The 215160-nt window shown below is 60.9% G+C and carries 199 protein-coding genes, 2 tRNA genes, 2 rRNA genes, 1 other RNA gene and 3 pseudogenes (2 of these 207 cut by a window edge); 97 read left to right on the forward strand and 110 right to left on the reverse strand.

Going from position 1 to position 215160, the window contains the following annotated elements; translation table 11 throughout:
* Positions 1–1074, reverse strand: partial view of an efflux transporter outer membrane subunit gene (locus tag LOY50_RS23155; protein ID WP_258689291.1) — the 5' portion only. 522 nt of this gene lie to the left of the window's left edge; 1074 of the gene's 1596 nt are visible here — the first part of the coding sequence; it begins with the start codon at positions 1072–1074; the stop codon falls past the left edge of the window.
* A 288-nt stretch (positions 1075–1362) separates the two neighbouring features.
* Here LOY50_RS23155 and LOY50_RS23160 point away from each other — a divergent pair, with 288 nt between their 5' ends.
* Positions 1363–2331, forward strand: a complete 969-nt coding sequence (locus tag LOY50_RS23160; RefSeq protein ID WP_003205334.1) for a LysR family transcriptional regulator — start codon at positions 1363–1365, stop codon at positions 2329–2331.
* 27 nt (positions 2332–2358) lie between these two features.
* On the opposite strand, the gene LOY50_RS23165 is transcribed toward LOY50_RS23160, so the two are convergent.
* The gene (locus LOY50_RS23165; protein ID WP_018606117.1) at positions 2359–2616 is read right to left on the reverse strand and encodes a hypothetical protein; all 258 of its coding nucleotides are present in this window, start codon (positions 2614–2616) and stop codon (positions 2359–2361) included.
* 236 nt (positions 2617–2852) lie between these two features.
* Here LOY50_RS23165 and LOY50_RS23170 point away from each other — a divergent pair, with 236 nt between their 5' ends.
* From LOY50_RS23170 to LOY50_RS23195, 6 genes are all read left to right on the forward strand, one after another.
* On the forward strand, positions 2853–4010 hold the full coding sequence (locus tag LOY50_RS23170) for an efflux RND transporter periplasmic adaptor subunit (RefSeq protein ID WP_253477881.1): 1158 nt from the start codon (positions 2853–2855) through the stop codon (positions 4008–4010).
* Positions 4007–7123 (forward strand): multidrug efflux RND transporter permease subunit, encoded by a 3117-nt coding sequence (locus LOY50_RS23175; protein ID WP_258689292.1) that lies wholly within the window; start codon positions 4007–4009, stop codon positions 7121–7123. The genes LOY50_RS23170 and LOY50_RS23175 overlap by 4 nt, the downstream gene beginning before the upstream one ends.
* Positions 7124–7132: 9 nt before the next feature.
* Positions 7133–7816, forward strand: a complete 684-nt coding sequence (locus LOY50_RS23180; protein WP_258689293.1) for a heavy metal response regulator transcription factor — start codon at positions 7133–7135, stop codon at positions 7814–7816.
* Positions 7803–9170 carry a heavy metal sensor histidine kinase gene (locus LOY50_RS23185; RefSeq protein WP_253477889.1) on the forward strand — a complete coding sequence of 456 codons (1368 nt, stop codon included), beginning with the start codon at positions 7803–7805 and terminating at the stop codon, positions 9168–9170. Before LOY50_RS23180 ends, LOY50_RS23185 begins: the two co-directional genes overlap by 14 nt.
* A 231-nt stretch (positions 9171–9401) precedes the next feature.
* Positions 9402–10898 carry a sensor domain-containing diguanylate cyclase gene (locus LOY50_RS23190; protein ID WP_258689294.1) on the forward strand — a complete coding sequence of 499 codons (1497 nt, stop codon included), beginning with the start codon at positions 9402–9404 and terminating at the stop codon, positions 10896–10898.
* Between the two features lie 509 nt (positions 10899–11407).
* Positions 11408–12555, forward strand: a protein-coding gene (locus LOY50_RS23195) for an IS3 family transposase (protein WP_258689295.1) whose coding sequence is annotated in 2 segments (ribosomal slippage) — positions 11408–11663 and positions 11663–12555 — 1149 coding nt in all. Because the reading frame shifts where the segments join, the coding sequence is not laid out codon by codon here.
* 739 nt (positions 12556–13294) lie between these two features.
* Here the strand turns inward: LOY50_RS23195 and lpxC are convergent.
* The 18 genes from lpxC to rsmI all read right to left on the reverse strand — a co-directional run bounded on the left by lpxC (position 13295) and on the right by rsmI (position 32773).
* Positions 13295–14206: a UDP-3-O-acyl-N-acetylglucosamine deacetylase gene (lpxC, locus tag LOY50_RS23200; protein ID WP_003178240.1), complete on the reverse strand. Its 912-nt coding sequence runs from the start codon at positions 14204–14206 to the stop codon at positions 13295–13297.
* 112 nt (positions 14207–14318) lie between these two features.
* On the reverse strand, positions 14319–15512 hold the full coding sequence (gene ftsZ, locus LOY50_RS23205) for a cell division protein FtsZ (RefSeq protein ID WP_003205341.1): 1194 nt from the start codon (positions 15510–15512) through the stop codon (positions 14319–14321).
* 98 nt (positions 15513–15610) lie between these two features.
* The gene (gene ftsA / locus LOY50_RS23210; protein ID WP_253477895.1) at positions 15611–16870 is read right to left on the reverse strand and encodes a cell division protein FtsA; all 1260 of its coding nucleotides are present in this window, start codon (positions 16868–16870) and stop codon (positions 15611–15613) included.
* Positions 16871–16885: 15 nt separating this feature from the next.
* Positions 16886–17752, reverse strand: a complete 867-nt coding sequence (locus LOY50_RS23215) for a cell division protein FtsQ/DivIB (protein WP_025215394.1) — start codon at positions 17750–17752, stop codon at positions 16886–16888.
* A 3-nt stretch (positions 17753–17755) separates the two neighbouring features.
* Complete coding sequence (locus tag LOY50_RS23220; protein ID WP_258689298.1) at positions 17756–18721, reverse strand: D-alanine--D-alanine ligase; 966 nt, start codon at positions 18719–18721, stop codon at positions 17756–17758.
* Positions 18718–20178 carry a UDP-N-acetylmuramate--L-alanine ligase gene (murC, locus tag LOY50_RS23225; RefSeq protein WP_003205345.1) on the reverse strand — a complete coding sequence of 487 codons (1461 nt, stop codon included), beginning with the start codon at positions 20176–20178 and terminating at the stop codon, positions 18718–18720. The genes LOY50_RS23220 and murC overlap by 4 nt, the downstream gene beginning before the upstream one ends.
* On the reverse strand, positions 20171–21241 hold the full coding sequence (murG, locus tag LOY50_RS23230) for an undecaprenyldiphospho-muramoylpentapeptide beta-N-acetylglucosaminyltransferase (protein WP_214512361.1): 1071 nt from the start codon (positions 21239–21241) through the stop codon (positions 20171–20173). Before murG ends, murC begins: the two co-directional genes overlap by 8 nt.
* Complete coding sequence (ftsW, locus tag LOY50_RS23235; RefSeq protein ID WP_408980820.1) at positions 21231–22448, reverse strand: putative lipid II flippase FtsW; 1218 nt, start codon at positions 22446–22448, stop codon at positions 21231–21233. The genes murG and ftsW overlap by 11 nt, the downstream gene beginning before the upstream one ends.
* Positions 22445–23791 (reverse strand): UDP-N-acetylmuramoyl-L-alanine--D-glutamate ligase, encoded by a 1347-nt coding sequence (gene murD / locus LOY50_RS23240; protein WP_258689299.1) that lies wholly within the window; start codon positions 23789–23791, stop codon positions 22445–22447. The genes ftsW and murD overlap by 4 nt, the downstream gene beginning before the upstream one ends.
* Before the next feature lie 5 nt (positions 23792–23796).
* Positions 23797–24879 (reverse strand): phospho-N-acetylmuramoyl-pentapeptide-transferase, encoded by a 1083-nt coding sequence (gene mraY, locus LOY50_RS23245; RefSeq protein ID WP_253477901.1) that lies wholly within the window; start codon positions 24877–24879, stop codon positions 23797–23799.
* Entirely contained in the window at positions 24879–26246 is a 1368-nt protein-coding gene (gene murF / locus LOY50_RS23250; RefSeq protein WP_258689300.1) for a UDP-N-acetylmuramoyl-tripeptide--D-alanyl-D-alanine ligase, read from the reverse strand. The genes mraY and murF overlap by 1 nt, the downstream gene beginning before the upstream one ends.
* Positions 26239–27702, reverse strand: a complete 1464-nt coding sequence (locus tag LOY50_RS23255) for a UDP-N-acetylmuramoyl-L-alanyl-D-glutamate--2,6-diaminopimelate ligase (protein WP_253477907.1) — start codon at positions 27700–27702, stop codon at positions 26239–26241. Before LOY50_RS23255 ends, murF begins: the two co-directional genes overlap by 8 nt.
* Positions 27702–29441 carry a penicillin-binding protein 2 gene (locus LOY50_RS23260; RefSeq protein ID WP_258691268.1) on the reverse strand — a complete coding sequence of 580 codons (1740 nt, stop codon included), beginning with the start codon at positions 29439–29441 and terminating at the stop codon, positions 27702–27704. Before LOY50_RS23260 ends, LOY50_RS23255 begins: the two co-directional genes overlap by 1 nt.
* Positions 29441–29734: a cell division protein FtsL gene (gene ftsL, locus LOY50_RS23265; protein WP_072348519.1), complete on the reverse strand. Its 294-nt coding sequence runs from the start codon at positions 29732–29734 to the stop codon at positions 29441–29443. The genes LOY50_RS23260 and ftsL overlap by 1 nt, the downstream gene beginning before the upstream one ends.
* Positions 29731–30678, reverse strand: a complete 948-nt coding sequence (gene rsmH / locus LOY50_RS23270; protein WP_003205354.1) for a 16S rRNA (cytosine(1402)-N(4))-methyltransferase RsmH — start codon at positions 30676–30678, stop codon at positions 29731–29733. Before rsmH ends, ftsL begins: the two co-directional genes overlap by 4 nt.
* Positions 30675–31130: a division/cell wall cluster transcriptional repressor MraZ gene (gene mraZ / locus LOY50_RS23275; RefSeq protein ID WP_003205355.1), complete on the reverse strand. Its 456-nt coding sequence runs from the start codon at positions 31128–31130 to the stop codon at positions 30675–30677. The genes rsmH and mraZ overlap by 4 nt, the downstream gene beginning before the upstream one ends.
* Positions 31131–31439: 309 nt before the next feature.
* Positions 31440–31793, reverse strand: an RNA gene (gene rnpB / locus LOY50_RS23280) — RNase P RNA component class A.
* Positions 31794–31867: 74 nt separating this feature from the next.
* Entirely contained in the window at positions 31868–32773 is a 906-nt protein-coding gene (gene rsmI, locus LOY50_RS23285; RefSeq protein ID WP_253477910.1) for a 16S rRNA (cytidine(1402)-2'-O)-methyltransferase, read from the reverse strand.
* Between the two features lie 255 nt (positions 32774–33028).
* On the opposite strand from rsmI, the gene LOY50_RS23290 reads away from it, so the two are divergent.
* From LOY50_RS23290 to LOY50_RS23310, 5 genes are all read left to right on the forward strand, one after another.
* Positions 33029–34840 carry a penicillin-binding protein activator gene (locus LOY50_RS23290; RefSeq protein WP_214512355.1) on the forward strand — a complete coding sequence of 604 codons (1812 nt, stop codon included), beginning with the start codon at positions 33029–33031 and terminating at the stop codon, positions 34838–34840.
* A complete protein-coding gene (locus tag LOY50_RS23295; RefSeq protein ID WP_058545587.1) occupies positions 34840–35202 on the forward strand; it encodes a YraN family protein in 363 nt (120 codons plus the stop codon). Before LOY50_RS23290 ends, LOY50_RS23295 begins: the two co-directional genes overlap by 1 nt.
* A gap of 102 nt (positions 35203–35304) precedes the next feature.
* Positions 35305–35898, forward strand: coding sequence for a phosphoheptose isomerase (locus tag LOY50_RS23300; RefSeq protein WP_007904374.1), 594 nt, complete (start codon positions 35305–35307; stop codon positions 35896–35898).
* Entirely contained in the window at positions 35895–36473 is a 579-nt protein-coding gene (locus tag LOY50_RS23305) for a BON domain-containing protein (RefSeq protein ID WP_003178201.1), read from the forward strand. The genes LOY50_RS23300 and LOY50_RS23305 overlap by 4 nt, the downstream gene beginning before the upstream one ends.
* 201 nt (positions 36474–36674) lie before the next feature.
* A complete protein-coding gene (locus LOY50_RS23310) occupies positions 36675–36842 on the forward strand; it encodes a nucleoid-structuring protein H-NS (protein WP_258691287.1) in 168 nt (55 codons plus the stop codon).
* A gap of 688 nt (positions 36843–37530) precedes the next feature.
* Here LOY50_RS23310 and LOY50_RS23315 read toward each other — a convergent pair.
* From LOY50_RS23315 to rplM, 7 genes are all read right to left on the reverse strand, one after another.
* Positions 37531–37944: a ClpXP protease specificity-enhancing factor gene (locus LOY50_RS23315; protein WP_018604290.1), complete on the reverse strand. Its 414-nt coding sequence runs from the start codon at positions 37942–37944 to the stop codon at positions 37531–37533.
* Positions 37945–37960: 16 nt separating this feature from the next.
* Positions 37961–38578 carry a glutathione S-transferase N-terminal domain-containing protein gene (locus tag LOY50_RS23320; protein ID WP_003178195.1) on the reverse strand — a complete coding sequence of 206 codons (618 nt, stop codon included), beginning with the start codon at positions 38576–38578 and terminating at the stop codon, positions 37961–37963.
* Between the two features lie 148 nt (positions 38579–38726).
* On the reverse strand, positions 38727–39509 hold the full coding sequence (locus LOY50_RS23325; protein ID WP_253477913.1) for a cytochrome c1: 783 nt from the start codon (positions 39507–39509) through the stop codon (positions 38727–38729).
* Positions 39509–40720 carry a cytochrome bc complex cytochrome b subunit gene (locus LOY50_RS23330; RefSeq protein ID WP_003205362.1) on the reverse strand — a complete coding sequence of 404 codons (1212 nt, stop codon included), beginning with the start codon at positions 40718–40720 and terminating at the stop codon, positions 39509–39511. Before LOY50_RS23330 ends, LOY50_RS23325 begins: the two co-directional genes overlap by 1 nt.
* Positions 40720–41313 (reverse strand): ubiquinol-cytochrome c reductase iron-sulfur subunit, encoded by a 594-nt coding sequence (gene petA / locus LOY50_RS23335; RefSeq protein WP_003205363.1) that lies wholly within the window; start codon positions 41311–41313, stop codon positions 40720–40722. The genes LOY50_RS23330 and petA overlap by 1 nt, the downstream gene beginning before the upstream one ends.
* A gap of 256 nt (positions 41314–41569) precedes the next feature.
* Entirely contained in the window at positions 41570–41962 is a 393-nt protein-coding gene (gene rpsI, locus LOY50_RS23340) for a 30S ribosomal protein S9 (RefSeq protein ID WP_003205364.1), read from the reverse strand.
* Positions 41963–41976: 14 nt separating this feature from the next.
* A complete protein-coding gene (rplM, locus tag LOY50_RS23345) occupies positions 41977–42405 on the reverse strand; it encodes a 50S ribosomal protein L13 (RefSeq protein ID WP_003178186.1) in 429 nt (142 codons plus the stop codon).
* 245 nt (positions 42406–42650) lie between these two features.
* On the opposite strand from rplM, the gene LOY50_RS23350 reads away from it, so the two are divergent.
* Positions 42651–43691, forward strand: a complete 1041-nt coding sequence (locus tag LOY50_RS23350) for an NADP(H)-dependent aldo-keto reductase (RefSeq protein WP_253477916.1) — start codon at positions 42651–42653, stop codon at positions 43689–43691.
* A 132-nt stretch (positions 43692–43823) separates the two neighbouring features.
* Here LOY50_RS23350 and LOY50_RS23355 read toward each other — a convergent pair whose 3' ends face one another.
* Positions 43824–44960 carry an acyl-CoA dehydrogenase family protein gene (locus LOY50_RS23355; protein WP_003205367.1) on the reverse strand — a complete coding sequence of 379 codons (1137 nt, stop codon included), beginning with the start codon at positions 44958–44960 and terminating at the stop codon, positions 43824–43826.
* Positions 44961–45204: 244 nt separating this feature from the next.
* Between LOY50_RS23355 and LOY50_RS23360 the strand changes: the two genes are divergently transcribed.
* Complete coding sequence (locus tag LOY50_RS23360; protein WP_253478666.1) at positions 45205–46101, forward strand: GlxA family transcriptional regulator; 897 nt, start codon at positions 45205–45207, stop codon at positions 46099–46101.
* A 184-nt stretch (positions 46102–46285) separates the two neighbouring features.
* Here LOY50_RS23360 and zapE read toward each other — a convergent pair whose 3' ends face one another.
* The 3 genes from zapE to LOY50_RS23375 form a co-directional block, all read right to left on the reverse strand.
* Positions 46286–47380 (reverse strand): cell division protein ZapE, encoded by a 1095-nt coding sequence (gene zapE / locus LOY50_RS23365; protein WP_041476132.1) that lies wholly within the window; start codon positions 47378–47380, stop codon positions 46286–46288.
* 102 nt (positions 47381–47482) lie between these two features.
* Entirely contained in the window at positions 47483–48838 is a 1356-nt protein-coding gene (locus LOY50_RS23370; protein ID WP_258689303.1) for a tryptophan--tRNA ligase, read from the reverse strand.
* A 24-nt stretch (positions 48839–48862) separates the two neighbouring features.
* Positions 48863–49492, reverse strand: coding sequence for an alpha/beta hydrolase (locus tag LOY50_RS23375; protein ID WP_258691269.1), 630 nt, complete (start codon positions 49490–49492; stop codon positions 48863–48865).
* A gap of 147 nt (positions 49493–49639) precedes the next feature.
* Here LOY50_RS23375 and LOY50_RS23380 point away from each other — a divergent pair, with 147 nt between their 5' ends.
* Entirely contained in the window at positions 49640–50074 is a 435-nt protein-coding gene (locus tag LOY50_RS23380; protein WP_014340085.1) for a YhcB family protein, read from the forward strand.
* A 258-nt stretch (positions 50075–50332) separates the two neighbouring features.
* Here LOY50_RS23380 and LOY50_RS23385 read toward each other — a convergent pair whose 3' ends face one another.
* From LOY50_RS23385 to LOY50_RS23420, 8 genes are all read right to left on the reverse strand, one after another.
* Positions 50333–51718, reverse strand: coding sequence for an aspartate aminotransferase family protein (locus LOY50_RS23385; RefSeq protein ID WP_258689304.1), 1386 nt, complete (start codon positions 51716–51718; stop codon positions 50333–50335).
* Complete coding sequence (locus LOY50_RS23390; RefSeq protein ID WP_253477927.1) at positions 51715–53202, reverse strand: NAD-dependent succinate-semialdehyde dehydrogenase; 1488 nt, start codon at positions 53200–53202, stop codon at positions 51715–51717. Before LOY50_RS23390 ends, LOY50_RS23385 begins: the two co-directional genes overlap by 4 nt.
* A 130-nt stretch (positions 53203–53332) precedes the next feature.
* The gene (locus LOY50_RS23395; protein WP_258689305.1) at positions 53333–53812 is read right to left on the reverse strand and encodes an Lrp/AsnC family transcriptional regulator; all 480 of its coding nucleotides are present in this window, start codon (positions 53810–53812) and stop codon (positions 53333–53335) included.
* A gap of 237 nt (positions 53813–54049) precedes the next feature.
* Positions 54050–55051, reverse strand: coding sequence for a N(2)-acetyl-L-2,4-diaminobutanoate deacetylase DoeB (gene doeB, locus LOY50_RS23400; RefSeq protein WP_258689306.1), 1002 nt, complete (start codon positions 55049–55051; stop codon positions 54050–54052).
* Between the two features lie 3 nt (positions 55052–55054).
* Positions 55055–56245, reverse strand: a complete 1191-nt coding sequence (doeA, locus tag LOY50_RS23405; RefSeq protein WP_253477933.1) for an ectoine hydrolase DoeA — start codon at positions 56243–56245, stop codon at positions 55055–55057.
* 39 nt (positions 56246–56284) lie between these two features.
* Positions 56285–57277 (reverse strand): cyclodeaminase, encoded by a 993-nt coding sequence (locus LOY50_RS23410; protein WP_258689308.1) that lies wholly within the window; start codon positions 57275–57277, stop codon positions 56285–56287.
* Positions 57278–57297: 20 nt separating this feature from the next.
* Complete coding sequence (gene eutB, locus LOY50_RS23415) at positions 57298–58269, reverse strand: hydroxyectoine utilization dehydratase EutB (RefSeq protein WP_258689310.1); 972 nt, start codon at positions 58267–58269, stop codon at positions 57298–57300.
* Between the two features lie 216 nt (positions 58270–58485).
* Complete coding sequence (locus LOY50_RS23420) at positions 58486–59880, reverse strand: PLP-dependent aminotransferase family protein (RefSeq protein ID WP_258689312.1); 1395 nt, start codon at positions 59878–59880, stop codon at positions 58486–58488.
* Between the two features lie 290 nt (positions 59881–60170).
* On the opposite strand from LOY50_RS23420, the gene ehuB reads away from it, so the two are divergent.
* From ehuB to ehuA, 4 genes are all read left to right on the forward strand, one after another.
* On the forward strand, positions 60171–61025 hold the full coding sequence (ehuB, locus tag LOY50_RS23425) for an ectoine/hydroxyectoine ABC transporter substrate-binding protein EhuB (protein WP_253477946.1): 855 nt from the start codon (positions 60171–60173) through the stop codon (positions 61023–61025).
* An 83-nt stretch (positions 61026–61108) separates the two neighbouring features.
* A complete protein-coding gene (ehuC, locus tag LOY50_RS23430; RefSeq protein ID WP_204127525.1) occupies positions 61109–61768 on the forward strand; it encodes an ectoine/hydroxyectoine ABC transporter permease subunit EhuC in 660 nt (219 codons plus the stop codon).
* Positions 61765–62421, forward strand: coding sequence for an ectoine/hydroxyectoine ABC transporter permease subunit EhuD (gene ehuD / locus LOY50_RS23435; RefSeq protein ID WP_253477950.1), 657 nt, complete (start codon positions 61765–61767; stop codon positions 62419–62421). Before ehuC ends, ehuD begins: the two co-directional genes overlap by 4 nt.
* A gap of 74 nt (positions 62422–62495) precedes the next feature.
* On the forward strand, positions 62496–63290 hold the full coding sequence (ehuA, locus tag LOY50_RS23440) for an ectoine/hydroxyectoine ABC transporter ATP-binding protein EhuA (protein WP_024616393.1): 795 nt from the start codon (positions 62496–62498) through the stop codon (positions 63288–63290).
* Positions 63291–63514: 224 nt separating this feature from the next.
* Here ehuA and LOY50_RS23445 read toward each other — a convergent pair whose 3' ends face one another.
* Positions 63515–64249, reverse strand: a complete 735-nt coding sequence (locus LOY50_RS23445; protein ID WP_253477953.1) for an OmpA family protein — start codon at positions 64247–64249, stop codon at positions 63515–63517.
* 152 nt (positions 64250–64401) lie between these two features.
* Entirely contained in the window at positions 64402–65577 is a 1176-nt protein-coding gene (locus LOY50_RS23450; protein WP_258689314.1) for an aspartate aminotransferase family protein, read from the reverse strand.
* A 99-nt stretch (positions 65578–65676) separates the two neighbouring features.
* Between LOY50_RS23450 and LOY50_RS23455 the strand changes: the two genes are divergently transcribed.
* The 3 genes from LOY50_RS23455 to LOY50_RS23465 all read left to right on the forward strand — a co-directional run bounded on the left by LOY50_RS23455 (position 65677) and on the right by LOY50_RS23465 (position 68637).
* Positions 65677–66579 carry a LysR family transcriptional regulator gene (locus LOY50_RS23455; protein WP_258689315.1) on the forward strand — a complete coding sequence of 301 codons (903 nt, stop codon included), beginning with the start codon at positions 65677–65679 and terminating at the stop codon, positions 66577–66579.
* Between the two features lie 235 nt (positions 66580–66814).
* On the forward strand, positions 66815–67828 hold the full coding sequence (locus LOY50_RS23460) for a diguanylate cyclase (protein ID WP_258689317.1): 1014 nt from the start codon (positions 66815–66817) through the stop codon (positions 67826–67828).
* 104 nt (positions 67829–67932) lie between these two features.
* A complete protein-coding gene (locus LOY50_RS23465; protein ID WP_258689318.1) occupies positions 67933–68637 on the forward strand; it encodes a hypothetical protein in 705 nt (234 codons plus the stop codon).
* A gap of 319 nt (positions 68638–68956) precedes the next feature.
* Here the strand turns inward: LOY50_RS23465 and cyoE are convergent, their stop codons facing one another.
* The 6 genes from cyoE to LOY50_RS23495 form a co-directional block, all read right to left on the reverse strand.
* Entirely contained in the window at positions 68957–69844 is an 888-nt protein-coding gene (gene cyoE, locus LOY50_RS23470; RefSeq protein WP_003178131.1) for a heme o synthase, read from the reverse strand.
* Positions 69845–69855: 11 nt separating this feature from the next.
* Positions 69856–70191 (reverse strand): cytochrome o ubiquinol oxidase subunit IV, encoded by a 336-nt coding sequence (gene cyoD / locus LOY50_RS23475; RefSeq protein WP_003205394.1) that lies wholly within the window; start codon positions 70189–70191, stop codon positions 69856–69858.
* The gene (locus LOY50_RS23480) at positions 70192–70818 is read right to left on the reverse strand and encodes a cytochrome o ubiquinol oxidase subunit III (RefSeq protein WP_003205395.1); all 627 of its coding nucleotides are present in this window, start codon (positions 70816–70818) and stop codon (positions 70192–70194) included. It lies immediately after the preceding gene.
* 3 nt (positions 70819–70821) lie between these two features.
* Positions 70822–72852: a cytochrome o ubiquinol oxidase subunit I gene (gene cyoB, locus LOY50_RS23485; RefSeq protein ID WP_003205396.1), complete on the reverse strand. Its 2031-nt coding sequence runs from the start codon at positions 72850–72852 to the stop codon at positions 70822–70824.
* Positions 72853–72855: 3 nt separating this feature from the next.
* Positions 72856–73803, reverse strand: a complete 948-nt coding sequence (gene cyoA, locus LOY50_RS23490) for a ubiquinol oxidase subunit II (protein ID WP_253477985.1) — start codon at positions 73801–73803, stop codon at positions 72856–72858.
* A gap of 775 nt (positions 73804–74578) precedes the next feature.
* Positions 74579–75088 carry a disulfide bond formation protein B gene (locus LOY50_RS23495; RefSeq protein WP_003205398.1) on the reverse strand — a complete coding sequence of 170 codons (510 nt, stop codon included), beginning with the start codon at positions 75086–75088 and terminating at the stop codon, positions 74579–74581.
* A gap of 414 nt (positions 75089–75502) precedes the next feature.
* On the opposite strand from LOY50_RS23495, the gene LOY50_RS23500 reads away from it, so the two are divergent.
* Positions 75503–76450, forward strand: a complete 948-nt coding sequence (locus LOY50_RS23500) for an IS110 family transposase (protein WP_258688304.1) — start codon at positions 75503–75505, stop codon at positions 76448–76450.
* A gap of 267 nt (positions 76451–76717) precedes the next feature.
* Here LOY50_RS23500 and hmpA read toward each other — a convergent pair whose 3' ends face one another.
* Entirely contained in the window at positions 76718–77899 is a 1182-nt protein-coding gene (gene hmpA / locus LOY50_RS23505) for an NO-inducible flavohemoprotein (RefSeq protein ID WP_258689319.1), read from the reverse strand.
* A gap of 152 nt (positions 77900–78051) precedes the next feature.
* Between hmpA and norR the strand changes: the two genes are divergently transcribed.
* The 4 genes from norR to LOY50_RS23525 all read left to right on the forward strand — a co-directional run bounded on the left by norR (position 78052) and on the right by LOY50_RS23525 (position 82904).
* Entirely contained in the window at positions 78052–79608 is a 1557-nt protein-coding gene (gene norR, locus LOY50_RS23510; protein WP_258689320.1) for a nitric oxide reductase transcriptional regulator NorR, read from the forward strand.
* 199 nt (positions 79609–79807) lie between these two features.
* Positions 79808–80710, forward strand: coding sequence for a chemotaxis protein CheV (locus LOY50_RS23515; RefSeq protein WP_014340109.1), 903 nt, complete (start codon positions 79808–79810; stop codon positions 80708–80710).
* 261 nt (positions 80711–80971) lie between these two features.
* Entirely contained in the window at positions 80972–81721 is a 750-nt protein-coding gene (locus LOY50_RS23520; RefSeq protein WP_253477991.1) for a YkgJ family cysteine cluster protein, read from the forward strand.
* A gap of 211 nt (positions 81722–81932) precedes the next feature.
* Positions 81933–82904, forward strand: coding sequence for a D-glycerate dehydrogenase (locus LOY50_RS23525; RefSeq protein ID WP_258689321.1), 972 nt, complete (start codon positions 81933–81935; stop codon positions 82902–82904).
* Between the two features lie 53 nt (positions 82905–82957).
* Here the strand turns inward: LOY50_RS23525 and LOY50_RS23530 are convergent, their stop codons facing one another.
* Entirely contained in the window at positions 82958–83854 is an 897-nt protein-coding gene (locus LOY50_RS23530) for a DMT family transporter (protein WP_258689322.1), read from the reverse strand.
* A gap of 136 nt (positions 83855–83990) precedes the next feature.
* Here LOY50_RS23530 and LOY50_RS23535 point away from each other — a divergent pair, with 136 nt between their 5' ends.
* Positions 83991–84866, forward strand: a complete 876-nt coding sequence (locus LOY50_RS23535; RefSeq protein WP_253478001.1) for a helix-turn-helix domain-containing protein — start codon at positions 83991–83993, stop codon at positions 84864–84866.
* Between the two features lie 274 nt (positions 84867–85140).
* Here the strand turns inward: LOY50_RS23535 and LOY50_RS23540 are convergent, their stop codons facing one another.
* On the reverse strand, positions 85141–85551 hold the full coding sequence (locus LOY50_RS23540) for an HPF/RaiA family ribosome-associated protein (RefSeq protein WP_253478003.1): 411 nt from the start codon (positions 85549–85551) through the stop codon (positions 85141–85143).
* 507 nt (positions 85552–86058) lie between these two features.
* On the opposite strand from LOY50_RS23540, the gene LOY50_RS23545 reads away from it, so the two are divergent.
* Positions 86059–86376, forward strand: a complete 318-nt coding sequence (locus tag LOY50_RS23545; RefSeq protein ID WP_214512505.1) for a DUF3509 domain-containing protein — start codon at positions 86059–86061, stop codon at positions 86374–86376.
* Here the strand turns inward: LOY50_RS23545 and LOY50_RS23550 are convergent.
* Complete coding sequence (locus LOY50_RS23550) at positions 86373–86873, reverse strand: phosphate-starvation-inducible protein PsiE (RefSeq protein WP_047699631.1); 501 nt, start codon at positions 86871–86873, stop codon at positions 86373–86375. The two genes, LOY50_RS23545 and LOY50_RS23550, sit on opposite strands and share 4 nt — an antisense overlap.
* Before the next feature lie 334 nt (positions 86874–87207).
* Between LOY50_RS23550 and LOY50_RS23555 the strand changes: the two genes are divergently transcribed.
* Positions 87208–87468: a YebG family protein gene (locus LOY50_RS23555; protein WP_003205410.1), complete on the forward strand. Its 261-nt coding sequence runs from the start codon at positions 87208–87210 to the stop codon at positions 87466–87468.
* A gap of 67 nt (positions 87469–87535) precedes the next feature.
* On the opposite strand, the gene LOY50_RS23560 is transcribed toward LOY50_RS23555, so the two are convergent.
* Positions 87536–88927 carry a PLP-dependent aminotransferase family protein gene (locus tag LOY50_RS23560; protein WP_058543599.1) on the reverse strand — a complete coding sequence of 464 codons (1392 nt, stop codon included), beginning with the start codon at positions 88925–88927 and terminating at the stop codon, positions 87536–87538.
* A 342-nt stretch (positions 88928–89269) separates the two neighbouring features.
* On the opposite strand from LOY50_RS23560, the gene LOY50_RS23565 reads away from it, so the two are divergent.
* From LOY50_RS23565 to glyA, 5 genes are all read left to right on the forward strand, one after another.
* Positions 89270–90475 carry a benzoate/H(+) symporter BenE family transporter gene (locus LOY50_RS23565; protein ID WP_214512504.1) on the forward strand — a complete coding sequence of 402 codons (1206 nt, stop codon included), beginning with the start codon at positions 89270–89272 and terminating at the stop codon, positions 90473–90475.
* Complete coding sequence (locus LOY50_RS23570; protein WP_214512503.1) at positions 90472–91644, forward strand: FAD-binding oxidoreductase; 1173 nt, start codon at positions 90472–90474, stop codon at positions 91642–91644. The genes LOY50_RS23565 and LOY50_RS23570 overlap by 4 nt, the downstream gene beginning before the upstream one ends.
* Positions 91645–91673: 29 nt before the next feature.
* On the forward strand, positions 91674–92105 hold the full coding sequence (locus LOY50_RS23575; protein ID WP_003205417.1) for a Rid family detoxifying hydrolase: 432 nt from the start codon (positions 91674–91676) through the stop codon (positions 92103–92105).
* 93 nt (positions 92106–92198) lie between these two features.
* Positions 92199–93452 carry a threonine synthase gene (gene thrC, locus LOY50_RS23580; RefSeq protein WP_253478006.1) on the forward strand — a complete coding sequence of 418 codons (1254 nt, stop codon included), beginning with the start codon at positions 92199–92201 and terminating at the stop codon, positions 93450–93452.
* An 11-nt stretch (positions 93453–93463) separates the two neighbouring features.
* A complete protein-coding gene (gene glyA / locus LOY50_RS23585; protein WP_214512501.1) occupies positions 93464–94702 on the forward strand; it encodes a serine hydroxymethyltransferase in 1239 nt (412 codons plus the stop codon).
* 324 nt (positions 94703–95026) lie between these two features.
* Here glyA and LOY50_RS23590 read toward each other — a convergent pair whose 3' ends face one another.
* Positions 95027–96046: a Glu/Leu/Phe/Val dehydrogenase dimerization domain-containing protein gene (locus LOY50_RS23590; protein WP_003205422.1), complete on the reverse strand. Its 1020-nt coding sequence runs from the start codon at positions 96044–96046 to the stop codon at positions 95027–95029.
* 187 nt (positions 96047–96233) lie between these two features.
* Here LOY50_RS23590 and LOY50_RS23595 point away from each other — a divergent pair, with 187 nt between their 5' ends.
* Positions 96234–97037 (forward strand): SirB1 family protein, encoded by an 804-nt coding sequence (locus LOY50_RS23595; protein ID WP_214512500.1) that lies wholly within the window; start codon positions 96234–96236, stop codon positions 97035–97037.
* Positions 97038–97253: 216 nt separating this feature from the next.
* Here LOY50_RS23595 and maiA read toward each other — a convergent pair whose 3' ends face one another.
* From maiA to hmgA, 3 genes are read right to left on the reverse strand one after another with little or no spacing between them, the layout of a single operon-like run.
* Entirely contained in the window at positions 97254–97889 is a 636-nt protein-coding gene (gene maiA, locus LOY50_RS23600) for a maleylacetoacetate isomerase (protein WP_258689324.1), read from the reverse strand.
* A 10-nt stretch (positions 97890–97899) separates the two neighbouring features.
* Complete coding sequence (fahA, locus tag LOY50_RS23605; RefSeq protein WP_253478026.1) at positions 97900–99204, reverse strand: fumarylacetoacetase; 1305 nt, start codon at positions 99202–99204, stop codon at positions 97900–97902.
* A 3-nt stretch (positions 99205–99207) separates the two neighbouring features.
* Complete coding sequence (gene hmgA, locus LOY50_RS23610) at positions 99208–100512, reverse strand: homogentisate 1,2-dioxygenase (RefSeq protein WP_253478029.1); 1305 nt, start codon at positions 100510–100512, stop codon at positions 99208–99210.
* A 151-nt stretch (positions 100513–100663) separates the two neighbouring features.
* Between hmgA and LOY50_RS23615 the strand changes: the two genes are divergently transcribed.
* Positions 100664–101461, forward strand: a complete 798-nt coding sequence (locus LOY50_RS23615) for an IclR family transcriptional regulator (protein ID WP_258689330.1) — start codon at positions 100664–100666, stop codon at positions 101459–101461.
* Positions 101462–101523: 62 nt separating this feature from the next.
* Here the strand turns inward: LOY50_RS23615 and LOY50_RS23620 are convergent, their stop codons facing one another.
* From LOY50_RS23620 to LOY50_RS23630, 3 genes are all read right to left on the reverse strand, one after another.
* Complete coding sequence (locus tag LOY50_RS23620) at positions 101524–104073, reverse strand: LuxR C-terminal-related transcriptional regulator (RefSeq protein WP_258689331.1); 2550 nt, start codon at positions 104071–104073, stop codon at positions 101524–101526.
* A 292-nt stretch (positions 104074–104365) separates the two neighbouring features.
* On the reverse strand, positions 104366–105733 hold the full coding sequence (locus LOY50_RS23625; protein ID WP_258689332.1) for a DUF1329 domain-containing protein: 1368 nt from the start codon (positions 105731–105733) through the stop codon (positions 104366–104368).
* Between the two features lie 22 nt (positions 105734–105755).
* The gene (locus LOY50_RS23630) at positions 105756–107549 is read right to left on the reverse strand and encodes a DUF1302 domain-containing protein (RefSeq protein WP_253478041.1); all 1794 of its coding nucleotides are present in this window, start codon (positions 107547–107549) and stop codon (positions 105756–105758) included.
* Positions 107550–108183: 634 nt separating this feature from the next.
* On the opposite strand from LOY50_RS23630, the gene LOY50_RS23635 reads away from it, so the two are divergent.
* The 3 genes from LOY50_RS23635 to LOY50_RS23645 all read left to right on the forward strand — a co-directional run bounded on the left by LOY50_RS23635 (position 108184) and on the right by LOY50_RS23645 (position 112145).
* Positions 108184–110991, forward strand: coding sequence for an S-type pyocin domain-containing protein (locus LOY50_RS23635; RefSeq protein ID WP_258689334.1), 2808 nt, complete (start codon positions 108184–108186; stop codon positions 110989–110991).
* On the forward strand, positions 110988–111239 hold the full coding sequence (locus tag LOY50_RS23640; protein ID WP_253478047.1) for a bacteriocin immunity protein: 252 nt from the start codon (positions 110988–110990) through the stop codon (positions 111237–111239). The genes LOY50_RS23635 and LOY50_RS23640 overlap by 4 nt, the downstream gene beginning before the upstream one ends.
* 123 nt (positions 111240–111362) lie before the next feature.
* Positions 111363–112145, forward strand: coding sequence for an ATP-grasp domain-containing protein (locus tag LOY50_RS23645; RefSeq protein WP_258689335.1), 783 nt, complete (start codon positions 111363–111365; stop codon positions 112143–112145).
* Positions 112146–112251: 106 nt separating this feature from the next.
* On the opposite strand, the gene LOY50_RS23650 is transcribed toward LOY50_RS23645, so the two are convergent.
* From LOY50_RS23650 to LOY50_RS23665, 4 genes are all read right to left on the reverse strand, one after another.
* Positions 112252–113163: an SDR family oxidoreductase gene (locus tag LOY50_RS23650; RefSeq protein WP_053125096.1), complete on the reverse strand. Its 912-nt coding sequence runs from the start codon at positions 113161–113163 to the stop codon at positions 112252–112254.
* Between the two features lie 250 nt (positions 113164–113413).
* Entirely contained in the window at positions 113414–114316 is a 903-nt protein-coding gene (locus LOY50_RS23655) for an alpha/beta fold hydrolase (RefSeq protein WP_258689338.1), read from the reverse strand.
* Positions 114316–115098, reverse strand: coding sequence for a class II aldolase/adducin family protein (locus LOY50_RS23660; protein ID WP_258689340.1), 783 nt, complete (start codon positions 115096–115098; stop codon positions 114316–114318). Before LOY50_RS23660 ends, LOY50_RS23655 begins: the two co-directional genes overlap by 1 nt.
* Before the next feature lie 136 nt (positions 115099–115234).
* The gene (locus tag LOY50_RS23665; protein ID WP_253478059.1) at positions 115235–115690 is read right to left on the reverse strand and encodes a flavodoxin; all 456 of its coding nucleotides are present in this window, start codon (positions 115688–115690) and stop codon (positions 115235–115237) included.
* Positions 115691–115843: 153 nt separating this feature from the next.
* Here LOY50_RS23665 and LOY50_RS23670 point away from each other — a divergent pair, with 153 nt between their 5' ends.
* Entirely contained in the window at positions 115844–116317 is a 474-nt protein-coding gene (locus tag LOY50_RS23670; protein WP_253478063.1) for a PAS domain-containing protein, read from the forward strand.
* Positions 116318–116371: 54 nt separating this feature from the next.
* Positions 116372–116977 (forward strand): hypothetical protein, encoded by a 606-nt coding sequence (locus tag LOY50_RS23675; protein WP_018604184.1) that lies wholly within the window; start codon positions 116372–116374, stop codon positions 116975–116977.
* Here LOY50_RS23675 and LOY50_RS23680 read toward each other — a convergent pair.
* A complete protein-coding gene (locus LOY50_RS23680) occupies positions 116974–117933 on the reverse strand; it encodes a MerR family transcriptional regulator (RefSeq protein ID WP_258689341.1) in 960 nt (319 codons plus the stop codon). The two genes, LOY50_RS23675 and LOY50_RS23680, sit on opposite strands and share 4 nt — an antisense overlap.
* 220 nt (positions 117934–118153) lie before the next feature.
* Here LOY50_RS23680 and LOY50_RS23685 point away from each other — a divergent pair, with 220 nt between their 5' ends.
* The 7 genes from LOY50_RS23685 (at position 118154) to LOY50_RS23715 (ending at position 122881) form a co-directional block, all read left to right on the forward strand.
* The gene (locus LOY50_RS23685; protein ID WP_258689342.1) at positions 118154–118714 is read left to right on the forward strand and encodes an antibiotic biosynthesis monooxygenase; all 561 of its coding nucleotides are present in this window, start codon (positions 118154–118156) and stop codon (positions 118712–118714) included.
* A 217-nt stretch (positions 118715–118931) separates the two neighbouring features.
* A complete protein-coding gene (gene folM, locus LOY50_RS23690) occupies positions 118932–119642 on the forward strand; it encodes a dihydromonapterin reductase (RefSeq protein ID WP_253478071.1) in 711 nt (236 codons plus the stop codon).
* A 20-nt stretch (positions 119643–119662) separates the two neighbouring features.
* The gene (folE, locus tag LOY50_RS23695) at positions 119663–120223 is read left to right on the forward strand and encodes a GTP cyclohydrolase I FolE (RefSeq protein WP_003205453.1); all 561 of its coding nucleotides are present in this window, start codon (positions 119663–119665) and stop codon (positions 120221–120223) included.
* Positions 120224–120604, forward strand: coding sequence for a dihydroneopterin triphosphate 2'-epimerase (gene folX, locus LOY50_RS23700; protein ID WP_214512482.1), 381 nt, complete (start codon positions 120224–120226; stop codon positions 120602–120604).
* Between the two features lie 97 nt (positions 120605–120701).
* Positions 120702–120998, forward strand: a complete 297-nt coding sequence (locus tag LOY50_RS23705; protein WP_003205454.1) for a DUF1244 domain-containing protein — start codon at positions 120702–120704, stop codon at positions 120996–120998.
* Entirely contained in the window at positions 120991–121329 is a 339-nt protein-coding gene (locus tag LOY50_RS23710) for a HopJ type III effector protein (RefSeq protein ID WP_253478074.1), read from the forward strand. Before LOY50_RS23705 ends, LOY50_RS23710 begins: the two co-directional genes overlap by 8 nt.
* A gap of 301 nt (positions 121330–121630) precedes the next feature.
* A complete protein-coding gene (locus LOY50_RS23715; RefSeq protein WP_253478077.1) occupies positions 121631–122881 on the forward strand; it encodes an aspartate aminotransferase family protein in 1251 nt (416 codons plus the stop codon).
* Positions 122882–123065: 184 nt separating this feature from the next.
* Here LOY50_RS23715 and trxB read toward each other — a convergent pair whose 3' ends face one another.
* On the reverse strand, positions 123066–124028 hold the full coding sequence (gene trxB, locus LOY50_RS23725) for a thioredoxin-disulfide reductase (protein ID WP_003205459.1): 963 nt from the start codon (positions 124026–124028) through the stop codon (positions 123066–123068).
* Between the two features lie 311 nt (positions 124029–124339).
* On the opposite strand from trxB, the gene cysZ reads away from it, so the two are divergent.
* Together cysZ and LOY50_RS23735 are read left to right on the forward strand one after the other, a co-directional pair.
* Positions 124340–125095, forward strand: coding sequence for a sulfate transporter CysZ (gene cysZ, locus LOY50_RS23730; RefSeq protein WP_214512479.1), 756 nt, complete (start codon positions 124340–124342; stop codon positions 125093–125095).
* A gap of 40 nt (positions 125096–125135) precedes the next feature.
* Positions 125136–126335, forward strand: coding sequence for a glycosyltransferase family 1 protein (locus LOY50_RS23735; protein ID WP_253478080.1), 1200 nt, complete (start codon positions 125136–125138; stop codon positions 126333–126335).
* 137 nt (positions 126336–126472) lie between these two features.
* On the opposite strand, the gene LOY50_RS23740 is transcribed toward LOY50_RS23735, so the two are convergent.
* The 3 genes from LOY50_RS23740 to LOY50_RS23750 form a co-directional block, all read right to left on the reverse strand.
* Complete coding sequence (locus tag LOY50_RS23740; protein ID WP_258689344.1) at positions 126473–127576, reverse strand: NADH:flavin oxidoreductase; 1104 nt, start codon at positions 127574–127576, stop codon at positions 126473–126475.
* A gap of 213 nt (positions 127577–127789) precedes the next feature.
* Complete coding sequence (locus LOY50_RS23745; protein WP_018612606.1) at positions 127790–128272, reverse strand: glutathione peroxidase; 483 nt, start codon at positions 128270–128272, stop codon at positions 127790–127792.
* 121 nt (positions 128273–128393) lie between these two features.
* Positions 128394–128879, reverse strand: coding sequence for a peptidylprolyl isomerase (locus LOY50_RS23750; protein WP_018612607.1), 486 nt, complete (start codon positions 128877–128879; stop codon positions 128394–128396).
* On the opposite strand from LOY50_RS23750, the gene LOY50_RS23755 reads away from it, so the two are divergent.
* From LOY50_RS23755 to LOY50_RS23765, 3 genes are read left to right on the forward strand one after another with little or no spacing between them, the layout of a single operon-like run.
* Positions 128848–129186: a DUF3565 domain-containing protein gene (locus LOY50_RS23755; protein WP_018612608.1), complete on the forward strand. Its 339-nt coding sequence runs from the start codon at positions 128848–128850 to the stop codon at positions 129184–129186. The two genes, LOY50_RS23750 and LOY50_RS23755, sit on opposite strands and share 32 nt — an antisense overlap.
* Positions 129187–129246: 60 nt before the next feature.
* Positions 129247–131346: a phosphate acetyltransferase gene (gene pta / locus LOY50_RS23760; protein WP_214512476.1), complete on the forward strand. Its 2100-nt coding sequence runs from the start codon at positions 129247–129249 to the stop codon at positions 131344–131346.
* A complete protein-coding gene (locus tag LOY50_RS23765) occupies positions 131347–132255 on the forward strand; it encodes an acyltransferase (protein ID WP_258689345.1) in 909 nt (302 codons plus the stop codon).
* A 205-nt stretch (positions 132256–132460) separates the two neighbouring features.
* Here the strand turns inward: LOY50_RS23765 and cysN are convergent, their stop codons facing one another.
* The 3 genes from cysN to LOY50_RS23780 all read right to left on the reverse strand — a co-directional run bounded on the left by cysN (position 132461) and on the right by LOY50_RS23780 (position 136315).
* The gene (gene cysN / locus LOY50_RS23770; RefSeq protein WP_258689346.1) at positions 132461–134359 is read right to left on the reverse strand and encodes a sulfate adenylyltransferase subunit CysN; all 1899 of its coding nucleotides are present in this window, start codon (positions 134357–134359) and stop codon (positions 132461–132463) included.
* A gap of 9 nt (positions 134360–134368) precedes the next feature.
* The gene (gene cysD, locus LOY50_RS23775) at positions 134369–135286 is read right to left on the reverse strand and encodes a sulfate adenylyltransferase subunit CysD (protein WP_003178041.1); all 918 of its coding nucleotides are present in this window, start codon (positions 135284–135286) and stop codon (positions 134369–134371) included.
* 270 nt (positions 135287–135556) lie between these two features.
* On the reverse strand, positions 135557–136315 hold the full coding sequence (locus LOY50_RS23780) for a Nif3-like dinuclear metal center hexameric protein (RefSeq protein ID WP_053125142.1): 759 nt from the start codon (positions 136313–136315) through the stop codon (positions 135557–135559).
* A 104-nt stretch (positions 136316–136419) separates the two neighbouring features.
* Between LOY50_RS23780 and algW the strand changes: the two genes are divergently transcribed.
* The 3 genes and pseudogenes from algW to LOY50_RS23795 all read left to right on the forward strand — a co-directional run bounded on the left by algW (position 136420) and on the right by LOY50_RS23795 (position 140558).
* The gene (gene algW / locus LOY50_RS23785; protein ID WP_072344423.1) at positions 136420–137580 is read left to right on the forward strand and encodes a Do family serine endopeptidase AlgW; all 1161 of its coding nucleotides are present in this window, start codon (positions 136420–136422) and stop codon (positions 137578–137580) included.
* 143 nt (positions 137581–137723) lie between these two features.
* A pseudogene (locus LOY50_RS23790) lies at positions 137724–139825 on the forward strand (TonB-dependent siderophore receptor).
* A 13-nt stretch (positions 139826–139838) separates the two neighbouring features.
* On the forward strand, positions 139839–140558 hold the full coding sequence (locus tag LOY50_RS23795) for a DUF4198 domain-containing protein (RefSeq protein ID WP_258689348.1): 720 nt from the start codon (positions 139839–139841) through the stop codon (positions 140556–140558).
* Positions 140559–140754: 196 nt separating this feature from the next.
* Here LOY50_RS23795 and LOY50_RS23800 read toward each other — a convergent pair whose 3' ends face one another.
* The 3 genes from LOY50_RS23800 to LOY50_RS23810 are packed head-to-tail and all read right to left on the reverse strand — an operon-like array spanning position 140755 to position 141872.
* Entirely contained in the window at positions 140755–141378 is a 624-nt protein-coding gene (locus LOY50_RS23800) for an SOS response-associated peptidase (protein WP_214512471.1), read from the reverse strand.
* Positions 141379–141417: 39 nt separating this feature from the next.
* A complete protein-coding gene (locus LOY50_RS23805) occupies positions 141418–141678 on the reverse strand; it encodes a putative signal transducing protein (protein ID WP_253478109.1) in 261 nt (86 codons plus the stop codon).
* A gap of 11 nt (positions 141679–141689) precedes the next feature.
* On the reverse strand, positions 141690–141872 hold the full coding sequence (locus LOY50_RS23810) for a CPXCG motif-containing cysteine-rich protein (protein WP_053181855.1): 183 nt from the start codon (positions 141870–141872) through the stop codon (positions 141690–141692).
* Positions 141873–142011: 139 nt separating this feature from the next.
* Here LOY50_RS23810 and LOY50_RS23815 point away from each other — a divergent pair, with 139 nt between their 5' ends.
* The gene (locus tag LOY50_RS23815; RefSeq protein WP_214512469.1) at positions 142012–143178 is read left to right on the forward strand and encodes a 1-acyl-sn-glycerol-3-phosphate acyltransferase; all 1167 of its coding nucleotides are present in this window, start codon (positions 142012–142014) and stop codon (positions 143176–143178) included.
* 248 nt (positions 143179–143426) lie between these two features.
* On the opposite strand, the gene LOY50_RS23820 is transcribed toward LOY50_RS23815, so the two are convergent.
* Positions 143427–143708: a hypothetical protein gene (locus LOY50_RS23820; protein WP_253478112.1), complete on the reverse strand. Its 282-nt coding sequence runs from the start codon at positions 143706–143708 to the stop codon at positions 143427–143429.
* A 230-nt stretch (positions 143709–143938) separates the two neighbouring features.
* On the opposite strand from LOY50_RS23820, the gene LOY50_RS23825 reads away from it, so the two are divergent.
* Positions 143939–144145, forward strand: coding sequence for a hypothetical protein (locus LOY50_RS23825; protein ID WP_003185312.1), 207 nt, complete (start codon positions 143939–143941; stop codon positions 144143–144145).
* A gap of 116 nt (positions 144146–144261) precedes the next feature.
* Here LOY50_RS23825 and LOY50_RS23830 read toward each other — a convergent pair whose 3' ends face one another.
* On the reverse strand, positions 144262–144846 hold the full coding sequence (locus tag LOY50_RS23830) for a YajG family lipoprotein (protein WP_003185314.1): 585 nt from the start codon (positions 144844–144846) through the stop codon (positions 144262–144264).
* Between the two features lie 205 nt (positions 144847–145051).
* On the opposite strand from LOY50_RS23830, the gene LOY50_RS23835 reads away from it, so the two are divergent.
* Positions 145052–145285: a hypothetical protein gene (locus LOY50_RS23835; RefSeq protein WP_072344449.1), complete on the forward strand. Its 234-nt coding sequence runs from the start codon at positions 145052–145054 to the stop codon at positions 145283–145285.
* 738 nt (positions 145286–146023) lie between these two features.
* Complete coding sequence (mqo, locus tag LOY50_RS23840; RefSeq protein WP_258689349.1) at positions 146024–147532, forward strand: malate dehydrogenase (quinone); 1509 nt, start codon at positions 146024–146026, stop codon at positions 147530–147532.
* A gap of 116 nt (positions 147533–147648) precedes the next feature.
* Here the strand turns inward: mqo and LOY50_RS23845 are convergent, their stop codons facing one another.
* Together LOY50_RS23845 and LOY50_RS23850 are read right to left on the reverse strand one after the other, a co-directional pair.
* On the reverse strand, positions 147649–147936 hold the full coding sequence (locus LOY50_RS23845; protein ID WP_014340173.1) for a PA4642 family protein: 288 nt from the start codon (positions 147934–147936) through the stop codon (positions 147649–147651).
* 61 nt (positions 147937–147997) lie between these two features.
* A complete protein-coding gene (locus LOY50_RS23850; RefSeq protein WP_214512466.1) occupies positions 147998–148483 on the reverse strand; it encodes a hypothetical protein in 486 nt (161 codons plus the stop codon).
* Between the two features lie 331 nt (positions 148484–148814).
* On the opposite strand from LOY50_RS23850, the gene dauA reads away from it, so the two are divergent.
* Positions 148815–150557: a C4-dicarboxylic acid transporter DauA gene (dauA, locus tag LOY50_RS23855; RefSeq protein ID WP_258689350.1), complete on the forward strand. Its 1743-nt coding sequence runs from the start codon at positions 148815–148817 to the stop codon at positions 150555–150557.
* Positions 150558–150701: 144 nt separating this feature from the next.
* Here dauA and LOY50_RS23860 read toward each other — a convergent pair whose 3' ends face one another.
* Both LOY50_RS23860 and LOY50_RS23865 read right to left on the reverse strand, forming a co-directional pair.
* Positions 150702–151175: a WbuC family cupin fold metalloprotein gene (locus LOY50_RS23860; protein WP_253478120.1), complete on the reverse strand. Its 474-nt coding sequence runs from the start codon at positions 151173–151175 to the stop codon at positions 150702–150704.
* A gap of 3 nt (positions 151176–151178) precedes the next feature.
* Positions 151179–151736: a hypoxanthine-guanine phosphoribosyltransferase gene (locus tag LOY50_RS23865; RefSeq protein ID WP_053125250.1), complete on the reverse strand. Its 558-nt coding sequence runs from the start codon at positions 151734–151736 to the stop codon at positions 151179–151181.
* A 176-nt stretch (positions 151737–151912) separates the two neighbouring features.
* Between LOY50_RS23865 and upp the strand changes: the two genes are divergently transcribed.
* Positions 151913–152551: a uracil phosphoribosyltransferase gene (upp, locus tag LOY50_RS23870; RefSeq protein ID WP_018606486.1), complete on the forward strand. Its 639-nt coding sequence runs from the start codon at positions 151913–151915 to the stop codon at positions 152549–152551.
* Between the two features lie 2 nt (positions 152552–152553).
* Positions 152554–153828 carry a uracil-xanthine permease family protein gene (locus LOY50_RS23875; RefSeq protein ID WP_214512462.1) on the forward strand — a complete coding sequence of 425 codons (1275 nt, stop codon included), beginning with the start codon at positions 152554–152556 and terminating at the stop codon, positions 153826–153828.
* A 134-nt stretch (positions 153829–153962) separates the two neighbouring features.
* Here LOY50_RS23875 and hemH read toward each other — a convergent pair whose 3' ends face one another.
* Together hemH and LOY50_RS23885 are read right to left on the reverse strand one after the other, a co-directional pair.
* Positions 153963–154988, reverse strand: coding sequence for a ferrochelatase (hemH, locus tag LOY50_RS23880; protein WP_258689352.1), 1026 nt, complete (start codon positions 154986–154988; stop codon positions 153963–153965).
* A gap of 13 nt (positions 154989–155001) precedes the next feature.
* The gene (locus LOY50_RS23885) at positions 155002–155901 is read right to left on the reverse strand and encodes a TIGR01777 family oxidoreductase (protein ID WP_253478126.1); all 900 of its coding nucleotides are present in this window, start codon (positions 155899–155901) and stop codon (positions 155002–155004) included.
* A 196-nt stretch (positions 155902–156097) separates the two neighbouring features.
* On the opposite strand from LOY50_RS23885, the gene LOY50_RS23890 reads away from it, so the two are divergent.
* The 6 genes from LOY50_RS23890 (at position 156098) to LOY50_RS23915 (ending at position 161861) form a co-directional block, all read left to right on the forward strand.
* Positions 156098–157084 carry an NAD(P)/FAD-dependent oxidoreductase gene (locus LOY50_RS23890; protein WP_063324394.1) on the forward strand — a complete coding sequence of 329 codons (987 nt, stop codon included), beginning with the start codon at positions 156098–156100 and terminating at the stop codon, positions 157082–157084.
* Between the two features lie 173 nt (positions 157085–157257).
* Positions 157258–158220 carry a DUF523 and DUF1722 domain-containing protein gene (locus tag LOY50_RS23895; protein WP_214512459.1) on the forward strand — a complete coding sequence of 321 codons (963 nt, stop codon included), beginning with the start codon at positions 157258–157260 and terminating at the stop codon, positions 158218–158220.
* Positions 158220–159167 carry a MerR family transcriptional regulator gene (locus LOY50_RS23900; protein ID WP_258689353.1) on the forward strand — a complete coding sequence of 316 codons (948 nt, stop codon included), beginning with the start codon at positions 158220–158222 and terminating at the stop codon, positions 159165–159167. Before LOY50_RS23895 ends, LOY50_RS23900 begins: the two co-directional genes overlap by 1 nt.
* 12 nt (positions 159168–159179) lie before the next feature.
* Positions 159180–160631, forward strand: coding sequence for a deoxyribodipyrimidine photo-lyase (phrB, locus tag LOY50_RS23905; RefSeq protein ID WP_258689354.1), 1452 nt, complete (start codon positions 159180–159182; stop codon positions 160629–160631).
* 123 nt (positions 160632–160754) lie between these two features.
* Entirely contained in the window at positions 160755–161528 is a 774-nt protein-coding gene (locus tag LOY50_RS23910; RefSeq protein WP_258689356.1) for an SDR family oxidoreductase, read from the forward strand.
* 27 nt (positions 161529–161555) lie between these two features.
* On the forward strand, positions 161556–161861 hold the full coding sequence (locus tag LOY50_RS23915) for a YkgJ family cysteine cluster protein (RefSeq protein ID WP_258689357.1): 306 nt from the start codon (positions 161556–161558) through the stop codon (positions 161859–161861).
* A 124-nt stretch (positions 161862–161985) separates the two neighbouring features.
* Here the strand turns inward: LOY50_RS23915 and LOY50_RS23920 are convergent, their stop codons facing one another.
* The 6 genes from LOY50_RS23920 to hemA form a co-directional block, all read right to left on the reverse strand.
* A complete protein-coding gene (locus LOY50_RS23920; protein WP_092149578.1) occupies positions 161986–162504 on the reverse strand; it encodes an acyloxyacyl hydrolase in 519 nt (172 codons plus the stop codon).
* A gap of 114 nt (positions 162505–162618) precedes the next feature.
* The gene (murI, locus tag LOY50_RS23925; protein ID WP_258689358.1) at positions 162619–163410 is read right to left on the reverse strand and encodes a glutamate racemase; all 792 of its coding nucleotides are present in this window, start codon (positions 163408–163410) and stop codon (positions 162619–162621) included.
* Positions 163403–164158 carry a molybdopterin-synthase adenylyltransferase MoeB gene (locus LOY50_RS23930; RefSeq protein WP_003205517.1) on the reverse strand — a complete coding sequence of 252 codons (756 nt, stop codon included), beginning with the start codon at positions 164156–164158 and terminating at the stop codon, positions 163403–163405. The genes murI and LOY50_RS23930 overlap by 8 nt, the downstream gene beginning before the upstream one ends.
* Positions 164152–164982, reverse strand: a complete 831-nt coding sequence (gene prmC, locus LOY50_RS23935) for a peptide chain release factor N(5)-glutamine methyltransferase (RefSeq protein WP_258689359.1) — start codon at positions 164980–164982, stop codon at positions 164152–164154. Before prmC ends, LOY50_RS23930 begins: the two co-directional genes overlap by 7 nt.
* Before the next feature lie 14 nt (positions 164983–164996).
* Entirely contained in the window at positions 164997–166079 is a 1083-nt protein-coding gene (gene prfA, locus LOY50_RS23940; RefSeq protein ID WP_018606464.1) for a peptide chain release factor 1, read from the reverse strand.
* Positions 166076–167365 (reverse strand): glutamyl-tRNA reductase, encoded by a 1290-nt coding sequence (hemA, locus tag LOY50_RS23945; protein ID WP_214512453.1) that lies wholly within the window; start codon positions 167363–167365, stop codon positions 166076–166078. Before hemA ends, prfA begins: the two co-directional genes overlap by 4 nt.
* Positions 167366–167537: 172 nt before the next feature.
* On the opposite strand from hemA, the gene LOY50_RS23950 reads away from it, so the two are divergent.
* From LOY50_RS23950 to LOY50_RS29200, 9 genes are all read left to right on the forward strand, one after another.
* Complete coding sequence (locus tag LOY50_RS23950) at positions 167538–169262, forward strand: tetratricopeptide repeat protein (protein ID WP_214512452.1); 1725 nt, start codon at positions 167538–167540, stop codon at positions 169260–169262.
* Positions 169263–169266: 4 nt separating this feature from the next.
* Positions 169267–169884: a lipoprotein insertase outer membrane protein LolB gene (gene lolB, locus LOY50_RS23955; protein WP_003205525.1), complete on the forward strand. Its 618-nt coding sequence runs from the start codon at positions 169267–169269 to the stop codon at positions 169882–169884.
* A gap of 1 nt (position 169885) precedes the next feature.
* Entirely contained in the window at positions 169886–170737 is an 852-nt protein-coding gene (gene ispE, locus LOY50_RS23960) for a 4-(cytidine 5'-diphospho)-2-C-methyl-D-erythritol kinase (RefSeq protein WP_253478150.1), read from the forward strand.
* A 36-nt stretch (positions 170738–170773) separates the two neighbouring features.
* Positions 170774–170848 (forward strand) — tRNA-Gln (locus tag LOY50_RS23965).
* Positions 170849–170895: 47 nt separating this feature from the next.
* Positions 170896–171837 (forward strand): ribose-phosphate pyrophosphokinase, encoded by a 942-nt coding sequence (locus LOY50_RS23970; RefSeq protein WP_003205529.1) that lies wholly within the window; start codon positions 170896–170898, stop codon positions 171835–171837.
* A 143-nt stretch (positions 171838–171980) separates the two neighbouring features.
* Positions 171981–172583: a 50S ribosomal protein L25/general stress protein Ctc gene (locus LOY50_RS23975; protein WP_018606432.1), complete on the forward strand. Its 603-nt coding sequence runs from the start codon at positions 171981–171983 to the stop codon at positions 172581–172583.
* Between the two features lie 166 nt (positions 172584–172749).
* Positions 172750–173334, forward strand: a complete 585-nt coding sequence (gene pth / locus LOY50_RS23980) for an aminoacyl-tRNA hydrolase (RefSeq protein WP_003205533.1) — start codon at positions 172750–172752, stop codon at positions 173332–173334.
* 22 nt (positions 173335–173356) lie between these two features.
* The gene (ychF, locus tag LOY50_RS23985; RefSeq protein WP_060740647.1) at positions 173357–174457 is read left to right on the forward strand and encodes a redox-regulated ATPase YchF; all 1101 of its coding nucleotides are present in this window, start codon (positions 173357–173359) and stop codon (positions 174455–174457) included.
* 185 nt (positions 174458–174642) lie between these two features.
* Positions 174643–174864, forward strand: a complete 222-nt coding sequence (locus LOY50_RS29200; RefSeq protein ID WP_408980821.1) for a GNAT family N-acetyltransferase — start codon at positions 174643–174645, stop codon at positions 174862–174864.
* A 13-nt stretch (positions 174865–174877) separates the two neighbouring features.
* On the opposite strand, the gene LOY50_RS23990 is transcribed toward LOY50_RS29200, so the two are convergent.
* From LOY50_RS23990 to LOY50_RS24005, 4 genes are read right to left on the reverse strand one after another with little or no spacing between them, the layout of a single operon-like run.
* The gene (locus tag LOY50_RS23990; protein WP_258689363.1) at positions 174878–175207 is read right to left on the reverse strand and encodes a hypothetical protein; all 330 of its coding nucleotides are present in this window, start codon (positions 175205–175207) and stop codon (positions 174878–174880) included.
* A gap of 24 nt (positions 175208–175231) precedes the next feature.
* Positions 175232–175696: a MarR family winged helix-turn-helix transcriptional regulator gene (locus LOY50_RS23995; RefSeq protein ID WP_258689365.1), complete on the reverse strand. Its 465-nt coding sequence runs from the start codon at positions 175694–175696 to the stop codon at positions 175232–175234.
* Positions 175693–176130, reverse strand: coding sequence for an EVE domain-containing protein (locus tag LOY50_RS24000; RefSeq protein WP_253478156.1), 438 nt, complete (start codon positions 176128–176130; stop codon positions 175693–175695). Before LOY50_RS24000 ends, LOY50_RS23995 begins: the two co-directional genes overlap by 4 nt.
* Positions 176127–176558, reverse strand: coding sequence for an SRPBCC family protein (locus LOY50_RS24005; protein ID WP_253478159.1), 432 nt, complete (start codon positions 176556–176558; stop codon positions 176127–176129). The genes LOY50_RS24000 and LOY50_RS24005 overlap by 4 nt, the downstream gene beginning before the upstream one ends.
* Before the next feature lie 312 nt (positions 176559–176870).
* On the opposite strand from LOY50_RS24005, the gene LOY50_RS24010 reads away from it, so the two are divergent.
* The 6 genes from LOY50_RS24010 to LOY50_RS29205 all read left to right on the forward strand — a co-directional run bounded on the left by LOY50_RS24010 (position 176871) and on the right by LOY50_RS29205 (position 180590).
* Positions 176871–177587 (forward strand): TetR/AcrR family transcriptional regulator, encoded by a 717-nt coding sequence (locus LOY50_RS24010; protein ID WP_253478161.1) that lies wholly within the window; start codon positions 176871–176873, stop codon positions 177585–177587.
* A 5-nt stretch (positions 177588–177592) separates the two neighbouring features.
* Positions 177593–178039, forward strand: coding sequence for a hypothetical protein (locus LOY50_RS24015; RefSeq protein ID WP_258689366.1), 447 nt, complete (start codon positions 177593–177595; stop codon positions 178037–178039).
* A gap of 45 nt (positions 178040–178084) precedes the next feature.
* Positions 178085–179437, forward strand: a complete 1353-nt coding sequence (locus tag LOY50_RS24020) for an AarF/ABC1/UbiB kinase family protein (protein ID WP_258689367.1) — start codon at positions 178085–178087, stop codon at positions 179435–179437.
* Complete coding sequence (locus tag LOY50_RS24025) at positions 179430–179834, forward strand: DUF6463 family protein (RefSeq protein ID WP_258689368.1); 405 nt, start codon at positions 179430–179432, stop codon at positions 179832–179834. Before LOY50_RS24020 ends, LOY50_RS24025 begins: the two co-directional genes overlap by 8 nt.
* Positions 179835–179888: 54 nt before the next feature.
* On the forward strand, positions 179889–180188 hold the full coding sequence (locus LOY50_RS24030) for an antibiotic biosynthesis monooxygenase (RefSeq protein ID WP_258689369.1): 300 nt from the start codon (positions 179889–179891) through the stop codon (positions 180186–180188).
* Positions 180189–180428: 240 nt separating this feature from the next.
* Complete coding sequence (locus tag LOY50_RS29205) at positions 180429–180590, forward strand: DUF3224 domain-containing protein (RefSeq protein ID WP_408980871.1); 162 nt, start codon at positions 180429–180431, stop codon at positions 180588–180590.
* 425 nt (positions 180591–181015) lie between these two features.
* Here LOY50_RS29205 and LOY50_RS24035 read toward each other — a convergent pair whose 3' ends face one another.
* The 6 genes and pseudogenes from LOY50_RS24035 to LOY50_RS29215 form a co-directional block, all read right to left on the reverse strand.
* A complete protein-coding gene (locus LOY50_RS24035; RefSeq protein WP_258691288.1) occupies positions 181016–181156 on the reverse strand; it encodes a hypothetical protein in 141 nt (46 codons plus the stop codon).
* Between the two features lie 199 nt (positions 181157–181355).
* Positions 181356–181733: a cytochrome c gene (locus tag LOY50_RS24040; protein ID WP_253478176.1), complete on the reverse strand. Its 378-nt coding sequence runs from the start codon at positions 181731–181733 to the stop codon at positions 181356–181358.
* Between the two features lie 106 nt (positions 181734–181839).
* Complete coding sequence (locus LOY50_RS24045; RefSeq protein WP_214512448.1) at positions 181840–182427, reverse strand: hypothetical protein; 588 nt, start codon at positions 182425–182427, stop codon at positions 181840–181842.
* Between the two features lie 4 nt (positions 182428–182431).
* A complete protein-coding gene (locus LOY50_RS24050; RefSeq protein ID WP_214512447.1) occupies positions 182432–182875 on the reverse strand; it encodes a DUF3592 domain-containing protein in 444 nt (147 codons plus the stop codon).
* Between the two features lie 131 nt (positions 182876–183006).
* Positions 183007–183912, reverse strand: coding sequence for a methyl-accepting chemotaxis protein (locus tag LOY50_RS29210; RefSeq protein ID WP_408980872.1), 906 nt, complete (start codon positions 183910–183912; stop codon positions 183007–183009).
* Positions 183907–185169: pseudogene (locus tag LOY50_RS29215) on the reverse strand (HAMP domain-containing protein); the annotation flags it as partial. The pseudogene LOY50_RS29215 and the gene LOY50_RS29210, both read right to left, overlap by 6 nt.
* 920 nt (positions 185170–186089) lie before the next feature.
* On the opposite strand from LOY50_RS29215, the gene LOY50_RS24060 reads away from it, so the two are divergent.
* Complete coding sequence (locus LOY50_RS24060) at positions 186090–188390, forward strand: hypothetical protein (RefSeq protein WP_258689371.1); 2301 nt, start codon at positions 186090–186092, stop codon at positions 188388–188390.
* Between the two features lie 263 nt (positions 188391–188653).
* Here LOY50_RS24060 and LOY50_RS24065 read toward each other — a convergent pair whose 3' ends face one another.
* Positions 188654–189871, reverse strand: coding sequence for an MFS transporter (locus LOY50_RS24065; protein WP_253478185.1), 1218 nt, complete (start codon positions 189869–189871; stop codon positions 188654–188656).
* Positions 189872–190202: 331 nt separating this feature from the next.
* Between LOY50_RS24065 and LOY50_RS24070 the strand changes: the two genes are divergently transcribed.
* The 4 genes from LOY50_RS24070 to ggt all read left to right on the forward strand — a co-directional run bounded on the left by LOY50_RS24070 (position 190203) and on the right by ggt (position 196323).
* Positions 190203–192260: a methyl-accepting chemotaxis protein gene (locus LOY50_RS24070; protein WP_253478187.1), complete on the forward strand. Its 2058-nt coding sequence runs from the start codon at positions 190203–190205 to the stop codon at positions 192258–192260.
* A 103-nt stretch (positions 192261–192363) separates the two neighbouring features.
* A tRNA-Met gene (locus tag LOY50_RS24075) sits at positions 192364–192440 on the forward strand.
* 217 nt (positions 192441–192657) lie between these two features.
* Positions 192658–194274 carry a methyl-accepting chemotaxis protein gene (locus LOY50_RS24080; RefSeq protein WP_253478189.1) on the forward strand — a complete coding sequence of 539 codons (1617 nt, stop codon included), beginning with the start codon at positions 192658–192660 and terminating at the stop codon, positions 194272–194274.
* A 192-nt stretch (positions 194275–194466) separates the two neighbouring features.
* The gene (gene ggt, locus LOY50_RS24085; protein WP_258689372.1) at positions 194467–196323 is read left to right on the forward strand and encodes a gamma-glutamyltransferase; all 1857 of its coding nucleotides are present in this window, start codon (positions 194467–194469) and stop codon (positions 196321–196323) included.
* Between the two features lie 303 nt (positions 196324–196626).
* Here ggt and LOY50_RS29220 read toward each other — a convergent pair whose 3' ends face one another.
* Both LOY50_RS29220 and LOY50_RS29225 read right to left on the reverse strand, forming a co-directional pair.
* A complete protein-coding gene (locus LOY50_RS29220) occupies positions 196627–197082 on the reverse strand; it encodes a methyl-accepting chemotaxis protein (protein ID WP_408980873.1) in 456 nt (151 codons plus the stop codon).
* Positions 197083–197166: 84 nt separating this feature from the next.
* Positions 197167–197988: pseudogene (locus LOY50_RS29225) on the reverse strand (PAS domain-containing protein); the annotation flags it as partial.
* Between the two features lie 172 nt (positions 197989–198160).
* Here LOY50_RS29225 and LOY50_RS24100 point away from each other — a divergent pair.
* The 3 genes from LOY50_RS24100 (at position 198161) to LOY50_RS24110 (ending at position 201559) form a co-directional block, all read left to right on the forward strand.
* Positions 198161–199579 carry a short-chain fatty acid transporter gene (locus tag LOY50_RS24100; protein WP_258691271.1) on the forward strand — a complete coding sequence of 473 codons (1419 nt, stop codon included), beginning with the start codon at positions 198161–198163 and terminating at the stop codon, positions 199577–199579.
* A 112-nt stretch (positions 199580–199691) separates the two neighbouring features.
* Entirely contained in the window at positions 199692–200852 is a 1161-nt protein-coding gene (locus LOY50_RS24105; protein ID WP_258689374.1) for a hypothetical protein, read from the forward strand.
* Positions 200853–201031: 179 nt separating this feature from the next.
* Positions 201032–201559, forward strand: a complete 528-nt coding sequence (locus tag LOY50_RS24110; protein ID WP_253478211.1) for a lysine methyltransferase — start codon at positions 201032–201034, stop codon at positions 201557–201559.
* A gap of 10 nt (positions 201560–201569) precedes the next feature.
* Here the strand turns inward: LOY50_RS24110 and can are convergent, their stop codons facing one another.
* Complete coding sequence (gene can, locus LOY50_RS24115) at positions 201570–202214, reverse strand: carbonate dehydratase (protein WP_058546018.1); 645 nt, start codon at positions 202212–202214, stop codon at positions 201570–201572.
* A 5-nt stretch (positions 202215–202219) separates the two neighbouring features.
* Positions 202220–202348: a hypothetical protein gene (locus tag LOY50_RS24120; protein WP_258689375.1), complete on the reverse strand. Its 129-nt coding sequence runs from the start codon at positions 202346–202348 to the stop codon at positions 202220–202222.
* Here LOY50_RS24120 and LOY50_RS24125 point away from each other — a divergent pair.
* A complete protein-coding gene (locus LOY50_RS24125) occupies positions 202347–202751 on the forward strand; it encodes a hypothetical protein (RefSeq protein WP_058546017.1) in 405 nt (134 codons plus the stop codon). The genes LOY50_RS24120 and LOY50_RS24125 overlap by 2 nt on opposite strands.
* 187 nt (positions 202752–202938) lie before the next feature.
* Here the strand turns inward: LOY50_RS24125 and rimI are convergent, their stop codons facing one another.
* Positions 202939–203391, reverse strand: a complete 453-nt coding sequence (rimI, locus tag LOY50_RS24130; protein WP_214512436.1) for a ribosomal protein S18-alanine N-acetyltransferase — start codon at positions 203389–203391, stop codon at positions 202939–202941.
* Positions 203384–204163, reverse strand: a complete 780-nt coding sequence (locus LOY50_RS24135) for a hypothetical protein (RefSeq protein ID WP_018604593.1) — start codon at positions 204161–204163, stop codon at positions 203384–203386. The genes rimI and LOY50_RS24135 overlap by 8 nt, the downstream gene beginning before the upstream one ends.
* A gap of 181 nt (positions 204164–204344) precedes the next feature.
* Here LOY50_RS24135 and mksB point away from each other — a divergent pair, with 181 nt between their 5' ends.
* The 3 genes from mksB to mksF are packed head-to-tail and all read left to right on the forward strand — an operon-like array spanning position 204345 to position 209153.
* Positions 204345–205625 carry an Mks condensin complex protein MksB gene (gene mksB / locus LOY50_RS24140; protein WP_063325220.1) on the forward strand — a complete coding sequence of 427 codons (1281 nt, stop codon included), beginning with the start codon at positions 204345–204347 and terminating at the stop codon, positions 205623–205625.
* Positions 205615–206316 (forward strand): Mks condensin complex protein MksE, encoded by a 702-nt coding sequence (mksE, locus tag LOY50_RS24145; protein WP_024618905.1) that lies wholly within the window; start codon positions 205615–205617, stop codon positions 206314–206316. Before mksB ends, mksE begins: the two co-directional genes overlap by 11 nt.
* A complete protein-coding gene (gene mksF, locus LOY50_RS24150) occupies positions 206313–209153 on the forward strand; it encodes an Mks condensin complex protein MksF (RefSeq protein WP_258689376.1) in 2841 nt (946 codons plus the stop codon). Before mksE ends, mksF begins: the two co-directional genes overlap by 4 nt.
* Positions 209154–209394: 241 nt before the next feature.
* Here mksF and LOY50_RS24155 read toward each other — a convergent pair whose 3' ends face one another.
* The 5 genes from LOY50_RS24155 to LOY50_RS24175 form a co-directional block, all read right to left on the reverse strand.
* Positions 209395–211698 (reverse strand): PqiB family protein, encoded by a 2304-nt coding sequence (locus tag LOY50_RS24155; protein WP_258689378.1) that lies wholly within the window; start codon positions 211696–211698, stop codon positions 209395–209397.
* Positions 211691–212314, reverse strand: coding sequence for a paraquat-inducible protein A (locus LOY50_RS24160; RefSeq protein WP_253478274.1), 624 nt, complete (start codon positions 212312–212314; stop codon positions 211691–211693). The genes LOY50_RS24155 and LOY50_RS24160 overlap by 8 nt, the downstream gene beginning before the upstream one ends.
* The gene (locus tag LOY50_RS24165; protein WP_253478277.1) at positions 212301–212960 is read right to left on the reverse strand and encodes a paraquat-inducible protein A; all 660 of its coding nucleotides are present in this window, start codon (positions 212958–212960) and stop codon (positions 212301–212303) included. Before LOY50_RS24165 ends, LOY50_RS24160 begins: the two co-directional genes overlap by 14 nt.
* Before the next feature lie 148 nt (positions 212961–213108).
* Positions 213109–213224 (reverse strand): 5S ribosomal RNA (gene rrf, locus LOY50_RS24170).
* A gap of 155 nt (positions 213225–213379) precedes the next feature.
* A 23S ribosomal RNA gene (locus LOY50_RS24175) occupies positions 213380–215160 on the reverse strand; it runs 1111 nt beyond the window's last position.

Raw genomic sequence — 215160 nt, forward strand, 5'->3', positions numbered from 1 at the left:
CGTGATCGCCGGCCCGACGTTGTAGGTGAGCTTCTTGCCCGTCAAGAACTCCAGCGCCCCACCGCCGGTGGCCATGTAACCGAGGCTACCCACCAGGTCGACATTGGGATAAAAGCCGGCCCGGGCCACATCGATACCCCGGGCCTGGGCCGCTACTTGCCAACGCCCGGCCACCACATCCGGACGCTGGCCGAGCAGTTCGGCGGGCAAGGCCGACGGTAGCTTCAAGGGCGCGCCGAGGGCCAGGGTCGGACGTTGCAATTGCGCGCCCTCTCCCGGCCCCTTGCCGGCCAGGGCCGCCAACTGATTACGGCTCAAGGCGATGGCTTCGTCCAGCGCGTCGAGTTGGCGATGGGTCTCGGGCAGTGGTGCCTGGGCCTGGCTGACTTCGAAATGGGTGCCGATGCCGCCGTCCAGGCGCTTCTGCGCAAGGTCGAGAATCTGCTCTTGTTGGTGGAGGGTTGCGGCGACGATATCGCGCTGGGCGTAGTGCAGCGAAAACTGGATGTAGGCACGCACGATGTTGCTTTGCAGTTCCAGTTGCGCCTGGCGCGCCTCAGCGACACTGACATGGGCCAGGTCAACCGCCCGTTCGCTGGCATTGCGCTCGCGGCCCCACAGGTCCAGGGCGTAGCTCAAGCCCAGGGCGGCATTGTTGTCCCAGGTCGTGGTGTCGGCCAGCTCGCCCGGGCCATAGAACTGATCGGTGGGCCAGTCATGGCGCTTGAGGGTCGCCTCGCCATTGATCTGCAGCGACTCGGCGGCCTCGGCAACACCGGCCATGGCCTTGGCCTGGCGCACCCGCGCGGCGGCCATGGCCAGGCTCGGGCTGTCCTGCATGGCCAGGTCGACCCAGCGATCCAGCTGCCGATCGCCATAGGCTTGCCACCACTGGCGGGTGGGCCAGTGGGCGTCGCGAGCCGCCTCGCGGATGGCGGCATCGGTCGCCAGTTGATTGGCCGGCAGTACCTGGCTTTGCGGCCCAATCCCGCCTGTCCCGATGCAACCGCTGATGGTTAATGTCAGAACCCAAACACTGAGAGTCTTCAGCTCTCTGCTGATGCAACGCGGCACTTGCGCAAAATTCCTGAGATCGAGCATGACGACGAGGATGGCTGCCTGTTAACGCAAAACTTGTGGGAGCGAGCCCTTGTGGGAGCCGAGCAAGCTCGGCTCCCACAAGGGCTCGCTCCCACAGGAATCAGTGACCCAGGATTGGTGGCAATTCTAGGCATCGCCCTCCCCGGCGATAAGCCGACCTTTCTGTGAATCTTTGTTACCGTTAACGCGATAATCCATTAGTCGGGTCCCGCTGCTCTGTAACTTCGTGTCACAATTTGCCACCTCCCAAGAGAGCCCTCCATGGACACCTTGCAAAACATGCGCGCGTTCAGTTGTGTTGCCGAAGCTGGCAGTTTCACCGCCGCCGCCGCGCAACTGGACACCACGACGGCCAACATCTCGCGCGCGGTTTCCAACCTGGAAGCCCACCTGCAAACCCGCCTGCTCAACCGTACCACTCGCCGCATTGCCCTGACCGAGGCGGGTAAACGCTACTTGTTGCGTTGCGAGCAGATCCTGGCTTATGTCGAAGAAGCGGAAGCCGAGGCCAGCGACGCCCATGCGCGACCGGCCGGGCAGTTGAAGGTCCACACGATGACCGGCATCGGCCAGCACTTCGTGATCGACGCCATCGCCCGTTATCGCAAGACCCATCCGGATGTGACCTTCGACCTGACCCTGGCCAACCGCGTGCCGGACATCCTCGACGAGGGCTACGACGTCTCCATCGTGCTCGCCAGCGAGCTGCCGGATTCGGGCTTCGTCTCCCAGCGCCTGGGGATCACCTACAGCATCGTCTGCGCATCGCCCGCCTACGTGAAAGCCAGCGGCTGCCCGCAAAAACCCGGCGACCTGCTCAACCACGCCTGCCTGCGCCTGGTCAGCCCGGTCATTCCGCTGGAAAAATGGGTGTTCGACGGCCCGGAAGGCCAGGAGATGGTCACCATCAACAGCTCACCGTTCCTGGTGAACTCCGCCGATGCGATGAAAACCGCGATCACCAGCGGCATGGGCGTGGGGGTATTGCCGGTGTACGCGGCCATCGAAGGCTTGCGCAACGGCACGCTGGTGCGGGTCATGCCCAACTACCGCTCCCAGGAACTGAACCTCTACGCCATCTATCCGTCGCGCCAATACCTGGATGCGAAGATCAAGACCTGGGTCGAGTACCTGCGAGGCTCATTGCCGGAAATCCTCGCGGCGCACCAGTCTGAGCTGGCGGCTTACGAATTGAGTGGAAGCCTGGCAGGCGCACGGGTCGCGAACTGAAGTCGAACCCGTGCGTGAAGGAGGATGTCAGCGCTTGCCCATCGAACGACGCGTGCCGGGAGGCGCGGCGCCCGGGGTCTTGGTATGGCCATTCTTCGCGCCGTTCTTGTACCACGGCTGCTGGCCGGCCCCCTTGGCCGCAGCCAGTTCACCGGGTTTGAACGGGAATTTGAAGGCAGGGATCGCCGCTTTGGCGTCCTCGGCGCTGGAAACATCGCTGTCGGACAAATCGGCCTGTTCGCCGCCGGGGAGTTCATCCGCAGGCGAAGGTGTCGGGGAAGTCATGTAAGGCTCCGGGTCATGCATGCAAGTCGGGCCCGAAGGGCGAGCCGCGAAAGGCGGCAGTATACCTGCCCGATATCACCGCGCGCAGGGCAGTTTCATCTGGCACAACCATTCATCCGACAGCAAGCCAGGACAAAACTGACAAGCCTGTCAGTTAGCCGTCACCTTCCTGACCGGCTCGTAACGCTATATAAGAAAGCTCAGACTCCTGTGTCCCGAACCGGCCTTTCATATCCATGCACACCCAGAAGAAAACCGTCCTGCTCGTCGCGCTGTTGGTCGCCCTGGCGGCCCTCGTCCTCTGGTTTGTGCTCAAGCCCGTGACCGCCAAGCCCAGCGCTCCCGCCGCCGTTCCGGTGCGGGTCGTCAGCGTGGTGCAAAAGGATGTGCCGCGCTTTGCCAGCGGCATCGGTACGGTCCTGTCGCTGCACAGCGTGGTCATCCGGCCGCAGATCGACGGCATCCTCACCCGGCTGCTGGTCAAGGAAGGGCAACTGGTCAAGAAAGGTGACCTGCTGGCGACCATCGACGATCGTTCGATCCGCGCCAGCCTCGACCAGGCCCGGGCCCAGCTCGGCGAGAGCCAGGCGCAACTGGCGGTGGCCCAGGTCAATCTCAAGCGCTACAAATTGCTGAGCGTCGATGACGGCGTCTCGAAGCAGACCTACGACCAGCAACAGGCGCTGGTCAACCAGCTCAAGGCCACCGCCCAGGGTAACCAGGCGGCCATCGACTCGGCGCAGGTGCAACTGTCCTACACCCAGATCCGCTCCCCGGTGAGCGGTCGCGTCGGTATTCGCAATGTGGATGAAGGCAACTTCCTGCGCACCAGCGACACCAATGGCCTGTTCACGGTGACCCAGATCGACCCGATCGCCGTGGAGTTCTCCCTGCCCCAGCAAATGCTGCCCACCTTGCAACGCTTGATCGCGGCGCCCGAGCAAGCCTTGGTCAAGGCCTATATCGGTGCCGATGGCGCTACCGGGGAACTGCTCGGCGAGGGGCGCCTGAGCCTCATCGACAACCAGATCAACGCCAACACCGGGACCCTGCGGGCCAAGGCTGAATTCAACAACGCCGCGCAACGGCTGTGGCCCGGGCAACTGGTGACGCTGAAGATCCAGACCGCCCTCGACAAGGACGCCCTGGTGGTACCTCCCACCGTGGTCCAGCGCGGGCTGGAGCAACACTTCGTGTACCGGATCAAGGGCGACAAGGTCGAGAGCGTGCCGGTGGTCATGGTTTACCAGGACAGCGACATGCACATCATCAAAGGGGTGAACGCTGGCGATCAACTGGTGAGCGACGGTCAGTCGCGGCTCAAGCCAGGCAGCCACATCCAGGTGCTCAGTGATCCGCCCGCCCTGGCCAAGACCTCGGAGCCGCAACCGTGAAGGGCCGCGGCTCGGTTTCAGCGTGGTGCATCGACCACCCCATCGCCACGGTGCTGCTGACGTTTGCCCTGGTACTGCTGGGCGTGATCGCATTTCCTCGGCTGCCCGTCGCGCCGTTGCCGGAGGCCGAATTCCCGACCATCCAGGTTAACGCGCAGTTGCCTGGGGCCAGTCCCGAAACCATGGCCTCGTCAGTGGCGACGCCGCTGGAAGTGCAATTCAGTGCTATTCCCGGCATCACCCAGATGACTTCCAGCAGCGCCCTGGGCTCGACCAACCTGATCCTGCAATTCAGCCTCGATAAAAGCATCGACACCGCCGCCCAGGAAGTGCAGGCGGCGATCAACACCGCCGCCGGCAAACTGCCCAACGACATGCCGAACCTGCCGACCTGGCGCAAGGTCAATCCCGCCGACAGCCCGGTGTTGATCCTCAGCATCAGTTCCTCCCTGATGCCCGGCACCGAGCTGAGCGACTACGTCGAAACCCTGCTCTCGCGCCAGATCAGCCAGATCGACGGCGTAGGACAAATCTATATCTCCGGCCAACAGCGTCCGGCGATCCGGGTCCAGGCCTCGGCTGATCGGCTCGCCGCCATCGGCCTGACCCTGGCAGACATCCGCCTGGCGCTCCAGCAGGCCAGCCTCAACCTGGCCAAGGGCGCCCTGTACGGCGATTCGAGCATTTCCACCCTGTCCACCAACGACCAGTTGTTCCAGCCTGAGGAGTACGGCGAGCTGATCGTGTCCTACAAGGACGGCGCACCGGTTCACCTCAAGGACATCGCCAAGGTCGTCAACGGCTCGGAAAACGCTTACGTCCAGGCCTGGTCCGACAGCGAACCAGGGGTCAACCTGGTGATCTTCCGGCAACCGGGGGCGAACATCGTCGAGACCGTCGACCGCATCCAGGCGGCCCTGCCCACCCTGCAAGCCATGCTGCCCGCCGCCATGCAGGTCAAGGTCCTGATCGACCGCACCCAGACCATCCGCGCCTCGTTGCATGAAGTGGAGATCACCTTGCTGATCGCGGTGCTGCTGGTGGTCGCGGTGATGGCGCTGTTCCTGCGCCAGCTCTCGGCGACCCTGATTGTCTCGGCGGTGCTGGGGGTGTCACTGACCGCCAGTTTCGCCCTGATGTACGTGATGGGCTTCAGCCTGAACAACCTGACCCTGGTGGCGATCGTCATCTCGGTGGGGTTCGTGGTGGACGATGCGATTGTGGTGGTGGAGAACATCCACCGCCACCTGGAGGCCGGCGAAAGCATGCGCGAGGCGGCGATCAAGGGCGCCGGCGAAATCGGCTTCACCGTGGTCTCCATCAGCTTCTCGCTGGTGGCGGCGTTCATTCCGTTGCTGTTCATGGGTGGTGTGGTCGGGCGCCTGTTCAAGGAATTTGCCCTGACCGCCACCTCGACCATCCTGATTTCGGTGGTGGTGTCGCTCACCCTGGCGCCGACCCTGGCCGCGCTGTTCATGCGTGCCCCGGTACATCATGCCCACAGCAAGATGGGATTCGGCGAGCGTCTGCTGGGCTGGTACGAGCACGGCCTGCGTCGGGCCCTGGCCCATCAAAAACTGATGATCGGCGTGTTCGGCCTGACCCTGGCATTGGCGGTGGTGGGCTACGTGTTCATTCCCAAGGGGTTCTTCCCGGTACAGGACACCGGCCTGGTACTGGGCACCAGCGAAGCCGCCGCCGATGTGTCGTTCCCGGACATGGTCGCCAAACACAAGGCCCTGGCCGACATCGTCGCCGCCGACCCGGCGGTGCAGACCTTCTCCCACTCCGTCGGTGTCTCGGGCAACAACCAGACCATCGCCAACGGCCGTTTCTGGATCGCCCTCAAGCCCCGGAACGAGCGTGACGTGTCGGCCAGCGGCTTCATCGACCGGATCCGCCCGCAATTGCTGAAAATCCCCGGCGTGGTGCTGTACCTCAGGGCCGGGCAGGACATCAACCTCAGCTCTGGTCCCAGTCGCGCCCAATATCAATACGTGCTCAAGAGCAACGACGGGCCGAGCCTCAACGCCTGGACGCAAAAGCTCACCGACAAGCTGCGTGGCAACCCGGCGTTCCGTGACATCTCCAACGACCTGCAACTGGGCGGCAGCATCACCCACATCAACATCGATCGCAGCGCGGCGGCGCGCTTCGGCCTCACCGCCACCGATGTCGACCAGGCCCTGTACGACGCCTTCGGCCAACGGCAGATCAATGAGTTCCAGACCGAGACCAACCAGTACAACGTGATCCTGGAGCTCGACACCCAGCAACGCGGCAAGGCCGAAAGCCTGGCGTACTTCTACCTGCGTTCGCCCCTGAGTGGGGAAATGGTGCCGCTCTCGGCCCTGGCCCGCTTCGATGCGCCGAGCAACGGTCCGCTGTCGATTGCCCACGACGGCATGTTCCCGGCCGCCAACCTGTCATTCAACCTGGCGCCCGGCGTGGCCCTGGGAGACGCGGTGCGCCTGCTCGACCAGGCGAAGAACGAAATCGGCATGCCGGCCGCCATCACCGGCAATTTCCAGGGCGCGGCCCAGGCTTTCCAAAGCTCGCTAAAAAGCCAGCCATGGCTGATCCTCGCCGCGCTGGTGGCCGTGTACATCATCCTCGGCGTGCTCTACGAGAGTTTCGTGCACCCGTTGACGATCATCTCGACCCTGCCCTCGGCCGGCCTCGGCGCGCTGATCATGCTCTGGCTGCTGGGCGAGGATTTTTCGATCATGGCCCTGATCGGGCTGGTGCTGCTGATCGGGATCGTCAAGAAGAACGGCATCCTGATGATCGACTTCGCCCTCGACGCCCAGCGCAATAAAGGGCTGGCGCCCCAGGAGGCGATTTTCCAGGCGTGCCTGACACGCTTCCGGCCGATCATGATGACCACTCTGGCGGCCCTGCTCGGTGCCTTGCCGCTGATGCTCGGCTATGGCCCCGGCGCGGAGCTGCGCCAGCCCCTGGGCATCGCGGTGGTGGGCGGCCTGCTGGTGAGCCAGGCGCTGACGCTGTTCACCACACCGGTCATATACTTGTGGCTGGAGCGACTGTTCCATCGGCCCACCCATCAGCCAGGGTCGGCGCCGACGGCGGCGCTGGCGAGCACAGACCACTGAGGCAGGGCCATGCGCGTTCTGATTATCGAAGACGAAGAAAAAACCGCGGACTACCTGCACCGCGGCCTGACCGAACAGGGCTATACCGTGGACGTGGTGCCGGACGGCATCGAGGGGCTGCACCTGGCCCTGGAAACCGACTATGCGGTGATCGTGCTCGACGTGATGCTGCCGGGCCTGGATGGCTTCGGCGTATTGCGGGCCCTGCGCGCCCGCAAGCAGACACCGGTGATCATGCTCACCGCCCGGGAACGGGTCGAGGACCGCATCAAGGGCTTGCGCGACGGCGCCGATGACTACCTGGGCAAGCCTTTCTCCTTCCTCGAACTGGTGGCCCGCCTGCAAGCCCTGACCCGCCGCAGCGGCGGCCATGAGCCGGTGCAGGTGAGCATCGCCGACCTGTGGATCGACCTGATCAGCCGCAAGGCCACACGGGCCGGCCAGCGCCTGGACCTGACGGCCAAGGAGTTCTCCCTGCTCAGCGTCCTGGCCCGCCGCCAGGGTGAAATCCTCTCGAAAACCGCCATTGCCGAAATGGTCTGGGACATCAACTTCGACAGTGACGCCAACGTGGTGGAAGTGGCGATCAAACGCTTGCGAGCCAAGCTCGATGGGCCGTTCGAACAGAAGTTGCTGCACACCATTCGCGGCATGGGCTATGTGCTGGAGAGTCGCGGCGATGAGCGTTCCTGACAGCATCGCCCTGCGCCTGAGCGGCATGTTCACGCTGGTGGCGGCGCTGGTGTTCCTGTTGATCGGTGGCGCTTTATACCAGCAGGTCGCCAAGGGCCTGGGCCTGTTGCCCGAAGCCGAGCTCGATGCCCGCTACAGTGTCCTGGAGTCCACCGTTGGCCGCTACGGCACGCCTGAACACTGGGTGAAGATCAACAACAAGCTGCGACTGCTCGGTGAAGAAGACAAACGCATCCATTTCTGGATCGTCAGCGACGATCCGCGCTTTGAATACGGCGCTCCCGATGCGCAGATCCGTGCCTTTGCCCAGGGCGCCCTGGGTAAGCGCGACCTGACCTTGCCCCGTCGGCACTACCCGATGAAAGTATTGGTGAGCCAATTCCCGGCCAAGGACCAGCGTCCGCCGCTGCGCTTCATGATCGGCATCGACACCCAGACCTTCTACCAGACCCAGCATCGCCTGCTGGTGGCGCTGGTGAGCCTGGCGATTGTCGGTGTGCTTCTGGCTTCATTGCTGGGCTACTGGGTCGCGCGCATCGGCCTCAAGCCGCTGATCAAGCTGTCCGACGAAGCCCGGCGCCTGGCCCCGCCCCGCCTGTCCGGGCGCTTGCAGCTGTCGCCCTTGCCGCCGGAGCTGAGCCAGTTTGTCAGTTCCTTCAACGCCACCCTCGACCGGGTCGAACAGGCTTACTCGCGGCTGGAATCGTTCAACGCCGACGTCGCCCATGAATTGCGCTCGCCCCTGACCAACCTGATCGGCCAGACCCAGGTTGCGCTGACCCGTGGGCGCTCGGCCGAACACTACTTCGAAGTGCTGCAATCGAATCTCGAGGAGTTGGAGCGGCTGCGTTCGATCATCAACGACATGCTGTTCCTGGCCAGCGCCGACCAAGGCAGCAAGGCCACCAAACTGACCAGCACCTCCCTGGCCGGCGAAGTGGCAACCACCCTCGACTACCTGGACTTCATTCTCGAAGACGCCCAGGTCCAGGTCCGGGTCAGCGGCGACGCCCAGGCCAACATCGAGATCGCCCACCTGCGGCGGGCGCTGATCAACCTGCTGAGCAACGCCGTACAGCACACCGCGCCCGGGCAAGTGATCGACGTGCACATCGAAGCCCTTGGCGACCAGATCACCCTCGCGGTCACCAACCCCGGCGAACCGATTGCCGGCGAGCACCTGCCACGCCTGTTCGAACGTTTCTATCGCGTCGATGCCTCGCGTAGCAACAGTGGCGCCAACCATGGGCTGGGGCTGGCCATCGTCAAGGCAATCGCGCTGATGCATGGCGGGGACGTATTCGTGCGCAGTGACCAGGGCACCAACACGTTCGGGATCCGCTTACCAGCCTGAGGCCGCCACAAGGTTCGATCTTTTCCAGCATTGAATGCTGGGCGAAAGCCAACTCGACCAAAATCGACAGATCGCAGCCTTCGGCCGCTCCTACCCGGTTATTGCGCAAACACTGATTGCCCGCCTTCACCGATCCAAGCACAATCAGCAAAAGGCCAGCATCTGGTTCATTGCCGGTTTGCAATCCTTTGGGACGGATCCCAGCCACATCACAATGCAGACATCGGACCCATGAGCGCGCGCAGTGCGACACCCGGCAACACCCCGTCCTCGATACGTTCAGAACGGGTACTCGTACTGGCCAGTTCGCTGGTTGTCATTGCGATCCTGAGCATCGTGACGTCCCTGCTGATTCGCGAACATGCCGCCGCACAACAGGCCGCAACACGTGCGGCGACCAATATCGTGCAACTGATTGACGCCGATGTGCTGCGTAACGCGGAGCTCTACGATCTGTCGCTGCAAGGTTTGGTCGCGGCCGCCAAACGCGAAGACCTGAAAGACGTTTCGCCGACGATCCGCCATCTGGCGCTATTCGACCGCGCCACCGCCGCCCCTTATAAAGGCGACATCCTGCTGCTGGACAAACACGGCAATGTGATCGCTGACTCCGCCTCGATCACGCCGCGTATAGGCAACTATGCCGATCGGGAGTACTTCCAGTCCCATATCCAGGATCCAAACCCGGGCATGATGATCAGCCGCCCGTTCCGCTCCAGAAGTCATGGGCAGGAATGGCGCATCAGTTTCAGCTATCGATTGAGCGATGAACGGGGTGAGTTCATGGGCGTGGCCGAGGCCGCGATGCGCCTGAGCTACTTCAACCAATTGTTCAAGAGCCTGAACATTGGTCATGGCGGCACGGTCAACCTGGTCAGCCGCGACGGGATTGTGTTGGCCCAGGAACCGCCTCTGGCCGACAACATGATTGGCAAGGATTTCAGCAACCGACCGAACTTCGTACGCATCCTGCGCGAAGGTAACGGCAGTTTTACCAGCATTTCCAGTGTCGATCAGACCCAGCGCCTGTACACCTTTTCCCAGGTGGGCAACCTGCCACTGATCGTCGTGGTGGCGCTCTCCTCCCAAGAGGTCTTCGCGTCCTGGCAACGCACGGCCTTGTTGGTCAGTGGCGCCACCGGCGCGCTGTGCATCGGTTTGCTCTGGCTCACCTGGCTGCTGCGCCGCGAATTGCGACGCCGCTACAGAGCTGAACGGGAATTGGCCCAACTGGCATCCGTCGACTCTCTTACAGGACTGGCCAACCGACGAACACTGGACGAGACGTTGCAACAGGAATGGCTGCGCGCCCAACGTTCGGGCCAACCGTTGTCTGTGCTGATGATCGATGCCGATCACTTCAAGGCATTCAATGATCGCCATGGTCATCAACAGGGTGACGAGGCCCTGCGCACCTTGGCGCAATTGATCAGCCAGCATGTGCGACGCCCCGCCGACCTGGCGGCGCGCTACGGTGGTGAAGAGTTCTCGGTGGTGCTGCCGGAAACCACCACCGCCGGTGCGTTCACCATGGCCCAGAACATTCGCGAAGCGGTTGAACAGCTGCTACCTGTGACCGAGGGGGAAGCGCCGATGACGGTCAGTATCGGCATCGCCACTTGGGTAAACGGGCCGTATGGCGAGCTCCAACAACTTTTGTTCGCCGCGGACAAGGCGCTTTACCAGGCCAAGGCCAGTGGGCGTAATCGTGTGGTTTGCGCGATGTGACGCTTCCCTCTGTGGCTGTTCACTTAGTGTGTATATCCGTTGCTGCGGTAACGGCCACTGGCGGTTCCGCTCTTACAGCGGGTCACTTTCGAAAAGCCCGGAAGCCGGCCCAGTCGAAAGTAACCAAAGCGCTTCTGCCCCACCACTCGGTGCCTCGCCTAGGCTCGGCATGCCTGAACGAAGGCATTGCTCCGTGGGCCGCCGCGAGGCGGCCTAACAGCCGACCTGGTTCTCCTGGTCGTACACCTGTCAGATCTGTGGGAGCAAAGCTTGCTCGCGATGAGGCCAGCAAGCCCAACATCCATGTGACTGAACCACCGCCATCGCGAGCAAGCTCGCTCCCACATCCAATCTTCAGCGGACACAAAATTCATATCCAAAACAGACCTCCTGTGGGAGCGAGCTCGCTCGCGATGAGGCCAGCAAGCCCAACATCCATGTGACTGTGAGCTGGTCTAATAGTCCCGGACACCTCAATAGGTGAAACTACACCTATTGAGGAGTATTCCATGACCAAGAAGTACAGAAAATTCGACGCCGCTTTCAAGCTAAGAGTCTGCAAGATGATTGTTGACCAGGGCCTGAGCGTGAACTCCGTTTGTACCGATTTAGACTTGAGTGACACGGCCGTGCGCCGCTGGGTCCAGCAGTACCAAGCCGAGCAGTTAGGTGGTACAGGGATTGGCAAACCGTTAACCAGCGAGCAACAGCGTATTCGTCAGCTTGAGCAGCAGATCCGCGAGCTGAAGACGGACAACGACATATTAAAAAAAGCTACGGCCTTCTTTGCCCGCGAATTGAAGTGATCCACCAATTGGTTCACCAAATGCAATGCAAGGCCTACTCGCTAATACGTATCTGCCGGGTTTTGCGGATCAGCCGTTCGGGGTTCTATGAAGCTCGTCAGCGGTCTTTTAAGCCAAAAGCTGTCTGTCCGATTGCAGCTCGGGTCAAAGCTACGTTCATGACCAATGAGCACTGTTATGGCAGTCGTCGGGTGATGAAAGCGCTGCGTAGCGATGGCGTATCCATTGGGCGGCACAAGGTCCGTCGGCTGATGAAACAACAGGATTTACGCCCGATCTGGAAGCGCAAGTTCGTTCATACCACCGACAGTAATCATAATTTCCCGGTAGCTGAGAACCTGCTCAACCGCCAGTTCAACCCCGAGCAGATCAACCAATCATGGGTTGCTGACATCACTTATATTCGCACCCGAAGCGGCTGGCTGTACTTGGCGGCTGTCATGGATTTGTATTCACGCAAGATCGTGGGCTGGGCCATGGCACCGCATATGCGCGCAGAGTTGGTGTGCGGCGCTATGCAACTGGCCATCACACAGAGACAGCCTGAACCGGGTCTGATCGCGCACTCAGATCGGGGCAGCCAGTATGCAGGCGTTACTTACCAAACCTTGCTGACACGACATGGCTTGCGCTGCAGCATGAGCCGCAAGGGCAACTGCTGGGACAACGCAGTCATGGAGCGTTTCTTCTTGAACCTGAAGATGGAGCGCGTTTGGAGGAAAGACTATGCCAACCATGATGAAGCAATCAAGGACGTCACGGATTACATTGTGCGGTTCTACAATGAACGACGAATGCATTCATCGTTAGACTATTTGCCGCCCAATCAGTACGAGCGGCAAACAGCCTGAAAACACCGATTGAGGTGTCCGGAAAAAGTTGACCACCTCACTGAACCACCGCCATCGCGAGCAAGCTCGCTCCCACATCCAATCTTCAGCGGACACAAAATTCATATCCAAAACAGACCTCCTGTGGGAGCGAGCTCGCTCGCGATGAGGCCAGCAAGCCCAACATCCATGTGACTGAACCACCGCCATCGCGAGCAAGCTCGCTCCCACATCCAATCTTCAGCGGACACAAAATTCATATCCAAAACAGACCTCCTGTGGGAGCGAGCTTGCTCGCGATGAGGCCAGCAAGCCCAACATCCATGTGACTGAACCACCGCCATCGCGAGCAAGCTCGCTCCCACAGGTGGAACGCGGTCCAACCAAGAACCAGGTCGGCTGTTAGGCCGCCTCGCGGTGGACGTTGATCTCGGCGCCCCGTTAACCACGCTGGCCGAACGCAGGCATTGCGCAGTGGGCATCCCGGCATGGATGCCGGGATAGCCGCGCTGGGCCATGGATGGCCCTTCGCGGCGGGCCCACGGAGCAATGCCGGAGTGAGGGCACACCGAGCCTAGGCGAGGTGCCGAGTGGTGGGGCAGAAGCGTTTTGGTTACTTTTGCGCTTCTCAAAAGTGACCCGCCGTAAGGGCGGAACCCTAAGCCGCCGTTACCAAAAAAACGGATATACACACAAAAAAAGCGCCCATAAAAAAAGGCCACCCAAAGGCAGCCTTCAAAAACTAGAGAGGTTTTTTTGCCTACACGGCCGCAACAGGGCGCATGTAGGAGATTGGCGCGGTGCTGGCGTCTTCGAACGTCACGACTTCCCAAGCATCTTTCTGCTCAATCAACTTGCGCAGCAGCTGGTTGTTCAGTGCATGGCCGGACTTGAACCCCTTGAACTCACCAATCAGGCTATTGCCCAGCAGGTAGAGGTCGCCGATTGCATCGAGGATCTTGTGTTTGACGAATTCGTCTTCATAGCGAAGGCCGTCTTCGTTCAATACACCATCGGAATCGACCACGATCGCGTTTTCAACACTGCCGCCGAGTGCGAGGTTGTGCTTGCGCAGGTACTCGATGTCACTCATGAAACCAAAGGTACGGGCGCGGCTGACTTCTTTTACGAACGAAGTGCTGGAAAAATCCACGCTTGCACTCTGGGTGCGGTCACGGAAAACCGGGTGATCGAAATCGATCTCGAAGCTCACCTTGAAACCTTCGAAAGGGACGAAAGTGGCGCGCTTGTCGCCGTCTTCCACTGTCACTTCCCGCAGGATACGGATGAACTTCTTGGCTGCGTCCTGCTCTTCCAGGCCAGCCGATTGAATCAGGAATACAAAGGGTCCGGCACTGCCATCCATGATCGGGACTTCGGACGCGGAGAGCTCGACGTAGGCGTTATCGATGCCCAGGCCAGCCATGGCCGAGAGCAAATGCTCCACCGTATCCACTTTGGTGTCACCGTTGACCAATGTGGTCGACATAGTGGTTTCACCAACGTTTTCCGCGCGAGCAGGAATCTGCACCACAGGGTCGAGGTCGGCACGACAAAACACAATGCCGGTATCGATAGGCGCGGGCTTGAGGGTCAGGTAGACCTTCTCGCCGGAGTGCAAGCCGACACCTGTGGCACGGATAATATTCTTCAGGGTGCGTTGTTTAATCATGGCATGGGCCGCTTCAGCGCAAATTGCGAACTGGTATCAACAAAGGCTGGCGATGATAGCAGACCAGACCTTTGCTGAACACCAATCACCCGTATCCCCCTGATACATTTCATCAATCGGCCTGACGACGCAGGAAAGCCGGGATGTCCAGGTAATCCAGATCGTCTTGCGGATTCATCTTCGCGGCAGTCGCAGTACCGGCCTGGGCCTGGTTGCGCATGACGGTCGGACGGTCCAGGTCACGGTAGTTCACCGCAGGCGCTTCCTGACGCGAAGCCACTTGTTGTTGCGGTTGCGAAGCCATGGAAGTGTGAACGGTGTTGTCGATGACCTTCACAGGCTTCTCGATTTTCGCGCCCAGGCCCGTGGCAACCACGGTAACGTGCAGCTCGTCGCGCATGTCCGGATCGATAACGGTACCGACCTTGACCATCGCGTGCTCGGAAGCGAAGGCTTCGATGATGCTACCCACGTCGGAGTACTCACCCAGGGACAGGTCAGGACCGGCGGTGATGTTCACCAGGATACCGCGTGCACCTTGCAGGTTCACGTCTTCGAGCAACGGGTTGCGGATGGCCGCTTCGGTGGCCTCGCGTGCACGGTTCGGACCGCTGGCGCAGCCAGTGCCCATCATTGCCATGCCCATTTCGCTCATGACAGTCCGTACGTCGGCAAAGTCGACGTTGATCATGCCTGGACGCTTGATGATGTCGGAGATACCGCGAACGGCACCGGCCAGTACGTCGTCAGCCTTGGCGAAAGCCGACAGCAGGCTTGCGTCTTTACCCAGGATGGTCAGCAGCTTCTCGTTGGGAATGGTGATCAACGAGTCGACGCTTTCAGACAGCAGACGGATACCTTCGTCGGCGATCTGCATACGCTTGCGGCCTTCGAAAGGGAACGGACGAGTCACCACCGCAACGGTGAGGATCCCCATTTCCTTGGCCACTTCGGCAATGATCGGCGCCGCACCAGTACCGGTGCCGCCGCCCATGCCCGTGGTGATGAACACCATGTTGGTGCCTTGCAGGACTTCAGCGATGCGCTCACGGTCTTCGAGAGCGGCCTGACGACCGACTTCCGGGTTGGCGCCGGCGCCCAGGCCTTTGGTCACGCCAGTGCCCAATTGCAGGATGGTCCGCGCGCCGATGGATTTCAGCGCCTGGGCATCAGTGTTGGCGCAGATGAATTCAACGCCTTCAATGTTGCTCTTGACCATGTGGTTGACAGCGTTGCCGCCGCCACCGCCGACACCGATTACTTTGATAACCGGGCTAGCGGGGATGTTGTCTACGAGTTCGAACATTTTCCCTCTCCTTTCATTCTCTAGTTTTTTCGCCTACTGCGTTTGCCGCGTCTTCCAGCGCCAAGCCTGAAACTTGCCGCGTGAAGCTTTGAAACTGTTTAAAAGTTGCCTTTGACCCAAGCCTTGAGCTGCTCGAACAGCGGAGCCTTCGGCTCGTCGCTGCTGTAGCTGTCGCGGCTGCCAATCCCTGAAAACGAAATCCCGTCGGACTGTTTCTGCAGGCCGTACATCAACAGGCCCACGCCGGTGGAATAAATCGGGTTGCGGACCACGTCATCCAGGCCCTTGATGCCATGGGGCACGCCCAGGCGCACCGGCATGTGGAAAATCTCTTCGGCCAGCTCGACCGCGCCTTCCATCTTCGACGTACCGCCGGTCAGCACGATGCCGGCCGGGATCAGGTCTTCGTAGCCACTGCGACGCAGTTCGGCCTGGATCAGCGTGAACAGCTCGTCGTAACGCGGCTCGACCACTTCGGCCAGGGCCTGGCGCGACAGTTCGCGCGGTGGACGGTCGCCGACGCTTGGCACCTTGATGGTTTCGCCGGCACCGGCCAGCTTCGCCAGGGCGCAGGCGTAACGGATCTTGATTTCCTCGGCGTACTGGGTCGGGGTGCGCAACGCCATGGCGATGTCGTTGGTCACCTGGTCACCGGCAATCGGGATCACCGCCGTGTGGCGAATGGCGCCTTCGGTGAAGATCGCGATGTCGGTGGTACCGCCGCCGATGTCCACCAGGCACACGCCCAGCTCTTTCTCGTCGTCGGTCAGCACCGAGTAGGCCGAAGCCAGTTGCTCGAGGATGATGTCGTCGATTTCCAGGCCGCAGCGGCGCACGCATTTCTCGATGTTCTGCGCCGCGTTCACCGCACAGGTCACCACGTGGACCTTGGCTTCCAGGCGCACGCCGGACATGCCCAGGGGTTCGCGCACGCCTTCCTGGTTATCGATCACGTAATCCTGCGGCAGGGTGTGCAGCACACGCTGGTCGGCCGGGATCGCCACGGCCTGGGCCGCGTCGAGTACGCGCTCAAGGTCGGCGGAGCTGACTTCGCGATCACGAATCGCCACGATGCCGTGGGAGTTCAGGCTGCGGATGTGATTGCCCGCCACGCCGACGAACGCCGAGTGGATCCGGCAACCGGCCATCAGCTGCGCCTCTTCGATGGCGCGCTGGATCGATTGCACGGTGGACTCGATGTTCACCACCACGCCTTTTTTCAAGCCGCGGGACGGGTGTGTACCGATCCCGACGATGACCAGCGTGCCGTCGTCCGCGACTTCGCCTACCAGCGCCACCACCTTGGAAGTGCCGATATCGAGACCGACGATCATTTTCCCGCTTTGCACGTTTGCCATGGGTCCTGCCTCTTCTTAATTCTTCGCGACGGCGGGTGCGGCCGTCGTGGGCGCTACAGGTTCCCGCCAGCCAACAGCCAGGCCGTTGGCGTAGCGCAGATCGATGCGCGCAATGTTCGTAATCTGTTCTTTAAGCGTCTTGTCATAGATGGCGATGAAGCGGCGCATCTTTTCCACCAGGTTGCCGCGACCGAGCAACAGCTCGATGCCCGGCCCCGAGCTACCCGCGCCAGTGGTCAAAAACCAACTGCCGCGCTCACGCAATTCCAGGCGCGCGATGGAGAAGCCCAATGGCCGCAACATCTGGCTCAACACCTGGTATTGCTGCATCACTTGCTGCTGGGCCCGCTGTGGGCCGAACAGTTGTGGCAAATGTTCATAGTTGGCCAGTTCCCGCGGCGTAAACGCCTGGCCCTGGTTGTTCAACAACGACTCGTCGCCCCAACGGGCCACCGGCAATTGCTCTTCCAGGCGGATCGACACCTGGTCAGGCCACACCCGGCGGACTTCGGCGTGGGCGATCCAAGGCATCTGTTCCAGCTCCGTGCGCATGCCCGCCAGGTCGATGGTGAAGAAACTCGACGCGACGAACGGAGCGATCCGCTGCTGCACGGCCTGCTGACTGATGTAGCTCAGGTCGCCCTGGACGTTGATCCGGGCGATCGGCCGGTCGGCATAAGGCAGCAACCGTTGCGCGCCTTCATACGTACCGAACCCCAACGCCACCAGCAGCACCGGCCAGAACAAGCTCTTGAGAAAACCAAAATTGGCTTTCGGCAAGCGCGCCGACATCGGCTCTTTGGCCACCATTCGGCTGGCACCCCGCGGCACCGGCTTGCGACCGGGAGCGGATGGCTGATGACGAAGCGATGCGCCTTGCATGGCTTAACCTCTTGGCTCTTGATGGCCGACACTGGCGGCCAGGATCGACACCACCAGTTGCTGGAAATCCAGACCGGCGGCGCGAGCCGCCATCGGCACCAGGCTGTGGTCGGTCATACCAGGTGCGGTGTTGACTTCCAGGAACCAGAACTGCCCATCGGCGTCCTGCATCACGTCTGCCCTGCCCCAACCGGCAATACCCAGCGCCTCACAGGCCTTGGCCGTGAGGTCCATCAGTTGTTTTTCCTTGGCGGCGTCCAGCCCGCAGGGAATGCGGTACTGGGTATCGTTGGCGACGTACTTGGCGTCGTAGTCATAGAACGTGTGGGGCGTGCCCAGCGCAATCGGGGGCAACACCTGGTCACGCAGGGTGGCGATGGTGAACTCGGGACCGGAGATCCATTGTTCGACCAACACTTGCGAATCGTAGGAACTGGCGTCTTTCCATGCCGCGGTCAACTCAGGCAGCGAATTCACTTTCGCCATGCCGATACTTGAACCTTCATGGGCCGGTTTGACGATCAAAGGGAAGCCCAGTTCCGTGGCCGCCGAAATACAATCGGCCTCGGACGCCAGCACGGCGTGACGCGGTGTTGGAATGCCAAGGCTGTGCCAGACCTGCTTGGTGCGCAGCTTGTCCATCGCCAGGGCGGAAGCCAGGATGCCGCTGCCGGTGTAAGGAATGCCCAGGCACTCGAGCAGGCCTTGCATGCTGCCATCTTCGCCGCCACGGCCGTGCAGGATGATGAACGCACGGTCGATTTTTTCGCTCAGCAGGCGCTGCAGGAAATCGTCGCCCACGTCGATGCCGAATGCGTCGACGCCGGCGCTTTGCAGGGCGTGCAGCACGGCGTTGCCGGACTTGAGGGACACCTCGCGCTCGGCGCTCTTGCCGCCGAACAGCACGGCAACGCGGCCGAAGGCTTTCGGATCAAGGGTCGAGACCAGGTTGGCGTAGGCAGCAGTCATTTCAATTTCCCCTCGCTGGAAGCCACGATTGCCCCGGCGAATAACGGACTGTTCAACAGTTTCGGGGCCAGGCCCCCAATGTCACCGGCACCCTGGCACAGCAGGATGTCGCCGGCGCGCAGCAGCGGCTTGACCAACGGCGCGAGGTCCACGCCGCGTTCGATGTAGATCGGGTCCAACTGGCCGCGCTGGCGAATGCTGTGGCACAGCTGGCGGCTGTCAGCCCCCGGGATCGGCTCTTCACCGGCCGGGTAGACTTCCATCAGCAGCAGTACGTTGGCGTCGGCCAGCACCTGGACGAAATCGTCGTACAGGTCGCGGGTGCGGCTGTAGCGGTGCGGCTGGTAGACCATCACCAGGCGCCGCTCCGGCCAGCCACCGCGCACGGCCTTGATCACCGCCGCGACTTCGGTCGGGTGGTGGCCGTAGTCGTCCACCAGCATCACGTTGCCGCCGTCCACCGGCAGTTCGCCGTAGACCTGGAAACGTCGGCCCACGCCCTGGAACCCGGACAGGCCCTGGACAATGGCTTCATCGCTGACGCCTTCGTCGGTGGCGATGCAGATGGTGGCCAAGGCATTGAGTACGTTGTGATTGCCGGGCATGTTCACCGACACATCCAACGGCTCGCGATCAGGGCGCAGCACGGTAAAGAACGTCTGCATGCCCTGCTGGCGCACGTTGATGGCGCGCACGTCGGCTTCTTCGCCAAAACCGTAGGTCATGGTCGGACGCTTGATCAGCGGAAGGATTTCACGCACCACCGGGTCGTCCAGGCACACCACCGCCAAACCGTAGAACGGCAGGTTGTGCAGGAACTCGACGAAGGTTTTCTTCAGTTTGTTGAAGTCACCGTCGTAGGTCGCCATGTGGTCGGCGTCGATGTTGGTGACCACGGCCACCAGCGGTTGCAGGTGCAGGAAGCTCGCATCGCTCTCGTCGGCTTCGGCGATCAGGTAGCGGCTGGTGCCCAGCTGGGCATTGGTGCCCGCAGCGTTCAGACGACCACCGATCACGAAAGTCGGGTCCAGGCCACCGGCCGCGAACACCGAGGCGATCAGGCTGGTGGTGGTGGTCTTGCCGTGGGTACCGGCGACGGCGATGCCGTGGCGATAGCGCATCAGCTCGGCCAGCATCTCGGCCCGTGGCACCACGGGGATACGGCGCTCCAGGGCAGTGGCGACTTCCGGGTTGGAGGTGTTCACGGCACTGGAAACCACCAGCACGTCGGCATTGGCGGCGTTCTCGGCACGGTGGCCGATAAAGATCTGCGCACCGAAGGATTCCAGGCGCTCGGTGACCGGGGAGGCCTTCAGGTCGGAACCCGAGACCTGGTAACCCAGGTTCAGCAGCACCTCGGCGATCCCGCACATGCCCACGCCGCCGATACCGACGAAGTGGATGCGGCGGATACGGCGCATTTCCGGTTGCGGCATGGCTTTGCGATTCTCAACCATGGGCCACCTCCAGGCAGGTATCGACCACTTGGGTCGTGGCATCGGGTTTGGCCAGGCGGCGTGCGGCGCGGGCCATGTCTTCAAGTCGTTGCGGCTGCATCAAAACCTCTGTCAGGCGGGCGGCAAGATCCGCGGCACCAGTCGTTCTTTGCGGCATCAGGAAGGCAGCGCCTTCACGGGCCAAATAATCGGCGTTACGGGTCTGGTGATCGTCGATGGCGTGAGGCAAAGGCACCAGCATCGAGGGCAGACCGGCGGCAGCCAGTTCACTGATGGTCAGCGCGCCTGCGCGGCAGACCACCAGGTCGGCCCAGCCATAGGCTTGGGCCATGTCTTTGATGAAAGGCTGCACTTGCGCCTCGACGCCAACGGCGCGGTAGCGCTCGGCGGTCACTTCATCGTGGTTTTTGCCGGCCTGGTGAAACACTTCCGGGCGCAGTTCGGGGGCGACCTGCGACAGGGCTTCGGGCAGCAATTTGTTCAACGGTTCGGCCCCCAGGCTTCCGCCCAGGACCAGCAAACGCGCTTTGCGTCCAGCCAGGGCCGGGCGCGGTGTATCGAAAAACAGCTCGGTACGCACCGGATTACCAGTGGTGCGGCGGCTGCCCGACAGGGTAAAGGTGTCGGGAAAGGCTTCACAGACCCGGGCGGCCAACGGCACCAGTAACCGATTGGCGGTACCGGCCACGGCGTTCTGCTCGTGAACGATCACCGGCACACCGGCCAATTTCGCCGCAACACCGCCAGGACCGGTCACATAACCGCCAAACCCGACCACGCACACCGGGCGCAACCGACGGATGATCGCCCGCGCCTGCCAGACCGACTTGAGCAGCATCAGCGGCGCCTTGAGCAACGACAACTTGCCCTTGCCCCGCAGGCCGCTGGCGTCGATCCGGTGCAGCTCAAGGCCGGCAGCTGGCACCAGTTCGTTCTCGATGCCCCGTGGCGTGCCCAGCCAGTGCACGGTGTAGCCGCGCGCCTGGAACTCCCGGGCACAGGCCAGCGCCGGGAATACGTGCCCGCCGGTACCACCCGCCATGATCAGCACATTAGCGCCCATGAGTCGGCTCCTCGGCGAAGTCGCTCTCTTGAAACTCCATCTCTTCGCTGCCCAGGTGGGTTCGACTCTCCCATTCGATGCGCAACAACAGGCCGAGACAGGCGCAGCAGATCACCAGGGAGCTGCCGCCATAACTGAGGAACGGCAGCGTCAAACCCTTGGTCGGCAGCAGGCCGACGTTCACGCCGATGTTGATCAGGAACTGGCCGATCCACAGGAACGACAAGCCATACGCCACGTAAGCGGCAAAAAACTGCTTGGCCTTCTCGGCCCACAAGCCGATGTACATGCCGCGCACGCAGACGAATACGAACAAGGCAACGGTGCACAAGGAGCCGACCACGCCCAGCTCTTCGGCCAATACCGAGAACACGAAGTCAGTGTGGGCTTCCGGCAGGTAGAACTGCTTCTGCACGCTGTTGCCCAGGCCTACGCCCAGCCATTCGCCGCGACCGAAGGCGATCAGCGCCTGGGTCAATTGATAGCCGGAACCGAACTGGTCGGCCCACGGGTCGGTAAAGGTGATCAAACGCGCCATCCGATAGGGTTGCGCCTGCACCAGCACCGTCACGGCGGCAACCGCCAGCGCCACCATCAGGGTGAACCGGAACAGCCCGACGCCGCCCAGGAACAGCATGGCCGCCGCCGCGCCCATCATCACCACCGTGGCGCCGAAGTCCGGCTCCATCAGCAGCAGGCCCGCCATCGGCAGCAACACGATGAATGGCTTGAAGAACCCCATCCAGCTCTCGCGCACTTCTTTCTGGCGACGCACCAGGTAACCGGCGAGGTAGATCACCACAAAGACCTTGGCGATCTCCGAAGGCTGAACGTTGAAGAAACTGAAGCCGATCCAGCGCATCGAGCCGTTGACCTCGCGGCCGATGCCCGGCAACAGCACCATCACCAACAGGCCGAAGGCACCGAGCAGCATCATCCAGCCCAGGCGCTGCCAGGTGGCGATCGGCACCATCATGGTGACGACGCACGCACCCAAGCCGATCACCAGGTAAACCAAGTGGCGGATCATGTGGTAAAGCGTGTTGCCCGACTGCACGGCGGCCACTTCCGACGACGCGGACGTGATCATCACCAGGCCAAGGCCCAGCAAGGCCAGGCAACCGGCAAGCATCGGGAAATCCAGGTCGATGCCGCGCCCAGTGATCAGCGGCGACGGGTACGGCTTGATGATGTTCATCAGGCTCATGCCAAGTCCTCCGCGGCCCGGGCGAACAGCTGCCCGCGCTCTTCATAGTTCTTGAACATGTCGAAACTGGCGCAGGCCGGCGACAACAGCACCGCATCGCCTGGTTGCGCAAGGGCGCGGCACTGTTGCACCGCCTCGTCCAGCGAACCGACCCGAACCAGCGGCACGGCATCGCCGAGGGCCTGGGCGATCAATTCACGGTCACGGCCCATCAGCACCACGGCACGGCAGTTGGCCGCCACCGGGTCGCGCAGGTCCTTGAAGTCGGCGCCCTTGCCGTCGCCGCCGGCGACCAGCACGAGCTTGCCTTCGATGTCCGCGCCCAGCCCTTCGATGGCCGCCAGTGCGGCACCGACATTGGTGGCCTTGGAGTCGTTGTACCAAGCCACGCCGTCCAGGTCGCGCACCCACTGGCAGCGGTGCTCAAGACCGGCAAAGGTACGCAGGGCCGAGAGCATGGCGTCGAACGGCAGGCCGACCGCATGCCCCAGGGCCAGCGCGGCCAGGGCATTGGCCTGGTTGTGGGCGCCACGAATCTTCAGTTCGCGCACCGGCATCAGGTTCTGGAATTCGAAGGCCAGGTATTTCTCGCCATTCTCTTCGCGCAGCCCGAAGCCTTTGAAGTCCGGCACGCCCAGGCCGAAGGACCAGCACGGCATGCCCTCGCCCAACAACGGACGAGTCAGGGCGTCCTGGCGGTTGAACACCACTTGCCGGGCACCACGGAAGATCCGGTGCTTGGCCAGGTGATAAGCCGGCAGGCCGCTGTAGCGGTCCATGTGGTCTTCGCTGACATTGAGCACGGTCGCCACTTCGGCGCCCAGGTGGTCGGTGGTTTCCAGCTGGAAGCTCGATAGCTCCATCACGTACAGCTCGACGTCGTCACTGAGCAGGTCCAGCGCCGGGGTACCGAGGTTGCCGCCCACGGCGACGCGCTTGCCGGCCGCCGCGGCCATCTCGCCCACCAGGGTCGTGACAGTGCTCTTGGCATTGGAACCGCTGATGGCGACGATCGGCGCCTTGGCGTTACGCGCGAACAGCTCGATGTCGCCGGACAATTTCACGCCACGGGCAGCGGCCGCCTGCAGGGCTGGAGTCGCCAGGGCCAGGCCGGGGCTCACGTAGAGCTCATCGGCGCGGCACAGGAATTCGACGTCCAACTCGCCACAACGCACGTCCACCTGCGGATAGTCACGGCGCAGCGTGGCCAGCTCAGGTGGATTTTCCCGCGTATCGGCGACGGCAAACGACACACCCCGGCTCGCCAGGAAGCGAACCAGGGACATGCCGCTCTTGCCGAGGCCGACAACGATGCGGAAGTGGTCAGAAGCGATCAGGGACACTCGTTCTACCTCAGCTTCAGGGTGGCAAGGCCGATCAGCACCAGAATCACAGTGATGATCCAGAAACGGACGATCACACGCGGCTCGGGCCAGCCCTTGAGTTCAAAGTGGTGGTGGATCGGCGCCATGCGGAATACGCGGCGGCCGGTCAATTTAAAGGAAGCAACCTGAATGACGACTGACAGGGTCTCCATCACGAACACACCGCCCATGATGAACAGGACGATTTCCTGGCGAACGATGACGGCGATGGTACCCAGGGCCGCGCCCAGCGCCAGCGCGCCGACGTCGCCCATGAAGACTTGCGCCGGGTAGGTGTTGAACCACAGGAAGCCCAGGCCGGCACCGATCAGCGCTCCGCAGAACACGATCAGCTCGCCCGCCCCTGGCACATAGGGGATCAACAGGTATTCAGCGAATTTCACGTTACCCGACAGGTAGCAGAAAATCCCCAGGGCGCCGCCGACCATGACCGTGGGCATGATCGCCAGGCCATCGAGGCCGTCGGTAAGGTTGACCGCGTTGCTCGAACCGACGATCACCAGGTAGGTCAGCACGATGAAACCTGCGCCCAGTGGGATGCTGTAGTCCTTGAGCATCGGCAGGATCAGGGTGGTCTCCACCGGCGAAGCGGCGGTCATATAAAGGAAGATCGCCGCGCCGAGGCCGAACACCGACTGCCAGAAATACTTCCAGCGGCTTGGCAGCCCACGGGAGTTCTTCTCGATGACCTTGCGGTAGTCGTCGACCCAGCCGATGGCGCCGAAGAGCAGGGTCACCAGCAGCACGACCCAGACATACCGGTTCGCCAGGTCGGCCCAGAGCAGGGTGCTGATGCCGATGGACGACAGGATCAGCGCGCCGCCCATGGTCGGGGTGCCGGATTTGGACAGGTGCGATTGCGGGCCATCGTTACGAACCGACTGGCCGATTTGCAGGTTCTGCAGGGTGCGGATCATCCACGGGCCCAGGAACAGCGACAACGACAGCGCGGTCAGCACACCCAGGATCCCGCGCAGGGTCAGGTACTGGAAGACCGCGAAGCCTTTGTAGAACTGTTGCAGGTACTCCGCTAGCAGCAGCAGCATTAATGTTTCTCCGTGGAGGCGCCGCACAGTGCCGCGACGATGTTTTCCATCGCTGCGCTGCGTGAGCCCTTGATCAATAAGGTGGTGTTCGGATCCTGCTCGGCGACCAGGGCCTGGATCAGTTCGGCCTGAGTGGTGAAATGCCGTGCGTGTTCGCCAAACGCGGCGACTGCATGGGCCATCATCGGACCGACCGCATACAGCGCGTCGACCTTGCCGCGCGCATAGGCACCGACATCGTGATGCCCCTGTTGCGCCCACTCGCCCAGCTCACCGATATCCCCCAGCACCAATACGGTACGGCCGGAGAAACCGGCGAGGATATCCACAGCCGCGCACATGGACGACGGGTTGGCGTTATAGGTGTCGTCGATCACGCGCATGCCATTGCTGGTCAGTTGCGCAACTGAGCGCCCCTTGACCGGCTGCACGGCGTTCAGCCCGGCGACAATGCCCGGCAGCGACACGCCCAGCGCATGGGCGGCAGCCGCCGCGGCCAGGGCGTTGGCAACGTTATGAGTGCCGAGCAGGTTCAACTGCACCCGCTCGGCGCCATCCGGGCTGTGCAAGTTGAAGGCCGGGCAACCACGAGCGTCGCGGTCCAGGTCGCTGGCGTAGAAATTCGCGGCGAGATTGCTCAGGGCAAAGGTCAGCACCTTGCGCTCGCCCGCCCGGGTCTTCCAGATTTCGAAGGCCTTGTCGTCGAGATTCAGCACGGCGACGCCATCGGCATCCAGCCCCTCGATGATCTCGCCCTTGGCCTCGACGATTTTTTCCGGGCCGCCGAACTCGCCGACGTGGGCAGTCCCGGCGTTGTTGAGCACCGCCACATGAGGCTTGGTCATGCCCACGGTGTAGGCAATCTCGCCGAGCCGCGAAGCGCCCAGCTCGATGACGGCGGCGCTGTGTTCCGGCGCCAGCTCCAGCAGGGTCAGCGGCACACCAAGGTCATTGTTCAGATTGCCGCGAGTCGCCAGTACCGGACCGCGGGTGCGCAGGATGCTGGCCAGCATTTCCTTGACCGTGGTCTTGCCGCTGGAGCCGGTGATGGCCGCGACCGGGTTGCCAAACGCCGCGCGGTTCAGCGCACCGAGCTGGCCCAGGGCCTGGCGGGTGTCGTTGACGAGTAATTGCGGCAGCGTGCTGTTGGTCACTTCGCGCTCGACCAGGGCCGCGACCGCACCTTTGCCCGCGACTTCGTTCAAGTAATCGTGACCATCGAAACGTGGCCCAGCCAGGGCGACGAACAATTGCCCCGGCGCGATCGCCCGGCTGTCGATGCTGACGCCGTTGAAGGTGGCGTCCGCAGCGATGAGGCGCGCATTCAGGGCGTTGGTCAGTTCGCTGAGCTTCAGGGCCTTAAGCATGGGCCACCTCCCATGCGGTCAGGGCATGATCGGCTTCCACCAGGTCGGAGAACGCATGGCGTTCGCCGTTGATTTCCTGATAGTCCTCGTGGCCCTTGCCGGCCAGGACAACGACATCGTCCGCCGAGGCGCTGGCGATCAATTGGGCAATGGCCTGGCCGCGACCAGCCACGAAGGTGACGTTATCCACAGCCGCAAAACCGGCGCGGATGTCGTCGAAAATCCGCTGCGGGTCTTCGCTGCGTGGGTTGTCGTCGGTGACCAGCACGCCGTCTGCCAGCCGCTCCACCACTTCGGCCATCAACGGGCGTTTGCCGCGATCGCGATCGCCACCGCAGCCGAACAGGCACAGCAACTTGCCCTTGGCGTGAGGACGCAGGGCCGTGAGAACTTTTTCCAACGCGTCGGGGGTATGGGCGTAATCGACCACAACCAGTGGTTGAGTCCCACCGCCCAAACGCTGCATGCGACCGGCCGGGCCCTCGAGCTTCGGCAAGACCTTGAGAATTTCGTCCAGCGCGTAGTCCAGGCCGAGCAAGGCGCCGATGGCCGCCAATACGTTGCTCAGGTTGAAGCGGCCGAGCAAAGTGCTGCGCAAATGGTGCTCGCCCTGGGGCGTGACCAAGGTGGCGCGCACGCCTTCGTCATTGAATTGCGCCTGGCGTACATAAAGGTAGGCGCTGGCATCTTCCAGGCTGTAGGTGATCAATCGCGATTCGCGCTTTTCGGCAGCCAGTTGCCGACCGAATTCGTCATCGAGGTTGATGACCCGGCACTTCAGGTCATTCCAGGCAAACAGCTTGGCCTTGGCTTCACCGTAGGCCTGCATGGTGCCGTGGTAATCCAGGTGATCCCGGGACAGGTTGGTCAGCACCGCGACATCGAACGCCAGCGCGGTCACACGGCCCTGGTCCAAACCATGGGAAGAGACTTCCATCGCCACGGCCTTGGCACCAGCCTTTTTCAGGTCAGCCAGGGTCGCTTGCACGGCAATCGGGTTCGGCGTGGTGTGCAGGCCGCTTTCCAGCGCGCCATGGAAGCCGTTGCCCAGGGTCCCGACAATGCCGCAGTGCTGGCCGAGCAGGTCGAGGGCCTGGGCCACCAGTTGGGTCACGCTGGTCTTGCCGTTGGTACCGGTCACGCCCACCAGGTTCAGGTGACGGCTCGGTTCGCCATAGAAACGCCCGGCGATGTCCGACAGCTGCGCTGCCAGGCCCTTGACTGGAATCAGCGGAACATCGGTGATCGGCAGCACAGTCGCGCCTTGCACTTCATAAGCCACGGCAGCCGCGCCACGCTTCAGGGCATCGGCGATGTGGGCACGGCCATCGAAACGGGCACCCGGCACCGCCAGGAACAAATCCCCGGCGCGGACATTGCGGCTGTCCAGGGCCAGCTCACGAATCAGCAGATCGTGACCGGCGTGGGCAAAAATCTTGTTCAGGCTCAGGGACATCAGCCACGCCCTCCATCGGCTTTCAAGGGAACGACCGGCGCGGTATTGGCCTGCTGGGTCGGCGGCAGGTTATCCGGGGTAATGTTCATCAGGCGCAGGGTGCCGGACATCACTTTGCTGAACACCGGCGCCGAGACCAGGCCACCGAAGTAGCCCGCCTTGCTTGGTTCGTCGATGACCACGACGATGGCGTAGCGCGGGTCGCTCATCGGGCCGAAGCCGGCAAACAGCGAACGGTAGGAATTCTCGGCATAGCCTTTGGTGCCCACGGAGGTTTTACGGGCCGTACCCGATTTGCCTGCCACGTGATAGGCCGGCACCTGGGCACGATAGACACCGCGCGGCGCCTCGATCACCTGTTGCAGCATGCCCTGCATGGTCTTGGCGACATTCTCCGGGATCACCTGGGTGGTCTGCGGCGCCTTGTCGGTCTTGATCAGGGTCAGTGGTGCGATACGGCCATTGTTGGCCAGCGCGGAGAACGCGTGGACCAGTTGGATCGCCGTCACGGAAACACCGTAACCGTAGGACAACGTAGCCGTTTCAGCCTTGCGCCAATCCCGGTAGTTCGGCAGGTTGCCGACACGCTCGCCCGGGAAGCCCAGGCCGGTGTCCTGGCCGAGGCCGATTTTCTGGGCCAGGCGATAAATCGTCTCGCCGCCGATATCGAAGGCGATCTTGCTCATGCCCACGTTACTGGAGTTGATCAGGATGCCGGTCAGGTCGAGCACCGGGCCCTCGGTCTTGGACACGTCACGAATGGTGTACTTGCCGATCTGCAGGGTGCCCGGGTACACCTCGACGGTGTCGCTCGGTTTCCAGCGCCCGGTTTCCAGGGCAGCGGCCATGGACACGGCTTTCATAGTCGAACCGGGCTCGAACACGTCGATCATCGCGCGGTTGCGCATCATCGCCGGTTGCAGGTTGCGACGGTTGTTCGGGTTGTAGGTCGGCTGGTTGACCATCGCCAGGATCTCGCCGGTCTTCACGTCCATGATTACCAGGCTGCCGGCCTTGGCACCGTTCTCGACGATGGCATTGCGCAGCTCGCGGTTGGCCAGGTATTGCAGGCGCAGGTCAATGGACAACGCCAAGGGCTTGCCGGCCTTGGCGTTTTTGGTGACTTGGACATCCTTGATCAGCCTGCCGCGCCGGTCCTTGATGACCTGGCGCTTACCGGCGACCCCGGCGAGCCATTCGTCATAGGCCAGTTCGACACCTTCCCGCCCTCGGTCATCAATGTCGGTAAACCCGACCATATGGGCCGTGACTTCACCGGCCGGGTAGAAACGCCGGAACTCTTCGATGCCATAGACACCAGGTACTTTCAGGTCGAGCACGCTCTGGCCCTGTTCGGGCGTCAACCCGCGCACCAGATAGATGAACTCCTTGTTGGCCTGGGCTTCGAGGCGCTCGGCCAGGGCCTTGGGATCCTGCCCGAGGGCAGCGGCCAGTGCTGGCCATTTTTCCTTGGCCAGCTGCATTTCCTTGGCGTTGGCCCACAAGGTGGTCACCGGGGTGCTCACGGCCAGGGGTTCGCCATTGCGGTCGGTGATCAGGCCACGGTGAGCCGGGATCGGAATATGCCGCACACTGCGCGCATCGCCCTGCCCCTTGAGGAAATCACGGTCGACGACTTGCAGGTCGATGATGCGCCACGAAATCGCCGCCACCATGATCCCGAGCAAGCCCAGGACCAGACGAAACCGCCACGGGAACAGCGCCCCTTCGAGTTTCATCATGGCGCCACCATCTGCACTTCGGCAGCGCCGGGAATGCGCATTTTCAGCTGCTCGGTGGCCAACACTTCGATACGACTATGGGCGGTCCAGGTGCTCTGCTCCAGGATCAACCGGCCCCACTCGGCCTGCGCCTTGTCCCGCACGCTCAGCTCGTTGTAAAGGGAATTGAGAAGCTGCCGGTTCCAGTGCGCGCTATAGGACACGGCGATGGCCGACACGAGCACGCCGATAAACAGCAGCAGCATGAAAAAGCTGCCGCCGGGCAGTGGCTTGGCGAAGAGCTTGCTCACCGCAACTTCTCCGCAACACGCATGACGGCGCTACGGGCGCGCGGGTTGGCCTTGAGTTCAGCCTCGGAGGCGAACTGCGCTTTGCCATGGATCTTGATTTTTGGCACGAAGGCTTCGAAACGCACCGGCAGGTTGCGCGGCAGGTTATCGGCTTCGCCTTTGGTGAGTTTGCGCATGAACAGCTTGACGATGCGGTCTTCCAGGGAATGGAAGCTGATCACCACCAGCCGACCGCCGATCTCCAGCGCTTCAAGAGCCGCTTCAAGACCGACTTCCAGATCGCCCAGCTCGTTATTGACGTGGATGCGCAAGCCCTGGAACGCGCGGGTCGCCGGGTTCTTGCCCTTTTCCCAGGCCGGATTGGCAACTTTCAGCACCTCGGCCAGGTCGCCGGTGCGCTCGAACGGCTTGATGTCGCGCCGCTCGACCACGGCACGGGCCATGCGGCCGGAGAAACGCTCTTCACCGTATTCCTTGAAGACACGGGCGATTTCTTCCACCGGGGCGGTATTGACGAATTCGGCGGCACTGATGCCACGGGACGGGTCCATACGCATGTCCAGCGGACCGTCATTGAGGAAGCTGAAGCCGCGCTCCGGGTCGTCCAGTTGTGGCGAAGACACGCCCAGGTCGAGCAGCACACCACTGACCTTGCCGGCCAGGCCACGCTCGGCGACTTCCGAAGCCAGCTCGGCAAAGCTGCGTTGCACAATGACAAAGCGGCCGTCTTCGGCCGCCAGCGCTTGCCCGGTGGCAATCGCTTGAGGATCCTTGTCGAATCCCAGCAACCGGCCACCCGGACCGAGCTTGCTGAGAATCAACCGGCTGTGTCCGCCACGCCCGAATGTGCCGTCCAGATAGCAGCCATCAGGACGTACGGCGAGAGCCTCGACGGCTTCGTCAAGCAGTACGGTGATGTGGTTAAAGCCGCTATCAATAGTCACAGGATCAAATCACGCAGTTCATCAGGCATGGCGCCCGGTTGTTGAATAGCAGCGAGGTCGGCGGCAGAAACCGCATTCCAGGCATCTTCGTCCCACAGTTGGAACTTGTTCAGTTGGCCCACCAGCATCGCGCGCTTGTCCAGCTTGGCGTACTCGCGCAGGCGCGGTGGAACCAGGAAACGACCACTGCCATCGAGTTCGAGGTCGACGGCATTACCGATCAGCAAGCGTTGCAAACGGCGGTTTTCTTCCCGTAGCGAAGGCAGTGCGCGCAGTTTGGTTTCGATGATTTCCCACTCATCAAGAGGGTAAACACACAAACATGGGTCAACGGCGTCGATCGTGACGATTAACTGCCCCGAACTTCGCGAAACGAGCTCGTCACGATACCGGCTCGGCATAGCGAGACGGCCTTTTGCATCGAGACTGATAGCGTTAGCTCCGCGAAACACGTCTGCGTTTCTCCACTTTTTGGCGTTTTACCTTCAAAAAAACCCACTTCATGCCACTTTCCGCCACTTGCGCACACTATAGGAATGCGCCCACCGCACCGTCAAGGCGCGGATTGAAGGAAAAGCCTTATAGATCGGAGATTTAGGAGCGTTTCAGGAGGGGTAACAAGAATCTGACGTAGGAATTTTCGCCTCAACCCGAATGAGCACAGGCGGCTGCGCGCACAAGTTAAAGTGATTTATTAAGAGTAAGATTTTTTTGGTATTAGGAACTGCGTCTGCCAGTGATTCCGGCAGGGAGGGAAAAAGGTGGAGAGTCGATCTGTAAGCCGGGTTCTGTCTTGAACAGTCATTCGTCTACGATGGCCATCACTGGACATCTTTAGCAACCTACCCGGTCCCAGCGCGGGCCACGCCTTGGGACCCTATTTGGTCTTGCTCCAAGTGGGGTTTACCTAGCCACGAACTGTTGCCAGCCGTGCGGTGCGCTCTTACCGCACCTTTTCACCCTTACCGGCGCCGAAGCGCTTAGGCGGTTATTTTCTGTGGCACTTTCCGTAGGCTCACGCCTCCCAGGCATTACCTGGCACTTCGCCCTATGGAGCCCGGACTTTCCTCCCCCCCCTAATTCTCATAGAGGGCAGCGACTGTCCGATCGACTCTCCACCGCGAAGGTTAACGGTAGAGCGCTTGAAGAACAAGCGCTAAAAGCCTTGGGCCAGACCCTCACCTTGGTTTCACTGGCCTTTCTGTTTTTCCAGTGCGACCTGGTACAGCACATTCTTGCGCTCGCCAGTGATTTGCGCCGCAAGGGCCGCGGCACGCTTGAGCGGCATTTCCTCGAGTAGCAGGTCCAGGACGCGCATCGCTTCGCTGCTGACAGCGTCTTCACTTTCCGGGGCTGTCCATCCGGCCACCAGGACGACACACTCGCCGCGCTGCTGGTTGCTGTCGCCTTCGACGAAGGCTCGCAGCTCCGCCAACGGCAACCCCTTGAGGGTTTCGAAGGTCTTGGTCAACTCACGAGCCAGCAGCGCCGGGCGCTCGGCGCCGAACACCAGTTCCATGTCCTGCAGGCATTCCAGAATGCGGTGCGGCGCCTCATAGAAGATCAGCGTGCGCGGTTCTTCCTTTATAGCTTCCAGGCGCGCCCGTCGCCCCACCGCCTTGGCCGGCAGGAAACCTTCGAAGATGAAACGGTCCGACGGCAGGCCCGCCGCCGACAGCGCCGCGATCAATGCACAAGCGCCCGGCACCGGCACCACGCTGATGCCCGCCGCCCGAGCCTGACGCACCAGATGATAGCCAGGATCGGAAATCAGTGGCGTACCGGCATCGGAAATCAGCGCGACGTTATCGCCCGCCAGCAGCCGGGTAATGAAACGACTGCCTTCATCCCGTTCATTGTGTTCGTGACAGGCCGCCAACGGCGTGGAAATGCCAAAATGCTGCAGCAGGCGCTGGGAGTGGCGCGTGTCCTCAGCTGCGATCAGTGCAACTTCCTGCAGGATTTTCAGCGCCCGGGCACTGATATCGTCCAGGTTGCCGATGGGCGTCGCCACCACATAAAGCGAGCCGGCAGCGGAATTCAAAGCACCTGGAGCAGTCAAGACACATACCTCATGATCGGTAAAAACCGCCATTGTAGCGTGTAGCGGCCGTCTCGGCTGTTCGCGGTAACGGGTAACCCGAGGCAATGTCGCTCACTGGAAGGTTACACAAGCCCTTGTGGCGAGGGAGCCTGCTCCCTCGCCACGGAGGTCAATATCCCCGTCTTTTGTGGTGCACCGCACTCTTTGAAATACCTAAATTGATCGATTCACACCACTAACATCGCGCCCCGGCCAGCGCTTGGGTACAATTCGACGCTAATTTGATCTCGTATCAGGAACACTTACATGATCGCTTGCCTGCGGCTGCTCTCCGCCCTCTGCCTCGCTGCCCTCCTGGCGGCCTGCGCCAGCTCGCCCTCGTCCAGCCTTGGCGAACTTCCACGCACCCCGGATGCCAGTATCGAGCAGTTGCTCGAACAGGCCACTCAAAGCAAAAATCCGGAAAAAGCCGCCCTGCTGCGCCTGAGCGCTGCCGACCTGGCCTACCGCCAGGGCAATGCCGGCCAATCCGCACAGATCCTGCAACAAGTGCCGATGGAACAACTCAAGCCCGGCCAGCAGATTTTTGCCAGCACGCTGTCGGCCGAACTGGCGATGACCCGCAACCAGCCCAAGGCGGCACTGACCGCCCTGGGCCACCCAAGCCTGCAACACCTGAGCGAAATGCCGGTGGAACAGCAGGTTCGCACCGGTACCGTCCGCGCCCGCGCCCTGGAGGCCGATGGCCAGACCCTGGCCGCCGCCAAGGAGCGCATTTTCATCGCACCCCTGCTGGAAAACGACGCTGCGGCAAAGAACCACGAAGCCATCTGGTCGTTGATCGCCTCGCTGCCCACCGACCAGTTGCAGCCAAGCTCCAACGACGACCTTGGCGGCTGGCTGAGCCTGGCCCAGGCCGTCAAGACCGCCGGCACCCTGGAACAACAGCAGGCGGCGATCGACCACTGGCGCGAACAGAACCCCAAGCACCCCGCCGCCCTGCAACTGCCGACACCCCTGGTCAAGCTCAAGGAACTGGCGAGCCAGCCGCTGAGCAAGATCGCCCTGCTGCTGCCACAAAATGGCCAGCTGGCTGCGGTTGCCAAGGCCTTGCGTGAGGGCTTCATGGCCGCGCACTACCAGGCCCAGCAGGCCGGTCAGAAGCCGCCAAGCATCCAGTTCTATGACAGCTCCAGCCTGACCTCCATGGACGAGTTCTATCGCAAGGCCCAGGCCGACGGCGTGCAGCTGGTAGTCGGACCGCTGGAAAAACCACTGGTCAAGCAGATCAGCACCCGCCCGCAACTGCCGATCACCACCCTGGCGCTGAACTACAGCGAAGGCGAACAAGGGCCACCGCAACTGTTCCAGTTCGGCCTGGCCCCCGAGGATGAAGCCCGCGAAGTCTCCCGTCGCGCCCGCGCCGACGGCCTGCATCGTGCCGCCGCCATGGTACCGAAGGGTGAATGGGGCGATCGTGTCCTGAAAGCCTTCAGCCAGGACTGGCAGGCCAATGGCGGCACCATCATCGCAATCGAACGGGTCGACCAGCCGGTGCAACTGGCCCAGCAGATCGCCGACATGTTCCAACTGCGCCAGAGCGAAGGTCGCGCCAAGAGCCTGCAAAGCACCGTTGGCACCACGGTCGCAGCCCAGCCGTCCCGTCGCCAGGACATCGAATTCATCTTCCTGGCCTCGACGCCCCAACAGGCCCAACAGATCAAGCCCACCCTGAACTTCCAGTACGCAGGTGATGTGCCGGTCTACGCGACGTCTTCAGTGTTCAGCGCCAGCGGTGACCAGAACCAGTACAACGACATGAGCGGTATCCGCTTCTGCGAGACCCCGTGGCTGCTCGACGCCAATGACCCGCTGCGCAAGCAGGTCACCGCCCAGTGGCCCCAGGCAGGCGGCAGCCTGGGCCGGTTGTACGCGATGGGTGTAGACGCCTATCGCCTGGCACCGCGCCTGGGCCAGCTCAAGACGCTGCCGGACAGCCGCATCGAAGGCCTGTCGGGCAGCCTGGCAGTGTCTCCAACCCAGCGCGTACAGCGTCAACTGCCTTGGGCCGAGTTCGTCAACGGCCAGGTGCAGCGCCTGCCGGATACCCAGCGCTGATGCCCGACCGATCACGCCAGCAAAGCGGACGGGATGCCGAGGGCCAGGCCCTCGCGCATCTCCAGCAACAAGGCCTGCGGCTGGTGGCGCAGAACTGGTTGTGTAAACGCGGCGAGCTTGATCTGGTCATGCTTGACGGCGATACAGTAGTATTCGTCGAAGTCCGCTACAGAAAAAATACTCAATGGGGTGGCGCGCTCGACAGCATTGACGAGCGCAAGCGCCAGAAGCTGGTTTTTGCCGCGCAGTATTTTCTGCAAAGCGAGCCTCGCTGGGCCGATCATCCCTGCCGCTTCGACGTGGTTGCCATCGACAGCAACGCCGCCCAATTGAACTGGCTGCAGAACGCCTTCGACAGTTGAGCGCCCATGCCGAGCCGGACACCTTCACCTAACTTTTTTGCTCTTTGCTTTGCGCGCCGCACATGTTTGTGCCGATAAGCCGCGCTACTTAAGGTCACACAGATGGACATGCAATCGCGAATTCGCCAGCTTTTTCAGGCCAGTATCGACACCAAGCAACAGGCGATGGACGTACTTGCACCGCACATCGAGCAAGCCAGCCAAGTGATGGTCAACGCCCTGCTCAACGAGGGCAAGATGCTTTCGTGCGGCAATGGCGGTTCGGCCGGCGACGCCCAGCACTTCTCCTCGGAGCTGCTCAACCGCTTCGAGCGCGAACGCCCGAGCCTGCCGGCGATCGCCCTGACCACCGACAGCTCGACGATCACCTCGATCGCCAACGACTACAGCTACAACGAAATATTCTCCAAACAGATCCGCGCCCTGGGCCAACCCGGCGATGTACTGCTGGCGATTTCCACCAGCGGCAACTCGGCCAATATTATTCAAGCGATCCAGGCCGCACATGATCGCGAAATGATTGTCGTAGCATTGACGGGTCGTGACGGCGGCGGCATGGCGTCCCTGCTATTGCCAGAAGACGTTGAGATCCGCGTACCGGCCAATGTCACCGCACGTATCCAGGAAGTCCACCTGCTGGCGATCCACTGCCTTTGCGACTTGATCGACAGCCAACTGTTCGGGAGTGAAGAATGACCCCTAATCGCCTAGGCCTTCTGGCCCTGACCCTGTGCCTCGGCATCAGCGGCTGCACATCGGTGGTTAACGCCAGCCGGGAAAAGCCGATTGAAGATGACCGCGGCACCCGCACCTTCGGCAGCAAGATCGACGACTCCCTGATTGAAACCAAGGTAGGCGTGAACATCGCCAAGGCCGACCCGGATCTGGACAACAACTCGCACATCGTCGTCACCAGCTTCAATGGCGTCGTACTGCTGGCCGGCCAGACCCCGCGCGCCGACCTCAAGGCCAAGGCCGAACAGGAAGCCAGCGCTGTGCAACGGGTCAAGACTGTGCATAACGAACTGCAGGTCCTGCAACCCTCCTCGCTGCTGGCGCGCCAGAACGACGCCTGGCTGACCACCAAGATCAAGACCCAGATGCTCACCGACGCCAGCATTCCCGGCTCGCGTATCAAGGTTGTGACTGAGAATGGCATCGTCTATTTGCTGGGGTTGTTGACCAAGAAAGAGGCTGCGCAGGCGACCAACCTGGTGCAGGGTGTGTCTGGGGTGCAGAAAATCGTCAAGTTGTTTGAGTATATTGACTGATACTGAACTTCAGCTGCTCAAGAAAAACGGCGCTTCTTCCGAGATGGAAAGCGCCGTTTTTTTTGGAGGGCTCGGCGTGTATATCCATTGCTGCGGTAACGGCGGCTTAGGGTTCCGCTCTTACAGCGGGTCACTTTCGAAAAGCGCAAAAGTAAGCAAAACGCTCCTGCCCCACCACTCGGTGCCTCGCCTAGGCTCGGCATGCCTGAACGAAGGCATTGCTCCGTGGGCCGCCGCGAAGGGCCATCCATGGCCCAGCGCGGCTATCCCGGCATCCATGCCGGGTTACCCACTCCACAACACCTCCGTTCAGCCAGCGTGGTTAACGGGGCGCCCGAGATCAACGGCCACCGCGAGGCGGCCTGGTAGCCGACCTGGTTCTGGGTGATCGCGTTTCTCCTGTGGGAGCGAGCTTGCTCGCGATGGCGGTGGTTCAGTCACATGGATGCTGGGGCTGCTGGCCCCTTCGCGAGCAAGCTCGCTCCCACAGAGGGGCGGTGCTGGGCATAAGTTTTGTGCCCACTGAAGATCGAAAATGTGGGAGCGAGCCTGCTCGCGATGGCGGTGGTTCAGTCAGTATTAATGCTGCCTGACAGACCGCTATCGCGAGCAAGCTTTGCTCCCACAGATCTAACGGATGTACGACCGGGAGAGTCAGGTCGGCTGTTAGGCCGCCTCGCGGTGGACGTTGATCTCGGCGCCCCGTTAACCACGCTGGCCGAACGCAGGCATTGTGGAGTGGGCATCCCGGCATGGATGCCGAGATAGCCGCGCTGGGCCATGGATGGCCCTTCGCGGCGGGCCCACGGAGCAATGCCGGAGTGAGGGCATGCCGAGCCTAGGCGAGGCACCAAGTGGTGGGGCAAAAGCGCTTTGGTTACTTTCGCGCTTTTCGAAAGTGACCCGCCGTCAGGGCGGAACCCAAAGCGGCCGTTACCGCAGCAACGGATATACACACCAACCATGACACAAAAAAAATGCCCACATCTCACGACACGGGCATTTTCTTAACCAAGTCACCAAGCTTTCAAACAGCCTGTATCTGGCACAGATCTACCTACTTCACCACTTTCAGACTAGGCCGACCGCTAGGACGCGGCGGCTCGTCATCCGGTGGCGGCAAGTCATCATCCGGCTCGAACTCTTCTTCGCCATCAATCGGCGCTTCCAGCTCAAACACCATGCCCTGGCCATTCTCCCGAGCATAAATCCCCAGGATCGCAGCAATAGGCACGTACAAAGTGTGCGGCACGCCACCGAAGCGCCCTTCGAAGCTGACAGCGTCGTTATCCATGTGCAGGTGACGCACTGCGGCTGGCGACACGTTCAAGACAATTTGCCCGTCATTGGCAAAACCCTGCGGCACCTGCACCGACGGAAACTCGGCGTTGACCAGCATGTGCGGGGTGCAATCGTTGTCCACAATCCACTCGTAGAGCGCGCGGACCAGATAAGGTCGACTGGAGTTCATAGCGGCTCCCTAAGCCTTAGCGCATGTCACGTTCGACGCCAGACAGACTCGCCTGGAAAGCCTCACGCGCGAATTGGCGCTCCATATAATCAAGCAGCGGCTTGGCCGGCCGCGGCAGTTCGATACCCAGAATCGGCAAACGCCAGAGTATGGGCAATAGGCAGCAATCCACCAGACTTTGTTCCTCACTGAGGAAAAACGGCTTATCGACGAACAGTGGCGATACGCCTGTCAGGCTTTCACGCAATTCCTTGCGTGCCACGACCCGCGCCGGCTCCTTGGTCCGAGAATCCAGGATCAGATCCACCAACCCGCACCAGTCACGCTGGATGCGATGGATCAGCAAACGGCTGTTGGCACGCGCGACAGGGTACACCGGCAGTAAAGGTGGATGCGGATAACGCTCATCCAGATATTCCATCACCACGGTCGACTCCCACAACGCCAGGTCACGATCGACCAGTGTGGGCAGGCTACCGTAAGGGTTCACCTCGATCAGCTTCGGCGGCTGACGGCCCGCTTCGACGTAAATGATCTCGGCGCTGACACCCTTCTCTGCCAGTACGATGCGTACCCGGTGGGAATAGTGGTCGGCGGGGTCGGAGTAACAGGCCAACCGATTGGTCACGCCCATGGCGATCCTCCTCGCTTGTTGAAATTATCGAAAAACGGAAAAACGAGCGCGCCCAGAGGGCGTCTCCCGTAACACCTGGCTGGCCAGGCTCGTTACATTAGAGACGCCCTTGGGCGCGCACGATTAACAGCAACGGCTTACAGCTTTATCAATGCACGTCTTTCCAGTATTCACGCTTGAGCAGGTAAGCGAATACGAAGAAGAACGCCAGGTACAGCAATACATAGGTACCGATGCGCTGATGCTCCAGCTTCACCGGGTTGGCCGAGTAGGCCAGGAAGGTCACAAGGTTCTTGACCTTCTCGTCGAACTGCTCCGGCGTCAGGCTGCCGGTGTTCGGCAATACAGTCAGCTGGTCGCAGGCTTCATGAGTCAAAGCGGTGCCGGTCAGCGGATCGAATTGCTTTTTGCCGCCCTCAACGATCTGAATCTGTTTGCAGCCTACCACCTGGCGCCCCTGGAGGCCGACCAGTACGTTAGGCATGCCGACGTTCGGGAAGACCTTGTTGTTCACGCCCCATGGACGTGCAGGATCTTCGTAGAACGAACGCAGGTAACCATAAAGCCAGTCAGTCCCACGCACACGAGCAACCAGGGTCAGATCCGGCGGCGCGGCGCCGAACCAGGTCTTGGCATCCGCAGGTTGCATGCCGACGGTCATGTGATCGCCCAGCTTGGCACCGGTGAACACCAGCTTCTCGAGCATCGTTTCATGAGGAATGCCCAGGTCATCGGCAACACGCTCGTAGCGCTGGAACTTGGCACTGTGGCAACCCATGCAGTAGTTCGCAAACGTACGTGCGCCGTCCTGCATGGCAGCTTTGTCGGAAACGTCGATGTCGACTTTTTCCAGCTCCGGACCACCGTGTTCAGCCGCGAAGGACAGTACAGGCATAGCAGCAAGAATCAGTACAGCAAATAGCTTTTTCATCAGCCAGTCACCCTTTCCGGAACCGGTTTGGTCTTCTCGAGCCTGGTGTAGAACGGCATCAGAATGAAGTAGGCAAAGTACAGGAAGGTGCAAACCTGCGACAGCAACGTACGCTCCGGTGTCGGGGCCAGTACGCCCAGCACGCCCAGGATCACGAACGAGATGCAGAACACCACGAGCCAGATCTTGCTCAGCCAGCCTTTGTAGCGCATCGACTTGACGGGGCTGCGGTCCAGCCACGGCAGGACGAACAGCACTGCGATGGCCGCGCCCATGGCGATAACGCCCATCAGCTTGTCCGGGATCGCCCGCAAAATCGCGTAGAACGGTGTGAAGTACCAGACCGGAGCAATGTGCTCAGGGGTCTTGAACGCGTTCGCCTGCTCGAAGTTCGGCTTCTCTAGGAAGTAACCACCCATTTCCGGGAAGAAGAACACGATGGAGCAGAAGATGAACAGGAAGACCACCACGCCGACGATATCTTTCACGGTGTAGTACGGGTGGAAGGCGATGCCATCCAGCGGTACGCCGTTCTCGTCCTTGTGCTTCTTGATGTCCACGCCATCCGGGTTGTTCGAGCCGACTTCGTGCAAGGCCAGGATGTGCAACACCACCAGGCCGAGGATCACGATCGGCAGGGCGACCACGTGCAGGGCGAAGAAGCGGTTCAGGGTAATGCCCGAGATCAGGTAGTCACCACGAATCCACTGGGTCAGGTCGTCACCGATGACCGGGATCGCACCGAACAGCGAGATGATCACCTGGGCACCCCAGTAGGACATCTGGCCCCACGGCAGCAGGTAGCCCATGAAGGCCTCGGCCATCAGCGCCAGGTAGATCAGCATGCCGAAGACCCACACCAGCTCACGAGGCTTCTGGTACGAACCGTAGAGCAGGCCACGGAACATGTGCAGGTAGACCACGATGAAGAACGCCGAAGCGCCGGTGGAGTGCAGCAGACGCAGGATCGAGCCGTACTCGACGTCGCGCATGATGTATTCGACGGAAGCAAACGCTTCTTCCGCCGACGGGGTGTAGCTCATGGTCAGCCAGACGCCGGTAACGATCTGGTTGACCAGAACGAGCAGCGCCAGGGAGCCAAAGAAATAGAAGAAGTTGAAGTTCTTCGGAGCGTAATACTTGCTGAGATGGTCTTCCCACATTTTGGTCGCGGGAAAGCGCGCATCAACCCAATCCATGAATTTGCTCATCACGCTTTCTCCGTATCGACGCCGATGACAATGATGTCGTCGGTCTCATAGGAATGCGGGGGAACTGGCAGGTTCAGAGGTGCAGGCTGCGACTTGTAGACGCGACCAGCCAGGTCGTAGTGGGAGCCGTGGCAAGGGCAGAAATAACCACCGACCCAGTCCTTGCCCAGATCGGCAGGGGCCACTTCAGGACGGAACGTTGGCGAGCAACCCAGGTGCGTACAGATCCCGATCAGCAGCAAAACCTCTGGCTTGATCGAACGCGTTTCAGGATTGACGTATTCCGGTTGGACCGAGTTCTTGGAGGACGGGTCGGACAACTGACCCTCGATCTTTTTCAGATTCCCCAGGATTTCCTCTGTACGGCGGACGATGAACACCGGCTGGCCGCGCCACTCAGCAATCATCTGCTGGCCTGGCTCGATCTTGCTGACATTCACTTTCACCGGTGCACCTGCGGCTTTCGCCTTGGCACTGGGAAACCATGACCCCACGAACGGGACCGCAGCCCCCACCGCTCCTGCAGCACCCACCACGGATGTGGCTGCTACCAGGAAGCGACGCCGGCCTGCATTCACGCCGTCATTGCTCATTCAGTCCTCTCCCATCAGCTTTGTGGCCTGTTAGATCAGGCGTCTACTAAGTAAAAATCTGAACTTATAAAAATTTTGCCGAATGGTAATGAAAAGCCCCAATTCTGACAAGGTAATTACCAAGCGGCCAAACCGCCAAGCCTTGTAGTATAGGGGCTCTACGAATGTGGCAAGTTGTCACAGAGCAATTCTTTTGCCCATAAAAAAACGCCCAGCTCCGTGAGGAACTGGGCGCCTTTTGAAAGCGGAAGCGAAATTAACGCTTCGAGTACTGCGGACGCTTACGCGCTTTACGCAGACCGACTTTCTTACGTTCAACTTCGCGAGCATCGCGAGTTACGAAGCCGGCTTTGCGCAGAGCACCACGCAGAGTCTCGTCGTAATCCATCAGGGCGCGAGTGATACCGTGGCGGATTGCGCCAGCTTGACCACTTACACCACCACCGATAACGGTGACGTAGATGTCGAATTTTTCGACGGTCTCGGTCAGTTCCAGCGGCTGACGAACTACCATGCGGGCAGTTTCGCGGCCGAAGAAGTTATCCAGGGAGCGGTTGTTGATGGAGATGTTACCAGTGCCCGGACGCAGGAAAACGCGTGCGGTTGCAGTCTTGCGACGGCCAGTGCCGTAATTTTGAGTCGCCGACATAATGAACTATTCCGTTAAAACTTCAGTTCTTGGGGCTGCTGAGCAGTATGAGGGTGAGCAGCGCCCGCATAAACCTTCAGCTTACGATACATGTCGCGACCCAGTGGGTTTTTAGGCAGCATGCCTTTAACCGCGGTCTCGAGCACGCGCTCAGGGGCTTTGGCGATCAGCTTTTCGAAGTTGATCGACTTGATGCCGCCAGGAAAACCGGAGTGGGAGTAGTACATTTTGTCAGTGGTTTTAGCGCCAGTAACACGTACTTGCTCAGCGTTGATCACGACGATGTAGTCACCGGTGTCAACGTGAGGGGTGTACTCAGGCTTGTGCTTGCCACGCAGACGGCTCGCGATTTCGGTGGCCAGACGACCCAGGGTCTGACCAGCAGCGTCGACGACAAACCAGTCGCGCTTTACTGTTTCCGGTTTAGCAGTAAAAGTTTTCATTCTTTATAGCCTCAGGGGCCGCCCTGTAAATTAGACGGCGGATCTTACTGAATAGTGCGTACTTTGACAAGTCAAAGGCAGCCGGATACAGACGCTTTCGGGGGCTCGGGTCGGCGCGTCCGTTCAACGGCAAGATTCTTCGGCGGCGGCGCATCACTTCCACTGCAGAAAGAGGTGCGCAATTATGCAGATTGCGAAAAATATTTCAACCTGCTTTTATGATTGTTTTGCCCAAGGAGTACCCGATGGACTATCGCCCGCTAGGCCGTACCGACCTGAACGTGAGTGCCCTGTGCCTCGGAACCATGACCTGGGGTGAGCAGAACAGCGAGGCCGAGGCCTTCGCCCAGATCGAACGCGCCAAGGCTGCCGGCATCAATTTCATCGACACCGCCGAGATGTACCCGGTGCCACCCAAGGCCGAAACCTACGCCACCACCGAGCGTTACATCGGCAATTACTTCAAGAGTCGCGGCGATCGTGCCGACTGGATCCTGGCGAGCAAGATCGCCGGCCCCGGCAACACCATCGACTACATCCGCGACAAGAACCTCAAGCACAACCGCCGCCACATCGTCGAAGCCGTGGACGCCAGCCTCAAGCGCCTGCAGACCGACTGGATCGATCTCTACCAGCTGCATTGGCCCGAGCGCAGCACCAACTTCTTTGGTCAACTGGGCTACCAGCACAAGGCCGACGAAACGTTCACCCCGCTGGAGGAAACCCTCGAAGCCCTGGACGAACAGGTTCGCGCCGGCAAGATCCGCCACATCGGCCTGTCCAACGAAACGCCGTGGGGCACCATGAAGTTCCTTGCCCTGGCCGAGGCCCGTGGCTGGCCGCGGGCGGTGTCGATCCAGAACCCGTACAACCTGCTCAACCGCAGCTTCGAGATCGGCCTGTCGGAAATCGCCATTCGCGAGCAATGCGGCCTGCTGGCTTACTCGCCACTGGCGTTCGGCTTTCTGTCGGGCAAATACGAAAACGGCGCACGCCCAGCCAAGGGCCGCCTGACGCTGTACAGCCGCTTCATGCGTTACTTCAACCCGCAATCGGAAGCGGCGTGCAGCCGTTATGTCGCCCTGGCCCGCGAACATGGCCTGGACCCGGCGCAGATGGCCCTGGCGTTCGTCACCCGGCAGCCGTTCGTGACCAGCAACATCATTGGCGCCACCACGCTGGAGCAACTGGACAGCAACATCGCCAGCCTCGACCTGAAACTGTCGGATGAAGTGCTGGCGGGGATCGAGGCGATTCACAAGGATCAGCCGAACCCGGCGCCTTGATTGATTCATAGCCCCCATCGCGAGCAAGCTCGCTCCCACAGGGGTTCGATGCTGATCACAAAATAGCGATCAAACACGAATCCATGTGGGAGCGAGCTTGCTCGCGATAGCGGACCCAAGCTCACCACTGCATCAAAGCGACCGCGCAATGATCTCCTTCATGATCTCATTGGTCCCGGCATAGATCCGCTGCACCCGCGCATCCGCCCACGCCCGGGCAATCGGGTATTCCCACATGAAGCCGTAGCCGCCATGCAACTGCACGCATTCGTCGAGCACCTTGCATTGCAGGTCGGTGCCCCAGTACTTGGCCATCGCCGCCGTCGGCACGTCCAGCTTCCCTTGCAGGTGCAATTCCAGGCAGCGGTCGACGAAGACCCGGCCGATCTGGATTTCGGTGGCCATTTCCGCGAGCTTGAAACGGGTGTTCTGGAAGTCCGCGATGGATTTGCCGAACGCCTTGCGCTCGCGGGTGTAGTCCAGGGTCCATTGCAGCGCCGCTTCGGCCGACGCCAGGCCGCCTATGGCGACGGTCAGGCGCTCCTGGGGTAGCTCCTGCATCAAGTAGGCGAAGCCCATGCCGGCCTGCCCGAGCAGGTTCTCCTTTGGCACACGGACATCCTGGAAGAACAATTCCGATGTGTCCTGGGCCTTCATGCCGACTTTTTCCAGGCGCTTGCCCTTTTCAAAGCCCGGTGTACCCGCCTCCACCAGGAACAGGCTGGTGCCCTTGGCGCCGGCCTTCGGATCGGTCTTGGCGACCACGATCACCAGGTCTGCCAGGAAGCCGTTGGTGATGAAGGTCTTCGAGCCATTGATGACATATTCATCACCGTCCAGCACCGCCGTGGTCTTCACCCCTTGCAGGTCGGAACCGGCGCCCGGCTCGGTCATGGCGATGGCCGTAACCATTTCGCCAGACACCAGCTTCGGCAGGTACTTGTGTTTCAGCGCTTCGCTGCCGTAATGCAGGATGTACGGTGCGACGATGTCGGAATGCAACGAAAACCCGATCCCCGTCAGCCCCAGGCGGCCGATCTCCTCGATCACCACCGTACTGTAGAGAAAATCTGCGTCCAGCCCCCCATAGGCTTCCGGGAGGTGCGAGCACAACATGCCCGCCTCCCCTGCCTTGTTCCAGAGCTGGCGATCGACATGTCCCTGTTTTTCCCACTGGCTGTGGTACGGCACCGCTTCTTTTTCAAGGAAGGTTCGTACGCTGTCGCGAAACAATTCGTGCTCGGGACTGAACAGTGTTCTTGGGATCATGGCGCACCTTTGGTTATTGTCGGGTGTGGTTATCCGACAGAGCCTAAGCCTGCGGGGTACGACAGGACACTGGACACATCCGACAAAAAATAAGACGATCCAGCCGTCTGATGACCACTTTCCCCTATAAAAATAAAGATGAATTATGTCTATGCACGCCTCCACGCCCTTGCGGCGCGTCAGCATCCTGGCAATCGACCGGGTCTTCGCCTCCACCCTCATGCAAGCCAAGGATTTTTTCCACCTGGCCAGCCTGCGCTATGGCAAGCAACTGGGCCACGGCCTGACGCCGGCCTTTGAAACCCGGCTGGTCAGCCCCGATGGCAAACCGGTGAACAGCTTCAGCGATGTGATCATGCCGGTGGATGGTGGCCTGGAAAACACCGATATCATCATCCTGCCGGCCTTCTGGGATGATTTCGCCACCCTCTGCCAACGTTATCCCCAGGTCCTGCCTTGGCTGCGCGAACAACACGCGCGCGGCGCGGTACTCTGCGGCGAAGCCACCGGGGTGTTCTGGCTGGCTGAGGCCGGGCTGCTCGACGGCAAGGAAGCCACCACCTACTGGCGTTTCTTCAATGCCTTCAAGGAACGTTTCCCCCAGGTATACCTGAACCAGGACAAGCACCTGACCGACGCCGACAACCTGTTCTGCGCCGGCGGCACGACCTCAGCCTGCGACCTCTACATTTACCTCATTGAACGCTTCTGTGGCGCCAACGTCGCCCAGGCCGTGGCGCGGGACATCTTGTATGAGGTGCAACGCAGCTATTCACCAGGGCGGATCGGCTTCGGCGGGCAGAAACTGCACCAGGACGTGATCATCCTGCAGATCCAGCAATGGCTCGAAGAGCACTTCGCCGATAAATTCCGCTTCGAGGACGTTGCCCGGGAACATGGCATGAGCATCCGCAATTTCATGCGCCGCTTCCAGACCGCCACGGGCGACAAACCGCTGCATTACCTGCAACGGCTGCGGATCGAAACCGCCAAGGGCCTGCTCTCCGGCAGCCGCAAGAGCATCAAGACCATCAGCTATGAAGTCGGCTACGACGACGCGAGCTTTTTCGCCCGGCTGTTCCGGCAACATACCGACCTGTCGCCGAACCAGTATCGGCAGCAGTTTCAGCAGGCGGCGTAGCCCTAGGCTGAATACAAATCCAATGTGGGAGCGAGCTTGCTCGCGATGGCGGTGGCTCAGCAGCACTGATGTTGAGTGACACGACGCCATCGCGAGCAAGCTCGCTCCCACAGGGTCGGGTGGGGAATCTGCACATACAAAAAAGGCCCGCAATCGCAGGCCTTTTTTGGTGTTGCGAATATCCCTACGGCTTATGCGCCCGCGCCAGGAATTCGTGGGATTGCATCTCCAGCAAGCGACTCAAGGTCCGCTGGAATTCGAAGGTCAAGCGACCGCCGGTGTAGAGGTCCTTGAGTTCGACTTCGGCCGAAATGATCAGCTTCACGTTACGGTCGTAGAACTCGTCGACCATGTTGATGAAGCGACGGGCGATGTCGTCGGTGGTGACGCTCATCTGCTCGACATTGCTCAGCAGCACGGCGTGGAAGATCTTGCCCAGTTCGATGTAGTCGTTCTGGCTGCGGGGGCCGTCGCACAGTTCGCGGAAGTCGAACCAGGCCACGTCATCGCACGTACGCACGGCGCGGATTTCGCGATTTTCGATGACCAACACATCATTTTCCACGGCCTGGGTGCATTCCGGCGTCAGGGCGCGGAAGCTCTTGCGCAGGCTCTCCTGGGCAGCGGCATCCAACGGAAAATGGAACAGCTCCGCTTGTTCGAGGTGACGCAGGCGGTAGTCGACGCCGCTGTCGACGTTGACGATTTCAGTGTGCTCCTTGATCAGCGCAATGGCTGGCAGGAAACGTGCCCGCTGCAGGCCGTCCTTGTACAGGCCGTCCGGCACGATGTTCGAGGTGGCGACCAGGGTCACGCCGTTCTTGAACAGCTCTTCCATCAAGGTGCCGAGGATCATGGCGTCGGTGATGTCGGAAACGAAGAACTCATCGAAGCAGATCACCCGGGTCTCGTCGGAAAAACGCTTGGCGATGATGGTCAGCGGGTTCTTCTCGCCGCCCAGGGTCTTCATTTCCTCGTGCACGCGCTTCATGAAGCGGTGAAAGTGCGTTCGTGTCTTCTCCTTGAACGGCAACGCTTCGAAGAAGGTGTCCACCAGGTAGGTCTTGCCACGGCCCACGCCACCCCAGAAATACAGGCCCTTGACCGGAGCCTGGTCTTTTTTGCCGAACAGTTTGCCCAACAGGCCGGGCTTGTTGTTCGCTGCCGCGACCAGGTCGTCGTACAGGCGCTGCAAATGCCGCACCGCCGTTTCCTGGGCTGCGTCGTGGAAGAACTCCGGGCGTTTCAGATCAGCTTGATATCGTTCTAGGGGCGTCATATTCGTTAGCAAGGCAACAAAAACGGGCCGTCACTGTAGCGACGGCCCAGAGGAATGGCAATCGGCCCTTATTCGGGCCGATGGTCGGGTGACGTGCCGGGATCAGTCCTGGGCAGGCGTCAAGGCAACGCGCAGCGCATCGACGGCGGCATCCCGCGCGGCGCTGTCAGCAAAGGCCGGGCTATTCGCCACGCACTCGCCGTCGAGCCAGACACTGAAACCCAGGTCGTCGCTGCGTACGTCCAAGGGCTGGCCGGACTGCAATTGCTTTGTCACCTGCCCGGCGGTCTTGCCGTCGGCAAAATTGTTCGACAGCAACAGCTGCTCGCCGTCGGCGGACAGCAGGCGGAAACGGAAACTGCCGTCGTCTTCGCGGAAACTGACGAAGCGTGCTGCCTTGGCGGCTTTCTTCTTGGTGCTGGCGGCCACCTGGACCTGGCTGACAAACGAACGCAAGCCAACGGCCTCGCGCAGTTCGTTGAGGAACGGCGTTGCCACGGCCCGGGCTTTTTTCGCGCCCAGTTGCAGGATGTCTTCAAGGTCCGCCGGACGCTCGATGAACTGGTGATAACGCTCGCGCGTTTCACCCAGCTCGCTGTCGAGCAACTGGAACAGGCGGTTCTTGGCTTCGCCCCAACCCAGCCCGTGCAGCAGTTCGCTGCGGAACTCGGCGGACTGTTCGGCAGTGGCGAAGGCCTGGAACAGGGTGAACAGATGCGAATTGTCCGGATCCTTGGCTTCGCCCGGGGCGCGGGAGTCGGTGACGATCCGCGAGATTGCGTCCTTCATGTCCTTGGCGCTGCTGAACAACGGGATGGTGTTGTCGTAGCTCTTGGACATCTTGCGGCCATCGAGGCCCGGCAGCGTGGCGACGCTTTCCTCGATCAGCGCCTCGGGCATGGTGAAGAACTCCTTGCCCTGGCCGAACAGGTGGTTGAAGCGCTGGCCGATGTCGCGGGCCATCTCCACGTGCTGGATCTGGTCGCGACCGACCGGCACCTTGTGGGCGTTGAACATCAGGATGTCAGCGGCCATCAACACCGGGTAGCTGTACAGCCCCATGGTGATGCCGGCGTCCGGGTCTTCGCCGGCCTCGACGTTCTTGTCCACCGACGCCTTGTAGGCGTGGGCACGGTTGAGCAGGCCCTTGGCGGCGACGCAGGTCAGCAGCCAGGTCAGCTCCGGGATCTCGGGAATATCGGACTGGCGATAGAACGTCACGCGGTCCACATCCAGGCCGCCGGCCAGCCATGTAGCGGCGATTTCCAGGCGCGAACGCTGGATACGCAGCGGGTCATCGCACTTGATCAGGGCGTGGTAGTCGGCCAGGAAGTAGAACGAATCGGCGTTGCTGTCGCGGCTGGCGAGGATCGCCGGACGGATGGCGCCGGCATAGTTGCCCAGGTGCGGAGTGCCGGTGGTGGTGATGCCGGTCAGGATACGGGTACGCGTCGTCATGGGTTATCGCTTGTCAGACTGCTGTCAATTCGAGAGGCGCGGCAGGATCAGATCCTTGAGATCGGTCAGCTTGCCATGAAAAAAGTGTCCGCATTCTGCCACTTTCAGCAGCTCATGGGGACGTTGGAGCGTGTCAGACCATTCGTAAACCAGCTGCGGATCGACGACTTCGTCGGTTTCCGGCTGGATCACGGTCAACTGGCCGCTCATCGGCAAGGGCGACTGCTCGTCCAGGCGCATCACCGCCGGGGCCACCATGAACAAGTGCTTGACCGGCTGACCCTGGGCTTCCAGGCGCCCGCCCAGGCTGGCGGCGACAAAGCCGCCAAAGGAAAAACCGAACAGGGTCAGCGGCAACTGCGGGTATTTTTCCCGCAGCCATTGGGCGACAGCCTGGGCGTCGTCCACTTCGCCGGTGCCCATGTCATGAGTGCCGGCACTGGCACCCACGCCACGATAATTGAAACGCAACGTAACCAGGCCAGCATCGCGGGCAGTGCGTTGCAGGGTCGAGACCACTTTGTTGAGCATGGTCCCGCCCTGCACCGGGTTCGGGTGGCAGATCAGCGCCAGGCCACGGGGAGCCTCGCTGTCCAGGTACAAGGCTTCCAGTTGGCCCACCGGGCCATCGATGACTACAGGGGTTTCGCGCATAAGCAAGGGAAAGAACTCCGTGACCTCGAATTGGGTCGACTCGTCTAGCTAAAGTCTGTGCCTGGCATGATTGCGATGTTCTTCGCGGTATACAGCGCAGGTCCGAGCCGTTAACGTAAAGCAAAGCCGTTTATAGAGGAAGGACTCGTGGAACACTCGCTCTTAGTTTGGTTGTTGCCGACTCTTGCCCTGGTTGCCGGTGTCGCCATTGGATTCCTGCTTGCCCGACTGCTGCCCAACGCGGTGCCCAACAGCACGCAACGTCAGCTGGACGACATCCAGGAACGTTTCGACAGTTATCAGAATGAAGTGGTCACTCACTTCAACAGCACCGCGTCCCTGGTGAAAAAACTCACCCAGAGCTACCAGGAAGTCCAGGATCACTTGTCCGAGGGTGCCAATCGCCTGGCCCTGGACGAGCAGACTCGCCAACGCCTGTTGGCCGCCCTGCAAGCCGATTCGGCACAGACGCCACGGGAACGCCTGACCCCGCCAAAGGATCAGGAACCGCCCCGGGACTACGCCCCCAAGGCCCCGAATTCGCCCGGCATGCTCGATGAGCATTACGGTTTGAAGAAGTAATCTCCAGGCAACACCTAAAAGCCCGCCCGATCACATGATCGGGCGGGCTTTTTTATTGCCTCAAATTCCACTCACTTCAATGTCTGATCCATTGTGGCGAGGGAGCTTGCTCCCGCTGGGCTGCGCAGCAGCCCTTATAGCAGCGAACTCGATTTTCCTGGCACACCGAGTTGCCTGGTTTTGGGGCCGCTTCGCAGCCCAGCGGGAGCAAGCTCCCTCACCACAGGGTATTTTTGTCCTGAAGTATTTTTACTCAGCCTAAGCCAACACTTCACCCGCCACCTGATCGACAGCACCTTTAGTGATGTCGACGATCAGGTCCGCATCCTCGCGGGTCAGGATCAGTGGCGGGGCGAAGCCCAGGATGTCGCCGTGGGGCATGGCGCGGGCGATCATGCCGCGTTCCAGGCAGGCGGCCGAGACCTTCGGGCCGACTTTGAGCGCCGGGTCGAATGCCGTGCGCTGTTCACGGTCGGCCATGAACTCCACCGCTGCCAGCATGCCGTCACCACGCACCTCGCCCACCAACGGATGACCTTCAAGGGTTTCACGCAGGCGACGATTCAGGTAGCCACCCACATCCTCGGCGTTGGCCGTGAGGTTTTCGCGTTCAAGAATGTCGAGGTTCGCCAGTGCCGCCGCCGCGCAAATCGGGTGCCCGGAATAGGTCCAGCCATGGCCCATGGCCCCTTCGGCCTGGGAGGCTTTTTCAATCACGCTCCAGACCTTTTCCCCGATGATCACCGCCGACAAGGGTGCATAGGCACTGGTCAGGCCTTTGGCGGTGGTAATCAGGTCCGGCTTCATGCCGTAGCGCTGGCTGCCCATCTTCGAACCCAGGCGGCCGAACGCGCAGACCACTTCATCGGCAATCAGCAGTACGTCGTATTTTTTCAGCACGGCCTGGATCGCATCCCAATAACCGGCGGGGGGAACGATGATGCCCCCGGTGCCCATCAGCGGTTCACCAATGAACGCCGCCACGGTGTCCGGACCTTCAGCGAGGATCATTTTTTCCAGCTCGTCGGCGCAATACCGCACGAAGGTTGCTTCGTCCATGCCCGTCGGCGCCTTGCGATACCAGTGCGGGCACACGGTGTGCTTGACCCCTTCGACCGGCAGGTCGAAATGCTGGTGGAAGGTCGCCAGCCCCGTCAGGCTGCCGGTCATGATGCCCGAGCCATGATAACCACGGTCCCGTGAAATGATTTTCTTCTTCAGCGGCCGGCCCAGTACGTTGTTGTAGTAGCGCACCAACTTGACCTGGGTTTCGTTGGCATCGGAGCCGGACAAACCGTAATAGACCTTCTTCATCCCTTCCGGCGCCCAGTCCATGATGCGACTGGACAGCTCGATGATCGCCTCGCTCGAATGGCCGACGTAGGTGTGGTAGTAGGCCAGTTCCTTGGCCTGTTTATAGATGGCGTCGGCCACCTCGGTGCGGCCGTAACCGATGTTCACGCAGTAGAGGCCGGCAAAGGCATCGATGAACTCACGGCCTTCATGGTCGCGAATGCGAATGCCTGACGCACTCTTGATGATCCGGCCCTTGAGCGCGCCGCTGGCGTGGTCGTGGGCGTGGGTAGAGGGGTGCATGAAATGCGCACGGTCTTGTTCGAACAGCGTGTTGAGTTCTTGGCTCATGCGGGCTCTCCTGGGAACTGGCCTTGATGGTGCAGGCAAAAATATTTGGTTTCGACAAAGGGCTCGAAGCCCTCGCTGCCCCCCTCGCGACCGAGGCCCGAGGCTTTCATGCCACCGAAGGGGATCGGGTGGCCGGTGAACTTGACGCCGTTGACCGCGACCATGGCGTGGTCGAGACGGCGGATCAGCGGATAAATGAGGTCCAGGCGATTGGAACAAATATAGGCCGCCAGCCCATACTCGGTGTCGTTGGCCATTTCGATGGCTTCGTCCAGGGTGTCGAACGGCATCACCCCGGCAATCGGCGCGAAGTTTTCTTCACGGTAGATGCGCATTGGCGGCGTGACGTCGGCCAGCACCGTGGGCTGATAAAACAACCCGCCCAAGGCATGGGCCTCACCGCCCACCAGGCGTTGAGCGCCAAGGGCCAGCGCATCGGCGACACGGTCAGCGGTCGCATCGAATGCCGCCTGATGCATCAACGGCCCGACGTCCACGTCCTGCTCCTGTTGATCAACCATCGCCGGCCCGACGCGCAAGGCGCGCACCGCGGCGGCGAAACGACTGAGGAACGCCTGGTACACCGGGCGCTGCACCATGATTCGGTTAGCCGCACAGCAGTCCTGGCCCGAGGTCTGGAACTTCGCCTCCACGGCGACTTTCACCGCCAAGGCGAGGTCGGCATCGGCGCAGACAATGAACGGCGCGTTGCCGCCCAATTCCAGCGCGACTTTCTTCACGTCATGGGCCGCCGCTTGCAGCACCAACTTGCCGACCCGGGTCGAGCCGGTGAAGCTCACCGAACGTACGCGACGATCCTTGACCAGGGTTTCCATGGCCATTTGCGGCTCGCCCAATACCACGTTGAACACCCCGGCAGGAAAGCCTGCCTCCTCGGCCAGCTGCGCCAGGGCCAAGGCCGAGTAAGGCGTTTCGTGGGCCGGTTTGATCACCACGGTGCAGCCGGCAGCCAGGGCAGCGGCGGCCTTGCGGGTGATCATCGCCGACGGAAAATTCCACGGTGTGAGTAGCGCGCAGACGCCTACCGGCTCCTTGACCGTCCCCAGATGCGCATTCGGGATATGGCTCGGAATGTTCTGACCGTACAGGCGCCGGGCTTGCTCGGCGAACCACGGAATGAAGCTGGCAGCGTAGGCGATTTCGCCACGGGACTCGGCCAATGGCTTGCCCTGCTCCAGGCTGAGAATGTGCGCGAGGTCTTCGCGGTGTTCGACGATCAGTGCCGCCCAGCGCCGCAGGATCGCGCCGCGAGTCTCCAGGCTCTGCTCGCGCCACGTTGGGAAGGCGCGATGCGCAGCGTCCACCGCCGCGACGATCTGCGGCTGATCGAGCATCGGCACATGGCCAATGACGGTGCGGGTGGCCGGGTTGTGGACAGCCACACTGTGGCCGCTGTCGCTGTGGACCCAATGGCCGTCGATGTAGCAAAGCGCTTTGAACAGCAGCGGATGTTGGTAAGGCATGACGTTCACTCCAGAGCGTGTGCGTGAATCCATGCTAGGGCAGCGGCGCTTGGGGAATTGGAGGTTTACCGTGGGTCAAACCCTGGTTTTTTTCTGAATCGAGGGCGGCAAACCGGGTTTTCTGCGGTGCTCAGGACGGCTCGGCCAACTCCGCCGGCAAGGCACCAGCGGTCTTGATGATCTTGGTGACGATGTAGGTGAAGTAGCGTTCGATGCCGAGGTCTTCGAGCAACAGTTGGTCGACGAAACGCTGGTAGGCATCGACGTCCGGCGCCTGGATCATCGCCAGGTAATCCACACCGCCGCCCGTGGCGTAACAGAACGCCACTTCTGGCGCGGCGATCATGTGTTGCTCGAAACGGCGCATGTCCTGGGCGGTGTGGCGGGCCAGGGTGATTTCCACCAGCACCTGCTGACGCTTGAACACCGCGCCCCAATCGATCTGCGCCCGGTAGCCGATGATCAGGCCCGCCGCTTCGAGCTTGCGCACCCGCTCCCAGGCCGGCGTCACCGACAGGTTGATGGACTCGGCCAGGCTCGACTTGGTAATCCGCCCGTCCTCGGCGAGGATTTGCAGGATCTTGAGGTCGTAGCGATCGAGCTTGTGCATGGGCCGTGGACTCTCCAGACAATTCAGACATCACACCGATTACCGTGGCGAGGGAGCTTGCTCCCGCTGGGCCTGTAGGAGCTGTGTAGGAGCTGTCGAGTGCAACGAGGCTGCGATCTTTCCCCTGACGCTTGAGTCTCAAGCGAAAGATCAAAAGATCGCAGGCTTCGCCAGCTCCTACAGGGCCGAGCGGGAGCAAGCTCCCTCGCCACAGGGTGGTGTGTCAGTTGAGGTGTATCACGCCAACACATCCGCAATCACCGCCAAGGTATCGCCACACTGCACCAACCCGGGAAAGTGCCGGGCCGCCAGCAGGCCGCTGCGGGCGGCGCGGTATTCGACCGGGGCGACGCCGCTGCGGGTGGCGTCGTAGATGCGCGCCACCACCTCGCCCCGTGTCACGTGTTCCCCCAGGTCGCGGCACATTTCCAGCAAGCCGTCGTGTTCGCTGGCGATGAAACAACTGGCGTCCGGCATGTCGAGCACCAGCGAGGGCTGCAACTCGATCGTGCCCCGCAGGATGCCGGCATGGATCAACAGGTTGCGCACCCCACGCTCGGCAATCGCCACGCTACGGGCGGTCGACGAACCGCCGCCGCCCAGCTCGGTGGTGACGAACACCTTGCCTTGGGACTCGGCCGCCGTGTCGTACATCGCCCCGGCGTCCAGCTCCAGCATGCGCATGCAATACGGCGCGTTGAACGCCAGCATCCCGGCCTCGCAGCGCGCTTGCTGCGGTTTGTCCGGCAAGACGTGGCAGGCGGCAAACGGCAGGAAATCCAGGGTCCGCCCGCCGGAATGAATGTCCAGGACAATGTCGGCCAAGGGCAGCAGCGTGCGATTGAAATAGTCGGCGATTTTCTCGGTGACGGTGCCGTCCGGCCTGCCGGGAAAACTGCGGTTCAGGTTGCCCTTGTCGATGGGCGAAGTCCGGCGTCCGGCGTGGAAGGCCGGGGTGTTCATGAACGGCACGATGATCACCCGCCCGCTCACCTCTTCAGCCGTCAGTTGCTGTGCCAGTTTGCTCAGGGCCACCGGGCCTTCGTATTCATCGCCGTGGTTGCCACCGCTGAGCAGTGCCGTCGGACCACTGCCGCGCTGGATCACGGTGATGGGAATCATCACCGCGCCCCAGGCCGAATCGTCCCGCGAATACGGCAGCTTGAGAAAGCCGTGCTGCACACCCTCGCGGGTGAAGTCGACCGTGGCGCTGATGGGATTATTAGGCAGATCGGGCATGGCTCAATCCTTCACGAACAATTGACGAGGCACGTCGCACAGCGTCTCGACGCCGGTCTCGGTGATCAGGATGCTTTCGGTGATTTCCAGGCCCCAATCGTCCATCCACAGCCCCGGCATGAAATGGAAGGTCATGCCCGGCTGCAACACGCTGTTGTCGCCGGGGCGCAGGCTCATGGTGCGCTCGCCCCAATCCGGCGGATAACTGATCCCGATGGGGTAGCCGCAACGGCTGTCCTTGTGAATGCCGAATTTCTCCAGCACCTTGAAAAACGCCACCGCGATATCGCCGGTGGTGTTGCCCGGCTTGGCTGCGTCCAGGCCGGCGGCGATGCCCTCGACCACGGCTTTTTCGCCGTCGAGGAAATGTTGCGGCGGCTTGCCCAGGTAAATGGTGCGCGACAGCGGGCAGTGATAACGCTTGTAGCAACCGGCGATTTCAAAGAAGGTGCCGGCGCCCTTCTTGAAGGGTGAATCGTCCCAGGTCAGGTGCGGCGCACTGGCGTCGGCCCCGGTGGGCAACAGCGGCACGATGGCCGGGTAGTCGCCGCCATGGCCGTCGGCACCGAGGATGCCGCTGCTGTAGATCTCGGCCACCAGTTCGTTCTTGCGCATGCCTGGTTCGATGCGCTCCAGGATCCGGCTGTGCATGTTCTCGACGATGCGCGCGGCGATGCGCATGTAGGCGATTTCCTGGGGCGACTTGACCGCGCGCTGCCAGTTCACCAGGCCCACCGCGTCCACCAGTTTTGCCTGGGGCAAATGCTTTTGCAGCGACAGGTAAGCGGCGGCGCTGAAGTAATAGTTGTCCATCTCCACGCCAATGGTCAGCGCGCCCCAGCCACGGGCGATGATCACCTCGCGGGACAGGTAGTCCATGGGGTGGCGCTCGCGGGACTGCACGTAGATGTCCGGGTAGCCGACGATGTTATCGGCCTGCATGAACACCGTGCGCTTTGCACCGTTGGCATCCTGGCCACGACCGAACCACACGGGTTCGCCCTCCAGCGCCAGCAGCACGCACTGGTGCACATAGAATGACCAACCGTCATAGCCGGTGAGCCAAGCCATGTTCGACGGATCGGTGACCAGCAGCAGCTCCAGGCCCTGGGCCTGCATGGCCGCGCGAACCTTCGCCAGGCGTTGGGTGTATTCCTCCCGCAGGAACGGAAGATTGACGACGATCTCAGACATCCACCTGCCCTCTGTTCAATGACTCATGAGAAAAATGATCTAGCGGCCGAACGCAAACCCCTTGCCCGCCGCCCGTGCCCGCTCGAACGCCAGGTTGGCGATGGCGGTGTCCTGGGCGCCGGTGCCGGTCAGGTCGCAAAGCGTCACTTGTGCGGCATCGGAACGCCCGGGGTGCTGTCCCGCCAGCACCTGTCCCAACTCCATCAACGCCAGGTCATCGCGAACGGCACCGGCCGCCAGGGCGTGGTGCAGTTCCCCGAGCACGCGGGTCTGGCTCAGGCGATCGGCGACATAACAGTCGACGGCCGCCAGGGCTTGCGGGGAAATTTCGTTCTTGTGTTCGGCGTCCGAGCCCATCGCCGTGATGTGCAGGCCGGGATGTAAATGGCGGGCTTGGATCAACGGCTCGCGACTGGGTGTGCAGGTGACGGCGATGTCCACGCCTTCCAGGGCATCGTCAATGGAGGCGCATGGCGTGACGGCAAGTCCAGTGTCACGCGCCAGCTCCTGACTGAACGCCTCGGCCTTTTGCGCATCACGCGCCCAGACCCGCACCTCGTCGATGGGTCGCACCAGGCGCAGTGCCTGAAGTTGCAACGCCGCCTGCTCGCCGGCACCGATCAGCGCGACGCTGCGGCTCTGCTCGCGGGACAGGCAACGCGCCGCCACCGCCCCGGCCGCGGCGGTGCGCACGGCGGTGAGGTAACCGTTGTCCAGCAGCAGGGCTTCCAGCAGGCCGGTGCGTGCCGAGAGCAACATCATCATGCCGTTGAGGCTGGGCAGGCCAAACTTGGGGTTATCGAAAAAACCCGGGCTGACCTTGATGGCGAAGCGCTCCAGGCCCGGCAGGTAAGCGGTCTTCACATCCACTTCACCGTTGTGCTCGGGAATGTCCAACCGCAGGATCGGCGGCATCGCCACGGCGGCGGTGGCCAGGAGCACGAAGGCCTGTTCGATGGCGTCGATGCTGGCCAGGTCCAGGGCCACGCAGCTGCGCAGGTCGGCTTCGCTCAATAGGGTGACTTCACTCATGACTGGCTCCGTTAGGGTTATCAGGCGTTGGCGCCAGCGATCACGCGGGCATGGTGTGCGGTGTCGACGTTGCGCCCGCTGACCACCAGGACAATGGGGCCGCGTGGCTCGACCAGGCCGTCGAGCAGCGCCGCGATGCCCACCACGGCAGCGCCTTCGAGCACCAGGCGTTCGTGGTGATAGGCGTGGCGGATGGCATTGGCGATAGAGGCTTCCGAAAGCAGGTGCACGTCATCGCGCAGTCGGCGGGTCATGGCGAAGGTGTAGCGATTGTCCAGGCCGATGCCGCCGCCGAGGGAGTCGGCCAGCGTCGGCAGTTCTTCGACGTCCACCGGTTGCCCGGCCGCGAGGCTGGCGTGCATCGCGGCACCGCGGGCCATGCTGATGCCGTGGACTTGAATCGCTGGGTTCGCACTTTTGAGGGCCAGGGCAACTCCGGCGAACAGGCCGCCACCGGACAACGGCACCAGGACCTGGGCCACCTCCGGTTGCTGCTCGAGGATCTCCAGGCCGAGGGTGCCCTGCCCGGCGATAATCGCCGGATGATCGAAGGGCGGCAAAAAAGTCGCGCCCTGCTCCCGGGCGATGCGCTCGGCCTCGCGCTGGGCCTCGTCCTGGGACTGGCCGACGATGCACACCTCGGCGCCCAGGTCGCGGATCGCCTGCACTTTGTTGGCCGGCACCAGGTTCGACAGGCAGACAATCGCCCTGACGCCTTGTTGCGAAGCGGCATGGGCCAGTGCCCGACCATGATTGCCGGTCGAAGCCGTGACCACGCCCCGGGCCTTTTGCTCGGCGCTGAGCTGCGCCACTGCATTGCTCGCCCCGCGCAGCTTGAAGCTGCCGGTGATTTGCAGGGCCTCAAGCTTGAGGTACACCGCCACGCCCATCAACCGCGACAAACTCGGGGAATGCTCCATGGGTGTACGCCTGACCTGCGACTCGATGCGCTGGCGAGCACGGTAGATATCCTGAAGCTGCAACCCTGTCATGACTGCGTCCCGAGCGGATGTGTTGGGCGCAGTCTAAGAGGGCTGGATTGTGGTGATGAATGTACTAGGGCAATTTAGTGATGAAGTTCCAAAGTCACCACAAATCCCTTGTGGGAGCGAGCTCGCTCGCGATGGGGCCCTCACATTCAACATCTTTGCTGACTGCCACACCGCTATCGCGAGCAAGCTCGCTCCCACAGGGAAAGGTGTGGTGCATCAGAAATCATGAATCTGCGGGTACTGGTTGAAGATCTGCCGCATGCCGATCAGCGCATGGCGCATTTCTTCGTCACTGCATTCAGCGCCGACGCAGACCCGCACCGCGCGGGGCCTGGGGGTGCCGCGGACGGTGAACGGATCGGGGGATGTCACGGCGATGTGCTTGTGCCGCAGCGCCCGCACCAGGCTGTCCACTTCCCAATGGGACGGGATGCCAACCCACGCATTCAAGGCATGCGGGTGCTGGCCCAGCAGATGTTCGCCCATGTACTCGGTGACCATCGCCTGGCGCCCGGCCAGCAGTTGACGTTGCAATTGCACCAGCGACTCGGCGCGGCCATCGCGAATCCAGCGGGTGGCGATCTCCGAGACCATGGGTGTGGCCATCCAACTGTTGACACGCAGGATGCTCTCGGTGCGCAGGGCCAGGCGCTTGGGCACCACCAGATAACCGGTGCGCAGCCCCGTGAGCACCGACTTGGTCATGCTCGTGCAGTAGAACGACAGCTCCGGCAGGTAGTGGCTGATGGGCGGCGCCCGGCGTTCGTCCAGCAGCGGGCCGTACACATCGTCTTCGATGATGTGCACACCGAAGCGCCGGGCAATCTCGGCGATTTCCCGGCGGCGGGCGTCGGGCATCAGGCTGGTGGTGGGGTTGTTCAGGTTTGGCGTGCACACCAGCGCAGTGATGCGCTCGTTGCTGCACATGTCTTCGAAATGTTCGGGGTCGATGCCATAGCGGTCCATCTCCAGGCCCTTGAGGGTGAAGCCCAGCACCTGGGAGTTGCCGATCACGCCGTGGTCGGTCAAGCCTTCGCAGAGCACCACATCATCGGGGCCCGCCAGCGAAGCGAGAGCCAGGAAAATCCCGTGGGCCGCGCCGTTGGTGATCAGCACATCGTTACGGTCGACTTTCAGCCCTTGCCGACCGATCCACTGCGCCGCCGCTTCGCGATGGGATTCGAAACCGGCGATGGGGCGAAACGCATGAATCCACGGCTGGTCTTCTTCAGTGCTCAGCGCCGCGCAGGTATCACGCCAGGCCTGGTCATGCTCACGGGTGTGCAGGATGCGGGTGATGGAAAAATCCACCAGCGCTCGCTCGGGACTGTCGAGGATGTACGTCGCCACCCGGTCGCTCATGCGCCGCGAGACGAAACTGCCACGCCCAACCTCACAGCGCACCAGTCCCTGGCGCTCCAACTCCTTATAGGCGTTGGTGACGGTCTGCACGCTGATCCCCATGGCGTCGGCCACCTGCCGTTGCGGCGGCAGGCGCTGGTCATTGGCCAGGGTGCCCTGTTCGATATCGTCGGCAATGGCCTGCACCAGAATCTTGTATTTGGATTCACCGCTGCGGGCGAGGTCCAAGGCTGACTTCCACTTATCCATAACAGCTGCAACCGGCGTGTGTAGGGGTGCGCACAGCATTGCGCGGCCATCGCGGCAAAGCAATTGTCCTAGTGCAATACAATCGATGCCGGGGCTTTTGTATGCTCGGTCCAAGGTCGTCACCCAGGCGGGCTCATCGCCCTGACAAAAAGCCGGATCGACCTGTACCGGCGCCGTTCCCGATTCCAGGCCACGCCCGGATCCGCCGCTGTACGCTTTGCTCTTGTAACACTGCCTCCTACCACAGAGCCGTCAAACGACGGATCCACAAGAAACAGGAGATTTTATCGATGAGCAATTTTCTTCCCAGCACCGGTGCGCCCCTACGTCGGCTCTTGCTGACCTGTGCCGTACTGGGCCTGGCCGGCAGCGTTCAAGCGGCCACCCTGGATACGGTCAAAAGCACCAGTAGCATCCGGATCGGCTACGCCAACGAAACGCCGTTTGCCTTCACCGAAACCGACGGCACCGTTACCGGTGAGTCACCGGAAATCGCCAAGATCATCTTCGCCAAAATGGGCATCAAGCAGGTCAATGGCGTGCTCACCGAATGGGGCTCGTTGATCCCAGGCCTGCGCGCAGGTCGTTTCGATGTCATCGCCGCCGGCATGTACATCACCCCGGCGCGCTGCAAGCAAGTGTTGTTCACCGATCCGCAGTACCAGTTGCCCGATGCCTTGCTCGTGGCCAAGGGCAACCCGAAAAAACTCCACAGCTATGAAGACATCGCCAAGCAACCGGATGTGAAACTGGCAATCATGGCCGGCACGGTGAACCTGGCTTATGCCCGCGACTCCGGGGTCAAGGACGACCAGATCCTCCAGGTCCCCGACACCACCGCACAACTGCAAGCCGTACGTGCCGGACGCGCGGACGCTGCCGTCGGCACCCAACTGACCATGAAAGGCCTGGCCAGCAAGGGTGGCGACAAGGTGGAGGCGATGACCGAATTCAAGGACGACCCATCCCACATCGGCTACGGCGCCCTGGCCTTCCGCCCCGAAGACAAAGACTTGCGCGATGCGGTCAATGCCGAGCTGAAAAAGTGGCTGGGCTCCGAAGAGCATCTCAAGACGGTTGCGCCATTCGGGTTCGACAAATCCAACGTGACCAGCAAGACCGCGGCCGAGCTCTGCGCTCAGTAGTCGTCAAGACTGGCGTGCCGAAACGGGCATGACGCGCGGTGCGTGATGCCTGTTCCCTGCTTCACCGGACATTGGGTTGAACCATGGGCGAATTACTTCCGTTATTGATACAGGGGGCCTGGGTCACGCTCCAGGTGACCTTCTTCGGCTCGCTGCTGGCCATCGTCGCGGCGGTGCTGGCAGCTCTCGGGCGACTCTCGCCGTGGCGAGCGTTGCGCTGGTTTTCCATCACCTACATCGAAGTGTTCCGTGGCACCTCGCTGCTGGTGCAATTGTTCTGGCTGTTCTTTGTGCTGCCGCTGCCACCCTTCAACGTTGAGCTGAGCCCTTACGCCGTGGCGATTGTCGGCCTGGGCCTGCACATCGGCGCTTACGGGGCCGAGGTGATGCGCGGCGCCATCAGTTCGGTCGCCAAGGGCCAATACGAAGCCTGCACGGCGCTGAATTTCAGCGGCTTCACGCGCTTCAAGCGGATCATCCTGCCGCAGGCGTTGCTGGCGGCGATCCCACCGGGCACCAACCTGTTGATCGAGCTGCTGAAGAACACCTCGCTGGTGTCGCTGATCACCTTGTCGGACCTAAGTTTCCGCGCGCGGCAGTTGGATCAGGCGACCTTCCAGACCCTGGAGATCTTCAGCCTGGCCCTGGTGATGTATTTCATCCTCGCCCAAGCCATCAACTTCGGCATGCGCCACGTCGAACGACGACTGAGCCGGGGCCGGATGCGTGGAGGTCTGTCATGACGCTGTTCGATTGGTCCTACGCCACACAAATCCTGCCGGACCTGCTGCGCGCCTCCCTCAACACCGTGGGCATTACCCTGATCGGCTTCCTGATCGCGATTGTCCTGGGGCTGTTCCTGGCGATTGGCCGGCGCAGTCGCAAATTCTGGCTGTCGTGGCCGGCCACCGCGGTGATCGAGTTCATCCGCAGCACACCGCTGCTGATCCAGGTGTATTTCCTCTACTACGTACTGCCCAACTATGGCTTGAGCCTGACGGCCATGCAGGTTGGCATCCTCGGCATCGGCCTGCACTACGCCTGCTACATCGCCGAGGTCTATCGCAGTGGTCTCGACGCGGTGCCACGGGCGCAGTGGGAAGCGGTGACGGCGTTGAACATCGCGCCGTACGACGCCTATCGCAACATCATCCTGCCCCAGGCGCTGCGACCGATCGTGCCGCCACTGGGCAACTACCTGGTGGCGATGCTCAAGGACACGCCGGTGCTGTCGGCGATCACCGTGGTGGAAATCATGCAGCAGGCCAAGAACATCGGTTCCGAGAATTTCCGCTACCTGGAACCGATCACCATGGTCGGCCTGTTCTTCCTCGCCCTGAGCCTTGCCCTGGCTTATCTGGTACGGCGCCTTGAAACGCGCATGGAGCTACGCTAATGACTTTACCTCTGTCCACGCCCACCGATTTGTCCCGGCGCAGCACGCTGGCGTCGCAGCAGGAGGCCCCGGCCATGCAAGATCCAACAACGTCCCGGCCGATCGTGAGTTTCCAGGACGTGACCAAAAGCTATGGCAGCTTCACGGTGCTCGATCATCTGAACCTGGATGTCGTTCCCGGTGAAAAGGTCGCGATCATCGGCCCCAGCGGCTCGGGCAAGTCCACGCTGCTGCGGGTGTTGATGACCCTGGAAGGCATCGACCAGGGCCAGATCCGCGTCGAGGATGACTCCCTGACCCACATGCCCAACCGCAACGGCGTGCTGGTGCCGGCCAACGACCGACACATCCGCCGGGTGCGCGGCAAGATCGGCATGGTGTTCCAGAGTTTCAACCTGTTCCCCCACATGACCGCGCTGCAGAACGTGATCGAGGCGCCGGTGCAGGTGCTGGGCATGAACCCGAAAGAAGCCCGGGAGCGCGCCGCCGACCTGTTGGAGCTGGTGGGGCTGGGCAACAAGCTCGACCATTACCCGTCGCAGTTGTCCGGCGGCCAGCAACAACGGGTGGCGATTGCCCGGGCGCTGGCGATGCGACCCAAGGTGATGCTGTTTGACGAAGTGACCTCGGCGCTCGACCCGGAGCTGTGCGGCGAGGTGCTGAATGTGATCCGCAAACTGGGGGCCGAACATAACCTGACGATGCTGATGGTGACCCACCAGATGGGCTTCGCCCGGGAGTTCGCCGACCGGGTGTGTTTCTTCTACAAAGGGCAGATCCACGAACAGGGCACCCCGGCGCAGATCTTCGAAAACCCGCAGCAGGAACGTACGTGTGCGTTCTTGAGTGCGGTAAAAGAGGCGAATTGATCCCCTTGTGAACACCTTTGGGCGAGGAGACTTGTGGGAGCAAGGCTTGCCCGCGATGAAAGCGATGCGGTCTTTCAAAAGATCGAGGCGCCTGTTTCGCGAGCAAGCTTTGCTCCCACAAATCCCCTCGCCACAAGTGGCGGCATCAGGCGGATAGAAACTGACAACCATAAAAAAACGGGGGCCCTGTTGCCAGAGCCCCCGTTTCATTTGCCGCCCAGCCGTTATGGGTACTGCTGGTAAGTCTGGCCCTGCTGCGCCGGTGCCTGGTACTGCTGGCCAGGAATGGCCTTGAGGTTGACCTCGACACGACGGTTTTGCGCACGACCATTGACGTCGCCGTTGCTGGCCACCGGGTTGTCCGGGCCGGCGCCGCGGGCCGACAGGTTGGCACCGCTCACGCCCTGGGACGTCAGGTAAGTCGCCACGCTCTGCGCACGACGCTGGGACAGGTCCATGTTGTGCTGGCGGCTGCCGGTGCTGTCGGTGTAGCCGACGATTTCGATCTGGTTCTGGTTGAACTCCTTGAGGGAGTTGGCCAGGTTGTTCAACGGCTGGTAGAAACTGGAGGCGATGTTCGCCGAGTCGGTGGCGAAGGTGATGTTGCCCGGCATGATCAGCTTGATCTGGTCGCCCTGGCGCTGCACTTCAACGCCGGTATTGGCCATGCTGGCGCGCAGCTTCTTTTCCTGCTGGTCGGCGTAGTAGCCGTAACCGGCCGCGGAAGCCCCCACCACCGCTGCACCAATCAACGCACCCTTGCCGCGGTTATCGTGACCGATGGCCGCACCGGCCAACGCCCCCGCCAGTGCACCGAGGCCACCATACTTGGCGGTTTTGCTCATGCCCGAAGACTCGGTAGAGGCCTGGCCCTGGTTGTCATAGGGGTTAGGCGACGCACAGCCGGACAACAGGGCCACAGCAGTTGCGACAACGATCAAGCGACGCGAGGTGAACATGAAGATGCTCCTGGGTTTTCAGTCTGAATGCCAAAGTGTAGGCAATCGACTCTGGCAGGCGTTGGAACGCGGCAATCGTTAAAAATTCCGTCGCGCTGCGTTGCGCTTCGCCCGGCTGACCGATAAAAAACCGGCCTCCGGGCGAACGCCCCTCACCCCTGCGCCAGACAGCGGCTCACGCCCCGGACAATCATCTCCACTTCCCGCCCATCGATCGTCAACGGCGGCAGCAGGCGGATGGTCTGGCCCCGAGTGATATTGATCAGCAGGCCGTGGTCCCGGGCGGCGCGAAGAGCCAGGTCGCGAACCGGTTGCTTGAGTTCGATGCCGATCATCAACCCCTGGCCGCGAATCGCCAAGACATTCGGGTTGTCCGCCAACTCGGTGCGCAGCCGGCTCAGCAACTGTTCGCCCTGATGCCTGGCGTTGTCCACCAGCGCTTGTTGCTCAATGATCTCCAGCACCGTGCAGCCGACCCGACAGGCCAGTGGATTACCGCCAAAGGTGCTGCCATGGCTGCCAGGGGTAAACAGCTCGGCAGCCTTGCCCCGCGCCAGGCAGGCACCAATGGGTACGCCGTTGCCCAGGCCCTTGGCGAGGGTCATGACGTCCGGCACGATGCCCTCGTGCTGGAAGGCGAACCATTGGCCAGTGCGACCGATGCCGGTCTGGATCTCGTCGAGCATCAACAACCAGGCGCGCCGGCTGCACAGTTCGCGCAGGGCCTTGAGATAGCCCGGCGGTGCGAGTTGCACACCGCTTTCGCCCTGGATCGGTTCCACCAGCACTGCGACGATGCGCTCGGCATGAGCCTGCTGGATCGCTTCCAACGCCGCCAGATCACCGAACGGCACCTTGATGAAATCCCCCGGCAAGCGGTTGTAGCCCAGCCGCACGGACGGGCCGTCACTGGCGGACATCGTGCCCAATGTGCGCCCGTGGAACGCATTGTCCATGACCACCACCAACGGCTGCTCAATGCCCTTGCGCCAACCATAGAGGCGCGCCAGTTTCAGCGCGGTTTCGTTGGCCTCGGCCCCTGAGTTGCTGAAAAACGCCCGCTCCAGCCCCGACAGCTGAGTGAGCTTTTGCGCCAGGCGTTGTTGCCAATCGATGCTGTACAGGTTCGACGTGTGCAACAGCAGGCCGGCCTGCTCGCTGATGGCGGCCACCAGCCGTGGGTGGGAGTGGCCGACATTGGTCACCGCCACGCCCGCCACCGCATCGAGGTATTCGCGACCGTCCTGGTCCCACAGGCGCGTCCCCAAGCCGTGGGTGAAACTCAGCGCCAGGGGTTGGTAAGTGGTCATCAGGCAGGCAGCGGTCATGGCATCAAGCTCCATTGGGTTGGTTTTTTCCAGTATGGTTAGCCACCAAGGCTGGATAAACGCTGCTTTACTTCAATCATTTAAAAGCTGAGCTTGATAATGGACGTGTTCCAGGCGATGACCGTGTACGTGAAGGTGGTAGAAACCGGAAGCCTGACGGCGGCGGCCCAGGCGTGCGAAATGTCCACCACCATGGTGGGCAATCATCTTCGTGCACTGGAGCAACGTCTCGGCGTGCGCCTGATCAACCGTACGACGCGGCGCCAGCGTCTGACCGAGTTCGGCTCGACCTACTACCAACGCTGCCTGGAAGTGCTGGGGCTGGTGGCCGATTCCGAGCGCCTGGCCGAACAGACCCAAGGCGAGCCCAACGGCACCCTGCGCATCACCGCGCCCCTGACCTTCGGCACCGAGCGCCTGGCGCCGGCACTGGCCGAATTCAGCCAGCGCTTCGCCCAGGTCAAGCTCGACGTGGTGCTGACCAACCAGCGGTTGGACCTGCTCGAACATGGATTCGATGTCGCCATCCGCCTCGGCCATCCCGACCCGAAACTGATTGCCCGTCCGTTGATGGACTACACCCTGACCATCTGCGCCTCCCCTGCCTACCTGGCTCGGCGCGGCACACCGGAAAAACCCGCGGACCTGCAGCAGCACGACTGCCTGTCATTCGCCTATTCGGCAGCAGACGAATGGCGCTTCGCCCAGGATCACTGGCCGATCAACGGGCCGGAAGACGAGATCAAGGTCCCGGTAAACGGCCCGATGCTGATCAACAGCTCCTCGGGCCTGCATCGCGCCGCCTTGGCCGGGATGGGCGTGGTCATGCTGCCCGATGCGCTGGTGGCCCAGGACCTGAAGGATGGACACCTGGTGGCGTTGTTGCAGGACTACCAGTTGCCACATCGTCCAATGAGCCTGATGTACGCGCAGGATCGCTACCGTTTGCCGAAACTGCGCAGTTTTGTCGAGTTCGCGTTGGAGAAATGGGGCAAAACCTGAGGATGGGCTCGATGAGCGTTGGATGAAGACAAATCCCGTGGCGAGGGAGCTTGCTCCCGCTGGGGCGCGAAGCGGCCCCGCTTTGGGGCTGCTACGCAGCCAGCGGGAGCAAGCTCCCTCGCCACAGTTCAGGTGTTCACCCGAAGCGCCTCCCCGCTAGTGACCCCGCCCCCCATCAACTACTCTTCCTCCTTGGACGCGCATTTTGATATCAAGGCTGATTGAGGGAACGACGATGGGAGATGCCTCGAACATCGATATGCTGCGGTTCGACCTGTCCGATCTGGACGAAGGCGTACTGCACACAATCCTGGAACTGGTCAGCGATGGCATCTGGGACTGGAATGCCAACACCGGCTTCGTCTACCGCAACCCCGGCTGGTACACGATGCTTGGCTACCTGCCTCATTCTCTGGACAACACCGTGCTGACCTGGGAGAGCGTGATCCACCCGGATGACTATCCACGGGTCATGGCGTTGTTCGACGACTACCTGGAACACCGATCCCACGTCTACCAGGCCGAATACCGCTGCCGCACGCGCGATGGGGCCTACATCTGGATCGAGGATCGCGGCTATGTAATCGCCCGTAACCCGGACGGCACGGTGGCGCGCATGATCGGCGCCCATCGCAGTATCGATGACAAGAAACGCCTGTTCGAACAGCTGGAACGGCGCAACAAATCCCTGGAAGCCGTGATTGAAGAACGCACCCGCGAACTGTCCCGGGTCAACCATCAGTTACAGATCCAGCTCGACGAAAACCGCAAGCTTGCTGAAACCGACGCCCTGACCCGGGTCGCCAACCGTTATCGCCTGGACCAGGCGCTGCCGCTGGCCTGTGAGCGCGCGCAGCGTTTTCGCGAACCGTTGTCGCTGATCGCCATGGACGTGGATGATTTCAAGGACATCAACGATCGCTACGGCCACGCCTTTGGCGACGCAGCGTTGATACAAGTGGTGCAGAGCGTCAAGCGCTGCGAGCGCGGCGGCGACTTGCTGGTTCGCTGGGGCGGTGACGAATTCATCATGATCTTGCCCAACACCAGCCTGGCCGACGCCCGCCTGCTGGCTGAGAGCATTCGCCGGGGCCTGTCCGACCTGCTGCCGGTGGGCGACTTCCAGATCACCATGAGTTTTGGCGTGGTGCAGCGACTCGAGGACGAACAGCACGCGGTGTTGCTGCACCGGGCGGACCAGGCGCTGTATCGCTCCAAGATGTCGGGCAAGAATGTGATTTGTGAATGAGCTCCGACCGTGACAACACCGCCCGCGTCCAATAGATTAGGCGACCGGAAAAAAGCTCAATGCCTTTCTCGCCTCATCCCGCTAACAGAAGTAGTGAAATTTCAATGTCCGATTCCAACACCGCTGAATCCGTAGTCACCCTGTCGTCCAAAGCGGAATACGAAAACTCCATCAATCTTTCACAGCATCTGCCCCAGGCCAAAACCATCAGCGAAATGGTCCTCGATGCGTTCCAGTCGAATCGCGAAAGCGACCAGATCCGCGAACTGCGCAACGCCATCCGTCAGGCTCACGATGCGTTCGACGACGACAAGGCCTACGAACTGATGGGCCAGCTCAAACAACTCAAGGACGCCGAAACCGCCGATTTCGCGGCCCTGGAAGACCTGAGCAGCCGCTTCCCGATCAGCCGCATCCTCTCCAGCTACAAGGACGATCCGTCGTTCCAGGAACTGGTCTACGGCCTGGCCCTGAAAGTACTGAACCAGACCCACCAGGCCATCAGCAACCCGAGCGGCAGCAAGGGCAAGGCCTCGCGGGCCAAGAAGGAAGCCGAAGTGTTTGTCATCAGCAAGGACGGCATCAGCGTTACCCTGCCCCTGCGCACGCCACGCTCCAAGCCGAACGTCGACCGCGAGGCCTTCGAGTTCCTGGGCTTCAATTTCGTAGGCGAAGGCGACGAAGCCGAGCTGGAAAGCGAAACCTTCCTGGACAATGACGGCACCGAACAACAGGCCACCCGCAAAAGCATCGTCACCGCCCTGCAACAGCAAAAGGCATTCGACGGCTACAGCATCGCCCAGCAATAAGCCCAGGTTGAGTTTCCCCTGTGGGAGCGAGCCCGCTCGCGATGACGCCGGCACATTCAGCATCCAGGCAAGCTGACCCACCGCTTTCGCGAGCAGGCTCGCCCCCACAGGAGTTCTGTGCCGAACATAGAATTCAAGCCCTCTGAAGCTCCAGTGTGGGAGCGAGCTTGCTCGCGATAACGCCGGCACATCCAGCATCCAGGCAAGCTGACACACCGCTATCGCGAGCAAGCTCGCTCCCACAGAAATCCGAAGTAACACCCAAGAAAAAGCCCCGCACTTCTCTCGAAGGCGGGGCTTTTCTTGTGGCGTCTGAAGCTTAAGGCGCGTAGGTCAGCAGCAGCTCACTTGGCACCTTGAAGTCCAAGGACATCATGACGCTCAGGGCGGTGATGGTGAAGATCGAGAACACGAACAGCTTGCGTGCCCAGACCGTGTCATCCACCGCCTTGTAGCCGGTCCAGGCCATGTACAGCCAGTACATGCCCATGGCGGCGGCGACGGCGAGGTAGCTCATGCCGGCGTAGCCGCTGAACGTCAGCATCAACGTCGCCACGAGGAAGGCCAGGATGTAGAGCAGGATGTGCTTCTTGGCCACCCGGATACCGCGCTTGACCGGCAACACCGGAATCGAGGCCGCCAGGTAGTCGTTGAAGCGGAAGATCGCGATGGCGTAGGAATGCGGCATCTGCCACAGGCTGAACATCACCAGCAGCGTCAGCGCAGCCATGTCGAAGCTGTTGCTGACCGCCACATAGCCGATCACCGGCGGCATCGCCCCCGACAGGCTACCCACCAGCGTGCCGTGGACCGACTTGCGCTTGAGGTACAGGCTGTAGAGGCCGACGTAGATGACAAAACCGATCACCGCGAACAACGCCGCCAGCGGATTGGCCACCCAGTACAACAGCGCCACGCCGGCCACGCCCAGCACCGTGGCGAACGCCAGGGCCAGTTGCACCGGAATCAGGCCCTGGACCAGCGCCCGATTCTTGGTGCGTTCCATCTTGATATCGATGTCACGGTCGATGCAGTTGTTGAACACACAACCGGACGCCACCACCAGGGAAGTGCCGATCATCGCCGCCAGGAAGATGGCCAGATCGACATGCCCTTTCGAGGCCAGGAAAAACCCGCCTGCCACAGAAAGCACGTTACCGAAAATGATCCCCGGCTTGGTGATTTGGATAAAGTGCTTCAGGGACATCCGGACTTTCCTCAGTGCGCCATCATGTTGGTGTGGATGCTGAACATGATCCACAACGACAGGCCAACCAGCAGGACAATCACGATCGCGGCAAAGACAAACGCGACCACGTTGTTACGTTGGGCGGCGGAGCGGTCCAGGTGCAGGAAGTACACCAGGTGCACCAGTACCTGGACCACGGCGAAGATCAGTACGATCCACAGGGTCAGGCTCTTGGGCAGCGATGGGTACATCACCAGGCCGAACGGAATGACGGTCAGGATCACCGACAGAATGAAACCGATGGCGTAGGACTTGACGCTGCCGTGGCCGGCGTCGTGGCCATCATGGGAATGTGCGTTAGCCATTTACAGGGTCCCCATCAGATAAACAACGGTGAATACGCAGATCCACACCACGTCCAGGAAGTGCCAGAACAGACTCAGGCAGCTCAGGCGCGTCTTGTTGGTGGCGGTCAGGCCGTTTTTCTGGACCTGGTACATCATGATCGCCATCCAGATCAGGCCGCTGGTCACGTGCAGGCCGTGGGTGCCGACCAGGGTGAAGAACCCGGACAGGAAACCGCTGCGGTTAGGGCCGTAGCCCTCGGAGATCAACATGTGGAACTCGTTGATCTCCATGCCGATGAAGCCGGCACCGAACAGGAAGGTCATGGCCAGCCAGCCCAGTACCTGGGTTTTCTTGCCCTTGAACAACGCCAGCATGGCGAAGCCGTAGGTGATCGAGCTGAACAGCAGCAGCGCGGTTTCGCCCAGTACGTACGGCAGTTCGAAGATGTCGTGGCCCGATGGGCCACCGGCGACGTTGTTAACCAGCACCGCGTACGCTGCGAAGATCGACGCAAACAGAATGCAGTCGGTCATCAGGTAGAGCCAGAAACCGAATACGGTCATCTCGCCCGAGTCGTGGTGATGGTCATCGTGCCCATGGTCATGACCATGGGCGTGTCCAACAGTGGTCACTAAGTTCGACATGGTTTAAGCCTGTTCCAACGAGGTTTCAACACGGGTGGCGGTGGCAGGGACTTTCCCGGCCGCTACCAGACGTTTGTGCTGCTCGGCTTCGATGCGCTCGATGACATCCACCGGCACCATGTAGCCCTGATCGTCACGGGCAGCATGGATAGCGAAATACACCACGGTGCCGACCAGGCTGGCGATGGCCAGCCACCAGATGTGCCAGATCATCGCGAAACCGAACACGGTCAGCAGCGCGCCCATGACCACACCGGTAGCAGTGTTGTTGGGCATGTGGATCGGCTCGTACTTGGCCGGGACCGGGTACGCGGTGCCGTTTTCCTTGGCTTCGGTGAACGGGTCGATGACGTCTGCTTTTGGCAGCACGGCGAAGTTGTAGAACGGCGGTGGCGAAGAGGTCGACCACTCCAGGGTATGGGCATTCCACGGGTCACCGTGGTCGCACATGTTCTCTGGCTTGTTGCGATCGCGCACGCTGACATACAACTGGATCAGCTGGCAGGCGATACCAACAGCGATCATCACCGCACCGAACATGGCGACGTACAGGTACGGCACCCACTCAGGGTTGGTGGTGGTGTTCAGGCGACGGGTCATGCCCATGAAGCCCAGTACATAGAGCGGCATGAACGCGACGAAGAAGCCGGTGATCCAGAACCAGAACGCTGCCTTGCCCCAGCCTTCGTGCAGCTTGAAGCCGAACGCTTTCGGGAAGTAGAAGGCGAAACCGGCGATGTAGCCAAACACGGCGCCACCGATGATCACGTTGTGGAAGTGCGCAATCACGAACAGGCTGTTGTGCAGCACGAAGTCAGCACCCGGGATGGCCAGCAATACGCCGGTCATGCCGCCGATGGCGAAGGTCACCATGAAGCCCAGGGTCCACATCACGTGGCTGGTGAAACGCAGACGGCCCTGATAGATGGTGAACAGCCAGTTGAACAGCTTCACCCCCGTCGGGATCGAAATCAGCATCGTCGCCAGGCCGAAGAAGGCGTTGACGCTGGCACCCGAGCCCATGGTGAAGAAGTGGTGCAGCCAGACCATGAAGCCCAGTACCGAGATCGCGCCGCTGGCGTAGATCATCGAGTGGTGGCCGAACAGTTTCTTGCCGGAGAAGGTCGAGATGACTTCGGAGAAAATCCCGAATGCCGGCAGGATCAGGATGTACACCTCAGGGTGACCCCAAGCCCAGAACAGGTTCACGTACATCATCGGATTGCCACCAAGTTCATTGGTGAAAATGTGGAAATCCATGTAGCGGTCAAGCGTCAGCAGGGCCAGGGTAGCGGTCAGGATCGGGAAGGAAGCGACGATCAGGACGTTGGCCCAGGTGCAGGTCCAGGTGAAGATCGGCATGTCCATCAGCTTCATGCCCGGGGTACGCATCTTGACCACGGTGGCCAGGAAGTTGACCCCCGTCAGCGTCGTACCCAACCCGGATAGCTGTAGCGCCCAGATGTAGTAATCCATCCCCACGCCCGGGCTGTATTGCAGGCCCGACAGCGGCGGATAGGCAACCCAACCGGTCTTGGCGAATTCGCCAACGCCCAGGGACAGGTTGATCAACACCACGCCGGATACCAGCAGCCAGAAGCTCAGGGAGTTCAGGAACGGGAAGGCAACGTCACGAGCACCGATCTGCAGTGGTACTGCAAGGTTCATCAGGCCGGTGAAGAATGGCATCGCCATGAAGATGATCATGATCACACCGTGGGCGGTGAAGATCTGGTCATAGTGTTCAGGCGGCAGGTAGCCAGGCGAACCCTCGGTGGCCATGGCCAGCTGGGTACGCATCATGATGGCGTCGGCAAAACCACGCAGCAGCATGACCATGGCGACGACGATGTACATCACGCCGATTTTCTTGTGGTCGACCGACGTCAGCCACTCGGTCCACAGGTAGGTCCACTTCTTGAAGTAAGTGATCCCCGCGAACAGCGCCAGACCGCCGAGTGCGATGATGGCGAGGGTCACCATGACAATCGGCTCGTGGAACGGGATCGCTTCCCAACTTAATTTACCAAACATCGTTTACTCCTCTGCCCCGGCAGCTGAATGCGAACTCATGTCCATCCCTTCCATGTTGTCGGCCACTTCCTTCTCGTTCTTCTCGTGGTGCATCGGCTTGCCCGGATTCATCCCTTCATACTTGTCGATGATGGTCTGGAACAGGTTCGGCGTAACCGACGAGTAGAGTTCGACTGGGTTGTTCTGGCTCGGTTTGGAAAGGGCTTCGTATTCAGCTTTTTCAAGCTGTTTAGGTGCCTTCTTCACATCGTTGACCCAGGCGTCGAAATCTTCCTGGGTCGTGGCGATTGCTTTGAACTTCATGCCGGTAAAACCCGCGCCACTGTAGTTGGCGGAGATACCGTCGAGTTCGGCGTTCTGGTTGGCGATCAGGTGCAGCTTGGTCTGCATGCCCGCCATCGCGTAGATCTGGCCGCCCAGGCCCGGGATGAAGAACGAGTTCATCACGGTGTCGGAAGTGACCTTGAAATTGATCGGCGTGTGGGCCGGGAACACGATCTTGTTGACCGTGGCAATGCCTTGTTCCGGATAGATGAACAGCCACTTCCAGTCCATGGAGACCACTTCAATGGTGATCGGCTTGACGTCGGAATCCAGCGGACGATACGGGTCCAGGGCGTGGGTCGACTTGTAGGTGACGTAACCCAGGGCAATGATGATCAGCACCGGAATGGTCCACACCGCGACTTCGATCTTGGTCGAATGCGACCACTTCGGCGTGTAGGTGGCGTTGGTATTGGTTGCGCGGTACTTCCAGGCGAACAGGAAGGTCATGACGATGACCGGCACAACGACCAGCAACATCAGCAGCGTAGCGGTGATGATCAGGTTTCGTTCATCCAGGCCGACCTGGCCCTTGGGATCGAGCAAGGTCATGTTGCAGCCTCCCAGCAGCAACGTGCCGAGCAGCGGCAACAAGCCTAGTAATCGGGGGTACCTGTTTTTACTCATCTCACGACCTCTAAAGCAGCTTGCGCAATGCAGTTGGGTTTTGATCGCCAACACTTCACCCTGCCAAGGGTTGGCATTTTCTTGGATTGAATAAGGGCTGCCCGTCGAACGTCAGCGGCTGTTCGACACATCCTGGGCCAGCAGTGAGTTCTTATTCGTTGGTCAAAGGCCTAGTTCAAGCCCAATTCCATTTGGTGCGGGTAGTTGGAGGCACCGACACCTGGGGTCGCATGGGGCGCTGGCGCCCTTCGACCACTCTCGTGCTCAAGCTTGAGCCGGGTCGGAAAATCGGTGCGGGCGATTGTAGTGAGCTGAGGCGCTGTAGACCATGTCTCATCTCGAAATAATTTTTATCCGATCCGGCAACAATCTTTCGCAGATATTGCAACAAGCCAGCATGTTATCGAAATTAATTCTCAACAAGAACCCCAAAAAACGTAGGGCTACTATGCCCGATTTAGACAGTTCGGGAGGATCGCGAGGAGGTTATTTACCCGGCAAGCGCCCAGTTTTCGGGGGCTCTGGCACCTGACGCTTCGCTGTTAGAAATGCCTGCTGCAGGTAATAGACAGGTTGCGAAGCCAGACGGTTTTTTATTACAGGAAGGAGCGTCTAATCGCCCCTGAAAAGGCTGAGCGCCTCAAGATATGTGACAACATGTCGCACATTGTCGCAGGCTATTCTTGCCTCGGATCAAGGACGGTCCGGCTCAAGAGTGAAACGCAAAACGCCCCGGTTCTCCAGGAGAGAAACCGGGGCGTTTCATCAAGGCGCTTCAGCGAATCTGTTTGCGGTTACGTGACACCAGCAACGGCACCAGCACCACCGTCAACACGAAGGCCACCAGTGCCCACTGCGCCAGGGACAGCCCCAGGATCGGTGGGTAGGGGGTGGAGCAAAAACCATCGACCTGGAACCCCAGCGGAAAGATCTTCGCCAGCGGCAGGTCATCGACAATCGGTTGCAACACGTCGATGCCACAACTGACCGCCGGGAAGAACTGGGTGTACACGTGATGCCCTGCCACACCGGCACCGGCCAGGGCGCTGAGCACCACCAGGCCTTCGAAGATCGTCAGGCTGCGGCGGGTGCGCATGGCGGCACCGATGAAGGCGAAGATCGCGATCAGCAACAGCGCATAGCGTTGCAAGATACACAGCGGGCACGGCGCCTCACCGAGGGCCACCTGCATATACAGCGCGCCGCCGATCAGCGCCAGGCAGATCAGCCCCAGCAGCACCAGATAGCGCCGCTCACGGCCTAAGCGCATCATTTCCTCACTCATTGCGTTTCCCTTTGTCTGCATGGATCGACGCGCGGCACGGCAACACTCGGGCGCGCGGTCGGATGCCCGAAGTCTACACGCAGACCATGACAGTGAACGAGCAGCGGGCGTCGACATTGAAGGGGAATAGACCGCAAGAAGGTTAAGTGCGGATTAATTCTGGCAGTTGGACAAGGATGGACTTGCCGCCGCCATCGCGAGCAAGCTCGCTTGTATGGTAGGACTTGAAGGGAGGAAGAGGGACAAAGCTCGATTCTGACTGTTCGCGCAGTACAGACCGTGGGAGATTTCACCCCTCCTCCTTTCACCCAAGCGCCGATAAAGAATGCATCTGGCCTAGACCGACGATAGGAACAAGCCTGCGCCTCTGGGTGAACCCTTCAAGTGTTCAAACCTTAGCCCGGAGGATTTTCAATGGCAATGCCGGTTTCTGTCGCAAAGCCGATCGTGGGTGTTGATGTCGCCAAAGATGAGTTGGTGATTTATCACGCAGAAACAGATCGACTGGAAGCGATCCCCAACACCAAAGCTGCGATCAAGAAGTGGCTCAAGGAGCTGCCCGCGCCAGTGGATGTCGCCATCGAAGCCACCAATATCTATCACCAGGAATTCGCCGACCTGGCTTATGCGCAAGGTTGTGTGATCTACATGATTGGCGGCTACGAGCTCAGCCATTACCGCAAAGGTGTGAAAGTTCGCGCTAAAACCGATGCGCTGGATGCTCGGTTGTTGGCTCGCTACTTGAACAACGAAGGCCACCAGTTGCACCCGTGGACCCCGCCATCGCCCCTGTATTGCCGGCTTATAAGCCTTTTCCGGCGCCGGGCAGCCTTGGTTCAGGCGCGTGTCAGCCTCAAGCAAAGCTGGTCAAACGAACCGTTGCTCAAAAGTGCCTTTGAGAACCAGATAAAGGCCATGCAACGACTGGAGGTCTTGCTTGAAAAAACAATCCAGACGCAGTTGGAAGCAGCGGGCTTGGGTGCTCAACTCAAGCGTTGCATGAAAGTCGAAGGCATTGGCCTGTTGAACGGTGCTCGTTTGCTCACGTCGTTTCAGCGTGGGGATTTCAGAAACGCCGATGCCTTCATCGCTTTTCTGGGCCTAGACCTGCGTATATCGGATTCAGGGAAAAAGAAGGGCCGCCGCTGCCTGTCTAAGCGAGGTGACCCAGAGGCACGTCGACTGATGCACAACGCCGCAATGTCGGCGAGGCGCACAGCGGCATGGAAGGGTTTTTATGAGGCACTGAGGGCCCGGGGACTCAGCACAACCGAAGCATTAGTGGCACTGGCCCGCAAGCTTGCTCGAGTGGTATTCGCCCTGCTGAAGAACCAGAGCGAATACTTACCGAAAGGCATTTAAGGGGTAGCCCCGCACCATAGAATCTCCCACAGTTTTTTTGTGGTGTTCATAAGAATCGTATCCACCGCAGATCCCTTGTGGGAGCGAGCTTGCTCGCGATAGCGGTGGGTCAGCTTGCATTGATGTTGAATGTACTGACGCCATCGCGAGCAAGCTCGCTCCCACAGCTCTTTTGCGGTGTTCACGAGAATCGTGTCCACCACAGATCCCTTGTGGGAGCGAGCCTGCTCGCGATGAAGGCAACCCGGTCTCTCGGTTAGCGCGACCTTATTCCAGCGCCGCCGCCGGGCCGAAGAATTCGTAACGGCTCTGCTGGTCCGGCACGCCCAAGGCCTTGAGGTGGCGTTTGACGGCACCCATGAAGCCCTTCGGCCCGAGGAAATAGGCATCCAGGTCACGCTGTTGCGGCAGCCATTGCGCCAGTTGCTCCTGGCTCAACAACCCCACCTTGTCGGCGGCCGGGCTCAAGCCGTCGTCTTCGTCGTAGCAGTAGAAGCGCTTGAGCTGCGGATGCCGCTTGGCCAGGTCGTCGATCCAGTCGCGGAAGGCATGGGCACGGCCGTTGCGCGCGCAATGAATGAAATGCACCGGCCGCTCGGTTTGCAGCGCCGCCTGCAACATGGCCAGGGTCGGGGTGATGCCAACGCCGCCACTGATCAGCACCAGCGGTTTATCGCTGGCAGTCAGGTAGAAGTCCCCGGACGGCGGGAACAACTGGATGCGGCTGCCGACGTCGAAATGATGATGCAGATGGTTGGACACCCGTCCGCCCGGCTCGCGCTTGACGCTGATACGGTATTGACCATTGTCCGCCAGGGCTGACAGTGAATAGTTGCGGCGCACTTCCTCGCCATCAAGCATGAGCTTCATGCCGATGTACTGGCCCGGCTCGGCCAACAGGATCGGGCCCTTGTCCGTCGGTTCAAAGTAAAACGAAGTGATCTCCGAGCTTTCCTGCACCTTGGCCGTCAGGATGAATTCGCGCTCGCCACGCCAGCCGCCCGGCGCCTCGGCCTTCTTGTCGTACATGCCAGCTTCGGCGCCGATCAAGATATCGGCCAACTGGTTGTAGGCTGCGCCCCACGCTGCAATCACTTCGGGTGTGGCGATCTCCGCGCCCAGCACTTCGGCGATTGCTCGCAGCAGGCACGAACCGACAATCGGGTAATGTTCCGGCAGGATCTGCAGGGCAACGTGCTTGTTGACGATCTTCGCCACCAGGTCGCCCAATTCATCGAGTTGGTCAATGTGCCGCGCATACATCAACACACCGTTGGCCAGGGCCCGCGGTTGATCGCCACTGGCCTGGTGAGCCTGGTTGAACAACGGGCGCACCTGCGGGTATTCGGACAGCATCATGCGATAGAAGTGAGTGATCAGCGCCTCACCACCACTTTCAAGCAACGGAACGGTGGAGCGAATGATGGCGCGTTCTTCTCGACTGAGCATAAGGTGACTCCTGGCGTATGACCGATAACAGTTAGGTACGCCTTATCAGTTTTCATGCCATAAATTTTTTCATTTAAAATCAGCACGTTAAAAACAATGTAGTCATATCGACACGGCCAGTCTTATAGTCGTTACGACTACATGGAGTCATTATGACCGCAACCGCCCTGCTGACCTCCCTGCTGCCACTGGTGGCCGATCTGTCCCGCGAACTGCCTGAAGGCGAACGTTATCGGCGCCTGCTCGGCACCTTGCGAACCCTGCTGCCTTGCGATGCGGCGGCGTTGTTGCGCCTGGACGGCGACTGCCTGGTGCCGCTCGCCGTGGATGGCCTGAGCACCGATACACTGGGCCGGCGATTCCGGGTCAGCGAACACCCGCGCTTCGAAGCGCTGCTGGCCAACCCGCAGCCCACCCGCTTCGCCGCCGACAGCGGCCTGCCCGATCCGTACGACGGACTGGTCGAGGGACTCGCCGAGCATCTGGAAGTTCATGACTGCATGGGTTGCCCGCTGTTCGTCGACGAGCGGCCCTGGGGCCTGCTGACCCTGGATTCGCTGGATCCGGAGCGCTTCGAGCCCATCGACCTGAGTGCCCTGCAAGCCTTCGCCAGTCTCGCCGCCGCCACGGTCAGCGCCGCCGAGCGCATCGAGCGCCTGGCCCTGAAGGCCGAGGACGAGCACCGTCGCGCCGAGGTCTATCGCCAGGCCAGCGGCCAACAACCTCGCGACATGGTCGGCCAGAGCAAGGCCCACAAACGTCTGGTGGAAGAGATCGCGCTGGTGGGCAGCAGCGACCTGACGGTATTGATCACCGGCGAAACCGGCGTGGGCAAGGAACTGGTCGCCCAGGCCATCCATGCCGCGTCGAAACGTGCCGAGCAGCCACTCATCAGCCTCAATTGCGCGGCCCTGCCCGATACCCTGGTGGAAAGTGAACTCTTCGGCCATGTACGAGGTGCCTTCACCGGGGCCACGAACGACCGGCGCGGCAAGTTCGAACTGGCCGACGGCGGCACCTTGTTCCTCGACGAAGTGGGCGAGTTGTCCCTGACCGTCCAGGCCAAGTTGTTGCGGGTACTGCAAAGCGGCCAACTGCAACGCCTGGGCTCGGACAAGGAACACCGGGTCGATGTGCGCCTGATCGCGGCCACCAATCGCGACCTGGCCGAAGAAGTGCGCAACGGTCGTTATCGGGCCGACTTCTACCATCGCTTGAGTGTGTATCCGCTGCAGGTGCCGGCGCTGCGCGATCGCGGACGGGACGTGCTGCTGCTCAGCGGTTTTTTCCTGGAACACAATCGCTCGCGCATGGGCCTGGGCAGCCTGCGCCTGACCAGCGACGCCCAGGCCGCACTGCTGGCGTACGACTGGCCGGGCAATGTGCGCGAACTGGAACACCTGATTGGCCGCAGCGCCTTGAAGGCCTTGGGCCGGTGCGCGACGCGCCCGAAAATCCTCAGCCTCAGCGCCCAGGACCTGGATTTGCCCCAGGCACCTGTGGACAACCCCACACCTTCGTCCATCCTCCCGGTGCCGACCGCGCAGGGTGTAACGGGGGACTTGCGCGAAGCGGTGGACGCGTTCCAGCGCACGCTGATCGCTGCCTGCCTGGAGCGTCACCAACACAACTGGGCCAGCGCCGCCCGGGAGCTGGGGCTGGACCGGGCGAACCTGGGACGGATGGCAAAACGGCTTGGCCTGAAATAGTGGCTGGGGGTGCTTTTGTGGCGAGAGAGCAAGCTCCCTCGCCACAAAAAGCTATCCCGCACAAGGATCTTGTTACAACGATCCATGCTATTGACAAGCTTTCGTCCTAAAGCCTGTCCCCGACAAGTCGATAACCCAATATCACAAGCTGTTCTGGCGATCGCTATGCTCGCCCCACCTTTTTCCACAGAAGGTTTTTATGTCTTCCAACAAAGCCCGCGCAGATTCACTTTCGCTTCTGCTGTTTACTTTGCGCAGCGGCAAGCTGATGGCAATCAACCTGCTCAAGGTCAGCGAAATCATTCCCTGCCCACCCTTGACCAAGCTGCCGGAGTCGCATCCGCACGTCAAAGGCATCGCCACCCTGCGCGGGACATCGTTGTCGGTGATCGACCTGAGCCGCGCCATTGGCGAGCGACCGCTGGAAGACCCGGATGGCGGCTGCCTGATCGTCACTGACGTCAGCCGCTCCAAACAGGGCCTGCATGTGCAAGCGGTGAGCAAGATCGTGCATTGCCTGACCACCGACATCAAACCGCCGCCCTACGGCTCCGGCGGTGTGCGCTCGTACATCACCGGCGTGACCTCGGTGGACGGCACGCTGGTGCAGGTGCTGGACATCGAAAAGGTCATCCACGGCATCGCACCGGCACAGATCGAAACCGCGCCGACCGAACTGAGCATGGAAGACGCCGAGGTGCTGGGCAACGCACGGATCCTGGTGGTCGATGACAGCCAGGTCGCGCTGCAGCAATCGGTGCACACCCTGCGCAACCTGGGCCTGCAATGCCACACCGCCCGCAGCGCCAAGGAAGCCATCGAATGCCTGTTGGACCTGCAAGGCACGGCCGAACAGATCAACCTGATCGTCTCGGACATCGAGATGTCGGAGATGGACGGCTACGCCCTCACCCGGACCCTGCGCGAAACACCGGACTTCGCCCACCTCTACGTGTTGCTGCACACCTCGCTGGACAGTGCCATGAACAGTGAAAAAGCCCGGCTGGCCGGCGCCAACGGCGTGCTCACCAAGTTTTCCTCACCGGAACTGACCAAGTGCCTGATCACGGCGGCCAAGGCCGTTGCCGAGCAAGGTCACTGAGTCATATCGGTTGCTCGCTTCTGCGTTCCAGCGCGGGAGCGATCAGCGTCCGACAACCTCGGGCATACTCTTGTCCTGGCTTCCCGGAACAAGGCACCGAGTTGTGCCTCTACCGCAAAAAAACCAAAACCGCCTACGTGACCGAGTGGGACTCGATCGGCCCTGCCGCTACCAACCGGTGAGTGGCGCATAACTTGCTTCGCACGGTCCATCACGGCGTTTTTCTGTCGCCGTCCCCAGCCTTCTGCGACCGGGCGCTCAATGAACACAACGTTTTCCTGTGTAGGGTGCGGCAAATGCTGCACCGATCACCACGTCCCCCTGACCCTCGACGAGGCCCGGATGTGGGCGGACGACGGCGGCCAGGTGATTGTCCTGGTAGAAGCCTTCCTGCCCAACGGCCTCGGCCTGCCGGCAGGGCAACGCGAGCATGCCGAGCGCCGCTCGGCGGTGGTCCGCAGCGGCAGCACCGAGGCCCTTGTGGCGATCACCTTTGCCGCCTACAACGTCGGCCGTTGTCGGAATCTTGACGAAGAAAACCTGTGCCGCATCTATGAGCGTCGCCCCTTGGTGTGCCGCATCTATCCGATGGAAATCAACCCGCACATCCCCCTCAATATCGCCGTCAAGGAATGCCCTCCAGAGTCATGGGAAACCGGGCCACAGCTGATACTCGGCGGTGAACTGGTCGATCAGGAACTGGTCCGGTTGATCGAGCGTTCACGCCAGGCCGACCGTGAAGAGATCGCCATCAAGGACCGCATCTGCGCCGCCCTGGGCATCCGCACCACCGCGCTCAAGGGCGACGGCTTCACCGCGTATCTGCCGCAGATGAACGCATTCGTGGCCGCCCTCGATCAGGCACGCCTGCAACCTGCACAACAGCACGCCAGTGAATGGCAGTTCCACCTGTCTGGCGATGACGTGGCCCGCCAGGTATTGGCCAGCGGCGCGCGGGTGGTCACTGAGGCACCGGTCAATTACGCCTTTATTTCGCTGCGGGCGGCGTAGATATCCAAAGGATGAAGTAGAGCCCCTGTGGGAGCGAGCTTGCTCGCGATGGCGGACTGGCAGCCGACATCCATGTTGAATGGTCTACAGCGATCGCGAGCAAGCTCGCTCCCACAGGGGTTGGCTACATTCCCAATCAAACTCCCCCTCGCCTAACCCTCGCCAGGAATGTTAGCGTGCTTGGTATCTTCTCCCCGATGAGCCTTGCACGATGAAAAAAACCGTACTTGCCTTCAGCCGTATCACGCCCCAGGTGGTCGAGCGCCTGCAACAGGACTTCGACGTGATCGTGCCAACCCCGTCCAAGGGCGATATCAACGCACAGTTCAACGAAGCCCTGCCCCACGCCCACGGACTGATCGGGGTCGGTCGCAAGCTCGGGCGCGAGCAACTGCAAGGCGCCGCGAACCTGCAAGTGGTATCCAGCATATCGGTGGGCTACGACAACTATGACCTGGCCTACTTCAATGAGCGCGGGATCCTGCTCACCAACACGCCCGACGTACTCACCGAAAGTACCGCCGACCTGGCCTTCGCCCTGCTGATGAGCAGCGCCCGGCGCGTGGCCGAACTGGACGCCTGGACCAAGGCTGGCCAATGGCAGGCGACAGTCGGCCCGCAACTGTTCGGCAGCGATGTACATGGCAAGACCCTGGGTATCGTCGGCATGGGCAACATCGGCGCGGCCATTGCCCGGCGTGGCCGGCTGGGGTTCAACATGCCGATCCTCTACAGCGGCAACAGCCGCAAGACCGAACTGGAAAACCAATTGGGCGCACAATTTCGCGAACTGGACCAGTTGCTGGCCGAAGCGGACTTCGTCTGCCTCGTCGTGCCATTGAGCGAGAAGACCCGCCATCTGATCGGCCAGCGCGAATTGGGCCTGATGAAACCGAGCGCCATCCTGGTCAACATTTCCCGGGGCCCGGTGGTGGATGAACCGGCGCTGATCGAAGCCCTGCAGAACAATCGCATCTGCGGCGCCGGGCTGGATGTCTACGAGAAAGAACCGCTGGCCGAATCGCCGCTGTTCCAGTTGAAAAACGCCGTCACCCTGCCCCACATCGGCTCAGCCACCCACGAAACCCGCGCCGCCATGGCCGATCTGGCTGTGGATAACCTGCGCAGTGCATTGCTGGGCGAGCGACCGAAGAACCTGGTCAACCCGCAAGTCTGGAAATAGAACACACTGTGGCGAGGGAGCTTGCTCCCTCGCCACGGGATTATCGCTAGACGTTATGTCAGCGCGACTTTCGCGGCCACTGGCCGCGGCTTGCGAAACACCAGCACGTTACCCAGCATCACCAACACCAGCCCCACCAATGCCGGCGCCGTCCACTGGTAGCCCTCGACAAACGCCGAGACGTTCAACGCCACCACCGGGAACAACACGGTGCAATACGCCGCCCGTTCCGGCCCCATGCGTCCCACCAACGTCAGATAGGCCGTAAAGCCGATCACCGAACCCGGGATCACCAGGTACAACAGCGAGCCGATGTAGCGCGTGTTCCATTCCATGTCGAACGGGATGCCTTTGAACGCACACCACACCGCCAGCATCGCCGCGCCATAAGCCATGCCCCAGGCATTGGTGGTCAACGGCTTGAGACCGGCCTTCTGTTGCAGGCTCGACAGCATGTTGCCTGCCGAGAAACACAAGGTGCCCAGCAGCGCCAGCGCCAAGCCAAGCAAGGTTTGCGGGCTTGCGCTATGGCCGGCCAGTTCCGGCCAGAACAGCAGCGCCAGCCCCGAAAGCCCCAGGGCGCCACCCAACAGCACGTTACGGGCAATCCGCTGACCGAAGAACACGCGGGCATTGAGGGCGTTCCAGAGCGTGGCGGTGGAAAACACCACAGCGACCAACCCACTGGGAATCCACTGGCTGGCGGTCAGGAAGCACATGAAGTTGATGCAGAACAGGCACAGGCCCTGGGCAACGCAAATCAAATGGCCGCGCCGGTTCATCACCTGCAAGCGCCGGCTGAGCAAGAGCATCGCAAACAGGATCAGGGCCGCAAGGCCGAAGCGATAGACAATCGACACGGGAATGGCGACGACGCCCAACTGCAATTTCAGGGCAATCCAGGTGGTGCCCCAGATGAGCACCGTAAGCAGATACAACGAGAGGTTCATGGGGACGGCTCCTGACAATGACGTTCAGTGTCCCGCTGTCATTGACCCGGCGCTTGCATAAACTTGCGGTTTTTTCCGCAGGCTGGCTGGCGTGGATCGGCCGACGGAGTAGGATGCAAGCGTTGGAGAACCGATCATGTCCACACTGCAAACCCTGCAAGTCTTTCAAGCCCTCAACAGCTCGCCCAATGCTCGCCTGGAGCACAGCGCCGAGCTCGGGGACGGCTTGGCGGCCGCTTTGTGGAGCAATCACCACGACGCCCAGGACTACGAGGCGCCGACTCACCATACGCTGTCATGCTACATCGCTGGCGGCACCGGTACGTTTCGCCGCGAGCGGCCCGACACCACGGGCGCGCCGGGCAAACTCTGCGTACTGCCCGCCGGACATCAATCGGCCTGGGTCATCAACGGCGACATTCGCCTTGCCCACCTGTATTTCAGCGCTGAACAATTCGCCCTGGGGTGCGTCACGCTGCTGGACCGCGAACCGCGGCAGGTGCAACTGCACGAGGAGACCTTCCTCGACGACCCGCGACAGGCACAGCGTTTTCGCCAGTTGATCGCGCTGAACTGGGACGAGCCCGGTGAACGCCTGCTGACCACTAGCCTGGCCCATGACTTGCTCAATCATCTGCTGCTCAGCCAGGTCGGCCAACGCCAGGGGCTTCGCCTCAAGGGCGGCCTGGCGGCTCACCTACGGCGGTTGCTGGTGGATTACGTCGACAGCCACTTGGCCGATGCCATCAGCCTCGGCCAATTGGCGGCGCTGTGCGCGTTGTCCGAATACCACTTCGCGCGGATGTTCCGCGAAAGCTTCGGGCTGCCTCCTCATCAATATGTGCTGGCCAGACGCTTGACCTGCGCGCGGCATTTGCTGCGCACCACTTCACAACCGTTGGGCGAGGTGGCATTGGCCTGCGGATTTGCCAGCGCCAGCCACTTCACCAATCGATTCCGTCAGGCCCTGGGCGCAACGCCTGGGGAGTATCGGCAGGCGTTCTTGCGCTAGCGCCGGCTATTGCCATCGCGAGCAAGCTCGCTCCCACACTTGATCCATGGCGTTCACAAAATCCCCACTCAACACAATCCCTTTGTGGGAGCGAGCTTGCTCGCGAAGGCGTCAGGACATTCAACAACCCTGCAAACTGACCCACCGCTTTCGCGGGCAAGCTCGCTCCCACAGGAGAATGTGATCAATGCAGAAGCGGAAACCAAACCAATAAAACAAAACGGGCCTGCGATTGCAGGCCCGTTTTTCAGTCGCAAGTGAAATGAACGAGGTTTCAGCCGTGAAGCGCGGCCCGTTCGTTCTCCAGGAATTCTTCTTCCAGCAGCGCATCGGCCAGGGCTATGGACTCAGTCGGCGTCGAATCGACGGCGCGCTTGCCGCGCAGTTTGCCGAACAAATGCTCCAGGGCATTTTCAAGTTTGGTGGCCGCGCCTTCGATCGCCAGTTCCAGCGATTCGGCCTTGTGCGTGACGGAAATCGGCTGATGGCCCTTCGGCCGAGCTTCAAGCTGGCAACGCAGGTCATGGGGACCTGGCTTGTCGCCGTTCTCGTCCCGCAAATGAACCTCGACCCGTGTCAGGTCCTCTTCATAACGTTCGAGCGTGCTTTCGATGGTAGTACGTACCCACTCCTCCAGTCGGATGCTGCTTTGAATATGGTTGTCGCTGTTGACTTGGATTTGCATAGTTCATCCCTTATTTCAGCTAGCTCGCCGGGGGCCGTCGACGTTGATGCAACGGCCCCTTGAATACAGAGTCGGGCTGGCGGAAGAACAATTCAACCCCTAAAAAAAGATAAATATTCATACGCAAATAAAGCCAGACAACAGGCAAAAGCGCTGTTAATGTTGGGAGTTACCCCTTCCCTGCCTACCCACCGTAAATCGCCTCCCCTCCTGCACCGTCAGCGAACATCCGCGCTTTATTGCCCCGAAACGGGCAGCGACCACAGCCGCATTCCAGAGCGTTTGGCGCCCAGGCTCCGTGATCATTGTCCGACAGTTTTTCCGGCATGCCACTTGCTAACTCCCTGCAGGAGCTGCCGCAGGCTGCGATCTTTTGATCTTGGGCCTGCCTGGCCCCTGGAATCTTGAGCTGAACACGATCATGGAATGGCCGGTGGTCCGGTGTTGCGAACTAATCCCGATCATGGCCGGTCAACAACTGCACGTTCAATCAGGCGGTGACGCATCATGGACAACCCTTTTCAGATCATTACCGACGCCTTTGCGCCGCATTATCAAATCAACCTGAGCATTCAGGGCCTGGACGGCAGCATCATGCTGACCCTGTCCAAGAGCGGGCGCATCGTCGCCAAACGCATGATCAGCGCCTTGCAGCGCAACGACCCGGAGCGCCTCAAGCGCCTGGTGCAAAGTATCCAGTTCGGCATCGCCATCGAGCAGGGCCACAGCGCCGTGGCCATCCTCGAAGCCATGACCGGCGGTGACAGCATCAAGCTGCCACCACCGCACGCGCAGGGGCCGGCGTCCTCTGCCGCCGGGATCTAGATTTCTCCTTTCTCCACCTCGGCATGTTCGCTGGAACCCGCGCCGACCTTACGGTGCGGGTGCTCGATCTTCACCGAGGGGAACTGCGACGAAGCGTAGCGCACCACCAGGATCGAAAACGCCAGCAGCAGGATGCCACCGCACAAGTAGATGATCCCCAGGTCTGGCGGGCTGTGATGGGAAACGTTGGAAATCAGCAGCCGCGTCAGCGCCGTGATCGCCACGTAGATCAGAAACCGCACCGGCATGTGGTTGGTCTTGAAGTAGATCCCGACCATCGCCCCCAATTCCAGGTAGATGAACAGCAGCAGGATGTCATCGATCTTGATGTGTCCTGCTTCGATCATCTGCAAGAATTCCATCACCGCCGCCCACGCGGTCACCGCACCGATGGCGAACAGCGCCAGGTAGTGGAAGGTCTCGACGAACAGGTTTCCCAGGGATTCGGCCAGTTGATGGACGTTCTGGCGCAGGTTCTCGGCCCAGTTGATTTTCACGATGTAGTTTCCTTAGGTCGGCTCGACCGGATGATGCGGGTTGGACGTGACGGTTGTTCTGCATGCAGAAAAAAGGCCAGCGACTGGGGTGAGATGGCGATAGGCTGGTATTCGGCACTTTGGGGAGCTTCATGCGCCTGATCGCGAGCAAGCTTTGCTCCCACACAAGCTTTACTCCCGCAAGCCTTGCACCCACAAGCTTTGCTCTCACATGCCGAAACCGGTCTACATTAAAAAGCCACTATCCAAAGCAAGAGGATTCGCTTATCCTTTTGCCTGTATATAAATACAGTAGTCACAAAGACAACCAATGTGAAGGCATGTGAGGTGGTGAATGGCCGTCGAAGTGGTATACCGCAGCAGCCGAGATCTGGAGCGCTTGTTCATGGATAAAGCCGAAGCTGACCGTCATGACAAAATGCTGGAACTCGCCGAATTGCTGGCAGAGGTGTTGCAAAAAGCCGTTCCATCGCTGAGCGAGCAACAGGTCGAGGAAGCCGGGATCTATATGGCGAAGAATCGTGATGTGTTCGCCAAGGCATTCAAGAGCCAGCCGGACGCCTTGTCCGAACTGCTCAATCCGTCGGACGAATAACTAAAAAAGATCGCAGCCTTCGGCAGCGCCTACACCGCGTAGGAGCTGCCGAAGACTGCGATCTTTTTCAGTAATAACGACGTGGGTCTGAATCGATCAGGCTCGCCAGTTTGGTCAGGGCGAAACGCAGTTCGTCCTGGCTGGTGGGGGACATCAACACCAGCCGTACACAGCGGGTGGTCCCTGAGCGCTCAGCCTGGAACTGGGTGCCGCTGAGCACCAATACGCCGTTGGCCCGGGCGAGCATGGTGAACTCGTCGCTGGTCCATGGCTCCGGCAGCGTCAACCAGACGTGATAGGAATATGGCTGGGTCTTGAGCTCGAAATTGGCAAAGATTTCCCGGGCGATCGCTTGTCGCCCCGCCGCCTCGTTGCGCTGGATGCGAATCAGTTTCTTGTCCAGGCCTTCGGTAATCACATTGCTGGCCAACTGCGCGGTCAATGGCGACGGCATCCAGACGCTGCTGCGCACCATCGAGGTCAGGCGCGACAGCAGTTTCGGCGGGCTGTAGATATAACCGACGCGAAGCGCCGGCATGACCGATTTCGACAGGCTGGTCAGGTACACCGAACGGTCCGGCGCAAAGGCCGACAGTGGCTTGATCGACGGATCGGTGGCCAGGAAGCCATAGATATCATCGTCCAGGATGATGAAGTCGAATTCCTCGGCAAGCGCGGCGATCTGGGCCCGACGCTTCTGCGACATGATCGCCGCCGTCGGGTTCTGGCAGGTCGCCACGCAGACCAGCATCGCCGGCTTCTCGCGCAGGCACAGTTCGCGCAACGCTTCGGGAATGATGCCTTCGTCATCCATTGGCACGCCACGCAGGCGACGCTCAAGACCGTGGGCCAGGGAAATGATGCCCGGGTAGCAAAGCGCTTCGCAGAGCACCAGGTCGCCGGCGTTGGTCAGGGCGCTCATCGCCACCATCAAGCCATGCTGTGCCCCTGCGGTAATCACCACTTGCTGCCATTGTGCGTCGGGCAATGAATGACGCAACCATTGCGCCCCCGCCTCGCGATGCGCCGGGTGACCGCCATCCGGCGCGTAATCCAGTGCGCGAGCGAAATCGGTGCTCTTGGCCATGCCCACCAGGGCGCCACGCAACCAGTACTCCAGGGTTTCGCTGTAGGGCTTGATGATCGAAAGATCGAGCAGTTCGGATTGCCCCAGGTTCAGTGGCGCGGCAGCACTGTTGCTGGCCGGCAGCTCCAGCTGCTTCTGATTGAGCACGTAGGTGCCACGCCCCACTTCCCCCTGCACCAACCGACGCCGATGAGCCTCGCTATAGGCCCGGCTGATGGTGCCCGGCGTGACATTCAAGGTAGTGGCCAGCTCCCGCAAGGTCGGCAGGCGATCGCCCTCGTTCAGCACGCCGTTGTTGATATCGCGCGCCAACGCATCGGCAATCGACAAATACATCGGTTGGCTGAACTCGCTTAGCTGGGGAACCCACATGAATGATCACTGCCCATCGTAGAAATGATGAATATCCGAGCATATCACATGGAGGTTAGGCAACTAATAATTCGACACAATCGACACATTGAATCGATTGATACGATTATTGAATCGTTTCTCAATGCGACATTGAGAATTTTTTACAATAAAAAATATCAATTAAAATCAAATAGTTAACTCATGAAAAGCGCGAAAACAGCCCGTCATAGCAGAAAAATATCTCGTAACAATCCCGCCCCCTATTGAATCAACTCAATTCATTCAAATACACTGATCTCGAATCGAAGCAATCGACTCAATCATTCACTGCGCGCTCCTGTCGCGCCAAGTCGAGACATCATGGACACATTCAGAAAGGATCTATCCCTGTCGGCGATCATCGCGGGCTTCATCGCCGTGATCATTTCCTACGCTGGCCCGCTCATCATCGTGTTCCAGGCAGCCAAGGAAGCGCACCTGCCCAACGACGTGGTGTCTTCATGGATCTGGGCCATTTCCATTGGCAGCGGGATTACCGGCCTGTTCCTGAGCTGGCGCCTGCGTGTTCCGGTCATCACCGCGTGGTCGACACCGGGTGCAGCGTTACTGGTGTCGATGCTGCCCACCGTGACCCTGCCCCAGGCTATCGGTGCCTATGTGGTGGCGTCGGTGATCATCGCGCTGGTCGGCCTGTCCGGTGCGTTCGACAAATTGATGAGCCGCCTGCCCAAGGCCATTGCCGCCGCCATGCTCGCCGGGATCCTGTTCCGCTTCGGCGCCGAGCTGTTCACCTCGATCAAACTGCAGCCGGCGCTGGTGTTGGCGATGATCGCGGCGTACCTGATCTTCAAGCGCTTTTCGCCACGCTACGCGATCCTGTCGGTGCTGATCGTCGGTTGCGCGGTGGCCGCCTCGTTCGGTGAACTCAACAGCACCTCGATCACCATCGCCGTGGCCCAGCCGGTCTTCATCGCCCCTGAATGGAACTGGCACGCAATCATCAACATCGGCCTGCCACTGGCGCTGGTGACCTTGACCGGCCAATACGTGCCAGGCATGGCGGTGTTGCGCACCTCGGGCTACAACACGCCAGCACGCTCGATCATTTCGGTCACGGCGATTGGCTCGATCCTGATGGCCCCGTTCGGTTCCCACGGTTTGAACCTGGCAGCCATTACCGCAGCGATCTGCACCGGCCGCGAAGCCCACGAAGACCGCGACAAACGCTACATGGCCGGGATCGCCTGCGGGGTGTTCTACATCCTGATGGGCACCTTTGGCGCCACCCTGGCCTCGGTGTTCTCGGCACTGCCGAAAGAATTGATCGCCTCCCTCGCCGGTCTCGCCTTGTTTGGCGCGATCAGTGCCGGACTGACCGGCGCCATGGCTGACGAGAAACAACGCGAAGCGGCACTGATCACCTTCCTGGTGACGGCTTCGGGCATGAGCTTCCTCGGCCTGGCCGCCGCATTCTGGGGCTTGATCTTCGGCCTCGTGGCGCACTTCGTGCTGAGCTACACCCGCGAACGCAAAGCCGCCGTTATCGCCGAGGGCAGCCGACCATGACCGCTCGTTACGACTTCATTGTAGTGGGTGGCGGCATCGCCGGCGTGTCTGCCGCTTATGAATTGGCAGCCCATGGCAGCGTCTGCCTGCTCGAACAGGAACAGCAACTGGCCTATCACACCACGGGGCGTTCAGCCGCGATCTCGATGGAAAGCTACGGCAACCAACAGATCCGCTCACTGACTTGTGCGTCCCGGCGCTTCTTCGAAAACCCACCCGAGGGCCTGGCCGAGCATCCGCTATGGTCGCCCCGGGGCGCGCTGATCGTGGCCCAGGCGGCACGGGTGGACAAACTCAAAGCGCGTTTCAGCGCCGTCCTGGGGCAAGTGCCCACGGCCGAGCTGCTCGACGACAAGCAAGTGCAGGAGCTGGTCCCCTACCTCGCCGAAGGCGCCTGGAGCGCCGGGATCTACGAGCCCAGCGCCTTCGATCTGGATGTGCATGGCATCCACGGCGCCTACCTCGGTGGGCTGCGGGCCCGCGGTGGTGTGATCAAGCGCGAGACCGAAGTGCTGCGTGGCGAATATCGCGACGGGCACTGGCGCTTGCACACCCAGGACGGCCAGCAATTGCAAGCAGCCATCGTGGTCAACGCCGCCGGTGCCTGGGCCGATGAATTCGCCGAGCGCTGCGGCGTGCCCAAGGTCGGTGTCCGACCATTGCGGCGCACCGTGCTGGCGGTCGATCCACAATGCGACGTGCACCACACGCCTTACCTGGGCACGGTCGACGAGGACATTTTCATCAAGCCTGAAGCCGGGCGGCTGATCGTCTCCCCCTGCGATGAAAGCCCTTCATTGCCCTGCGACGCACTGCCGGAAGAACTTGACCTGGCCATCACCATGGATCGCCTGCAAAACACCACGCGCCTGCGCCCGCGCTCGATCATCAACAAATGGGCGGGCCTGCGAACCTTCGTCGCCGACCGCTCGCCGGTACTCGGCCAGGACCCACAGCAAGAGAGTTTTATCTGGCTCGCCGCCCTCGGTGGCTACGGCATCCAGGCCGCGCCCGCCATTGCACGCCTGTGCAGCCATGCGGCGCTGGGCATCGCCATGCCGGACGACCTGGCGGCGCTGCAACTCAACTACCAGCATTTTTCCCCGGCCCGTTGCCGCGACGAGGAATTTTCCAGCCTGGCCGTCAAGCAGGTTGCCGATTTGCACTAACCCCCATCCACTTAACAAGGAACGTCACTATGCAAACCACCGCTCAAATCCAGCCCGCCGCCAAACCTTTCCTGGGCGAAGAGAACGTCATTTTCACCGACAAGGCACCATTGCCGCTGGGTACCTATTCCCAGGGCATCAAGGTCAGCCACGGGCAGACCATCTACCTGTCGGCACAGACCCCGGTCTCGGCGCTGAACAACGAAGTGCTGGCCAAGGATTTCGAAGGCCAACTGCGCCAGACCCTCGACAACCTGGTGCAAATGGCCGAAGCGGCAGGTGGCACCCTGGCGAACGTGGTCAAGGTCACGGCGTTCATCACTGACTTGAGTGAGTTCCCGACCCTCAACCGCGTCATGGAAGAGTACTTCACCAAGCCCTACCCGGCCCGCACCACCGCCGGCGCCAGTGCACTGGCACGCAACACCCTGGTTGCCATCGACGCCATCATGGTGATCTGAAACACCTTCTGTCAGCGGAGTGCCCGTCGGTCTGGTGAGCTGGACCGACGTTGGCAAGGAAAGCACCAGCACAGCGTACTTTCAGAGGGTGACATGAAAAATTCGTACAGAGAGTATGTATTGCAATGCCTGGTTTGCGATCGAAGCTACCAGCCCCATGAGGTCAGCTATTACTGCCCTCATTGCAAAGTCGATGGTGCCCTGGACGCGCTTTACGATTACCCGGCACTCAAGCGCGAATGGTCCCGGGACAGCCTGGCCCATGACCACGCCCGTGGCATGTGGCGCTATGACCGCTTGATGCCGTTGAGCTCGACGCAGTTCATTCCACCGTTACTGGTGGGCAACACGCCGCTGTACTCGCGCCCGGAATTGCTCGGCAAGGGCGCCCGGATCAAAGTCTTCGTAAAAGACGAATCGCGACAACCGACCGGGTCGTTGAAGGATCGCGCCAGCGCCCTGGCGGTGGCCCACGCCATGCAATCGGGTGCACGCACCGTGGCAGTGGCCAGCACCGGCAATGCCGCTTCGGCATTGGCCGGGATGAGCGCCAGCCTGGGCTTGCACAACGTCATTTACCTGCCCAAGAGCGCGCCCCGGGAAAAGCTCGCGCAGATGCAGGGCTACGGCGCCGAGATCGTGCTGGTCGACGGGCAATATGACGAAGCCTTCGAACAATGTCTCAACGCCTGCGAAGAGCACGGCTGGTACAACCGCACCACCGGGATCAACTCGTACATGAGCGAAGGCAAGAAAACCGTCGCCTTCGAGATGTGCGAACAGCTCAACTGGCAAGTGCCGGACCTGGTGTTCGTGCCCGTCGGCAACGGCTGCATCCTGGGCTCGGTCTACAAAGGCTTTTTCGACTTGCTGCAATTGGGCTGGATCGAACGCATCCCACGCCTGATCGGCGTGCAGGCCGAGCACAGCAACTTCATGTACCGCGCCTGGCGCAACGACCGCTCGATGCAAAAAACCGAACGCCGCCCCCCCACCAGCCTGGCCAGCAGCATCAATGTGGCGCTGCCGCGTGATCGCCTCAAGGCCATGCGTGCGGTCACCGCCAGTGCCGGCGAGTTCATTTGTGTCAGCGACCCGAGCATTGTCGCCGCCGCCTCGAGATTGGCCGCCAGCACCGGGGTGTTCCCAGAAGCCGGCGCAGCCAGTGCCTTCGCCGGCCTGCTCAAGTACGCCGAAACACACCCCGACACACCGCAAACCGCCGTGATCCTGATCACCGGCAGCGGTTTGAAAGACACCTCCATTTTTCTATCCGACTCGACCAAAAGCCAGCCACGGGTGTTGCCGCATCACGTGACTGCGCCGCTGGCCGAGGCGCTTATCTAGGGAATCACACCATGAGCCTGCAAAATTTCGACCCCACCATTGCCCGCCTGATCGACCGCGAGCGCAACCGCCAGGAAACCCACCTGGAGCTGATCGCTTCGGAAAACTATGTCAGCGAGGAAGTGCTCCAGGCCCAGGGTTCCGTGCTCACCAACAAATACGCCGAAGGCTATCCGGGCAAGCGTTATTACGGCGGCTGCAAGGTCGTCGATGAAATCGAGAACCTGGCCATCGAACGCGCTCGCAAGTTGTTCAACTGCGAATACGTCAACGTGCAGCCGCACTCCGGCTCCCAGGCCAACCAGGCGGTTTTCCTGGCGGTACTTGAACCCGGCGATACCATCCTGGGCATGTCCCTGGCCCATGGCGGCCACCTGACCCACGGCGCCTCGGTGAATTTTTCCGGCAAGATCTACCGGGCATTTTCCTATGGCCTGGACACGGAAACCGAAACCCTCGACTACGAAGAAATGGAAGCCCTGGCCAGGGAACACCGGCCGAAGATGATCATCGCCGGGGCCTCGGCCTATTCGCGGACCATCGACTTCCAACGCTTTCGCAAAATCTGCGATGAAATCGGTGCCTACCTGATGGTGGACATGGCGCACTACGCCGGGTTGATCGCTGCGGGCGTATATCCGTCGCCGGTTGGCATCGCCGACTTCATCACCTCCACCACCCACAAGACCTTGCGCGGCCCGCGCGGCGGTCTGATCCTGGCCAAGGCACAATATGGCGCCCTGCTCGACAAGACGATTTTCCCGGTGTACCAGGGCGGCCCACTGATGCACGTCATCGCCGCCAAGGCCGTGGCGTTCAACGAAGCCTTGGGCGATGGGTTCAAGCATTACCAGCAGCGGGTGATCGACAACGCCCGCGTCATGGCCGACGTCCTGACCCGACGCGGCTTGCGGGTGGTGTCCGGCGGTACCGATTGCCACATGTTCCTGCTCGATCTGCGCTCGATGAACATCACCGGCAAAGACGCCGAAGCGTTGCTGGAAAGCGCCCATATCACCTTGAACAAAAACGCGATCCCCAACGATCCGCAGAAACCGGCCATCACCAGCGGCATTCGCATCGGCACGCCGGCACTGACCACCCGTGGCTTTGGCGAAGCGGAATGTGCCGAAGTGGCGAACTTGATCGCCGACCTGCTGGAACAGCCGGACAACGCGGCGCGTCTGGAAAACACCCGACGCCGAGTGATGCATTTGTGCGAGTGCTTTCCGGTGTATCTGCTGAGGTAATGGCTGGATAAGGACAGCACGAAGCGCATATAGCGGCGAGCACAAACGGTGGCGAGGGAACTTGCTCCCGCTGGGCTGCGAAGCGGCCCCATTGGATCGCTGCGATCATTCAGGCAGACCGCATCAGCCGGTTTACGACGGCTGCGCCGCCGAGCGGGAGCAAGCTCCCTCGCCACAGGGTGAGTGTTTGCCTGAAATGATCAGTCTGTGAGCACCAGAAAAACCTGTGGGAGCGAGCTTGCTCGCGATAGCGGTGTGACAGTCGATGAAGACATTGAATGTACGGCCGCTATCGCGAGCAAGCTCGCTCCCACAATTGGATTTTCAGCGGTACAACAAACGCTCCGCCAGCTCATCGGCCACCCGGGCCGGTGAGCGCTTCTCCGCCTGAGCGTGAGCGAATACTTCCGTGAGCCGGGCACCGATCTTCGACAGGTGCGCGGTGATCGTCGACAGTTCTTCGCCGCGATGCTTCAGGGCGACGTAGATCAGCCCGCCAGAGTTGATCACATAATCCGGCGCATAGAGAATTCCCCGTCTTTCCAACTGGTCGGCCACTTGCAGGTTGCTCAACTGATTATGGGCTGAGCCGGCAACGGCCGAGCAGCGCAGTTGTGCCACGCTTTGGCTGTTGAGCACCCCACCCAGCCCGCAAGGAGCAAGGATGTCGCAGGGCGTGCTGAGCAACGCGTCGTTGGCGATCGGATGGGCGCCCAGTTGCTCCATCGCCAATTGCACCTTGCCAGGGTCGATGTCGCTGACCAGCAACTCGGCACCGGCCGCATGCAGTTGTTCGGCCAGGGCATAACCGACATTGCCCAGGCCCTGGATGGCCACCCGCAGGCTTTCGAGGTTATCGCTGCCCAGGCGGGCCATGGCGGTGGCACGGATGCCGGCAAAAACCCCCATTGCCGCGTGCGGTGCGGGGTCTCCCGAGGCGGTGGTGCTGGTGACATGACGAGTCTGCTGGGCGATGCAATCCATGTCGGCCACCGACGTGCCGCTGTCGATGGCCGTGATATAGCGACCGTCCAACTGCTCGATACAGCGACCAAAGGCTTCGAACAACGCGGCCCGACTCTCGACATGGGCCGGGCGCATGATCACCGCCACCCCGCCGCCCACGGGCAAGCCAGCCAGCGCCGCCTTGTAGCTCATGCCTTGGGCCAGGCGTACGGCATCGGCCACGGCACTTTCGTCGTCGGGGTAGGCAAGATAACGACAGCCCCCCAGGGCGGGCCCCGGACGACTGCAATGAATGGCAATCACCGCCTTCAACCCGGTTGCCGGGTCTACGCTTAGGTGCAGCGATTCAAGGCGGGAGCTTTGCATGAGAGCAAACATCGAAAGGCTCCCGAATCACTTTGGTTTGTTTCGCCAGTATAGGCGTGCAGTCGAAATTTGCTGGAGCACGCCGGAATAAGTCGCCGGGGTGGTCAGTCTTTTTCGGCATAACCTGTTAACGCCTCTGTCCGAGACTGGACGAAAATCCACGGCAGAGCTAAAACGGGAGCATAGCCCGGAGAGTTTGATGAAACCGCGCCAAGCCTTTTTTGATTGTCTGCACCGCTCGCCACCGGCGCTGTTCGAAGCGGCGCTGTGGATCGCTGCCGAACATGATCGCGAGGTCGACGTACCGGCCTTGCTGAAAGATTTCAAGGAGCTGCAACAGCGGGTCAGCCATGGCCTGCCGATGCTGCCTGTCAGCGAACTGGGCCAGCCCTTGCTGCGACGGCTCAATGACTTGGGCTTCGCCCAGGACGACTTCACGCCTCTGCGACCACGAGCAGCGTTGCTGGACAAGGTCCTGGCACGCAAACGCGGGCAGCCCCTGGCCCTCGGCCTGATTGCCCTGGAACTGGCCCGAGGCCTGGAAATTCCGATGGTCGGTGTCAATTTCCCCGGGCATTTCCTGTTGAAGGTGCCCGGCGCCGATCACCTGCTCGATCCGTGCGGCGGCCGCCGGTTGTACCCCAATGACTGCCGGGAACTGCTACAGCGCCAATACGGCGCGAACATGCCGCTCAAGGCTGAACACCTGGTCAATGCCGAGCCGATGCAGATGCTGCAGCGCCTGTCGCGCAACCTGCGTCAACTGCATCTGGCGAACGACGATTACATCTCGGCCTTGATCGACGCCGAACGGGTACTGGAACTGGGCAACGCCAGCGCCGCCGACTACCTGGCTCGCGCCAGCCTGTATCAGCGACTCGATTGCCCCAACGCCGAACGCTTCGACCTGGAGCATGCCCTGATGCTCAGCGACGATCCGATCCAGCGGATCCGGCTGACGGAGCGGCTGGGGCATTTGCCGCCAAATTCGATTGTGCATTGAGCTGTCGTAGGGCTGCACATCGTTGTCGACGGTGAATCGCCTTCGCGAGCAAGCTCGCTCCCACATTGGATCTGCGCTGAACATCAAAAGTGAATTCAATGCGATCAACTGTGGGAGCGAGCTTGCTCGCGATGGCGCTTGTTCAGTCAGCACCTTCATGGCTGACACACCGCTATCGCGAGCAAGCTCGCTCCCACAGGGACAAGTGACGAGCCCTTATGGAGTATCCGGCTGCTTCGCCGGGTGCGCCTGTTGGAACGCCGCATGCCCGGCCGCCAACGCCGCAACGCGACGGATCCGCGGATACGCCAGCAACGAAACATTAAATCGCTCGGCCGCGTACAACTGCGGGATCAGGTACACATCCGCCAGCCCCGGCGCTGCACCGAAGCAATAGCCGTCGTCGCCAATCAACTGCTCCACCGCCGCCAATCCCTGGCTGATCCAGTGCCCGATCCACTCCGCCACCTGCGTTTCATCGTGGCCCCACTGCCGCAATTTGTTGAGCACGCTGACGTTATGCAGGGGATGAATATCACAACCGATCAGCGCGGCGACGCCACGCTCATGGGCGCGTACCGCCAGGTCGGCGCTGAGCAGCCGCACCTGTGGATAACGTTCTTCCAGGTATTCGATGATGGCGGGCGATTGCACCAGCAGCGCGCCCTCATCGGTACGCAACGTCGGTACCCGACCCTGGGGGTTGATCGCCAGGTAGGCCGGCTGGCGATGCTCGCCCCCGGGCGCAGCGATCAGGTTGACGGGCAAGGCCTGGTAATCCAGCCCCTTGAGCGCCAACGCAATGCGCACCCGATAGGACGAGGTGGAGCGGTAATAGGTATAAAGTTCCATGCCCTGCCCCTCAACGCGCCGGCAGGATCTTGCCCCGGCACTCGCCGAAGCCGATGGACGCGAAACCTTCGCGGCGGCAACGGGCCCGCAAGATGATTTCGTCACCGTCCTCGAGGAATCGGCGCACTTCGCCAGACGCCAGTTCGATCGGTTTTTTACCGCCTTCGGTGATTTCCAGCAGACTGCCGAATTGATGGCTTTCAGGGCCCGACAGAGTGCCCGAGCCAAACAGGTCGCCGGCCTGCAACTGGCAACCGTTGACGCTGTGGTGCGCAACCATTTGCGCCACGGTCCAGTACATGTACTGGGTGTTGCTCAGGGTCAGGCGCTGGGCCGGCAGGTTTTGCTCGCCCATGGCCTCGGTCAGCAACAGGACTTCCAGTTCGATGTCGAACGCACCGCCGGCCTGGTCACGCTTGTCCAGCAGATACGGCAGCGGTTGCGGATCGCCTTGCGGACGTGCCGGTTGCGGGCGACGGAACGGTTCCAGGGCTTCGGCCGTCACCACCCACGGCGAAATACTGGTCAGGAAACTCTTCGACAGAAATGGTCCCAAGGGCTGGTATTCCCACGCCTGGATATCCCGGGCCGACCAGTCGTTAAGCAGGCAGAACCCGCCAATGTGCTCGGCGGCATCGCCGATGGGGATCGGGTCGCCCAGAGCATTGCCCTTGCCGATCCAGATGCCCAGCTCCAGCTCATAGTCCAGCCGCGCACACGGGCCGAAGGTCGGCTCGGTCTGGCCGGCCGGCAGGGTCTGGCCCTTGGGGCGGCGCACGTCGGTGCCGGACGGGCGAATGGTCGAGGCGCGACCGTGGTAACCGATGGGGACGTATTTGTAGTTGGGCAGCAACGGATTGTCGGGGCGGAACAGCTTGCCCACATTCTGCGCATGCTCGATACCGACGTAGAAGTCGGTGTAGTCGTTGATCCTGGCCGGCAGGTGCATCTGGCAGTCGGCAGCGAGGATCAACAGCTTCGCGCCCTGGGCTTCGACCTTGCCCCGCAGGGGGCTGTCCTCGCGCAGCAGTTCCAGCAGTCGTTCACGCAGGGCAACCCGGGCGTCTCGGCCCAGGTCGAAAAATGCATTCAACTGGCCGTCGGCCATGGCTTCGACAGCCTGGCGTGCCGCGCCGTCAAACAAGCCCGCGTGCAGCGCCGCCTGCAGATCGAAAATCCGCTCGCCAATCGCCACGCCACTGCGCAGGGCACCGCCATCGACACTGAAGATACCCAAAGGCAGGTTCTGCAACGGGAAGTCCGTATGGCCGTTGGCGCAGGCGACCCAGCTACGGGCAGGGGAAAGTTGAGTCATGGGTTATCTCCGGGTCGGGTCGAACGTGACAGGCAGCGAGGCCCAACATGCATCGTAGTCGGTTTGCAGTTGCGGGCAGTCCAGGGCGAAACGGCTTGGACGCAGCACCTGGCTGGTCTCGAACATGAACGCCATGGTGTTGTCGATTTTCGCCGGCTGCAGTTCAGCGTTGATCGCCTTGGTACAAGTCTCGCCGTCCGGGCCATGGGCACTCATGCAGCTGTGCAAGGACGCGCCGCCCGGCAGGAAACCTTCGGCCTTGGCATCGTAGGCACCCTGGATCAGGCCCATGAATTCGTTCATCAGGTTGCGGTGGAACCACGGTGGACGGAAGGTGTTCTCTGCCACCATCCAGCGTGGCGGGAAAATCACGAAATCGAGGTTGGCCAGGCCGTGGACGCTGGTGGGCGAGGTCAACACGGTGAAAATCGACGGGTCCGGGTGATCGAAGCTGACCGTGCCAATGGTGTTGAAGCGGCGCAGATCATATTTATACGGCACGTTGTTGCCGTGCCAGGCCACCACATCGAGGGGCGAATGATCCAGCTCGCAACCCCACAACTCGCCGAGAAATTTCTGCACCAGCGGGGTCGGTTGCGCGAGGTTCTCGTAATGGGCGACCGGCGTCAGGAAGTCGCGCGGGTTCGCCAGGCCATTGCTGCCGATGGGCCCGAGATCCGGCAGGCGCAGCGGCGCGCCATGGTTTTCGGCGAGGTAACCACGGGCCTGCGGGTCGAGCAGTTCAATGCGAAATTTCAGGCCCCGGGGCAGCACGACGATTTCCAGCGGTGCCAGTTCCAGCACGCCCAACTCCGTGATGATCCGCAGCCGTCCCAGTTGCGGCACGATCAGCCATTCACCGTCGGCATTGAAAAACACCCGCTCCATGGAGCGGTTGGTCCGATACTGATAAAGGCTGATGCCGGCCGGTTTGTCCGCACCGGCATTGGCCGCCATGCACACCAGCCCGTCGATGAAATCGGTGGGCTCGGCGGGGATCTCCAGCGGGTTCCAACGCAGGCGATTGGGCGTGACGTCGCCCAATGGGCCCCCCGCCAGTTGCCGTTCGAGCTTGGTGAAGGCCGGGTGATTGGCCGACGGCCGGATGCGATACATCCAGGTGCGCCGCGCTTCGCTGCGGGCCATGGTGAACGCCGTGCCGGAGAACAACTCGGCATAGAGACCGTACGGGGCTTTCTGCGGCGAGTTCTGGCCGACGGGCAGTGCGCCGGGTAAGGCTTCGCTGGCAAATTCGTTGCCCAAGCCTGATTGGTAAGCCAGGTCCGACGCTGGGGAATCGAGGTTCATGGAGCCTCCAGGAATGCGGCCCGTCACTCAACGGAGTGGTTGAGGCGCACCGGGTTATTTTTATCGTAATTCGATTACGCATAACGTAATTTGCTCGACAGCGACCGTCAAGCTATAAAGACGCCCATTCGCCTCTGGACCCAGCGCCTCCATGGAAACCCCGCTCAGCAACGGTAAACAGAAAGTCCGCTCGGCCGAAGTTGGCACCGACATACTCAAGGCCCTGGCCGAACTGTCGCCCTCCACGTCGCTGTCGCGGCTGGCCGAACACGTGCAAATGCCGGCGAGCAAGGTTCATCGGTATCTGCAGGCCTTGATCGCCAGCGGGTTTGCCGAGCAGAACGCCGCCACCAACCACTACGGCCTGGGCCGCGAGGCCCTGCGCGTAGGCCTGGCAGCGCTCAACGGCATGGACGTGCTGCAAGTGGCCGCCCTGCCCCTGGCCGAATTGCGCGACGACTTGAACGAAACCTGCTTCCTGGCGGTGTGGGGCAACCATGGCGCGACCGTGGTGCGCATCGAACCCGCCGTGCGGCCCGTGACCGTGGTGACGCAACTGGGCTCGGTATTGCCACTGCTCAGTTCGTCCACGGGGCTGGTATTCAGCGCTTATCTGCCGGAGCGCGAGACCATCGGCTTGCGCGAGCAGGAAGTACAAGGCACCGAGCACCACGCCCTCGCCGATGACCGCGCTTATGCCGTGTTGTGCGAGCAGATTCGCAGTCGCGGCCTGCACCATGTACATGGTTTGCTGATGCCGGGCGTGGATGCCTTGTCCGCTCCGGTATTCAATGCCGTCGGTGAGGTGAAAGCGGTGATGACCATCGTTGGTCCGACCTCGCTGTTCCACGCCGACGAAAACGGCCCGGCGGCGCAACGCCTGTTGACGGCGACCCGGGCCGTGAGTTGGCGGATGGGGTATGAAGCGGGTCCGGGATCAGCCCAGTAAATCCGGGACAATCCTGATCACTAAATCATTGAGATGAGGGTGATCAGTTGCCGATGGGGACATTAGCCCATCACCCCCATGACCTTGGCTTTTGCCACCGCCTGCGTACGCCGCTGCACCCCCAACTTGCTGTGGATTCGCCGCGCATGGGTTTTCACCGTGTGCAACGAAATGAACAGTCGTTCGGCAATCTGTTGGTTTGAATGACCTTGCGCAATCAGCTCCAGGACCTCCAGTTCGCGATGACTGAGCAAGGTGTCCTCGGCGCAGGCAGGCGGCTCGACCTGCTCTGCCGATTGCGCCCAACGCACCAACTCGGGCTGGCGCAAGCGCAGCTCGCACAAGGCTTGCTGGGCCCGCCAGCAAGTGACTCGCTTGAGCCCTTCTTGCAGGAGTGTCCGGGCCTGGGAACGATCGCCGGACAACCAGACAACCTCCGTCAACACCAGGTGCAGTTCGGTTTCCAGGCTGTGCATTTCACTCTGCTGCGCCCGGGTGATCATGGCTTGCAGGCACGCCTGCGGCTCCTGTGCCCGTTGCAGGTAGACCTCAGCCAGCACCAGCAGGTATTCAAGTCGCGCAATCAATTCCAGCGTCGCGGGAGGCGCGTGCTTGGCCTGCGGCCCGCGAAAATGGCGCAAGACACGGGTCAAGGCTTCATGGGCCAGTTCCGCCCGCCCCTGTTGCAACCAGAACTGACAGCTGGTTTGCAGCAACACGCCACGGTAAACGGTGTCGGGGATGTGCCGCTGCTGCATGATCCGTTCGGCATCGCGCAGTTGCATGAAGGCCTCGCCATAGTCGCCCTGGTTGGCAGCCAGGCTGGCCTTGCCGAGAAATCCGTAGAGCACCTGTTTGTCCAGGCTGTGCAGGCCCGTTTCCAGACCCGCTTGAAACTGCTCGGCGGCGCGCTCTTCAAACCCCATGCGCAATGCCAGGCGCCCGCGCCGCAGGGCAATACGCCCCAACAACGGGGAAAAGTCCTGGCCTGGTTTATCCAGCAGCGCCTGGACGGCGGCCAGCAGATGATCGGCCCGGTGAGGCGCGCCACGTTGCTCCAGGACTTGGGCGTGGTCCAGTTCCAGCAATCCTTCGAATACCAGCGAACCCTGCGCACGCGCCAGGCACAGTGCCTGGCGGTTGATCCGATGCGCAGAAGCCAGTTCGCCTTCAAGCAGCGCCTGCTGCGTCAGCCCACCCAGGCACAGCACCCGTTGGGCCCAGGCCTCAGGGTCCAGGCTGGCCTGGGCCTGGAGGAAGTGCTCGCGCGCCTGTTCGCCATCGCCCGAGAGGTGCAGCAACCAGCCTTGCAAGACCTGCCACCTGGCCAGCACCTGTCGCTGCCGGCAGGCCGAAGGCTGCGGCATGAACCTGGCCAACTGCTCAATGCATGTCGACGCCTGGTCGAAGCGTCCGGCGAACAACAGCGCAGCGGTGACCAACCCCACCGATTGCGGCGTACAGAGGGTCAGCGCTTCGCCTTGTTGATCATGCAGGCCCAGCAACAGCACCACGTTGCGACGCTGCAAGACGTGCTCGAAGCTCAAATGCTGCAGGAAACTCACGGCAGTCTCGAACTCCTCGGCCAACATGGCTTGCTCGAACGCCATTTGCCAGTCCTGCTCGGCAGCAAACCACTGGCAGGCCCGTCGATGCCAGGAACGCCCCTGCGGCCAGGGCTCTTCACGTACCAGCCGGGCCAGGGCCGGAAAAATCTGCAACCAGTCCGACGTCTGCTCCCATGGCTCGATGAAACATCCCAGGTCCAGCAGCAAGGGCAGGCATTGCACGCCCACGGTGTCGCCGAACAGGTGCTCGCATAGCCGGGCATTGAAGCGCGGCAGGTGCGCCAGCACACGCCAGGCCTGCGCCAGGTCTGTAGTCAGCGTGCTGAACAGTTCGTACTCCAGGTAGTCGACCAAGGTCCCCGCCCGTCCCGGCGTTGCATGACTGCGCGCCCATTCGCAACGCTCCAGCAGCGTGATGCGCACCCCGGCACACCAGCCGCCACTGCGCTGGATCACCTCGTGGGCAGTGCGGGCAGCCTGGGGACCGGGCAGGTGACGCAGCAATGGCAGGACATCGTCAGGGGTGAAGAACAACGCCTGCGCATCGAACTCGTGCAGCTCGTCATCGAGCAACAGCCGCGGCCAGTTGCAGTGGGGACGGCGGCGGCTATTCAGCCACAGGTGCAACGCTGGACTACTGGTGTTCAACAGACGGTCGAGCAACTGGTCCAGTTCGGGATTCGGCACCCGGCAGTAGTCATCCAGGAACAACCACGTGGGTGTCTGCAAACGCGCCAGGTGGGCCAGCAGTCCCGCTTCATCAAGCATCGGCAACCCGAGGGCCTGGGCCAGGCGCTCGCACATTTGCACCGCGCTCAACGCCGCGCCTCCCAATGGCAACCAATGCAGCCGACACCCGGCGGGAGCCTGCAGGAAGCACTCGGCGAACAACGCACTCTTGCCACTGCCCGCTGGGGCGCAAAGCAGTTTTACCCGCGCTTCGGACGTCAGCAAAGGCTCACTCAGGGACCGCCGCGGCACGTGCGTCGAGGACAGGCGAGGCAACAATCCTGGACGGTCCGGACACGGGGTCATGGCGGTCATGTGGGCAGATCCTGTTTATTGTTATCTCACCACCCTAGTCCTGTGTCGCCGAGCTTTGGAGAAGTATTCAGCGCGCTGATTGGCGCCCATAAAAAAACGACCGGCAGGGGCGCTGCCGGTCGATCACGATGATCAAGTCAGGCACAACCTTGTGGGGAAAGGATTCACTGTGGGAGCAAGGCTTGCCCGCGATGAACGATAACGCGGTTCAGCTTTCAGACCGCGGTGCGGCCATCGCGGGCAAGCCTTGCTCCCACAGAGAAATCCCTTCGCCACAGTTACCTTTCAGGCCTTACCGAACCCCGGTCGACCGTAGCGCTGCCGGTGTGTAGTCGGCGGCCCGGGCTTCGAAGCCGTACTCGTAGCTGTGTTTCTCTTCGTTCTTCATGCCCAGCGCGATGTAGCGGCCGGCAATGATGTCGTAGAGCGCCTCGAGGGTGTAGCCCGGGTTCTGATGGTCGTAGTAGAACTGGGCATGACCTTCGGCCACCCGCCACAGCTGGCCGCGACCGTCGTAGTGATCCACCAGCGCCGCCTGCCAACTGTCCTCGTCGAAGTACATGTGGCGCTTGGCATAGATGTGCCGCTCGCTCGGCTTGACCGTGCCAACCACTTCCCAGACCCGGTGCAATTCATAGCGAGTCAGGTCCTGGTTGATATGGCCGGCCTTGATCACATCGTCGTACTTGAGGCTTGGCGAATCGAGCTTGTAGCTGTTGTACGGGATGTACATTTCCTTTTTGCCGACCAGTTTCCAGTCGTAGCGGTCCGGCGCACCGGAAAACAGGTCGAAGTTGTCGGAGGTGCGCAACCCGTCGGCGGCGGTGCCCGGGCCGTCGTAAGCCACTTGCGGGGCACGACGCACCCGGCGCTGGCCGGCGTTGTAGATCCAGGCCAGGCGCGGTTCCTTCACTTGGTCGAGAGTCTCATGCACCAACAGCACGTTGCCGGCCAGGCGCGCCGGCGCAGTCACCTCCTGCTTGAAATAGGTCAATACGTTGCCGGCCTTCTCCGGGTCGGCATCCTTGATCAGGAACGGCACGGCAATTTCTTCTTCAAAGCGGATCGGCGTGAAGCTGCCATTGGTCTGCGGCGTAGCCTGGGTGATGATGCGCCGCAGGTTGCCGCCGTGATAACGGGTGACGTGGTTCCACAGCACTTCCACGCCGCTCTTGGGAATCGGGAAGGCGTAGTAGCGGTTGCCGGTGAAATTGGCCAGGCCATTGCCGTCGTTGATGGCGTTCACGTTGAGGGCGCTGCGCTTGGCCGACTCGTAGATTTCCGGCGGCAGGCCCACGCTGCGGTGGGTCGGATAGACCGGGATCTTGTAGGTTTGCGGGTAGCGCTTGAACATCGCGACCTGGCCTTCGGACAGCTTGCCCTTGTATTTGTCCACGGTCTCGGCGGTGATGGTGAACAGCGGTTTTTCATTGGCGAACGGGTCGGCCAAAAAGCCCTTGCTGTCCACCGCACCGGCGTTTTTCGGGATGCCGCCGGTCCAGGCCGGAATCGAGCCATCGGCATTGCCGGCTTTTTCCGCGCCCAACGGCGTAAGGCTGGTACCCAGTTTATTCGCTTCATCCGGCGAGACCGCCGCCATCACGTTCGCGGCCAGCAGGCTCAGGGCCAGGGCACCGCATTGCAGGATCATCTTGCGCATTGGGTTTTCCTTGTCAGCCAGATCAGAAGTTCACGCCGAAGCTCAACGCGAGGAAGTCGCGGTCTTCGAGAACGTTGTAATCGCCGCCAAAAAAGTCGGTGTAGCTCAGGCTGGCGGTGTAGGTGTTGCGGTAGTCGGCATCGACACCGACGCTGATAGCCTTGGCGCCTTCGTTGAACAAGCCGTTGGGACCGTAGCCGGCCACATCGTGAGACCAGGAAACGTTGGGCTTGAAGTTCACACCACCGATCACGTTGGCGTAGTCGAGAATCGCCCGGGCGCGATAGCCCCAGGAAGTCGAGGTAACGAAGCCATCGGTGTCGCCATTGAACCCGTACTGGCCGTAGACCGAATCGCGGCCGTAACGCAGCTTGTCCTTGGACTCCAGCCCGCCGACGTGCACCACCGCCGCCTCGCCCACCAGCGTCAGGCGTTCGGCGCCCAGTACCTGATCGACAAAATGCGTCAGGGTGCTCTGGACCTGGGTGACTTCCTTGCGCCGGTAGCCGGTGTTATCCGCCCCGGCCGAGGTGGCGATGGGTGAAGCCGCACCACCGGCAATCGGGTTGAGCAGGGCCAGGGTCAGGTCGTTGGTATTGACCTGCACCGGTGCGTTGGGGCGGTAGCTGATTTCCCCGGTCCATGCGGTGCCGGTGGGCAGCGTGGTGGAGAAACTGGCACCGTACAGGCGAATATCTTCCGGGTATTCAAGGTAATACTGGCCGCGTCCCAGCATGACGCTTCGCGCCAGGCCCGCACCGCTGCCGGGGGCCAGGCCGTTGGCAATCGTGACCATTCCCGGCAATGCCGCCAGCGTCGAGAGCCCCGCCGTGGTGGTCCCGACGGTAGGCGTACGGCTGTGGTAATTCATGAAGTACAGGCCGTACTCGGTGTCATCGCCGAGCCAGCGCAACGCCGTGCCCCACTGACCGGAATCCCGCGCATCGCGGTCACCGCCACGGGGAATAACCACCCCTTCGCTGGACACCTCAATGCCTTGGCCAAAGGCCTGAGTCAATGGCACGAACGGCGCAATCGCCGGGCTGCCCACGGTGTAGCCACTGGTGCAACCATCGGCCACCACATCGTTGCCGAAGAAGGTGCCGCAGTTATCCACCACGGTCTGGTCCCACTCCAACTGGTAGAAACCTTCGACGGTGAGCTTGTCGGTCAGGCCCTGGGACGCGAACAGCATGTTCACCGGGATCAGGCCTTCCTTGATCTCCGCACCGGGGCGACGGAACGCGGACACGTCCACCGGGTTGATGCTGTTGATCGAGTTGCCGATGAAGGTACTTTCCCCCCAACTGACCACCTGCTTGCCGGCGCGCACGGTGCCCGGCAAATCGGCAATGGAATAGTTGTGATAGACGAAGGCATCGAGAATCTGCGCCCCCGAGGACTTGGCGCCTTCCTTGCGATTGCTGTCGCTGATGTCCTTGAACTCGCGGCCTTCATCCTTGAGCTCGAAGTCATACCAGTACTTGCCGCGCACGAACACGCCGGTATCGCCGTACTTGAGTTCGAGGTCGTGCAGGCCTTTGAAGATTTTGGAAAAGGTCTCGCCCTTCTTGAAATTCAGCCGTCCATCATCACCGGTGGAGGATTGGCCCCGACCGCCGTTGACCGTGCCAACCAGGTCCTTGTCGGCATCGCGCATGCCCCAGCTTGCGCCCACGGACAACGACGAATCGAACTGACCCTCGATCTCGCCAATGTTGAATGAAACGGCCTGCGCCTGGGCACAGCAACCCAAGGCCACCGCGACGGCCAGCGCCTGCGGCTTGAAGATGGCGCGCATTGTTATTGTTGTCATGCGTCTTCCCCGGTGAGTGACAGAGGCTTCACCCTACTGCCGCACGCCAAGGGCGATAAGCGCACCAAGGAGGTATTCGCGCTGTACCTAAAAAGGATTACAGCCCATGCGGCGCGGGCCTTTGCGCCGTGCATGGATGGACTGGATGATGGGTCATCAGCGCCGCGCATACTCATGCCCGGCCTTCGACTGTTACGCGCCCTGCAACGGTGCATGTCCGGATCCGGGCTGTTTCCCGCAAGGCACGATGCCTATGCTGGCCGGGCTTTCAGGGCAACGGGCCTGCAAGCACAAGCCTCACGGCATCCCTCATGCCTGCCTGGCACACCGTCTTCGGATGGATTGGCGTATCGATCCATCATCCCGTGTTTACCGACGTTGGTTTGTAGCTCCTTTGCAACGTCACGCTTAGGCCGCTGCTTTTTGCAGCGGCCTTTTTTATGTGCGGCTATTTCCGAGTTAAAACTTCTTGTTTCCTACGTTGTTGTCGGAAGGGCTCACCTGCCTGCATTGAGAGTTCGAACTTATAGTTTCCTTGGTCGCCCGGGATGGGTGATTACGCAAATAGCCGTGAACGACCGCATGTGTTGAATGACGGCGTGGCTATTCAGATTCGATTCGAAAGGAACTCGATATGCAGCAAGAAAAAAATATCCTTGTGAATAGAGGTATACCTCGCACGCCACCTTCTTCTTCACCATCTCCCAACCATGGACATGGCGGCACGCCGGATCGTTCGGCAGGCAGGGCTCATATAGGCACCGATGGTGACAGTTCAGCTTCGCCGAGCTTTTCTGACTATAGCCATGCAGGTTTTGAACCTGCGATCGGTATGGTTTTGCATACGTTGAAGAGCACGACCAAAACTGCAGAAAGCACGTACCAAACCCAGCTCAGCAAGCTGCCGCAAACCATTGAGAACGATCTGGCAGCGATTAGGCTTGAGGGATCGACACGCTCTCTTCCCCCCGCAGCGGCAATCGCTCGCGAATTGAGCGTTCGCAATACACTGTTGGCGCGAAAAACCGCCCAATTCCATCAAAAAACAGCGCTTGCCAATAGTTTCTACGGCGTCGATCCAATCGGTAAGCCATTACAGGCGTTCTATCCGAAAGCCCTGACCCTAGAGAGGCTAGTCCCCCCGAACGGTATTGCGATAAAAGCCTGGGCCACATCGCTCAAGGCAGCGTACGAGGCAAGGCTGCTGTCCCAAGCCATCAATATGCTGAATCAGCAGCAAGTCGAAGTACTTAAATGGCTGGCTGCGGTACAGGCTCAGGAGCAGGTGCAAAAAGAAGTACAGCGTTTGGCCGCTGAAAAAGCACAAAAGGTGGCTCAAGCTCTACGTGAAGCGGAAGAACGGGCAAAGATTGCAGCTGTCGCGGCGACAAAAGCCCGACAACTGGCAGAAGCGGAAAAGGTCGCGGCCAAACAAGCCCACGATGCCGCCATGGCCTTATGGGAGGCCGAAAGATGGGCCGCTGCTGAAGAACTGGAGGCGGAGGAAGCGAGGCGTCAGGCAGAAGTTCAAAAGGCACGTCAACCAGCCCGGGCTACCCGTACATTTCCTGTATCGGGCTCCGCCGCAGCCGCTGGCCCAGTATTTACAATCGCAGGTGGGACCTTCGCCCCCAACCGGGTGACCGCCTCGAGCATCACGGATGAGTTGCGCACCGCGGTGTCGGCGATCCTAAAAACAGTTACCGCAAAGGCATTACCCGCTGTTGCATGGTTTGCGTCACTGATTGACCCGTCGGAGCTGGGCAACGAAGAACGCTACGCCCTGAGTGTTCCCCTATCAGAACTAGCTCCAGCCAACACCGATGATTTGCTGGCAATCGCAGCATCGAAAGGAGAAATCAATCTCCCGATTGTGCTGGGTTCCATGACCACCGACGACGAAATGATGTTCGTCGTCGCGAGTGCCGACGGAACATCGGTGCCCTCCAGCGTGCCGGTCAGGCTTGCAACACTCGACCCTCACAGCAACGTCTACAAATCCTACAGTCCAGATGGCTCATCCACCTTGATGACCTGGACGCCTATCGTAAAAGAAACGGATGCATCCACGACACTGCCATCGATCGTGCCGAAGATCGACCTCTATGAAGGCGGAACCCCCTGGGCCATAACCAGAGGGGTCGATAAGGATCCGGAGCTGGAGGATTACGATTTTGGTAATGGGTTCGTCACGGTGTTCCCGGTTGAGTCGGGTATTCCGCCCATCTATACCGTCTTTAACAATTCTTCTGAATGGGCTTCCGCGGAAGAGGCACGCAAGGCAGCCGAAGCCCAGATCCTACGCGTAGCCCAGGCACAAGCACTGGAACAAGTCCTGGCGGGGCGCGCCTATCCGATACCGGGCGCGGCAGCCGCAGCCGGTCCGGTGCTCACGCTTGTCGGCAGTAGCCTGGCCATAAGTTCTGAAGTGACCTTGGCAATCCAGGCTGCGCTACGAGCCGCAGTCGCCATGGCTATCGAGTCGCTCACCGCAGTGGCTGTGCCGACCTTGGCGGGTTTTGCGGCGCTGCTCTATTCACCCAAGCTGGCGAACGGTGAATTACCCGAGCGATATGCGTTCAGCACGCCACTCTCAGAACTCGCACCGATCCAACACCACGACTTTCATGCAATCGCAGCGGCCGACGGATTCGTTGACTTACCGGTACGCCTCACTTCTCAAGCGACCGTGGATGGCCAATCCGAAATCCTCGTGATCAACATCGACGGCGTAACCCATCCGTCGAAAGTCAGAGTGGTTCCGGTTACCTATGACGCACAACAAAACCTCTACATCGCTACAACTGAACAAACCCCACCCAGAACCTTGACGTGGACGCCGGTCGTTCAACCCGGCAGCAGCTCCACGGCCCTTCCCGCCGAACCACCCGCCCCGCCTGTTTATACAGGCGCATCGGTAAAGCCCATAGAGGGAAGGATCGATCCGTTCCCCGAAATAACCGCAGACAGCTTCGATGATTATGTTTTCGTTTTCCCAATCGACTCGGGCCTGCCGCCTCTGTACGTCATGTTCAGGGATCGAAGGGAAGACCCTGGGGTTGCGCTGGGAATGGGGGCTCCGGTTTCAGGCGTGTGGACGGATGCAGCATCGAAAGGTGAAGGGGCAGCCATTCCGTCGCAGATTGCGGATCAGTTGAGGGGGAGAGAGTTTAGGAATTTCAGGAAGTTTCGGGAGGCTTTTTGGAAGGCCGTTGCCGGAGATCCTATACTTTCTCAACAGTTTAATTTACGCAATCGGGTTCGTATGGAGAACGGACGCTCCGCCTACGTCAGGAAAGCTGAAAAAATTGGCGCCCGAATAAAGTATGAACTTCACCATAAACATTTCGTATCCTTAAATGGCCAAGTTTACGATATCGACAACATCACTCTCACCACCCCTAAAAGACACATTGAAATTCATAGAGAGCGCAAGCAATGAAAAAAATAACAACAGATATAACGGAGAAAGAATTTCTTGCCTTTGTTATAGAAATTTCAGAGGGGAATTACCCTTCAGAAGAAGCGGATATCGATGCAGTACTAGAGTTCGAGAGAATCTCAGAGCATCCCGCCGGGTCAGATTTACTATTCTATCCAGAGCCTGGCAAGGAAAGCTCTGAGGCGATAGTCGACGAGATAAAAAACTGGCGTGCAGCCAACGGTAAACCAGGCTTCAAGCAACCCTGACGCTCCAGATATTTGAACGCCCTTGCTGCTGAATAATCGGCAGCAGGGGTCTATCGACTCCGGCGTCATGATGTACCGAACCCAGCAGCATTTTGACCCTCCACTTCTCATCGGTAAGAAGCAATGCACCTCCTCTATCCTAGCGACCCATTTGATAAAAAACGTCCTGACGAGCAGTACGCTGAAGAGTACGAAGCGGTAATGACTGCGGGACTGAGGACTGTGCTGTTCTCTTTTGAAGATTTCGAAGCGGGCCTTTTCAAGACTTCTGCGTCCCTCACGCCCGGAGACTCGATTTTGTACCGCGGGTGGATGCTGACACCCGACGCTTATGCTGCTTTGGTTAACCAACTGCGTGAAAAAGGCGTCATTGAAGTCACCAACGCCCCGCAATATCGACACTGTCATCACCTGCCACAGTGGTATCCGTTGTTGACTGCCTATACGAGCGAAACGGTGGTGCTGGACAGCGATGCAAACTTCGTTCAAGCGCTCGAAGGTCTGCAATGGCCAGGCTACTTCATCAAGGACTACGTAAAGTCACTTAACACCGGTGGTGGCAGCCTAGTGGACACTCCCGAAGGCATAGCTCCGCTTGTTGAAGAGATGCGCCAATACCGGGGGCAGATTGAAGGCGGTATATGCGTCAGGCGACGAGAGGATTACATTGAAGAAACCGAGCGTCGCTATTTTGTATTCCATGGGCAGACCTATGGCGTCACCGATGAGATTCCTGAGTTGGTGACCGAGTGCGCACGGCTGATTGACAGTCCTTTTTTCTCGGTCGACGTAGTACTCAGGTCAGACGGTGTGCTGCGGGTGGTCGAGCTCGGTGACGGGCAGGTATCAGACCGCAAGGAATGGCCCGCTGAGCGCTTTGCCTGGATGTTGAGCCGTGCGGGATAGGTCTGTGCCCTATCGAGACCGCCGCGAACCTGGCGGCCCTGGTGAAAAAATATTTTCCATGAGCACGGTTACCGCGACTGACGGCAACCGGCCCGGGCAATGAGGCTTAGATGGCGTGGCGTTGCAGGTTCGCCATCATTTCTTTCAAGGCTTCCAGGTTGTCGTTCGGGTGCACCGCATGCTCGAAGTCGCAGATCTGCTGCCAATGGGCGGCGACGTCTTCGGGCGAAAAACCTTTGCGCGGATCGAAGCCCGCCCCCAGGCTGCGTTCCCAGCGCACCTTGCCCATCCAGCCGCCGCCCACTTCGAACAGGCCGGAGGTTTCCTGGCAGGTCTCACTGGCCAGGTACACCACCAGCGGGCTGACGAGTTCGGGCTTGAGTTGTTCGAATACCTGCGGCGGGATCAGGCCTTCGGTCATGCGCGTGCCGCCGGTGGGGGCGATGGCATTGACCAGGATGTTGTTCTTGCGGCCTTCGATGGCCAGGGTCCGAGTCAAACCATAGAGGCCGAGCTTGGCCATGCCGTAGTTGGATTGGCCGAAGTTGCCGTAGATGCCCGAGGTAGACGCCGTGAAGATCACCCGCCCGTAGTTTTGCTCACGCAAGTGCGGCCACGCGGCCCGGGTCACCTTGTAGGCGCCCTCGACGTGGACGCGGTAGACCAGGTCCCAGTCGGCGTCGTCCATTTTGTGGAACGTCTTGTCCCGCAGGATCCCTGCGTTGTTGACCACCACATCGACGCGACCGAACGCGTCGAGGGCGTTTTGTACCAGCTTGTCGCCATCGGTCACCGAGTCGTGGTTGGCCTCGGCGATACCGCCCGCCTCGCGGATTTCGGCGACCACCCGGTCTGCTGCCGAGGCGTTGGCCCCTTCCCCTTGAGCCGAGCCGCCAAGGTCGTTGACCAGCACTTTCGCGCCTTGCCTGGCGAACAGCAGCGCATGGGCGCGTCCCAGGCCACCGCCGGCTCCCGTGACGATCACGACTTTATCTTCGAAGCGCACAGACTCACTCATGACAGAACTCCAGCAGGCGGACAGGACAATGGGCACGAGTGTCCGGCACAAGTCGGCCGGTCACAATCAACACGGTTGCCAGTGAATGGTGGGCGATAAGGTGAGGGGATGATGCAGGCCCAGGCCACGGCGGCACATTCAATTTCCGGCGCTGCCATCGCGAGCAAGCTCGCTCCCACAAGGGATTTTGTTACCCACAAATTCCGTATTCACAATCGCTCCCACACAAGCTAGCCCCCACAGGGTGTCGTCATGAACAGGCCATTTGTCTGCTCGGCGCGGCGATGGCTTCGCGAAACGCCAGGTAATGCTTGAGCACCTGCACCGGCGCCTCGATGTGCGGGTAATGACCAATGTCGGGCAACAACACCGTGTCCGGGTTCGGGATCAGGACCTCGTAGCGCGCCACCATGTGCTCACCGGAAATCGGGTCGAGCGCGCCGTCGATCACCCGCAACGGCACGTCGCCGCGCTGCATCGCCTGCACCCAGCGATCACGCTGCACACGGCGTTCGGGAATATAGGCGATGAGCTTGTGCATGATCCTCGGACCGTGATGGGCTTGCACCAGGCTCCAGAAATCATCCAACTCGCTTTCAGTGGGGGTGGTCCTGGGGCCGAAAATCTGCCGAAAGCTGCTGACCAGGCTTTCCCGGGAGAACGCCCGCCCCAACAGCCACCCCAGGGGGCTGAGCAAGAGTTTCTGGGCCCAGACCGGGCGGTGGGTTTCCGGGAACAGGCCGCCATTGAGAAAGACACAACTGGCGAGGTGGATGCGCGCTTCGTAATGCCGCGCCAGCAGTTCCTGGGCCACGCTGTCGCCGTAATCGTGGGCCAACACATGCAGCGCGCCCCGCACATTCAGGTGCGCCAGCAAGGCCTGCTGCAAATCGGCTTGCTCCAGCAGGCTGTAGACGTGATCCGTCGGTTTGGCGGAGTCGCCGAAACCGAGCATGTCACACGCGATCACCCGGTAGCGTTGCGCCAGCGGTTGCCACAGGTAATGCCAATCCCAACTGGCGGTGGGAAAACCGTGGATCAGCAGCAGCGGCTCGCCCTGCCCGGCCACCCAGTAACGGATGGCATGACCACGGAACATGAAGATCTGGCTGCGCTGGCGCCAGATACGCAGGGGAATCTGGGCCAGGGGCATCAGCTTCTATACCCGGCGTCTTGTTGATCGAGCTTGCGCAACAACGCCGGCCAGGCCAACGCGCCGCCCATGCCCTGGGCGCTTTTGGTCACCCCGGCGATCATCGCCCGGGCGCCAGCCAGGATCTGCGGCTCGATGGCAATCAGTTCGGCCCCGCCGCTCTGCGCCAGGACCTGAATGTCACAGGCCCGCTGAAAGGTGAACATCATCAGGAAGGTATCGGCGATGGTCCCGCCGCAGGTCAGCAAGCCATGGTTATGCAGCATCAGGAAGTTGCTCTCGCCCAGGTCCACCTGCAGGCGAGCCTTTTCTTCGTGATTCAAGGCCACCCCTTCGTAGGCGTGATAGGCCAGGCTCGACAGCACGAACAGCGATTGCTGGCTGATCGGCAGCACCCCCTGCTTCTGGGCCGATACCGCCACGCCAGCAGCGGTGTGGGTGTGCAGCACACAGGCCACATCATGGCGCACCTCATGCACCGCACTGTGGATGGTGTAGCCGGCCGGGTTGATCTCGTAGGGGCTGTCCATCAACTTGTTGCCGGCCTGATCGACCTTGACCAGGCTCGAGGCGGTAATTTCATGGAACATCATCCCGAACGGGTTGATCAGGAAATCCTCGGTACCGGGAACCTTTGCGGAAATATGGGTGAAGATCAGGTCATCCCAACCATGCAGCGCGACAAGCCGATAACAGGCGGCAAGGTCCACCCGGGTTTGCCATTCGGCCGCACTGACCTGACCCTTGATGCTGAGTGTCGTTTGGACGGGCGCTACGCTCACGGCTCTGACCTCTGGTTTCTTGTTATATGTCTCGATCGAAACGTCGTACGCAAGAAAATCAGTCTAGTCAGCTCTTTCAGAGGCGGTAGTTGCGTTGGCAGCCAGCTTACTGGCCGAACGAGTCAGCGCACCCGCTTCAAGCGCGCAACGTGTCGATCAACTCAGCGAGCCATGGCTCGGCGTCGGTTTCCGGCGTGACACTTTCGCTGGCATCCAGACGCAGCATCGGCAGCACCTCGCGTACGCCCAATTCGACGAACAGCTCGCACATCTGCTCGCCACCGGCGCAGAAGGTATCCCCATAGCTGGCGTCGCCCAGGCCGATCACCGCGCCAGGCAAACCACGAAAGAACCCGGGCAACTGGTCGCGGATGACCGAATACAACGGCATCAAATTGTCCGGCAACTCGCCCATGCCGGTCGTGGAAGTCACTGCCAGCACGGCCTCTGGGGCGAATGCCTGCACATCCGCCAGGGTCGCACGCGGGTCGTGCCAGGTTTCAAAGCCTGCCTCGCGAAGCAGTTTGGCGGCGTGCCGGGCGACTTCTTCGGCGGTGCCATACACCGAGCCGGAAAGAATGGCGACTTTCATCAATCTGATCCTGAACCTGAAAAAAGAGCCGGAATAGTACCAGTTGCGCCTGTCAGGCTACGAATGGCTCTCAACGGCCCTAATGGCCAGTGGACAGCCTGTCGATTTCTTTTAGAATGCTGCTTCGACAAGGATGTTCAAAGGGTTCTCCCCATGATCAACGCTCAACTGATGCAACTGGTCATCAATGCTTCGAACGACGGGATTGTCATCGCCGAAAAAGAAGGCGAAGACAATATCCTGATCTACGTAAACCCGGCCTTCGAACGATTGACCGGTTATCACCGCGACGAAATCCTCTATCAGGATTGCCGGTTCCTGCAATCGGGTGATAGGGACCAGCCCTCGCTGGAGCTGATTCGCAAAGCCCTGAAAGAGGGTGGTACCTGTCGTGAGGTGCTGCGCAATTACCGCAAGGACGGCACGCCGTTCTGGAATGAGTTGTCACTGTCCACGGTAAAAAACCAGGCTGACGGACATACCTATTTCGTGGGTGTGCAAAAAGACGTCACGACCCAGGTCAAGGCTCAACAACGCGTCGCACAGCTGGAAAAGGAGCTGGCCGACGCGCGGGAGACAATTGCCCGGCTCGAAGCGACGAACGGTTCAAACAAAACCACGAATTAATGGTCAGTCACTACAATCACCAGTGAACACGTAAATAATCATTTCGAGCAGATCATGCAGCGCGATGCCCTTCTGACGCAGGATGAACTGGATTTCATCCGAACCATGCAACACAACCCGCAACTGAACGAGCGGGATGTCACGTCGAGCTTGCTGGTAAACGGTGGGTCGCAGATCCGTGACTTGCTGACACGTCTGGCGGCAAATGAGCAGGTTACGCTGCAAGCCAATTTCGAAAACCAGCAAATGACCTTTCCGCTGCATCTGGTGGAAGACGAATTCCATGCGATGCACCTGCGCTTGGGTGTACCGAGCATCTACGAGGACGGACCGAAGATACGCCCATGGCGTCTGGCGCTCGAAGAGCCGGTGGCGCTGGAAAATATCAAGGGTCAGCCGGGACCGCTGTGGGTCCACGAAGTCTCCTGCAAAGGCGTATTGCTGGAAAACCGCAGTCGAACCAAACCGCCGAAGCAGTTTGCCTTGTGGTTCAGCCCATCAGGCTACGAGAGAATTTCCTTGCGAGGCACCTTCGAACGGGAAACCGATCGCGGCCTGTTTGCCTACCACCTGAGCCAGAATGACCAGGACGAGACGGAGCGCCTGCGCCAGTACATCCTGCAGCAACATCGCCTGACCCATCCCTCCATGCATCTCTAGGTGTCGAGGTTGCCTGCCAGAAATTGACGCAGGCGCTGGCGCATCACCGCTCCTTCATTGCCCAGGCAACCGATCGACGATCCAACCAGGCTCTCCTGTGCCAGATCGGATGCATCACCGGCCAGCATCAACGGGCAATCCAGGCTCATTGCCAACTTCCCCAAGCGTTTAGGTAAATCGACCGCTGGCGCATGATTGGAAACCAGCACCAATGCCACCGGTTGGACCTTCTGGCACACCAGGGTCAATTCCTCGAACGGCAGGCCGATCGACAACAGCCTGACGCCCACTTCCTCCTTGGACAGGAACAGCGCCGTGACCAGCAACTCCAGTTCATGGCAATGATCGGCAATCGCGCAGACCAGGACACGCGGCGACGCACCTTCGCGCTTGAGCAAGAGCCGCTGGGCGATGCGCGAACGCAGGAAACCATCAAGAAACACCCATTCGCTGGCTTGCCCGAACGTCTGCTGGCGCTGCAATAGCTGTCGCCAAAGCGGCATCAGGATTTCCTGGAATACGATCGGCACGGTGTAGGTGGAAAAGACCTGCCCGTAGACGCGATCCAGTTCTACATCGTCAAAATTGCTAACCGCGTCCGCCACCTGTTGTTGCCAGCGGGCGTGATCGGTCCTGACCAGATCGGATGAGATCAGCGTGGAGACCGGTTGCACCGACTCGGTCTTCGCCAGGATCTTTCCCACTTTGCTGACGGCCACCCCGCGCTCGAGCCAGGCCAGGATGCTGCGCACCTTTTCGATATCGCTCAACGAGTACAGGCGATGCCCGCTTTCGGTGCGGGTAGGCTGGATCAGACCGTAGCGCCGCTCCCAGGCACGCAGGGTCACGGGGTTAACGCCGGTCATGCGCGCGACTTCGCGAATGGGAAACAGGTCCTCCCGCTTCAACGCACCTGATCCCTGGAAAACGAAGCCATCCTCGGTGATTACACTCATTTTGGCAGACAATTCCGGCTGGCAAATTGGACCCTAGTTTACCCCTCCCAGGACATGTCATGACAAGAATAAACGTACTCGATGTGCGGTTTTGTTGTTTTATGCGCAATCGGGAATAATTCTTGCCTGTTTTTTGGCGACCAGACGCTACCCACCACCCCGGGGCGTCCCCCGCGAACCTCCTACCCGGAGTACCGCGCCTGTCTTACGGAGATACATAATGTCTACCTCACCCGTCACCCTGATGGTTGCCCGCCGCGTTGCCAATGGACGTTATCAGGACCTGATCGCCTGGTTGCGCGAAGGCGAACAACTGGCAACCGACTTTCCCGGCTACCTGGGTTCCGGCGTGCTCGCTCCACCGCCCGAGGACGATGAATTCCAGATCATCTTCCGTTTTGCCGACGAGCAAACGCTGCACGCCTGGGAACACTCTGCTTCTCGCATGGCCTGGCTGGGACGGGGCAGTGATCTGTTTGCCCATCCCTCCGAACATCGGGTGCGTGGCATCGATGGCTGGTTCGGTGCGGTCGGCCAGCGTCCGCCCCGTTGGAAACAGGCAGTGGCCATCTGGCTGGCGTTCTTTCCCGTGTCGCTGTTGTTCAATTTCCTGTTGGGGCCGCTGCTGGGCGAACTGGGCCTGTTGAACCGGGTGTTCATCAGCACGCTGATCCTGACGCCACTGATGGTCTACCTGTTTATCCCGATGTCGACCCATCTGCTGGCGAACTGGCTCAACGGCGCGCCACAGCGGACGTTGCCGGCTACGCAGAATCATTGATGTCGCCAGCCTGCGCATTGATCCGTGTGGGAGCCCCAAACCTGTGGGAGCGAGCTTGCTCGCGATGAGGCCGGTACATCCACACCAAGTGTTGCCCGTCAGTCCGCTATCGCGAGCAAGCTCGCTCCCACAGGGGAACTCTGGATTCACCTTTGGACATAGGACGCGCACCGCGTCGCTGTTATAGTTTTGCTCTTGCCGTGAACCGAGCCGTCCTATGTCCAGCGCCATCGCCCCGATCCTGATCACTGGCGCAGCCCAGCGCGTCGGCCTGCATTGTGCCCGGCGATTGCTGGAAGACGGGCAACCGGTGATCGCGACCTATCGCACCGAACGCCCTGGCGTGCAGACGCTGCGGGACCTGGGGGCGGTGGTGCTGTTTGCCGACTTCTCCAGCGAAGCGGGGATCCTGGCCTTTATCGAACAACTCAAGCAGCACACCGACCGGCTGCGGGCCATCGTGCACAACGCCTCGGCCTGGTTGGCCGAAGAGCCCGGCAGCGAAGCGACGGCCTTCAACGCCATGTTCGGCGTGCACATGCTTGCGCCTTACCTGATCAACCTGCACGGCGCCGAGCTGCTGCAGCGTTCAACCCCGGCGGATATCGTGCACATCAGCGATGACGTGACCCGCAAGGGCAGCGCCCGGCATATCGCCTATTGCGCCACCAAGGCCGGCCTGGAAAGCCTGACCCTGTCGTTCGCGGCGAAGTTCGCCCCGGCGATCAAGGTCAACGGCATCGCCCCGGCCCTGCTACTGTTCAACCCCGAGGACGACGCGGCTTACCGCGCCAAGGCCCTGGCCAAGTCCGCGCTGGGCATCGAACCCGGCAGCGAAGTGATCTACCAGAGCCTGCGTTATCTGCTGGACAACCCTTATGTCACCGGCACGACCCTGACCGTCAACGGCGGGCGGCACGTCAAATAGCCTTGTTTCGAGGATGCACCATGACGCTATCCCTGCCCCAGAACTACCGAGAGATCCTTATAGGCCTGGGGGAAAACCCCGAGCGCGAAGGTCTGCTCGATACCCCGGTCCGTGCCGCCAAGGCCATGCAGTACCTCTGCCATGGTTATGAACAAAGCGTCGAGCAGATCGTCAACGGCGCGCTGTTCGCCTCTGACAGCGATGAAATGGTGATCGTCGCCGACATCGAGCTCTATTCACTCTGCGAACATCACCTGTTGCCCTTCATCGGCAAGGCCCATGTGGCTTATATTCCTACGGGCAAGGTCCTGGGGCTGTCGAAGATCGCCCGATTGGTGGACATGTTCGCCCGCCGCCTGCAAATCCAGGAGAACCTGACCCGGCAAATCGCCGACGCGGTGCAGCAGGTCACCCAGGCCGCCGGCGTGGCGGTGGTGATCGAGGCCCAGCACATGTGCATGATGATGCGCGGTGTCGAAAAACAGAACTCGACCATGAACACCTCGGTGATGCTCGGCGCCTTTCGCGATTCCAGCACCACGCGCCAGGAGTTCCTGCAATTGATTCGACGGAGCAATTAAATGCCACAACTTCAGCCATCCATGGCACGCATCAAGGTCAAGGACCTGCGCCTGCGCACCTTCATCGGCATCAACGAGGATGAAATCCTCAACAAGCAGGATGTGTTGATCAACCTGACCATCCTCTACGCTGCCCAGGAAGCGGTGCGCGACAACGACATCGACCACGCGCTGAACTACCGCACCATCACCAAGGCGATCATTGCCCACGTGGAAGGCAACCGCTTCGCCCTGCTCGAACGTCTGACCCAGGAATTGCTCGACCTGGTCATGGCCAACGAATCGGTGCTGTACGCCGAAGTCGAAGTCGACAAACCCCACGCCTTGCGATTTGCCGAGTCGGTGTCGATTACCCTTGCGGCAAGCCGGGCGGCTTCGTAGCCGCTACTGGCTTCAAGCGGTAAACTTCAAGCCTGATCAACGCCATCCAATTTGCAGCTTGAAGCTCGCCGCTTGCAGCTGCCCGTCAGGGAACACCATGAACGACCAACAACGCCTCGAACTCGAAGCCGCCGCTTTCCGTCGGCTGGTTGCCCACCTGGACAGCCGCAAGGATGTGCAGAACATCGACCTGATGAACCTCGCCGGCTTCTGCCGCAACTGCCTGTCCAAGTGGTACAAGGCCGCCGCCGATGAACGCCAGGTCGAGGTCAGCCTCGACGACGCCCGCGAAGTGGTCTACGGCATGCCGTACGCCGAGTGGAAAGCCCAATACCAGAAAGAAGCCAGCGCCGAACAACAGGCGGCGTTCGCCAAAGGAAAACCCGATGCCTGATCTCAATACCCTGCGTACCCGTCTCAAGAGCGGCGAACATGCCTTCGCCGACACCCTGGCCTTTATCGCCGCCGGTTACGACTACCAGCCCCAGGCCTTCGACAACGGTGGCGTGCACAACGCCGCCGGGCAGAACGAAGGTTCGTGCAAGACCCTGGGCCTGGCGCTGCTCGAAGGCTTGAGCGATGAAGAAGCGCTGCTGGCGTTTGGCGAACATTACCGTTCGGTGCTGGCCACGCCCGAAGGCAGCGATCACGGCAATATCCGCGCGCTGATGGCCCATGGGCTGGCCGGTGTGACGTTCGAGGCACAGCCGCTGCAGCGGCGCTGATCGTCCCGCTTTTGTGGCGAGGGCTCCCGCAGGACTCTGTAGGAGCTGGCGAAGCCTGCGATCTTTTGATCTTTCACTTGAGACTCAAGTGTACGGGCAAAGATCGCAGCCTCGCTTCGCTCGACAGCTCCTACAAGCCCAGCGGGAGCAACCTCCCTCGCCACGGGTTGCCCCCCCAAGTAAGCGGCACCTCACCACATCCCGACTTTTAAGATTGACCCGGCAACTTTATTTCGTTTGCCGGGCCCCTCTGCTCGCGGCTTAGATAACGGAAATTTCTCCATCGTCCGGGCCGTCATCCATGAGCAGCGAAACCATCAGCCAATCGATCTCCATCGTGCACCCCGTCAGCCTCAGCCACGGCAAGAATGCCGAGGTCTGGGACACCGACGGTAAACGCTACATCGATTTCGTCGGCGGCATCGGTGTGTTGAACCTCGGCCATTGCCATCCGCGCATTGTCGAGGCGATCCGTGAACAGGCCACCCGGCTGACGCACTACGCATTCAATGCCGCGCCCCACGCCCCCTACATTGAATTGATGGAGCGCCTGGCGGCGTTTGTCCCGGTGGATTATCCGGTCAGCGGCATGCTCACCAACAGCGGCGCCGAGGCAGCGGAGAACGCCTTGAAGATCGTACGCGGCGCCACGGGCCGTACCGCCGTGATTGCGTTTGATGGCGCCTTTCACGGCCGCACCCTGGCGACCCTCAACCTCAACGGCAAGGTCGCGCCTTACAAGCAGAAAGTCGGCGTACTGCCCGGGCCGGTGTATCACCTGCCGTACCCCAGCAAGGACAACGGCGTCACCGGCGAAGAAGCCTTGAAGGCCATGGAGCGGCTGTTCAGCGTCGAGATCGACGTGAATGACGTGGCCTGTTTCATTGTCGAACCGGTGCAGGGCGAAGCCGGTTTCCTGGCGATGGATGTGCCCTTCGCCCAGGCTCTGCGGCAGTTCTGCGACGACAAGGGCATTGTGCTGATCGTCGATGAGATCCAGTCCGGCTTCGGCCGCACCGGCCAGCGCTTTGCCTTCCCACGGCTCGGCATCGAGCCTGACTTGGTCCTGCTCGGCAAAAGCATCGCCGGCGGCGTGCCCTTGGGCGCGGTGGTGGGACGCAAGGCGCTGCTGGACAACCTGCCCAAGGGCGGCCTCGGTGGCACCTACTCGGGCAACCCCATCGCCTGCGCCGCCGCCCTGTCGACCCTGGATGAAATGACCGACGCCAACCTGCATGCCTGGGGCTCGCAACAGGAGGAGGCGATCGTCAGCCGCTACCAATCCTGGCGCAACCGTGGGCTGACGCCCTACCTGGGCCGCCTGACCGGCGTCGGCGCGATGCGCGGCATCGAGCTGACCCACGCCGACGGCACCCCGGCCTCGGCACAACTGACGCAACTGCTGGCCCTGGCGCGGGAATCGGGCTTGCTGCTGATGCCCAGCGGAAAATCGCGGCACATCATTCGGCTGCTGGCGCCGTTGACGACCGAGCCGGCAGTGCTGGAGGAAGGCTTGGATATCCTGGAGGCGTGCTTGGCGAAGCTGGCCTGAACACGGTCCTCTTGACCACACAGAACCCTGTGGGAGCGAGCTTGCTCGCGATAGCGTCAGGTCAGCCAACATCGATGTTGACTGATACACCGCCATCGCGAGCAAGCTCGCTCCCACAGGGGGCACCGGCAGGTATCCAGGCATTAAAAAACCGGCCGAAGCCGGTTTTTTTGTGCCCGCTGAATCAGAACGAAGCGTTCTGCAGGCCATCCAGGTAGCGCTCGGTGTCCAGGGCTGCCATGCAACCGGCACCGGCCGAGGTGATCGCCTGGCGGTAGACGTGGTCGGCCACGTCGCCGGCCGCGAAGATACCTTCGACGCTGGTGGCAGTGGCGTTGCCGTCGCGGCCGCCCTTGACCACCAGGTAGCCGTCTTTGAGTTCCAGCTGGCCTTCGAACAGCGAGGTGTTCGGGGTGTGGCCGATGGCGATGAAGACGCCGTCAACCTTGATCTCGTCAAAGCTGCCGTCGTTATTCTTCAAGCGGGCACCGGTCACGCCCATGTTGTCGCCCAGCACTTCGTCCAGGGTCGCGTTGAGCTTGAGGATGATCTTGCCTTCGGCGACGCGGGCATTGAGCTTGTCGATCAGGATCTTCTCGGCGCGGAAAGTCTCGCGACGGTGGATCAGGGTGACCGTGCTGGCGATGTTGGCCAGGTACAGCGCTTCTTCAACGGCGGTGTTACCACCACCGACCACTGCCACAGGCTTGTTGCGGTAGAAGAAACCGTCGCAGGTGGCGCAGGCGGAAACACCTTTGCCCATGAAGGCTTCTTCCGACGGCAGGCCCAGGTAACGAGCGCTGGCGCCGGTGGCGATGATCAGGGCATCGCAGGTGTAGGTCGCGCTGTCGCCGGTCAGGGTGTAGGGCTTGGCGGCGAAATCCACGGCATTGATGTGGTCGAAAACGATCTCGGTCTCGAAGCGCTCGGCGTGTTCCTTCATGCGCTCCATCAAGGCCGGGCCGGTCAGGCCGTGGACGTCGCCCGGCCAGTTGTCGACTTCGGTGGTGGTGGTCAATTGACCGCCGGCCTGCATGCCGGTGATCAGCAGTGGCTTGAGGTTGGCACGGGCCGCATAAACCGCAGCGCTGTAACCGGCAGGGCCGGAACCGAGAATAATCACTCGCGAATGACGCACTTCAGACATGACCTGCTCCTGTTGACCGGACCTTGCGGGCCGGAACGCCGGGTGAGCGGCGCGAATAAAAAAGGACCGTTGACGCACTTGGGGAAGGCTTGGGTTCGACAGTCCTGGAAAAGAATGGGTGCAGCGTATCGAGGGAGCGAAGATTAAGGAAATACGGTTTAACAATCCAGCTCATAGGTGAGCTCTATCCCCAGCGGTCCTTTCAATAGGCGCCTTCGCCTCAAGAAACGTTGTTACACGCCATGTCGCCGCTTTCCCGGGCGAGGCAAAGCCGGTAAGGTCGGCGCGTTCACCTTCGCTCGGAGCCACCTATGCCCGCCCCCGTCCTGTCCGGCCCGCAATATTTGCGAGAGGGTCTCAAGCTGGTCTTGAGCCCGGGCCTGCGCTTGTTTGTACTCTTGCCCCTGGCGATCAACCTGGTGCTGTTCGTCGGCTTGATTTACCTGGCCGGCCACCAGTTCAGCCTGTGGGTCGATACGCTGATGCCGTCGCTGCCAGACTGGCTCAGTTTCCTCAGCTATGTCCTCTGGCCGCTGTTCGTGGTGCTCGTCGTGCTGATGGTGTTCTTCACCTTCACCATGCTCGCCAACATCATCGCTGCACCGTTCAACGGCTTTCTCGCGGAAAAAGTCGAAGTGGTCATCCGTGGTACCGACGACTTCCCGGCCTTCAGTTGGGCCGAGTTGATCGCCATGATCCCGCGGACCCTCGGCCGGGAAGCGCGCAAGCTCGGCTATTTCCTGCCCCGCGCCCTGGGGCTGTTCGTGCTGTCGTTCATCCCCGTGGTCAACCTGGTGGCGGCACCACTGTGGCTGCTGTTCGGCGTGTGGATGATGGCGATCCAGTACATCGACTATCCGGCGGACAACCACAAGCTGGGCTGGAACGAAATGCTCGCCTGGCTGCGGGAAAAACGCTGGCAGAGCCTGGGCTTTGGCGGCAGCGTGTACCTGGTGCTGCTGATCCCGGTGGTGAACATCCTGATGATGCCGGCAGCGGTGGCCGGCGCGACGTTGTTCTGGGTCCGTGAGCAAGGCGCCGAGACCGCGCTGGCCCGCCAGGGCTGAGCCAGTCACAAATCCATCATCCTGGCGTCACAATGACGAAATGGCCCCGGTCGACACTGGGGTCATGACCACACCTCTGCACATTACCCTGATCACCGAAACCTTCCCGCCGGAAATCAATGGCGTGGCCAATACCCTGGGCCGCCTGTACGACGGCCTGCGCGCCCGCGGGCATCAGGTCGAGCTGATACGGCCGCGCCAGGTCGACGACCAACGCCAGGCCAGTGACGAGCAGTTGCTGCTGTGCCGGGGCTGGCCGCTGCCGGGCTATCCGGGTTTGCAGTGGGGCCAGGCGTCGATGCACAAACTGCTCAGGCGCTGGAAACGCCATCGTCCGGACGTGCTGTACATCGCCACCGAAGGGCCGCTGGGTTTGTCGGCGCTGCGGGCGGCACGGCGCCTGGGCATCTCGGTGGTCAGTGGTTTCCACACCAATTTCCAGCAATACACCCAACAGTACGGCCTCGGGCTGTTGAGTCGAGTGCTCACCCATTACCTGCGCTGGTTTCACAACCGCTCCAGCCTGACCCTGGTGCCCAGCCTCAGCCAGCGCCTGGAACTGGAGCGCCGACATTTCGAGCGCGTGGCGCTGCTGTCGCGCGGCGTGGACAGCCAACTGTTTCATCCGGTCAAGCGCTCGGCGAGCCTGCGTGAGGCGTGGGGCCTGGGCGACGATGACATCGCCGTGATCCACGTCGGACGCCTGGCTCCGGAGAAAAACCTCGGCCTGCTCAAGCGCAGTTTCGCCACGCTGTGCAGTGCTTTCCCAGGGCGACGGATGAAACTGGTGGTGATCGGCGACGGCCCGCAGCGGTCCGCGCTGGAGCAGGAGTTGCCCGAAGCGATCTTTTGCGGCCCGCAACGCGGCGAGGCGCTGGCCAGTCATTATGCGTCCGGGGATGTGTTTGTCTTTCCGAGCCTGACCGAAACCTTCGGCAATGTGGTGCTGGAGGCGCTGGCGTCCGGGCTGGGCGTGGTGGCCTACGACCAGGCCGCGGCGGCCCAACATATTCGCCACGGCTATAACGGCGTGCTGGCGATGCCGGGGGATGAGGAGGCGTTCTGCGATGCGGCCCGTTGGCTGCTGGAGAAGCGCGAGACTTTGCGTTGCGTGCGGCTCAATGCGCGCCAGCATGCCAGCCGTCAGGGTTGGGCGTCGGTGATCGAGCAGTTCGAGGCGCAGTTGCGCGGGGTTTGTGTGGGTGAGCAGGTGATGCCTGCTGCGCCGACAGTGCGCTGAATCTTCAGTGAAGCTGAGGCCGCCATCGCGAGCAAGCTCGCTCCCACATTCGGTCCCCAGGGAACACATATCTTGTGTTCACCCTAGATCCACTGTGGGAGCGAGCTTGCTCGCGATGGCGTCGGATCAGGCCCCGCTTAAACCAGGGTCATCAACGCCTCGCGACTGAACGGCAAGATCTCCTGCTCCCGACCTTCACGGACTTTCTGCGCCCAGTCCGGATCCACCAGCAGCGCACGCCCCACCGCCACCAGGTCGAACTCGTCGTTGTTCAGGCGCTCCAGCAGTTTTTCCAGGCTGGCCGGTTGCGCGATTTTGTCGGTGTTGACCATGAACTGCAGGAACTCGCCGTCCAGGCCGACGCTGCCGACGGTGATGGTGGGCTTGCCGGTGAGCTTGCGGGTCCAGCCGGCCAGGTTCAGCTCGGAGCCTTCGAACTCCGGCTCCCAGAAGCGCCGTGTCGAGCAGTGGAAAATATCCACGCCCGCCTCGGACAATGGCTTGAGGAATTCGCCCAGGGCTTCAGGGGTCTGCACCAGACGCGCGGTGTAGTCCTGCTGTTTCCATTGGGAGAAGCGGAAAATGATCGGGAAACCCTCGCCCACCGCCGTGCGCACGGCACGAATCAATTCGATCGCAAAGCGCGAACGATTGACCAGGCTGCCTCCGTAACCGTCGGTGCGCTGGTTGCTGCCTTCCCAGAAGAACTGGTCCACCAGGTAGCCGTGGGCGCCGTGGATTTCCACTCCGTCCATGCCGATGCTTTGCGCGTCTTTTGCCGCCTGGGCGAACGCGGCGATAACCTCGTCAATGTCCGCCTGGGTCATGCCGTGGACCACCACCTGGCCGTCCTTGAGCTTTTCGGTCGGGCCATAGCCCGGCACGCTGGCGTCCGGCTCGGTGCCGATGCGTCGCACACTGCCCACATGCCACAGTTGTGGAACGATCTTGCCGCCTTCGGCGTGTACCGCATCAACCACTTTTTTCCAGCCGGCCAACGCGGCGTCGCCATAGAAATGCGGCACGTTCGGGTAGCCGTTGGAAGCCTTGTGCCCCACCGTCGTGCCCTCGGTGATGATCAGGCCGACCCCGGCCGCCGCGCGGCGACGGTAATACTCGATGACCTTGGCATTGGGCACGCCGCCCGGCGAAAAGGAACGGGTCATCGGCGCCATCACCACCCGGGTCGGCAACTCGAACGCGCCGAGGTGGAAAGGTTTGAACAGGGCTTTTGCAGGCATGAGGCACTCCACGGGACGAAGTCACAGGTCGGATATGACGACGATAATATGGAGCATGGTAAGCGCTGGGTAGCACTATTGATTTGAATGATTAAGGATCAAAAGGACGCAGCGAGTATCACCGCCTTCGACTCGCTCAAGCGCATCCCCTGTGGCGAGGGAGCTTGCTCCCTAGCCACAAGAGATCATCATTATGGCTGCAACTTTTGAGGATCAGCCCAGCGCTTTTTCGATCGCCTGGATCACGGCAGGATCATCCGGCGCCGTGCGCGGCGAGAAACGCGCCAGCACCCGCCCGTCCTTGCCGAGCAGGAATTTTTCGAAGTTCCAGGTAATGTCTCCGGGAAACTCGGCCCCCTCGCCCGCCAGCAGGCGGTACAACTGGTGACGATCATGGCCGTTCACGTCCAGCTTGCTGGACAGCGGAAACGTCACGCCGTAGTTGAGGCTGCAAAAATCCTGGATTTCCTGCTCGGTCCCCGGCTCTTGCCCGGCGAACTGATTGCAGGGCAGGCCCAGCACGCTGAAACCCTTGGCCTTGTATTGCTGATAGAGATTTTCCAGCGCCGCGTATTGAGGCGTCAGGCCACATTTGGAGGCGACGTTGACCACCAGCACGACTTGCCCCTTGAACGGCGCCAGAGCAAGCTCCTGACCATCCAGGGCTTTGAGTTTAAGGTCGTGGAAAGCACTCATGACGAACTCCAGGTTTGCGGATCTTTTCGAAACAGCCATGGGTGATGCTAACAGCAACCGACTAAAAAGGCGCCGTATGGCGCCTTTCCAGTTCACTGGTCATTTGAGCGTAGCGCACAAATCAGTGGTGATGGCCGCCTTCGCCATGGACGTGACCATGGGCAATTTCTTCCTGGCTGGCGTCACGGATATCGACGATCTTGACTTGGAAGTTCAAGCGCTGGCCGGCCAACGGGTGGTTGCCGTCAACGGTGACGTCATCGCCTTCCAGGTCGCGGATGGTGACGATCTGCATCTGGCCATCGGGCGCCGAGGCGTGGAACTGCATGCCCACTTCCAGCTCATCCACGCCTTCGAACATGCTGCGGCTCAAGGTGCTGACCAGCTCAGCGGAGTATTCACCGTAAGCGTCTTCCGGCTCAACGGCCACTTTCAGCTCGTCACCGACGGCTTTGCCCTCCAGGGCCTTTTCCAGACCCGGAATGATATTACCTGCGCCTTGCAGGTAGACCAGCGGAGCGCCGCCGGCAGAGCTGTCGATGACCTCACCAGCGTCATTGGTCAGGGTATAGTCGATGGAGACAGCCTTATTGGCGGCGATCAGCATGGGGCGAGACCTTTTGCATAAGAATGAAGAACGGACAAGTCTAAACAAGGATTTGCCCGAAAGCGAACGGAACCCGGACAAACGGGCTAGCTCGAACAGACCGACGGTCACCGGTTTCCATCAGGACGAGGACGGGCACTGGGTGGCCGAGCTGTCCTGTGGCCACACTCAGCACCTGCGTCACCAGCCACCGTGGCAGTCCCGGGCCTGGGTGCTGGACCCCGGGCAACGTATTGAAAAAATAGGCCAGCCCTTTGATTGCGGCTGGTGCGCTCAAGGCCCTGTTAGCGATAACCTTGGCGACTGAATTGTGGGTAGATGACCAGTCATAGGTCGCGCCATTGCCATGCTCCCTTAGAGAATCCGCATGCAAACTTTTTTTATCGCACCCACCGATTTTGGTGTGGGCCTGACCTCCATCAGCCTCGGGCTGGTGCGTACCCTTGAGCGGGCCGGACTGAAAGTCGGCTTTTTCAAACCCATTGCCCAACCTCACCCCGGCGACACCGGGCCGGAACGCTCCACCGAGTTGGTGGCCCGCACCCATGGCCTCAAGCCGCCGCAGCCCCTGGGCCTGGCGCACGTCGAGCGCATGCTCGGCGACGGCCAGCTCGATGAGTTGCTGGAAGAGATCATCACCCTTTACCAGCAGGCGGCCATCGGCAAGGACGTGCTGGTCGTCGAAGGCATGGTCCCGACCCGCAACGCCAGCTACGCCGCCCGGGTCAACCTGCACCTGGCCAAGAGCCTGGACGCCGAGGTCATCCTGGTGTCGGCGCCGGAAAACGAAGTGCTGACCGAACTGTCTGGCCGGGTAGAGTTGCAGGCGCAGTTGTTTGGCGGGCCGAAGGACCCGAAAGTTCTCGGGGTGATCCTGAACAAGGTCCGCACCGACGAAAGCATGGAGGCGTTTTCCGCACGGCTCAAGGAGCACTCGCCCTTGCTGCGCAGCGGCGATTTCCGCCTGCTCGGTTGCATCCCGTTTCGCCCCGAACTCAATGCCCCGCGCACCCGCGACGTGGCCGACCTGATGGGTGCGCAGGTGCTCAACGCCGGCGACTACGAAACCCGGCGCATGAGCAACATCATCATTTGCGCCCGCACCATGCGCAACACCGTGGAACTGCTCAAGCCCGGCGTGCTGGTGGTAACCCCCGGCGATCGCGACGACATCATCCTGGCCGTGAGCCTGGCAGCGATCAACGGCGTGCCGCTGGCCGGCTTGCTGCTGACCAGCGACACCCTGCCCGACCCGCGCATCATGGACTTGTGTCGCGGTGCCTTGCAGGCGGGGTTGCCGGTGCTGTCGGTGAGCACCGGTTCCTATGACACCGCCAACCTGCTCAACGGTTTGAACAAGGAAATCCCCATCGATGACCGCGAACGTGCGGAGATCATCACCGATTTTGTCGCCAGCCACCTGGACGCCAAGTGGCTGCACCAGCGCTGCGGCACGCCACGGGAAATGCGCCTGTCGCCAGCGGTGTTCCGCTATCAGTTGATCCAGCGCGCCCAGGCCGCCAACAAACGCATCGTGCTGCCCGAGGGCAGCGAACCGTTGACCGTCCAGGCCGCCGCCATTTGCCAGGCCCGGGGCATTGCCCGCTGTGTGTTGCTGGCAAAACCGGCCGACGTCGAAGCGGTGGCCCGCGCCCAAGGCATCGAACTGCCGCCGGGGCTGGAGATTCTCGACCCGGATTCGATTCGCGAACGCTACGTCGAACCCATGGTGAGGTTGCGCAAGAGCAAAAGCCTGAACGCGCCGATGGCCGAGCAGCAACTGGAAGACACCGTGGTCATCGGCACCATGATGCTGGCCCTGGATGAAGTGGACGGGCTGGTATCCGGCGTCATCCACTCCACCGCCAACACCATCCGTCCGGCGCTGCAACTGATCAAGACCGCGCCAGGATGCTCGCTGGTGTCCTCGGTGTTTTTCATGCTGTTTCCCGAAGAAGTGCTGGTCTACGGCGACTGCGTGATGAACCCGCACCCCAGCGCCGCGGAGCTGGCGGAAATCGCCCTGCAAAGTGCCGACTCGGCCGCCGCGTTCGGCATCACGCCGCGGGTGGCGATGCTCAGCTACTCCAGCGGTGAGTCGGCCAGTGGCGAAGAAGTGGAAAAAGTTCGCGAAGCCACCCTGCTGGCCCACGAGGCCCAGCACGGCCTGTTGATCGATGGTCCGTTGCAATACGACGCCGCCGCCAACGAAACCGTGGCACGGCAATTGGCGCCCAACAGCCAGGTGGCTGGCCGGGCGACGGTGTTCATCTTCCCGGACCTCAACACCGGCAACACCACCCACAAGGCCGTGCAGCGCAGCGCCGATTGCGTCAGCCTCGGGCCAATGCTGCAAGGCTTGCGCAAACCGGTGAATGACTTGCCGCGCGGCGCCCAGGTCGACGACATCGTGTACACCATCGCCCTGACCGCGATCCAAGCCGCCAACCGACCTTTGGACATTTAAATGCTGGACTTCCTGCCTGCCCCCTTGCGCGGCGTCATTGCCTCGCTGCTGTTGGCGCTGAACACCATCGCCTGCTGCACGCCGCTGTTCATCGTGGCGATCTTCAAGCTGTTGCTGCCCTTCCCCACCGCCCAGCGCTTCACCAACTGGCTGATGGGCCACATCCACGAAGCCTGGATCAGCAACAACAAGGCCTGGATGAACCTGCTGCGTCGTACCCGCTGGCACCTAAGCGGCCTGGAAGGCCTGGACTACCAGCATTCGTACCTGATCACCAGCAACCACCAGAGCTGGGTCGACATCATGGTGTTGCAGTACGTGCTGAACCGACGCATCCGGCCGTTGAAGTTCTTCCTCAAGCAGGAACTGATCTGGGTGCCGGTGATCGGCCTGGCCTGGTGGGCGCTGGGCTTCCCGTTCATGAAACGCTACTCCAAGGCTTACCTGGAAAAGCATCCGGAAAAGAAAGGCAAGGACCTGGAAACCACCCGCAAGACCTGCGCGAAGTTTCGCGACAACCCCGTGGGTATTTTCAATTTCGTCGAAGGCACGCGTTTCACCGACGGCAAGCATGCCCAGCAGCAGTCACCGTTTCGCCACCTGCTCAAGCCCAAGGCTGGCGGTATCGCGTTTGTACTGGATGCCATGGGTGAGCAACTGGAGTCGATCATCAACGTGACCATTCATTATCCGGGCGGTCGTCCGGGGTATTGGGATTTGCTCTGCGGCAACGTTGGAGAGGTGGTGGTGCATTTCCAGGAACTGAAGATCCCAGCGCAGTTCATTGGCAAGAACTACGACCAGGACGGCGTGTATCGCCTGGAGTTCCAGGGCTGGATCAACCAGTTGTGGCAGGACAAGGATGCGTTGCTTGCGCAGATGCATCGGGAATACCCCAGCCAGCACTGATCCCCTGGTGGGAGCAGGCTGTGTGGGAGCAAAGCTTGCTCGCGATCCAGGCGCTGCGGTCCTCAAGAGACCGCGGCGTTTTCATCGCGGGCAAGCCTTGCTCCCACACAGCCCGCTCCCATAGTTGACCGAATTGTTCTCTGGAAATGAAAAAGCCCGCAGATGATCACTCATCCGCGGGCTTTTTTATTTACCGCAGCGAGACTTAGATCGCCCCACGCTTGCGCAGCAGATCCAGCACCTGCTTGACACTCTCTTCCAGTGTCAGCGCCTGGGTGTCGATCACCAGGTCGGCATCCAGCGGCACGTCATACGGGAAGGACTCGCCTGGGATGTTGTCGCCAGCGGCGGCATACAGCCCTTGCGGATCACGCTGGGCGCACACCGCTGGCGAAGCCTGGACGTAGACCGTCAGCAGACGCTCCTTGCCGATCAGCGCTTTGGCCTGTTCGCGGCCTTCGGCATCCGGGGCGACAAACGCGGCGAGGGTCAGCAGGCCGGCTTCGTTGAATTGACGGGCGACATGAGCCGCACGGCGCCAGTTCTCGGTACGTCCGGAGCGATCCTGCGGCAAGCCCTTGTTCAGGTCATGACGCAGGTTCTGGCCATCGAGGACAAAGACCGCACGGCCCGAGTCGAACAACTTGCGCTCGACCGCATAGGCCAGCGTGCTTTTGCCAGCGCCCGACAGGCCACTGAACAGAACCGTGGCCGGCTGCTGGCCGAAGCGCTGGGCGCGTTCTTCCACCGACACATGGGCCAGCTTGCCGTGGTGCGTGCTGCTGCCGTGAGCCAGCGGCTGGGCGACGATCATGCCGGCACCGACCGTGCCGTTGGTCAGGCGATCGATGACGATGAACGCACCGGTGGTGCGGTTGCTCTCGTAACCGTCCAGGGCAATCGGCGCATCCAGAGCGATCTTCACCTTGCCGATTTCGTTGAGCTGCAACGCGCTGGCCGGACCTTCTTCAAGGGTGTTCACATCGACCTTGTTGACGATGCTGGCAATCGAGCCCGGCACGTAGCTGGTGGCGCGCTTGATGTCGTATTTCTTGCCCGGCAGCATCGGCTCTTCGGCCATCCACACCAGCATCGCTTCGAAGCTGTCGGTGACCGGTGGCACGTTGTCGGCATGCACCAGCAAGTCGCCACGGGAGATGTCGATTTCGTCTTCCATGGTCAGCGTTACCGCCTGGCCAGGACCTGCACGCTCCAACTCGCCCTCGAAGGTGACGATGGATTTCACGCGGCTGCTCTTGCCCGACGGCAGCACCACCACTTCGTCGCCCTTGTGCACGATGCCGCTGGCGAGGGTGCCGGCGAAACCGCGGAAGTTCAGGTTCGGACGGTTGACGTACTGCACTGGGAAACGCAGGTCGGTGAAGTTACGGTCGCCCGCCACTTCCACGGTCTCGAGGATTTCCATCAGCGACTGGCCGGTGTACCACGGCGAACGCTCGGACTTGTTCACCACGTTGTCGCCCTTGAGGGCGGACATCGGCACGAAGTGCATGGTGGTGGGCTTCATCTTCAAGCCTTCGGCGAACTTCAGGTAGTCGGCCTTGATCGACTCGAACACGCCCTGGTCGAAGTCCTTGAGGTCCATCTTGTTGATGGCCACGACGATGTGCTTGATGCCCAGCAACGAGGCAATGAAGCTGTGGCGACGAGTCTGGGTCTGCACGCCGTAGCGGGCGTCCACCAGGATGATCGCCAGGTCACAGGTGGAGGCACCGGTGGCCATGTTGCGGGTGTACTGCTCATGGCCTGGGGTATCGGCGATGATGAATTTACGCTTGGCGGTGGAGAAATAGCGGTAGGCGACATCAATGGTGATGCCTTGCTCGCGCTCGGCCTGCAGGCCGTCGACCAGCAACGCCAGGTCGATATCGTCACCGGTGGTGCCGACTTTCTTCGAATCGCGGGTGATGGCTTCCAGGTGATCTTCGTAGATCATCTTGGAGTCGTGCAGCAGGCGCCCGATCAGGGTGCTCTTGCCGTCGTCGACGTTACCGCAGGTCAAAAAGCGCAGCAGCTCTTTACGCTCGTGCTGGCCCAGGTAGGCGAGGATGTCCTCGCTGATCAAATCAGATTGATGCGACATGACAGCCCCTTAGAAATAACCTTGACGTTTTTTATCTTCCATCGAGCCTGCGCCATCGTGGTCGATGACCCGGCCCTGGCGCTCGGAAGTTCGCGTCAGGAGCATTTCCTGGATGATGTCCGTCAGGCTTTCGGCCTCGGACTCCACCGCGCCCGTCAACGGGTAGCAGCCAAGAGTACGGAAACGCACTTTCTTCTTGACGATACGGGCTTTGTCTTCGTCGGACAGGTGCTCGAGGATGCGCTCGTCGTCGATCATGATCAGCGTGCCGTTCTTCTCGATCACTTCACGCTCGGCGGCAAAGTACAGCGGCACGATCGGGATGCCTTCGAGGTAGATGTACTGCCAGATGTCCAGCTCGGTCCAGTTCGACAGCGGGAATACCCGGATCGACTCGCCTTTGTTGACCTTGCCGTTGTAGACGTTCCACAGCTCCGGGCGCTGGTTCTTCGGGTCCCAGCGGTGCTTGCTGTCGCGGAACGAGTACACGCGCTCCTTGGCGCGGGATTTCTCTTCATCGCGACGGGCACCGCCGAACGCGGCGTCGAAACCATATTTGTCCAAGGCCTGCTTGAGGCCTTCGGTCTTCATGATGTCGGTGTGCTTGGCACTGCCGTGGGTGAACGGGTTGATGCCCTGCGCCACACCGTCCGGGTTCACATGGGTGATCAGGTCCAGGCCCAGTTCCTCGACCATGCGATCGCGAAACTTGTACATTTCCTGGAATTTCCAGCGGGTGTCGACGTGCATCACCGGAAACGGCAGCTTGCCGGGGAAGAACGCCTTGCGTGCCAGGTGCAGCATCACGGCGGAGTCTTTACCGATGGAGTACAGCATCACCGGGTTATCGAACTCGGCGGCCACCTCGCGGATGATGTGGATGCTTTCCGCCTCCAGCTGTTTCAGATGCGTCAGTTTGTCGACCATGGCTACTCACGAAAACTTTCTTATGAACGGCCAGCGGGCCGTGTTCGAGCGGGGAATCCTAGCACAGCGACCTCTTCTAATCAGGGCGCCAACTAGATCGAAACAGCATATGGATATGCCCAGTGGTTCGGGCATTGCGGTGAGTTCTGGGGGAGCCAGTGAACTCTGTGGGAGCAAAGCTTGCTCGCGATAGCGGCGTTGCATGTGCCGACGTCATCGCGAGCAAGCTTTGCTCCCACAGGCCCGCTTCCACAGTTGGTTCAGCGCTAGTCAGATGGGATTCGGGCAATCGATGAAGATGTGCTCCAGGGCAAAGCGGCGCGCCAGGTAGTCACCCAGCGCCTGGACGCCATAGCGTTCGGTCGCATGATGGCCGGCGGCGATGAAACTGATGCCGTTTTCCCGCGCGCTGTGGAACGTCTGCTCCGACGCCTCGCCGCTGAGGTACAGGTCGACGCCAGCCAACACCGCCTGATCGATATAGCCCTGGCCGCCACCGGTGCACCAGCCAACCCGGCGGATCATCTGCTCGCCTTCGATCAACAACGGCTCACGCCCCATGGTTTCCTGGACCTTGCGTGCGAAATCCCGCGCCGTCATCGGTTCGGACAGGGAGCCGACCAGGCCGACGATCTTGGGGTTGTCCGGGTCCAGCGGTCCCTCGACGGTGATGTCCAACTGGCGGGCCAATTGCACGTTATTGCCCACCTCCGGGTGCAGGTCCAACGGCAAGTGATAAGCCAACAGGCTGATATCATGCTTGAGCAACGTCTTGAGACGACGCTGTTTCATGCCGGTGACGCAAGGGTTTTCGCCCTTCCAGAAATAACCGTGATGCACCAGTACCAGGTCGGCCTCGGCCTCGACGGCAGCGTCAAGCAAGGCCTGGCTGGCGGTGACACCACTGACGATGCGCATCACCTGGGGCGCACCTTCGACCTGCAGGCCGTTGGGGCAATAATCGGCAATCCGGCTGCTGGCCAGGTAACGGTCCGCTTCTTCGACCAGGGTGTTCAGGGCTACGGCCATGAAAAGACTCCTAAATATCCCGTTCAGAGGCACGCGCGGCCTCGTATAATGCGCGACATTATGGGCGGTCTCATACCGCCTGCAACCTCTGTAGGACGTGCTTAATGCTCAAGGCGCTGCGTTTTTCCGGCTGGCCGCTGTTGGCCGGCGTGCTTGTCGCTCTACTGATTATCCAGCGCTACCCGGAATGGGTGGGCCTGCCGAGCCTCGACGTCAACTTGCAGCAGGCGCCGCAAACCAAGGCGGTGCAACAGGGGCCGGTGTCCTATGCCGACGCCGTGACCACCGCGGCGCCAGCCGTGGTGAACCTGTACACCACCAAGGTCATCAACAAACCCAGCCATCCGTTGTTCGAAGACCCGCAATTCCGGCGCTTCTTCGGCGACAACTCGCCCAAGCAGAAGCGCATGGAGTCGAGCCTGGGGTCGGGCGTGATCATGAGCCCGGAAGGTTATATTTTGACCAACAACCACGTCACCAGCGGTGCCGACCAGATCGTGGTGGCCCTCAAGGACGGCCGCGAAACCCTGGCCCGGGTGATCGGCAGCGACCCGGAAACCGACCTCGCGGTACTGAAGATCGACCTCAAGAACCTCCCGGCCATCACCATCGGCCGCTCCGACAGCATCCGCATCGGCGACGTGGCCCTGGCCATCGGTAACCCGTTCGGCGTCGGCCAGACCGTGACCATGGGCATCATCAGCGCCACCGGGCGCAATCAGTTGGGCCTGAACAACTACGAGGATTTCATCCAGACCGACGCCGCGATCAACCCCGGCAACTCCGGCGGCGCGCTGGTGGATGCCAACGGCAATCTGACCGGGATCAATACGGCGATCTTCTCCAAGTCCGGCGGCAGCCAGGGCATCGGTTTCGCCATTCCGGTGAAGCTGGCGATGGAGGTGATGAAGTCCATCATCGAGCACGGCCAGGTGATTCGCGGCTGGCTGGGTATTGAAGTCCAGCCGCTGACTCAGGAACTGGCGGAGTCCTTCGGCTTGTCCGGGCGGCCCGGCATCGTGGTGGCGGGGATTTTCCGCGACGGCCCGGCGCAGAAGGCCGGCCTGCAACTGGGCGATGTGATCCTGAGCATCGATGGCGAGCCGGCCGGCGATGGCCGCCGCTCGATGAACCAGGTGGCGCGGATCAAGCCCACCGACAAGGTGACGATCCAGGTCATGCGCAACGGCAAGGAGCTCAAGCTCACCGCTGAAATCGGCCTGCGCCCACCGCCGGCACCGGTGGTGCTCAAGGAAGAGCAGTAAGGCGCGTCAAGCCTTTCCCCCTGTGGCGAGGGAGCTTGCTCCCTCGCCACAAAGAAAGGCGCTCGATTGGCAAATCAGCAATAGCATGAATTCTCATCAGTAGTGTTATATTGTTTCAATTCTAAAAATTGGAACAATATAACATGCCGCCTTTGAAGCGGATTTCCCTCGCCGGCCTGGCTTTGGGCCTGCTGGGCGATCCGGCCTACGCCGAAGACATCCAGCCTCTGGAACTGGACGCCGTCAACGTGACGTCCGACTACGAATCCCCCACCGGGCCCGTCACGGGCTATCGCGCCACCCGCTCTGCCAGCGCCACCAAAACCGACACGGCCCTGCGCGACATCCCGCAATCGATCAGCGTGATTCCCGCCAGCGTGCTCAAGGACCTGGGCAGCACCAACGTCGAACGGGCATTGGAATATGCCGGCGGTGTATCGAAGCAGAACAACTTCGGTGGCCTGACGCTCTACGAATACAGCGTGCGCGGCTTCACCACATCGGAGTTCTACAAGGACGGCTTCAGTGCCAACCGTGGCTATCCGAGCACGCCGGACACGGCGAACATCGAACGCATTGAAGTGCTCAAGGGCCCAGCCGCCAGCCTGTATGGACGGGGCGATCCCGGCGGTACGGTGAACATCGTCACCAAGAAACCCCAGCCCGAAGCCTTCACCACCTTGCAAACCAGCGCCGGCAGTTGGGATCGCTACCGCACCGCGCTGGACGTCAACACGCCACTGGATACCGAAGGCAACCTGTTGTCGCGGGTCAACTGGCGATCGAGGACAACCACAGCTTTCGCGATCACGTCGACAGCCAGCGCGTCTTCATCGCGCCTTCCATCAGTTGGCAATTGAACCCCGACACCCGGTTGCTGGTGGAAAGCGAAATCGTGCGCCACAGCTCGACGTTCGACCGTGGCATCGTCGCCCCGAACAACCGCTGGAGTGGCGTTTCCCGCTCGACCTTTCTGGGCGAACCCAACGACGGCGACATCGACAATCACAACAACATGCTCCAGGCCGCCCTCGAACATCAGCTCAACGACACCTGGCAACTGCGCCTGGCCAGCCATTACAAGCAGGGTGAACTCTGGGGTTTTGCCTCCGAAGCACGACCACTGAACGCCGACGGCCACACGGTGGACCGCCGCTATCGCGAGCGCGACAACAATTGGCACGACAGCATCACCCAACTGGAATTGCGCGGCTTGTTCGACCTCGGGCCGTGGCGGCATGAGCTGCTGATCGGCAGCGAATACGAGGATTACCGCAAGAACGAGCGCGTGACCAACATCGCCGGCGCTTACCCCATCGACATCTATCAGCCGGTCTACGGCCAGCCAAAACCCAATGGCGCTCGGACCGGCACCGACTTCTTCGAACATGTGCAAAGCCGCGCGCTGAACCTGCAGGACCAGATCGTCTTCACCGACAAGCTGCGGGGCATGCTCGGCGTACGTTATGAGCATTTCGAGCAGAGCATCGACGATCACACCCGCAATCGCACCAACCGCCAACGTCACGATGCCCTGACGCAGCGGGCCGGCCTGCTGTATCAACTGACGCCCGAGGTTGGCCTGTTCGCCAACGCCTCCACCTCGTTCAAGCCCAACAACGGCCTGGATGCCGGTGGGAAAACCTTTGATCCCGAGGAAGGGGTTGGCTATGAAGTGGGGATCAAGAGCGAGTTGTTCGACGACCGCCTGAGCACCACCCTGGCGGCGTTCCATATAGAGAAGGAAAACGTCCTGGCGCAAATCGCCGGGACTGATTTCTACAGTGCCATGGGTAAGGCCCGCAGCCAGGGCATCGACCTGCAATTCACCGGGCAGGTGACCGACGCCGTGCGGGTGATCGGAGCCTATGCCTACATCGATGCCGAAGTGACCCAGGGTGACGAGCAAATCCCCACGGGCAGCCGGATCCTCGGCGTCGCCAAACACAGCGCCAGCCTGCTGGGCGTCTACGAATTCCAGGACGGGCACCTGCGCGGTTCGGATGTTGGCGCGGCGTTCACCTACGTCGGCGATCGCTCGGGCGAAGCTGGCAAGGATTTCGAACTGCCGGCCTACCACACCGTGGACCTGCTGGCCCATTACAAGGCCAGCGATGACGTCACCGTGGGGCTGAACCTGAACAACGTCTTCGACGAAAAATACTACGAGCGCGCCTACAGCAACTACTGGGTCACCCCCGGCGAGCCGCGCAACTTCACCGTCAGTCTCACCTTCGCTCTGTAAAAGGAAAATCCGCATGAAATACCCCAAGACCTTCGCCCTGCTCGGCCTGCTCCTGGCCACACAGGCCTCGGCCCATGGCCTGTGGACCGAACAGCGTCGCGACAACATCGAAGTGATCTACGGCCACGGCGCCGAAGACAATGCCTTCAAGGCGCAGAAAATCAGCGGCGCCTGGGCCTACGACCTGGGCGGCAAGATGATCCCCGTCACCGTAGAGCGCCTGCCGGACCATGCCCGGCTGCAACCGCTCAAGCCGCCAGCGGTGCTGGCCGTGGCGCTGGACAACGGTATGTGGTCCCAGACAGCCGACAAGAAGTGGATCAACGAAGGCCGCAGCAAAGTGCCCGGGGCGATCGAGTCGACCCACACGTTCAAGTACAGCCTGGCGATCTATGAGCCGGGAGCGAAACTGCCGACGCTTGCACCGATCAAGTTCGTGATCCTGCCGGAAGTCGACCCGCTGACCGTTGGTCCGGGCCAGTCATTGCCGGTACGGGTACTGCTGGACGGCAAACCGGCGGCCGGTGTGAAACTGGTGGGCGACTACCGCAGCGCGCCGAACACCGTATCGACTGAAACCGACGCAGAAGGCCGGGCCAAGGTGCTGGTGCGCAACGAAGGCTTGAATGTGATCGCGGCGCAGATGGAAATTGCACTCAAGGACAACAAGGACGTGGCCACCCGCGGCGTGTTCACCTCGTTGACCTTCCTGGGCGAGCCACATCACGAGTAACGCCCAGAACCTAATGTGGGAGCGAGCTTGCTCGCGATGACGGTACATCAGCCACATTAATGTCGACTGATCCGCCGCTATCGCGAGCAAGCTCGCTCCCACAGGGACAGGCGGTGAACACATTTTTTGTGAACACCCACAACCTATTGTGGGAGCGAGCCTGCTCGCGATGGGGCCCGCACAATCACCGCAACACTCAAGCCGGAGTCAAGCACTCCGGCCCATTGAGTTTCGGATCATTGACCATGTTGGCCAGCACTCGCTCGCGCAGTGCTGCCGGCTCGCTTGCCAGCAGCCCTTGCAAGGCATGCAGCGGTGTCTCGGGGTCGAGCCACAGGCGCTGGCCTTCTTCGTCCAGGATCAACGGCCGGCGCTGACCCGCCGCCGGTTGGGTGATGACCGCCGTGCTCAGCCACACCTGTTCCTGTACCGGATACGCCTCCCAGATCGCGGCAAAAAACAGTGATGAACCCTCCCCCGGCGTCAACCAGTACGGACGCTTGCGCGTGCCGCCGCGCCACTCATAGAAACCATTGGCCGGCAGCAGGCAACGGCGCAGGCGCAAGGCCTCGCGGAACATCGGTTGTTCGGCCACGGTTTCAGCCCGAGCATGGGCCGGGGTGCGGGACAGGTCGGTCAGCCACGGCGGCGTCAGGCCCCAGCGCGCCCGGGCCAGTTCGCGCTGGCCCTCGGCGCCGGCCCGCAGGATCAGCACCGAATCGTTGGGCGAAATATTCCATTGGGCCTTCTGATCGGCGGGGAAACCGGGCAGGGCCGCGAAGCTGGGGTTCCAGCGAAACAGGGCAAAACGTCCACACATGGGGCAACACGACTCTTGATCGAACAAACGACCGCCAGCCTAACAGACCAGCGTGCCGGGGTAGCTGTCCGGTTCATCGCCGGGCAACGGCAGTGCGGCATTGTACGCAGCGATCAACTCCCGGGCGTATAGCGCCTGGTCGTCCTCCACCGCCAGTCCCAACAGGCCTTGCATGGGCAACTCCCCCGCACCGCCCAGCAAATCACGTCCCACCAGATGCGCCGTGATGCCTTCGCTCGCCAGCATCCCTTGCAACAACTCACCTTCCATCAGGTTTTCCAGCTCGTAGATTCGCTGCATGGGCGCCCCCTTCACTCGTTTTCGCTGCGGACCTCGAGATGCCACTCATCTTCATGGACCTGCAGCACGAAGGTTATCGGTCGGCAACACACCGGACAGTCCTCAATATAGGTCTGGTCGCCGCCGGACAAATCCAGAACCGCTTCCGCTGGTTCGCCGCAATAAGGACATTCGTAGCGTTCGGTTTCCAGCATCGCGGTCTCCCAGGTGACTTGTGCGTATAATCGCCGGTCTATTTGCAGGGCTATTTTTGTCTGGCTTATCTTCCAGACCGTGCCCTGTCGTTTTTTCGTTAGAACCTTTACTTACCCTAGCCGTTTCCAACAAGAGAGCATGATGGGCGAATTCGATGCCATCCGACCTTACGACGACAGCGAAGTCCCAGCGGTGCTGGCACGACTGCTTGGCGACAAGGCGTTTCTAGATATCCTCACCCACTTCCGCTTCCCACGCTTGGCCGGCGCCTTCGGCTGGATGCTCAAACCTCTTATAGCGCAAAGATTGCGCCGTGAGTTCGCCGGAGTGACGTCGGTTGCCACGTTGCAGGACAAGGTGGAGTTCTACGTCGACCACACCATCGAGCGCGCCACCGATGGCGTGACCTACACCGGGGTCGAGCAATTCAAGTCCGGCAGTGCGTACGTGTTCATCGCCAACCACCGCGATATCGTGATGGACCCGGCCTTCGTCAACTACGCCGTGTACCACGCCGGCCTGCCGACCCCGCGCATCGCCATTGGCGACAACCTGCTGCAAAAGCCTTTTGTCAGCGACCTGATGCGCCTGAACAAGAGTTTCATCGTGCACCGCTCCATCACCGGGCGACGGGAAAAAATGGCGGCGTACCAGTTGTTGTCGGCGTACATCAACCATTCGATCCGCAACGATTGCGCCTCGATCTGGATCGCCCAGGCCGAAGGACGGGCCAAGGACGGTGACGACCGGACCGAATCGGCGATCCTCAAGATGTTCCACATGAGCCGCAAGGACGAGCCGTTCGGCGAGGTGATCCAGTCACTGAACCTCACACCGGTGTCGATCAGCTACGAATACGACCCGTGCGACCAGGCCAAGGCCCGCGAGTTGTACATCCGCGCCACCACCGGCACCTACACCAAGGCCCCGGGCGAGGACGACGTGAGCATCGCCAAGGGCATCACCGGCTACAAGGGCCGGGTCCACGTGAACTTCGCCGCGCCCATCACCGAGCTGTTCGAGGACACCAAGCAATTGGCCCAGGAGATGGACCGGCAGATTCTCGGCGGCTACCGCCTGTTCCCGGTGCACTACCTGGCTTACGCCCAATGGGCCGACGCCGACCCGCAGTTGCAGGTGCCTAAGGCGGCCGAGGTGTTCGGTGCCGAGGAGCTGGCCAAGGCCCAGGAAGAATGGCAGCGCCGGCTGGACGCTTGCCCGCCGGAGCACCGGCCGTTCCTGGTGCTGCAATACGCAACGCCGGTGCGCAATCAGTATCGGGTCAAGGCGGGGTTGGCGCTTTAAAGCCGGGCTTGCGAGGGCCTGAAGTGGCCTCTGTGGCCTCTGTGGCCTCTGTGGCCTCTGTGGCCTCTGTGGCGAGGGAGCTTGCTCCCGCTCGATTGCGCAGCAATCGCAAAACGGGATTGGGGGTTATGACCGTTCGAGGGGGGCTGCTGCGCAACCCAGCGGGAGCAAGCTCCCTCGCCACAAAAAGCGTCTTTGCCTGGCAACCTCCTTTGCCCCCTGCAAACGCTTTTGCCGCAGCGACTTCATCAGAACTGCGTACTGATCCACGACACCAGCAACGCCAACGCCAGGCAACCAAAGCCAAACCGGTAGAAAAACCGGTTCATCCGCTGAGTGGCCAGGTCCAGCAGCGCTTCGAATCGTTCGTTGCCATCGCGATTGCGCGCTTCAAGGCAGGCCCGCGCCCGTTGTTCACGGCGGCGCGTCGCATGCAGCACCCAGCCGCCCGGGCAGGCAAACAGCAACGCGAACAGGTTGATCAGTTTGGCGGGGTGGGCGGCGAACAACGAAAGCAGATGCAGCGACATCACGAACCTCAAGCGAAAAACGGACAGGACACGCCCGTGACCTACGAACAGGGCGCGGATTCTACCGAAAGCCTGCCGCCCTGCACCGTTTTTTCCGACCAGTAACGATCCCGCCGCAGCGCTGGGTTCTTTCATGACGAAGGAGCAAGCCCAGGGTTAATTTCACCCGTCACGGTTTCGTCATCTGATTAGGCCACTCTGTCGCCCTTCAAACCTGCACGGAACCCCTCATGTTGCACGCCGAAAACCAGGATCGCCTCTATCTCATCAGCCCAAGCGACGAACAACAGAACCTCGTCGACAGCCTGTCCTTCAACGTGCAGGACCGACATTGGCTGGTGTATTGCGCCCTGGGCGGCCATCAACATGCCGACCTTCCGGAGACAGACCTGCTGACCGGGATCAGTGTGCTGGAGTTCTATTCCCAGGCCGCCTGAAAAAACTGTGGGAGCGAGCTTGCTCGCGATAGCGGTGGATCAGCCAACATTGAGGTGGCTGACACTCCGCTATCGCGAGCAAGCTCGCTCCCACAGGGTTTATGAGGCCTTGTTACTTACTCGGCCAGCACCTGGCCAATGGTCGGGTCCTTGAACAGCCGGGTCAGGGCATCGCTCAAGACATCGCTGACCAGCTTGGTGTTGGTGTCCTGGTTAGGCGCCATGCCGAAGCGCTGGTCCAGGGAAGCACCGTAACGACCGCTGTAGCGGCGGCTGGCGTTCTGCACGTCGGAGCGGAAGGTCGCACCGATGGTGGCTTCGGTCACGTACATGCCTTCCTTGGGCGACTGGTACTTGAGCTCGGCCAGGGTCACGGTCAGTTGCGGCGCATTCAAGGCATTGGCGGTCGGCGTGAAGCCCAGCAAACGCACGGCGGCTTCAGCCTGGGCCTGCAGCTTGGGCAGGATCTGCGCGCCCTGCACCGTGATCACACTGGTTTCCGGATACAGGCCGCCACGGGTGCCGAGCGTCGGCGACGGACGACCGTCCACCACCCGCACCACCACCGGCTGGCCACGACCCACAGGCGCCAGCTGGGCATTGAGCTTGGGCTCCGGGTTAAGTTGTTGCGGGCTGTGGGCGCAGCCGACGAGGGTCAGACTGGTCACAGCGATCAAACCGAACAACAGGCGTTGCAACATGCTCTTCTCTCCAGAATCGGGCACAAACAGGCCGGCAGTATAGCGGTGCGCCATCGCCGTGAACTAGCGTCGCACGATGAATACTGAAATGTCTGACACGGGCCGTGGTTGCCGGTTCCTGTCACCCCATTGTCACGGTCCTTACACCGGCATGTCATGGGCCGCTGTCAGGCTTATCCCAAGCTCCCTGACCCGGTATCCGATCATGCGCTTCCTTATTTCCCTGTTCACCCCTCGCCCTCATCACCGCAGCTTCGCCTTGCTCGATCGCAACGGCCGTTGCCAGGCATTCAAGCAGTGCAGCCTGCAACCCATGGGCGAAGGCTGGGTGGAAATCGAAGAGATCCGTCTCAACTGGCTGCACCAGCCATTGCCCGCCAGCGCCCGCGTGCAACCGCTTCCTGCCCGCGCACGTAACCGGCAGCTGTTGACCATCTGACCGGACGGCTAATAAAAGTCATTAAACACGACCATTTCCCTGCGTTTCTTCGATACAATCTCCCCCCGATTATAAGGACGTCTCCTGATCGGGCCTCGCAACACCGCTGATGCGCTGGTATTGGCACCCCGCAACGCCCACAGAGAGCCGCCCACACAGATCGAGTGAAGCTGGCGTGCTTGCTGTTCCTCCAGGCAAATCACCACTTTTCGCGAATCTGCAGAGCTGTCATTACGCTCGGTCACTGAGCTGTCTGCCCGTTTTGCCTGTCATGTACTACATGGGGGCAACCAAACCGGGCGCAGTGCCAGGCTGGGACAGCCCTTTTTTGAGGTTCACGTCTTCAAAAGAGCGTGAAAAAACGGGTTTTCACAACTTCACGAGAGTGTGGCGAGCAAATGAAGAGTTTTGCGTCTGAACAAGCACCATTAGCGTCTGAAACAGCCCAACGACACAGGACCGGATATCGCTCAAGAACCGGCGCCTGAAGCCTGTCCGCTACGGATTTGGTTGCACGAACGGATGTCTCGGCCATAAGTCGAATTGCCTGCCCGGCGCTTAAATGAGTTCATGTGACTCTTGAGGCCAGGCTGCATGCATCCGCAGTAGGTGCGAAAAATTGCGAAGATTCGGACATGGCGATCCTGGCCATGGATAACTGGGGCGCAACTGACCTGCCCCGCCACTCCTGGCCGCTATGCCGACAATTTGGTGCTGCAGATTTTGGAGACGCGTTAAATGGCGCATAACGAAGCAGTCGATGTAGTTCTGGTAGGGGCCGGTATCATGAGTGCCACCCTGGCCGTACTGCTCAAGGAGCTCGACCCCGCGATCTCGCTGGAAGTCGTCGAGCTGATGGATTCCGGTGCCGCGGAGAGTTCCAACCCTTGGAACAACGCCGGCACCGGTCACGCCGGGCTGTGTGAGCTCAATTACACGCCCCAGGCGGCCGACGGCAATGTCGACATCAAGAAAGCCGTGCACATCAACACCCAGTTCGAGGTGTCGAAGCAGTTCTGGACGTACCTGACCAAAAAAGGCACGTTCGGCTCCTCCAAGTCCTTCATCGCCTCGGTGCCACACCTGAGCTTCGTGCAAGGCGAGAAAGGCGTGTCGTTCCTGAAGAAGCGCTTCGAGCTGATGCACCAGCATCACGCCTTCGCCGACATGGAATACACCGAGGACAAGGCCCGGATGGCCGAGTGGATGCCGCTGATGATGCCTGGCCGGCCGGCCGATGAGGTCATCGCCGCCACCCGCGTCATGAACGGTACCGACGTCAACTTCGGCGCCCTGACCAACCAGTTGCTCAAGCACCTGACCAGCGCCCCGGACACCCAGGTCAAATACTGCAAGCGCGTCACCGGCCTCAAGCGCAACGGCAGTGGCTGGACCGTGAGCATCAAGGACGTCAATTCCGGCAGCAGCCGCGATGTCGACGCCAAGTTCGTGTTCCTCGGTGCCGGCGGTGCGGCGTTGCCGCTGCTGCAAGCCTCGGGCATCGAGGAAAGCAAGGGCTTCGGCGGCTTCCCGGTCAGTGGCCAGTGGCTGCGTTGCGACAACCCGGAAGTGGTCAAGCACCACCAGGCCAAGGTCTACAGCCAGGCCGCCGTGGGCTCGCCACCGATGTCGGTACCGCACCTGGACACCCGCGTGGTCGATGGCAAGAAATCCCTGCTGTTCGGGCCATACGCCGGTTTCACCACCAAGTTCCTCAAGCACGGCTCGATCATGGACCTGCCGCTGTCGGTACGTGCCGGCAACATCGGCCCGATGCTGGCCGTGGCCCGGGACAACATGGACCTGACCAAGTACCTGATCAGCGAAGTAATGCAGTCCATGGAACAGCGCCTGGAATCCCTGCGTCGCTTCTACCCCGAGGCGAAAGCCGAGGACTGGCGCCTGGAAGTGGCCGGCCAACGGGTGCAGATCATCAAGAAAGACCCGAAGAAAGGTGGCGTCCTGCAGTTCGGTACCGAACTGGTGGCGGCCAAGGACGGCAGCCTCGCCGCCCTGCTCGGCGCATCGCCGGGTGCTTCGGTGACCGTGTCGATCATGCTGGAACTGATCGAGCGCTGCTTCCCGGACAAAGCCAAGGGCGAGTGGGCTGCCAAGCTCGCAGAGATCTTCCCGGCCCGGGAAAAAGTGCTGGAAACCGACGCGGCGCTGTATCGCAAGATCAATGCACAGAACAACATCGCGCTGGAGCTGGTTGAAGAAAGCAGCGAGACCCAAAGCTACGCTTGATTTGATCGCATAAAAAAACGCCCCGTTCTCCATGAGAGCGGGGCGTTTTTTATGGGTGACGCTTTCGTGGCGAGGGAGCTTGCTCCCGCTGGCCTGCGAAGCAGGCCCAGGATCAATCAGCCACGCGCCTTCTCGATCAATTCGATGTAATCCTCAGCATTACGCTGGTCGCGAACCAGCGCAACGAAATCATTGCCGTGCTCATCCTTGCCGTTGAGGTCATGGCCGGCCTCGACGAAGAACGTCAGGAAGCGTTCAAAGTCATCGACCCGCAGGCCGCGGTAGGCCTTGATCAGTTTGTGCAACGACGGCGACGTGGCATCGACCGGTTCGAAATTGAGGAACAGCTTGATCTGTTCATCGCCAATCTCGTCGCCAATCACTTGTTTCTTGTCTTTACGCATTGCCGGCTCCAGCTCGCACAGTTCACGGGGCGGGCAGTTTACCCCCGGCAGGCCTCGGGGCTCAACGCGGGCGTTCGGCACCAGTGTGCAGGTCCGCCCAGATATGACCGTTGGCGTAAGTGAGAAACTGCACATAGACCGTGTTGTTGCGCAGCAGATCGATGACCACCCGGTACTGGGCCTGTGGATAAGACAGCGTCAGGGTCTTGCTCGCCTCGTCGAAAACCGGTTTCTTCAGGCTTTTGCTTTCGCCGTCGAAGTTAAGGATCACCTGGCTGAGGGTCGCGCCCTTGTTCATCGGCTTGCCCTTGAGGCGGACCAGCAGCGGCGAAGTAACCGGAATCGGTTGCTGATTGGACTGACGCTGGTTACCCAGCACCACCGAATACTCGGTCACTTGCAGCAACTGCTGCTGTTCAGGCTGCTCCTGTCGCACCACCAGGTCATCAGGCGGCAGGAACTGACTGTGCATCGGCGCAGCCTCGGCCGCCAGGGGCAGGCTGGAGATCAACAGCAAAGTAGCGCAGCGGCGGATCGATACACGCATGACAAGCTCCAGGGTCTTGGCCGGGCACTCTAGCATGAGCCTGGGCGGTAAAAATAACGATCCAGATCAATACATCCGCGCAACGAGCACGGCATACTCAAAGAGCCATCAGCCCCGGTCTAGCGACGCATGCCTTTGTGGCGAGGGAGCTTGCTCCTGCTGGTTTTGTGTAGGAGCTGCCGAAGGCTGCGATCTTTTGATCTTTCGCTTGAGACTCAATTGCCTGGGAAAAGATCGCAGCCTCGTTGCACTCGGCAGCTCCTACGGGCCCAGCGGGAGCAAGCTCCCTCGCCACAGGGCCAGTGCCAGCCCCACCTTGCGAGGAGTATCCATGTCTTTCTCCGCCCCACCATTGTTTGCCGCCTGGCGCCAAACCTGGCGCGCCGGTTACACCCTTGAACGCCTGCGTGGCGACCTGGTGGCCGGGCTGACCGTCGGCATCATCGCCATCCCACTGGCCATGGCCCTGGCGATTGCCGTCGGCGTGCCGCCGCAACATGGCTTGTACACGGTGTTGGTGGCCGCGCCCTTGATCGCCCTCACCGGCGGCTCGCGCTTTAACGTCAGCGGGCCGACGGCGGCGTTCGTGGTGATCCTGCTGCCCATCACCCAACAATACGGCCTCGGCGGCCTGTTGTTATGCACCATGCTCGCCGGCCTGATTCTCGTCACCCTGGGATTGATGCGCGCCGGACGGCTGATCCAATACATCCCCTACCCGGTGATCCTCGGCTTTACCGCCGGGATCGGCGTGGTCATCGCCACCTTGCAACTCAAGGATCTGCTGGGGCTGACCACCGTCGGGCAAGCCAAGCACTACATCGAACAGTTGGGCGAACTGATCGTGGCACTGCCCAGTGCCCGGCTCGGCGATGGCATCATCGGCGTCACGTGCCTGGCGGTACTGATTGCCTGGCCACGCTGGGTACCGCGGGTTCCCGGGCATTTGGTGGCCTTGCTGGTCGGGGCGCTATTGGGACTGGCGCTGGAGCGCGGCGGTTGGCCGGTGGCGACATTGGGTGAGCGTTTCAGCTACGTGGTCGATGGCATCAGCCACCCCGGTATCCCGCCGTTTTTACCGAGCTTCGACTGGCCATGGAACCTGCCAGATGGCCAGGGTCATCCCTTGACGCTTTCCTATGACCTTATCCGCCAATTGCTGGGCCCGGCCTTCGCCATTGCCATGCTTGGCGCCATCGAATCGCTGCTGTGCGCCGTGGTGGCGGATGGGATGACCGGCAGCAAGCACGACCCCAATGCCGAGCTGATCGGCCAAGGCCTGGGTAACCTCGTGGCGCCGCTGTTCGGCGGTATCACCGCCACGGCGGCCATTGCCCGCAGCGCGACCAATGTGCGCAGCGGCGCTTCTTCACCGCTGGCCGCGATCATTCACAGCCTTGTGGTGCTACTGGCGATGGTGCTGCTGGCGCCATTGTTCAGCTACCTGCCCATGGCCGCACTGGCGGCGCTACTGGTGATAGTGGCCTGGAACATGAGCGAAGCCGGACACGTGTTGCATACCTTGCGCATCGCCCCGCGCAGCGACGTACTGGTGCTGCTGACCTGCCTTAGCCTGACCGTCCTGTTCGACATGGTCATGGCCGTCGCCGTCGGCCTGCTGCTGGCCGCCGGGCTGTTCATCAAGCGCATGAGCGAACTGACCGACAGCGCCGAACTGCCCCGCCACTTCCACCAGGCCCTGCTGGACATGCCCGAGCATGTACGCTGCTACGCAATTCGTGGGCCGCTGTTCTTCGGTGCGGCAGAAAAAGCCCTCGACGTGCTGCGCAAGTTCGATCCGGGGGTGCGCGTGGTGGTGGTGGAAATGAGCGCCGTGCCCATGCTGGACATGACCGCGCTGGCTGCGTTTGAAAACATCCTCAAGGATTACCGCAAGCAGGGCATCGGCCTGATCCTGGTCGCGACGGCGCCAAGGGTGCGCCTGAAGCTGCGCCGTGCCGGTATCCATCGCGAGCAGCGGCAATTGGCGTATGTGCAGACCCTGGAGCAGGCGCGGGTCAAGAGCGAGCAATGGCTGGCTGCTGGCAGCACCGCTCACGCAAGCCCTGCCTGACCGTGGCGAGGGCGGATACCAAAACTGTGGGAGCGAGCTTGCTCGCGATGACGGCGGCACGTCCGACACCCAGGTAATCTGACACTCCGCTATCGCGAGCAAGCTCGCTCCCACTCTCGGGAACAAGCTCCTCGCTACGGCGTACTAGTCGAACTGGGCGCGCATCCAGGCGTGGTATTGCGCCACGCCGGCCTCGCCTTCACGGGGTGCCCAGTGGGCCAGTTCGCCCTCGCCCACGGGCCGGTAGGGGCCGGCCTTGCATTCGAACATCAGGCTGTCGGCTTCCAGCACCACCAATCCGTGATACACGCCGGCCGGCAGGTCGACGCCGAGGCAATCGCCACCGGCCTGCAAGATGCGCTTGTCCACCACCGCGCCGGCTTCATCAAAGATCAACACCCCCAACCGCCCCTTGAGCACCAGCAAGGTTTCCGCCTTGTCGGCGCTCAGATGGCGGTGCGGCGGGATGTAGGTCGAAGGCTGCAAGCCCACCGCCATGCGGTGGCACGGCTCATCCATCTCGTGGAAGTTATGGTGCTGCCGCCCACGAGGGCTGGCCGCAGCTTTTTCGGCCAATTCATCGAACAGCGCATGGTCCAGAAAGCTTGGCCGGATCATCGATTACATTCCCTTGACGGCGAAAATGCCATTGGCGTTGCGCCAGTAACCTTTGTAGTCCATGCCGTAGCCGAAGATGTAGCGGTCGATGCACGGCAGGCCGACGAAATCGGCTTTCAAGTCCGGACGGGCCTTGCGGTCGTGGTCCTTGTCGATCAGCACGGCGGTGTGCACGGCGCGGGCACCGGCGTGTTTGCAGAAGTCGATGATCGCGCCCAGGGTGTGACCTTCGTCGAGGATGTCGTCGATGATCAGCACGTCGCGGTCGATGAACGAGACTTCCGGCTTGGCTTTCCAGAACAGGTCGCCGCCGCTGGTTTCGTTGCGATAACGCGTCGCGTGCAGGTAGGACGCTTCCAGGGGGAAGTTCAGGTAGGTCAGCAGCTTGCCGGAGAAAATCAGCCCGCCGTTCATGACACAGAACACCACCGGATTGGCATCGGCCAGTTGCTCGTTGATTTGCGCACCGACACGGGCGATAGCCGCTTCGACTTCGGCTTCGGTGTACAGGCAGTCAGCCTCTCGCATGATTTGACGGATATGCTCGAGATCAGCGGACATGGCGCTCTCCAGGGGAAGTTGAGGGGAGGGACGGGTTCGGAAAAACGGGCAAAGGTACGCATCCCGCCCGGCCAGATCAAGCGTTTGTGGACTAACGTTCTGTATTGTCTATAGGACAACACCCTCGGATAGATTAATCTAGACCGGTTTTTTTGCCCGCCGTCGGAGCCTTCCCCATGCCCATCCTCGAGATCCGCCATCCGCTGATCAGACACAAACTCGGCCTGATGCGCCGCGCTGACATTAGCACGAAGAACTTCCGTGAACTCGCCCAGGAAGTCGGTGCCCTGCTCACCTACGAGGCCACCAAGGACCTGCCGCTGGAGTCCTATGAAATCGACGGTTGGGCCGGTACGGTCCAGGTCGAGAAAATCGCCGGCAAGAAAATCACCGTGGTGCCGATCCTGCGCGCCGGTATCGGCATGCTCGAGGGCGTACTGAGCCTGATCCCGGGGGCCAAGGTCAGCGCCGTGGGCGTGGCTCGCAACGAGCAGACCCTGCAGGCGCACACCTACCTGGAAAAACTGGTGCCGGAAATCGACGAGCGCCTGGCGATGATCATCGACCCGATGCTCGCCACCGGCAGCTCCATGGTCGCCACCATCGACCTGTTGAAAAAAGCCGGTTGCCGGGACATCCGCGCCATGGTGCTGGTCGCGGCCCCCGAAGGCATCAAGGCCGTGCACGATGCCCACCCGGACGTGACCATCTACACCGCGTCCATCGATCAGAAACTCAACGAACACGGCTATATCATCCCGGGCCTGGGCGATGCCGGCGACAAGATCTTCGGCACCAAGCAGAAGGACGCTTGAGCATGCAGGATGAGTTCAACGATCCGCTCTGGCGCCAGGTGTTGTCCGGCGCGCAGATGCTGTTCGTCGCCTTCGGCGCGCTGGTACTGATGCCGCTGATCACCGGGCTGGACCCTAACGTGGCGCTGTTCACGGCCGGCCTGGGAACGATCCTGTTCCAAATCGTCACCGGGCGCCAAGTGCCGGTATTCCTGGCCTCGAGCTTTGCCTTCATCACCCCGATCATCCTCGCCAAGGGCCAGTTCGGCCTGGCCGCGACCATGGGCGGCGTGATGGCGGCAGGCTTCGTCTACACCTTTCTTGGCCTGGCGGTGAAGATCAAGGGCACCGGGTTCATCGACCGGCTGCTGCCGCCGGTGGTGATTGGCCCGGTGATCATCTCCATCGGCCTGGCCATGGCGCCGATTGCCGCCAACATGGCGATGGGCAAGGCCGGCGACGGTACCGAGCTGATTCATTATCAAACCGCGATGCTGATTTCGATGCCGGCCCTGCTCACCACCCTGATCGTGGCGGTGTTCGGCAAAGGTATTTTCCGCCTGGTGCCGATCATTTCCGGCGTGCTGGTGGGCTTTGCCATGGCATTTTTCTTTGGCGTCGTGGACACCGCGAAAATCGCCGCCGCGCCGTGGTTCGCCCTGCCGCACTTCACCGCACCGGAGTTCAACTGGCAGGCGATCCTGTTCATCGTACCGGTCGCCCTGGCGCCGGCCATCGAGCACATCGGCGGCGTGATAGCCGTGGGCAGCGTGACCGGTCGCGACTACCTGAAAAAACCCGGCCTGCACCGCACACTGCTCGGTGACGGCATTGCCACCACCGCCGCCGGCCTGTTCGGCGGCCCGCCCAACACCACCTACGCCGAGGTGACTGGCGCGGTGATGCTGACCAAGAACTACAACCCGAAGATCATGACCTGGGCGGCGATCTTTGCCATCAGCCTGGCATTCATCGGCAAGTTCGGTGCGCTGCTGCAAAGCATCCCGGTGCCGGTGATGGGCGGGATCCTGTGCCTGTTGTTCGGTTCGATTGCGGCAGTGGGCATGAACACCCTGATCCGCCACAAGATCGACCTGGGCGAAGCGCGCAACCTGGTGATCGTTTCGGTCACGCTGGTGTTCGGCATCGGTGGTGTGCTGGTGGGCACCGGCACTGGGCCGGACGACTTCGGCCTCAAAGGCATCGCGCTGTGCGCAGTGGTGGCGATCGCGCTGAACCTGCTGCTACCGGGCAATGACAGCTGGAAGCAGAAGCAGGCGGATGAGCCGCTGATCTGAAGCACTTTGTTGTCAGTCAGAAAGTCATCGCGAGCAAGCTCGCTCCCACAAGGGGATCTGTTGTGAACACAAATTTTGTGATCACTCGAGATCCACTGTGGGAGCGAGCTTGCTCGCGATGAGGCCCTTGAACCTCACAAAGCTATCGGCGCCCGTTCGCAGAGAGTGCTCAACGCCTGCGCCCACTGCCGCTCATCATTGAGGCAAGGCACCAGCACCAACTCCTCCCCCCCCGCCGCACGGAACTGCTCGCGGCCGCGATCGCCGATTTCCTCCAGGGTTTCAATGCAGTCGGCCACGAACGCCGGGCACATCACCAAGACTTTCTTCACGCCGCTTCTGGCCAGTTCCTCCAGGCGTGCTTCGGTATAGGGTTCGATCCACTTGGCCCGGCCCAATCGCGACTGGAACGACACCGACCACTGGCCAGCCTTGAGCCCCATGCGTTGGGCGAACAGCTCGGCAGTGCGAATGCATTGCGCGCGGTAACAGGTCGCCATGACCTCCGGCGGCGCGTTCTTGCAGCAGTCGGCATCCTTGAAGCAATGGAACCCCGTGGGGTCGAGCTTGGTCAGGTGTCGCTCCGGCAAGCCGTGGAAACTCAACAACAGATGATCGTGCTCCTGCATCAGGTACGGCTTGGCACTGGCCACCAGGGCGTCGAGGTATTCGGGCTGGTCGTAGAATGGCTGGAGAATCGAGAACTGCACATCGAGTTTCTTTTCCCGCACGACCCGCTTGGCCTCCTCGATCACCGTGGTCACGGTGCTGTCGGCGAACTGCGGATACAACGGCGCCAACGTGATCTTCTTGTGACCCTGGCTCGCCAGCCGCACCAACACCGACTCAATGGACGGCTCGCCATAACGCATTGCCAGCTCTACCGGCCCCTGGGTCCACTGCGCAGTCATGGCCTGTTGCAGCCGACGGCTGAGCACCACCAGCGGCGAACCCTCCTCCCACCAGATCGAGGCGTAGGCATGGGCCGATTGCTCGGGACGCTTGATCAGGATCAGCGACACCAGCAAGCGCCGCACCGGCCATGGCAGGTCGATGACATACGGATCCATCAGGAATTGATTGAGGTAGCGGCGCACATCGGCCACCGAAGTGGAGGCAGGCGAACCCAGATTCACCAGAAGCAACGCGTGATCGGTCATGCAACGTCCTATTTCAAAGGCGGCTGGACAAGTCTTCCAGGGCCGCAGGCAAATCAGTGAACCGGAATGTGAAACCCGCCGCCTGCAATCGGGCCGGCGTGGCGCGCTGGCCGCCGAGCAACAGCAATGACAACTCCCCCAGCGCGACTTTCAACGCAAGTTCCGGCATCGGCACCACGGCAGGCCGATGCAATACACGCCCCAGGGCCTTGGCAAAATCGCGGTTGCGCACCGGGTTCGGAGCGCACGCATTATAAGGACCGCTGGCCTCAAAGCGGTGCAGAAGAAAATCAATCAGGGCGATTTGATCGTCAATATGAATCCACGGCATCCACTGCCGACCATTACCGATACGCCCGCCCAGCGCCAGTTTGAACGGCAGCAGCAGCCGCGACAAAAAGCCGCCCTCGGCAGACAGGACCAGGCCGGTACGAACCAGCACCACGCGCATGCCCAACGCCTCGGCCCGTTGCGCGGTTTCTTCCCAGGCGATGCACAACTGGCTGGCGAAATCTTCACTCACCGGCCCCGATTCCTCGGTCAACTCACGCTCGCCACCGTCGCCATACCAGCCCACCGCGGAACCGGAAATCAACACCTGCGGTTTCTGCTCGCAACGCTCCAGCCACGCCAGCAAAACTTCCGTCAACGTGATGCGACTGCTCCACAACAACATCTTGCGCTTGTGGCTCCAGGGCCGGTCGGCAATCGGCGCTCCCGCGAGGTTGACCACCGCGTCCACCGGCTCGACAACTTCATCGAGCCTGGCAACGCCTCGCACGTCTGCCCCACAGATTTTCGCCACCTCTTCGGGTCGGCGACTCCATACCGTCAAGCGATGTCCCTGCCCCAACCAGAGGCGGCAGAGCTGACGTCCGATCAAACCAGTACCGCCGGTCAGCAATATGTGCATGAGATGTTCCTCGTATCGCGTTTTACCCGGCCCATTAGTCTATTTTTATAAGCAGGGATTTTTCGTATCGGACAGGGTCTGTGTTTAACAATAGGACAAGCTGTCCAAACGCGAACGGTAAAACTTATACCAAAAACCCGAATTGTACAGGTTTAAACGACGGCGTAGTCTGTACAGAAAGGTAAACGAGGCCCTCATGACTGTACCTATCGCAATCATCGGCACCGGCATCGCCGGACTTTCAGCCGCCCAGGCCCTGACGGAGGCCGGGCATATCGTTCAACTCTTCGATAAAAGCCACGGCAGCGGCGGACGCATGTCGAGCAAACGCAGCGACGCCGGCGCATTGGACATGGGCGCGCAATACTTCACCGCCCGCGATCGCCGCTTTGTCACCGAGGTCCAGCGCTGGCAAACCAACGGCTGGGCGGCGGAATGGAACCCGCAGCTCTACAACTTCCAGAACGGACAACTGAGCCCATCGCCGGACGAACAGACCCGCTGGGTCGGCACGCCGCGCATGAGCGCCATCACCCGCGCCTTGCTCGACAAGTTGCAGGTGCAGTTTTCCTGCCGGATCACCGAGGTGTACCGCGGCCAGGAACACTGGCATTTGCAGGACGCCGAAGGTTTCACCCACGGCCCCTTCGGCCAGGTGGTGATCGCCACGCCCGCGCCCCAGGCCACCGCATTGCTGGCGGCCGTACCGAAGCTGGCCGCAGTGGCCGCCGGCGTGAAGATGGACCCGACCTGGGCCGTGGCGCTGGCCTTCGAAACACCGCTGGATACGCCCATGGAAGGCTGCTTCGTACAGGACAGTCCCCTGGACTGGCTGGCGCGCAACCGCAGCAAGCCGGGACGCGACAACACGCTCGACACCTGGGTACTGCACGCCACCAGCGACTGGAGCCGGCAGCACATCGACCTGTCCAAGGAAGCGGTGATCGAACATCTGCACGGCGCCTTCGCCGAACTGCTGCACAGCGCGATGCCCGCACCGAGCTTCAGCGTGGCCCATCGCTGGCTCTACGCCCGCCCCGCCGGCAACCACGAATGGGGCGCCTTGGCCGATGCCGACCTGGGCCTGTATGTGTGCGGCGACTGGTGCCTGTCCGGCCGGGTCGAAGGCGCATGGCTCAGCGGCCAGGAGGCTGCACGCCGCCTGCACGCAAGCCTGCAGTAAAGCGCGTCACCCATCGCTATCCGCTGCTGTCGAAAGAGACAGCAGCCTGCCTGCGACACAGACTGACGTCGCCTCGCCACATAATCCGGTTGACTTGCGCACGTTCGGACCTATGATGAAAATATTGTACAGAAATACAAAACTGTACAAGATTTAGCAATCAGAGGTCGCCCATGCCCAGCACAGCCATCGCCAAACCCAGAATCGCCATCAGCGCCTGCCTGATGGGGGCTGAAGTTCGCTTTAACGGCGGGCACAAGCAATCGCAGTTGTGCAGCCGCACCCTCGTCGACTATTTCGATTTCGTGCCGGTGTGCCCCGAAGTCGCCATCGGCCTGGGTATCCCCCGGGAGCCGATTCGCCTGGTGGGCGACCCCGAACATCCCGAGGCGCTCGGCACGGTGAATCGCGACCTCAACGTGACCAGGCCACTGGCCGACTACGCAAAGCAAATGGCTGGGGAACTGGATGATATCTGCGGCTATATCTTCATGCAGAAATCGCCGTCCTGCGGACTGGAACGGGTCAAGGTCTATGACCACAACGGCGTGACCCAGGACGGCGGCGGGCGCGGCATCTATGCCCAGGCCTTCTGCGAACGCCACCCCGACCTGCCGGTGGAGGAAGACGGCCGCCTCAACGACCCGGTGCTGCGCGAGAACTTCCTGACCCGGGTGTTCGCCTATGCCGCCTGGCAACCTTTGCGTCGCGACGGACTGACCCGTCGCGACCTGATCGAATTCCACGCGCGCTACAAATACCTGCTGATGGCCCACAACCCGGTGCAATACAAGGCCCTGGGCAATTTGCTGGGCAACATGGGCAAGGCCGACCCCAATGAGTTGGGCCCACGCTATTTCAGCGCATTGATGGCCGCCTTGAAGAAATGCGCCACCCGCCGCACCCACACCAACGTACTGCAACACCTGAGCGGTTACCTCAAGCGCGCCATCGACGCCGATGACAAACAGGAAGTACAGCATCTGATCGAGCAATATCGCCTCGGCATCGTGCCCTTGGTGGTGCCACTGACACTGCTCAAGCATCACTTGCGCCTGCACCCCGATCCTTACCTGGCGCAGCAGGTCTACCTGCAACCACACCCGGAAAACCTCAGCTTGCGAAACGCTATTTGATGAAGATCGAACCCGACTCCAGCGCCAGCGAAGACCTGGGGGCCGACTTTGCCAAGGCCTTGGCGCAAGGCTGGCTGCCCATACGCGAGGTCGCCCGGCAAACCGGTGTCAACGCCGTCACGCTGCGAGCCTGGGAACGCCGTTATGGCCTGATCGTGCCGCACCGCACGCCCAAGGGCCACCGACTGTTCAATGCCGACCATGTGCAACGGATCCTGAGCATTCTCACCTGGATCGACCGTGGCGTTGCGGTGAGCAAGATCAAGCCGTTGCTGGACACGCCGCAGCCAACGAGCGAACCCGCACCGGTGCCGGAGAATGACTGGCAGCGTCAGCGCCACGCCCTGGTGCTGGCGGTGACGCAACTGGCCGAGCGCCAGATCGATGACCTGGTCAACCAGGCGATGGCGCTGTACCCACCCTGGACCGTGTGCGAGCAGTTGCTCTTGCCGTTGCTGGCCGAGCTGCACCTGCGCTGGCAAGGCCAGTTCGGTGCGCAGCTGGAACGGATCTTCCTGTTCTCGTGGCTGCGCAGCAAGTTCGGCAGCCGGATCTACCACAACAACCGTCAGTTGCGCGGCGCGCCACTGTTGCTGGTCAATCATTCGGACTCGCCCCAGGAGCCGCACTTGTGGCTCACCGCCTGGCTGGCCAGCAGCGCCGACTGCCCGGTGGAAGTGTTCGACTGCCCGCTACCGGCGGGCGAACTGGCCCTGGCGGTCGAGCGCCTCAAGGCCCGCGGCGTCCTACTGTATGCCAGTCACGCCCTCAACCTGTCCCAACTGCCCAGGCTGCTGGGTGGAATCGATTGTCCGATCGTCATTGCCGGCCCGGCCGCGTCGATCCACCAAGCCAGGTTATCCACAGGCGTGTCGATGATTGACGTGTCTTGGGCCGAAGACCCGTTATCGGCTCACCGCGAACTGAGTCGCCGAGAACTCCTCTAGATGGAAGACAGCATGCAACTGATCTGGCTGCGCAACGACTTGCGCCTGCACGACAACACCGCCCTTGCGGCGGCCGCAGCCCAAGGCTCCTGCGTGGCGGTGTACCTGACCAGCCCCGAACAATGGCGCGCCCATGACGACGCACCGTGCAAGATCGATTTCTGGCTGCGCAACCTCGGCGCGTTGAGTGCGGTCCTGGCCGAATTGAACATCCCACTGCTGATCCGCGCCGCTGCGCATTGGCACCAGGCACCGCAGGTACTGCTCAAGCTGTGTCGTGAACTGAACGTCGGCGCCGTGCATGTCAACGAAGAGTACGGCCTGAATGAAACGCGACGCGACGCCGAAGTCGCCCGCGCGTTGAATGACCTGGGCGTTGAATTTCACAGCCACCTCGATCAATTACTGTTCAAGCCTGGCAGCGTACTGACCAAGACCGGCAACTATTTCCAAGTGTTCAGCCAGTTCCGCAAGGTCTGCTACAGCCGTCTGCACTTTTCATTGCCAAGCCTGGTCGCCACGCCTGCCCGGCAGGCCCCCACCGGCATTGCCCGTGACCCGGTGCCGACGCAAGTCGATGGGTTCGTCCCGCCCGGCGAAGCGCTACGAGCGCTCTGGCCCGCCGGGGAAATCGAAGCCTGTCGGCGCCTGGACGCCTTTGTCGAGCAGCACATCGACGATTACCAAGGCGAACGGGATTATCCCGCCAGGCCCGGCACCAGCCAGCTATCGGCCTATCTGGTGGCCGGCGTGGTGTCGCCGCGTCAGTGCCTGCACGCCGCGCTGCAAGCCAACCAAGGTGAATTCGAGAGCGGAAGTGCCGGTTCTGTGACCTGGATCAATGAATTGCTCTGGCGCGAGTTTTATAAACACATATTAGTGGGCTATCCACGCGTGTCGCGCCATCGTGCGTTTCGCCCCGAAACCGAGGCGCTAGCCTGGCGCAAGGCCCCAGCAGAACTGGAAGCCTGGAAGCAAGCACGCACCGGCCTGCCGATTATCGATGCAGCCATGCGTCAATTGTTGGAGACCGGTTGGATGCACAACCGCTTGCGGATGGTCGTAGCCATGTTCCTGACCAAGAATCTGTTGATCGATTGGCGCGAAGGCGAGCGCTTTTTCATGCAGCACCTGATCGACGGCGACCTCGCCGCCAACAATGGCGGCTGGCAGTGGAGCGCCTCCACCGGCACCGATTCGGCGCCCTGGTTCCGCATCTTCAATCCGTTGAGCCAGTCGGAAAAATTTGACCGCGAGGGCCTGTTCATCAAACGCTGGCTACCTGAACTGAACGATCTGGACAGGCAACAGGTCCATAGCCCAAATACCCAGGGTGGCTTGTTTGGTGCCGTGGATTATCCGGCACCGATTGTCGACTTGAGCCAATCCAGGGCTCGCGCGCTGGCAGCGTTCAGAAACCTGCCGGCGCGACAGGACGCAGCCTTTGAAGGCATGGGCGATTAGCGAACATGAAATTACCAGCCTGCGGGATGCATTGTTTACCCGATAACATATAGTCTTACTAGTCGTACGGACTCTACTGAAAAGCTGCGAATCAGTGCGCTGTCCAATCGAAAGGAGCAGGGAATGGGTCTAAGACTGCCACGGCGCTATTGGCTCACCGGGGCTGGCAACGGAATCGGCGCTTCGTTGGCTGAAGCGATACTGCAGACGGGTGCATACCTGGCCGTCAGTTCGCGCTCGACCCAATCATGCGAAACCCTTTCGGTACGTTATCCAGGACAAGTGCTGACCGTGCCCGGCAATTTGACCGACAGTCAGGCCGTGCGCGAGATCGGCGAACAGATCGCCCGGCAATGGGGCGCCCTGGATCAGGTGATCGTCAATGCCGGGACGGCTGAGTACGTTGACGGGCAGCCGGCTGATCACACATTGATCGAGCATATTGTGCGCAGCAATCTACTGGCTGCCAGTTTCTGCATCGAAGTGGCCATGCCCTTGCTGCGCGCCGGGACCGAACCTCATCTTGTGGGTATTGCCAGCCCGGCAACTTACCTGCCCCCTTCACAAATAGAAGCGGGTGGCAGCGGGATGCGTCATCTGTTCGAATCGGCTCGGGCAGACCTGGCATACGCGGGTGTCGATGTGACGTTGGTACACCCTGGCTACGACGCCCCATTGCTGGGGCCCGACGATTGCCCCCAACCCCCGATTCACTGGTCGGCGGACGAAACAGCGCGGCACGTGCTGAATCAGTTGGTCGAGCGCCCGCGGGAAGTCGCGCTTCCCATCGCGTCCATGACCGCACTCTGGCCTTTGCCTTCGTCGACCGAATGCGTGCCGACCGATATTGGCTCATGCCAGGCGAAAAACGGCTATCCGATCAAGGGACAACCCTGAGCCGCTGATTGCCTTACACTGCGCGCCATGAAAACCATCCCTGTCCGTGAAATCCCGACACCGGCCGTCACGTGTTCGACGTGCGCGGCATGCTGCTGCCAGTTGGAAGTGATGCTGATCACCGACACCGGGGTCCCGGAGCGCTTTATCGACACGGACGACTGGGGTGGAGAGGTGATGCTGCGGCTGGATGACGGTTGGTGCGCGGCCCTGGATCGCGACAGCATGATGTGCACCATCTACGAAAAGCGCCCGCTGATCTGCCGCGAGTTCGAGATGGGCGCGCCGGAATGCCTGGAAGAACGCCAAGGGATTGCGACGGCGTATCGATAAAGCGCTGGCCTGATCTACTGTGGGAGCGAGCTTGCTCGCGATAGCGTTGGCTCAGACAACTTTATCTTGGCTGGTCTGTTGCCATCGCGAGCAAGCTCGCTCCCACAGTTCTCAAACTGTTTTGTTACAGCGGCATCGTGTAGTGCAGCGAGTAGCTTTCTACACCGTCGTTGGTCGACTTGATGCCGGCGTTGGAGTAATGAGTGGCGCGAATGCCCACTTCATGTCCACCGTTGAAGCGCAGGCCGAAGCCGATACGATCTTCAAATTGGAAAGCCGTACCGAGCTTGTTGTCTTCCACTTCGGTATTGGCGAACAACGCCACACCAACACCCGCCTCGATGTAAGGCTTAACGTTCTGGCCGGAAAATTCATAGACAAACACAGGCGAAAACGAAAGGCTGTGATTGCTGGATGTCTCGTCCCCTTCCCAATAGGTGTAGGCGCCGCTCCAGTAGCCGGTCAGGCGACCGACATCACTTTGCAGCCAACTCTTGTCCCAGTCGAACTGCATGCCCAAGCGATAGGTCATGGTCGAATCGCTGGTCTGGCCAACCCCAAATTCCACACCCGCTGCTTGTGCAGTGTAAGTGTGCCCCAACAATGCAGCCGCAAACGCGGCAAAGCAGAATAAGCGCTTCATTAGAAACATCCTTTTCCGAACAGACTTAGTTAGTTTTGTTACAAACAGACAAAGCTATAGAAATCCGTACCCAAACAGAAGTTCAGCCCGTTTCACACGGTTTTCACATTCTTCTTACAGATCGAAGCTTCGCACAACGCCGGACGAATGCCATAGCGTCGGTAGGATTTTTCTTAAATGTATCGGGTCTGCACTCGTCCAGAAATACGTTTCGTCGGCTGGCCCCTCAGCCAGCAGCTCTCGCTCAGCCAAAAGGCGCTGAAGTTGCCGGGCCACGGCGGCACCGGTGTCGATCAGGCTGATGTGCTCCGGAATCATCCGCGCGAGCAATGGCTTGAGGAACGGATAGTGCGTGCAGCCCAGGATCAGCGTATCGCAGCCGGCTGCCAGCAAGGGGTCGACGTAATGTTGCAGCAATTGATACAAGGCCGGGCTGTGCAAATCACCCGTCTCGATCAGTTCAACCAGGCCCGGACACGGTTGCGTGATGACTCGCACATCGGTGGCGAAACGGTCGAGCAAAGCGGCGAACTTGGCGCTCTGCAAGGTGCCGGTGGTGGCCAGCACACCGACGATACCGCTGCGGGTCGCGGCAGCCGCCGGCTTGACCGCCGGCTCCATCCCGACGATGGGCCAATGGGGGAAATCACGGCGTAGATCGGCAACGGCAGCAACCGTTGCGGTGTTGCAGGCTACAACCAGCGCCTTGGCACCCTGGCCCAGGAGAAAGTCGGCAATGATCGCGCAGCGTTGTCGGATGTATTCCGGGGTCTTCTCGCCGTAGGGAATATGCCCACAGTCGGCCACATACAACAGCGACTCATTGGGCAGCAACTGGCGAATTTCCCCCAGCACCGACAACCCGCCGACACCCGAGTCGAGCACACCGATCGGCGCTTCACTCATGTTGGCCACCGCAGACGCTGCAACCTGGGTCGCGCTTGACCCGCAGTTCACGGAATCGCGTACCCAAGGCATCGATCAACAGCAGGCGCCCCACCAGCGGCTCACCGAAACCGGCCAGCAACTTCAAGGCTTCAAGGGCTTGCAGGCTGCCCACCAATCCCACCAGCGGTCCGATCACGCCGGCCTCGCTGCAGGTCAGCTCGGCTTCGCTGCCGTGGCCGTAAAGGCAGTGGTAGCAAGGGCTTTCGGGGCGGCGTGGGTCGAACACCGACAACTGCCCTTCCAGGCGAATCGCCGCGCCACTGACCAGCGGTTTACCCGCCGCAACACAGGCCGCGTTCACCGCTTCGCGGGTCGAGAAATTGTCGGAACAGTCGAGCACCACATCCACTGCCGCGACTGCCGCGGCCAGGCTGTCTTCGTCCATGGCCGCCCGGTGAGGCACCAGCCGAACCTCGGGGTTGATCGCCCCCAGGCGTCGCATCGCCGAATCGACCTTGCTCAGGCCGACGCTGTCAGTGTCGTGAATGATCTGGCGTTGCAGGTTGGTCAGGTCGACGGTGTCGAAATCCGCCAGGTGCATTTCACCCACCCCGGCGGCGGCCAGGTACAACGCCACCGGGGCGCCGAGACCGCCAAGGCCGATGATCAGCACGCGGCTTTGCTTGAGACGTAATTGGCCGTCGATGTCGACGTGCTGCAACAGAATCTGCCGGCTGTAGCGCAACAACTCCTGATCGTTCAGCACGGCAGGCACCCCAGGCTGATGCGCTCATGACCGCCCAGGTCCTTGCGGCTGTGGACTTCGACAAAGCCTTGGCTGCGCAGCAAATCGCGCACCGCTTCGGCCTGGTCGTAGCCGTGCTCGAGCATCAGCCAGCCGCCCGGCTCGAGATGAGTCGGTGCCTGGGCAACGATCTGGCGCAAATCATCGAGCCCGTCCGGCCCGGCAACCAAGGCACTGGCCGGCTCGAAACGCACGTCACCCTCGGCCAGATGCGGATCGCTGGCTGCAATGTACGGCGGGTTGCTGATGATCAACTCGAAACGCGTGTCTTCCAGCGCACTGAACCAGTGGCTGCTCAGCACCGTGACGTTGCGCAGGTCCAGGCGCTGGCGATTGCGTTCGGCCAGGGCCACGGCCTCCAGCACCCGGTCGACCGCGGTGACTTTCCAGGCCGGGCGCTCGCTGGCCAATGCCAGGGCAATCGCGCCGCTGCCGGTGCCCAGGTCCAGGACCCGGGCCGGTGTGGCCGGCAACAAAGCCAGCGCGGTTTCCACCAGCAGCTCGGTGTCGGGACGCGGGATCAAGGTATGAGGCGCGACTTCCAGGTCGAGTTTCCAGAAGCCCTGTTGCCCGAGGATGTACGCCACCGGCTCGCCGGAGCGACGCCGCCGCAGGTATTCGGAGAACAGCAACGCTGCTTCACTGGGTACGATCCGCTCGGGCCAGGTGTGCAGGAAGCTGCGGGGCTTGCCCAAGGCTGCGGCCAGCAACAACTCGGCGTCCAGCCGTGCCGTGGGCGAATCCGGTAACTCGGCAGCGCGTAACAGACTGGCGATGATGGTCATTTGTTCACCTGTGCTTACTCGCCAATCGCAGCCAACTGGTCGGCCTGGTATTCGGCCAGCAACGGCTCGATTACCGCATCGACACCACCGGCAAGGATCTCGTCCAGGGAATACAGGGTCAGGTTGACGCGATGGTCGGTGACCCGGCCCTGGGCGAAGTTGTAGGTACGGATCCGCTCGGAACGGTCGCCCGAGCCCACCAGCAATTTGCGCTCGCTGGCGATGGCATTGGCAGCGGCGCTGGTCTGCTGGTCGTTGAGCTTGGCCGACAACCAGGCCATGGCCCGCGCGCGGTTCTTGTGCTGGGAACGTTCTTCCTGGCACTCGACCACGATGCCCGAGGGCAAGTGCGTGATGCGGATCGCCGAGTCAGTCTTGTTGACGTGCTGGCCGCCCGCGCCGGAGGAACGATAAGTGTCGACCCGCAGGTCCGCCGGATTGATCTCGATGGCTTCCTGCTCGTCCGGCTCGGGCAATACCGCCACGGTGCAAGCCGAGGTGTGGATGCGCCCTTGGGATTCGGTGGCCGGCACGCGTTGCACGCGATGGGCGCCGGATTCGAATTTCAGCTTGCCGTAGACATTGTCGCCTTCGACCCGGGCGATGACTTCTTTATAGCCACCGTGTTCGCCTTCGTTCTCCGAGAGGATCTCCACCCGCCAACCGCGACGTTCGGCGTAGCGCGAATACATGCGAAACAGGTCACCGGAAAAAATCGCCGCCTCATCGCCGCCGGTACCGGCACGGATCTCCAGGAACACATTGCGCCCGTCATTCGGGTCCTTGGGCAACAGCATGCGCTGCAGGCTGCTTTCCAGTTCAACCAGTTGATCCTTGGCTTCGCGGACTTCCTCCACGGCCATTTCGCGCATGTCCGGATCGCTGTCCTTGAGCAGCGCCTGGGCGCCTTCAAGGTCGCCCTGCACTTTGAGCAACTGTTTATAGGCGGCGACAATCGGCTCGACTTCCGCGTATTCCTTGGAATAGGTGCGGAATTTGTTCTGGTCGGAAATGACTTCGCCGTCGCCCAGCAAGGCGGTCAGTTCTTCGAAACGGTCCTGGAGGATATCCAGCTTGTTGAGCAGTGACGCTTTCATTGCGGTTTTTTATCCGAAAAGCTATCCGGTGAGCCCTCACCGAGGGCGAAGAGTTCCTGGGCCATGGCCAGCGCATCGAGGCGGCCTTCGGCGGTCAGCTTCTTGAGCTGGACACTGGGGGCGTGGAGCAATTTGTTGGTCAGCCCGCGGGCCAGTTGTACCAGCACCTCTTCGGCACTGCCGCCGTTGGCCAGCAGGCGCTGGGCTTTTTGCAGTTCCTCGTCGCGCAGGCGTTCGCTCTGCTGACGATACGCCTTGAGCACATCCACCGCCGCCAGCTCGCGCAGGCGCACCATGAAGTCGTCGGCACCGACGGTGATCATCTCTTCCGCCGCCTGGGCCGCGCCCTGTCGGCTCTTGAGATTCTCGGCGACCACCTCGTGCAGATCGTCGACGCTGTAGAGATACACGTCGTCCAGCTCGCCGACTTCAGGCTCGATGTCCCGGGGAACAGCAATGTCCACCATGAAAATCGGCTTGTGCTTGCGCAGTTTCAGGGCACTTTCCACGGCGCCCTTGCCAAGGATCGGCAACTGGCTGGCGGTGGAACTGATGACGATGTCGCTGTGCACCAGCTCTGCGGGAATGTCCGACAGCAGCACCGCATGGGCGCCGAACTGCTCGGCCAGGGTACTGGCCCGCTCCAGGGTCCGGTTGGCGACGACGATGCGCTTGACCCCCAGGTCGTGGAGATGGCGGGCGACCAGGGTGATGGTCTCACCAGCGCCGATCAGCAGCGCCTGGCTGCGTTGCAAATCACTGAAAATCTGTTTCGCCAGGCTGACAGCGGCAAACGCCACGGACACCGGGTTCTCACCGATAGCGGTGTCGGTACGCACCTGCTTGGCGGCGTTGAACGTCGCCTGGAACAGGCGCCCCAGCAGCGGGCCGACGGTGCCGGCCTCGCGGGCCACGGCGTAGGCCGATTTCATCTGGCCGAGAATCTGCGGCTCGCCCAAAACCAGCGAATCGAGCCCCGAGGCGACCCGCATCATGTGACGAACGGCCGCATCGTCTTCGTGCACATAGGCACTGGCGCGCAGCTCTTCAAGGCTCAGGTTGTGATAGTCGGCCAGCCAGCGCAGGACTGAATCGGCCGAAACGTGATCCTGTTCTATATAAAGCTCGCTGCGATTGCAGGTGGAGAGGATCGCAGCTTCGCGGCTGTCGGTCAGTCGGCAGAGCTGCTGCAAGGCCTCAACCAGCTGCTCAGGCGTAAAGGCCACGCGCTCGCGGACGTCTACTGAAGCAGTCTTGTGGTTTATACCGAGTGCAAGGAAGGCCATTCAAGGTCGCTGATAGTGACGTGAAGCCGGCAATTGTCCTACTTCGTCAGATTCAGAACAACCACTCGATCTCTATCGCCCTGCCCTGGGTTGTAAATCGACGGGGCGGTTATGTTTGACCGAAGGCTTGTGTCATGATGATCCGACCGCAGGTTAGTCGTCCTCTTCCTATATGAATAGATCTTCCGCGTTGCTCCTCGCTCTTGCCTTGCTCAGCGGCTGCCAGTCCATGGCCCCCGTTTCGACGGACGGTACGCCGCCGGTCGAAGACAGCGTGCAGGTACCTGAAAAACCCAAGGTCTACGGCTCGTTCAGCGAAGAAACCATCTTCAGCCTGTTGAGCGCCGAACTGGCAGGCCAGCGCAATCGCTTCGACATTGCGCTGGACAACTACGTGACCCAGGCCATCAATACCCAGGACCCGGGGATCTCCGAGCGGGCATTTCGCATTGCCGAATACCTGGGCGCCGACCAGCCCGCGCTGGATACCGCGCTGATCTGGGCCAAGAATGCCCCGGACGACCTCGAAGCACAGCGCGCCGCCGCCGTGCAACTGGCCCGGGCCGGGCGCTACGACGACTCCATGATGTATATGGAGAAGGTCCTGCTGGGCAAAGGCGACACCCATTTCGACTTCCTGGCCCTGTCCGCCGCCGATACCGACCAGGAAACCCGCAACGGCCTGATGAAAAGCTTCGATCGCCTGTTGCAGCGCCACCCGAACAACGGCCAGCTGATTTTCGGCAAGGCCCTGCTGCTGCAACAGGATGGGGACACCCAGGGCGCCCTCACGCTCTTGGAAGACAACCCGCCGGAAGCTGGCGAAGTGGCGCCGATCCTGCTGCGCGCACGCCTGCTGCAAGGCTTGAACCGTGGCGACGAAGCGCTGCCGCTGCTGGAAAAAAGCATCAAGAAGTACCCGGACGACAAACGCCTGCGCCTTACCTACGCCCGCATGCTGGTGGAAAACAACCGCATGGACGACGCCAAGGTGGAGTTCTCCAGCCTGGTCCAGCAATACCCGGAAGACGACGAGCTGCGCTATTCACTGGCACTGGTCTGCCTGGAAGCCAAGGCCTGGGAAGAAGCCAAGGGTTACCTGGAAGACCTGATCGCCCGGGAAAGCCACGTTGACTCGGCCCACCTGAACCTGGGACGCATCGCCGAGGAACGCAATGACCCTGAGAGCGCACTGATCGAGTACGCCCAGGTTGGCCCGGGCAACGACTATCTGCCGGCGCAGTTGCGCCAGGCCGATATCCTGATCGGCAATGGCAAGACCGCCGAAGCCCAGAGCCGCCTCGCGGTACAACGCGACTCCCAACCGGACTACGGCATCCAGTTGTACCTGATCGAAGCCGAAACCTTGTCGGCCAACAATCAGGGCGACAAGGCCTGGAACGTGCTGCAAAAAGCCTTGAAGCAGTACCCGGACGACCTGAACCTGCTGTATACCCGCGCCATGCTGGCGGAGAAACGCAATGACCTGGCACAGATGGAAAAAGACCTGCGCCTGATCATCCAGCGTGACCCGGACAACGCCATGGCTCTCAACGCCCTGGGCTATACGTTGTCGGATCGCACCACCCGTTATGACGAAGCCAAGCTGCTGATCGAACAGGCCCACCAGATCAATCCGGAAGACCCGGCGGTGCTCGACAGCCTTGGCTGGGTGAATTTCCGCCTGGGCAATCTCGACGAAGCCGAACGCCTGTTGCGCCAGGCCCTGGAGCGCTTTCCCGACCAGGAAGTCGCCGCGCACCTGGGCGAGGTCTTGTGGGCCAACGGCAAACAACGCGAGGCCCGGCAGATCTGGAGCCGATTCCTCAAGGATCAGCCTGACAGCCCAATCTTGCGCAGCACCATCAAACGCCTGACCGGATCCGAGACTCTTTAAGATTATGTTTTTGCGCCATCTCATCGTTTTCAGCTTCATTGCCCTGCTCGCCGGCTGCGCGGGCTTCGGCGCCCGTGAATCCGTCCAGGGCCAGGGCAACCAAGCCCAATGGCGCGAGCACAAGCAACAACTGAGCGGCCTCGACGGCTGGCAGATCGACGGCAAGATCGGCATTCGTGCCCCGAAAGACTCCGGCAGTGGCACGCTGTTCTGGCTGCAACGCCAGGACTACTACGACATTCGCCTGTCGGGCCCATTGGGTCGCGGTGCGGCCCGCCTGACCGGCCGGCCGGGCCAGGTGTCGCTGGAAGTCGCCAACCAGGGACGCTACGAGGCGCCCACGCCCGAAGCGCTTCTGGAAGAACAACTGGGCTGGAAGCTGCCGGTCTCCCACCTGACCTGGTGGGTTCGCGGGTTGCCGGCACCGGACAGTAAAAGCCGCCTGACCCTCGACGCCGACAGCCGCCTGTCCAATCTGGAACAGGATGACTGGCAGATCGAATACCTCAGCTACGCCCAGCAGAACGGCTATTGGCTACCCGAACGCATCAAGCTGCACGGCAGCAACCTCGACGTCACGCTGGTGATCAAGCAATGGCAGCCGCGCAAGCTGGGGCAATGACATGAGCGCCGCACGCCTGACCCTGCCCTCCCCGGCCAAACTCAACCTGATGCTGCACATCCTCGGTCGTCGCCCGGACGGCTACCACGAGTTGCAGACGATTTTTCAGTTCCTGGACTACGGCGACGAAATCACCTTTGCCGTACGCGATGACGGCGTGATTCGCCTGCACACCGAATTCGACGGTGTTCCCCACGACAGCAACCTGATCGTCAAGGCCGCGAAAAAACTCCAGGCACAATCCGGTTGTCCGCTGGGCATCGATATCTGGATCGAAAAAATCCTGCCCATGGGCGGCGGCATCGGTGGCGGCAGCTCGAATGCGGCGACGACTTTATTGGGCCTAAACCACTTGTGGCAGCTTGGCTGGGACATCGATCGCCTGGCCGCCCTGGGCCTGACACTGGGCGCCGACGTGCCGGTTTTCGTGCGTGGCCACGCCGCTTTCGCCGAGGGCGTCGGGGAAAAACTCACCCCGGTGGACCCCGAAGAACCCTGGTACTTGGTGCTGGTGCCGCAAGTATCTGTAAGTACAGCAGAAATTTTTTCAGATCCACTGTTGACACGTAACTCTCCTCCCATTAAAGTGCGCCCCGTTCCCAAGGGAAACAGTCGAAATGACTGCTTACCGGTGGTAGCAAGGCGTTATCCAGATGTTCGTAACGCTTTGAATTTGTTAGGTAAATTTACCGAAGCAAAACTCACCGGAACTGGAAGTTGTGTGTTTGGGGGCTTCCCAAGCAAAGCTGAAGCTGATAAAGTCTCGGCCCTTCTGACAGAGACCCTTACAGGGTTTGTAGCCAAAGGAAGCAACGTTTCGATGTTGCATCGCAAGCTGCAAGACCTGCTCTAAAGGAATCGAGTGCTGGGCACTCGCAGCAACAGATACAGGGGCGTCGCCAAGCGGTAAGGCAGCAGGTTTTGATCCTGCCATGCGTTGGTTCGAATCCAGCCGCCCCTGCCATTTTCCTATACTCATCCAGGTATACCCTCAGCCTTCAGGTACTGCGCGTGTCCAAGATGATGGTCTTTACGGGGAACGCTAACCCCGATCTGGCTCGGCGTGTCGTACGTCAGCTGCATATCCCTCTCGGTGACATTTCTGTCGGTAAGTTTTCCGACGGCGAGATCACTGCCGAGATCAATGAAAACGTTCGCGGTAAAGACGTCTTCATTATTCAGCCGACTTGCGCTCCGACCAACGATAACCTGATGGAACTCGTCGTGATGGCTGATGCCTTCCGTCGCTCCTCGGCTACTCGTATCACTGCTGTTATTCCTTACTTTGGTTATGCCCGTCAGGATCGCCGTCCGCGTTCCGCACGTGTGGCAATCAGCGCGAAAGTCGTGGCTGATATGCTGACCGTAGTCGGCATCGACCGTGTCCTCACGGTTGATCTGCATGCTGACCAGATTCAGGGTTTCTTCGATATTCCCGTGGATAACATCTACGGCTCCCCGGTCCTGGTGGATGATATTGAAGATCAGCGCTTCGAAAACCTCATGATCGTGTCCCCGGACATTGGCGGCGTCGTGCGTGCACGAGCGGTTGCCAAATCCCTGGGCGTGGATCTGGGTATCATCGACAAACGCCGTGAGAAAGCCAATCACTCCGAAGTGATGCATATCATCGGCGACGTCGAAGGGCGTACCTGTATTCTGGTCGATGACATGGTCGATACCGCCGGCACCCTGTGCCACGCGGCCAAGGCCCTGAAAGAGCATGGCGCTGCCAAGGTCTTTGCCTACTGCACACACCCTGTGCTGTCGGGTCGAGCGATCGAGAACATTGAAAACTCCGTGCTGGACGAGCTGGTGGTCACCAATACCATCCCGCTGTCCGCTGCAGCACAAGCCTGTGTGCGTATCCGCCAACTGGATATCGCACCGGTTGTTGCCGAAGCGGTTCGCCGCATCAGCAACGAAGAATCGATCAGTGCGATGTTCCGCTAAGGGCCCTGCCCTTTCCAGGACATCTCGTTGACGAAAAGCGCCCCGCCCCGGCATTACCTGTCGGGGCGGGGCTTTTTTGCCCATATCGCCTTAAGCGCTGGTCGCAAGCGCTGGGGTGAATGTGGTTACTTTGGAGATACAACATGAACGATTTTACTCTGAATGCTGAAGTGCGTTCCGACCTGGGGAAAGGTGCGAGCCGCCGCCTGCGTCGTCTCGCAAGCCTGGTTCCAGCTGTAGTCTACGGTGGCGAGAAAGCCCCTGAGTCCATCAGCATGCTGGCCAAAGAAGTTGCCAAACTGCTCGAAAACGAAGCGGCCTACAGCCACATCATCGAGCTGAACATTGGCGGCACCAAGCAGAACGTCGTGATCAAGGCCCTGCAGCGTCACCCGGCTAAAGGCCACGTGATGCACGCTGACTTCGTACGCGTAGTAGCTGGCCAGAAACTGACCGCTATCGTGCCTGTGCACTTCGTTGGCGAAGCTGCTCCGATCAAGAAAGGCGGCGAAATTTCGCACGTTGTTTCGGAAATCGAAGTGACCTGCCTGCCGAAAGACCTGCCTGAATTCATCGAAGTCGACCTGGCTGACGCCGAAGTCGGCACGATCATTCACCTGTCCGACCTCAAGGCTCCTAAAGGCGTTGAGTTTGTTGCTCTGGCACACGGCGATGACAAGGCTGTTGCCAACGTCCACGCTCCACGTGTTGCTCCAGAAGCCACTGAAGAAGGCGCTGCAGAGTAATTTCACTCTGTCGCCGGAGTGACTGGAAACATCGCGGACTGGAACGTAGCGAGACAGCGGGCGAGAACGCGAAGTTTACTTAACGGTAAATCCGCCATTTTCGTCCACTGTCGCAACACCGCCTGATTGCGACATCGTTATCCACACTCCAGGAAGGGCCCCTATCGTGACTGCCATTAAACTGATCGTTGGCTTGGGAAATCCAGGCGCTGAATACGAACAGACCCGGCATAACGCAGGGGCCCTTTTTGTTGAGCGCATCGCGCAGGCACAAGGCGTCAGCCTGGCAGCCGATCGCAAGTATTTCGGCCTGACCGGTCGCTTCTCGCACCAGGGTCAGGATGTTCGTCTGTTGATTCCCACCACCTACATGAACCGCAGCGGCCAGGCCGTAGCGGCATTGGCCGGTTTCTTTCGCATCAAGCCTGAAGAAATCCTGGTGGCCCACGACGAACTCGACCTGCCTCCGGGCGTCGCCAAGCTCAAGCAAGGCGGCGGCCATGGCGGTCACAACGGGTTGCGCGACATCATCGCGCAACTGGGTAATCAGAATACCTTTCACCGCCTGCGGCTCGGCATCGGCCACCCAGGCGTAGCCAGTATGGTTTCAAACTTTGTCCTGGGTCGTGCGCCTCGCGCCGAACAGGAAAAACTCGATGCCAGCATCGACTTTGCCCTCGGCGTGCTGCCGGATATCCTCGCCGGTGAATGGAACCGCGCGATGAAAAACCTGCACAGCCAGAAGGCCTGACACTTATCCGAGGGGAAACACCATGGGATTCAATTGCGGCATCGTCGGCCTGCCTAACGTCGGCAAGTCCACCCTGTTCAACGCCCTGACCAAATCCGGTATCGCGGCCGAGAACTTCCCCTTCTGCACCATCGAGCCGAACAGCGGCATCGTGCCGATGCCCGATCCGCGCCTGGAAGCCTTGGCAGCTATCGTCAATCCCAAGCGCATCCTGCCGACCACCATGGAATTCGTCGACATCGCAGGCCTGGTGGCCGGTGCGTCGAAAGGCGAAGGCCTGGGCAACAAATTTTTGGCCAACATCCGTGAAACCGATGCCATCGCCCACGTGGTGCGCTGCTTCGAAGACGAGAACGTGATTCACGTCTCCAACAGCGTCGACCCGAAACGCGACATCGAAATCATCGACCTGGAACTGATTTTCGCCGACCTCGACAGCTGCGAAAAACAACTGCAGAAAGTTGCCCGCAACGCCAAGGGTGGTGACAAGGACGCAGTCGTCCAGAAAGGCCTGCTGGAGCAGTTGATCGCCCACTTCACCGAAGGCAAGCCTGCGCGCAGCCTGATGAAGAACATGAGCACCGACGAGAAGCTGGTGATCAAGGGCTTCCACCTGCTGACCACCAAGCCGGTCATGTACATCGCCAACGTCGCTGAAGACGGCTTCGAGAACAACCCGCACCTGGACGTGGTCAAGGCCATTGCCGAAGAAGAAGGCGCCATGGTCGTTCCGGTCTGCAACAAGATCGAAGCGGAAATCGCCGAACTGGATGACGGTGAAGAGAAAGACATGTTCCTCGAGGCCCTCGGCCTGGAAGAGCCTGGCCTGAACCGCGTAATCCGTGCCGGCTACGAGATGCTCCACCTGCAGACCTACTTCACCGCCGGAGTCGAAGAAGTCCGCGCCTGGACCGTCCGCGTCGGTGCCACCGCACCGCAAGCCGCTGGCGTGATCCACACCGACTTCGAAAAAGGCTTCATCCGTGCCGAAGTCATCGCCTACTCGGATTTCATCCAGTACAAGGGTGAAGCGGGCGCCAAGGAAGCGGGTAAATGGCGTCTTGAAGGCAAGGAATACATCGTCAAGGATGGTGATGTGATGCACTTCCGCTTTAACGTCTGAGTGGACTAGCTGCTTTCGTGGTGTTTCATGAAACACCACGAAAATGGCAAAAAACCTTTAAAGCCGCGCATTCGCGCGGCTTTTTCGTTTCATAATGTCCCTAAGTGTTTCGGCGCGGCCGGCTATGTCGGTCCAAACCAGCCCAAGCCCGACTTTTTTCGCCCGAATGGCCGATGGTACGGTTGATGTCAGTTGTGCCAAAAGCACGGGGCCATGGCGTTGGCCAGGCTCTACTCGACGAATGCATCAACCGCGCGAAGCGCGATAGCACGACGTTAATCGCATTACATACAACCCCGATAATGGAAGCTGCGCAGTACTTATACCAGCGAGCCGGCTTCGCGGTGGTGCGCAATCTGCCAGACATGTTTGGCGTGCCTTATGTGCTGATGACCCGACTGTTTTAACCAGTTGGAATAGTCACGAAGCAGGCAAAAACGGCACGCCGCAAGATCCGCAAGAGTCGATTGCAGCCCTTCGCGACTTGCTCAGAATGCACATGCGGCTTAGCGGCGATTCAGTCGCGCAACTCAGAAATTGTGCACCAAAGGACAGGAAGCTAACTGCCAATTGTCTCGCCCATCCATGCAGCGAAGATTCGATGAAATGAAAGCGCGAGAAATCGGCAACGTCGACCAACTGCACGCCATCCAAAGAATGATCCAGATGAGCATCGATGTAGTTGAGCATGCGGTTCATGCGCCGCGTGTACTCGGCGCACGATGCCTGGGCGCAAGGTTTGGTGGTCATAGTGCCTGGAATCCAAAGCCGTCTTTATTCTGTCAATGATTTCTTATCGAGCAGTTTTTGGAAAAGAAAGACGAGGCTGGATTGCTGCTCACCCAGAGCTGCAAAGAATTTGCGATCGACTTCCTCCACTACGACGATTGCCTTGTGTGCGATATCATGCCCCGCTTCGGAGACTGAAATAATCTTGGCCCGCGTGTCGGTAGGATGGACATCTCTTACAAACAGCCCGTTTGCAAGAAGCGCCCTGACCACCTGAGAGGTGGTCATCGGGTCGCTGCCAGTCAGTTGCGAAAGGCGCGCCTGGGTAAGCGGCTCTTGTGAACCGAACCAGGTGGTGACTGCAAGCATGACAAACTGAGTATGGGTCAGGCCCAACGGCTGCAAAGCAGCGCGCTGCTCGCGCTGCCAGGTGTTGGAGATGCGCCAGAGCAAAAAACCTGGACTATCTGACGGTCCGCTATGGCTGGTTGGCAGCGGTTTCGACTTCATCGGTTACGCCTCAGCTCAGCCAGATCTACATCCATTGCGCTGGCAATCAAGCGAATATCTTTTTCGGTCAGTGGAATCAAACCGCGTCTAAGCACAATGCCCCAGTTTGGCGGGAAACACAGGTCCAGATCTCCACGCAATTTTTCCAGGGGTACTTCTTGTGCCACGGCATATCGAACCCGGCGACGAAACGGCACGAACCCCTCGCCCATATCGAATTCGAACACCTCATCGTCCTGGATTTCCCCCAAGGCTGTGAAGGCTTTCAGCGGCGCACCGTGCATCTCAACAGTCGGGGAGTAATAAACGAAAATATCGCCCTTCTTCATCTTGCGTAGAGGCTGGACCTTGCCGTGACAGACCTGCGCAAAGCCGCCCTCCACACCTCGCCAGACGTGTGAGCGCGATACAACACCCAGCCACGCCTGGCTCATACGCTCACCGTACTTTCTGCGCGGGCCACCAGTGCACGCAGGACTTCAGGAAAGTCGGAAGACACTTGCGCGCAGATATCCTCGGCGCCCTCTCCCGCGACATCAATCGAATAGGCGATTGAGTGGTTGCCATTCGGGAGCGCAATGATTTCGTGCTTGACGCGAACGGTTACATCGCCAAGCAGGGTTTCATCCGTAAACCCAATCGGCGCATTGACCTCGACCAGCTGCGACTTGATAACCTCCTGGTCAGGCAACACCATCGTCATCCACACACCCTCGACGAACGGGCCGTCAAGCACGCATGAATAGACACCTGCGTTCCAGTCCTTCCATAGGTGAACGGCTTCAAAAAAATCCCAGACTGTTGCCGCAGGTGCGCTGGTTTCGTGACGGTATGAAGCACTGGCGTGCACGCGATTGGACATGTCGACTCCTTTTTGTAAGTGAACTTATCATAAGCGCACATACAATAATCATCAACCGAATAACGCACATGAGGAAGCGCGCTAGCGGTCGCTATCCGACGCAAAGCATCGTGGGCCGATCTTCCGGGCCTGTACCCAGCGATGCCACCGACAGCAAAGAAGCGACTTTCACGCGCGTCGGTGGGGCCTGCGCAGCCTTGAGAAACATCGTCTGCAGAGTGTGATCCGCGCTTGGCCTTTCAGATAAAACGATACAAACTATCGATAATCACGTGTATATTCTCGATTAAATGATAGTGAGTATATAAATCTATGAAACCCAAGCAGCAGCAAAACCAGCGGCTTCTCCTGCAGGCCGCTGTCGAGTTGATGTCGGTGCACGGCTTCGACGGCACCAGCATGAAGCAGATCGCCCGTGCTGCCGGCCTGGGCGATGCCACCATCTACAAGTACTTTTCCACGAAGGAAAAGCTGGTACTGGGCTATTTCGAGCAGGCCCTGGCCGACGCCCTCGCCGAGACCCTGTCTACGGCTGGGTTCGACAATTTCAGCCTGCAAGAACGCCTGCAGCGTCTCGTCGATGCGCTGTTGGAACTGTTGCTGCCCGATCGCGAGTTCGTGGCCCTCGCCCGAGCCCTGGTGGGTAAGTCGCCGATGTTATTGATGGGCGATACCCTGCCGGGCAAGCGCGCCATCAAGGAGGCCGTGACCGGGTTTCTCGAGGCCGCCGAGGCCGACGGCAGCATCGCCGCCTGCGACTTCAAGCCGCTTATTGGCGGCCTTTTCGCCGACTACCTGTTCACGGTGGTGGTCTATTGGCTCAACGACAGCTCGGACGAGTTCTCCGACACCACCCGGCTGGTCGACCTCACCCTGGCGGTGCTGGCGCAGACCCTGGAAAGCGGCCTGCTCAACAAGCTGTCGGATCTGGGCGGGTTTCTGCTGCGCAGCCAGTTCTCGCGCCTGATGCAGAACGGCTCGTCGCTGATCGAATTGGTCAAGCTCGCCCGTCCGCTGGTCAAGCGCTGATGGACATGGGAAATCCCCTCAACCCGATGCTGGTGCTGGCCGCCGGCCTCAGTGCAGTAGCCTCGTTGCTGCATCTGATGATCATCCTCGGTGGCGGGCCCTGGTACCGGTTTTTCGGCGCAGGCGAACGTTTTGCCCGTGCGGCAGACGCCGGCCGGGTGTATCCGTCCCTGGTGACGGCCGGCATCGCGGCGGTGCTGGGGCTGTGGGCGGCCTATGCCCTGGCGGCAGGTGGACTCCGTCTGGCGCTGCCTTGGGTGCCCCAGGTGATGTGCGCGCTGACGGCCGTCTACCTGGTGCGCGGCCTGGCCATAGTTCCGCTGATACTGTTCAGCCGGGCCGCTGTCACGCCGTTCCTGCTGTGGAGCTCGGGGGTGTGCATGCTGGTCGGGCTGGTGCATCTGGTCGGGTTGTACCAGGCCTGGCCACGGATGATCGGGGCTTCTGTATGAGCTGCCGTCGCCCCCTCACTGACATGCCGCACCGAAGGAAGTCCCATGGCCACTGATCCCAAACTCCGCACCGGGCGTATGGCCCGGGGCGCCATCACCGGCCTGGCCGTCGCCCAGGCCGGCGTGGCCCACCTGGGTCACCTGGTGCGCCGCAAACCGGCACCGGGTGAAGTCGATGCGCGCCAAGCCGAACATGAAGCCGAATTGGGTCGCATCCTCTTTGGTGCCCTCAACCAGCTCAAGGGCACGGCGCTCAAGGCCTCGCAACTGCTGAGCATGGAAGCCAGCCTGCTGCCGGAGGGGGTGCGCCGCGAGTTGGCGCGCGGCTTCCACCAGGCCACGCCACTCAACCGAGCCCTGGTGCATAAAGTCTTCCGCCAGGAGTTCTCGCGGGACGCCGACGACCTGTTCCAGCGCTTCGACCCGCAGGCCTTCGCCGCGGCCAGTCTCGGCCAGGTCCACCATGGCGAGCTGCACGGTGGCGAACGGGTGGTGGTCAAGGTGCAATACCCCGGCATCGCGGCCTCCATCGGCAGTGACATGGGCCTGATCCGCCACCTGCTGCAGGGCCTACGGCTGACGTCCGACCTGCTGCCCGGCCACGACATCGTCGACCGGATCATGACCGACATCGAACACAGGCTGGCCGAGGAAGTCGACTACACCCATGAGGCCGGACAGTTGCAATGGTTCGGCGAGCATGCGCAGCTGGCGGATGTGGTGGTACCGCAGCCGGTGCTCAGCCACACCACCCGGCGCGTGCTGACCATGCAGGCGGTGGGCGGCCTGCACCTCGATGCCTGGCTGGCCACCCAACCCGCCCAGGCGGCGCGCAACCGTGCGGGCCAGTGCTTATTCGACTGGTTTATGCACAGCGTGTTCGGATGGCATCGGTTGAATGCCGATCCTCATCCCGGCAATTTCCTGTTTATGCCGGATGGCCAGTTAGGGGTGATCGATTTCGGCTGCACCAAGCCGTTGTCGCCGGCCTTTACCGACAGGATCGCCCGGGTCTGGTGTATAGGCCTGAGTGAGGTGGCGGGTGGCGACAGCACACCGCTGCGCCAGGCCTATGTCGATCTCGGCCTGATCTCGCCCAGCCTGTCGGATGCCGATTTCGAACAGCAGCTGATGCCGGCCCTCGCCGCGATACGGACCTGGCAGATCGAGCCGTTCCGGCAGGCCCGCTTCGACTTCGCGAACCGCTCTGCCTTTCCGGTCTTGACGGCCGCACATCGCCAGGTCCTCACACGAGCCCTGATCGCCGTGCCACCGGAGCTGCCGTATTTCGACCGGGCATTCCTGGGCATCAACCAGCTGCTGAAAACCCTGGGCGCCGAGGTGGTCACCATAACCCCCTGGATCCATTCATCCTTCAAGGAGTCACGTCATGTCTGAGCGCTCTCACACCCCCAGGGCCTGGATTGGCCATTGTTTGATGGGGGTTGCCGTCCTGCACACCTTCGCCGCCGGATTCATGTTTGCCGACCCACTGCTCGACATCCTCCACCTTGGGATTTTCGACAGCATCAACCGCGATCCGCGCAAGGGAGTGGCAGTGTGGTTCGTGATGTTCGGTGTGCTGCTTGCCCTGCTGGCGCTGACCGTGACCTCGCTCGAACGGTGCGATGACACGGCCACGCTGCATGCGGTGGGTGTCGGCATGCTGCTGCTCGCGGCCCTGGGCATCGTGCTGATGCCCATGTCCGGCGTCTGGCTGGCCATCCCGCCGGGTATCGCCTTGCTGACGAGACGTCGCGTCGAGGCGGCCGGCGTGTCGCCGAGGGGTGCATGAGCAAGTTTTTTTGTATCTCAGTCATTCATTTTTCAACTTCACAGGAAATCCAACATGTTCGCCAGAGTCATGACTATTCAGATCCAATCCGGGAAGCTTGAGGAAGCCACCGCCGTCTACCGCGACTACGTGCTCCCGGTAGCCAGGCAGCAGAAGGGTTTCGTCAGCGCCTTGCTGTTGACCGATGCGAGGAGCGGAAAAGCCGTTTCGACCACTGTCTGGGAGACGGAGGCCAACCAGAATGCCGATGCGGCCAACGGCTATATCCAACGCGAGCTGGCCAGGATCGGCACCCTGATAGTCGCCCCGCCGACCCAGGAGGCGTTCGAAGTCAGCGTGCACACCTACAGCTGAAACCGACAATGCGAGGGGCTCCGGGGGTGGGCAGCCACCGGATATCTGTATGTTTATCTGGAAGATGTCCTTATGCGCCTGTCACGCACCAGGCTAGTGATATCGCGCAACTGCTGCCGCATAGGTGGCAACTGGTGTTATCAGGCGGAACGAGGTTCCCGGCGCATCAGACCACCACATTCCCTTACTACGATGAAAGAGCTAAATCCCCATGAAAACGACTGTTAGCTGCACGTTTAGATAACTGGCTGGGACGAGAAGCCGTCTCAAGAACTTGAGGAAACTCCGAAGCTCTCACACGCCAAAGTCACGCAGTCCTATGCTGGCGCCATCGAGAGAACAAGTAGCGTCGAATACCTCATGTCTTATTACGTTGACGGCACAGCTCTTGGGACGGTCTGAAGTAGTCAGCGATTTTTAATGCCCTCCTTGGTTGAGGTTCAGGTAGCTTTGGATTCGAGCCAAAGATCGAGATCATGCTCAAACCAGCCCACTACCCCACCACCGCTTAATTGCACGGAAGCTGGGGTGACAGCCGACCTGGCTTTTTTGCGAACGCGTTTTTCCTGTGGGAGCGAGCCTGCTCGCGAAGGCGGTTTCACGGCCAATGAAGATATTGGATGTGCCGGCCTCTTCGCGAGCAAGCTAGCTCCCACAGTGGTTTTGTGTTGAACATAAATTTTTTGTTCACTGGAGATTGAATGTGGGAGCGAGCTTGCTCGCGATAGCGGTGGTTCAGTTGCAATGATGTTGGATGTGCCGACGTCATCGCGAGCAGGCTCGCTCCCACAGGGGAAACGCGGTCCCACCAAGAACCAGGTCGGCTATCAGGCCGCCTCGCGGTGGACGTTGATCTCGGGCGCCCCGTTAACCACGCTGGCCGAACGCAGGCATTGTGCAGTGGGCATCCCGGCATGGATGCCGGGATAGCCGCGCTGGGCCATGGATGGCCCTTCGCGGCGGCCCACGGAGCAATGCCTTCGTTCAGGCACACCGAGCCTAGGCGAGGTGCCGAGTGGTGGGGCAAAGCGCTTTTGGTTACTTTTGGCTGGTCCGGCTCCCGGCTCTTCCAAAAGTGACCCGCTGTAAGAGCGGAACCGCCAGTAGCCCTTACCGCAGAAACGGATATACCCACCATCCCAAACCGCTTCTATCGCACTCAAGAGATCATCGACTCTTTGAAATCACACCCCCCATATACTGATTCAAATCGCGAAAATCCTGAACACTCCAAGGATGCGGCGATAGCTTCACACCATTCTCTCGCAAGGTCCTCGGAATCAAATCCCCATTGGGTCGCAGTATTATCGACGACACAATGACACCCGGATAATCACTCAGTCGTTTCTTGAAAGCAGACGTTGTAAGGTCAGGCGTAGGAGGATTGCTTTTATGAGCCAACGGCCCTGTCCCCTTGATATCTGCGCCGTGACACATGGCACATCTCTGTAAATAGAGATTTTTCCCATTGGCACTATCCGCAAAGGATAGTGATGTTTGAATGAGCGATAAAAACCCTAGCGAAGCGATGACTAATATTTTCATTATGCTTTCGGCACATGCCATTTTTTATGGGCGCAACGCCCTGCGGGAACAAACTCATTCCCACAGGATTTAGATGCCGGGATTGTTGTCTGTTCGCACAATCTGACTAGAACAGGTAGCCCATGTAGATCGCCGCGCCACCACCAGCCTGCAAGCCAGCGTTCATCCCGGCCATGACCACCGCGCCCTTGGCCGAACGCGCCAGTTGCCGGTTGACTGTGGTCGAAGCAATGAGCGAGGTTGCCGGGTTGGAACTCAGGACCACCGACAACGCCAGCAACTTGGGATCGAGCCCGAACAGCAGCGCTGTAGCCGAACCGCCGATCCCCAGGCCCAAGCCCACTTCGGTATACATGCAAGGGCCGGTGATGTCGTCACTGGTCAGGTCGCGATCGACCAGGGCGTCGCTGACAAACACTCTGCCAACGCTGTAAAAAGACTCCGCCGCACCGGCCGCACTGACGCCCTTCCCCTTGATCTGGATATTGATCTTGCCGAAACGCGGCAGCCTGGCGCCAAACCCGACACCCACGCCGACCCCGCCATAGCGGTAGCTGACGTCTTCGCCCTGGGGCGAGCGCAGGATAATCGAGCCACCACTGCCAGCCACCATGACCACGGTCAGGCCACCACCGCTAGCGGTCTGGTACTGCCAGCGACTCTCATTAACCGGAAGTGGGATGTTGTAGCTCATACGTTCAAAGTCCTTTATGTGAATGAACCGCATCGCGACCGCGTTGGCGGGTGGCTTTCAGCAGACCGACAAGGGTGAAGAACAGCCCCATGGCACCCAACATCACTGGTGTCCCCCACAGTGCACCTCGATCCACGACGAGGGGGTTGGCGGCCGGCTGCTCGGGCAAATAATAAACTCGCACCGGCTGCCCCGGCTCATAGCCGAAGATGAAGCCACCCTGGGGGTAGGAAATTTTTTCACCTTTGCCAGTGGTGAACGCGATTTCGGGGTGAGAACCACCGGCGTTCAGCCTACTAACGATGCCATCGGCGGTCTGTGCACGGGCGAGGAAGTCGCGACGGTCGAGGGTGAGATTGACGGCAATGCCCAGCAAGCCAATGCCAATCAGCGCAAAAAGCAGGCCCAGCAGTATCGTCCCGATGCGTGACGGGGTGTCGTTAGCCATAGCTTGTCCCGGTATTCATCCATGAAAGAAGGCGGCGAGGATAACAAAAAGCCTGCTATGCCGTAATGCTGTTCATTCGAGGTTTGTGACCGCCGTGGCAAGGGAACTTGCTCCCTCGCCACGGACGCCCATTAGCCTCTTTTGACTTTGAAGCGTCCCAACACCCGCTGCATCAGCGAGGCTCGCTCCGAAAGGTCCTTGGCCGCCACGGCGCACTCTTGCGAGTTCGACTGGTTTTTCTGCGTCACTTCGTCGATCTGCTCAAGCCCGATGCTGGCCTGCTGCAAACCTGAAGCCTGCTCGCTGGAGGCCTGGTAGATCAGCGAAACCAGGCTCGACACCGCACCGGTTCCACTGACGATGTTCTTCAGCGATTCGGCGGTCCGGCCGGCGATGATCATGCCGCGTTGGGTCTTGCTCGAGGAATCGGCGATCAGCGCGGCAGTCTGCTGGGCGGCCTCGGCACTGCGGGCGGCCAGGCTACGTACTTCGTCGGCCACCACGGCAAAACCGCGCCCAAGCTCACCAGCCCGGGCAGCTTCGATCGCCGCGTTCAAGGCCAGCAGGTTGGTTTGTGCGGCAATGTTGTCGATGGTGGTGATGATCGCCGTGATGTCCTTGCCCGAGTTGTCGATTTCGGCCATGGCGGCAATCAGTTCGCTCATCAATTTGTCGCTTTCCCCGGCATCGGCCCGCGAGGCCTGGGATTGCTCATCGGCCTTCTTGGCGTTGGCGGCATTGTCCCGGGTCTGAGCGGCCATCTGCGTCATCACCGCGCTGATTTCGGTGATGGACGAGGCGGAATTGGAAGCCCCGTCGGAGAGTGACTGACTCAAGTCGGTGACCTGCGCCGAGCTGCCAGTGATCTGGGTGGCGCTGACTTGAACCTCGGAAATCAGCTGGTTCAGGTTGCTGACCATTTTCTCCAACGACTTGCCAAGGGTGTCATGGGGCGAAGACAAGCGGACCTCCAGATCCAGGTCACCTTCGGAAATGCGCTCGGCCACCCGCACCTGCCGTTGCAGGCTTTCAGACATGTCGTTGAGGGCTGCAGACAACTGCCCAACCTCATCCTCGGATTTCTGCACCAGGCGACGAGAGAAATCTCCCAGGCTGATGGTCGCTGCCAAGGCGGCGGCTTCGCGAATCGGCCCAACGATTTTTGCCGCGGCATACCACAGGGCGGCCAGGGCCAACAACGAAATGACCAACCCTACCGATACCTGCCAGATGCTGTTGTTGAGGCTGCGCGCCTGCAGTTCCTGCTCCAGGGCGATGGCCTGGCTCATGACCACAGCCTTGGGCAGGCGAATCAACACCGCCCAGGGCTTGCCCGTGCGACCGAGCGCAATGGGCATCAGCACTTCGATGTTCTGTGTTTGCGCATTGAGCAGGCCATCACCCCGACCGCCCTGGATATCGCGGAGCACTTTTTCCCAGGAGTCAGGCAACAAGGCCTTGATCGGCTGGCCAATCAGGTCGGTCCGCTGGCTGTCCGCGACCACCAAGCCCTGGTTACTCAAGATCGAAACCGTGCCTTTGCCGCCGTAGAGATCGGCAGACATCTGCTCGCTGAGTTTCTGGATAAACGCGATATCGAAGTCAGCCCCGACCACACCGTAGAACTTGCCGTTGGACACGATGGGCACCGACAAGGTGGTCAGCCAGACGTTTTTACCCTGGACCACATAAGGAATGGGGTCCAGCACGCTTTCCTTGAGGGTGTCGCGCGGGCCGCTGTACCAGCCGCCCTTGGGCACACCGTTGGGATGACGGTCCGGGGAGTCATACTCGACCAATGGCTGCACCGCGACGTGGCCATCGGCGCTGCGCGTCCAGTAAGGCGTGAAGCGCCCGGTCAGCGGGTTATTGCCATCCTCTGCATTGCGGAACGCCGGATCCTGCCCATCCAACGCATTCGGTTCCCAGCAGGAATAGGTGCCGTTGAAGTCAGGGTTATCCTTGAGGACGCTGAGCAGTACGCTGTTGATCTGTTCGCGGCCCAATACCAGGGGGCTTTGCGCGGCCTTGCTGGCGGCAAAGGCATTGGCCATGGTGCGGGCTGCATCCAGCGCATTCTGCAACTTGGCCTGGATGGCGTTGGCCCGGGATTCGGCCAGGTTCTGAATTTCCCGGATGGTTGATTTTTCAACCAGTGCGCTGACCTCGGTCGAGACATATTGCTCGTTGGCCCGGGCGCTAAAGAGCCCGTAGACAATCAGGCTGATGGATGAAACAAACAGGCATACGCCTGCCGTGACACAAATACGTGCCTGCAATGACTTGAACTTCATATCATTCCCCGCCTGATTCTATTTATGGCCAACGTCAAAAGACGGCAGCATCTAACGTGTGCACGACACGGCATAACAATCGATCACGGCTGCTACGCCGCCCCCAAGGCAAACACCTTGGAAGAACTTGGCGATACAGCTCTTTATAAGAATTTCAATATGGCAGGTGGGGGGCGCAACCCCTGTCCGCCCGCAGCGCAGAAGAGGTCGTCAAACCAAGAACCGAAGGCCTTATGTCCGCGACAATAAGGGCGATAGGTGGAAAGAATGCGAAAGCCTGCTTTTCCAGTCACCACAGGGGTCACCCTTGAATAATGCTGCAGATTCCCTTCTAACCATTAACCACAACAGCAAATTAACACGACCAACCTTTATACAAATACCCACTTAAGGCTTATACAAACCAGTACTTTAGTCGCAACAGTAACGTACTCATCAAGTACAAGATTAAAATTGAGACTCTCTCTTTGCATCGCACTGGCCACCACCCCGCAAGAGGGAGCTCAGGCAAGATATGAGCGCCGGGCTACACTTCATGCGCGTCCTGCAAGGCACAACGCTCAAGCGCCTTCTTCCGCATGGATAGGGAGATTCTCATGCACAGTCTCGCAAACTACGGATATACGAAGAGACCCGCCCCCGCCCCCGCCATTCGTGCAGTGCTGCCAGCCACTGGCGACATTGAACGGCACCCTCCTGGCTGAGTATTCCCTCGGCCACCTCAAGTCCGGGAGCGGTTGATTCGCTCCGGGACCTGTTCGCGACCCAACACTTGAAAAGACTTCCCGATCAATTGCATCGGCGTAGCAGGCACAGGCGCGCCGGATTCCTGGGAGCGCAGCCGTGCCCATGTACTGCCCTCTCTCACGTGCGAAAACAACCGCAAGGCGTCCACCCAATGTCGTGAAAAGGAGATCAACATGAACAACCTGAGCGATATAACGCTGGCAACATCCACCAACCCCAGCACCTTCCTCACGGTCCCGCTCGGCGATCCGGTCCAGGCTGACAACGGCAACATTCCACCCAACACGCGGATGCTGCCCGGCCAGTGGGCGGCAGCGGCCGGCAACGGCTATGTGTTGCTGCTGCAGCCTGATGGCAACCTGGTGCTGTACCAGGTCGTCACTGGCCCCGTGGCGGCCAACAGCTCGTTCACCGGTAGCGCGATCTGGGCCACGGGCACCAACAACGGTGCCTACTTCGATGTCCAGACCGATGGCAACCTGGTCCTGGGCACCAGCGACGGCAACGTGGCATGGTCGCCCTACACCAACGGCATCGACCCTCAGGAACTGCTCGTCCAGACCGACGGCAACCTCGTGCTGTACAACACCCTCAACCAAGCCTGCTGGGCCTCGAGCAGCAATCACTATCAGGTTTGGCCGCCAACTCGATGGGTCAATGTACAAAGCCGCCTCGTCGCACCCGAGAAAGGCGTGCCCTTTGTACTCACCTCCAGTTCCGACGGCGTGACGTTGAGCCCCTTCGTAGCTGGTTCGCCCAACCAGATCTGGCAAGTCACCGCCGATGGACGGCTGCTCAGTGGCCTGCTCGCCGGGTTGGTGCTGGGTCAGGATGCCGGCAGCAGTACGCCAACCAACACCACACAGAGCGTACCCGTCCCGGTCGAGCAGACCTGGCTCTGGGGAACGGGACTCGGCCCCACGGCCATCCAGAACAGCGCTTCGAACCAGTATCTGAGTGTCGACATCGCGGGGGGCTCGGTACAGATGCAAGACACCGACACCTCGAGCCAATGGTACTTCATGCCTACCACGCCCCTGGACAGCATCATGGCCTTGCCGGCGTCCGACCCGGCCTTCCCGGCCTTTACGCCTGACCAACAGGCTGTCTATGACTGGATCAACAACAAACTGGCGGCCATGAACAATCAGCCCCATTTGATCCTGCGCGAGCAGTACACCAACGGCGCCAGCACCCTGGACACTTACCGGCAAGACATGCTCGGCCTGGACTACAACGCGTTCCCAGCGCAAGTCTGGCACCCCGTAGTGGACCAGTTGAAGTTGGAGCTCAGCGCAGCGAGCGCCGTCAACAGCCTGTTCGCCTGCTATACCAGTTTCCACACCCTGTTGTTCGTGGACCAGGGGGCGCTGCTCTCCGAACTGGGTCAGGATGCCGGCTTCGAGGACGGTGACTCGACCAACATCGGCGGCATCATCCTGGCGGTGCTCTCGGGCGTCATCTACACCGTGCTCTCGGCTGAAACGATGGAAGGTGACATCAATTATTTCGCCGTCGCGGCCAACGTTCTCCAGAGCGGCATCAATGTGGCGGTCGCGGCCCAGAGTTCGAATGTTTCTCCCAGCCTGTTCCAGGTGGCCTATGCCGACCTGTGGGGGCAATTGAGCGCCACCTTCGAAGGGCTGTTGGACACTTTCGACACCATGGGAACCGCGATCCTGACCGACTGGGCCAAGCTGAAGATCAGCTATACGCTGATCGCTTCCACAGGGCCCGACGGGTTGTTCTGGAACTCCGGTGAAACCGGAAATATGGTGAAAGCCGCCAAGCAGGGTTACGTGTTGTCGGTGATGCAGATGCTGCTGCCGGCCAAATACCAGATCTACCAATATCTGGACGTCAATAACAACCCCATCGACGGTGTGCCCGCCTATGCGCAGTACATCACACCCGCGATCGACGGGACCTACTTCAAATACTGGATCGCCGATTCGACGGACTGGTCAATCTATCCGGAAGAAATCGCGCTCACCCAGGTCTGGGACAACGGCGGCTCGAAGGACAACTTCTTTAACAGCAGGAACGGTTGGGCGTTCGCCATGACGCGGCCCTACACCTACGGCGGCAATGACGCCAATTACCTGGTCATCGCGCTTACCAACCTGAGCCCGAACACGCTGGTGGCCACGGTGTTCAATCCGTCCCCCACTTCCGCCGGGCCGTCCCCACAGACCCTGTATCCCTACGAGACCGTGTTGATCGAGGCCGAAGCAGCATTTCCTGGTGGCGTAGCAATCACTCTCTCGATCTTCGACCCTTCCCGTGGCAACTACTTCGACGAGCCAATCGCCTCGTTCGATGCCTTTCAGGATTACTCTGGGTTCGCGGCCGGTAATGTACGCACCGCCAACGCCACGACGGCGGGCGACTACCAATTGTCGACACCGCTGTGCAACACGGGCGGGTTCAGGCAATACCCCGGCGCGATCCAGGCCAGTGTCTACCGTCCTTGAGGGGTGAATCGCAGGCATGACGAGCAGGAGTTCCGCTCGAAGAAAAAGCCGTGTTAGCTCCCACAACCCCATGTGGGAGCGAGCTTGCTCGCGATAGCGGAGGGTCAGTTTGCATTGATGCTGGATGTGCCGACGCCTTCGCGAGCAAGCTCGCTCCCACAGGGTTTTGTGTCGTGTGTAGATACCTTGAACACCCGAGAACACATGTGGGAGCGAGCTTGCTCGCGATAGCGATGGCTCAGCTACATCGATGCTCCCCCGCCTCAAGCCTTTCGAGTCCTCGGCAAGAAAATCGCCAACACCCCGAACAGCGGCAGGAACGAGCACAACCAGTACACATACTCGATGCCACGGATGTCCGCCAGGTGCCCCAGCAGCGCGGCGCCAATCCCGCCGAAACCGAACATCAGCCCGAAGAACACGCCGGCGATCATCCCGACATTGCCCGGCACCAGTTCCTGGGCATACACCACGATGGCCGAGAACGCCGAGGCCAGGATGAAGCCGATGACCACGCTGAGGATGCTGGTCCACAACAGGTCGACATGAGGCAGGATCAGGGTGAACGGTGCCACGCCGAGGATCGAGAACCAGATCACCGCCTTGCGCCCGATCCTGTCGCCAATCGGCCCACCGAAGAAGGTCCCCGCCGCCACTGCCCCGAGAAACAGGAACAGGTGCAATTGCGAAGAGGCCACCGACAGGTCGAACTTTTCGATCAGGTAGAACGTGAAATAGCTGGTGAAACTGGCCATGTAGAAATACTTGGAAAACACCAGCAGCCCCAGCACCACCAGCGCACTCAAGACCCGGCCTCTGGATAGGCCATGTGTGGCCGCCTGGCCTTGCTTGAGCTTGAACAGGTTCAGGTGGTTGGCGTACCAACGGCTGATGCGGTACAGCACGAACAGCGCAAACAAGGCGAACAACCCGAACCAGGCCACATTGCCTTGCCCATAAGGAATGATGATCGCCGCCGCCAGCAGCGGGCCAAAGGCTGAGCCGGCGTTACCGCCCACCTGGAACGTCGATTGCGCCAGCCCGTAACGGCCGCCCGAGGCCAATCGCGCCACCCGCGACGCTTCCGGGTGAAAGGTCGACGAGCCAATGCCGATCAATGCCGCCGCCAACAGGATCAAGGCAAAACTGCCGACCATGGACATCATCACAATGCCGATCAGCGTGCACACCGTCCCGGCCGGCAGCAGCCAGGGCTTGGGGTGCCGGTCAGTGTGATAGCCGACCCAAGGCTGCAACAAAGAGGCGGTCAACTGGAACGTCAGCGTGATCAAGCCAACCTGAGTGAACGTCAGGCCATAGCTGTCCTTGAGCATTGGATAAATCGAGGGCAGCACGGCCTGGATCAAGTCGTTGATCAAGTGCGCCAGCGCCACGGCGCCGATGATCCGCATAACCAACGGGCTGCTTTGCGCAGTGGCGGCAATGGGTGGGATCTCGGCCTGGGTATTGCTGATAGCCATGGGAGTTTCCATACGACAGAGGGTGCACACGGGCAGGTGCGTCAATGTGCCATTTTTCGGTGCAGCAAGACTATCCCCTTAGCTAGCTATCGACCTCGAAAAATTGTCGAAATCCAAGGTGATAGCCCTACGCCATGGTCTGAATCTTGCCTTGTTAATGGCCTACGACGCGGCTCCTTACAAAGGGGACCGAGAATGGGAAGTTTCGCTACAGAGCTGGCCTACTGAGCCGATTTGGACAAACTTTCGAGGCCTTTTAAAAGGGCACCTGTTTCGGCACTTGTGTAGAAAACGCACAAAAACAGTGCAGGGTGTTCAGGGGAGTATGGGCATGCAGGCTTTTTTATCACCGGGAATCAGATTGTTGGGGCATTTCGGCTTCGCCCGCAAATTCCAATTGCTGTTCCTGCTTTTTATCCTGCCGCTCATGGGCAGCCTGTGGCTCATCGGCCAGGACTATCGCGACAAACTCAGCCTGATTTCCGGGGAACGCGCCGGGGTGCGCCAATTGCTGGCCCTGGATAACCTGGACAACCTGCTCACCGCCCAGCGCAACCGCGCCGCCCGCTGGCGCGCCACCGAAACCAATCGGCAGCCGACACCCGCGACGCTGGCCGCCATGGCGGCGTACGACGCAGTGCAACCGGCCCTCACCCAGGCCGCCAGTGACCTGGGCAACGCCCTGCAAACCGAAGGGGCCGAAGCCGATACCCTCGCCCGCTATCAAGCCCTGCAAACCAGCCTCAACGGTCTGGATTCGAAAAGCCTGGGCAGCGTGGGCTGGTGGCCGGATGGCTACGACCGCTTCACCGCCGCCCTCAGCGCCCTGCAAGCCTTGCGCGAGCAGATGGTCATGGACAACCGCCTGACCCTCGCCTCCTGGCTGGAAACGTATTTGCTGACGCAGATTTCCACTCAGCAGACGCCAGACCTGATCGAACGGGTCGGTCGCCTGGCCAGCGTTGGACAGGCTTCCGTGGTATCAGGCCAGTTCACGTTGCAGAGCCGCCTGCAACTGCGGGACCTGCGCAGCCGTATCGGCGACGCGCGGGACCAACTGGTCAAGACCGGAGCGCTGCTGGAATCCCGCCTGCCCAGCGATCTGCAAACCTGGGCCGGACAATACCAGGGCAGCCTCAAGCACTTGGATGCCGGCCTGAAAGTGTTGGATGACGGGGTGTTCGGCGGTTCCATCAATCTCAAGCCCGAAGACTTCGAGAAACACATGGACGCCCTCCTCGCCGAGCTGGCGACCCTGCGGCAACAGTCACTGGTGGCACTGGATACGCGCCTGGACCACTACCACGGTTCGGCGATTCGCCAGTTCACCCTGGTAGCGACGGTACTGGGCTGCCTGCTGCTGGCGGCGCTGTATCTTTTTGTTTGCCTGCAAGCGTCGATCCGGCGTAGCGCCAGCGGCATCACCCTGCTGGCCGAAGCCCTGCGCGACGGCAATCTCAGCCTGCAAGTGCCGGTGCAAGGGCGCGATGAACTGGCGGCCATCAGCACCGCCCTCAACGTCGCCGTGGTGCAGTTGCGCAACAGCCTGCTGGGGGTCGACCACGAAACGTTGCAGTTGAGCAACGCCGTACGCACCCTCAATACCCACTCCAGCGGCGCCCTGGGCGAAGTCGAAGCCCAGCAGATGCAGATCAGCCAGATCGCTGCCGCAGCGACACAACTGGCCGCCACCTCCCAGGGTGTGGCGAAGAGTTGTGAACAGGCCTCCGATAGCGCCCAGCAGACCCGCCGCATCGCCACCGACAGCAGCCGCGACAGCCAACGCACCACGGCCAGCATCCAGCAGCTCAACCAGCGCCTCAACGAAACCGCCGCCGCACTGGGACGGGTCAGCGAACAGGGGCAACAGATCCAACTGGTGGTCGATACCATTCGTGGCGTGGCCGAGCAGACCAATCTTCTGGCCCTCAATGCCGCCATCGAAGCCGCTCGCGCCGGGGAACAGGGCCGTGGTTTCGCGGTGGTGGCCGACGAGGTACGCAGCCTGTCGCAACGCACCCAATCCTCCACGCAACAGATTGCCGCCACCGTCGACAGCCTGCGCGCCACGGTCAACGAAGCCGTCAGCCTGATGGAAGCCGCCTGCGGCCAGGCCCAGACCGACGCTCAAGCAGTCACCGGCCTTGGCGAACGGCTGGGAGAAATTGCCAGCGCGGTGCAAAGCGTCACCGACACCCTGGCGCAAATCGCCACTGCCGTGGATGAACAAGCCAGCACCGCCGACGAGGTCAGCGGCAATATCCAGCAGGTCGACCAGGCAGCGATGCGTTTGCTTGAAGGCGCACGGGCCGTGAATTTGGCGGCGGACACCCTGAGCCAGGGAAGCCGGGCCCTGAGTGCCAACACAGGGAGATTTCAGCTCGGTTGATAGCGATTTGCAGCGAGGATTGTTAAGCGGTTGAAAGCGCAGAGAAATATTTCAGATTTACGCTTGACACATCTTCGTTACCGGCGAATAATGCGCGCCACTTGGCTACATAGCTCAGTTGGTTAGAGCATAGCATTCATAATGCTGGGGTCCGGGGTTCAAGTCCCTGTGTAGCCACCAAGTACCGATCCATAGATGTCTACAGCAGTCTATGAATCACCTCAAGAAGCCCGCCTCGTGCGGGCTTTCTTGTTTCTGGACGTCCGTCCTGGACTATCCGCCCCCTCACATCGCGTATCCCCTCCCCGCACAGCCCAGGCAATTTACATTTACTGCGGCAAAACCTACTTTTCTGTGGCCCGTGTGCTGTACTGGACCTATCCAGGGAGCATTCAGCATGACCATTGTTCAGCGAATCAGTTGTTTGATCGGTTTGGCAGTTCTTGGTTTGGGACTGGTGGCGGGCATTGGCTCCTATCAGGCCAGCGCTGTATTCGATGCGGCGAGTTACGGCAACGTCAATACGGTGCCCAGTCTCATCCTGTTGGACGAAGCCAGCTCAGCCTTCTGGCAGCAGCGGGTATCTATCCAGGCGCATGTGCTCAATGCGGACGCGGCCGCAACGGCGGCGATCGAGACCACTATCAAGCAGGCACGGGAGGCGCGTGCGGCAGCCTTCAAAAATTATGAACCGCTTATTTCCGACGATAAAGATCGGCAAATGTTGGCCGATGATCGAACGCTCGCGGCAGCCTACGACGAGGTAACAGCGCGGGTTTTGGAACAATCGCGTACTAACCATAAAGATCAGGCGCGCAACCTGCTGACTGATGGCGTTGCCATTGCAGACAAACTGAACGCCGCGATAACACAGCACTTTGCCTATAATCAGCAGCTCGGTAACCAGGGCGCGGCCGACGCGGTCGCTGTGCGCGTCCAGTGGACGGTGATTGCCGGTGTGGCAAGCGTGCTGGTGTTGTCGCTAATTGTTCTGATTGGCTGGCGTATCGCTGTGATCATCCAACATCAATTGGGGGGTGAACTGCACGACGTGGCGCGTATCGCCAACGATATCGCGGCGGGCCAACTGCAGAGGGCGATTGCTGTTCGCAGCGGCGATGAAGCCAGCGTGATGGCATCGATGAAACGCATGGCCGACAATCTCCGCGCCATCGTCGGGGAAATTGATGCGGCCTCTAGACAACTTTCAACCTCCGCGACCGGACTTGCTGTTACCACTCAACAGGTCAACGCCAGCACCCGTCAGCAAAGCGACGCGGCAAGTTCGATGTCCGCCGCCGTCGAGGAGTTAACGGTGAGTATTGCCCACATTTCCGACAGTTCCCAAGTGGCGGGAGATACCGCGCACGAAGCCAACGGGTTCGCCGAGAACGGCGGCAAGGTGGTGATGCAAGCGGTAGCCGAAATGGACAACATCATGGCGGCAGTTGCCGCCTCCTCAGACAATGTCAATCAACTTGCAGAGCAGTCGAGCCAAATCAGCGTTATCACTGCAGTTATCAAGCAGGTCGCAGACCAAACCAATCTGCTCGCTCTCAACGCTGCCATCGAAGCAGCCCGCGCCGGCGAACAGGGGCGTGGTTTCTCCGTGGTGGCCGATGAAGTCAGAGAGCTTGCCGGGCGCACTGCGCGTTCCGCGCAGGAAATCATCGGTATGGTTCAGGCCATTCAGCAAGGTACGCAGCTGGCAATCGAGGCGATGGCACAAAGTACAGAGCGGGTGAAGGAAGGTGCGCGCTGCTCCAACGCCGCGGGCATGGCAATGAATGAAATACGCCGGAGCAATACACGCATGCAAGACGTTGTCGCCGGTATTGCCTCGGCGCTACAGGAACAACGCTCTGCTAGTTTACTGGTAGCTGAATACGTCGATCGAGTGGCACAAATGACCGAGGAAACCAGCGTCGCGACCAATACCCTGAGCCAATCCGCAGCGAGCATGCAGTCGTTGGCCGATCGCCTGAATGTCACAATGCGTCGATTCACCTTTTGAACATGGCATTCTCACAGAAGAGGCCACCACAGTACTAAAACGGCTTATCGAAAGATAAGCCGTTTTTTATGCCTTGAGAAAAGTACCCGCCCTCGCTGGATTTGGTTGCACGCCCCCGTGGCAAGAAGCCTTGTTGATTTGCGCCCCACGCCTCGCGTCGCTACAGTCGTTCTCTATCTCCCTGGCCCACGGATGGAGCGACACGTGCTTATAGACCTGAAACCGAACCTTCATCGCCTGTCAGCCGTTTCGTTGCTGGCTGTCGCCCTGACACTCATCGCCTGTAAGGCCCCGCCCTCCTCCACTGCCACACCGGCATTACCTTCCCCGCCGGAAATCACATCCGGCTACCGCGCCGACGTGCAGACCCGTTACGCCGACAAGCACATGGCTGCCGCGGCCAACCCGTTGGCGGCCGAGGCCGGGCGGGAGATGTTGCGGCGCGGCGGCTCGGCCATCGACGCGGCGATTGCGATGCAAGCGGTGCTGACGCTGGTGGAACCGCAATCTTCAGGCATCGGCGGCGGCGCGTTCATTGTGCTGTGGGATGGCAAGGCCGTGCGCACCTACGACGGTCGCGAAACGGCACCGGCTGGCGCCACTGAAAAACTTTTCCTGCAAGCCGACGGCAAACCCATGCCGTTTACCGCCGCTCAGATCGGCGGCCGCTCCGTGGGTACGCCAGGGGTGTTGCGCGCCCTGGAACTGGCCCACCGCAAACACGGACGCCTGAAATGGGCGACGCTGTTCGAGCCGGCCATCGCGCTGGCAGAGCAAGGTTTCGCGATCTCGCCCAGGTTGCATTCGTTGATCGCGACCGATCCGTCCCTGCCGGGCTCGCCGGACATGGCCGCCTACTTCCTGAACGCCGATGGCAGCCCGAAAGCCGTCGGTACGACACTGAAGAATCCCGCTTTGGCCAGCGTCCTCAAGCGCATCGCCAACGAAGGCCCGGATGCGTTGTACAAAGGGCCCGTGGCCGAGGAGATGGTCGCCAAGGTGCGCGGCCACGCCAATCCCGGCAGCCTTTCGCTCAATGACCTCCAGGGCTACGCCGCCCGGGAGCGTGCGCCGTTGTGCTCCGACTACAAGCGCTGGCAAGTGTGTGGCATGGCGCCCCCGTCTTCTGGCGGGATTGCCTTGGCGCAGATCCTCGGGACATTGCAGGCCCTCGAACAGCGCGACAGCCACAATGCCCTCGCGCCGTTGAAACCCCTCAAGACCGATAAACCCGCCGGCCTCGAGCCCGCGCCCGAGGCGGCGCACTTGATCGCTGAAGCGGAACGCCTGGCCTACGCCGACCGCGCCCAGTACGTCGCCGACGCGGATTTTGTTCCCGTGCCGGTCAAAGGCCTGGTCGACCCGGGCTATCTGGCCAGCCGCGCAGGCCTGATCGGCCCACGCAGCATGGGCGTCGCCAAGCCCGGGACACCGCCGGGCATTCAGGTGGCCTATGCGCCGGACCGTTCGCCACTGCGCATTTCCACCTCGCAAGTGGTGGCGGTGGATGACCAGGGAGGTGCCGTGTCCATGACCACCACGGTGGAGTCGGCATTTGGCTCGCACTTGATGGTCCAGGGTTTCATGCTCAACAACCAGATGACCGACTTCTCGTTCATCCCTGAAGAAAACGGGCAAAAAGTCGCCAATCGCGTCGAACCCGGCAAACGCCCGCGCTCGTCCATGGCACCGACGCTGATCTTCGATCGTCAAAGTGGTGAGCTGCTCGCCGCCGTTGGTTCACCGGGTGGCTCGCAAATTATCGAATACGTCGCCAAGTCAGTGATTGGCCTGCTCGACTGGAACCTGGACCCGCAAACCGCCATCAACTTCCCCAACTTCGGCAGCCGCAATGGCCCCACCGAGCTGGAAAAGGGGCAGTTCAGCCCGACGCTGATCCAGGCGCTGAAAGACAAAGGCCATGCGGTGAGCGAGATCGACATGAACAGCGGCACCCAGGCGATCGTGCGAGTGCGTGATGCGCAAGGGAAAACGTCTCTGGCCGGCGGCGCGGACCCGCGGCGCGAAGGCGCAGCGCTAGGAGATTGAACGCTCGCCTATCAAATTGAGGCAGCTTGCTCGGGTGTTGAATGTGCCGCCGCCATCGCGAGCAAGCTCGCTCCCACAGGGGGTGGCGGCGAACACAATATCAAGGCTATTCAGGGAGAACTGTGGGAGCGAGCTTGCTCGCGATAGCGTTGGGTCAGCTTGCACAGATGTTGAATATGCGACCGCCATCGCGAGCAAGCGCGCTCCCACAGGGGATGGCGGCGAACACAATATCAAGGCTATTCAGGGAGAACTGTGGGAGCGAGCCTGCTCGCGATAGCGGCGGCTCGCTCAGCAGGTTTCTCAAGTCGATAGCCGGTTGGCAAACTGGCTTACCGCATCGACCACTTTCTTCGCCCCGTCCTGGATCTCGACGATCACCGTGCCCGCCTCGGCGGCCAGGGCCAGGCCGTGTTCGGCCTGGTGCTGGCCGTCGGTCATCAGTGCCACGGCGTTACGGGCCATGTCCTGGTTCTGGCGGACCACGCCAACGATTTCATCGGTCGCCTGGCTGGTGCGCGATGCCAGTTGGCGCACTTCATCGGCCACCACCGCAAAGCCACGGCCTTGCTCGCCGGCCCGGGCCGCTTCGATCGCGGCGTTGAGCGCCAGCAGGTTGGTTTGTTCGGCGATGCCGCTGATGGTCTTGACAATGGTACCAATCACCAGGGATTGCTCGTTCAACGCCTCGATGCCTTCGCCAGCGGTTTGCATGTGCCGGGCCAAGTCGCGCATCACCTCCACGGCCTGGGTCACCACCGTCGTGCCACGCTGGGCGGTATTGTCGGTCTGCCGCGAAGTGCTGTAGGCGATGCCGGCCGCCTCGGCGACGGCTTTTTCCTGGTTGACCTGGTCGGTGATGTTGGTGGCGAACTTGACCACTTTATACAGTCGATCGTTGGCATCGACCACCGGGTTGTAGGAGGCTTCCAGCCAGACCTCACGACCATTGCTGTCGATACGCTTGAAGCGGCCGGCCACGAATTCACCGCTGTTCAGGCGCTTCCAGAACTGCTGGTAGGCCGCGCTGTTGTATTCCTCAGGTTCGCAAAATGTGCGGTGATGCTTGCCCTTGATCTGCGCAAGGCTGTAACCCATGGCGTTGAGGAAACGATCATTGGCCGTCAGTACGTGACCGCCCAGATCGAATTCGATCACCGCCGTTGAGCGCACCAATGCACCGATGAGGTTTTCATGCTCGCGAGAGGCCTCGATGGTGCGGGTAAGGTCATTGGAGTACATCGAAAAATAGCGGATCCGCCCGTCAGCCCCCCGTACAGGCTGGAGGATCGAACGCAGCCAGGCTTCCTGGCCATTGCTTCGCAGCAGGCGCACGGCACCGGAAAAGTGCTCGCCACGGGTCAACGCCGACTTGAAGCGAACCTGGAACTCATTGGATTTCAAATATGCAGGAACCAGTTCATCCACAGGCCGGCCAATCAAGTCCTGGCTCTTGTAACGCATCTCGTCGAGGAAATTCTGATTGACTGATTGAATCCGTCCATCGGCATCCAGAGTGAGGCCAAGCATCTCGCGATCCAGGCTTTCCTTGACTTGCGCAAGGCTGGACAGTTCTTGGCGAAGAGCCAACAGCTCCTGCTTCAGGCGGTTGTTGAACATGGGCAGCTCCGACAGCAGGAGAATGAAATGCTGTTCCCTAGCCATCGGCCCGGCGTTTTTTTTCTAAAGAGCAGCGCGAGCCCCGGGTGAAAATATTCCAGGACGCCCTCGAACCCGATAAGCCTCCCATGGTCACTGGATTGTTCTACTGTTGCGCCTGACCTTTGAAGCCTTTGCCGCCATCAATACCCATAACCATAAAAACGAGGTAATTGCCGTGACCACCGACATCGAAGACAGCCGTTCCGCCCGCTTCGCCTTGCGCTGTTCCAGTTTCGCCGAGCGCTGGTTCCCCGACTCCTGGGTCTTCGCCGCGCTGGCGGTGCTGGTGGTCGCCGTGGCGACACAATTCATCGGCGCCACGCCCACGGCGGCGGCCATGGCGTTCGGCGACGGTTTCTGGAGCCTGATCCCGTTCACCATGCAAATGGCCTTCGTGGTGATCGGCGGATACGTGGTCGCCAGCTCGCCACCGGCCGTCAAATTGATTGACCGCCTGGCACGGATTCCGACCAACGGCCGCTCCGCCGTGGCATGGGTGGCGCTGATCTCCATGGTCGCGTCGTTGCTCAACTGGGGCCTGTCGTTGGTGTTTGGCGGTTTGCTGGTGCGCGCCCTCGCCCGGCGCACCGACCTGAAGATGGATTACCGCGCCGCCGGCGCCGCCGCGTACTTGGGCCTGGGCGCAGTGTGGGCCCTGGGGTTGTCTTCGTCGGCAGCGCAATTGCAAGCCAACCCGGCCAGCCTGCCGCCCTCGATCCTGTCGATTACTGGCGTCATTCCTTTCACCCAGACGATTTTCCTCTGGCAGTCTGGCGTGATGCTGCTGGCGCTGATCGTGATCTCGTTGATTGTCGCCTACGCCACCGCTCCCGGGCCGAACAGTGCCCGTGACGCCGCCGCTTGTGGCATCGACCCGAGTTTCAGCATGCCGGCGTTGCAGCCCCGTACCCGCCCAGGGGAATGGCTGGAGCACAGTCCGCTGCTGACCATTGCACTGGTGCTGCTGGCAGCCGGCTGGCTGTTCCACGAGTTTTCGACCAAGCCTGCGATCAGTGCCATTTCCGGGCTCAACACGTATAACTTCCTGTTCATCATGCTGGGCGCCTTGCTGCACTGGCGGCCGCGCAGCTTTCTCGACGCCGTCGCCCGCGCGGTGCCGACCACCACCGGCGTGTTGATCCAGTTTCCGTTGTACGGCTCGATCGCCGCACTGCTGACCACGGTCAAAGGCGGCGATGCCCAGACCCTGGCCCACCACATCTCGACCTTTTTCGTACAAATTGCCTCCCATGACACCTACGCCTTGTTGATGGGCGTCTATTCGGCGGTCCTGGGCTTCTTCATTCCTTCTGGCGGCGGCAAGTGGATCATTGAAGCGCCCTACGTCATGCAGGTGGCCAACGACCTGAACTATCACCTGGGTTGGGCGGTGCAGATTTATAACGCCGCCGAAGCGCTGCCGAACCTTATCAACCCGTTCTACATGCTGCCGTTGCTCGGGGTCTTGGGGCTGAAGGCCAGGGACCTGATCGGTTTTTCCTTCGTCCAGTTGCTGGTGCATACGCCGCTGGTGCTGGCGCTGCTATGGGCACTGGGGACGACATTGAGTTATTTGCCGCCAGTGATGCCATAAAGCCATAAAAAAGGGCCGATATTTCCATCGGCCCACTTCTTCTTCGGCCCGGTCTGTTTCAGTATGGATGCGCCCTGTTTCGAGGGGCCCACACGCTGAAAAGGATCTGAGCATGTCCAAACTCGCCGCACTTTCTTTTGCCGCCCTGGCCTTCAGTGCCACCGCCCACGCCACCGACATTGACGTACAACTGGGCAGCACCGAACGCGTCACCCGCCTCTTTGCCTACCCCAACAACTGCAACGTCATCTGCTTTCGCGACTGGACCCTGGAACAGACCGTCGAGCACTACCTGACCCAAAGCGTGCAGCGCGACGGCTACGGCACGGCCAAGGTCCACGTCAAAATCGATAACGACAAGGTCTATGCCAACATCAGCGGCGTACCGAAGAGCTATGGCCAACCGCTCAAGGCCCTGCTTGACGCCGGGGACCTGGCGTACAACGGTGCCTCGAAACTCAACAGCGAAAAAAAATGGTCCTACAACTGGTACCTGTTCCTGCCGCTGGGCATGGCCCTGGAAAACCGCAAGAGTGTCGAGTTGCTGCACTTCCCGCCGGACTACTCCCTGACCCAGGCCCAGGACTATCTGGAGTCGGCGACCACCGATCGTTGGGCCACGCTGCTGACCGTCAACGGCATTGCGGTTGAACAGACGCCGGCCTACCAGACCATCATCGACATCGCGCCCATCGCAGCGCCGTCCAATGCTGGCAGCACATTGGAGGGACTCTATAGCTACTTCAACGATTACCAAACCACCATGGTCACACAGGTCACCCAAACCGCCAGCGGCGCCGCGTTGCCGATGGTGGCCTTCGGAGCGCCCGTTCGGAACTGGATCAAGACCCAGTACGGCCAGACCGTGGATGTGCTCGGCTTGGCGACCATCACAACCGGCAGCGGGGCCAGGGTTCCGGTCCTGGGCTCCAACCATCCGAGCTATATCTGGTACGCCGCCGACAAGGACAGCTACGACGGTGACGAAGCCAAGGCCGATGCCGCTGGTTTGAAAGTCATGGGCCAGGACCTGAGCGCTGCATGCTGGCAGGCCGGTATGGGCAGCAAGCCGGGCACCGACCCGAACACCCTGCTGAACCAATGCACGCAGACCTGGCAGGTCACGCAGAAGGAGAAAACCTGCGAGTTGTTCTACACCTCGATCCGCAAACTGAGCGAGGAAGACGCAGAGAAACAATGCGAAACACCGGCGATCAAGTCGCAACTTCCGCAACTGAAGGTACCGATGCCGCTGCCAGCCGAGGCGGTCTAAACCTTGAGGTGCTTTCCCGCGCAGGCTGGCGCTGACGCGGGAAAGCGCCTTTGGCACCTGTCAGAGTCGACAGTAGATGACGCACCCGACTTGGGCGAAGCTATCAGGGTTTTTTCAACGACCGCCGGCAGGATCGCCAGCGCCAGAAAGTCGAGTGTTTAGCACCGACAAGGACTGTCATGACCACGTTCATTACAGATCGCGCCTGTTCACAGCACCGGGATTGCATCTACCCGGAAAAACAACTCGGCACCCGCCTGGGCTACCCTTCTGTGCGCGATTTTGAAGTGCACCAGACGACCGACGGGCGCGGCCACGGCATCATCGCCCGCAAGCCTTTCGCGCCCATGACGCGGATGTGCAGGGTGTCGGGGTTGCTGGTGAGCCGACGGCGCCTGCACACGCTGCAGATCCTGCCGGACGTCCACATGTATGACCCACGCTTCGCTGGATTGCTGCTGCATTCCTGCAACCCGAATGTCTTCCTCGACATGAGCGAACTGTGGCTGTGGTCACTGGCCCGTATCGATGAAGGTGACTCCCTGACGATGGACTACGCCAGTACCGAACAGAAACTGTATCGACAGTTCGCCTGCCGGTGCGGCTCATACAACTGTCATGGCTGGATTACCGGCTATGACGAGCCGCCCAATGAGCAGGGAATGACATTTCTACGGCACTGGCGTCGTCAGTGTCATCGCGACTGACGAGCCGACGTCAGGGCGCGCCGACCGGACGCAGCCGATACTGCGGCGGCAACTGTTCGAAACCGCTGATCGTGGTGTCCAGGCTCTTCCAGCGTCCGTCCTTGATGCCGTAGATGCAGCCATGGATAGACAGTTTCTGCCCGCGGTGCCAGGCGTTCTGCACGATGCTGGTATGGCCGACGTTGGCCACCTGCTGGATCACGTTCAGCTCGCACAGGCGGTCGACACGTTCCTCCTCGGTCGGCAATTGGCCCAACGCCTCGCGATGCTCGTAGTACAGGTCGCGAATCGAGCGCAGCCAGCCGTCGATCAGGCCCAGTTGCCGGTCCTGCATCGAGGCACGCACGCCGCCACAGCCGTAATGGCCGGTGACCAGGATGTGTTTGACCTTGAGCACGTCCACTGCGTACTGGATCACCGACAGGCAGTTGAGGTCCGTGTGCAGCACCACGTTGGCCACGTTGCGGTGTACGAACAGATCGCCCGGCAGCATGCCGACGATCTCGTTGGCCGGCACCCGCGCATCGGAACAGCCGATCCACAGGTATTCCGGGGTTTGCTGACGAGCCAGCTTGGAGAAGAAGTCAGGATCTTCCTGCTTGATCGCATCGGCCCAACGCGCGTTGTTATCAATCAGATCTTGTAATTCGTTCATGCTGTCTAGCCTCGATTGAGAGTGCGCAACTGTGACAAACGACCGTCGGTCGAGGTCACGTCGGCGATGCATTGGAATTCCTGGATGCGCTGCCGGTCGACACCAGTAAGGCCCACAGTATGAGGAATTGCCATGAATGATTCACGACGTCCCTTCGATGCGACGCAACCGGAACCCATTGACGACAATGAGGATCGCATGGGCTCGATGCATGAACTGGAGTTCGACGAAGAAGAACCCAGCGCGAAGATCGGTGACGAACTGCCGGAAAACGAACGCGAGCACCTGATGCCTCGCGAACGCGTCCGAGAAGCCGGGCTGACCGGGGCTTCGACGGATGATCACGAATCGACCGACGACGACATGAGCCCGGAAACCCTCATTCGCGAAGACGGCGCCCGGGACGCCCACGAGACCGGGGACGACGAACAGGCGGACTGGGACCTGAGCGTGGTGGATGAAAATGATATTGGCGGGGGCGATGGGCTGGACGAGGCGGAAATGGCCGATATCGATCCGCTGGATGGCAAGCGCTGACCCGACGATCGCCATCGCGAGCAAGCTCGCTCCCACAGTGGTTTTGTGTATGACCTAGGATTTAATGTACGCCACCCAGCCCTGTGGGAGCGAGCTTGCTCGCGATAGCGGTGGATCAGTTTGCATCAATGTCGCATGTACCGCCGTCTTCGCGAGCAAGCTCGCACCCACATGGGGTCACGGCGCTTCAGTCCACCAAGGTACAAGCCATGACCACGGCATCCTCACGCCCGCCCACTGCCGGGTAGTAATCCCGGCGCCGGCCAATTTCATTGAAGCCATAGCGCTCATACAGCCGGAACGCCGTGCGGTTGCTGTCGCGCACTTCCAGGAAGCACTCCCGGGCCTCGGCCTTGTAGGCAATCGACATCAAGTGCTCCAACAGGCGCAAACCCAGGCCACGGCCCTGGTTTTCCGGTTTGACGGTGATATTGAGCAGGTGCGCCTCATCCAGGATGATCTGCACCACGCCATGGCCCACTTGCTGCTGGCCTTCGAACATCAGCCAGATCTGGTATTTGCCCAGCCCGTCGAGAAATATCCCGCGGGTCCAGGGGTGGCTGTAGGCGGCGTATTCGATTTTCAGTACAGCGTCGAGGTCCGCCTCGGTCATCGGGCGGAACAATACAGCGTCACTCATTCGATTCTTTCCAACGCGCCATCAGCCGGCGCATGGCTTGCCAGACATCAGCCTTGCGCTGTGGCGTTTCCATTAACAGTTCCAACCCGGGCAACGCCCAGGCCGAGCCCAGGCCTTCGACCTGCAGTTCACGATTGAACGCCTCGGCATCCGCCTCGCCGGCAAACTTCACCGCCGGCAGGCCGATCAGCCACAGGCACACACAGGGCTCGTCTTCGAGGCGCGCCGAAACGAACCCCTGGACAAAATCCCGCGCCGCTTCGGGCCCCTGGTCCATGGTGCCGCGCGACAACAGCGGCCAGCGCACCGGCTCGCCGATGATCTGCGGGCTGTCCGGCAGACCGGCGGCGCGCAGCATGTCCTTGAGCAACAAGTAGGCTGGATCGCGGCTTTGAAACGGCTCACCCGTGGGCAACTCCACCAACAGCAGGCAACGCCCGGCCCGCAAAAGCTGCAGGGCGAAACGCGGCGGCGCGACGTAGGGCGCCTTAGGCGGCGCCTCGACAACCTCCTCCACCGGCTTGGCGTTGGTACGGGTCGAGGCCAGGCTTGGACGCGGCACTTCGATTTTCGGCCGCTCGGCCACGGGCGCCACCGGCTCGGCGACCGTCTTGGCCACAGGCGCGGTCACGACCGGCGCGATGTACTCGGGCTCGGGCGTTTCCAGCAGCTCGGGCCGCGACGGGGCGGCGAACGGCAATTCGGTACGCGGCAGCCAGTTGACCACCTGCATGGCGGTCAGATAGGCGCGGCGACGGGACTCGATAAGCAAGGGTCGGCCACTTGTGGATAACTGAAAGTGGGAGGGATTCTACCGCCCTTCGGCGCGGATCGCTTCCCTGTTGAGCCAATAGTTGATCGATAGCAAACGACAGTCCGTCCAAGGGGTGAATCGCAAGCGGCCCGATGCAGTACAATCGCCGCTTTTAATTGCCAACCCGACGGCCATTGCGATGATCGAACCCAAGCGCGTCTTGCGCGCCCTCGCTGAACACTGGGCATTGCTGGAACCTTTGTGCGAGCACTTCGACCAGGGCACCCTGAGCCTCAACGAATTGCGTTCACAGCTGGCCGCCCAACAACTGGACAGCACGCCCCAGGACATCACCAGCCTGCTGGATGTGTGGATCCGCCTGGACATTCTCGTACCGGTGGCGAAAAGCCCGAACCGCTTCGAGCTCAACGCCCAGATCCATGACTTCCTCGCCTACCTGCGCCGCGAACACCGCCTGGGCCTGTGCCTGGAGATCGAAGCCTACCTGCGTCACCTCGAGCGCCTGGCCGGCTACATCCAGGACGCCTTCGACATTCGCGACGGCAACGACCTGGCCCGCCAACTGCGCCTGCTGGACATGCGCGTGCGCGATGTGCTCAAGAAACTCGCCAACGACGAACAGGCCCTGGTGGCCGTGGCCGAACGGGCCAAGACCAGCGACCGGCAGATCCCGCTGCGCCAGCGCTACGCCGAAGTGCTGGCGACCTGGGACGAATACGTCGAGCCGATGATCCAACTGGTGAATGCCGACGGCGCCTTCGAGCAGGGCGTGCGCAAGGTCGAGAACGTGCTGTTGCGCATGCTCACCGAACAGCAGCGCCTCGGCCACCTGGTGGACGACGATATGCTGCTGCGCACCCATGCGCGCATCCTTGAGATGCAGACCAGCGCCCAACTAACCTTGCGGCACGCCCGTGAACTGCTCCTGCCACTGCGCGAAGAGGCTCGCCGTCACAACGCCGTGACCCGTGGCGCCGCCCTGGCCCTGGCCGCCATTCGTCGCAAAGGCATCGATGCCGTGCCGCAGGCCGCCATGCCGCTGTTCACCCGGCCGCAAAGCACCTTCCTGGGCAGCGCCAGCCAGGTCGAAGCCTACGTCTATGCGCTGGCCCGTTTCGAGCCGAAACCGGCGCGCTTCCCCAAGTCCCACAAGACCCACAAAGGCGGCGAGGCACCGCGTGCGCCACGCACCGTGCGCGAGATGGTCGAGCGCTGCGAAGACGCCCTGCCGATGCCGGACCTGATGACCTGGCTGCTGGAACAGGAACCGGACGGCGCCACCGACGAATTGCTGTATTGGTTCTCGCGCCTGTCGCGGGAAAAACGTTTCAAGCGCGAGCGTCTGGAACGCCGCGACTATCACACTCACGAGCATCAGGTCAGCCTGCGCTCCTTCGCCCTGCTCTCGGCCGGCGACACCGCCGCCGAGGATTCTGCGAGCATCCCCCATGCATCTTGATCTATCCGAACTGTCCCAGCTGGCGCCGATCTTTCGCGAGCTGTTCAAGGGTTACCACGTCAGCCGCCGCGACCCGGAGCTGTACGCGCAACTGTCGAACTTCCAGGACCAGTACCGCACGCTGTTCAAGGCCCTGGGCTTCGAACTGGTGTGCGACACCCGTGGCTTCTATTACTTCGTACCGGACCTGGCCGCCGCGGCAGTCAACAAGACCGCCCAGCGCCTGGCCCTGTTCACCTTCATTCTGGTAGAGCACCTGGCCGACCAGGGTCGCGACCCGATTGCCGTGCTGGACGGCGGCAGCCTGGGCCGCGATGAGCTGCCTTCGTTGCTGGAAAAATACCGCGACCTGTTCATCCAGGCCGAAGTACAGACCCAGGAAGAGCTGGAAGAAAAAATCATGCGGCGCATGACCCAACTGGGTTTCGCCAACGAAGAAAACGGTGTGTACCGCTTCCTGCCGCCGATGCATCGCTTCCTCGACGTGTGCCTGTCGGTCCAGCAGGACCGCGACCTGGCCGCCAGCCTGCACAGCGTGTTGCCGTTGCCAGTGCCGGTGCTAATCGACGAAGACAGCGACGAGAAGCTGCTGCAGACCGACGATCCGCTGGACCTCAGCCCCTTTGATGCCGAGAGCGAAGAAGACGCACTGGCCCGCGCCATTGCCGAAGAACAGGAGACCGACGCATGAGCAAGGAACGCTACGGCATCCGCCGCTTTGCCCTTTTGAACACCGCCGGCTACAGCCTCGGTCTGTTCCCGCTGGAAGAACCGCTGTCGGTGTACGGCGCGAACAACCTCGGTAAATCCGCCTCGATCAACGCCTTGCAGTTCCCGATCCTGGCGCGCATGTCGGACATGAGCTTCGGCAAGTACAGCCTGGAGCAATCCCGGCGCTTCTACTTTGCCTCGGACACCAGCTACATCCTGGTGGAAGTCGCCCTGCCCCACGGCCCGCACGTGATTGGCGTGGTCGGTCGCGGCCCTGGTGGCGGTTTCGGTCACCAGTTCTTTGCCTACGCCGGCAAACTGGACCTGGCCCACTATCAGAAAAATGACACCTGCCTGCGTCAGAAAGAGCTGTTCACCAACCTGGAGCGCGAAGGCCTGAAAGCCTACGAACTCAAGCCGGATGAACTGCGACGCCTGCTGGTGGGTGGCCACACCTCGATCCCGCTGGACCTGACGCTGATCCCGCTGCGCTCCACCAGCGAACAAAGCCTCAAGACCTTCCGCGCACTGTTTATCAACCTGCTGCACATGCGCGAAATCACCGCAGCCAAGCTCAAGCAACTGTTCCTCGACGCGTTCGAGCACAGCCTGCGCTCCGGTAGCGTGGACTACATCGCCGCGTGCGAAGAAGCCTTCCGCGACGTACGCCGCATGGAGCAGGACTACAACTCCCTGGTGGCGGCCGGTCCGCTGGTGGAAGCCCTGGCCAATGGCGTGAAGCAGCGCGATATCCTGCGCGGCAAATTGCATCGCCTGTCGCCATTGCTCGATTCGTTGCTCGGCACCTGGTCGGACTACGCCAGTGCGCGCAAGGAAGAGCTGACCATCCAGGCCGAACACTACCGCAACGAACAGGATTCGCTGCAGAACGACCAGCGCGGCGGCACTCAGGAGCTGATGCGCCTGGAACGGGAAATCAGCGGCATCCAGCGTTGGCTCGGCGAACTGTCGGTGCTCAAGCATCGGTTTGCCCTGGTGGATGACGTCAAGGTCCTGGAGCAACAACTGCTCGCCGCCAAGGACGCCCACGACGAACTGGCCGGTGCCCTGGCCCAGTCCCGGCAGTTCAGCGCCGAGGACTTGGAAGAGCGCCTGCGGGACCTGGAAAAACGCCTGAAGTCGGTCAAGCTGCAACTCGATCACGCCGACAACAACAGCTACGCCCGCCTGCGGGAAGAGTTCTCGCAGCAGGACGTCGAACGCCTGATGCGCCTGTTCAACAGCGCCCTGTTCAGCCTGCCACTGGGCGAACACGGCATCGCGCTGGACGAGAATGGCGAGTGGGTCAAATCCATGGAACTGATCCTCGACGGCTTCAAGGGCGAGCGTTTCGAAGTGCCGGGCCTGTCCATCGACCTGTCCCACATCGAGCCGCCTGCCCTGCAAGCCCTGGCCGACCGTGCCGCGTTGCGCGACCAGAAAGAACGCCTGGAAAAAGAACTCAAGCAGCTCAAGACCCAGCAAGCCGTGGCCGCCGACCGCGCCGCGAGCAAGACCCAGACCGAGGCGCTGTACCAGCAGGTCCTGGATGCGCAGAAAGCCCTGGAAGACTTCCGTCGCAGCCAGACCCTGAGTGCCGAAGAAGGCGAGAAGCTCGAGCAATTGGCGCAGATGGAAGCCGCCCAGGACGAACTCAAGCGCTCCAGCGATGCCTTCACCGAACGCGTCCAGCAGTTGTCCGCCAAGTTGCAGTTGGTGGGCCGGCAGATCGCCGACATGGAAGCCAAGCAACGCACCCTCGACGACGCCCTGCGCCGTCGTCAATTGCTGCCGGCGGACCTGCCCTTCGGCACGCCGTTCATGGACCCGGTCGACGACTCCATGGACAACCTGCTGCCGCTGCTCAATGACTACCAGGACAGCTGGCAAGGGCTGCTGCGGGCCGACGGCCAGATCGAAGCGCTGTATGCCCAGGTGCGCCTCAAGGGCGTGGCCAAGTTCGACAGCGAAGACGACATGGAGCGACGCCTGCAACTGCTGATCAACGCCTATGCCCACCGCACCGACGAAGCCCTGACCCTGGGCAAGGCGCGCCGTGCGGCTGTGACCGACATCGCCCGGACCCTGCGCAACATCCGCAGCGACTACGACAGCCTCGAGCACCAACTGGCGCTGTTCAACCGCGAGATCAACAAGCGTCAGGTGTCCAACCTGCAGAGCTTCCGGATCGTCCTGGCGCCGAACAAGGAAGCGCTCAAGCACATCGACCAGATCATCCACAGCGCCGGCCAGTACGAGGAAGGCGAGACTCTGTCGGTGTTCGACCTCAGCCAGAGCGCCGAGCAGGACAACAAGAACGAAGAAGCCAAGGAATACCTGGCGCGGCTGGTGGCGGCGAACCACAACCAGCTCGGCCTCAAGGACCTCTTCGAACTGGCGTTCGAGATCACCAAGGTCAACGGCCAGCCAGTGATCCACACCGACATCGACGGCGCGGCGTCCAACGGCACCACCATGACCATCAAGGCGCTGACCAACATGTACTTGTTGCTGCACCTGATGGACCGCGAACAGGCCGGCCGCGTGCGCCTGCCGTACTACCTGGACGAAGCCGCGGACATCGACGAGAAAAACCAGGCCGCACTGCTGGAAACCAGCCTGCAACTGGGCTTCGTGCCGATCCTGGCCAGTGTGAAGCCGCAAGTCTGCGCCAGTGTCGCCATCGACCTGGAAGGCGGCAGCGGGCCGAACGGTATCTACATCGACGAAGCGGACTGGAAGTACATCCGTCGTCACGATGCAGTGAAGGCCACGGTGAATGTCCAGGCCGACGAGCCGGAGCTGGATCCGGTGTGAGGTGAATAGCCGGACATGAAAAAGGCCGCGATCCATTGGATCGCGGCCTTTTTTATTGCGCTGGTTTTGAGTCCGTAGGAGCTGTCGAGTACAACGAGGCTGCGATCTTTCCACTGCCCATTGAGTCCAGAGCGAAAGATCAAGATCAAAAGATCGTCCGAACGCGGCCCGAGCCTTCGCCAGCTCCTACAGAGCCCTGCGGGAGCAAGCTCCCTCGCCACAACTGCTACATCCAATAACCTTACTTACCGAGACTGATCTTCGGCGCCCAGGTCAGCCATTCATCTTCAAACTTGTCGAACAGCGGGAAAGTCTGCTCCGGTCGAGCCGGATTGCCCATTCGTTCGCCATCCGGCGTTGCAAACGCAATGCCGCCCTGGATAAGCGTTTCAAGCGACTCGGTGCGCACCGTCGCGCCCTTGAACAGACCGAAGTCCAGACCGAAGCCACTGCTATTCCAGAAACGTGTGCCACTGCGCACCAGCGGCGCATACTTGGACTCGATCAGGATATGGATCAGCACCCGGTCCGCGGTCTGGCCCAGTTCATAACCAGTGACCTTGCCCACCGTAATCTCGCGGTAGGTCACCGGTACGCCGATCTTCAACGAACCACGGCGGGCCGCGCTCAGCACCAGGCTCAATCCCGCTTCGGGCACAGCGCTTTCCGGTGGGTTGGCCAGGGCCACGAAGCTTTTCTGCGGCCCGAGGTTTTTCGCCGAAGGCTGCACCTCAATGTATTGGCCGGTTACCAGCGTTTCCAGGTTGGAGGTCTTCATCAACCCCAACTCCGGCTTGACCACCCAGAATTGGGACCCGACCCGGGCGATGCGCTCGGGCACTTCGGTGATACGCGCCGTGAGTAGCACCGATTGCATATCGGCGCTGAGATCAACATCCTCGATCTTGCCCACATCCAACCCTTTGAACCGGATCGGCGTACCACTGCGCAAACCATCGGCGCGATCGACCTTGATCGTGATCTCAGTGCCGCGCTGTTGTGCGGCTTCGTGATCGGCGAACAGGCGGAAACGTGGAATACGTCTTTTCAGCGGCACATTCGGTTCCGGAGTTTCGAAGGCAATCCCGCCGGCCATCAGGCTTTGCAGGGACTCGCTCTTGACCTGGATCCCGCCCGTCAAACCGCCCGTAAGGGTGATGCCACTGGCGTTCCAGAAACGTGTCGAGCCGTTGACCAGCCCTTCGTATTCTTTCTCGATGTGCACACCAATGATCAGCTGCTTCTTCTTGCGGGAGAACTGATAGCTCTGCACCGACCCGACCTTGACCTGCTTGTAGAGAATCGGACTGCCGACCTCCAGCGATCCGAGGTTTTCGGTCAGCAGGACCAAGTGCAGCCCCGGGGAACGCAAGTCCAGCGGTGGAGCTTTTGCCCGGGCTTCGAACTCGCGTTGCGGCGCGCCGCCCTTGTCACCCGGTCGCACGGCAATGTAGTTGCCCTTGACCAACGCTTCCAGGCCGGTAATACCCGCCAGCGAGATCGATGGCTTGACGACCCAGAACTGCGTGCCGGTTACCAGGTAATCTTCGGCCAAGGGGTCCAGGGTCAATTCAGCCGTGGCGCTGGCCAGGTCCGGATCGACCTTGAGATTCTTCAGGCTGCCGACCTGGATACCTTTGTACATGACCGGCGTACGACCGGCCTGCAACCCTTCGAAATCACTGAGCTTGACCTTCACTCGAATGCCCGCCGCGGCGGCGTCAAAGTCTTCGTAAAGACGGAACGGCAGGCTTGGGTCCGTCGGCGGGCTATCCTGGCGGCTTTCCGGCGTGGCGAAGGCAATCCCTCCGGCCACGATGCTGGCCAGGGACTCGCTGCGCACTTTGACGCCCGAGAGGTTGGCATCGATGCTGATGCCACTGGCGTTCCAGAAACGCGTGTGTTTGCGCACCAGGTTGGCATAGGTCGGCTCGATGAAGATTTTGATTTCGACCTTGCTCTGATCCTCGGACAGCAGGTAGCTCTTCACCTGACCGACCTGGATCTGTTTGTAGAACACCGGGCTGCCACGGTTCAGCGACCCCAACCGATCAGCCTTGAGGGTCAGGTGCAAACCCGGCTTGGCGTCCGACAGCGGCGGCTCTTCGGCCAGGGCCTTGAATTTACGGGTCGACTCCCCTTCTCCTGGGCTGATAGCCACATAGTTACCCGATACCAGGGTTTCCAGACCCGTGATCCCGGCCAGGCTCACGCTCGGCTTGACCAGCCAGAAACGTGTTCCGGTCTTGAGGTATTGCTCGACGTCCTTGTTCATCTCGATGGTCGCGACCACTCCCTTGGAGCTGCCTTCGTCATCGAGGGTAAGGGCCGTCACTTTGCCGACCGTCATCCCTTTGTAGACGACTTCGGTTTTGTTGACCTGGATGCCTTCGCCGCTCTCAAAGCGCACATTGATCTCGATTCCGGTCTCGTTATAAGCCCGCCAGCCGAGCCAGCCGCCGATGATCAAGGCAATCAACGGCAGGACCCAGATGGCCGACCAGTTCGAAGCCGGTCGAGTTTTAGCGGTAGGCAAATCAGTCATGGTCGTCATCCGACTCCGTGTTATCCCAAATCAGTCGGGGATCGAAGGTTACTGCGGCAATCATTGTCAAAATCACTACGCTGGCGAAAGCGATCGCGCCGAGACCGGCTTCGACACTGGCGAGCCGTCCGAAATTCACCACGGCCACCAAAATGGCGATCACGAAAATATCCAGCATCGACCAGCGACCAATGAACTCGATGAAACGGTACATAAGGATGCGTTGCTGCGCCGACATAGGCTGATGCCGCTGAACGGAAAACAACAACAAGGCGATGCCCACCAGTTTGAAAGTGGGTACAACGATGCTGGCGATGAACACCACGGCGGCAATAGGAATCATGCCGTGTTGAACCAGCTCGATGACGCCAGCCATGATGGTGCTCGGGGCGCCCTTGCCCAGCGAGTTGATAGTCATGATCGGCAACATGTTGGCCGGAATATAAAGAATCGCGGCCGTGATCAACAATGCCCAGGTCCGCATCAAGCTGTTCGGGCGACGGGGATGAACCAGCGCACCGCAGCGAGTACAGGTTTGGTTGTCGGCCTCAGCATCCTGCCGATTCAACTCGTGGCACTCCGTACAGATCAGAATCCCTGCATCAATCGCCCGCATGGGCATCTTCTCCTGATAACGCCTGCCAGATCTGATGGGGTGACATCACCACCTCCAGCCAGACCTGGACCAGCAACAAACTGATGAAGCACACCAGGCCAAGGCCTATGGTCATGGCCGCCATGTCTGCCAACTTGACGATGGCCACCAGCACGCCCATGAGGTAGACCTCAAGCATTCCCCAGTCTCGTAGATGGTGATAAATGCGATACAGCAACAAACCGTAACTACGGCCAAAGTCCAAGCGAATGGACAACAGCACCACCAACTGGCAGAGCAACTTGAGTAGTGGAATGCCCATGCTGCATAGGAACACCACTGCCGCGATACCTTGCATGCCGGTATCAAACAGGCCGACCACCCCACTCCAAACGGTGTCCTGGGAGGACTGCCCGAGCAGATTGAGTTCCATGATGGGTAAGAAGTTGGCCGGCACATATAACAGCAGGGCCGCGATAACCAAGGCAAGACTGCGTTCAACTACATTGTACCGGTGAGCATAGAGCTCATAGCCACAACGGGGGCACTCGGCTTTTTCACCATGGGCCAGCTGAGGCTTGCGCATCAACAGGTCGCACTCATGACACGCCACCAGATCGCTCAGGGGCAGATCTGACAACCTATCAATGTCTGACGGATCGGGCATAAACAGCTCTGGCTCAGCTAAGGTGGGGCTATTCTAGTGCTCCGGCTCGGAAATAACTGTGCAAATTTATCACGAGCTTTCGCAGACTTTCCTGGGGATAAAAACAAAACCCCTACCTGCATCAGCAGATAGGGGTTTCGGAATTTAATCTTGACGATGACCTACTCTCACATGGGGAAACCCCACACTACCATCGGCGATGCATCGTTTCACTGCTGAGTTCGGGATGGGATCAGGTGGTTCCAATGCTCTATGGTCGTCAAGAAATTCGGGTACTGAGTCGCGGCCAGTTGGCCTCGCTTCAGCAAATTGGGTATGTGATAGCGTTGGTGTTTTGTGAGATTCGAACTTTCGGTTCGTTTCGTCTTCACACACCGCAATCTGGCCTCTTTCGAGTTCACAAATTGCTTGGGTGTTATATGGTCAAGCCTCACGGGCAATTAGTACAGGTTAGCTCAACGCCTCACAGCGCTTACACACCCTGCCTATCAACGTCGTAGTCTTCGACGGCCCTTCAGGGGACTCAAGGTCCCAGTGAGATCTCATCTTGAGGCAAGTTTCCCGCTTAGATGCTTTCAGCGGTTATCTTTTCCGAACATAGCTACCCGGCAATGCCACTGGCGTGACAACCGGAACACCAGAGGTTCGTCCACTCCGGTCCTCTCGTACTAGGAGCAGCCCCTCTCAAATCTCAAACGTCCACGGCAGATAGGGACCGAACTGTCTCACGACGTTCTAAACCCAGCTCGCGTACCACTTTAAATGGCGAACAGCCATACCCTTGGGACCGGCTTCAGCCCCAGGATGTGATGAGCCGACATCGAGGTGCCAAACACCGCCGTCGATATGAACTCTTGGGCGGTATCAGCCTGTTATCCCCGGAGTACCTTTTATCCGTTGAGCGATGGCCCTTCCATACAGAACCACCGGATCACTAAGACCTACTTTCGTACCTGCTCGACGTGTCTGTCTCGCAGTCAAGCGCGCTTTTGCCTTTATACTCTACGACCGATTTCCGACCGGTCTGAGCGCACCTTCGTACTCCTCCGTTACTCTTTAGGAGGAGACCGCCCCAGTCAAACTACCCACCATACACTGTCCTCGATCCGGATAACGGACCTGAGTTAGAACCTCAAAGTTGCCAGGGTGGTATTTCAAGGATGGCTCCACGCGAACTGGCGTCCACGCTTCAAAGCCTCCCACCTATCCTACACAAGCAAATTCAAAGTCCAGTGCAAAGCTATAGTAAAGGTTCACGGGGTCTTTCCGTCTAGCCGCGGATACACTGCATCTTCACAGCGATTTCAATTTCACTGAGTCTCGGGTGGAGACAGCGCCGCCATCGTTACGCCATTCGTGCAGGTCGGAACTTACCCGACAAGGAATTTCGCTACCTTAGGACCGTTATAGTTACGGCCGCCGTTTACCGGGGCTTCGATCAAGAGCTTCGCGTTAGCTAACCCCATCAATTAACCTTCCGGCACCGGGCAGGCGTCACACCCTATACGTCCACTTTCGTGTTTGCAGAGTGCTGTGTTTTTAATAAACAGTCGCAGCGGCCTGGTATCTTCGACCGGCGTGGGCTTACGCAGCAAGTGCTTCACCCTCACCGGCGCACCTTCTCCCGAAGTTACGGTGCCATTTTGCCTAGTTCCTTCACCCGAGTTCTCTCAAGCGCCTTGGTATTCTCTACCCAACCACCTGTGTCGGTTTGGGGTACGGTTCCTGGTTACCTGAAGCTTAGAAGCTTTTCTTGGAAGCATGGCATCAACCACTTCGTCACCCAAAGGGTAACTCGTCATCAGCTCTCGGCCTTAGAATCCCGGATTTACCTAAGATTCCAGCCTACCACCTTAAACTTGGACAACCAACGCCAAGCTGGCCTAGCCTTCTCCGTCCCTCCATCGCAATAACCAGAAGTACAGGAATATTAACCTGTTTTCCATCGACTACGCTTTTCAGCCTCGCCTTAGGGACCGACTAACCCTGCGTCGATTAACGTTGCGCAGGAAACCTTGGTCTTTCGGCGTGGGTGTTTTTCACACCCATTGTCGTTACTCATGTCAGCATTCGCACTTCTGATACCTCCAGCAAGCTTCTCAACTCACCTTCACAGGCTTACAGAACGCTCCTCTACCGCATCACTTACGTGATACCCGTAGCTTCGGTGTATGGTTTGAGCCCCGTTACATCTTCCGCG

Origin of the sequence: Pseudomonas sp. B21-010, from assembly GCF_024749325.1 — a bacterium.
GTDB lineage: Bacteria > Pseudomonadota > Gammaproteobacteria > Pseudomonadales > Pseudomonadaceae > Aquipseudomonas > Aquipseudomonas kilonensis.

Bases quoted from the DNA above. Each gene is read 5' to 3' on its own strand.
- LOY50_RS23160 (WP_003205334.1), top strand. From the start codon at position 1,363: ATGGACACCTTGCAAAACATGCGCGCGTTCAGTTGTGTTGCCGAAGCT.
- LOY50_RS23165 (WP_018606117.1), bottom strand. From the start codon at position 2,616: ATGACTTCCCCGACACCTTCGCCTGCGGATGAACTCCCCGGCGGCGAA.
- LOY50_RS23170 (WP_253477881.1), top strand. From the start codon at position 2,853: ATGCACACCCAGAAGAAAACCGTCCTGCTCGTCGCGCTGTTGGTCGCC.
- LOY50_RS23180 (WP_258689293.1), top strand. From the start codon at position 7,133: ATGCGCGTTCTGATTATCGAAGACGAAGAAAAAACCGCGGACTACCTG.
- LOY50_RS23185 (WP_253477889.1), top strand. From the start codon at position 7,803: ATGAGCGTTCCTGACAGCATCGCCCTGCGCCTGAGCGGCATGTTCACG.
- LOY50_RS23190 (WP_258689294.1), top strand. From the start codon at position 9,402: ATGAGCGCGCGCAGTGCGACACCCGGCAACACCCCGTCCTCGATACGT.
- lpxC (WP_003178240.1), bottom strand. From the start codon at position 14,206: ATGATTAAACAACGCACCCTGAAGAATATTATCCGTGCCACAGGTGTC.
- ftsZ (WP_003205341.1), bottom strand. From the start codon at position 15,512: ATGTTCGAACTCGTAGACAACATCCCCGCTAGCCCGGTTATCAAAGTA.
- ftsA (WP_253477895.1), bottom strand. From the start codon at position 16,870: ATGGCAAACGTGCAAAGCGGGAAAATGATCGTCGGTCTCGATATCGGC.
- LOY50_RS23215 (WP_025215394.1), bottom strand. From the start codon at position 17,752: ATGCAAGGCGCATCGCTTCGTCATCAGCCATCCGCTCCCGGTCGCAAG.
- LOY50_RS23220 (WP_258689298.1), bottom strand. From the start codon at position 18,721: ATGACTGCTGCCTACGCCAACCTGGTCTCGACCCTTGATCCGAAAGCC.
- murC (WP_003205345.1), bottom strand. From the start codon at position 20,178: ATGGTTGAGAATCGCAAAGCCATGCCGCAACCGGAAATGCGCCGTATC.
- murG (WP_214512361.1), bottom strand. From the start codon at position 21,241: ATGGGCGCTAATGTGCTGATCATGGCGGGTGGTACCGGCGGGCACGTA.
- ftsW (WP_408980820.1), bottom strand. From the start codon at position 22,448: ATGAGCCTGATGAACATCATCAAGCCGTACCCGTCGCCGCTGATCACT.
- mraY (WP_253477901.1), bottom strand. From the start codon at position 24,879: ATGCTGCTGCTGCTAGCGGAGTACCTGCAACAGTTCTACAAAGGCTTC.
- murF (WP_258689300.1), bottom strand. From the start codon at position 26,246: ATGCTTAAGGCCCTGAAGCTCAGCGAACTGACCAACGCCCTGAATGCG.
- LOY50_RS23255 (WP_253477907.1), bottom strand. From the start codon at position 27,702: ATGTCCCTGAGCCTGAACAAGATTTTTGCCCACGCCGGTCACGATCTG.
- LOY50_RS23260 (WP_258691268.1), bottom strand. From the start codon at position 29,441: ATGAAACTCGAAGGGGCGCTGTTCCCGTGGCGGTTTCGTCTGGTCCTG.
- rsmI (WP_253477910.1), bottom strand. From the start codon at position 32,773: ATGGCGGTTTTTACCGATCATGAGGTATGTGTCTTGACTGCTCCAGGT.
- LOY50_RS23290 (WP_214512355.1), top strand. From the start codon at position 33,029: ATGATCGCTTGCCTGCGGCTGCTCTCCGCCCTCTGCCTCGCTGCCCTC.
- LOY50_RS23295 (WP_058545587.1), top strand. From the start codon at position 34,840: ATGCCCGACCGATCACGCCAGCAAAGCGGACGGGATGCCGAGGGCCAG.
- LOY50_RS23300 (WP_007904374.1), top strand. From the start codon at position 35,305: ATGGACATGCAATCGCGAATTCGCCAGCTTTTTCAGGCCAGTATCGAC.
- LOY50_RS23305 (WP_003178201.1), top strand. From the start codon at position 35,895: ATGACCCCTAATCGCCTAGGCCTTCTGGCCCTGACCCTGTGCCTCGGC.
- LOY50_RS23310 (WP_258691287.1), top strand. From the start codon at position 36,675: ATGCCTGAACGAAGGCATTGCTCCGTGGGCCGCCGCGAAGGGCCATCC.
- LOY50_RS23315 (WP_018604290.1), bottom strand. From the start codon at position 37,944: ATGAACTCCAGTCGACCTTATCTGGTCCGCGCGCTCTACGAGTGGATT.
- LOY50_RS23320 (WP_003178195.1), bottom strand. From the start codon at position 38,578: ATGGGCGTGACCAATCGGTTGGCCTGTTACTCCGACCCCGCCGACCAC.
- LOY50_RS23325 (WP_253477913.1), bottom strand. From the start codon at position 39,509: ATGAAAAAGCTATTTGCTGTACTGATTCTTGCTGCTATGCCTGTACTG.
- LOY50_RS23330 (WP_003205362.1), bottom strand. From the start codon at position 40,720: ATGAGCAAATTCATGGATTGGGTTGATGCGCGCTTTCCCGCGACCAAA.
- petA (WP_003205363.1), bottom strand. From the start codon at position 41,313: ATGAGCAATGACGGCGTGAATGCAGGCCGGCGTCGCTTCCTGGTAGCA.
- rpsI (WP_003205364.1), bottom strand. From the start codon at position 41,962: ATGTCGGCGACTCAAAATTACGGCACTGGCCGTCGCAAGACTGCAACC.
- rplM (WP_003178186.1), bottom strand. From the start codon at position 42,405: ATGAAAACTTTTACTGCTAAACCGGAAACAGTAAAGCGCGACTGGTTT.
- LOY50_RS23350 (WP_253477916.1), top strand. From the start codon at position 42,651: ATGGACTATCGCCCGCTAGGCCGTACCGACCTGAACGTGAGTGCCCTG.
- LOY50_RS23355 (WP_003205367.1), bottom strand. From the start codon at position 44,960: ATGATCCCAAGAACACTGTTCAGTCCCGAGCACGAATTGTTTCGCGAC.
- zapE (WP_041476132.1), bottom strand. From the start codon at position 47,380: ATGACGCCCCTAGAACGATATCAAGCTGATCTGAAACGCCCGGAGTTC.
- LOY50_RS23370 (WP_258689303.1), bottom strand. From the start codon at position 48,838: ATGACGACGCGTACCCGTATCCTGACCGGCATCACCACCACCGGCACT.
- LOY50_RS23375 (WP_258691269.1), bottom strand. From the start codon at position 49,492: ATGCGCGAAACCCCTGTAGTCATCGATGGCCCGGTGGGCCAACTGGAA.
- LOY50_RS23385 (WP_258689304.1), bottom strand. From the start codon at position 51,718: ATGAGCCAAGAACTCAACACGCTGTTCGAACAAGACCGTGCGCATTTC.
- LOY50_RS23390 (WP_253477927.1), bottom strand. From the start codon at position 53,202: ATGCCTTACCAACATCCGCTGCTGTTCAAAGCGCTTTGCTACATCGAC.
- LOY50_RS23395 (WP_258689305.1), bottom strand. From the start codon at position 53,812: ATGCACAAGCTCGATCGCTACGACCTCAAGATCCTGCAAATCCTCGCC.
- doeB (WP_258689306.1), bottom strand. From the start codon at position 55,051: ATGCCCGATCTGCCTAATAATCCCATCAGCGCCACGGTCGACTTCACC.
- doeA (WP_253477933.1), bottom strand. From the start codon at position 56,245: ATGTCTGAGATCGTCGTCAATCTTCCGTTCCTGCGGGAGGAATACACC.
- LOY50_RS23410 (WP_258689308.1), bottom strand. From the start codon at position 57,277: ATGAGTGAAGTCACCCTATTGAGCGAAGCCGACCTGCGCAGCTGCGTG.
- eutB (WP_258689310.1), bottom strand. From the start codon at position 58,269: ATGACAGGGTTGCAGCTTCAGGATATCTACCGTGCTCGCCAGCGCATC.
- LOY50_RS23420 (WP_258689312.1), bottom strand. From the start codon at position 59,880: ATGGATAAGTGGAAGTCAGCCTTGGACCTCGCCCGCAGCGGTGAATCC.
- ehuB (WP_253477946.1), top strand. From the start codon at position 60,171: ATGAGCAATTTTCTTCCCAGCACCGGTGCGCCCCTACGTCGGCTCTTG.
- ehuC (WP_204127525.1), top strand. From the start codon at position 61,109: ATGGGCGAATTACTTCCGTTATTGATACAGGGGGCCTGGGTCACGCTC.
- ehuD (WP_253477950.1), top strand. From the start codon at position 61,765: ATGACGCTGTTCGATTGGTCCTACGCCACACAAATCCTGCCGGACCTG.
- ehuA (WP_024616393.1), top strand. From the start codon at position 62,496: ATGCAAGATCCAACAACGTCCCGGCCGATCGTGAGTTTCCAGGACGTG.
- LOY50_RS23445 (WP_253477953.1), bottom strand. From the start codon at position 64,249: ATGTTCACCTCGCGTCGCTTGATCGTTGTCGCAACTGCTGTGGCCCTG.
- LOY50_RS23450 (WP_258689314.1), bottom strand. From the start codon at position 65,577: ATGACCGCTGCCTGCCTGATGACCACTTACCAACCCCTGGCGCTGAGT.
- LOY50_RS23455 (WP_258689315.1), top strand. From the start codon at position 65,677: ATGGACGTGTTCCAGGCGATGACCGTGTACGTGAAGGTGGTAGAAACC.
- LOY50_RS23460 (WP_258689317.1), top strand. From the start codon at position 66,815: ATGGGAGATGCCTCGAACATCGATATGCTGCGGTTCGACCTGTCCGAT.
- LOY50_RS23465 (WP_258689318.1), top strand. From the start codon at position 67,933: ATGTCCGATTCCAACACCGCTGAATCCGTAGTCACCCTGTCGTCCAAA.
- cyoE (WP_003178131.1), bottom strand. From the start codon at position 69,844: ATGTCCCTGAAGCACTTTATCCAAATCACCAAGCCGGGGATCATTTTC.
- cyoD (WP_003205394.1), bottom strand. From the start codon at position 70,191: ATGGCTAACGCACATTCCCATGATGGCCACGACGCCGGCCACGGCAGC.
- LOY50_RS23480 (WP_003205395.1), bottom strand. From the start codon at position 70,818: ATGTCGAACTTAGTGACCACTGTTGGACACGCCCATGGTCATGACCAT.
- cyoB (WP_003205396.1), bottom strand. From the start codon at position 72,852: ATGTTTGGTAAATTAAGTTGGGAAGCGATCCCGTTCCACGAGCCGATT.
- cyoA (WP_253477985.1), bottom strand. From the start codon at position 73,803: ATGAGTAAAAACAGGTACCCCCGATTACTAGGCTTGTTGCCGCTGCTC.
- LOY50_RS23495 (WP_003205398.1), bottom strand. From the start codon at position 75,088: ATGAGTGAGGAAATGATGCGCTTAGGCCGTGAGCGGCGCTATCTGGTG.
- LOY50_RS23500 (WP_258688304.1), top strand. From the start codon at position 75,503: ATGGCAATGCCGGTTTCTGTCGCAAAGCCGATCGTGGGTGTTGATGTC.
- hmpA (WP_258689319.1), bottom strand. From the start codon at position 77,899: ATGCTCAGTCGAGAAGAACGCGCCATCATTCGCTCCACCGTTCCGTTG.
- norR (WP_258689320.1), top strand. From the start codon at position 78,052: ATGACCGCAACCGCCCTGCTGACCTCCCTGCTGCCACTGGTGGCCGAT.
- LOY50_RS23515 (WP_014340109.1), top strand. From the start codon at position 79,808: ATGTCTTCCAACAAAGCCCGCGCAGATTCACTTTCGCTTCTGCTGTTT.
- LOY50_RS23520 (WP_253477991.1), top strand. From the start codon at position 80,972: ATGAACACAACGTTTTCCTGTGTAGGGTGCGGCAAATGCTGCACCGAT.
- LOY50_RS23525 (WP_258689321.1), top strand. From the start codon at position 81,933: ATGAAAAAAACCGTACTTGCCTTCAGCCGTATCACGCCCCAGGTGGTC.
- LOY50_RS23530 (WP_258689322.1), bottom strand. From the start codon at position 83,854: ATGAACCTCTCGTTGTATCTGCTTACGGTGCTCATCTGGGGCACCACC.
- LOY50_RS23535 (WP_253478001.1), top strand. From the start codon at position 83,991: ATGTCCACACTGCAAACCCTGCAAGTCTTTCAAGCCCTCAACAGCTCG.
- LOY50_RS23540 (WP_253478003.1), bottom strand. From the start codon at position 85,551: ATGCAAATCCAAGTCAACAGCGACAACCATATTCAAAGCAGCATCCGA.
- LOY50_RS23545 (WP_214512505.1), top strand. From the start codon at position 86,059: ATGGACAACCCTTTTCAGATCATTACCGACGCCTTTGCGCCGCATTAT.
- LOY50_RS23555 (WP_003205410.1), top strand. From the start codon at position 87,208: ATGGCCGTCGAAGTGGTATACCGCAGCAGCCGAGATCTGGAGCGCTTG.
- LOY50_RS23560 (WP_058543599.1), bottom strand. From the start codon at position 88,927: ATGTGGGTTCCCCAGCTAAGCGAGTTCAGCCAACCGATGTATTTGTCG.
- LOY50_RS23565 (WP_214512504.1), top strand. From the start codon at position 89,270: ATGGACACATTCAGAAAGGATCTATCCCTGTCGGCGATCATCGCGGGC.
- LOY50_RS23570 (WP_214512503.1), top strand. From the start codon at position 90,472: ATGACCGCTCGTTACGACTTCATTGTAGTGGGTGGCGGCATCGCCGGC.
- LOY50_RS23575 (WP_003205417.1), top strand. From the start codon at position 91,674: ATGCAAACCACCGCTCAAATCCAGCCCGCCGCCAAACCTTTCCTGGGC.
- thrC (WP_253478006.1), top strand. From the start codon at position 92,199: ATGAAAAATTCGTACAGAGAGTATGTATTGCAATGCCTGGTTTGCGAT.
- glyA (WP_214512501.1), top strand. From the start codon at position 93,464: ATGAGCCTGCAAAATTTCGACCCCACCATTGCCCGCCTGATCGACCGC.
- LOY50_RS23590 (WP_003205422.1), bottom strand. From the start codon at position 96,046: ATGTTTGCTCTCATGCAAAGCTCCCGCCTTGAATCGCTGCACCTAAGC.
- LOY50_RS23595 (WP_214512500.1), top strand. From the start codon at position 96,234: ATGAAACCGCGCCAAGCCTTTTTTGATTGTCTGCACCGCTCGCCACCG.
- maiA (WP_258689324.1), bottom strand. From the start codon at position 97,889: ATGGAACTTTATACCTATTACCGCTCCACCTCGTCCTATCGGGTGCGC.
- fahA (WP_253478026.1), bottom strand. From the start codon at position 99,204: ATGACTCAACTTTCCCCTGCCCGTAGCTGGGTCGCCTGCGCCAACGGC.
- hmgA (WP_253478029.1), bottom strand. From the start codon at position 100,512: ATGAACCTCGATTCCCCAGCGTCGGACCTGGCTTACCAATCAGGCTTG.
- LOY50_RS23615 (WP_258689330.1), top strand. From the start codon at position 100,664: ATGGAAACCCCGCTCAGCAACGGTAAACAGAAAGTCCGCTCGGCCGAA.
- LOY50_RS23620 (WP_258689331.1), bottom strand. From the start codon at position 104,073: ATGACCGCCATGACCCCGTGTCCGGACCGTCCAGGATTGTTGCCTCGC.
- LOY50_RS23625 (WP_258689332.1), bottom strand. From the start codon at position 105,733: ATGCGCAAGATGATCCTGCAATGCGGTGCCCTGGCCCTGAGCCTGCTG.
- LOY50_RS23630 (WP_253478041.1), bottom strand. From the start codon at position 107,549: ATGACAACAATAACAATGCGCGCCATCTTCAAGCCGCAGGCGCTGGCC.
- LOY50_RS23635 (WP_258689334.1), top strand. From the start codon at position 108,184: ATGCAGCAAGAAAAAAATATCCTTGTGAATAGAGGTATACCTCGCACG.
- LOY50_RS23640 (WP_253478047.1), top strand. From the start codon at position 110,988: ATGAAAAAAATAACAACAGATATAACGGAGAAAGAATTTCTTGCCTTT.
- LOY50_RS23645 (WP_258689335.1), top strand. From the start codon at position 111,363: ATGCACCTCCTCTATCCTAGCGACCCATTTGATAAAAAACGTCCTGAC.
- LOY50_RS23650 (WP_053125096.1), bottom strand. From the start codon at position 113,163: ATGAGTGAGTCTGTGCGCTTCGAAGATAAAGTCGTGATCGTCACGGGA.
- LOY50_RS23655 (WP_258689338.1), bottom strand. From the start codon at position 114,316: ATGCCCCTGGCCCAGATTCCCCTGCGTATCTGGCGCCAGCGCAGCCAG.
- LOY50_RS23665 (WP_253478059.1), bottom strand. From the start codon at position 115,690: ATGAAAGTCGCCATTCTTTCCGGCTCGGTGTATGGCACCGCCGAAGAA.
- LOY50_RS23670 (WP_253478063.1), top strand. From the start codon at position 115,844: ATGATCAACGCTCAACTGATGCAACTGGTCATCAATGCTTCGAACGAC.
- LOY50_RS23675 (WP_018604184.1), top strand. From the start codon at position 116,372: ATGCAGCGCGATGCCCTTCTGACGCAGGATGAACTGGATTTCATCCGA.
- LOY50_RS23680 (WP_258689341.1), bottom strand. From the start codon at position 117,933: ATGAGTGTAATCACCGAGGATGGCTTCGTTTTCCAGGGATCAGGTGCG.
- LOY50_RS23685 (WP_258689342.1), top strand. From the start codon at position 118,154: ATGTCTACCTCACCCGTCACCCTGATGGTTGCCCGCCGCGTTGCCAAT.
- folM (WP_253478071.1), top strand. From the start codon at position 118,932: ATGTCCAGCGCCATCGCCCCGATCCTGATCACTGGCGCAGCCCAGCGC.
- folE (WP_003205453.1), top strand. From the start codon at position 119,663: ATGACGCTATCCCTGCCCCAGAACTACCGAGAGATCCTTATAGGCCTG.
- folX (WP_214512482.1), top strand. From the start codon at position 120,224: ATGCCACAACTTCAGCCATCCATGGCACGCATCAAGGTCAAGGACCTG.
- LOY50_RS23705 (WP_003205454.1), top strand. From the start codon at position 120,702: ATGAACGACCAACAACGCCTCGAACTCGAAGCCGCCGCTTTCCGTCGG.
- LOY50_RS23710 (WP_253478074.1), top strand. From the start codon at position 120,991: ATGCCTGATCTCAATACCCTGCGTACCCGTCTCAAGAGCGGCGAACAT.
- LOY50_RS23715 (WP_253478077.1), top strand. From the start codon at position 121,631: ATGAGCAGCGAAACCATCAGCCAATCGATCTCCATCGTGCACCCCGTC.
- trxB (WP_003205459.1), bottom strand. From the start codon at position 124,028: ATGTCTGAAGTGCGTCATTCGCGAGTGATTATTCTCGGTTCCGGCCCT.
- cysZ (WP_214512479.1), top strand. From the start codon at position 124,340: ATGCCCGCCCCCGTCCTGTCCGGCCCGCAATATTTGCGAGAGGGTCTC.
- LOY50_RS23735 (WP_253478080.1), top strand. From the start codon at position 125,136: ATGGCCCCGGTCGACACTGGGGTCATGACCACACCTCTGCACATTACC.
- LOY50_RS23740 (WP_258689344.1), bottom strand. From the start codon at position 127,576: ATGCCTGCAAAAGCCCTGTTCAAACCTTTCCACCTCGGCGCGTTCGAG.
- LOY50_RS23745 (WP_018612606.1), bottom strand. From the start codon at position 128,272: ATGAGTGCTTTCCACGACCTTAAACTCAAAGCCCTGGATGGTCAGGAG.
- LOY50_RS23755 (WP_018612608.1), top strand. From the start codon at position 128,848: ATGGAGACAGCCTTATTGGCGGCGATCAGCATGGGGCGAGACCTTTTG.
- LOY50_RS23750 (WP_018612607.1), bottom strand. From the start codon at position 128,879: ATGCTGATCGCCGCCAATAAGGCTGTCTCCATCGACTATACCCTGACC.
- pta (WP_214512476.1), top strand. From the start codon at position 129,247: ATGCAAACTTTTTTTATCGCACCCACCGATTTTGGTGTGGGCCTGACC.
- LOY50_RS23765 (WP_258689345.1), top strand. From the start codon at position 131,347: ATGCTGGACTTCCTGCCTGCCCCCTTGCGCGGCGTCATTGCCTCGCTG.
- cysN (WP_258689346.1), bottom strand. From the start codon at position 134,359: ATGTCGCATCAATCTGATTTGATCAGCGAGGACATCCTCGCCTACCTG.
- cysD (WP_003178041.1), bottom strand. From the start codon at position 135,286: ATGGTCGACAAACTGACGCATCTGAAACAGCTGGAGGCGGAAAGCATC.
- LOY50_RS23780 (WP_053125142.1), bottom strand. From the start codon at position 136,315: ATGGCCGTAGCCCTGAACACCCTGGTCGAAGAAGCGGACCGTTACCTG.
- algW (WP_072344423.1), top strand. From the start codon at position 136,420: ATGCTCAAGGCGCTGCGTTTTTCCGGCTGGCCGCTGTTGGCCGGCGTG.
- LOY50_RS23795 (WP_258689348.1), top strand. From the start codon at position 139,839: ATGAAATACCCCAAGACCTTCGCCCTGCTCGGCCTGCTCCTGGCCACA.
- LOY50_RS23800 (WP_214512471.1), bottom strand. From the start codon at position 141,378: ATGTGTGGACGTTTTGCCCTGTTTCGCTGGAACCCCAGCTTCGCGGCC.
- LOY50_RS23805 (WP_253478109.1), bottom strand. From the start codon at position 141,678: ATGCAGCGAATCTACGAGCTGGAAAACCTGATGGAAGGTGAGTTGTTG.
- LOY50_RS23810 (WP_053181855.1), bottom strand. From the start codon at position 141,872: ATGCTGGAAACCGAACGCTACGAATGTCCTTATTGCGGCGAACCAGCG.
- LOY50_RS23815 (WP_214512469.1), top strand. From the start codon at position 142,012: ATGATGGGCGAATTCGATGCCATCCGACCTTACGACGACAGCGAAGTC.
- LOY50_RS23820 (WP_253478112.1), bottom strand. From the start codon at position 143,708: ATGTCGCTGCATCTGCTTTCGTTGTTCGCCGCCCACCCCGCCAAACTG.
- LOY50_RS23825 (WP_003185312.1), top strand. From the start codon at position 143,939: ATGTTGCACGCCGAAAACCAGGATCGCCTCTATCTCATCAGCCCAAGC.
- LOY50_RS23830 (WP_003185314.1), bottom strand. From the start codon at position 144,846: ATGTTGCAACGCCTGTTGTTCGGTTTGATCGCTGTGACCAGTCTGACC.
- LOY50_RS23835 (WP_072344449.1), top strand. From the start codon at position 145,052: ATGCGCTTCCTTATTTCCCTGTTCACCCCTCGCCCTCATCACCGCAGC.
- mqo (WP_258689349.1), top strand. From the start codon at position 146,024: ATGGCGCATAACGAAGCAGTCGATGTAGTTCTGGTAGGGGCCGGTATC.
- LOY50_RS23845 (WP_014340173.1), bottom strand. From the start codon at position 147,936: ATGCGTAAAGACAAGAAACAAGTGATTGGCGACGAGATTGGCGATGAA.
- LOY50_RS23850 (WP_214512466.1), bottom strand. From the start codon at position 148,483: ATGCGTGTATCGATCCGCCGCTGCGCTACTTTGCTGTTGATCTCCAGC.
- dauA (WP_258689350.1), top strand. From the start codon at position 148,815: ATGTCTTTCTCCGCCCCACCATTGTTTGCCGCCTGGCGCCAAACCTGG.
- LOY50_RS23860 (WP_253478120.1), bottom strand. From the start codon at position 151,175: ATGATCCGGCCAAGCTTTCTGGACCATGCGCTGTTCGATGAATTGGCC.
- LOY50_RS23865 (WP_053125250.1), bottom strand. From the start codon at position 151,736: ATGTCCGCTGATCTCGAGCATATCCGTCAAATCATGCGAGAGGCTGAC.
- upp (WP_018606486.1), top strand. From the start codon at position 151,913: ATGCCCATCCTCGAGATCCGCCATCCGCTGATCAGACACAAACTCGGC.
- LOY50_RS23875 (WP_214512462.1), top strand. From the start codon at position 152,554: ATGCAGGATGAGTTCAACGATCCGCTCTGGCGCCAGGTGTTGTCCGGC.
- hemH (WP_258689352.1), bottom strand. From the start codon at position 154,988: ATGACCGATCACGCGTTGCTTCTGGTGAATCTGGGTTCGCCTGCCTCC.
- LOY50_RS23885 (WP_253478126.1), bottom strand. From the start codon at position 155,901: ATGCACATATTGCTGACCGGCGGTACTGGTTTGATCGGACGTCAGCTC.
- LOY50_RS23890 (WP_063324394.1), top strand. From the start codon at position 156,098: ATGACTGTACCTATCGCAATCATCGGCACCGGCATCGCCGGACTTTCA.
- LOY50_RS23895 (WP_214512459.1), top strand. From the start codon at position 157,258: ATGCCCAGCACAGCCATCGCCAAACCCAGAATCGCCATCAGCGCCTGC.
- LOY50_RS23900 (WP_258689353.1), top strand. From the start codon at position 158,220: ATGAAGATCGAACCCGACTCCAGCGCCAGCGAAGACCTGGGGGCCGAC.
- phrB (WP_258689354.1), top strand. From the start codon at position 159,180: ATGCAACTGATCTGGCTGCGCAACGACTTGCGCCTGCACGACAACACC.
- LOY50_RS23910 (WP_258689356.1), top strand. From the start codon at position 160,755: ATGGGTCTAAGACTGCCACGGCGCTATTGGCTCACCGGGGCTGGCAAC.
- LOY50_RS23915 (WP_258689357.1), top strand. From the start codon at position 161,556: ATGAAAACCATCCCTGTCCGTGAAATCCCGACACCGGCCGTCACGTGT.
- LOY50_RS23920 (WP_092149578.1), bottom strand. From the start codon at position 162,504: ATGAAGCGCTTATTCTGCTTTGCCGCGTTTGCGGCTGCATTGTTGGGG.
- murI (WP_258689358.1), bottom strand. From the start codon at position 163,410: ATGAGTGAAGCGCCGATCGGTGTGCTCGACTCGGGTGTCGGCGGGTTG.
- prmC (WP_258689359.1), bottom strand. From the start codon at position 164,982: ATGACCATCATCGCCAGTCTGTTACGCGCTGCCGAGTTACCGGATTCG.
- prfA (WP_018606464.1), bottom strand. From the start codon at position 166,079: ATGAAAGCGTCACTGCTCAACAAGCTGGATATCCTCCAGGACCGTTTC.
- hemA (WP_214512453.1), bottom strand. From the start codon at position 167,365: ATGGCCTTCCTTGCACTCGGTATAAACCACAAGACTGCTTCAGTAGAC.
- LOY50_RS23950 (WP_214512452.1), top strand. From the start codon at position 167,538: ATGAATAGATCTTCCGCGTTGCTCCTCGCTCTTGCCTTGCTCAGCGGC.
- lolB (WP_003205525.1), top strand. From the start codon at position 169,267: ATGTTTTTGCGCCATCTCATCGTTTTCAGCTTCATTGCCCTGCTCGCC.
- ispE (WP_253478150.1), top strand. From the start codon at position 169,886: ATGAGCGCCGCACGCCTGACCCTGCCCTCCCCGGCCAAACTCAACCTG.
- LOY50_RS23975 (WP_018606432.1), top strand. From the start codon at position 171,981: ATGAACGATTTTACTCTGAATGCTGAAGTGCGTTCCGACCTGGGGAAA.
- ychF (WP_060740647.1), top strand. From the start codon at position 173,357: ATGGGATTCAATTGCGGCATCGTCGGCCTGCCTAACGTCGGCAAGTCC.
- LOY50_RS29200 (WP_408980821.1), top strand. From the start codon at position 174,643: ATGTCAGTTGTGCCAAAAGCACGGGGCCATGGCGTTGGCCAGGCTCTA.
- LOY50_RS23990 (WP_258689363.1), bottom strand. From the start codon at position 175,207: ATGACCACCAAACCTTGCGCCCAGGCATCGTGCGCCGAGTACACGCGG.
- LOY50_RS23995 (WP_258689365.1), bottom strand. From the start codon at position 175,696: ATGAAGTCGAAACCGCTGCCAACCAGCCATAGCGGACCGTCAGATAGT.
- LOY50_RS24000 (WP_253478156.1), bottom strand. From the start codon at position 176,130: ATGAGCCAGGCGTGGCTGGGTGTTGTATCGCGCTCACACGTCTGGCGA.
- LOY50_RS24005 (WP_253478159.1), bottom strand. From the start codon at position 176,558: ATGTCCAATCGCGTGCACGCCAGTGCTTCATACCGTCACGAAACCAGC.
- LOY50_RS24010 (WP_253478161.1), top strand. From the start codon at position 176,871: ATGAAACCCAAGCAGCAGCAAAACCAGCGGCTTCTCCTGCAGGCCGCT.
- LOY50_RS24015 (WP_258689366.1), top strand. From the start codon at position 177,593: ATGGGAAATCCCCTCAACCCGATGCTGGTGCTGGCCGCCGGCCTCAGT.
- LOY50_RS24020 (WP_258689367.1), top strand. From the start codon at position 178,085: ATGGCCACTGATCCCAAACTCCGCACCGGGCGTATGGCCCGGGGCGCC.
- LOY50_RS24025 (WP_258689368.1), top strand. From the start codon at position 179,430: ATGTCTGAGCGCTCTCACACCCCCAGGGCCTGGATTGGCCATTGTTTG.
- LOY50_RS24030 (WP_258689369.1), top strand. From the start codon at position 179,889: ATGTTCGCCAGAGTCATGACTATTCAGATCCAATCCGGGAAGCTTGAG.
- LOY50_RS24040 (WP_253478176.1), bottom strand. From the start codon at position 181,733: ATGAAAATATTAGTCATCGCTTCGCTAGGGTTTTTATCGCTCATTCAA.
- LOY50_RS24045 (WP_214512448.1), bottom strand. From the start codon at position 182,427: ATGAGCTACAACATCCCACTTCCGGTTAATGAGAGTCGCTGGCAGTAC.
- LOY50_RS24050 (WP_214512447.1), bottom strand. From the start codon at position 182,875: ATGGCTAACGACACCCCGTCACGCATCGGGACGATACTGCTGGGCCTG.
- LOY50_RS29210 (WP_408980872.1), bottom strand. From the start codon at position 183,912: ATGTCTGAAAGCCTGCAACGGCAGGTGCGGGTGGCCGAGCGCATTTCC.
- LOY50_RS24060 (WP_258689371.1), top strand. From the start codon at position 186,090: ATGAACAACCTGAGCGATATAACGCTGGCAACATCCACCAACCCCAGC.
- LOY50_RS24065 (WP_253478185.1), bottom strand. From the start codon at position 189,871: ATGGCTATCAGCAATACCCAGGCCGAGATCCCACCCATTGCCGCCACT.
- LOY50_RS24070 (WP_253478187.1), top strand. From the start codon at position 190,203: ATGCAGGCTTTTTTATCACCGGGAATCAGATTGTTGGGGCATTTCGGC.
- LOY50_RS24080 (WP_253478189.1), top strand. From the start codon at position 192,658: ATGACCATTGTTCAGCGAATCAGTTGTTTGATCGGTTTGGCAGTTCTT.
- ggt (WP_258689372.1), top strand. From the start codon at position 194,467: ATGGAGCGACACGTGCTTATAGACCTGAAACCGAACCTTCATCGCCTG.
- LOY50_RS24105 (WP_258689374.1), top strand. From the start codon at position 199,692: ATGTCCAAACTCGCCGCACTTTCTTTTGCCGCCCTGGCCTTCAGTGCC.
- LOY50_RS24110 (WP_253478211.1), top strand. From the start codon at position 201,032: ATGACCACGTTCATTACAGATCGCGCCTGTTCACAGCACCGGGATTGC.
- can (WP_058546018.1), bottom strand. From the start codon at position 202,214: ATGAACGAATTACAAGATCTGATTGATAACAACGCGCGTTGGGCCGAT.
- LOY50_RS24125 (WP_058546017.1), top strand. From the start codon at position 202,347: ATGAATGATTCACGACGTCCCTTCGATGCGACGCAACCGGAACCCATT.
- LOY50_RS24120 (WP_258689375.1), bottom strand. From the start codon at position 202,348: ATGGCAATTCCTCATACTGTGGGCCTTACTGGTGTCGACCGGCAGCGC.
- rimI (WP_214512436.1), bottom strand. From the start codon at position 203,391: ATGAGTGACGCTGTATTGTTCCGCCCGATGACCGAGGCGGACCTCGAC.
- mksB (WP_063325220.1), top strand. From the start codon at position 204,345: ATGATCGAACCCAAGCGCGTCTTGCGCGCCCTCGCTGAACACTGGGCA.
- mksE (WP_024618905.1), top strand. From the start codon at position 205,615: ATGCATCTTGATCTATCCGAACTGTCCCAGCTGGCGCCGATCTTTCGC.
- mksF (WP_258689376.1), top strand. From the start codon at position 206,313: ATGAGCAAGGAACGCTACGGCATCCGCCGCTTTGCCCTTTTGAACACC.
- LOY50_RS24155 (WP_258689378.1), bottom strand. From the start codon at position 211,698: ATGACTGATTTGCCTACCGCTAAAACTCGACCGGCTTCGAACTGGTCG.
- LOY50_RS24160 (WP_253478274.1), bottom strand. From the start codon at position 212,314: ATGCGGGCGATTGATGCAGGGATTCTGATCTGTACGGAGTGCCACGAG.
- LOY50_RS24165 (WP_253478277.1), bottom strand. From the start codon at position 212,960: ATGCCCGATCCGTCAGACATTGATAGGTTGTCAGATCTGCCCCTGAGC.